Source organism: Roseomonas alba (assembly GCF_019430885.1).
Classification (GTDB): Bacteria; Pseudomonadota; Alphaproteobacteria; order Acetobacterales; family Acetobacteraceae; genus Neoroseomonas; species Neoroseomonas alba.
On record NZ_JAHYBZ010000008.1, the window covers coordinates 1 to 222,210 of the forward strand.

The following is a 222,210-nucleotide window of genomic DNA, read 5'->3' on the forward strand; positions in this document are numbered from 1 at the left end:
CCGCACCCCCGCCCGGCCGCCCAACGACACCATGCTGCATGGGTGGCCGGGCGGGGGTGCGGGCCGGTGCCGGCATTCTCAAACAGCCTCCCGGACCTGCTGGTCCCGCATCGCATCCCGGCGTAACACGCAGGGCATGAGCGACGCCGCCGATGCCGCCCTGGCTGCCCAGTACGAAGCCTACCCCTACCCGCAGCGCGACCCGCGCGAGGAGTCGAAGCGCCTCATCGTCGGGAGCCCCAGCCATTTGCGGGAGATCGACCATTGGGTCTTCGGCGCCCGGCGCCAGGCCGCGAAGCCACTGAAGGCGCTGATGGCCGGCGGCGGGTCCGGTGACGCGACGGTGATGCTGGCCCAGCAGATGGCGACCGCCCTGCGTCCGGGGACCGTCACCTGGCTCGACCGTTCGGCGGCCGCGCGCAAGGTGGCCGGGGCGCGGGTGGCGGCACGCAAGCTCGCGAATGTGGTGTTCGAGGAAGGCTCGCTCCTCGACCTGCCGGCCAGCGGCCTTGGCCCCTTCGACTACATTGATTGCTGCGGCGTGCTGCACCACCTGCCGGATCCGCTCGCGGGGTTGAAGGCGTTGGTCTCCGTGCTCGCGCCAGGCGGCGGGGTGGGGCTGATGGTCTATGCCCCGCACGGCCGCACCGGGGTCTACATGGTGCAGGACGCGCTGCGGCTGATCGCGCCCGCCGGCGAGCCGCCGCGCGAGCGCGTCGAGATCGCCAAGCGCCTGTGGCGCCAGATGCCCGAGACCAACTGGCTGCGCCGCAACCCCTGGATCACCGACCATGTTAAGGGCGGCGATGCGGGGCTCTATGACCTGCTGCTGAACCCGCGCGACGTCGCCTTCACGGTCCCGCGGCTCGCCGCCCTGATCGCGGCGGCGGGGCTCGAGATCCGCTGCCTGGTCGAACCGTTCCGCTACGACCCGGACAGCTTCCTGACCGACCCCCGGCTGCGGGAGCGCACCGCGAACCTCGACCCGGTGCAGCGCGCCGCGCTGGCCGAGGCGGCTGCAGGCAACATGGGCATCCACATCGCCTATTGCGTCCGGGCCGGGGAGGCGCCGCCGGCACCGGCCTGGGACGACCCGGCTGCGGTGCCGATCCTGCGCGAACTGGACGGCGCGAAGCTGGCCGCGACCATTCCCCCTGATGGCGTGCTGCGCATCGCCTTCGATGGGTTGTCCGTGCCGCTCGCCCTGCCACGCCTGGCCCAGGCGATCCTGACGCGGGTGGACGGCGTGCGCAGCATCGGCGCGATCGGCGACGAACTGGCCGCCAACGGCACCTCGCGCGAGGCTTTCACCAAGGATTTCGCCGCCCTTGCCCGGGGGCTGGAGCGGGTGAACCGGCTGCTGCTCGCCGCCCGCTAGGCTGCGAATCCGCTCCCCCTCGGGCGCATCGCTGCCCTAGGCTTCCTCCCAAAGCCCATGAGGCTTGGGAGGAGACACAGCATGATCACCCGTCGCGCCGTTTTCGGCGCTGCCGGCGCAGTTTTGGTTGCGCCTTCCGTCCGGGCCCAGGGTGCCTGGCCGGACAAGCCCATCCGCTTCATCATCGGCGGCGCATCCGGCGGGGTCTCCGACATCTTCCTGCGCATGATGGAGAACCGGCTGCGCGAGACGCTCGGCCAGCCCCTGATCATCGAGCCGCGCCCGGGCGCCGGCGGCATGGTCGGTGCCGAGGTCACCGCGCGCTCCACCCCCGATGGCTACACCTTCTACGTCAACCACGTCGCCTCGCATGGCATCGGGCCGACGCTGTATCGGCGGCTGTCCTTCGACCCGCTCAAGGACCTTCCGGGGGTGGCGCGCATCGCGGCCATGCCCAATGTGCTGATCGTGAAGGGCGACGGGCCGATCCGGTCGGTCCAGGACCTGGTCGCCTTCTGCAAGGCGAATCCGTCGCGGGCGAATTTCTCCTCGGCCGGGTCGGGGACGTCGTCGCATCTGTCCGGCCTGTTGTTCGGCATGCGCATGGGCATTGACGTCACCCATGTCCCCTATCGCGGCACCGCCCCGTCCATGGCCGCGGTGCTGAACGGGGAGGTGCTGTTCAACATCGACAACGCGCCGGTGTCGCGGCAGCAGGTGCTGGCGGGCATGCTGCGGGCACTCGGCGTGTCTACCGCCCGGCGCGCGTCGATGATGCCGGAACTGGCGCCGCTGCAGGATCAGGGCGTGCCGGATTTCGACGTGGCGTCCTGGTACGGCGTGGCCATGCCGGCCGCAGTGCCGGTGGCGATCCGCGACCGGCTGGGGGCGGAGATTGTCTCGGCACTGAACGATCCCGGCATCGCGCAGCGGCTGCGCGACTACGGGGCGGAGCCCTGGCCACTGGGGCCGGCCGACTACGACGCGTTCATGCGGGCGGAGGTGGAGAAATGGGCGCCGGTGGTGCGAGCCTCGGGCGCCCAGGTGGATTGAGACGGCAAGGGCCCTGGGCCAGGCGCGTCAAGGCCGCCGTCGACACGGCTCTCGCGGAAATGGGGATGGCGGCGTCCCCCGCGTCCGGATCATGGGCGGGGGGAGGTGGTGCTCCCCCCCAAGCCTGCCTCCAGAGCATTTCCGGTGAGCTTCCGTTCACCTGCAATGCTCCAGGTGTGTGTTTTTGCGAGCATCTTTACCTGTCCGGATGAGTTCATCCGGACAGGATCTGCTCTAGGCCAGCGCCTCTGCCTTCCGCGGTGTCACCGGCACCTTGAGGTAATGGACCCCGTTGCTCTCTGCCGGTGGAAACCGCCCGGCCCGGATGTTGACCTGAATCGAGGGCAGCAGCAGCAGCGGTGCCGACAGGGTCGCATCGCGCTTGGTGCGGAAGGCGACGAATTCGTCCTCGGTCACGCCGTCCTTCACATGAGGGTTGTGGGCGCGCTGTTCGGCGACCGTGGATTCCCAGGCAAAGACGTCGCGCCCTGGTGCCTTGTAGTCGTGGCACATCCACAGATGCGTCTCGGGCGGCAGGGCGAGCAGCTTCTTCATCGACCGGTACAGAATTCGGGCATCGCCACCCGGGAAATCGGCCCGCGCCGTGCCGTAATCGTGCATGAAGAGCGTGTCGCCGACGAAGACATCGCCGCCGATGCGATAGGAAACGCAGGCCGGCGTGTGGCCCGGGGTGTGGATCACCTCGGCCTCGAGCGATCCGATCGGGAAATGCTCGCCATCCTTGAACAGATGGTCGAAATCGCCCCCGCCGGGTTTCACGTCATCCGCCGCGAAGACGGGGCGGAAGATCGCCTGGACGTCCCTGATGTGCTCGCCGATGCCGATCGGCGCGCCGGTTTTCGCCTTGATATAGGGGGCGGCGGTCAGGTGGTCGGCATGGGCGTGGGTTTCCAGCACCCAATCGATCGTCACGCCTTCCTCGGCCGCGGCGCCCAGGATTCGATCGGCGAAGGCGACATCGGCGGTGCCCGAGCGGTTGTCCCAGTCCAGCACCGGATCGATGACCGCTCCGCGTTTCGTCGCCGGGTCCCACACCAAGTAGCTGACCGTGTTGGTCGGTTCGTCGAAGAAGGCGCGGATCGTGGCTTTGCCGCTCATCGTGCGTCACTCCGGAACGATATATGCGCTGATGCTTACTATATGCACACCAAGCGCGCTTGCACCACGAAGATGGGGCAGGTGGGGGCGGCTTGCCATCCGAAAGCATCGCAGCTTCCATGCCGACGCTCGGGAAACAGGACCCAACGATGCGCCGAAGCGCCGCCCTCCTCACGCTGCTGTTCTGCCTGATCGCTGGCAGCGTCTCCGCGCAACCGGCCATGCTCGTCCTCGATGCCTCCGGCTCCATGTGGGGGCGGATCGAGGGCCGCACGAAGATCGAGGTCGCGCGGGAGGTCGTGGGCGGGTTGATGTCCCGCTGGCCGGCGGGGCGACCGATCGGCCTGATGGCCTATGGCCACCGCCGCAGCGGGGATTGCGCGGATATCGAGGTGCTGGCCCAGCCCGCGCCCGACCCGACCGCCATCACCGCCCTGGTGCGCCGGATCACTCCGCGCGGCCGGACCCCAATGGCGGACGCCGTGCGCCTGGCCGCCGAGGCGCTCGGGCCCAGCGGCGGCAGCGTCATCCTGGTCTCGGACGGCATCGAGACCTGCCACCCCGATCCCTGTGCCGTCGCCCAGGCCATCGCACGGTCAGGCGTTCGGCTGGTGATCCACACGGTCGGCTTCGGCATCAGCGACCCGGCGGCCGCGGCCCAGCTCCGTTGCATGGCCGAGGCCACCGGCGGCCGCGCCGTCACCGCCCAGGACGCGAACGAATTGGCCGAGGCCCTGGACCGGGCGGCGGCAGCCCCGACACCCGGGCCCCGTGCCGCCGCCCCGCGCCCCGAACCCGTCCCGCAGCCGCGACTGATCGTCACATTGCGCCTCTGCGCGACCTGCGAGCCCATGACCGGCGACGCCGGCATCCTGCTGCGCCGCGGGGAGGACGTGGTCGCCACCAATGGCGATCCCTTCGGCCGGTTCTTCGACCTCGACCAGGGCGACTACCAGGTCAGCGTCGAGACCCCCTATTTCACCCGCGGCCCCGTCACAGCAACGGTGCCGGGGTCCGGCGTGGGCCGCGCCGAGGTGGTGCTGGATGCCGGGTGGCTGGTCGGCGATGTCCGCAGCGAGCCTTCGGGTGCCGACGTCACCGACCGGGCGGGTCTGGAGTGGGAGGCGCTGGGCGACCTTCCGGACGGCGACCGCCGCAGCGCCGAGGCGCAAGGCGGTCCCTCCTTCCTGGTTCCGGTCGGCACCCACAGGCTGACCGCGCGCATCGGCACGGCGACAGGCTCCGCCGAAGGCGCCGTCACCGCCGGCGAGGTGGTGGTGCTGCGCATCCCCATCCGCTTCGGCACGATCGCGCTGCGGCGGGAGGGGTTCGGCAATGATGCGCCGCGCATCACCATCACGGATCTCGGCAAGGACGAGGTCGTCTTTGACGACTGGCCGGGAGGCGACGTCGCGGAGATCCGCCTGGCGCCCGGGCGGTACCGCATCGCGGGCGATGCTGACGGGCGCACGGGCACGGCCGAGCTCGAACTCGCCGCCGATGCGTCGGAGGCGGTGACGCTCAGAGCCACGGAATAGCCCCCGGTCGGCGGAACCGGGACGTGCTTTGCCCCTGCGCGGATCTCATTCCGCCGAAAACCTTCCGGACGGTCCTGCAAACCCGCTCGTCGGAGCTGGAGGGGCAGACCGCCGCAGCACGAGCAGGATCGCCGGGTCGGTGACCGCGTGGCCCGCATCCCTCTCTTGCCAAGATCCGCTCCGGCAGAGGGTGGAACGTCCACGCAATCCACCGCAGCCCATATCAGGCGCGCGGGGTGCCCGATCGGCGGGGGGCTCCTCCCTGCTGGCTGCGCTCTGCCCGGCGCAACCGCGGCCCCTCGAAGCCTTCTCCGCCCGCACCGCATAGCCAGGGAGATCCTCGAACCCCTCTGCCATCCGCGGGGTGCCCGCTGAGTCCTCCAGGCCACCGAAGCAAAGCGTTGGAAGCCGCACAGTCCCGGAGCCCCCCGACGGATCACGCCGGCAGTCGCACCCTCGCCCTCAGGCCGCCCAGGGGGCTGTCCTCCAGCTCGATGTCCCCCCCATGCGCCCGAGCGATATCGCGGGCGATCGCGAGTCCCAGCCCAGTCCCACCGGCGGAGAAGGTCGCAAAGGGCCGGAAGGCTTCCTCGCGTTGTTCCTCGGGTATGCCAGGCCCGTCGTCGTCCACGGTCACCACTGCCCAGCTTCCGGTCTCGCCGCGCGGCACGCTGGACAGGCCGACCGCGATGCGGCGGGCATGCTTGCGCGCATTGTCGAGGAGATTGCCCAGGCAGCGGCGCAGGGCATCGGCGCGTACCGGCAGGACCATGGTGCGCTCGCCGAATGAAAGGTCCACCTGCGCCCCGTCGCGACGGGCCTTGGCGGCGGCTTCGCCAACCAGTTCGACGAGATCGGCGGGGGCGGCCTGCTCCATCCCCTCCCCGCGGGCGAAGGCAAGGTAGGCGGCGATGAGGCGATCCATCTCCTCGACGTCCTGGGTCATCGCCGCCGCGTCCTCCTGCGCATCGGAGGGCAGCATGGCGAGGCCGAGGCGCAGGCGCGTGAGGGGCGTGCGGAGGTCGTGGCTGATGCCGGCCAGCATCTCGGTGCGGCTTTCGACGAAGCGACGGATGCGGGACTGCATCGAGTTGAAGGCGATGGCGGCCTGGCGCGCCTCAGCGGCCCCTTCGGGCTTGATGGGACCGAGGTCGCGGCCGCGGCCGAAGGCTTCCGCGGCGTCGGCCAGGCGGCGCACGGCGCGCACCTGGTTCTTCATGAACAGGGCCGCGACGCCGAAGAGGAGGAGGGAGGAACCGACCACCCAGATGACGAAGAGGTAGAGCGTCCCGCTGAACAGGCGCTTGCGCGGCGCCTCGGCGTGCAGGACGCCGTCGGGGAGCTGGACGCGGATGATCACGCTGCGCGGGTCGGTCTGCCAGTCCGTGTCGAAGGGCAGGCGGACGCGCTCGCGCATGGCGGCGTCGAGGTCCTCCTCGAGCGGCAGCAGCGGCAGGGAGGCGCCGCGGTTACCGGAGGGACCGAGTGTCGCGCCGGCCTCGAACGCCAGGGAGAGGTCGAGGCGCCAGGCGGCCTCGCGGAAGATCCAGCCGCGGTCCTCGGGCTTGGGATTGCGGGCGAGAAGCTCGACCACCATCGCGACATCGCCGGCCACGCCGCCGGCCAGGCGCCGGGAGATGACGTCGAGATGGTTCCCGTAGAACAGGTAGAGCGAGATGACCTGGAGCACGACTAGCGGTACCAGGATGATCAGCAGCGCACGGCCGAGCAGGCCGCGCGGGACGGTCCGGCGCAGCAGGCCGGCGATCGTCACGGCCCGGGCCGCAGCACGTAGCCGCGGTGGCGCACGGTCTGGATGAAGCGGGGTTCGCGCGGGTCGGCCTCGACCTTGCGGCGCAGGCGGGTGACCTGCACGTCGATGGCGCGCTCGCCGGCCTCGGGGGTACCGAGGGCGGCGCCGATCTCCTCGCGGGACAGCACCTCGCCGACGCGGCGGGCGAGGGCCTGGAGCAGGGCGGCTTCGCCGCCGGTCAGGCGGACGATGCCCTCGGGGCCGCGGAGTTCGCCGCGCTCGATGTCGAACCAGCTATGGCCGAGCTGGACCGGGGCGGTGGACAGCGCCTGGGTCGTCACCGGCGGCGCGGCGCGGCGGAGGATGGTGCGCACGCGCAGCGCCAGCTCTCGCGGGTCGAAGGGCTTGGCCAGGTAGTCGTCCACCCCGTGCTCCAGGCCGGCGATACGGTCCTCGGGCGCGCCGCGGGCGGTGAGCATGAGGATGGGGACCTCGTTGCGCTCGCGGCGCAGGGATTCGGTCAGCGACAGGCCGGATTCGCCGGGCATCATCACGTCCAGCACCAGCAGGTCGAACATCATGGCCGAGATGGCCTGGCGCGCGGCGGCGGCGCTGTCCACGGCGGTGACGCGGAAGCCCTCCTCGCTGAGGAAGCGCTGGAGCAGGCCGCGCAGGCGCGCATCGTCATCGACAACCAGCAGATGCGCGCTGTCGCCCGGACTGCTCATCGCGCCCCCCCGGCCGAAGCGACATGGCCCTCGAGCGTGTCGCAAGCGGCGCGCGCCTGGTCGCCCATCAGGCCGCGCATGACGCGGCGGAAGCCTTCCACGGCGACAGGTCCGGCCTCGCGATAGGCCTGCATCACCGTCTCCCGCTGGCGTTCGAACAGGCGGCGTTCAAGCGCGGCGCCCTTTTCGGTCAGGGTCAGCAGGCGCTGACGACGGTCGTTGCGGCCGGGGGTCTGGGTGACGTAGCCGTCCTCGACCATGGGCTGAAGAACGCGGCCGAGGCTCTGCTTGGTGATGGACAGGATGCCGAGCAGGTCGCCCACCGTGATGCCGGGGCGGCGGCCGACGAAATGCAGGACGCGGTGATGGGCGCGGCCCATGCCGAGCTCGGCGAGGATCGCGTCCGCGCCGGCGGTGAAGTCGCGGTAGCCGAAGAAGAGCAGGTCCTGCGCGATGCGCAGCTCCTCCTCCCGCAGGAAGAGAAGGTTGCGGCCGGCGGGCAGGGTGCTGCGCTCCGGGGCTTCTGCGATCTGCGCTGGGCGTGGGGCTGGCATGTTCGGGCGTGGACCTCCTCTTGGGTCAGTATCATTGACCGATCAGTTCTGTCATTCTAACTTCACAGGCGTTGAAGCAACATTCTTTCGTCTGGCACGGCCTCCACATAGCAACTCAATGACCCGACTGGAGCACCGTGCCAGCGCGAATGCATAAGTGTCGCTGGAAGGAACCGCAGCATGGGCCAGTTTCCGTTCACCCGCACCACCACGCCGAAGGCCAAGCCGGCTGACGACTCGCTGTCCTTCGGCAAGGTCACCACGGATCACATGTTCCTCATGAACTATGAGGAGGGGAAGGGCTGGTTCGATCCGCGCATCGTCCCCTATGGGCCGCTCAGCCTGGATCCGGCGACCTCCGTGCTGCATTACGGCCAGGCGATCTTCGACGGGCTGAAGGCGTTCCGCGGCGATGACGGGCAGATCCGGTTGTTCCGCGCCGATCGCCACGCGCAGCGGTTCAATCGCTCGGCGAAGCTGATGAGCATGCCGGAACTGCCGGTGGACGTGATCCGCGACAGCTTCGAGGCACTGGTGGGCGTGGATGCCGACTGGGTGCCCCGCAAGGCGGGGACCTCGCTGTATCTCCGGCCGACCATCATCGCGACGGATGTGATGCTGGGCGTGCATCCCTCGCACAGCTACCTGTACTTCCTCATCCTCTCGCCGGTGGGGTCCTACTACAAGGAAGGAGTGAAGCCGGTGCGCATCCTGGCCTCCGACGCCCATGTGCGCGCGGTCAAGGGCGGCACGGGCGAGGCCAAGACCGCGGCGAACTACGCGCAGTCGCTGTCCGGCCAGGTCGATGCGGAAAAGGCCGGCTACACCCAGGTGCTGTATCTGGATGGCGTGCACCGGAAGTACCTCGACGAGGTCGGCACCATGAACATCATGGTGAAGATCGGCGACGAGGTGATCACGCCGCCGCTCGCCGGCACCATCCTGGACGGCGTGACCCGTGCCTCGACCCTGCAGCTGATGCGCGACTGGGGGCTGAAGGTCAGCGAGCGCCCCATCACCATCGACGAGGTGATGGAAGCCGGGCGCAACGGCACGCTGAAGGAAATGTGGGGCACGGGCACGGCGGCCGTGGTCTCCCCGGTGGGCACGCTCGGCTACAAGGGCGAGGACGTGACCATCAATGGCGGCCAGACCGGCGAACTGACGCAGAAGCTGTACGACGCGATCGTCGGCATCCAGTACGGGCGGACGAATGACCCGCATGGCTGGACCAGCGTGGTGAAGGTGCCGGCGGAAGTCGCGTAGAACAGGCACTGAAGGGACGGCGCCCCATGCGCCCCGGCGGGATAAGGCCCTGACGGAGATGGAGAGGGGCATTGCCCCTCCCTGTCGCGCCGCGTGCCTTATCGTCGCGCGCATGGGGCACGGCCCCTCCAGCCGTCATCGCCGCCGGCGCACCAGGCACCAGCGTTCCTCGTCCGGCGCCGCGCCGCAGCCGGGCCACCACGATGCCCGGCAGTACCGGTTGGCCGTGGTGAACCATTCGGCACTCGCGGTGCAGCCTCGCCAATGCACCTCCGTGGTCGCGTCGCGCGACAGGTGCAGCATCTCGAGCCACAGGTCGCCGACATCCTCGAGCGTCGGCATCAGGTCGGAGAACCACTCCCAGCGCGCCGGCCGGGCCGGCCGTGCCACGGCGATCGCACCGCGCCCCACCGCGCGGCGGTACCCCTTCAGGAAATGCGATTCGAGCCGCACGCCGAAGGCGCCGGGCTGCATGCCGATGATCAGCTCGGCGACCGTCATGTCGCATTCCTGGGGCAACACCAACGCGGTGGGAAACGCGAAGGCAGTGCCAAGGAAGCTGCCGCCGCGCGCGAACAGGTCGATCTCGAAGAAGAAGCCCACGACGCGCATGCGTGATGCGATGGCGGTGAGCCAGGCATCCTCCTGGCCCGGCGCCACGGCGGCCCATTGCGACGCGATGGCGTCCCACACGGCCATGGTCTCGGCCTGGTCGGGGATGGTCTCGGCCTGGTCGGGGATGGTCTCGGCCCAATGGCGTTCCATCTGGCCGGGGAAGCCGCGGCCACCGCCGGCGCGCTGTTGGGCGATGGCACGGGCCAGCGTCTCGCGCACGCCGCTCGCCCCCCAGGAGACGACATGGATCAGGGCATGCGGGGCGCCACGCGCTTCGAGATAGGCCTGCAGCATCACCCCGAAGCCCTGGGCGACAAGGCCGCCCTGGCTCTGGCCGGTGATGAAGACCTCGCCGCCCCGGCCGGCGTAGTCCGCGGCGTCCCGCACCAAGCGCAGCGCGGCGTTGGAGACGTATTGCGCCCGCCCCATCGTCAACCCCGAGGCCCAGCTCCGCAGATCGGTCCGCTCGAAGACGTGGGTGCCGGCGATGGCATAGATGCGATGCGGCGGCCCGGCGCCGGGCCGGGATTCCAGCACCATGGCGGCGAAGCCACTGTAGCGGTCGGTGACAAGCCGGACCAGCCGGTAGTCCTCGAGGCCCTCCTCATCCTCGCTCGCCTCCAGCCGCGGCGATGTGCCGGGCCCGGCGTCATGGACGTCGTAGGCGCGGTTGGCAGCGGAGACAGTCGCCGTATCGACGCGCCACAGCGCCGGATGGCGTGAGCGGCGGTCCTGCAGGATGGCCGCTCCGTCCACGCCGGGCAGATAGGTGGTGGAGGGATGGCCCTCGGGCAGTTCCAGCTCGCGCAGGGCGCGCAGGTGGATCTGCACCCGCGCCTCGCGCCCCCTGCCCTCGATCGAGGCGTGGACGCGATGATGCGCCAGCACGTCGCGGGCAAAGGGCGCGAGGCGGGCGAAAGTAAGTTGCAGATCCTGCGTCGGCTCCGGCACCTCGCAGCCGCCGGAAGGGGTGTCCGGGGCCGCGGCGAAGGCGACCGCAGGCAGCAGCAGCAGCAGCACGGCCAACCCCGCCTGCCGCCGGCCGCGCGGCATCCGCGCCGCAGCATCGACCTGGCAGCGGCGCTGCATCAGGTTCTCCCCTCTCTCCGGCCCGCGCCCACAACGCCTCACACCAGGCGCCGTTGTCATCTCGCCGGGCACTGTGTCGAGAATGCGGAGGTCATGCCGCGCCTGCGAAGCCGGGGGGTCGCCGCGCGGCTTCCGCGGCTGCACAATGGTGCGAACACGCGACGGGAATCCCTCCGATGGACGACATGAAGCACCCACCCACCGAGGACACGCGGACGGCCCGCGTGACGGGGGAAGAAGCGCTGGCGATGCATGCCGAGGGCCGTCCAGGCAAGCTCGAGATCCGGCTGACCAAGCCGCTGATCACCGCGCGCGACCTGTCGCTCGCCTATTCCCCGGGCGTCGCGGAACCCTGCCTGCACATCCATCGGGATCCGAAGCTCGCCTATGACTATACGGCGAAGGGCAATTTCGTCGCCGTCATCTCGAACGGCACGGCGGTGCTGGGGCTCGGCAATCTCGGCGCGCTGGCGTCGAAACCGGTGATGGAAGGCAAGGCCGCGCTGTTCAAGCGGTTCGCCGATGTCGATTCCATCGACCTCTGCGTCGATACCGAGGATGTGGACGCCTTCGTCAATTCCATCCGCTACCTCGGCCCATCCTTCGGCGGCATCAATCTCGAGGACATCAAGGCGCCGGAATGCTTCGTCATCGAGCAGCGCCTGCGCGAGCTGATGGACATCCCGGTCTTCCATGACGACCAGCATGGCACGGCGATCGTCGCCGCGGCGGGGCTGATCAACGCCATCCATCTGACCGGGCGCGACATCAAGACGACGCGCCTCGTCATCAACGGCGCCGGCGCAGCGTCCATCGCCTGCGCCGAGCTGGTGAAGGCGATGGGCATGCGCCCGGAGAACGTCATCCTCTGCGACACCAAGGGCGTCATCTGGCGTGGCCGCACGGAAGGCATGAACCAGTGGAAGTCGGCGCATGCGACGGCAACCGAGGCGCGGACCCTCGCCCAGGCTCTGGACGGCGCGGATGTCTTCTTCGGCCTGTCGGTTAAGGGCGCGCTGACGCCCGACATGGTGCGCGCCATGGCGCCGAAGCCGATCATCTTCGCCATGGCCAACCCGGACCCCGAGATCACGCCGGACGAGGCGCGTGCCGCACGGCCCGACTGCATCATCGCCACCGGGCGCTCGGACTATCCCAACCAGGTGAACAACGTCCTCGGCTTCCCCTTCATCTTCCGCGGTGCGCTCGATGTGCGGGCGTCCACCATCAATGAGACGATGAAGATCGCCGCGGCCGAGGCGCTTGCCATGCTGGCGCGCGAGGACGTGCCGGAGGAAGTGGCCGGCGCCGGTGCGGGCAAGGCACTGCGCTTCGGGCCGGAATACATCATCCCCAACGCCTTCGACCCGCGGCTGATCTCCCGCGTCTCGCCCGCCGTCGCCAAGGCGGCGATGGAATCCGGCGTCGCCCGCGCGCCGATCATCGATCTCCAGCGCTATGCGCGCGATCTCGCCAACCGGCTCGACGCGACCGTCGGCGCGCTGGAGGCGATCGCCGAATCCGTGCGCGACAATCCCAAGCGCGTCGTCTTCGCCGAGGGCGAGGAGGAGAAGGTCATCCGCGCAGCCATCGCCTTTCGCAATGCCGGCTACGGCACGCCGATCCTGGTGGGGCGGGAGGACCGGATCAACGCCGTGGCCGCCGCGCTCGGCATCCCGATGCCCGACGGCATCGAGATCCACAATGCGCGGCTGTCGGACTCCAACCGGCGCTATGCGGAATACCTCTACGCCAAGCGCCAGCGCGAGGGCTTCCTGCTGCGTGACTGCCAACGCCTGGTGAACCAGGACCGGAATGTCTTCGGCGCCTGCATGGTGGCAACCGGCGATGCGGATGCCATCGTGACCGGCACCACGCGGTCCTATTCGGTCGCGATGGAAGGCATCGGCATGGCGATCGATCCCGTGCCGGGGCGTGTCGTCTTCGGGCTGTCCATCATCGTCTCCCGCCGCGCCGGCACGGTGCTGGTGGCCGATACGGCGGTGCATGAGCGCCCGGATGCCGAGACGCTGGCCGGCATCGCGCGCGGGTCCGCCGCGGCGGCACGGCGGCTGGGGCTGGAGCCGCGGGTTGCCTTCCTGTCCTTCTCGACCTTCGGCGATCCGCGCGGGACCATCCCGGGGTCGATTCGCGATGCGGTGAAGCTGCTGACCGAACGCGGCGCCGATTTCGAGTTCGACGGCGAGATGTCGGCCGATGTGGCGCTGGATCCGGGGCTGCGCGCCTCGCTCTATCCCTTCTGCCGGCTGAGCGGGCCTGCGAACGTCCTCATCATGCCCGGTCTGCACGCCGCGCACATCCTGACGCGGTCGGTCCCCAGGCTGACCAGCGCGACGGTGATCGGCCCGCTGCTGACCGGACTGAGCCATTCGGCGCAGGTCGTGCCGATGCAGGCGGGGGTGAACCAGCTTCTCGACGTCGCCTGCCTCGCCGCACATGCCGCGGCGCAGAAGTGACGGAGGAAGTCCTTACTGTCGGCTATGAGAACACGACGCCTGCGGGGCTGATCTCGGCCCTGCAGGACTCGGGCGTGCGGGTGCTGGTGGATGTCCGCGCCCTGGCCAACAGCCGCAAGCCGGGCTTCGCGAAGACAGCCCTGTCGGCGGCGCTGGAACAGGCGGGGATCGGGTATCTGCATCTGCGCGCGCTCGGGACGCCGGCCGAGGGGCGCGCATCAGTGCGGTCCGGCAAGCCGGCCGAGATGCGGCGCATCTTCGCCCGGCACCTCGCCGGGACGGAGGCACAGGCGGCGCTGGCGAACCTGTCCGACCTGGCGCGGCAGCAGCGGGTCTGCCTGCTGTGCCTGGAAGCCGATCCGCAGCATTGCCACAGGACTTTGGTGGCGGAAGCGGTGGGGCTGCCGGTGGTGCATCTGCGGCCGTGATGGCGGAAGGGGCTGTGCCCCTCCCCGGCCTCTCCCAGCCAAGGGATCCCACGGCATTCGTGATGACCCAGACGCCTCCGCCGCCGCCCCGGGAGGGGCTCCGGCCCTCCAAGCGCGCTTCGTGCGCAAGTGCGGGTCTCGACATTGATCCTGCCGTTAGCGCCCGGCGCCAAGTTGAGGTTTCCAAGGGCCTTTCGGCCCTTGGCGCGTGGGGGGGCGGGGGAGGGCAGAGCCCTTCCCCGTTCCACCGCGCCATGATCCCCGCACCTATGGGGGCCGGCTGCGCCGGAGCAGATCGTCGCGTCTGCCGCCCTGTCAGTCGATCCCCGCATCCGGGATGTTCAGCAACGCCCCGCAGGCCTTGCAGTGCACGGCGTCCGGTTCATGCCGCTGCAGCCCGCAGGCCGTGCAGGTGAAGCGCACCTTGGCCGGGCGGAACAGCGCCTGGGCCAGGCGCAGGAAGAGCGTCACCCCCGCCAGCATGATGATGACGGAGATCAGCCGCCCGGTCGTCCCTGGCAGGGTGATGTCGCCGAAACCCGTCGTCGTCAGTGCCGTGACCGTGAAGTAGAGCGCATCGGCGTAGTTGCCGATCTCGGCATTGGTGGCGTGCTGCGTCTCATAGACCACGGCGGTCATGATGAAGACAAAGACGACGAGGTGCGTTGCGGCGAGGGTGGCTTCCTCGTTGCGGCGGAAGAAGGCGAAGTCCTCCCGCAGCATGCCGAGCATCCGGTAGGAATGCAGCAGGCGCAGGGTGCGCACCACGCGCAGGAAGCCGAGACCTTCCCCGGCGAGCGGCGCAAGGAAAGACGCGATGGCAAGAAGGTCGGCGAGGGAGGTGAGGCGCAGCGCCTCCCGCCACGGGCGCCGGCTGGCGGCGAGGCGCGTGGCGAACTCGGCGGCCAGCACCAGGCCGATCACCAGGTCGACCACGCCGATAACGGGGTGACGCGGCAGGAAGGACGTGACGATGACGAAGGCAACCGTCGCCAGGTCGAGCGTCAGCACCCCGTAGCGGAAGCGGCGGCAGGCGGGCCCGTGGCCGTAGTAGTAGTGATGCAGCCGCGCCCGCAGCCGTGTTGCCCCGGACGGCATTCAGTCCTTCAGGCCGGAAAGCTCGGCGACCAGCGCGCCGAGCGAGGCGCAGTCGTCGCCGCCACGGCCGGAATTGACCAGGGCTTCCATCATCTGCGCGGCAAGGGCGGTCGAAGGCGCGAAGACAGCGTTGTCGCGCACCGCGCCGAGGGCCAGGCGGATGTCCTTGCGCATGAGTTCCGCACGGAAGCCTGGCTTGAAGGCGCGGTCGAGCATGCGCTTGGCGTGGTTCTCAAGCACGAAGGACCGGGCGGAACCACCGAGCAGCGCCTGGCGCATCCGTGCGGGGTCGAGGCCGGCCTTGCGGCCCATGGTCAGGGCCTCGGCGGCGGCCTGCATGGCAGCGACGATGATGAGCTGATTGGCCGATTTGCAGATCTGCCCCGACCCGGCCGGCCCGAGCAAGGTGATGGTCTTGCCCACCGCGTCGAGGACCTGCCGCGCGGCGGAAAAGCCGGCATCGGCCCCGCCCACCATGCAGGTGAGCGTGCCGTCGATCGCGCCCTGAGGCCCGCCGGACACTGGGCTGTCGAGCAGGATGACGCCGCGTTCGGCCATGCGCCGCGCGAAATCCGCCGAAGCCGAGGCGGCGATGGTGGAGAAGTCGATGACCACCGTGCCGGGTGCGGCGCCGTGGACGACGCCTTCATCGCCGAAGAGCACGGCCTCGACATCCGGCGTGTCGGGAACGCAGAGGCAGACGCAGGCGGCGCCGTCCGCGGCATCCTGGGCCGAGGGCGCCCATTCGGCGCCGGCGGCGAGCAGCGGCTCGGCCTTGGCCTTACTGCGGCTGCTGACGGTCAGCGCGAAGCCGGCCTTGCGGATGTTCGCCGCCATGGCGGCGCCCATGACGCCCATGCCGATGAAGGAAACCGGGGCGGGGGGCGTGATGGGTGTCATGGCGGGCTCTCCGGACGGTTCTTGCGGGCGGAGGGTGCCGGCTGGGGCGAAAAACGCAAGGCAGGGAGGCGCCTTCGCCTCCCTGTCCGGGGCGGCGCGCTACGCCGCCGCCTTCATGCCCACTTCGAACTCGGCCTCGGTCTTGGCGCGCAGCTCATCCAGCGTGACGCCCGGGGCGAGCTCGGTCAGCACCAGCTTCTCCGGCCCCTTGCGGGCGATCTCGAAGACGCCGAGCTCAGAGACCACCATGTCCACCACCCGCGCGCCGGTCAGCGGCAGGGTGCAGGCCTTCAGCAGCTTGGGCTTGCCGCCGGCGGTGTGCTCCATCAGCACGATCACCTTCTTCACCCCGGCGACGAGGTCCATCGCCCCGCCCATCCCCTTCACCATCTTGCCGGGGATCATCCAGTTGGCGAGGTCGCCATTCGCCGCGACCTGCAGCGCACCCAGGATCGACAGGTCGATATGCCCGCCGCGGATCATCCCGAAGGACTGCGCGGAATCGAAGTAGCTGCTGGTCGGCAGCGCGGTGATGGTCTGCTTGCCGGCATTGATCAGGTCCGGGTCCTCCTCGCCCTCATAGGGAAAGGGGCCGAGGCCGAGCATGCCGTTCTCGGACTGGAGCTGCACGTTGAAGCCGGCGGGGACGTGGTTCGCCACCAGCGTCGGGATGCCGATGCCGAGGTTCACATAGAACCCATCCTGCAGTTCGCGGGCCGCGCGGGCGGCCATCTCGTCGCGGGTCCAGGGCATGGTCCGTCCTCCTCAGGCCAGGGATTCGACGCCGGCGGCCGCGGCGGCCGGGTGCTTGCGCACGGTGCGCTGCTCGATGCGCTTCTCATAGCCGACCGGGCAGACGATCATGCGCTTGATGAAGATGCCGGGGGTGTGGATGTGGTCGGGGTCGATCTCGCCCGGCTGCACCAGGTGCTCGACCTGGGCGACGGTGATCTTCGCCGCGGTCGCCATCATCGGATTGAAGTTCCGCGCGGTCTTCCGATAGACGAGGTTGCCCTCGGTATCGCCCTTGTAGGCATGCACGATGGCGAGGTCGGCGAAGATACCGCGCTCCATCACATACATCTCGCCGTCGAATTCGCGGGTTTCCTTACCCTTCGCGACCTCGGTCCCGAAGCCGGTCTTGGTGAAGAAGGCGGGGATGCCCGCGCCGCCGGCGCGGATGCGCTCGGCCAGCGTGCCCTGCGGGTTGAATTCGATCTCGAGCTCGCCGGCGAGGAACTGGCGGGCGAATTCCGCATTCTCCCCAACATAGGAGCTGATCATCTTGCGGATCTGCCGCGTCTTCAGCAGCAGGCCGAGGCCGGCGTCGTCGATGCCCGCATTGTTGGACACGACGGTGAGGTCCTTCGCCCCGGATTCGCGAATCGCCTCGATCAGCAGGGCGGGAATGCCGCACAGGCCGAAGCCGCCGGAATGGATCACCATGCCGTCGCGCAGCACGCCGGCCAATGCGGCCTTGGCGTCAGGATAGACCTTGCCCATGGACACTCCCCAATTCCCGTAGCCCTTCGAGGGCTTCTCCCTACCGTTCTCGGCGTCTTGCCGAAAGAGGCAAACCCCCCCTTGCGGGGTCCGAGGAGCGAGGTTATACCCCGCGCCTCTTCCCGGGGGGCCATAGCTCAGTTGGGAGAGCGCTTGAATGGCATTCAAGAGGTCAGGGGTTCGACTCCCCTTGGCTCCACCACCCCCAACTTTCTTCAAAGAAATCAGTAGGTTATAGCCTGTTTCCATACAGGCTTTCCCTACATCTTTGAGGCTCGATTAGGCGGTCCGTCAGGGCCGCCAATCGAATGCCCGAAGCCCCCGCGACCAATACGCCTCAAACAGTCTCCCTGCCCGGACGTAGACCGCCGGGGAGAACAGAGGACAAGATCGACGGCATCATCGCCACTGTGAACGCGCTGACCTGGGTGATCGCCGCCACACTGCGCGAAAGCGATTATGCGAAGCGGCCGCTGCGAGTGCTTACGTGACGCTCGGACGCGCTCCTAGTTGCGCAGCACCTTCGATTGACGGCGGAAGACACCGTGACCAATTCTGGGTCCGCTGAACTCGATTTCGTGGGTCCTCACCGTCGTGAAGTGCTTGTTGAGCAGCGGACAGTCCTCCTCCAGCGCAGTGCGGATGAGATGCTTCTCAACGATGGCAAGGCAATTGTTGGTGACTTGTCCGGGCCCTGAAACAAAGTACCCCTGATGGAAATACCGCGCTCCGTGGCCAATGTACGGCACGTCACGCCGCTTCACTTGGCACAGCACATTTTGGATGTTAGCAACGGCCAAGTGCTGCTTCAGGCGTGCACGCATATTCCTTGTGCGACCTACATAGAACGGGATGTATGCCGTGCCGTGCTTGCGGGAGAAGAAATACACGCCCGGCGCGTTCTCGATCTCGTCGTAGTCGATCTCCGCAAGGTTCCTATTTCTTGCGACCAGCAACGGTCGCGCCCATTTGATGTTGATCGCCACAGCGACTTTTGTCCGATTGTTGCGCTGACTAAGCATGCGCTGGGGTGGCGATCTGTCAATCAACAAACCCGCGCTTCTTCCTCTGCACTCCCGCCGAGGGGTATCCCGAGCGGGTAGCCTGCTTCGATTGTGGGAGGCTGGCGTGAGGAGCCGCGCATCCTCTTATTCGATCCTGCCCGCTCGAATGGCTGCCCAAAAAACGCCCCAGGGAGTATTTGGGACGGAACGCCAAGCAAATGCGGAACCTCGCAACGAACGGAGTACCAACAACATGACACAGCAGACGCGTTTGCGAGTCAAATATATCAAGGCCATAACAAGCGAAGAAATGGATTTCTTGTGAATATAGACGGCCTATGTTTGAAGTAATTATGACAAATTCTCCTTTCTCAACATGCCTGTGTTGATGAAAGAAGTCCGCCGAGGTCGTCATGATCAGGGCATTTTAGAACATGTCTTTCGAGCACATGGGGAAAACACTCGATGGCCACGGCAACTACAGCGCCCAGACATACCAACCCGACATCGCGCAGGGCGATATCTTCACCTTGGCTATGGAGAAGACTGCACTCACCGTGGGAGACAAACGCAACCTTGAAACGCTGGTCGCGGAGGGGTGGCTTCGGGAGTATGGCCGTCTGGTAGCGACGACGTAGCCCCCCACCGGGGGCTTGCGCAGCCGCCTGCTCGATCCTACCCCCTTGGATGGTTGCCGCAAATCTTCCGGGGTCAGGCGCCTAACGTCAGACCTCCGCATGTCCTTGGTCTTCTCGGAGATGGCACAGGTCGAGAGCCATTCTTCGAGATGCTCAGTGGTCGGGGTTAGCTTCCCTGTCGCACGTTCGAGGAACCTCTCGGCCTCGATCACCCCAGGAACGTCATCGAACCTCGGCCCCATGGGTTCCATCACACCCACTCGCGCAACGGCCTTCTCGGCTCACTCTTGGGCAATCTCGCCAACGTGTTCGGTGAGGGCTGCTCGCTCCTCCTCCGTCTCCGCGTTCTTGGCCAGCCGGGCGTTCTCACGCTCAAGCTCCTTCAGTCGTCGCGCTTGATCGACCTTCAGTCCGCCGTACTCGGACCGCCAGCGATAGAAGCTTGCTTCCGAAACCCCAATGCCGCGGCAGACCTCCCCCACCGTCCGACCTTGGGCCAATTCCACCTCAGCCTGCCGCAGCAGCCCGAGGGGGAACTGGCGCGGGGGCACAGGATTGGAGAGGTCTGCCGCAGCCTGGGTGTGTCGGAGGCGAGCTTTTATCGCTATCGAACACCGTCCATTGCGCGCGGGACTACTCTTCCTTGCCTCGAATTCACTATCGAATGGCGGCGCCGGATCGGCGGCGGCGGCCTGCCCGGATCGGCCGGCAACGTGCCCCACGCAGCAGACACCCTCTGATATGCCGCATGGGAGTCTGGCACCCCGCCTACACAACTCCCGCACAGTAGCTTCCAGCAAAGCCGGCGCGGTTCGGAACCGGGCAAGACGCCGTGCCTCGCCGCAGCGCGATCAACGCACCGCGCGCAGCTTGTCCTGCGTGCTGGTCTCGAAATCAGTCGCATCATGGCGTTCCCAAAGCTGGCTCGACAATTCGCCCCTGGTCCGATTGACCATGCGCCCGCGTTTCACAGCCGGACGTTCGCCGACCAGATCGGCCCAGCGAAGAACATGCCTGTATGACGACACGTCGAGGAACTCCGCCGCACCGTAGGTCCAGCCTTTCACCAAGCCCCCGTACCAGGGCCAGATCGCCATGTCCGCGATCGTAAAGCTGTCCCCGGCGACGTATTCGCTCTCGGCGAAACGTCGGTCGAGCACATCGAGCTGGCGCTTCACCTCCATCGCGAAGCGATCGATCGGATACTGCATCTTGGTCGGCGCGTAGGCATAGAAATGCCCGAAGCCGCCGCCGAGATACGGTGCGCTGCCCATCTGCCAGAACAGCCAGGACAGACACTCGGCCCGGGCTGGGGGGCTGGTCGGCAGGAAGGCGCCGAACTTCTCGGCGAGATAGACGAGTATGGCGCCAGACTCGAAGATGCGGATTGGCGCCGCGCCGCTTCGATCCATGAGTGCCGGTATCTTCGAGTTCGGGTTCACGGCGACGAAGCCACTGCCGAACTGGTCGCCGTCGCGGATGCGGATCAGCCATGCATCGTACTCGGCGCCGGCGTGCCCGAGAGCGAGCAACTCCTCCAGCATGACCGTGACTTTCACGCCATTCGCCGTTCCCATGGAATAGAGCTGAAGGGGGTGCCGGCCGACTGGCAGTTCCTTCTCGTGGGTGGGTCCGGCAACCGGCCGATTGAGCTCCGTGTACGGGCCATTGTCGGTCTTGGTCCAGGTCCAGACCTTGGGGGGCGTGTACTCGGCAGACATGTTCATCGGAACCACTCCGGACGATCGTGAAGCGGCGCCATCGGGCGGTCGATGGCACGCCGCGGATCCGCAACCTGAACGGGCGTCACGCCCGCCGGCGAGCAGGAAGGATCGACTATCCCCGATCCGAGCCCGCACCGCGAGACCGTGCGGGCGGGTGACGGCCCTCGCCGATGTCCCACCAGACGCCGGTCATCAACGCCAGGCCGGCGCCCAGTAACGCCGACAAGGCATGCTCGTCTGGTGCGTGTTGATTGCTGCCCGCATGACCGCTGGGGATCCAGGTGACGGGAACGCCGAGTTCCTCCGCGAAGATCGCGGAAGGATTCCCACCCGAGGAGTTGGGCACCAGGTTCGCCGGCACACCCGCGCTCCGCGACAGGCTCTCCGCCAGGGCGACGATCCACGGATCGTCGGGATCGGTCCGGGAGGCGGGGAACATGTCGCGCTCCTTCACCGGATGGATCTCGACCCGCGTATGGCCGTGCGCATCGAGGTGGCGACGCAGCGCGGGAACGATCGTCGCGCCATCGACATCGACCGTATGCCGCACCTGCATCCGCAGTCTGGCTTCCGCCTGGACGGCATTGACCGGTGCCTCGGGATTCCCGGTGATGCCGGCGAGCACCACGGCGGAGGTCCATGCGAAGATGCGCTCCGCCTTCGTCAGTCCCGGCTCGCCCCACCACGCGTCAGGCTGCGGCAGGCCCGGCAGTTCTTCGAAGACCAGACTGGCGCAGGCGCGTCGAACGGCATCGGGTATCGCGGCCGGAGTCCAGCCTTCCACCAGGATGCGGCCGTCCTCGCCGAGGATCGAGGCCAGTGCGTGCGCGAGAAGGACGGCCGGATCGGCCAGCACGCCACCCCAATGCCCGGAATGATGGGCACGGTCGCGCAGCGCCACACGCAGATCGAAGGCCACGCCGCCGCGACAGCCCAGCCTGAGTTCCGGCACCATCGTGGCCTGCCGTGGCCCATCAAGGCCGATGAAGACATCGGCGCCGACGCCGGCGCATTCGCGACGGACGATCTCCCGCAGGCCAGGCGACCCGACCTCCTCGCCGGTCTCGATGAACAGAACGGCGTTGAAGCCGAGCCGGCCGCGTTCCTCCAGCACGGCGCGCAGCGCCTCGATGGCGATCAGGTGCTGACCCTTGTTGTCCGCCGTGCCGCGCCCATACCACTTGTCATCGCGAATGGTGACGGCCCAGGGATCGAGCCCGTCCGACCAGCGCCCCGCCATGCCGCGTACCACGTCGCCATGACCGTAGATGAGTACCGTCGGAAGCCCCGCGCCTTCGCGGCGCTCGGCGATCAGGGCCGGACCGCGATCGGGCAGCGGGTTGGGCGCGACGCGCCCGGCGAATCCCAGACCCTGAAGGAGCGAGGGAATGGTTTCCGCGCAGTAGCGGCGCAACTCCCCGGCGCTCCCGGGATTCTGGCTTTCCGTCGGCACCGCGACAAGGCGGCGCAGATGGTCGAGATACTGGCCGCCTGAGAAGGCGGCCCTTGCGCGCCCGATGGCGCCGTCGCGTGTGCCCGACATGGGATCGTCCGCTATTGCTGGGTAAGCCGAGCCGCCGTCGCGACTTCGGCCCAGAGCTGCATCTCGACCGTCTTGTCCGCCTGATAGGTCGCGGTGCCTGCGCCGTCCGGCCGGAAGCCAAGCTCGGCCAGCCGGCCGGCGATGGCCGGATCGAACAGGGCCTCGCGAAATGCCGCATAGACGCGGTCGATGATCGGCTGTGGAACGCCCAGCGGCGCGAAGAGGCCCCATTCCGATGCAGCAGGGAAGCCGGGAAGGCCCTGCTCCTCGAAGGTCTGCACCTCGGGCATCGAGGGGTTGCGCGCGGTGCCCGTCGAGCCGAGCCCGATCAGTTCACCGGATCGAATGAAGGGCCGGCCGTTGCTGGCGCCGTTGAAGGTCAGCTGCACATGGCCGCTGATGGCATCGTTCATGGCCGGCCCGCCGCCGCGATAGGGCACATGCACGATGTCCACGCCGGTGCGGATCTTCAGCAATTCAGTCAGCAGGGCCGCGCCCGTGCTGCCCGTGCTGCAGCTGATCGCGCCGGGGCTCTGCCGCGCCTTGGCCAGCAGGTCCTGCATGCCACGCACGTCCAGGCGCGGATTGGCGAAAAGCACCAGCGACCCGATGGCTGTCCGCATGACGGGAATGAGGTCGGTCATCGGATCGTAGGGCATCTGCGCGCGGACGATCTTGTTGATATAGACGCTGGAATCGCTGAACAGGAACGTATAGCCGTCGGGTGGGGAGCGGACGACGTGCTCGGTCCCGATCACGCCGTCCGCACCGCTGCGGTTGTCGATCACGATCGAGCCGCCCAGCACCGAGGAAGCCTTGGGCGCGAGGAGGCGAACCAGAATGTCCGTGCCGCCACCGGGTGCAATCGGCACGACGATGCGCACCGGCCTGGACGGATAATCGCCCTGCGCCAGAGCCGGCGCCGCCAGCAGGCCACCCGCACCGAGCTGCAGCCCGGCCGCCAGGACATTCCTACGCCTCATCACGAAACCTCCTTCGCTTGCGATGATTCCCGATCGCCGCGCCGACTCAGCTGCCGGCGTCGGCCGTCACGATGGTGCCGGACACGTAGCCGGCACGCGGGCTGGCCAGGAACGCGACGACCCAGCCGATCTCCTCAGGCTTGGCCATGCGCCCGAAGGGCATGGACTTCGACAGTTCCTGCCAGCGATTCTCGTCGCCGAGCTGCGCCTTGGCGCGGCTCTTGGCGAGCATGGTCTGACGCTCGGTGGCCGTGGCGCCGGGATTGAGGCCGATGACGCGAATGCCGTCCGCGGTACTCGACTTGCCAAGCGCGCGGCTGAAGCCCATCAGCGACGCATTGCCGGCGGTGCCGGCGATGTAACCCGGATTGAACTTCTCGCCGGCGCCGCCGATGACGTTGATGATCACGCCGCTCTTGCGCGCCGCCATGCCCGGGTAGATCGCGCGGCTGAGGTTGATGTAGCCGAACACCTTGAGGTCCCAGGATGTCCGCCAGGCTTCCTCGCTCACCGCCAGCAGGCCGCCGGGCGGGATAGCGCCGGCGTTGTTGACCAGGATGTCCACCTCGCCGGCACCGTCGACGACCGTCTTGATCCCTTCGGCCGTGCCGAGATCGGCGGCGATCGCCGTCACCTCGACGCCGTAGCGCGAGCGGATGTCGGCGGCAGTCGCCTCAAGCTCGGCGGCGGTGCGCGCCGCGATGACGAGGTTCGCGCCTTCCGCGGCCAGGCATTCCGCAATCGCCTTGCCGATGCCTTTCGAGCCCCCGGTGACGAGCGCACGCTTGCCCTTGATCTCGAGATCCATCCTACAATCCTTCCTGACAGTAGCTGCTTGAATGCAGCGGTGACGCCCGCGCCGGCCGACTGGCGTTCAGCGCTGGTCGCGGGCTTGGCTGGCATGCGCGAAGGCTGCGTCGGCGAGTTGCAGCGCATGCAGCAGGTGATTGCGCGCCCGCATGGCAGATACGGCGCGGAACGGGATGTCGGCCTCGTTGGCCTCGCGCGCCAGGCGGCGCAGCGGTTCCAGTGCGGGCCAGGCGGGGACCGGCAGCGCCGGTTCATGCGCGAAGCGGTCGCCCGAGGTGTAGTCCACCGGCACCAGGGCCCGGCAGGCGGACCGGATCGCCTCGTTCAGCATGGCCTGCCCGGCGATGCCGCCAGCTTTCAGCGCTGCCGTCGTGTCGGTGATGGTCGCCGCGAGCCTGGCGGCAGCAACGGCGATCGGCTCGCACAGATCGCGCGCCGCCGCTGCCGCGCTCAGCGGTTCAAGTTGCGCCTGCAGGTCGCGAAGCTGGGCCTGAAGGTCGATCGGCAGGATCTCGTCGGTCACCAGCCGCCAGACCGCGTGGCCCACCACGCGCGTGTCGCGCACCAGATGGGCCTCGTCGACCTTGTCGGCGAGATCCTCCGGCGTGTGCCACCACCAGCCGAGATTGCGGCGCCCGTTGCTATCGCCCTTGGGCTGCTCGCTGACCGGGCCGAACATTGACGGCACGCCGATGCCACCGAAGCTGTCGTCGCCGGACCGGCCGCGCCGCTTGCCGACATAGCTCTGGCCGGCATGCTCTTCGACGGCCTCCTTCGCCAGCGCATGCAGCAGCGACATGGAGGCGGTCTCTGACAGATCGACCGCGTTCATGCCGCCCGTGGAATCCACGTTCACATGGGCCACGCAGCGGCGTTCCAGTTCGGCCCAATGCGCGTCGGCATACCAGGCCGACCCGGAATAGCGTCCCTGCGAATGGCCGGACCAGAAGCACAGGCGAAGGCCGCGCTTCCAGCGCGCCCGCTGCGGCGCCAGGACGCGGGCGATCTCGAGCATCGTCGCATTCGCCGCGCCATTGTCCATGACGCCGAAATACCAAGTGTCGTTGTGGCCCGAGAGCAGGACGAAGGGTTCGTCCGGGGTGCCCGCCTCGCTTGCCATGTCGGCAACCAGCAGCGGCGTCTTGCGCCAGCCGGTATCGACTTCGGCGAACAGCGTGGCCTCGACGGGCGATACCGCCAGTGCTTCGCGCAGGCGCCTGCCGTCGGGACCAGAGATCGTGGCGACGACGGTGCTGGGCAGACGATCGCGCAACTCCATGGTCGGGCTGCCCCAGACCGGGGAGATGCACATCGCGTAGCGCTGCTCATGCGGGCTGACGTGGATCTGGCCCATCGCGCCCGCCGCGGAGGCGAGTTTGCTGGTCTCCGGCGTCGCAATCCCGTCGATCAGCACGATCCGGCCGCGCAGGTCACGGCCGGCATAGTCCGAGGCATGGCCCCGACCGATGTCGACGATCCCGGCGGTCAGTCCCTCCGCCGGCGAGGGGCGCGAGAAGGAATGCGTGATCGCCGCGACGACCTGCCCGGCGACGACGATCCGCGCGGGGCCCGGCAGGCTGATGTAGGCGTCGTGGTGAAGCAGCGTGGCGCTGAAGCCGATGGTCTGCAACTCAGCGGCGAAATATCGGAGGCTCTCGACCTCGGTGGGCGTGCCCGCCAGCTTGGTCCAGCGCGCCACTTCCGCAATGTCGCGCATCAGACGCGACCCTTCCACGGCCTGCAGGACAGACGACATTGCCGGCAACCTTTCGTCGAGACGGGCCGCACCGAAGCGCCGCATTGGCCCGAATGCCTCTGAGGCTGGCTCGCGCATGGCCGGGGGTCAATGACGGCGGGATCTCATATCTGATATCCACATGTTGATGTCTTCTGCCCCTGGGCGAAGCAGGTAGGCTCGGTCGAGCCAACCAGCGGATCGCGGCGATGGACTTTCAATTCGACGGCAAATGCGTGGCCATAACCGGCGTAGGGTCAGGCTTCGGCCGCGCCATCGCCCGATCCTTCGCCACGATGGGCGCGACGGTGCATGGCTGTGACATCTCCGCCGAAGCCCTGGCGCTCGCCAGGGCCGAGGCGCCGGTCGCGACCGCGCAGATCGACCTCGCCGACCGCACGGCCGCGACTGAATGGGTCCATGACGTCGAGGCGAAGGTCGGCCGCAACATCGACATCCTCGTGCACAATGCCGGCGGTCCGCTCGGCATACCGCTGCGGCCGATCGACGAGTTCTCCTTCGAGGATTGGGACCGGCTGTTCGCCGCCAACATACACGCGGCCTTCGCCGTGGCGCGCGCCGCCCTGCCAGGCATGCGCAAGGCCCGGTGGGGCCGCATCATCACCATCAGCTCGGGCGCCGGCCTCAAGGCGTCGCTGTCCGGCCTGCACGGCTACGCCGCGGCGAAGCACGCGCTGGTCGGGTTCACGCGGCAGCTCGCTCTCGATGCCGGCGAGTTCGGCATCACCGTGAACAGCGTCGCGCCGGGACTACAGATGACGAGCCCGATCAAGCAGGAACGGTGGGACAGCTACACCGCGGAGAAGCAGCGCGGCTTCATGTCGCGCATCGCGCTGCGGCGTCTCGGCACGCCCGAGGATATCGCGAACGCAGCCGTCTTCTTCGCCTCGCCGATGGCCTCCTTCATCACCGGCGAGGTGCTGTCGGTGAATGGCGGCACCTTCTGATGCCCGACCCGATCGTGATCTGGGGTGCCGGCGCGATCGGCGGCACGATCGGCGCCTACCTCGCACAGGCGGGCCACGACGTGCTGATGGTCGACCGGGTGGCCGCGCATGTGGCCGAGATCCGCGCCGGCCGACTGTCGATCGAAGGACCGGTCGACAACTTCACCGTCGGTGCCGACGCCTGCACACCGGATGAACTGCGCGGCCGGTTCGGCCGCATCCTGCTCGCCGTGAAGGCGCAGGACACGGCAGCGGCCACGCAGGCTCTGCTGACGCATCTGCACGAGGACGGCTTCGTGCTGTCGTGCCAGAACGGGCTGAACCCGCCGGTCATCGCCGATATCGTCGGCGCGCCGCGGACGCTCGCCGCGCAGGTCGCCTTCGCACCGGATTGGCTGGCGCCCGGACGCATCTTGCTCGGCAATCGCGGCCCCTTCGCGATCGGCGAGCTGGATGGGCAGGTGACACCCCGGCTCGAGGCGCTACTCGCCGTGTTGCGGGATTTCGAGCCCGGGGCGGAGATCACCACGGACATCTACGCGGATCTCTGGAGCAAGATGGCCCTGGCTGTGCTGCTGAAGGCCTCCGCCCTGACCAACGACACCATTGCGGACTTCATCACTCGGCCGGACATGCTCGACGCGCAGATCGCGCTGGTGCGCGAGGTGGTGGCCGTGGCGCATGCGCTCGGCCTGCATCTGCATGCGTTCCAGCATTTCGACCCGGAAGCGTTCCCGCAAGCCGACACGGCGTCCCTGGCACGGATGTTCGAGGCGCATGCCACGATCCGGCGGGCCTCGGCGAAGCAGCGCAGCGGGATCTGGCGCGACCTCGCCGTGCGCAGGCGGAAGACGGAGGTTCCGGCACAGCTGGCGCCGATCCGCACGCTGGCGCGCCGCCATGGCATCGCGACGCCGATGATCGATGCGCTGGAAGAGCTGATCCTTCGCATCGAAGCCGGACAGGCGATGCCAGGCGATGGGCTGGAGACGACACTGTCGCGCGTCGCCGCCTCCGGCTGACCCGCGGCCGCTACTCCGCGCCGCGCTGCATCGGCTGCGCGCGATCCGCCCAGCCGATGCCGGTGTCGCGCGGGCGACGCCCTTCGACGGCGTAGATGCGCTGGATCTCCGACTTGATCGCGCGAACCAGGGCCGCGGCCCCGGGCATCGGCACGCGGTTGACCGGCAACACCAACACCAGCGTGCGATCCATCCGCGGCTCGATGAGTTCTGCGGCCTGGAGACGATAGTGGGCGATCTCCTCCTGCAATGCCTTGGCGGGCAGGATGGACCAGCCTTCCCCGGCCTCCAGCAGCTTCAACAGGCTGTCGAGGCTGTCGACCTCCATGACCACGTCGAGCTCGATGCCCAGCCGCTGGGCGATGCCCTCCAGCTCCCCGCGATTGCCGAGCGGCCGGCTCGACAGGATGAGCGGCCGGTCCGCCAATTCCCGGAACGGAATGGTGGAGCCAAGCTTGCCGAGGCTCTTCGCACCGACGAGGTGCAGGAACTGGGTGGCGACCGGCTCCGGGTTCAGGCGCCTCAGCGGCGGCTTGTCGAAGACGATGGCGATATCCAGCCGCCCATCCGCCAACCACTCGACGAGATGTCCGCAGGATCCCTCGACGATGCGGAGCAGCGCGTCCGGATAGAGATCGCGCAGCGCGCGCGTGAGCGGCACGGCAAGCTGGCGGCTCAGAGCCGGCAGCAGGCCGATCGTCGCGCCGCGCAGCCGTCCACCGGCCTCGCCATCCAGGTCTCGCCGCATCTGGTCAATCTGATCGACGAACTCCGCGGCCCAGCGCGCGAAGCGCTCGCCCTGATCGGTCAGCCTCACGCCCCGGCCATCCCGATACAGCAGCTCGGTGCCGATATCGGCCTCGAGCTGACGCAGCGCGCGGCTCAATGCCGGCTGGCTCTGGCCGAGCACGGTAGCGGCGCGGGAGACGCTCCGCAGTTCCACGACCTTGAGGAACTGCTCAATGGCTCGCGTGTTCATGACGATCGACTATGCATGACAGTCGCATGCCGCGCCAGACCGCCGCGCGGCATGGTGCAGGCGGTCACCCAGGTCCGATGCGTGGCGTGTCCATACGAAGATGGCGACACACCGCATTCCTGATCAGGCCGAAGAGCATCTCGTGCCTGGCGGCGACTATGTCGGACAGTGTCGACACCGCCACCGCCATCGGGCCCATGCGGCCGAGCGGCGGCAGCAGGACGTTCACGCCCCCGATCCCCGTCTCCATCTTGTCGATCGCGACCGCATAGCCGCGCTGGCGGATGATTGCGATTTCATCCATCAACGCCGGCAGGTCGATCCGATAGGCCGGGTTGCGTTCCTCCGCATTGAGTCGGCGAACGAGCCGGCCGATCTGCCGGTCAGGTAGCGTCGCCATGAACAGGTTGCCCATCCCGGACCGACCGAGCGGCCGCACCGTGCCACGCCGCGTCCTCGGCCGGTCTGCTTCACGGGCCGCGAGCGCGTGGATATGCCGGACGGTGAGCCCGTTCAGCGCGCCGAGCAGCACCAGTTCGCCGGTCGCCTCATGCACCTCGTTGAGCAGGCGGATGAGCGCGCCGTCCTCGAACAGCTGCGCCTCGATCCATGATCCAAGCAGCGTGACCCGCGAGGTCGGCGCGTAACGCCGCGTCGCCGCATCCATGTCGCAATAGCCCCGCGCCACCATGCTGCGCAGCAGGGCCGAGCTGCTCGACTGCGGCATGCCGAGGGCCCGCGCGACCTCCATCACGCTGACCGGCCGCCGCACCTCGTCGAAATACTCCAACAGGTCGAGCGTCCTACCGACCGACTTGATGACACGATCTTCCACCACGCCCAGCAGTATATTCCGTTAGCGGATATAGGCAGCACAAATGTGATGCCTGCATTCACGCCTGCGTTCCAGCTTGATCGCCTTTGGCCCCGGGACATACTCGCGCTCCAGGGAGTTCGCTGATCCACGCGCTGACCGGGCCTTTGACTGCTCGAGAGGGCACGGCGCGTCGCACGGATGCTGCTGCGGAAAGGGCGCGATCGCGCACCCCCTCGATTGCCTGCACCGCCGCGCCATGCCGCGCGACCGCAGCGGCTTGCCGCTGCGCTGCGTCGGCCTGCGTCTTCGTAAACCGCGCCTGATCGCTCAAGGAACAGAAATGCCGCCACGCCTCGACAACAAGGTCGCCTTCATCACCGGCGCCGGCATCGGCGGCATCGGCGCGGCGTCGGCCGCCGCCTTCGCGCGCGAAGGCGCGCGCGTCGCCGTTTGCGACATCCTGCCCGAACGTGGCGAGGCGACCGTCGACGAGATCCGGGCCATCGGCGGCGAGGCGATCTTCGTCCAGGCCGATGTCTCGAAGGACGACGAGGTGCGCGCCGCGATCGGCCGCACGGTCGCACAGTTCGGCGCACTGCACGTGCTGATGTGCTCGGCCGGCGGTTCGATCGCCGAGGACGACTTCATCGCCGATGTCGATCTCTCCGTATTCGAGCACACGATGCGGCTTGACCTGCTCGGCACCATGCTCGCCTGCCGCCACGCGATCCCGGAGATCGCAAAGGCCGGCGGCGGCTCGATCGTGAACATGTCCTCCGGTGCCGCGCTGCGCGGTGCGAGCCCGGCCCATGTCTACACCGCGGCGAAGGGCGCGATCATCTCGCTCACGCGCGCTCTCGCCGGCACCTATGCCAAGGAGGGCGTGCGGGTGAATGCGATCGCCGCCGGGCGGATCCTCAGCAAGCGCATCCTCGACAGCATCGGCGCCCCGGGGCAGGCCGGTCCCGTGCCCGACCGCCAGGACGCGGCCGGTCGCCTGAAGGACTACCCCTTCTGGGTCGGCGGGCCAGAGGACATCGCCAGCATCGCGCTCTTTCTCGCATCAGAGGAGTCGAAGATGATCACGGGTGCCACCATTCCCGCCGATGGCGGGCGTTCGGCCTATTGAGATGACGCCCGTCACGCGGCGCATCGCGCTCGCTCTCGGCACCGCCGGCCTGGCCGCACCGGCCCTGGCGCAGGACTGGCCTTCCCGGCCCGTGCGCATCGTCGCGCCGGCCCCGGCCGGCGGCGCCAGCGACATCTATGCCCGCATCTGCGCCCAGCGGATGAGCGACATGACCGGCAGGCCCTTCATCGTCGAGAACCGCGCCGGCGCGGCGGGACGCATCGGCCTCGAGAACGTCGTGCGCTCGGCGCCCGACGGCTACTCGCTGCTGCTCGGCTCCTCGGCGATCGCGCTGGCCAGGGCGCTCTACCCCAATCTCGGCTATGACCCCGTGGGCGACCTGACGCCGATCGCGCTGATGGCCCGCACGCAGCAGATGATGGTGGTGCCCGCCGCGCTGCCGGTCACCGATGTGCGCAGCTTCATCGCCTATGCGAAGGCACGGCCGGGCGAGCTCGCCTATGCCTCCTCCGGCGTCGGCAACCCGCCCCACTTGGCCGCCGAGCTGTTCAACGCCATGGCCGGGCTGACCATGACGCATGTCCCCTATGGCGGCGACACGCCGGCGCTGATCGATATCATCGCGGGGCGCGTGCAGATGTATTTCGGCTCGGTCGCGCCGGCGCTGCCGCATCGCGAGGCCGGCCGGGTGCGTGCGCTCGCCGTCACCGGCCCGACACGCGCCCGCTCGGCACCGGACGTCCCGACCATGCAGGAAGCCGGGCTGCCCGGATACAACGTGTCCGGCTGGTTCGGGCTGCTCGCGCCGCGCGGCACGCCGCGCGAGATCATCCTCCGCCTCAACGAGATGATGACGCGCATCATGGCGATCGAGGAGGTGCGCGCGACGCTGGAACGCGGCGGCGCCGACCCGGCCGATCCCGCTCTCCCGGTCATGGAACAGGCGATCGTCGATTCCACGCGCCTGATCGGCGAGGCAGTCCGCATCGCCAACATTCGAGCAGAGGGCTGACGCCATGCGCCTTCCGGACGCGGATCCCACCCAGTCGCCGGAGCTGGAAGCGGCTTACGCCGAATTCCGCCGCACCCGCGGCATCGTCTCCAACATCATGAAGTCCTTCGCGCATGCGCCGGAGGGGTTGAACGCCATCGTCGGGCTCGGCGGCTATTGCCGCTACGGCACGGCGCTCAGCGAACTGCAGAAGGAGATCGTCATCCTCCTCACCGGCCGCGGCATTGCCTATGCCTGGCACCACCACGCGCCGCTGGGACGCAAGGCGGGGCTGAACGAGGCGCAGATGGACGCGATCCAGGCCGGCCTCGTCCCACCGGGCCTGTCGGAAGCCGATACGGCACTCGCCGAGTATGTGCTCGCCTACACCGCGTTGAAGGGCGTGCCGCAGGAGGTCTTCGACCGCCTGCTGCGGCACTTCAACCCGCGCCAGCTGACTGACGTCAACATCATCGCCGGCTACTACCTGATGATCGCAGCCAGCATGATCGGCATGGAGGTGCAACCGGATCCGACTGACACGATCCGCGATGCCGTCTCCTTTCACGATGCGGCCCACACACCGTCCTGAACAGCCTGCAGCAGGGAAACGAGACCGATGCGCATCGCCCGCCGCCATGTCCTCGCAGGAACCGCCGCTGTCCTGGCATCGCCAAGTCTAGCATCCGCGCAGGCGGTCTATCCGTCGCGCCCGATCCGCGTGATCGTTCCCTTCGGCGCCGGCGGAGGCACGGATATCCTGGTCCGCATCCTCGAGCCGCATGTGTCGCGCAGCCTCGGCCAGCCAATGGTGATCGAGAACCGGCCGGGCGCCGGCGGCATCGTCGGGACCGAGGCAGTCGCGCGATCCGATGCGGATGGCTACACGCTGCTGGCGCTCGATTCCACCTTCTGCATCAACCCCGGGCTCTTCCCGACGCTGCCCTATGATCCGGCGCACGACTTCGCGCCGGTCGCGATCCTCGCCAATGCGCCGATCGTGCTGCTTGCCCATCCGACGGTGCCTGCGCAGACCCTGCAGGAGCTGATCGCGCTGGCGAAGGCACGGCCCGGCGCGCTCGCCTACGCCTCGGGCGGCAACGGCGCGCCGACGCATCTCGGCGGCGAGATGTTCAAGACGGCCGCGGGCGTGGACATCACCCACCTGCCCTATCGCGGTACCGGGCCGGCCATGAACGACGTCATCGCCGGGCATGTGCCGCTCGCGGTCAACGGGCTGAGCGCCTCCCGCCCGCATATCGTCGCCGGTCGCGTGCGCGCGCTGGCGGTGACGGGCGATGCACGGGCCACTGCCTTCCCCGATGTGCCCACCTTTGCCGAGGCCGGGGTGCCGGGCGTCGACATGTACACCCATTGGGGCGTGCTGATGCGGGCCGGCACCCCCGATGCGATCGTCCAGAGGGTCTCGGCCGCGCTCACCGAGGCGGTGATGCGCGATGATCTTCGGCAGCGCCTGAACGACCTCGGCTTCGTGCCCGCCGGCGGCGGTCCGGCCGCCTATGGCGAGACGATCCGCCGCGAGACGGCGCGCTTCACCGAGGTGATCCGCGCCGGCAACATCCGGCCGGACTGACGGCATGGTTCGACCGGGCTGGATCGCCGCGCTGAGGGTGACGCTGCCGGTGCAGACGGTCGCATCGTTCGTGACGCAGAGCCTTCCCGCCATCGCGTCGATGATGGCGGCCGAGACGAGCCTTCGGCCGAAGATGATCGGTAAGCCGGCGTCGGTCATCGCGCCGGGCACGGTGTTGTTCCCGCTTGCGGACGCCGGCGTGCCGGCGCGCTCAGGGCCGGTGCGGACATTGCCGCTCGGCAACATCTTCGCACTGCTGATCGCCGCGACCAGTCGTTGGAGTGCGTCCTTCGCCGCCGTCACGGTGGCGTCGATCCCGCCGCTGCGACCGGCGGTCATCCTGCCCGCGCCGATCCGCGACTGACCTTCGCTCACCGACGGAGCCCATTGTCATGTTGACCCCTTCCATGTCCTTCCTGCGCACCAGCGACGGTATCCGGCTCGCCTATCGCGTGGACGACTTCAGCGACCCCTGGCGGGACAACCCGGTGCCGGTGCTGATGCTGCACGCGGCCATGGGCGCCTATCGGCGCTGGTACGCCTGGCTGCCGATCATCGCGCGGCGCTTCCCGGTGATCAGCCTTGAGCTGCGGGGGCATGGCGCGTCGGACGTGCCGCCTCCCTCGCTGCCCTTCAGCCTGGAGCGCCTGGTGCAGGATGCACGCGAGCTGCTCGACGACCTCGATGTCCCGCGCGCCCACGTCGTCGGCCTGTCGGCCGGCGGCTATGTCGGCCAGCGCCTGGCCATCGAGGATCCGCAGCGCGTCGCGACGCTCAGCCTGTTCGCCTCCACGCCCGGGCTGCGCGGCACCCAGGCAGCGGGATGGCCGGAACGCATCGGCGCGATGGGGCTCGAGGCGTTCATGCGCGCGACCGCCGCGGACCGCTTCGGATCGGATGCGGATCCGGCGCTGGTGGACTGGTTCTGCCGGCAGACCGGCAGCAACGATCCCGCCTATCTCGGACGCTTCGTGACCCACATGGCCAGCCGCGACTGGTCCGCGGACCTGCCGCGCATCACCTGCCCGACATTGATCGTGGCCCCCGGCCATGAACCGATCGGCAGTAGCAACCACTACGAGGCGATGGCCGCCGCCATCCCTGATGCGGAACTCGTTGTCTTCGAGGGCATGCCGCACAACATCGGCGACGCCGCGCCGGAGCGCTCGGCGCGCGAGGCGTTGCGCTTCATCGAGGAGCGCGGCGCATGACCGCCGCACCCACGCGAACCGCGATCGTCACAGGCGCCGCCCGCGGAATCGGTCGTGCCATCGCCCTGTCCCTCGCCCAGCAGGGCCACGCCATCGCGCTCGTGGATCTGCGCGAGAAGGACCTCGCGCAGACCGCGCAGGAGGTCGCGGCACTCGGCGTCGATGCCATGCCGATCATGGCCGATACCAGCGACTACGAAGCCGCCCGCCGGCATGTCGCGGACGTCGCCGCGCGCTGGGGGCGCATCGACGTGCTGGTGAACAATGCCGCCGTGCCGCAGCCCAGGCGTATCCTCGAGATCACCGAAGCCGAATGGGATTCCGGCATGGCGGTAAACCTGAAGGGCTACTTCAACTGGAGCCAGGCGGTTGCGCCGGTGATGCTCGCCGCGGGCGGCGGACGCATGATCAACATCTCCTCCGTCTCCGCCAATACCGGCCCGCGCATCTTCTCCGTCAGCCGCTTCGCCTACAGCACCGCGAAGGCCGGCATTCTCGGCATGACGCGTGCCTTGGCGCGCGAGCTGGCGCCGACCATCGTTGTGAACGCCGTCTGCCCCGGCGCGATCGAGACAGAGCGGACGCGCGCCAATCTCGGCACACATCTCGATCACGTCATCAGGGAAACACCACTGGCACGCCTTGGCACGGCGGAGGACATCGCCGTCGTCGTTACCTTCCTGGCCACCGCAACGCCCATGTACATGACCGGAGAAGTCATCGACGTGGATGGCGGCGCGAACATCAACTGAAGAGGCTTCGATGACCGATATCAGCATCTCGCGCCGCGCGGCGATCGGCTCCGCGCTGGCCGGCACGTTCGCCCGACCGGCTCTCGCCCAGGCCTTCCCGGATCGGCCCATCCGCATCGTCGTGCCCTTCTCGGCCGGTGGCGGGACGGACATCGCGGCGCGCGAGGTCGGTCGCCGCATGGCAGAGACGCTCGGCCAGCCCGTGGTGATCGAGAACCGCAGCGGCGCCAACACCGCGATCGGCGCGGAGTATGTCGCGCGATCCCGGCCCGACGGCTACACGCTGCTGTTCACCAGCGGATCGACCATGCTCGTGGCGCCGCTGCTGATGCGCAACCTGTCCTACAAGCTGTCCGACTTCACGCCGGTAGGCATGGCGCTCGAACAGTATTTCGGCCTCGGCGTGGCGCCGCGCGCCGCTGGCAGTATCCCGGAACTGGTCGAGAAGGCGCGCGCCAGGCCCGACAGCATGTCCTTCGGCCATACCGGCACCGGGGGCGTCGGCCATCTGCTCGGCGAGAAACTGATGGCGGCGACCGGCACGCGAATGGTCTCGGTCCCCTATCGCGGCTTTCAGCAGACAGTGACGGACATCCTCGGCGGCCAGCTCGACATGACCTTCGAGGGCATCCACAACATCGTGCCGTATCACCGCGACGGGACGATCAAGCTGCTGGCGCTGGCAAGCCCCGAGCGCGCGCCGCCACTGCCCGAGGTGCCGACCTTCAAGGATGTCGGATATCCCGATCTCGCGGTGAATGCTTGGCTGGCTTTGTTCGCGCCGGCCGCGACACCCGCGCCGATCATGGCGACGCTGAACCAGGCACTGGTTGCGGCGGTGGAAAGCCCATCCTTCCGCGAGCATGCCGCGAGCCAGGTGCAGAACGCGCGCAGCAGCTCGGTGCAGGAGATGTCGGACTCTCTCGCGCAGCAGGTCGAGGTCTGGCGCGGCATCATCGCGCCGCTGAATCTTCAGCTCGACTGACACGTAGCCCGGTCCCCACAGGAAGGAGAGCAGCGATGATGACGTCCCGACGTGCCTGGCTGGCCGGTATCGGCACGGTGCTCGCGGCGCCTGCGCTTGCCCAGGATGGCTGGCCGACGCGCAGCATCCGGCTGCTGGTGGGCTATCCCGCCGGCGGCGCCAACGATCTGGTCATGCGGGGCATCGCCGCGCCGCTCGGCGATGCGCTCGGCCAGCCGGTACTGATCGAGAACCGTGCAGGGGCGGCCGGCGGGATTGCCGCCGAAGCTGCGGCGCGGGCAGCGCCGGACGGCTACACGCTGTTCTCGATTTCGAGTGCTCATGTCCTGGCGCCGAGCGTGCGGCGGAACCTGAACTGGGATCCGGTGCGCGACTTCACGCCGATCGCGCTGGGCGCTCGTTCGCCCTACTTCCTGATGGTGTACAAGGACTTTCCCGCGCGAAGCGTCGCGGAGTTCGTCTCCTATGTGAAGTCGCGGCCGCCGGGATCGATCAGCTATGCGTCATCGGGCGTCGGCGCAGGGCCGCATCTGACAAGCAGCCTGTTCATGCATCGCGCCGGCATCACCCTGGATCACGTTCCCTACCGGGGTGACGCGGATGCGCTGGTCGATGTCACGACCGGGCGCGTGCCCTGCGCCTTTCTGTCCGTCGCGCCTGCCTTGCCGCACATCGCGGCGGGCAGCATCCGCGTCCTGGCCGTATCGGGCGCGGATCGCCTGTCAATCTTGCCAGATGTGCCGACGGTGGCGGAGTCCGGCTTTCCAGGCTTCGCGATGGATGTCTGGTGGGGCGTCAGCGGACCGGCCGGCCTGCCGGCGCCGATCGTACAGCGCATTGCCGCCGCGATGCGGCCGATCCTGGATGCACCGGCCTTCGCCGAACGCTATGCCGCCATCGGCGTCGTGCCGGGCAAACTCGGCACCGAGGCCTTTGCTCAACTCATCCGGGATGACCGGGTCCGTCTCGACCGGATCGTGCAGGACGCCGGCATCACGCCCCAGGATTAGGCGCGACGGTCAGGCGGGACGGAGAGCCTCGAGCTTCTCGACCACGGCCGCATTGGCGGGCGCCGCGATGCCACGGCGTCGCGCCTGCTTCACCACCTCGCCATTGATCAGCGAGACCTCGGTACGACGGCCGCGGCCCAGATCCTGCGCCATGCCGCTGATTGCCGTCGGGTTCAGGTGCTCGCCATACCGGATCAGCCCGGCTTCCACCTCGGCACGCTTCGCGACGTCGCCCTCTGCCACTCCAAGCCAGGCGTCCCCTGCGACGCCGCAGATCCGATCGAGCGCAATGCCGCCGGCCGTGGCCACCGTGACAACTTCCAGCGCGATGGACAGCAACTCGGCCCGCAGCGACGGCTCGAGAAAAAGGTCGCGGATCGGCCGCCCATGCAACGCGGAGAGCGGTGAGGTCATGCAGTTGAAGGTCAGCTTCGTCCAGCGCGCCGCCGCCATGTCGCTGACCGCCTCTGCGCCATCGATACCGCTGAAGAGATCGACGAGCGCCGCGATGCGCGGTGTTGCCGGACCCGCCGTCTCGCCAATCCGGAACAGCGGTGCGCCGCCATCGCGACGCGCGCGGTGCCGCCGCATGGCGCCGGGTTGCGTGAGATTGGCGAAGAAGCCTGTGACGATGCAGCCGATCACGCGGTCATGGCCGAGTTCATCCGCCATGGCGAGATCGGCGAGCGCATTGAGCGTGACCAGCCAGGTGCCACGCCAATGGCGCTCGATCGCCGCGACCATGGCGGGCGCATCGGCGAGCTTGGTGCAGAGAATGGTCAGCCGCGGCGCTATGGCGGGCACTTCCTCGGGTGTCGCGATCACGCGTGGATGCGCCACGAATTCGCCGCTCGGCTCGCTCACGGCGAAGCCACTGGCGGCGATCGCTGCTCGGTTCGGCGTCCATGGTTCGAGCAACGCGACCGCCTCGCCCCGCGCCGCGAGATGAGCAGCGATGTAGCCGCCGACCGCGCCAGCACCAACCACAAGGAGAGGCGCGCAATCCGACGGCGTGATGTTGGTCATCGAGGAGCTTCCATGATCGTCGTGTCGTTCACCTCGCATCATGCCAGCCTTCGGAGCATGCCGTGAAGTACGTGCCCGACGAGGAACACGATTGAGTCCCGTGCGCGATCGCATGCCTGCATCATGGAGATTGGCGCGCCACAGGCGCGCGACGGAGATGGGGCGCGGCACAGTGTTCACGCGATGCACCTTCCTGAGTTTCTTGCTGTCATTGCCGATATCGTTGGAGGAACTCTGAAGGTGAGGTTGACCCGCTTTCGTGGAGACCCCGAGGCTTGAGACGGCGGTATTGGAGATGCCCAGGCCGATGCCGCCCCGCTGCGTCGGATCCGGACGATCCAGGCTGGTTCGCATGAGACCTACGGCGCGCCGCGAGTGCATGCAGAGCCGAGCGCGCCAGGTGCGCGATGGTAGCGCTGCGGGGCAAAGAGACAGTCGTCCAGCGACAGCAAGGTGTGACGGCGGAAGGCGACATCAGCTCGCGCTCGCCGCTGGGTGATGGTGTTCGGATTCACGCCCGGGCGACGAGCCAAGGCCCTCCGACTCTCTTGACTATCCTGGATCGCGCGACCGGCCGCGTCAGTCGCGCGGCGCAGCCGTGGCGACCCTGACCCATAGCGTGTCCCTCCAAGCCGAGGAGAAGATGGCACGACCAAAATCCGAGCAAAACATCCAGCCTCACCAACGCATATCGCGAAAATCTCTCCCAAGAAAAATTATACGAATATTGATGATTCTAAAATGAATTGGCAACTATCCAGAGGAATAGAGATGAAATCCGACCACGCTTATTATCACTCTATACGCGGCGATGCGGATTGCGCCGATTTCCCAGACGGCGCCTTTCATCAACGGAGGGATCCGATCATGACGCTCAGGTCCAGCCGATCTCTATCGCACGTGGTCGACCTTGGCCGGGCTCTGCGAGGGCCCGACGCGCCGGAGGAATGGCTGCTGGCCCTGCTGTCGCATGACGAGGCCGACCTCGTTCGGGGCCCGGTCAGCCAAGCTGGGATGGATCTTGTTTTCCTGGCGCATCGGGGTCCGCCGGAGGCCTCCGCTGACAGCGTGATCGAAGCCGCCGGCAACGTCGCGCAGGCGCTGTCCGACACGCGATCCGGGGTGGCCCTGGCGCCTGCCGCCACCACGAACAACGATGCGACCATCGGCATCGCGGCACTCGACGCCAGCAATACCGAGGGCTCCGACGGCACTACGCCATTCACCTTCTTGGTCACTCGCACCGGTGGCATCTCGGCCGCGCATGCCGCGACCTGGAGAGTGACCGGCTCAGGAGCCGCTCCCGCGGTCGCCGCCGACTTCGCGGGTGGCGTCCTGCCGACCGGCAGGGTCCGCTTTGACGCCGGCGAGACCACCAAGGTCGTCACCATCAACGTTGCGGCCGACGTCGCGGGAGAACTGAATGAACGCTTCCAGGTTACCCTGTCGAATCCCTCGGCCGGCGCCACGATCGGCAGCGCGTCGGCCGGCGCCCTCATCCTGGACGATGACGGCCTGCTTTCCGTCGCCCCGGCCGGCATGGCCCGAGCCGAGGGAAACGGCGGCGGCGCGACGGAGGTCGCCTTCCTTGTCACACGTACCGCCGATCTCGGGCAGGCAACGACACTCACCTGGTCCGTCGCGGGATCCGGCGCGTCCCCCGTCAACGGGGCCGACTTCGCGGGTGGCGCCCTACCCAGCGGAACGCTGAGCTTCGCCGCGGGCGAAGGCAGCCGGATCGTAACCCTGCGGATCGCCGCCGATGCCGTGCATGAGGCGGTGGAGGCGCTGCGCTTCACCGTCTCCGGCACCGTGACCGGGCAGGCATTCGCCCCCAGTACCACGCAGACCATCCTGAACGATGACGCACCGGCCTCGCCCCTCGATCCGCGCGTGATCTATGTCGATCCTACCGCCGCGGCCGGTGGCGACGGCTCGATGGATCGGCCGCTGCAGTCACTCGATGGCGTCACGCTCCTGCCCGGCGACATGGCGCTGCTACGCGGCGGCACCGTGTCGAAGTCCTTCGTCATCACCGACCAGGGCATGCCCGACCGGCCGATTGTCATAGGCTCCTATGGTGTCGGAAACGCCAGAGTGGACGGCACTGTCGTGCTCAGCGGGGCACGATACGTCGCGCTGACCAACCTCGATATCGAGCCAGGCGATGGCTACGGCGTAGTCCTGACCAATGCGACCGGTTTCAGCACGGTGGACAACTGCAGCATTCACGGGGGTGAGATCGGCGTCGTGGTCCGGGGCAACGTCGCCGATGGCAACGTCATCTCCGGCAACCGCATCTATGAGAATGACGGCATGGGGGTCTGGCTCGACAGCACCGATCTCTGCATCGGCGCGGCCACCCTGGTCAGCGGCAATACCATCTACAGAAACGGCCAGCAGGGTATCGCGCTGCATGCCGGGCACGCCATCGTCGAGGGCAACACCGTCGTCAACAACGGTCTTGCCGGGCTCGCCGGCATGTCTGCAATCCACGTGGTCGGGACTGCCAGCCACGAGGCGCACGGCAATGTCATCCGCAACAACATCATCGCCCACCAACGCGACGGCGCGTCCTACGACGGCAACGGCATCCAGCTCGATCACTGGTCGGACGACACCCTCGTCATCGACAACCTGGTGTTCGGCAATGATGGCTGCGGGATCAACGTATTCGCCGCGAGCGGCAGCGTCGTCGCCGGCAATATCGTGCATGGCAACATGGTCGACAGCGGCGGCACTCACGTCATCGCGATGGCCGAGATCTTCTTCGGGGAAGCCTTGTTCGCTCCCGGATACAGCCAGCACAACGTCATCACCGGCAACACGGTATTCGCCACGCATCCCGACGCCGCGGCCATACAGGTGCAGGAGGTCGTCACGGCGCAGACGTCCAACATCATCACCGGCAACGCGCTCGGCCGCTCCGGTCCCGGCGCCCTGTGGATCTGGGGATTGCAGCAGGGCACGTCTCTCGACGACTGGAACGCCCTGGCACTGGTCGGCAACGATGCCGCAGCCGTCGCGCCCGCTACCCCCGCGATCGATGCGGCGATGCTGGATCGCAGTTTCACGCCGCACTCAGGTCTCTATGGCGCTCACGATCCGGAGGATATGACCCAGGAGGTGGCGGGCCCAGGCCACACCGACATCCTTGGCAGCCCGCATGGCAGTTGGATGTCCGCCGGCGGCATGGATGCCACGCTGTCGGCCTTTGCCGGAGATAACCAGCTCGCGGCGGGCAGCGGCGAGACCACCTTGCGGGGTGGGCCGGGCAATGACGGTCTGTTCGGCGGTGCCGGCAATCATCGCATCTTCGCCGGCACCGGCGGTGCGGTGATTACCGGAGGATCGGGCAGCAGCCTGCTCGTCGGCGGCCCGGGCGACGACATCATCTACGCCGGCAACGGTACGCTTCCCGACACGATCGATGGCGGCGGCGGCACCAACACGCTCGTTGCAGGTGGCGGCATCGACACCTTCGTGATCGGCGCGGGAGTCAGTTACATCTATGAGTTTGCCACCGGCCAGGATCGTCTCGATGTCAGCAGCCTTGGCGCCCGCACGCTGGCCGACCTGGACCTCCTCGCGGGAGGGGAACATTCCGTCGTGCTCGACAAGGGAGGTGTTGTCCGCGCGTTCCTGGTGGGTGTCGATGCCACGAACATGCCGCCGGACAGCTTTATCCTCGCCCACAGTGACCACGCCGCCATCCTGTCCATCACCGCCGCGCCAGCGCCGAAGCTGGAGGGCAACTCCGGCACCACGCGATACGCTTTCGCCGTAACCCGGTCGGGCGACCTCTCCGTCGCCCACTCGGTGCGTTGGTCTACCGAGGGCATTACCGGCAAGGAGGGCGGTCCGGCAGATGCATCGGACTTCGCGGCCGGCGTGCTGCCCTCCGGCACGCTGCAATTCGCGCCCGGCCAGGCCACCCGGTCCATCGTGGTGGAGGTCGCCGCCGACAGCACCCTCGAACGGACCGAGACATTCGCCGTGCGGATGACGGAGCCCTCGTCCGGCGCGACAATCGGCACGGCTCTGGCGTTCGGCACGATCCGCAACGACGACGCCCAGATCGACCTGGTGTCTGCCGGTGCCGCCAATGCCGAGGGGCAGGCGGGCAGCGACGGCGCCGTCGTCTTTACGGCGCTTCGATCGGGCAGGGCCGATGGCGCCGCGTCAGCCAACTGGTCCGTGGAGATCAGCCGTTCCGGCGGCGCCAACGAGGCGGACTTCGTCGGCGGGGTCTTGCCCAACGGCACGGTCACCTTCGCGCCTGGCGCCAGGTCGGCATCGATCGTCGTGCCTGTCGCCGGCGATAGTCTGATCGAGGGTGATCAGCGCTTCACACTCCACCTCACCGACCCGAGCACAGGTGTGTCGATCGGTAGGAGCAGCGTGACCGGGATCATTCGCGACGACGACATGCCAGGCAGCGGAACGCTCTCGGTCGTCACGCCGCTCGTCGCGAGGCTCGAGCGCACCGGCGCTACGACGACCTTTGCCTTCGATGTGGTCCGTAGCGCGGACCTTTCACTTGGTGCCAGCGTCGACTGGGCGGTGCATGGCGGCGGCGTCGCCGGCATCGGGGCGGCCTCAGCCAGCGATTTCGGCCGTTCCGACATGCCTGCGGGGAAGATCGATTTCGCGCCGGGCCAGGATGTGCAAACCGTTCTCGTCAAGGTGTCCGGCGACCGCACCGGCGAGCAGGATGAGGCCTTCACCTTCGTGCTCTCCGGCCCAGCTGCCGGCGTCGCATTGGCGAAGGCGAGGGCGGTGGCCGTCATCACCAATGACGACCCGATCACCGGCACCGCGGCCAACGAGACCATCCGAGGCTTTGAGACGGCCGACATCTTCGTCATCGGCGGCAGCCGCGATACCGTGATCGGCAAGGACGGCACCGACACCTTTCGCTTCCAGCAATCGGCAATCGGCGCCGCCAGCACCAACGGCACGACCATCGAGGATTTCCGCCCGCAGAGCGGGGAGAAGCTCGACCTTGCCGCCATCGACGCCATTGCCTGTACCGAGGCCAATGACGCCTTCCATTTCATCGGCACGGCTGCGTTCAGCGGCCGGGCGGGCGAACTGCGCTGGACGGACATCGGCGCGTTGCGATTGATCGAGGGCGACATTGACGCCGATCGTTCGGCCGACCTGTCCATCGTCGTTATCGCGACCGGCGTTGTTGACGTGTCGTGGTTCGTTCTTTGAGTGATACCACCCGATCCGGAGACGACGTCGCGTTGTGCGCCGGCGCCACGCCATCCTGATGCGGCGTGGCCACCCATGCTTAACAACGCGGTGATCCGAGCCGGCGCGCGCTACAGGGCGAGAAGGGTTCGGACTGAGCGCCGATAGGTCACGGTGCTGACCGACTTCATCCTGCGAAGCTTCAGGCGGTGTGGACTCCGGGGATTCCCTTGAGGTGCTGACCCTGCGCCCTTGGATGCCCTGGGACTGTGCGAGAGTGCGTTGAAGGGAGACGGAGCCCGTGCGCATCGCTGATCCTGTTCCGCAGCGCGCCGAGCCGGTTCACGATCTGCTGGCAGCTTCCGGGAATGACCTTGAAGCTCTCCTCATGGTGTTGGCTCGGCGCGAGCTTGAGGCATTCCGCCGCAAACCCCCACAGCTTCGGCAAGTCCGCATCGTCCGTGTAGCCGGCGCATCCTTGGGGATAGAAATGGGGGTTGGAAAACTCGCCGCCTGATTATTCGCTGATCAATCAACACTCTGGCGGGGAAAACTGGCGGAGAGGGTGGGATTCGAACCCACGGTACAGTTGCCCGTACTTCGGTTTTCGAGACCGACCCGTTCGACCGCTCCGGCACCTCTCCGCATCGGGCCGGCTCAGGCCGCCCCACAAGGTTCCCCGGTCGAGGGGTCCCGCCGTATAATCATCTCCCTCGCGTGGCGCAACGCCCCCTCCTCTGCGGTTGACGCCCGCCCTCCCCCGGCGCTATACGCCCGCTCCCACGGCAGCACCTCGGGTGCCGCCGATGATCGGTTTTGGGCCGACACCCACAAACCACAACAGTTCGAGAGAGTCCCGGGGCGACCCATGACCTATGCAGTGATCCGCACCGGCGGCAAGCAGTACCGCGTCACCCCCGACGCCGTGCTCACCGTCGAGAAGCTCGAGGCCGAGCCCGGCTCGACCGTGACCTTCCACGACGTCCTCCTCCTGGCTGGTGAAGCCGGGCTGACCGTCGGCGCCCCCACCGTGCCGGGTGCCACCGTCACCGCCACCGTGGTCGAACAGACCCGCGGCGACACGGTCATCATCTTCAAGAAGCGCCGCCGCCAGAACAGCCGGCGCAAGAACGGCCATCGCCAGCACCAGACGGTGCTGAAGATCGCCGCCATCACCGCGGCGTAAGGAACACTCCCAATGGCTCACAAAAAGGCAGGCGGCTCGTCCCGCAACGGTCGCGACTCCGAAGGCAAGCGCCTTGGCGTGAAGCTGTTCGGCGGCCAGACCGTGAATGCCGGCTCCATCATCGTGACCCAGCGCGGCACGAAGATGATCCCGGGCACCAATGTCTATGCCGGCCGCCAGCACTCCCTGCACGCCGCCGTCACCGGCCGCGTGAAGTTCGTGCGCAAGGCCGAGGGCCGCGTCCATGTCACGGTCGAGCCCGAGACCCTGGCCGCCGAATAAGGCTGCGCCCAGCGCCGTCCGTCATCGGGGGCCGCAGGGCCCCCGTTTGCGTTTCAGGTCCCCCGCACGATGAAATTCCTCGACGAAGCCAAGGTCTGGACCAAGGCGGGTGACGGCGGCGACGGCGTCGTCGCCTTCCGGCGCGAGAAATACATCGAGTTCGGCGGCCCCGACGGCGGCAATGGCGGCCGGGGCGGCAGCGTGATCGTCGAGGCGGTGGACGGCCTCAACACCCTCATCGACTACCGCTACACGCAGCATTTCAAGGCGCGGAAGGGCGGCAATGGCGCGGGCAGCGACCGCACGGGCGCTGCCGCCGACGACGTGATCATGAAGGTCCCCGTCGGCACCCAGATCTTCGCCGAGGACAAGGAAACCCTGCTTGCCGACCTCGATGCGGTCGGCAAACGCATCGTCATCTGCAAGGGCGGCGATGGCGGCTTCGGCAATGCCACCTACAAGACCAGCACCAACCGCGCCCCGCGCCGCGCCGACAAGGGCTGGCCCGGAGAGGAACGCTGGATCTGGCTGCGCCTCAAGCTCATCGCCGATGCCGGGCTGGTCGGCCTGCCCAATGCCGGGAAATCGACCTTCCTCGCCGCCGTCTCGGCCGCCAAGCCCAAGATCGCCGACTACCCCTTCACCACCCTGCATCCGCAACTCGGCGTCGTGCGCCTCAATGCGACCGAGGAATTCGTCATCGCCGACATCCCCGGCCTGATCGAAGGTGCCCATGAAGGGGCCGGACTCGGCGACCGGTTCCTCGGCCATGTCGAACGCTGCGCGGTGCTGCTGCACCTGATCGACGGCACCCAGGCCGACCCCGCCGGCGCCTACCGCACCATCCGCGACGAATTGGAAGGCTATGGCCATGGCCTCGCCGACAAGCCCGAGATCGTGGCGCTGAACAAGCTCGATGCCATGACGCCACAGGCCCGGGCCTCCCGCGTGAAGGCGCTGGAACGCGCCTGCGGCCGACCCGTCCTCGTCATCAGCGGCGCGACCGGCGAGGGTGTGCCCGCCGCCCTGCGCGCCCTAGCCGACACCATCCACGCACGGCGCCAGACTGAAGCTGAGGTTGTTCCCGGCTGACGCAACCGTCATCCCGCACCGGCGCTGGATGCGATAGAATGTTTTCATGTCCAGGGCCCCGCTCGGCGAGGACGCCGCTCGACGCCTGCTGAACCGCATCGCCTACGGCCCGCGGCCGCAGGATGTGCCGGCTGTCGCGCAGATGACGGCGGCCGACTGGATCGAGGCCCAACTCGCCCTGCCCACCGGAGGGTCGGAGGTCGACGCCCATCTCGCTACCCTGACGATCCCCATCCGCTACGCCTCCGGGCCGGGCGAACAGATCGTCGACGAGGACCGCCCCCTCGTCACTCTCGGCTGGACCCAGGAAAAGCGCTGGGCGCTGGCACAGAACCGCCTGGCGGTCGCGTATCAGGAACGCGAAAGACCCTACCGAGAACTCGCTGCCGCAACGATGGCGCGCAAGGTGGTCGCACCGGATCAGTTGCGGGAGCGCCTGGTCGAATTCTGGCACGACCATTTCTCTGTCGCCTGGCAGGCTGGACCCGGCGTGCTGGTCTCCCTGCCCGACCACGATGCGCGTATCCGGCAGCACGCCTTCGGCAATTTCGGCGCCTTGCTCGAAGCCATGGCCTCGAGTCCGGCCATGCTGGCCTATCTCAACAACAGCAGCTCACGGGCTGGGGCGCCCAACGAGAACTACGCCCGCGAATTGTTCGAGCTGCACACGCTCGGCGCCGCCGCCTATCACCCCGACGCCCGCACCTGGCACGACGTGCCCGGGGCCGAGGCAGGTGAGCCGGTCGGCTATTTCGATGGTGATGTGTGGGAAGCTGCGCGCGCCCTCACAGGCTGGACGATTGCCATGGGCCAGCGCGTGGACGCGGCGCGGACCCTGCCGGAGACCGGCGCATTCACCTATGTCGAGCGTTGGCATGACGGCTACCAGAAGCGCGTGCTGGGGAAGGAGCTGACGCCCTTCGCGCCGGCCCTGGCTGACGGCCGCGCTGTGCTCGGCTTCGCCGCCACCCATCCCGCCACGGCGAGACATGTGTGCGGCAAGCTCGCCCGCTTCCTGCTCGGCGACCCCGCGCCGCCGGCTGCGGTGGCCCGGGCCGAGGCCGCCTTCCTGCGGCATCGCGCCTCCCCGGACCAGATCGCGCAACTGCTTCGCGCCCTGCTCGACGGGCCGGAAGTGACCGACCCGGCCGTCTTTCGCGTGCGCCGGCCGCTCGACATCGTGGCCGCTTCGGCGCGCGCGCTTGCCATCCCGCTCGTCCCGCGCCCGCCCCTGACGGATGGGATGACCCGTGCCGGTCAGAACCTCTTCGCGTGGTTCCCTCCCGATGGGCAGCCCATCGACGCCGCCTATTATCTGGGTGGCGGCGCGCTGATGGCGCGGTGGTCTCTCCTGCTCGGCCTGGCCCGGAATGACTGGGGCACCGGCACCTCACCCTTCTATGCCGAGATGGCCGGGCGGCCGGTGGCGGAGGCGGCAGGCCGGGTGGCGACCCTCGCCCTCGGCAGTAGCGCCGGCCCTGCCGTGGCGGACCGCCTGATGCGGGCCTGGGCCGTGGACCGCCGCCCCGACCGGCTGCGCAATCCGCAGGAGGCGGCGCTGCTGGCCGGCATGACGCTGCTCGCGCCGGGGTTCCAGCAAACATGATCACGCGCATCGGCCGCCGTGGCCTGCTCCGGGCAGGTCTTGCCATCGCAGCCATGCCGGGGCTTCGCGGCCTCGCCTTTGCCGATGCGGCCGCCGCGCCGCCGCTGCTGGTGGTGGTCTTCCTGCGCGGCGGGATGGATTCGCTGCATGTCCTCTCGCCGGCCGACGATGCCAGCTTCGTCGCCATGCGCACCGCCGATCTGCGCAGCACCGCCGAAGGCGGCATGGCAGGCCATCGCCTCGATGCCCATCCGGGGATCGATTTCCGTCTCCACCGGGAAGCCGAGGGTCTCGCCGACATCTGGCGCGACCGCCGCATGGCCTTGTGGCCGGCCGCGGGCGTGCCGGAAGCGACCCGCAGCCATTTCGAGGCCCAGGCCATGATTGCCGGCGGTCGTGGTCGACAGAACGACCCGCGCGCCGCACGGGGCTGGCTTGCGGCCTGGGCGCAGGCCGTCGGGCACGGCAACAGCGGCCCCGCGGCACTTGCCGCGCAGAGCGGGCTGACGCCCGAGCTGCTCGGCGGTGACCGCGCCCTGGCGCTGCCCTCCATCGCCGGCGGCCTGCGGCTGCCGGGCGGGCGCCTGGGGGCGGCGGCACTTGAGGCTCTGCATGCGGGCGGCCAGGACATGGTCTCCGTCGCCGTGCGCAGCGCGATCGACGACATGCTCGCGCTGGATGCGCTGCTGCCGCGGAACGGCGAGGACCGGCCGATCCCCTATCGTCCCGCCAATGGCGCGGATTACCGGCCGGCCGGCAGTTTCGGCGCGGCGCTCTCGACAGTGGCCCAGGCGGCCAAGCTGCATGGCGGGCTGGTCGCAGCCCAGGTCGATCTGGGCGGGTGGGACACGCATGAGGCGCAGGCCGCTCGATTGCAGAACCAGGTGCGCACGCTCTCGCGCGGCCTCGCGGCCTTCGATGCGGACATGGCCCAGTTGCCGCGGCGCTGGACCGTGCTGGTGGTGAGCGAGTTCGGCCGCCGCCTGCGCGCCAATGCGAGCGGCGGAACGGATCACGGCCGCGCCGGCACGGTCATGGCCTTCGGGCGCGGCGGCGCCCTGGGCGGGCATTTCGGGGCCTGGCCGGGGTTGGCGCCCGATGCGCTGGAGGACGGCGTCGACCTGCGCGTCGCCGAGGACTACCGCGCCGTCTTCCGCACCGTCATGCAGGACCTGGCCGGGCAGGCCGTGCTGTAAGCGGCTGCCTGGAAACGCGCCGCTCGGCGCGTCGCCATACCCGGTATCGGCCCGCGCGCCCGCCCGGCCACCCAATGACAGGACCCTGGATGGGTGGCCGGGTGGGGGTGCGGGCCGGTGCCGGACGTTCCGTAGGGGCTTCGCGGGATCAGCCCGCCTTCAGCGCGTCGCGCAGCTTGCCTTCCTGTTCGGTCGTCAGGTTGGTGCGCAGCACGGTCCCGCCGAAATGCGCCATGGCCGGCAGCACCTTGTCCGCCGTCACCTTGCGCACCAGGACGCAAAGCGCCGCCTGGCCAGGCGTCAAGGCAGCGGCGGCGTCCTTCAGGAACTTGTCGTCAATGCCGACATCGGTGAGGTAGCCGCTGATCGCCCCGCCGGCCGCGCCCGCCGCCGCACCCAGCAGCGGATTCAGGAAGAGCAGCCCGATCAGCGTGCCCCACAGGGCCCCGCCGGCCGCCCCGGCCGCGGTGGTGTTGATGAGCTGGTGCAGCTTCACCGCGCCGTCCGGTTGGCGTTCCGCCACCACGGCGTCGCCGATCTCGATCAGGTATTCCTTCTGCAGTTCGATGAGCTTCGCGCGGGCCGCCTCGGCCGTTGCGAGGTCGGGATAGGCGATGATGATCAGGTCGGCCATGCGTGGTGCTCCCTCATGCCATGCGGCGGGCGGACCATGCGGCGGGCCGCGGGGCATGGCAAGCAAAGGGTCTGTGTCGCGCGTCCCGGCCTTCAGACCCGCCGTCCCGCGTGCTACAGCCGCGCGCCATGTCAGATCCGACTGCTCCCTCCCTCGCCGGCGCCAAGCGCATCGTCGTCAAGATCGGCTCCGCCCTGGTGGTGGATGAGAAGACCGCGGCACCGCGCGCTGACTGGCTCGCCTCGGTCGCCGCGGATGTCGCGGCCCTCCGGGCGCGGGGCGCGGAGGTGGTGCTGGTCTCCTCCGGCGCCATTTCGCTCGCCCGCCGTGCCCTCGGGCTGACACGCCGTGCCCTGCGTCTGGAAGAGAAGCAGGCCGCCGCCGCGGTCGGCCAGATCCGCCTGGCCGGCGCCTGGCAGGAGGCGCTGTCGGCCCATGGCATGAACGCTGCGCAGCTCCTGCTGACGCTCGAGGATTCCGAGGATCGCCGCCGCTACCTCAATGCGCGCGCGACCATTGCGACGCTGCTGCATCTGGGATGCGTGCCCGTCATCAATGAGAACGACACCGTCGCGACGGCGGAGATCCGCTTCGGCGACAATGATCGCCTCGCCGCGCGCGTCGCCGAGATGATCGGCGCCGATGCGCTGGTGCTGCTGTCGGATATCGATGGCCTCTACACCGCCGATCCGCGCAAGGACCCCGACGCCGCGCATATCCCCGCGGTCGATCGCATCACCGACGACATCATGGCCATGGGGGGCGAACCGCCACCGGGCTATTCGTCAGGCGGCATGCGCACCAAGCTGATCGCGGCACGCATCGCGACTGGCGCGGGCTGCGCGATGGCGATCGCACTCGGCAAGCGCGACAATCCGCTGCAGGCGCTGGTTGATGGTGCGCGCTGCACCTGGTTCCTGCCCGCGCCGGAAGGGCGCACGGCGCGCAAGCGCTGGATCGCGGGAAGCCTCGCACCGCTCGGGGTGCTCACGGTGGATGCGGGGGCGGCGCGCGCACTGAAGCGCGGCTCCTCCCTGCTGCCGGCGGGGGTACGCATGGTGGATGGGGATTTCTCGCGCGGCGATCCGCTCAGCGTGCGCGACGAGACGGGCCGCGAAGTCGCGCGTGGCCTGTCGGCCTATGATGCCGAAGCCGCGCGGCTGATCGCCGGCCACCGCAGCGAGGAGCTCGAGACGCTTCTCGGCTGGCGCGGCCGCGACGAGATCATCCATCGCGACGACCTCGTCCTGCTGTAGGGCAGACACGACAACGGCCCGCACCTCGTTGGGGGATGCGGGCCGTTGTCGCCTGCGGGCTGCGCCCTGGGGGCGCAGCCCGACAGCCGGGACGGGTCAGCGCGGCGCGACAGGCACGTAGCGCACGGACTGGTTTTCACCCGAGCCGTCAATCACGGCATGGTACTGCACGACGCTCGGCAGGACGGAGCGCGGCACGTCGACCGATACATTGCCGCCGCTACCGACGATGGTTGCGGGTTCCAGCGCAACGCCCTGCGGCGTCGCACCGGCATAGGCGACGGACTCGTTCTCGCCCGTGCCGCCCACATAGGCGTAGCCGAGGCCGGCATCGGCGGCGAGCGCACCCTGCGCCGCGGCAAGACCCAGAGCGGCGGCAGCGGCGAAGCGAACGATGATGCGGTTCATGATCTTTTTCCTTGCTGAGGGAGATGCGCCGTCGGGCGCAACCCCGAATTCAAAGTCGTGCGCCGGATGGCGCAGATGTTGGGAGAGAGGCCAGGATCAGCCGCGCGGCGCGACCGGCACGTAGCGCACGGACTGGTTCTCGCCCGAGCCGTCGACCACGGCGTTGTACTGCGCGACGCCGGGCAGCACCGTGTGCGGCACGTCGACCGAGACGTTCTCGCCGCTGCCGGTGATGGTCGCGGGTGCCGCGAGCACGCCCTGCGGCGTCGCGCCGGCATAGGCGACGGACTCATTCTCGCCGGTGCCGCCCACATAGGCGTAGCCAAGGCCGGCATCGGCAGCGAGCGCACCCTGCGTCGCGGCGAGGCCCAGAAGGGCAGCGGCGGCGAAGCGAATAGCGATGCGGTTCATGTTCGTTCTTCCTTTGATCGGTCACGGGGGAAGGAAACTTCCTGTCCACCGCTTCGCCGCCAGAGATGGTCCGGTAACGCTGAACTTCCCAACGCGTGGTGATGATCGCCGCCATGCGATCCGCGAATGATGACTTGTCGCGGATCGACACCATGCGACACTGCGAAGAACGACAATCATCGAACCGGGTGAACATCCATGATCGATCACTTCTCTCGTCGCGCCATTCTGGCCGCTGCGGCAGTACCGCTTGCGACCCCGTCTTTGGCGCAGGATGCTTTTCCAAATCGCCCGATCCGTATGCTTGTCGGCTACACGCCAGGCGGCGCTGTGGATATTTCGGCGCGCGCCTTCGCCCCGCGCATGGGTGAGATCCTTGGCCAGCCCGTGGTGATCGAAAACCGGCCCGGCGCGGGATCCAACATCGCGAGCGAGGCCGCCGTGCGCAGCCCGGCGGACGGCTACACCATCCTGCTCGCCACCATCGGTGCGCTGGTGGTCAGCCCGATGGCGATGCGGCTGTCCTTCGATCCGCAGCGTGACCTGGTGCCGGTCTCGATGGCGGTGGATTTGTTCAACATCCTCGTCGTTCCCGCCGACCGGCCCTGGCGCAACGCGGCGGAACTGATCGCCGCGGCGAAGGCCGCGCCGGGCCGGCTATCCTACGGCACCAGCGGCATCGCCGGCGGGCCGCATCTGGCCGGCGTGCTGTTCGACCGCATGGCCGGCATCGAGACGACGCCCGTCCACTACCGCGGCGGCGCGCTGATCGTGACCGACCTGCTGTCCGGCCGCATCGATTTCTCCTTCGCCACCGCGCCCTCGGTGCTGCCGCAGATCGAGGCCGGCAAGCTGCGCGCGTTGGCCGTGCCGACCCTCACGCGATCCCGCCTGCTGCCGAACGTGCCGACGGTCGCGGAAAGCGGCGTGCCCGGCTTCGACGTGCCGGGCTGGTATGCGGTGGTCGCACCGCGTGGCACGCCTGAGCCGGCCATCGCCCGGCTCGCCTCTGCCATGCGCACGGCGCTGGACGAACCCGAGGTGACCGCAACCCTCAACCGCAACGGGCTGGAGCCCAAGCCGAGCACGCCCGCGGAACTCGCCGCCGCCTGGGCGGAAGAACGTGCGAAGTGGGAACCGATCATCCGCGAAAGCGGCATCCGCATCGAATAGAGCCCCGGCGACCGGAGAGTTCCGCTGTGGAATTGGAGGGGCGCCGCCCCTCCAAACCACCCCGGCAAAGGCCGAAAGGCCTTTGCAAACCTCAACTTGGCGCCCTGCACCACTGATAGAATGCGAGCCGAAACCCGCCCTTGCGCACGAAGCGCGCTGGGTGGGCCAAACATGTCCGTTGCGCCGAGTAGCAATAGATTGCGGTCCAGGATGCCCGGCATCCTGGCGGGGTGGTCCGGAGGGGCGGCGCCCCTCCGGTTCCCGCCTGCGAAAGCAAACGGGCAATCAGGCTCATTGTCGTTTGCAATGACCCGCCCGGCCTCGTGCGCGGACATTCCACGGAAGGGTGCGGACACGACACCGTCGCGCGGATCGGGTAATCTGCGCCGGCGCCACCATCTGATGGGCGCGCGGTGGGCAAGTCGCCCGCCGCCAAGGAGAATTGGACCGTGAACGTCATCGCTGAGGACGCTACCCGCCTGCTCGACACCGCTGCCCGCGCCGCGCGCGAGGCTGCCGCGATCGTCGCGCGTGCGCCGCGACCGGCGAAGGACGCGGCATTGCGGGCGGCGGCTGCGGCGCTGCGCGCGCGCCAGGATGCGATCCTCGCGGCGAATGGGGCGGATGTGGATGGTGCCCCTGGCCTCAGCGTGGCCTTCCGCGACCGGCTGACGCTGACGCCCGCGCGCATCGAGGCCATGGCGCAGGGGCTTGAGGAAGTCGCGGAATTGCCCGATCCCGTGGGGCGGACGCTCGCCGAATGGACGCGGCCGAATGGCCTCGTCATCCGCCGCATCGCGCAGCCGCTGGGCGTCATCGGCATGATCTTCGAGAGCCGGCCGAACGTCACCGCCGATGCCGCGGCGCTCTGCCTGAAGTCGGGCAATGCGGTGATCCTGCGCGGCGGGTCGGAGAGCACGCGCTCCGCCGCCGCCATCCATGAATGCCTGGCCGAGGGTCTGCGCGCCGCCGGCCTGCCCGAGGCCGCGATCCAGGTCGCGCCGACCGCCGACCGGGCCTTCGTCGGCGCCATGCTGCGCGCCTCCGGCCTGATCGACCTGATCGTGCCGCGCGGCGGCAAGGGGCTGGTCACGCGCGTGCTGGAAGAAGCGCGCGTGCCGGTCCTCGCCCATGCCGAAGGCCTCTGCCACACCTATGTGCACGCCGCCGCCGATCCGGCGATGGCGCGCAGCATCGTGGCGAATGCGAAGATGCGCCGCACCGGCATCTGCGGCGCGACGGAGACGCTGCTGATCGACGCGCAGATCGCGCCGACGCTGCTGCCGTTGCTGATCGAGGATCTGCGTGCGCTCGGCTGCGACTTCCGTGCCGATGACCGCGCGCGTGCGATCGTCGCGGGCCTGAAGCCGGCGACGGAGCAGGATTTCGCGACCGAATGGCTCGATGCCATTCTCTCGGTCGCGGTGGTCGACGGCGTCGCCGATGCGCTCGCGCATATCCGTCGCTACGGGTCCGAGCACACCGAGGCGATCATCACGCAGGACGAGGCCGCGGCGCGCGCCTTCCTCGACGGGCTCGATTCCGCGGTGGGGCTGTGGAATGCCTCGACGCAGTTCTGCGACGGCTTCGAATTCGGCTTCGGCGCCGAGATCGGCATCGCCACCGGGCGCATGCATGCCCGCGGCCCGGTGGGGCTCGAACAGCTCTGCACCTATCGCTACCTGGTGCTCGGCACCGGACAGGTCAGGCCGTGATGCGGGGCGCGCTGGCGCTGGTGGCGTTGCTCGCCGCCACGCCGGCGCGCGCCGACTGCCCTGACCTGCCGGCCGCCGCGCGCTTCGCGATGGCGCTGCTGGAGCGCCGGGTCCCCGCGCCCTTCGACATCGCGACGGAGACCGAGGCGCATTGCGCGCAGCGCAAGCTTGTCGCCTTCCTGGCGCAGCCCTGGGGGGATGTCTCGGGCATCGCGCTCGATGCCGCGCGGCTGCCGCCGCTGCAAGGGTCGCTGCTCTTCGCCAATCTGCGCGCACGGTCGGGGGCGACGATCGACATCGGCTATGCGGCCCGTCCGGCGGTCGCGCCCGGCGTGCTGCTGCGCATCGGCGCGAATGGCGAACCCGTGGCGGCGAGCCCCTTCCTGGCGCTGCTGGACCTCGCCGCCTTCGCGGGCAGGACGGATGCCGTGGCGCGGATTGCCGGGAATCTTGGCCTGCGGCTCGGCGTGGTGGGGACGGAAGCCCCGCTGCCGGCCACCGCGCCGGACGCGCTTCTGCAGGCGGATGGCAGCACCATCGCGGCGCTGCCGCGGCTCGGCCTGGCCGCCCCGCCGGCGGATCTCATCGCCGACCTCGCCCGCGACATGGCGAATGAGGGCCGCCCACTGCGGCGGGACGAGCTGGTCGCGCTGTTCGCCGACCCCTCCCCCCTCACGCCCCGGGCCGGCGAGACCTGGCGCCTGTCGATCCCCGGCCTCGGCTCGGCGGAGGTGAACTTTCGCTGAGGCGCGCTTCCCCGCTAGCATCGCGCCGACGCGGAGGAACAACACCATGCGCCGGATGCTGCTGCTGGCCAGCCTGATCGCCCTGCCCCTCGCCGCGCAGGCCGAATGCCCCGACGAGGCGGCGATCGAGCGCCTGGCCGAGGCGCTGCAAGACAACCAGCCCTCGCCCGCCTTCACGGGCATGACATCGCTCGCCGACGGCTTCTGCGCCCAGGCACGGCTGGTCGAGGAGCTGCAACGCGCCTGGGGCCGGCCGGTGGGTTACAAGGTCGGGCTGACCAGCGCGCCGGTGCAGCAGCGCTTCGGGGTGAACCACCCGGTGCGCGGCGTGCTGCTGGAAAGCAGCGTCAGCCTGCGCTCCGGCGCCGAAATCCCGGCCCGCTTCGGCGCCGTGCCGGTGATCGAGAGCGACTTCCTGGTACGCGTGCGCGACGACGGCATCAACCAGGCCGGCCATGACCGACTGGAGATCCTGCGGCATCTCGACGTGGTCATTCCCTATATCGAGCTGCCCGACCTGGTGCTGTCAGGCGGCTTCGACGGGCCGAACCTGCTGGCGATCAATGTCGGCGCGCGGCTCGGCGTGCTCGGCACGCCTATCCCGGCGGAAGCGACGCAGGACTTCGTGGACCGGCTGGGGTCGATGACCGTGACCATGGTCGATGACCGCGGGCAGGTCCGCGCCACCGCGCCGGGGACGGCGGCCCTCGGCCATCCGCTGGATGTCGTGGCCTTCCTGATCGAGGACCTGGCCCGCGCCGGGCTGAAGCTCGAAGCCGGGCAGTATCTGTCGGTCGCCGGCTACTCGCCGACGCTGCCTCTGGAAGCCGGGCGCACCTATACGGTGCGCTATGACGGGCTGGTGGCGCAGCCGGTCAGCGTGAGCGTCCGAACACGGTGACACCGGGACGATTCGGCGATGCGCGGCGACGGCGCATCGGGCTGCTTGGCGGCTCCTTCAACCCGGCGCATGAGGGGCACCGCCATGTCGCGCGCCGGGCTATGCAGGCGCTGCGGCTGGACGAAATCTGGCTGATGGTCTCGCCGGGCAATCCGCTGAAGCCGGTGCAGGGCATGGCGCCGCTTCCCGAACGCCTGGCCTCGGCGCGGCGCATCGCGGATGGGCGGCGCATCATCGCGACGGATATCGAGGCGCGGCTCGGCACCCGCTACACGGCCGATACGCTGGCCGCGCTGCGCCGGCGCTTCCGCCGCGCGCGCTTCGCCTTCGTGATCGGGGCGGACAATATGGTGCAGTTGCCGCGCTGGAAGCAGTGGCGGGCCATTGCGCGCACCGTGGCGCTTGGCGTATTGCCGCGGCCCGGCTGGACACGCCGGGCACTGGCCGGCCGCGCGGCGCATGTGCTGGCACATCACCGGCGCGTGCCCGGGGGCGTGCTGACGGAATCCTTTGCGCCCCACGCCGCTTGGTGCTTGGTTCCGGCGCGGGAGCACGCCGCATCCGCCACCGCGATACGACGCGCGCAGGCGGAGCGATCCACGGGCGAGAGGAGGGGGCCATAGCCCGCACGCCGAAGACCACCGAGACGACGACCGCGCCGAAGGCGAAGGCCGTGTCGAAGGCGAAGACGAAAGCGGAGATCGAGCCGAAGACCAAGGCCGTCACCGCCAAGGCCAAGGCTCCGCCGAAATCGAAGGCAAAGGCTGCGCCGAAATCGAAGGCAAAGGCCGAGGCCGAGCCGAAGACCAAGGCCACTGCGGCCAAGGCCAAGGCTGCGCCGAAACCCAAGGCAAAAGCCGAGCCGAAGACCAAGGCCACTGCCGCCAAGGCCAAGGCTGCGCCGAAACCCAAGGCAAAAGCCGAGCCCAAGGCCAAGGCCGCTACCGCCAAGGCCAAGGCTGCGCCGAAACCCAAGGCAAAAGCCGAGCCCAAGGCCAAGGCCGCTACCGCCAAGGCCAAGGCTGCGCCGAAATCGAAGGCACCTGCGAAAGCGGCCACGACCAAGGCGAAGTCCGCGGCGCCGAAGGGCACGGCCACGCCCGCAGCCCCCCGCCCCGCCCGCACGAGCAAGCGGGAAAAGCTCTCGCCCGATCGCCTGTCGCTGCTCGTCGCCGCGGCGATGGCCTCGCTCGAGGACGACAAGGCCGAGAACATCGTGCTGCTCGATGTCACCGGCCGGGCCGACTACGCCGACCGCCTGATCATCGCCACCGGCCAGGTGGAGCGCCAGCTCCAGGCCATGGCGACCCATCTGGACGAGGCGCTGGGCAAGGCCGGGCTGAACCTGAAGCGCGATTCGATCCAGGCCTCGCCCGACTGGGTGCTGATCGACGCTGGCGACCTGGTGATCCACCTGTTCCGCCCGGATGCGCGGGAACTCTACCGCATCGAGCGTATGTGGGGCCCGGAAAGCCCGGGGGCCGGCGACGCCGCGGCCGGTTAGGATCCTCGCCGTCGGGCGGATGAAATCGGGGCCGGAGGCGGCACTCTACGCGCACTACGCCGCGCGCCTCCGCCCGCCGCCCGAGGTCACGGAAATCCCCGAAGCCCGTGGCTCTGCCGCCGAGATCCGCCGGCGGGAAGGCGCCGCCTTGCTCGCCGCCCTGCCGCCGGATGCCGCGGCCGTTGCGCTCGACCTCGGCGGCGACGCCCCCGACAGCGAAGGCTTCGCCGCGCTGATCACCCGCATCGAGGAGGCCGGCCGTACCGCCTGCTTCCTGATCGGCGGGGCGGAAGGGCTCGATCCCTCGGTGACCGCGCGGGCGGAACGGCGGATCGCGTTGGGGCCGATGACTTGGCCGCACTTCCTCGTGCGGGGGATGCTGGCGGAACAGCTCTACCGGGCACAGGCCATCCGGCAGAACCATCCCTACCATCGCGCCTGGCGACCCTGATGGCGGGATGAGGTCCGGATAGGGGCAGCGCCCCTCTCCGGTTCGGCCGGCAACGCCTATCCCTGCCCTCAAGGAGGCGAGGCCCCTCCGACTGCCGCCTCGCCGGACGACCCCATGAGGAAACACGTCCCTCGGCCTTCAAAGTGACGCTGGACGCCACACGGGCGCCGCGCGGATCATGGCGTCATGCTGCTGCTCATCCTCGTCGCGCTGCTGTGGATCGCCGTGCATGTCGGCGTGTCCGGCACGGCACTGCGCGGGCGCGTCGTAGCCCGGACCGGCGAGGCCATGTTCATGGCCGCTTTCTCGGCCGTTTCCCTGGCCCTGCTCGCCCTGATGGTGATCGCCTGGCGCGGGGCCGAGACTGCGCCGCTGTGGTTCGCGCAGGGTTGGCTGCGCTGGGTCATCGCCGTGCTGATGCTGCCGGTCTTCGTGCTCTTCGCCTGCTCGCTGATGGGCAACCCCACTGCGACGGGCGGTGGTGGGCTGCTGGCGAAGGGGGCACACGGTATCCAGCGCGTTACGCGCCATCCGATGCTCTGCGCCTTCGCGGGCTGGGCGGCGCTGCACATCCTGGGCAATGGCGACACGGCAGCCATTGTCTTCTTCGGCACCCTGCTGATCACCGCGCTGGCCGGCATGCCATCCATCGACGCGAAGATGGCGCGGCGCCATCCGCAGGCGTGGCCGGGCTTCGCGGCGGAGACTTCGATCCTCCCGTTCGGGGCGATCCTCGCCGGACGAAACCGGCTGGTGCTGCGAGAGATCGGCTGGATCGCGCCGCTGGCGGGCCTGCTGCTCTGGGCAGGCGTACTGCATGGGCATCGCATCCTGTTCGGCGTGCCGGTGCTGATTCCTGGCTGACCGGGACGCCAGTCAGCCCCGCGCCGCGTCGATATAGTTGACTTGGAAATCAAATGTCGTTAGTTTCCTAGTCAACAATAGGCTTCGATGCATGACCGCCATCCCCGATCTCAGCGATCATCTCGGCTACTGGCTGCGCCAGGTGTCGAACCATGTCTCGCACGCCTTCGCCCGCCGCCTGGCCGATCAGGACGTGACCGTCGCCGAATGGGCGCTGATGCGCGTGCTGCATGGCGAGGCCCCGATGGCGCCCAGCCGCATCGCCGACCGCATGGGCATGACGCGCGGCGCCGTCACCAAGCTGGCCGACCGCCTGATCGCCAAGGGCCTCCTGGTCCGGGAAGCCAGCCCCGAGGACGGCCGCGCCCAGACTCTCTCCCTGACGGAACCGGGCGCGGGATTCGTGCCGCGCCTCGCCGCGCTGGCCGATGCCAATGACGCGGCCTGCTTCGGCCATCTGCCGGATGCCGACCGAGCGGCGCTCGGCCGCATCCTCAGGGACATGGTTCGCCATCTCGGCGTCACGACCGTCGCCATCGATTGAACCCCAACACCCAGGAGCCTTCATGGACGACCACCTCGCCGCCATCGCCGCCGACTGCCTGGACGGCGCCGAGACCGGCAGCCGGACCTTCCCCGGAATCGTCGCCACGCTGATGCGGGCCGGCTTCGAGAGCTACGCCATCGACTTCCGCCGCGCGACGGCAACCTATTACCGGCCCGATGGCGACAGCGTCGCGTTGTCGGCACCGCGCCATGCGGTCTCGATCGCCGAGACCTTCGATGTGCCTGCCCTCCAGGCCGCGATCCGCGAGGCTCAGCAGCTCGTCCCCGGCTACACCTATGGCGGCTTCTGCACCAAGGCGATGGCCGCCGGCTGCGTCGGCTATGTCGTCTCCTTCCCTGGCCGCCGCGCAGTGTATTCCGGCCGGACCGGCGAAACCCATGTCGAGCACTTCCCGCAATAGCCGACCGGCCTTGCCGGGCGGGCGCGGCAGGGGTTAAGCCCGGGGCAACATAAGGACCCTGCCATGCCCGCCAGTCGCCCGCGCCCCGTCATGCTCGTCATCCTCGACGGCTGGGGATGGCGTGAGGACCGCGCCGACAACGCCGTGCTGCAGGCGAAGACGCCCGCCTTCGATCGGCTCTGGGCCGAATGCCCCCATGCGTTCCTGCGCACCTCGGGCCCCGATGTCGGCCTGCCGACTGGCCAGATGGGCAATTCCGAGGTCGGCCACCTGAACATCGGTGCCGGCCGCGTGGTCATGCAGGACCTGCCGCGCATCGGGAATGCCGTCGCCGATGGCTCGATCGCGAGTTTGCCCGCGCTGACGGGACTGATCGAGAAGCTGAAGGAAACCGGCGGCACCTGCCATCTGATGGGGCTGCTGTCCCCGGGCGGGGTGCATGCCCATCAGGACCATGCGGTCGCCCTCGCCCGGATTCTGTCCGCAGCCGGAATCAAGGTCGCCATCCATGCCCTGACCGATGGCCGCGACACCGCCCCCAAGGCGGCCCCCGAGTTCCTGGCAAAGTTCGAGGCCGATATCGACGGACTGCCCGGCGTCTCGATCGCCACGGTGATTGGCCGCTACTTCGCCATGGACCGCGACAATCGCTGGGAACGCGTCTCCCAGGCCTATGACGCCATGGTCGTCGCCGAGGGCACCCACGCCACGGACGCGCAGGCGGCCATCGCGGCCGGGCACGCCGCTGGCAAGACGGACGAGTTCATCCCCGCCACCGTCATCGGCGGCTATGCCGGCATGCAGGATGGTGACGGGCTGCTCTGCTTCAATTTCCGCGCCGACCGGGTGCGGCAGATCCTGGCGGCGCTGCTCGACCCGTCCTTCTCTGGCTTCGCCCGCAAGCGCGTCGTCCGCTTCGCCTCCGCCGCCGGCATGACGGAATACAGCGAGGCGCTGAACCCCTTCCTCGCCACACTCTTCGCCCCGCAATCCATGGCCGACATCCTCGGCAGCGTCGTCTCCGCCCAGGGGATGACGCAGCTCCGCATGGCGGAGACCGAGAAGTACCCGCACGTCACCTACTTCCTGAACGGCGGCGAGGAGACCCCCTTCCCCGGCGAGGACCGCATCCTGGTCCCCTCCCCCAAGGTCGCGACCTATGACCTGCAGCCAGAAATGTCCGCGCCCGAGCTGACGGACAAGGCCGTGGCGGCGATCGGGTCCGGCACCTACGATCTGATCGTGCTGAACTTCGCCAATGCCGACATGGTGGGCCATACCGGCAGCCTGGCCGCCGCCACCAAGGCGGTGGAGACGGTGGATACCGGCCTCGGCCGCATCGCCGATGCCATCCGCGCCGCCGGCGGCGCGCTGTTCGTCACGGCCGACCACGGCAATGCCGAAATGATGAAGGACCCCGTCACCGGCGGGCCGCACACGGCGCACACCACCAACCCCGTGCCGGCCATCCTGCTCGGCGCGCCCAAGGACGCGGCGCTGAAGGATGGCCGCCTGGCCGATATCGCGCCGACGCTGCTGGCACTGCTTCAGGTCGCGCAACCGGCGGCGATGACGGGGACGTCGCTGCTCCGTCCACGGCATGAAGCGGCCGCCGCGGACTGAACCAGAGAGGGGCTTTGCCCCTCTCCGGACCTTACCCCACCACGGGGACCCATTCGCGTTGCCATGTAACGCGAATGGGAACCCGCATAGGCCACAAGGCCTTTGGTGGGGTGGCTTGGAGGGGCAAAACCCCTCCGACTCTGCCTCTGCCTGTTGCTCTCCGCCTCCGCTCTCGCCCAGCAGCCCTCCCGCGAATCCGTCCAGGACGCCCGTCGCGCCGCCGATGCGAAACGCGTGCTGCGCATACGAGCCCGCTCATCTTCATGGCACCCTGCACCGGAGCCCGTGTGCCAAACCCGAAACCCCCGCCGCGCCCGGAACCAGGTTGAGGTTTCCAAAGGCCTTTCGGCCTTTGGTGGGGTGGCTTGGAGGGGCAAAGCCCCTCCGACTCTGCCTCTGCCTGTTGCTCTCCACCTCCGCTCTCGCTCAGCAGCCCTCCCGCGAATCCGTCCAGGACGCCCGCCGCGCCGCCGAGGCCGAGCGTGCCGCCGCGGAAGACGCCGCCCGCCTCGCCCGCGAGGCGTCCGAGGTCGAGCGTGGTCTGGCCCGCCAGCGCGTGGCCATGGCCGAGCGCGTCCAGCAGGCCGAATCCGTGCTCGATGCGGCTCAGGAACGGGAGCGGCGTGCCGTTCACGCCGCCATCGCAGCGCGAGACGAGGCGACGCGCCGGGCCGCCGCCCTCGCCCCGATGCTGCCGGCGATGCGGCGCCTGTCGCTCTGGCCGGCCGAGACGCTGCTCGCCGTGCCTTTGCCTCCGGAGGAAGCCCTGCGCGGCGTGCTGGTCCTGCAGGGCATCGCCCGCCAGATCCGCCAGGATGTCGAGGCGCTGCGCGAGGCGGACCGGGAGGCCTCCCGCCGCGCCCGCGTCGCCGCGGCGGAGGCTCTGCTGGTCACGGCGGCCCGGGAGGAGGCGCTGTCCTCCGCCGCCGCGCTGGATTCCGAGATCGCCGCCGCCCGCATGCGCGAGGCCGAGGCCCGCCAGGCCGAGCGGACGGCGGACCGCCGCGCGCAGGACGCGCTGGCCCGAGCCTCGAATCTGGCCGACATGCTGGCCCGGATCGAGCGCGACCAGGCGCGCGAAGCCGCTGCCCAGGCTGCCCGCGAGAGGGCCGCGGCGGCCCAGCGGGCGCGCGAGGAACGTGCCGCGGCCCGCGCAGGCCGCACCCCGCCGCCATCCGAGCCGCTGCCGACGCCCCCGGGACGGACCCAGGTCGCCTCGGTGGCGTCGGGCGCGCGGGTGATGCCGGTCGCCGGGCGGGTACTGCGGGGCTTCGGCGACCAGGGGGAAGGTGGGGCTGCACGCGGGGAGACCATCCAGACCCCGGCCGGGGCGCGGGTCGTCAGCCCCTGTGGCGGGCGGGCGGTCTTCAGCGGTCCCTTCCGAAGTTATGGCCTGTTGCTGATTGTCGACTGCGCCGATGGCCACCATGTCGTGCTGGCCGGCCTCGGGCGGCTCGACGCGTCGACGGGTGCGCGCCTGCTGCCCGGGGAACCTGTCGGCGTGATGGGCGAAGGGGAGGGCGGGCGCGACCGGCTCTATCTGGAGCTGCGTCGCGAAGGCCAGACGATGGATCCGCGGCCCTGGCTCGCCGGGGCACGTGGCAGTGGAGGATGACCCGGCCGGGCTTGTCCGATCGGTAAGCCTGAAGCTTGCCGAACGGTAAGGCTGGTAACAGCACTGTTTCGACGCGGTTTCCGGCTGCACCCGGGGGGCGCCATAGGCTACAGCTTGATGTCTCGCGCGGGGGTGCTTGCCTGACCCGCGTCACGGAAGGAAGGAATTGGAATGCGGCGCAGGAGCATGACCTTCGCGGCTGTGGGCGCGGCCTTCGCGGCCGGGGTGGTCGCCGGACCCATGGTCGCGGCCTGGGCCCAGGACACCGGCGGACGGGCAGAGACCTATCGCCTGCTGAACCTGTTTGGCGATGTCTTCGAGCGCGTGCGCGCCGAGTATGTCGAACCGGTCAATGATCGCGACGCCATCGAGAATGCCATCCAGGGCATGCTCACCGGCCTCGACCCGCATTCCTCCTACATGAACCCGCGCATGTATCGCGACATGCAGGTGCAGACGCGCGGCGAGTTCGGCGGCCTCGGCATCGAGGTCAGCCAGGAGAACGGCTACATCAAGGTCATCAGCCCGATCGACGACACGCCGGCGGCGCGCGCCGGGGTGAAGCCGGGCGACCTGATCACGCATCTGAACGGCAATTCCGTGCAGGGCCTGTCCCTGCAGGAGGCGGTCGAGCAGATGCGCGGCGAGCGCGGCACCGCGATTCGCATCACCATCCGCCGCGAGGGCACCGAACGGCCGATCGAGCTGTCCATCACCCGCGACGTGATCCGCCCGCAGGTGGTGCGCTTCCGGCTGGAAGCCGGCGATATCGGCTATATCCGCCTGACCTCCTTCAACGAGCAGACCGAGGCCGGGCTGCGCCGGGCCATGCAGCAGCTCCGCCAGCAGGCGGGCGGCAACCTCAAGGGCATCGTGCTCGACCTGCGCAACAATCCGGGCGGGCTGCTCGACCAGGCGGTGCAGGTGTCGGACGACTTCCTCGACCAGGGCGAGATCGTCTCCACCCGCGCCCGCCGGCCGGAGGATGCGCAGCGCTGGAACGCCCGCGGCGGCGACATCGCCCAGAACCTGCCGGTGGTCGTGCTGATCAATTCCGGGTCGGCCAGCGCGTCCGAGATCGTCGCCGGTGCGCTGCAGGACCATCGCCGTGCCATCGTCATGGGCGTGAAGTCCTTCGGCAAGGGGAGCGTGCAGACCGTCATGCCCATCCCGGGCAATGGCGCGATCCGCTTGACCACGGCGCGCTACTACACGCCCTCGGGCCGCTCGATCCAGGGCACCGGCATCGAGCCGGACATCGAGGTGCTGGCGACGCGCGAGGATGCGCAGCAGGTGGCCGCCGCGCGGCGTGACCGCGAGGCCGATCTGCGTCACGCGCTGCGCAACGACAATGGCCGCGAGACGCCGGCCGCGCCGCCGCTGCCGCCGCTGAACCTGCCCGCCGGGCTGACCGAGCGTATCCAGCGCATGCCGGCCGAGGGCGCCGCCGCCTTCGACCCGACCAAGCCCGAGACGGATCACCAGCTCCAGCAGGCCATCCAGCTGCTGCGCGGCATCGCCGCGGCGCCGAACGGCCAGCGCCGCGCCGCGCGCTGAACCCGACAGGGAAGGCGCGTCGCATGCGGGTGCCAGGCTGGCGGGCGCTCGCGGCCTTCTGGGTGGTGGTGATCGGGACCACCGCCGGCGGGGCGGTCTGGCTGGAACGGCTCGGCCCGCCGGAAGCGCCGGCGGCTGGGGCTGCCGCGCCCACGGCCGAAACCGCCCCGACGCCGCCAGCCACACCGGCTGGCGACTCCGAAACCCCGGCGGCGCCACCCCAGGCCGCCGAGGCATCGCCGGCCGCATCATCGCCGGCGGCAAGCGACTCCGCGGCCCAGCCGCCGGCCGTGCCGGCCATCGCCGCCACGCCCCCCCGCGCGCCGGAACCGCCACCGCTGGCCGCCGCGATGGCGCCGCGCGCCGCATCCCGCCCCATACCGGCGCCCGATCCGGCGCTGCTGGAAAACAGCCGCCACGGCATGCTGCCCCGCGCCGGAGCGGATGGGCGGACCTCGATCCGGGCCTATGGGCGCGACTTTGACCGGCGGGACACCCGGCCGCGCGTCGGCATCATCATCGCCGATATCGGCCTGAACGCGACCCAGACCGAGGAAGCCATCCGCCGCCTGCCGCCGGCCGTCGCCCTCGCGCTGTCGCCCTATGCCGCACGGCCGGGCCAGGCGGCGGAACGGGCACGGGAACGGGGGATGGAGACGCTGATCTCCCTGCCGCTCGAACCGGCCGGCTATCCGCTGAACAACCCGGGCGACCAGGCGCTGCTGACCGGCCGGTCCATGGCGGAGAACATGGACCGGCTCGACTGGGTACTGTCCCGGTCGCAGGGCTATGTCGGCGTGATCGGGGCCCTCGGCGCCATGCGCGGCGAGCGCTTCGCGACCCTGACGGAGGCCATGGGCACGGTGCAGGACACGCTGCGCCTGCGCGGGCTGCTCTATATCGACCCGCGGCCCGGCGCGGCATCGCCGGCGCGGGCCTGGGGGCGCAGCGTGGACGTGATCCTCGACGAACCGGCCGGCACGCGCGGGGAGATCGACCGGCGACTCGCGGAGCTCGAGACCCTGGCGCGGGATCGCGGCGCGGCGCTCGGCCTCGCCGGGTCGGTGACGCCGGTGCTGGTCGAACGCATCACCGCCTGGTCGCAGGGACTCGAGTCGCGGGGGCTGATGCTGGCGCCGGTCTCGGCCATGATCCGCCGCCCGGAGGGGCTTACCTCCGAGACCTCCGCCACCCCCATCCGCCCCGCGAGCGCCCCATGAACGCCCCCCTGCCCTATCGAGACAATGTCGGTGCCGTGCTGTTCAACGATGCCGGGCTGGTGTTGGTCGCGCGCCGCGCCGACCTGCCGAATGCCGAGGGCGCGCCGGGCGGCTGGCAGTTGCCCCAGGGCGGCATGGATGCCGGCGAGGACCCCGCCGTCGCCGTCTTCCGCGAGTTGGAGGAGGAGATCGGCACCGCCCGCGCCGAGATCCTGGCCGAACACCCCGACTGGATGACCTATGACCTGCCGCCCGAACTGGTCGGCAAGGCGCTGGGTGGCAAGTATCGCGGCCAGCGGCAGAAATGGTACGCGATGCGCTTCACCGGGGTGGATGGCGACATCCGGCTCGATCTCGATCCGTATCCGGAATTCGACGCCTGGCGCTGGGCGCGGCTGGCGGAGCTGCCCGACCTCGCCGTAGCCTTCAAGCGCGACATCTATGTGCGGCTGGCGCGGGATTTCGCGCGGTTCGCCGCCTAGAGCAGATCCTGTCCGGATGAACTCATCGGGGCAGATGAAGATGCTCGCGAAAACAAGTACCTAGAGCATTGGACGTAAACGCAAGTTCACCGGAATTGCTTTATGGCGCGGGGTCAGAAGCCCCGCAACGGAGGCCGCACGCCCCACCTTGCCCCGCCGCGCGGTCCCGCGCAGGCTGCGCCGTCCTGAATTGGGAGATACGCGGTGAACGGCGCTGAGAGTTTGGTCCACACGCTTCTGGGCTGTGGTGTGGAAGTCTGTTTCGCGAACCCCGGCACGAGCGAGATGCATTTTGTCGCCGCGCTGGATCGCATCCCCGGCATGAAATGCGTGCTGGGCCTGCAGGAGAACGTCGTGACCGGCATGGCCGACGGCTATTGGCGCATGGCCGAGAAGCCCGCCGCCACCCTCCTGCATTGCGGCCCGGGCCTCGCGAACGGCCTCGCCAACCTGCACAATGCGCGCCGCGCGCGGTCGGGCATCGTGAACTGCGTCGGCGACCAGGCGACCTATCACCGCATTTTCGACGCGCCGCTGACGGCCGATACCGAGGGCTTCGCGCGCGGCGTCTCGCAATGGGTGCGCACCTCCTCGCGCGCGGCCGATGTCGGCGCGGATGCCGCGGTCGCGGTGCAGGCGGCGATGACCTCGCCCGGCCAGATCGCGACCATGATCCTGCCCTCCGACACCTGCTGGGACGAAGGCGGCGTGGTCGCCGCGCCGCTGCCCAAGGTCGCGGTGCCCGAGGCCGACCCGCACGCCATCCGCACCGCCGCGCGCATCCTGCGCGAGAAGAAGAATGTGCTGATCCTGCTTGGCGGCAAGGCGCTGCGCGAGGGCGCGCAGGCGCTCGCCTGGCGTGCCTCCCAGGCGACCGGCGCGAAGCTGCTGGCCGAGGGATCGAACGGCCGCACCGAGCGCGGCCAGGGCCGCCTGCCGCTCGAGCGCGTGCCCTATCCGGCGGACATTGCCATCAACGCGCTGTCCTGGGTGGAGCACCTGATCCTGGTGAACGCCAAGGCGCCGGTGGGCTTCTTCGCCTATCCGGGCAAGCCGTCGAAGCATTACCCGGAGAACGCGCAGGTCCACGTCCTGACGCGCTACGAGCAGGATGCCGAAGCCGCGCTGCGCGCCTTGTGCGAGGAGCTCAACGCCCCCGCCGTGCCGATGCCGGATGTCGGCAAGCGCCCGGATGTCGCGCGCGGTGCGCCCTCGCCGGAAGGCCTGGCGCAGACCGTCGCGGCGCTGATGCCCGAAGACGCGATCATCGCGGATGAGAGCGTGTCCTTCGGCCGCGGCTTCTTCCCCAAGACCTTCGCCGCGCCGAAGCATGACTGGCTGCAGATCACCGGCGGCGCGATCGGCTGCGGGCTGCCCCTGGCCACGGGAGCGGCGGTCGGCGGCGGCGGGCGGCGGGTGATCAACCTGCAGGCCGACGGGTCGGCGATGTACACGGTGCAGGCGCTGTGGACCCAGGCACGCGAGAAGCTCCCGGTGACCACCGTGATCCTCGCCAACCGCAAGTACCAGATCCTGCTGGGTGAGTATCAGAATGTCGGCGCCAATCCGGGGCGCACGGCGATGGACATGCTCGATCTCGGCAATCCCGACCTGGGATGGGTGAAGCTCGCCGAAGGCATGGGCGTCGAGGCGGCTCAGGCGACGACGCTGGATCAGGTCGGCGACCTGATGGCGCAGTCCTTCGCGCGTCCGGGGCCATTCCTGATCGAACTGGTGATCTGAGGGGCACGGCTCCGACGCTCACGGCGTCCAGCGGCGGCGGAGTCTCGGTCGAAGGATTGGAGGGGCCTTGCCCCTCCAAGCCACCCCGGCAAAGGCCGAAGGGCCTTTGCAGACCTCCATTTGGTACCCGTGCGCCGCCGGCAGAATGCACGCCGAAAGCCGCTCTTGCGCCCACCAGGTGCTTCGAGGGGATCAGCCTGGTCTTTCGACCCAGCGCCAACGGCCTACGGCCCAGGTGCTCGAAGCACCAGGGGCACCGATTGCCGCTGCAAGGCGCCGTCAGCCGGGTCCCGATGGCAAGGTGGTTCAGAGGGGCAGAACACCACGATCCTCCCTCCGGGTCATCAGGGCCGACCGTGCCGCGGCGCGCTCCGGAGAGGAGCGAAGCCGCTTTCCGGCGCGCCCTCGCCAGCCTCGTCCCTCACAGCAGCGGCCGCTTCGGCGCCGGCTGTTCCCAGTACCGCCCGACGCGGCGCATCGCGCGCAGGTCGCCGATCTGCAAGCGCTGTCCTTCCAGCCGGATGAAGCCCCCCTTGCGCAGCCGTTGCAGCACGCGGTTGGTGTGCACCGGCGACAGTCCCAGCGCGTCCGCGATGTGCGACTGGGTGATCGGGAAGGGGATGCCGTCCTCTGCCGCCATCCCGGACGACGCCGCGCGCTTGTAGAGATGCACCAGCAGCGCGGCGACGCTTTCCATCGCGGTGCGGCGGCCGACCGACAGGACCGCGTCGTCCACCAGCCGCTCCTCATGCGCAGCAAGCCAGGTGATGTCGAGCGCGATGCCCGGCAGGTCGCGGAAGAAGGTGGGCACGGCGTCGGTCGCGAAGGCGCAGAGATTGACCTCCGTCAGCGCCTCCACCCCATGCGGCAGGGTCGCGAGCAGTTCCCCCTGCAGCCCGAGCAGGTCGCCAGGCAGCAGGAAGTTCAGGATCTGCCGACGTCCGTCCTCGAGCGTCTTGTAGCGGAAGGCCCAGCCCGCGAGCAGCACGTAGAGCCGCGTCGTCGCCTGACCTCCCGCGAGGATGGTCGCCCCGGCGGTCATCATGCGCTGGCCGATCTTGGCGCCCTGGATCGCGGCCAGTTCCGCGGCGGTGACCGCCTTGAAGGTCGGCAGCGCCCGCAGCGGGCAGGCTCGGCAATCGAAGGGCGGCTCCATCGGCGCCGCTTATCGCATGTTAGTGCGCGTCGCCCCAGCACGATGCAGCATCGCTTTCCACAAGGTAAGGTACCGGCCCGGCCATGCTGGTTGCCACAATGCGAGCCTATGGGGCGGGGTGGGTCGTCGGGGCGGTCAGCTTTGCGGCCGCCTGGGCGGCGTCGCACGGTCTTGCCGACCCTGCCGGCGGGCTGACCTTCGTCGCTTTCCTCCTCGCCGTCCTGGCCACGTCGCTCGCCGGAGGCTGGGCGCCGGCCACTGCCGTCGCGGTCGCGTCCGTTCTGGTGGTGCTGGCCTGGTTCCTGGCCCCCGGCCAGGTGGAACGGCTGCCCTGGCCGCTGCCCATCGTGCCCATCGGCCTGCTCGCCGCCGTGGCGGGCGCCCAGATCTCCCTGGTGCACGGGCTGACCCGCGCCGTCGCCCGGCTGGAATGGAAGCGCGCGCAGATCGAGGCGTTGCGCGAATCGGAACACCTCATGTTCCGCGAATTGCAGCACCGCATCGCCAACGGCATCCAGCTCGTCTCCAGCCTGCTGTCGCTGGAGGCGGATCGCGTGGACAGCGCCGAGGACGCCGCCGCGGTGCTCGAGGATGCGGTGACCCGCCTGTCCATGATCGCGACCATCCATCGCCGGCTGAACGATCCCGCGCTGGGGAAAGCGGGGCTCGAAGCCGCGCTGCGCGTCCTGGCGCGCGAGATCCTCGATGCCGGCGGCCGGGAAGGCGTGGATCTGCATGTGGTGGCCCCTCGGCTTGCGACGACGCCGGCGGATGCGACCTCGCTCGCCATGTTCATCGCCGAGGCGGTGACCAATGCCCTGAAGCATGCCTTCGCCGATCGCGAGGAAGGTCTGGTCGAGATCACCTTCACCGAGACGCCCGACGGCGAACGCCGCCTGACGGTGCGCGACGACGGGCCGGGTTTCGGTGCGGCGCCGCCGGAAGGCGGCGACAGCCTCGGCCTGCTGGTGATGCGCAGCATGGCGCACCGCCTTGATGGCCGGCTGGAGATGGCGGACGATCCGCGTGGCGGTGCGGCGGTGACGATTGTGCTGCCGCCGGCGGGCTGACCGGCGCCGCAGTTTACCACTCGCCAAGGCGTACGCGGGCAGCATGGGACGCATGCCGCCCGACCTCCTCGCTACCGCCGCCGCGATCGACCTCCTGCCACGGGAGACGGTGCACGGTTCCGTGGCGGGGCTCGGCGGGCTGGGCGTGACGCTGGAAGGGTTCGGCCCGCTCGCGGCGATCGGCGACCGGGTGCGGCTGGAATCGCCCTATGCGGCGCCCGTCCTCGCCGAGATCGCCGCCTTCCGCGACGGCCGCGCCGAGGCCATCGCCATGGGCCCGCTGGCCGGCCTGTCGGACGGCGTGCGGGCGGTGCTGGCGCCACGGCCGGCCCTGGCGGTTTCGGAGGCCTGGCTGGGCCGCGTGCTCGACCCAATGGGCCGGCCGATGGATGGCGGTCCGCCACCGGCACCGGGGGCCACGCCGCGCGCCACCCATGCACCGGCCCCGCCGGCCGGGCAGCGCGCAAGGCTCGGGCCGCGCCTCGCGCTCGGGGTGCGGGCGCTCGACCTGTTTGCCCCGGTGCGGCAGGGGCAGCGGCTCGGGCTCTTCGCGGCCTCGGGCGTCGGCAAGTCGACGCTGATGGCGATGCTCGCCGGCGGGGTGGATGCGGAGGTCATCGTCTTCGCCCTGGTCGGCGAACGCGGGCGCGAATTGCGCGAGTTCATCGAGGACGACCTCGGCCCCGCGCGACTGGCGAAGTCGGTGGTCATCTGCGCCACCTCCGACACCGCGGCGCCGATGCGGCGGGAGGCAGCCTATGCAGCCATGACCGTCGCCGAGCATTTCCGCGACCAGGGAAGGCAGGTGCTGCTGCTGATGGACAGCGTGACCCGCTTCGCCCTGGCGTTGCGCGAAATCGGCCTCGCCGTCCGGGAACCGCCCGCGACGCGGGGCTTTCCGCCGTCGGTCTTCACCGAATTGCCGCGGCTGCTGGAACGCGCCGGCCCGGGGCCCGAGGGCTGTGGCGGAGCCATCACCGCCCTGTTCACCGTGCTGGTCGAAGGCGACGACCATGACGAGCCCGTCGCCGATGCCGTGCGCGGCATCCTGGACGGGCATGTCGTGCTGGACCGCAGCATCGCCGAGGGCGGACGCTATCCCCCGGTCGACGTGCTGCGGTCGCTGTCGCGCACCGCGCCCGGGGTGCTCGATGCGCATGAACGGCCGCTGGTCGCGGAGGCGCGGCGGCTGCTCGCGACCTATGCCGAGGTGAAGGACCTGGTCCGCCTCGGCGCCTTTCGCAGCGGGCATGACCCGCTGGCGGATGAGGCCGTGCGCTTCGCCCCCGCCATCGAGCAGGTGCTGTCCCAGGCCAAGGGCGAGGCGAGCGACCCCGACCAGGCCTTCGGCGCCCTGGCGGCGGCGCTTGCGGGATAATCCTGGCCAGGACCGGCCGCATCACCGCATGCTGGGGGTCAAAATGGTGCGCGGCTCTTGGGGGAGGACGGCACGATGGACGGAGTCCAGATCCTGATTCTGGCCCTGGCGGCGTACAGCGCCATCGCGCTGTGGCGTCTGGCCACCGCGCTCCAACGCAACTGGGACGGCCAGTTCGAGGATCTGCTCGAGGAGGAGGCGATCGTCCGCCGTCTCGCGATGGCCGGCCTGTCAGTGGCCTGCCTCCTGGCCGCGATCCTGCTGCGTGGCTCGGTCCGTGACCTGCTGGCCTACCTCTCAGGCTGAAAGCAGGCGTCAGTCGACGCGGATGTTCCCGGCGCGGATCAGCGCCGTATAGCCTTCGGCGCCGAGCGTGCCAGGTCGCACACCGATGCGGGGCAGGTCAGCGCCGTGCCGATCTCAATCTCGGCGGGCGGCATGTGGACCACAACGTGCCGCCCACCGTGGTGGATGCGAACCGGCTGGCGGAACAGGGCGCGCCGTGCTCGGTGGCGTCCAACACCGTCATCAACCCCTTCACGTCCTTCGGGGACGGCCAGGTGCTGCGCCAGGCGAACATGCTGGCGATCGTCATCCATCGCGCATCGGACCCTGGGGTTCGCGCGGTCCGGAACATGACGACGCAGGATGCGGCGAAGCCGATGCGCCAGGACGATTGCGGCATCGCAGTCGGCAATCCGGGCAACCTGGTGGTGCTGGATGCGGAGAAGCCGGCGATGGCGCGCCGCGCCGTCGCCCCCGTGCTGATGGCCTTCAAGCGCGGGCAGCGCGCGGTGACGCGGGAGAAGGCGCGGCTGCACCGGCCGCAGGGCCGGCGCGATCCGCTACTCCGCCGCCGCGCGATCGGCGCGCACCGACGCCATCGTCTCGAAGACGCCGTCGCGCCGGACCAGGGCGTGATACAGCGCGGCCGCCACGTGCATTACGACCAGGGCAAAGAAGGCGAAGGCCAGATAGACATGCGCCTTCCACAGCAGCGTATGCAGCGCATCGCTCTGCGGCAGAATTGGCGGCAGGCGGATATGGCCCAGCAGCACGATGGGATAGGCGGCGGCCGACATCATCGCCCAACCGATCAGCGGCATGCCGAGCATCAGCGCATAGAACGCATAGGGTGAGAGATGCGCCGCGAGGCGCATCGGTATCGGCATGCTGACCGGCAACGGCGGCGCGCCATAACGCCAGCGCAAGCCCAGCCGCACCACCGCCAACACCAGGATGACGATACCGAGCGTCCGGTGCGTCGCGATCAGCGGCAGATAGGACGGCGCTATCGTCGAGACCATGCCCACGCCGATGAACAGCATGCCAAGGATTGCAATCGCCATCGCCCAGTGCAGCAGGCGCTGCCAGGCGGTGAAGGACCTGGTCATCGGGAAGCCTCCGTCGCGGCGGCGCGTTGATAGGGATAGTCGCGGACCTCCGCAGCGCGCAGGTTGTAGGATCGCGCATAGGCCGCGGATCGTGCGGCCGGGAACGGATCGTCCGACACGCTCATCCCGTCCGGCAGCACTGTCGGGTCGAAGTTGATGTCGCGGCAGGGTCCGTCGCGTTCGGCCTCGATGCGCTGGACGATCAGCGTGCCGACCTCCATGCGGCGCCGGTCCTCGGGCCAGGCCTTGCTGGGATCGGCCGTCTGGTCGATGGGATCGGCCAGGGTCACCACCATGCGCCAGCTCTGCGGCGCGGCGGCCACGCGCGCACGAATCTCCTGCTCCAGGTGATCAGGGCCCATGGCCGCGAGTTGCGCCTGGGTCAGCGCCGTGACGGTCGCGTCCGGCAGCAGCGACCAGCGCACGGGGTGGTCATAGCCCTGCGTATCGGTGAACACGAAGCTGTCGAGGCTGTTGAAGCCGGTTTCCGCATAGCTCCCGGTCCAGGGCGCGCTGCCGGCCCACTCGGCGAAGGCGCGGAATTCCGGATGCTGCGCGATGAAGGCCGGCATCGCGCCCCGTTCAGTGCTGTGGGAGGCGACCTGGAGGTCGTAGAAGGCCCGCGGCGTAGCGACAGGAAAGAAGGGCGGGTCGATCATTGCCATGCGCCAGACCGCGCCATCCGGTGCCGTGATCTGCAAGCCCATGCCGCGCACCCGGACCGTGGCGTCCGGAGAGTCCGGTTCGGTGGTGCCAAGATTGAAGCGCCCGACCACCGGATACTGACCGCTGGCGAGCACGCTCGCGCGCGTGATCTCCCGCCCCTCGCCGCTCGCGGCGAAGATGCCGGTGAAGCAGATGCCCTTGGCATGATTGCGGCGATGGCCAAGCGCCGGCCCTTTCGGCCCGTCCAGCGCCGCCAGCATCCGCGCCGGGGTCAGGCGATCCGGCGTCAGCCATCCGGCCGCATAGGCGAATGCGCCGACGCCAGCGCCGGCCACGACCAGAATCGCGGCGAAGGATCCGAGCGTCCTTGCCCGTGCTGGCGGAGTTCCTGAAGACATGCACCGTTCCTCTGCCCATGACCTTGGGGCCGGCGCAGAGTGTCAGCAGTGGCGCCGGCGTGCTTCCCGGCTAGGCCGCGCTTTGCGAATTGGCATGGCAGGCTGCTGCAGGATCGGCGAGGACTTGGCACCGGGCGAGCCTGGCGGGGGCAGAATGCCTGCGGCGCCCGGTACCAATAGACTGCGGTCCAGAGGCGCCAACCACCAAGGGCATCCGATGGCGGGGTGGTTCAGAGGGGCAAAGCCCCTACGATCGCCGCAGCCGCAGAAAAGAAGGTCCGGAGGGGCACAAAGCCCCTCCCCGCCTTACTCCGCCGCCTGCGCCTGCCGCGCCGCCGTGTAGCGGTTCTCTGGCACCTTCAGCCCGAGGTTCTCGCGCAGCGTCTTGCCTTCATAGGCCGTGCGGAAGATGCCGCGGCGCTGCAGTTCGGGGATGACGAGCGTCGAGAAATCCTCGAAGGGCTTCGGGTAGTAGTTGCAGATCACGTTGAAGCCGTCGCAGGCGTCCTTCTCCAGCCATTCCTGCATTTCGTCGGCGATGTATTCCGGCGTGCCGACCAGCACGCGATGGCCCTGCGCGGCGGAGACGGAGCGCGCCACCTCCCGCAGGGTCATGTTGTGCTTCTTCGCCATGGTCATGATGAGTTGCTGGCGCGACTTGGCCGAATTCGCCTCGGGCAGGTCGGGCATCGGCCCGTCAAGCGGGTAGGAGAAGATGTCGACCCCGCGCGTGAAGCGCGCCAGCGCGGCGAGCGCCACGTCGTCCGGCAGCAGGGACTGGAGCTGGTCGTACTTCTCCTTCGCCTCCTCCATCGTGCGGCCGATGACCGGCGTGATGCCGGGCATGATCTTCACGTCGTCCGGCGTGCGGCCGTACTTTGCCGTGCGCCCCTTCACATCGGCGAAGAACTCCTGCGCGGCGGCGAGCTCGGTCTGCGCCGTGAACACCACATCGGCGGTGCGGGCGGCGAGTTCCTTGCCCGGCTCCGACGACCCGGCCTGTGCCACCACCGGCCGGCCCTGCGGCGTGCGGGAGACGTTGAGCGGTCCACGCACATGGAAGTGCTTCCCGTGGTGATCCAGGAAATGCATCTTGTCGTAGTCGAACCAGACGCCGCTTTCCTTGTCCTTCAGGAAGGCGTCGATCTCCCAGGAATCCCACAGGCCGGCCACGACCTCGTAGAACTCGATGGCGCGCTCGTAGCGCGCGGCGTGGTCGACATGGGTGTCGAGGTTGAAGTTGCCGGCCTCGTCCTCGATCTGCGAGGTGACGAGGTTCCAGCCGCAACGCCCGCCCGAGATATGGTCGATCGTCGCGAAGCGCCGGGCGATGTTGTAGGGCTCGTTGAAGGTCGTCGTCGCCGTGGCCACCAGGCCGATATGGCTGGTGCCCATCGCCATGGCGGCGAGGCAGGCGGTGGGTTCGAGCTTGACGGTGCGGCACAGCCGCGTGCGCGTCATGTCGCCCGCCTTCAGCGCGTCCGACCCGCCGACCGCCACCGTGTCCTGGAAGAAGATGGTGTCGTAGAGGTGCTTCTCGGCCATCTGCGCCAGGCGCATGTACCAGGCGAAGTCCATGTCTGTGTCCACGGCGGCGTCGGGGTGACGCCAGCCGGAGAGGTGATTGCCCGGCGTGCTGAGGAAGGCGCCGAGCTTGAGCTGCTTCTTAGTCATGGACCCCTCTTACGGCGTGCGGCGGATGCCGGTCGCCATGGTGTACTGATCGCCGCGGGGCACAAGGGTGATGTTGCGCGACATGCCCCAGGCGGATTGCACGAAGAAGATCGGGATGATGGCCATCTGGTCCATGGCCCGGCGCACCGCGGCGAAGGTCGTCGCCTGGCGCTGCGCGTCATCGAGCTGTGTCTCCGCCTGGGTCAGCAGCCCATCGAGCACGCTGTCCGAATACCGGCCGCGGTTCGAGGCGCCGTGGGCGCGCTGCGGATCGTAGGTGCGGATGATCGAGGTCATGCCCTCAGTCGCCATGCCCGTGGTGGTCGCGAACATGGACAGGGAGACGGAGAATTCCGGCGTCCGGTTCGGTCCACCGAAGGCACCGCGGCGGAAGAAGATGGCGGTCGGGATGGCCTCGACCTCCGTGCGGATGCCGATCGCGGTCAGCATCTGACCCACCGCCTGGCACACCCGCGCATCGCCGGCGAAGCGGTTGGAGGTGCAGTGGATTGTCAGCCCGAAGCCCTGCGGATAGCCGGCCTCGGCCAGCAGTGCGCGGGCGCGGGCCGGATCGTAGGCGAGCGGCGGCAGGGACGGGTCATGCCCGTTGAAGCCCGGCGGGGCGATCTGGTTGGACGGCACGGCGCCGCCTTCCATCGCGCGTTCGGAGAGTGCGGCGCGATTCAGCGCCATGGACAGCGCCTGGCGCACCCGCACGTCGCGCAGCGGGTTCGGGTTCAGCGGCTGCCCATCCGGGCCGGTGACGAAGGTCGAGACCTCCCGCCCGCTATCGATATAGGCGTAGTTGTTGAAGGCCGCGGTGTCGGTGACCAGGCGCGAGCGCGCATCCGACCGCACCCGCGCATAGAGCCCGGGCGGCACCGCATCCACGACATCCACATCGGCGGCCAGCAGGGCGGCGATGCGGGCGCTGTCCACCGGGATGAAGCGATAGACCACGCGCTCCCACGGCTCCGGCGTGCCCCAGTAGTTGGGCGCGCGTTCCAGCGTGACGTCGGCGCCCTGGTTGAAGCGCACCCAGCGATAGGGGCCGGTGCCGACCGCGGCGCGGCCGCCGTTGAAGTCTTCCTCCGTCGCGCCCTCGGCGAGGGCCGCGCGCACGATCATGATCGAGGTGAGGTAGGCGGGCAGCAGCGGCGTCGGGCCGCTGGTGCGGATCAGCAGCGTCGTATCGTTCACCTTTTCGACGCCGGTCACCGCGCGCACCGCGGGGCCATAGGTGCGCAGGCCCGTCGCGTTGCGCGCGCGCTCGATCGAGAAGGCGATGTCCTCGACGGTCAGGGGCGATCCGTCGTGGAAGCGCACATTCGGCCGCAGCTTGAATTCCCAGGTGTTGTCGTCGACCACGCGCCAGGATTCCGCGAGACCCGGCTCCGGCTGCAGGAAGGAATTCTGGAAGGTCAGCGACTCATAGACCTGCATCTGCACGTTGCGGTTGGGGCTGTAGGACTGGTGCGGGTCCGACCCGTCCACCGCGGCCTTCATGCCGATGCGCAGCGTCTGCGCGCCCGCCGGCGCGGCCGCCAGCGCGCCCAGCAGCAGCGCCATGGCGCGGATGGATCGAATCATGGGGGTTCTCCGGTCTTTCATTCCGCGGCGTGGCCGACCGCATCGGCGATCGCGGCGCGTTTCGCCGCCGTGGCCGGATGCTCGGGCCAGGCAAGGCCGAGATTCTCGCGCAGGGTCTTCCCCTCATAGGCGGTGCGGTACAGGCCGCGGCGCTGCATCTCGGGGATCACCGTCTCGACCACGTCCTCGAGCCCGCCGGGCAGCCAGGTGGGGAGCAGGTTGAAGCCATCGGCGCCGCCGCCCTCGAACCAATCCTGCATCGCGTCGACGATGTCGGACGGCGTGCCGATCACCAGGCGATGCCCGTTGCCGCCCGCGATGGAGAGGTAGAGCTGGCGGATCGAGAGATTCCCCCGCCGCGCGATGTCGAGGAAGATCTGCCCGCGGCTGTGGTCGCGCCGGTCCGCCGGATCGGGTTCCGGCAGCGGGCCGTCCAGGTCGTAGGCCGACAGGTCGCCGAGGTAATTCGCCAGCGCGGCCAGGCCGACGATGGGTTCGACGCGTTGCTGCAGCACCTCGTACTTGTCCTGCGCTTCCTGCCGGGTCGCGCCGGGCACGGCCATGATGCCGGGCATGATCTTGAGCTGGTCCGGCTCGCGGCCATAGGCCGCCATGCGACGCTTCACGTCGTCGTAATAGGCGCGCGCGTCTTCCAGGGTCTGCGACGCCGCGTATATCACGTCCGCCGTCGCGGCGGCGAGCTCCCGCCCCTGATCCGAGGCGCCGGCCTGCACGATGATCGGCCGCCCCTGCGGCGTGCGCGCCACGTTGAGCGGGCCCATGACGCGGAAATGCGCGCCCTCATGGTCCAGGATGTGCAGCTTGTCGGGGTCGTAGTTGATGCCCTGGGCCTTGTCCCGGACGAAGGCGTCGTCCTCCCAGGAATTCCACAGCCCCTTCACCACCTCGACGAATTCGGCGGCGCGGTCGTAGCGGCCGGTCTTGGGGGGCGCGCCGACCAGGCCGAAATTCTGCGCCTCCATGTCGGTGGCGCTGGTCACCACGTTCCAGCCCGCGCGTCCGCCGCTGATATGGTCCAGCGAGGCGAATTTCCGCGCGATGTGGTAGGGCTCGTTGTAGGTGGTCGACGCAGTGGCGACGAGGCCGACATGGTTCGTCACCATCGCCAGCGCCGAGAGCAGCGTCAGCGGCTCGAACTGCACATTCTTGCAGGTGTGCGACAGCGCGCCCTTCGGCACGTCGTTGAAGCGGATGCCGACGCCATCCGCCAGGAACGCCATGTCGAGCAGGCCGCGTTCGGCCGCCTGCGTCACGCGCACCGCGTGCTGCAGTTCCATGTTGCCGCCGGCCGAGGACTCCGGATGGCGCCAGGCCGCCAGGTGATACCCCATGCCGATCATGGAGACGCCGAGGCGGATCCTGCGTGGAGCGGGCATGGGAGCTCTCCGTTATCGCGGCAGAGGCGCGCGATGCGGAGCAGAGCAAAATCCCGAAGCCAGCACAGCACAATCCGGCGTGTCGGGACAGAATGCGGCGCAGCAACACAAGCGACCGCCCGATGAGCAGGGCTGCGTGCAGGATGCTCAGGGTGCAGGCAAGAGTAGGCCGCCTGAATGCGGCTGAATCGCCGCGCCCATCATTCGGCATCCACTTCGCGGAGGCGCGCCCGCCTCCGCAGACCCGATCGGTGGAGCAGGGTCCGGAGAGGTGCGAACGCCGCCCCTCCCTGGCAGAGCGTCAGGCGACCTTCGTCTGACCTTCCATCCAACGCCAGTACATGTCGCGCGCCTGCGTCGCGAAACGGCCGATCTGCATGTCGCGCCCATTGTAGCGCGTGCAGGGCTGCACCTTGGCATAGTTGCCGGTGGAGAAAATCTCATCCGCCGTATCGAGTTCCGGCGCCTTCACGGTGCGTTCCTCGACCGCCACGCCGGCGTCCTTGAACAGCGCGATGACGCGCTGGCGGGTGATGCCATTGAGGAAGGTGTGGTTCACCGCGGGCGTGATGACCTTGCCGTCCTTGGCGAACCAGATGTTGGCGGAGGCGAATTCAGCCACATGCCCCATCGCGTCGCACATCACGGCGTTGTCCGCGCCCTGCGTCGCCGCAAAGGAAGAGGCGCGCGCCCCATTCGGATAGAGGCACGCCGCCTTGGCGTCGGTCGGCGCCATCTCCGGCGTCGGACGACGGAAGGGCGCCATCACGGCGGAGAAGCCGGCCCATTTCGGCAGCGGGCTGTCATAGATCGACAGGATGAAGTCGGTGCTGTCCGGGTCCGGCCGCGCCGCGCCCAGGCCCTTGCGGATGAAGAACATCGGCCGGACGTAAAGCTCGGCCTCCGGCCCCATGCGGCGGATGCCTTCGCGGCACAGCGCCTCGATCTCGGCCGCGGTCTTGGTCGGCTTCATCAGCATCGCATGGGCGGAGGCGACGACCCGCGCGCAATGGCGGTCGAGGTCGGGCGCCCAGCCCTTGATCGCCCGCGCGCCGTCGAAAATGACCGAACCGAGCCAGAACGCGTGATCCATCGGGCCGAGGATCTTCGGTTCCTCGGTCATCCATGTGCCATCATACCAGAAGACGCCGGCCATCACTTCCTCCAGGCCAAGTGGGGGCAAAGGATGTGCCACGAAGGCGGCACCCGGAGAAGGGCCTGCCAGGAGGAAACATGATCGGAGAACATTTTGACCCGCGGGAGACGCGCAGCGCCGATGCGCGCGCGGCCGAGCTGGCCGCCCGGCTGCCGGCCGTGATCGCCGCCGCGGCCCGCGCCCCGGCGGGGGCGACGCGCCTGGCGGGGATCGATCCGGCGCTGGTCACGGACCGAGCAGCCCTGGCCCGTATCCCCGTACTGCGCAAGTCTGACCTGCCCGCGGCGCAGAAGGCCGATCCGCCCTTCGGCGGGCATGTCGCGACGGCGCCAGGGTCCTTCGCGCGGCTCTTCACCTCGCCGGGGCCGATCTTCGAGGGCGAGGCCCGGGCGGTCGACCCCTGGCACATGGCGCGCGCCTTCTTCGCCGCCGGCTTCCGGGCCGGGGACATCGCGCTGAACACCTTCTCCTATCACCTCACCCCGGGCGGCTGGATGATGGATCTCGGCCTCCAGGCGCTCGGCTGCGCCGTGGTCCCGGCCGGGCCGGGCAATTCCGAGACACAGATCGAGCTGATCGGCGCCTTCCGCCCGGTCGGCTATGTCGGCACGCCGGATTTCCTGAAGATCCTGCTCGACGGCGCCGCAGCGGCGGGGCGGGATGCCTCCTCGATCCGCCGGGCGCTGGTCTCGGGCGCGGCCTTCCCGCCCTCGCTCCAGGCGGAATTCGCCGCGCGCGGCATCGATGCCTTCCAGATGTACGGCACTGCCGATCTCGGCTGCGTCGCCTATGAGACGCCGGCACGCGAGGGGCTGACCGTCGCCGAGGAGGTGATCGTCGAGATCGTCCGCCCCGGCACCGGCGACCCGGTGCCCGAAGGCGAGATCGGCGAGGTGGTTGTCACCGTGCTCGATGAGGATCACCCGCTGCTGCGGCTCGCCCTGGGTGATCTGTCTGCCGTCATGCCGGGGGCCTCGCCCTGCGGCCGAACCAATACGCGCATCGTCGGCTGGCGCGGCCGCGCCGACCAGACCGCGAAGGTGAAGGGCATGTTCGTGCGGCCGGAACAGGTAGCCGAGATCGCGAAGCGCCACCCGGAACTCGGCCGGCTGCGCCTGGTGGTGACCCGCGTCGGCGAGCAGGACGCGATGACGCTGCGCGCGGAGGCAGCGTCGCAGGACATCGCCGATGCGCTCGCCGCTTCGCTGCTCGCCGTCACGCGGCTGCGCGGCGCGGTGGAAGTCGTCCCGCCGGGCAGCCTGCCGAAGGACGGAAAGGTCATCGCGGATGAACGTCCGATCGGTTGATCACCTGATGCGTTGACCGACCACCCGCCCCGCCCTAGCGTCATCGCAACGACAAGCGGGAGGGAGCACGATGACCGTGCATTTCTGCGTCCATGACGAAGGCGATTCCGTCGGCGTCGTGGTCGTCGAGGGGATCAAGTCCGGCCAGACTCTCAATGGCTGGATCATGGACCAGGATCGGATGATCGAATTCCCGGCCAGGTCCGACATACCGATCGGCCACAAGGTCGCCATCAAGGACATCGCCAAGGGCGACACCATCATCAAGTACGGCGTCGATATCGGGCGCGCCGTCGCCGCCATCGGCGCGGGCGAGCACCTGCACGTCCACAACGTCAAGACGAAGCGGTGGTGATCCCATGGGCATGAACCTCAAGACCGCCACCTTCGACGGCTGGCGCCGCGAGAATGGCCGCATGGGCGTGCGCAACCACGTCCTGATCCTCCCCGTCGATGACATCTCCAACGCCGCGGCCGAGGGCGTCGCGCGCAACATCCAGGGCTGCATCGCCATCCCGCACGCCTATGGGCGCCTGCAATTCGGCGCGGATCTCGACCTGCATTTCCGCACCATCATCGGCACGGGCTGCAATCCGAACGTCGCTGCGGTCGTCGTCATCGGCATCGAGCTCGGCTGGGCCGGCAAGGTCGCCGAGGGCATCGCCAAGACCGGCAAGCCGGTAGAGTTCTTCGCCATCGAGCAGAATGGCGACATCGCGACCATCGCGAACGCTTCGCGCGCCGCCTATCGCATGGTGAAGCATGCGACATCGCTGAAGAAGACCAAGGCGCCGCTCCAGGACCTCTGGGTCTCGACCAAATGCGGCGAGAGCGACACCACCTCCGGCCTCGGTTCCTGCCCCACCGTCGGCGATTCATTCGACAAGCTGTGGGAGAACGGCAACACGCTGGTCTTCGGCGAGACGACGGAGCTCACCGGCGGCGAGCACTTGGTCAAGGCGCGCTGCCGCACGCCGGAGATCGCCGACCAGTTCCAGGCGATGTTCGACCGCTACCAGCGGGTGGTCGATGCGAACAAGACCAACGACCTGACGGAAAGCCAGCCGACCAAGGGCAACATCGAGGGCGGCCTGACCACCATCGAAGAGAAGGCGCTCGGCAACATCACCAAGATCGGCAAGAAGTGCACGGTCGACGGTGTGCTGGACAAGGCCGAGGAACCCACCCATCCGGGATTGTGGTTCATGGACTCATCCTCCGCGGCGGCGGAGATGGTCACGCTCTGCGCCGCCTCCGGCTTTGCGGTGCATACATTTCCAACCGGCCAGGGCAACGTCATCGGCAACCCGATCCTGCCGGTCATCAAGCTGACCGCGAATCCGCGCACCCAACGCACCATGTCCGAGCACATCGACGTCGACGTCACCGGCCTGCTGCAGCGGCGCATGACGATGGACGAAGCCGGCGAGGCGTTGCTCGATTGCATGATCCGCACCGCGGATGGGCAGCACACCGCGGCCGAGATTCTCGGTCACCGGGAATTCAGCCTGACCAGGCTCTACGAAAGCGCCTGATATCGTTCGGTCCGGGTGGAGCGCGCGCTCCACCCGATCGCCTGCCCCCTTGCCATCGCATCCAAGGCACGGCATCCGCTACATCAGCATATGCGGACAAGGCGGCGCAGAACGTGACACGTCTGTCGTTGGAAGAAGCGGAGCATCTGGTCCGCGCAGCGCTGCGCCAGGCCGGCGCCGGCGCGGCCATGGCCGAGACCACGGCACGGGCCCTGCTCGCCGCGGAGGCCGCGGGCCAGGTCGGCCACGGCCTGTCGCGCGTTGCGCAATACGCGGCCTTCCTGCGCAATGGCCGCGCCGACGGCACCGCCATCCCACACATCGTCAACGAACGCGGCGGCGCAGTGCTGATCGATGCGCGGCATGGCCTCGCCTATCCCGCGCTCGCGCTGGCAGAATCCGAAGCCGCCTGGCGCGCCCGCGCGCATGGCATCGCCATCGCCGGCATCACCAATTCGCACCATTCCGGCGCCATGGGGCTGCCCGTCGCGCGGCTCGCCGCGCAGGGGCTCGTTGCCCTCGCCTTCACCAATTCGCCCGCGGCCATGCCGGTGCCCGGCGGACGCCGGCCGCTGATGGGCACCAACCCCGTCGCCGCCGCCTTCCCGCGCCGCGACGCCGCGCCGCTCGTCATCGACATGGCACTGTCCGAGGTCGCGCGCGGCAAGATCATGGTCGCCGCCAAGGAAGGCCGCCCCATCCCGGAAGGCTGGGCGCTGGATGCCGAAGGCCGCCCCACCACCGATGCGCAGGCCGCGCTGTCCGGGGCGATGCTGGCGATGGGCGGCGCCAAGGGCGCGCTGCTCGCCATGGTCGTCGAGTTGCTCTGCTGCGCCCTGACCGGTGCCGCCTTCGGCTTCGAGGCCGACAGCTTCTTCACCGACGAGGGCAACCGCCCGCGCCTCGGCCATGCGCTGCTCGTCGTCGATCCCGGCGCGCTCGCCGGCGCCAACGCCTTCGCCGCCCGCATCGAGACCTTCGTCGCCGCCATGGCCGCCGAGGACGGGGTGCGCCTGCCCGGCAGCCGCCGCGATGCCCTCGCCGCCCGTGCCGCCGCCGAAGGCATCGACATCCCCGACGCGCTCCACCAGCGCCTGCGCGCCCTCGCCGCGGCGTGACGACCGCCCGCCCCGATCTCGACCGGCATTGCGGGCCGGCGGCCGTCGCTGCGCTCTTCGCACGCCGGCCGCAGGACGTGATGCGCCTGTTCCACACTGCCGAGCGCCGGCGCGAGGCCGGGCCGCATTGCGCCGTGCTCGCCCGGCTGCGCCGCCCCTATCGCGAGGTCCCGGCCGCCGAGCTCGCCCGCATCGCCGGCACGCAGCACCATCATGGGCTCGTTGCCTTCGCCCTGCCGCGGCCGATCCCGGCCCTCGACCTGCTGCACCTGCCCGAGGCGATCGCCGGTTCGCGGGTGACGCCGGTGCTGGACGGGATTGGCAATCCCCACAATCTCGGTGCCATCGCGCGCTCGGCCGCCTTTTTTGGCTGCCGTGCCCTGGTGCTGTCGGGCGACCCGCGCCAGGCCGGCCTGTCGGACGCCGCCTTCCGCACGTCGGAAGGCGGGCTCGAAGCCCTCGATGTCTTCCGCGCCGACGACCTCCCGGGCCGACTGCGTGCCCTGGCACCGCGCGTCCTCACCCTCGCCGCCGTGCCGCGCGGCGGCATACCGCCCATCTCGATCCCCCGGGGCAAGCCGATCGCCCTGGTCCTGGGCAATGAGGAAGCGGGCCTCGCCCAGCCCAGTATTGCCGCCTGCGCCGCGCGGGTGACCCTGCCGGCGGCCGGGCCGGTGGAGAGCCTGAACGTCTCCGTCGCCGCCGCGGTGCTGATCCACGCGCTCAGCGCACCCTGACGCCGGGGTCAATCCTGTGACAATGTGACAGGAGGCTCTTGCGGTCCGTCATGGTATCTGTCCAATCGGTACGATGGACCCGAGCCCCGACGAAGCAGCGGCGCAGATCGAGGCGCAGGAGGAAGGCGGCCGCCGCGTGCTGCGCGCTTCCGGCCGCATCGACACCGAGGCGGCCGCCCGGCTGTGGCCGGAGGCGATGAAGGCCGCCGCCGGCGCGCCTTTCGCGGCATTGGAGCTGTCCGGCCTCAAGGGCATCGATTCCGCCGGGGCGGTGCTGCTGCTGACCGCGGCACCGGATGCCGAGTTCCGGGGCGCGACCGAACAGGCCGCCGCCGTGCTGGAACGGACGCGCCGCGCGCTCGGCACCGCACCGCCCGTCAGCGCCCCGACGCGCTGGCGGCCCATCACCGCCATCGGCCACGCCACGGTGGAACGCGCACGCACGGCCGTCGCCGGCATCGCCTTCATGGGCGAGGCGGTGGTGACGACGCTGCGCGTCCTCACCAGGCCCCGTCTGTTGCGCTGGTCCGAGGTGCTGCGTCATCTCGACGAGGTCGGCACGCGAGCCTTCCCGCTGACGCTGCTGCTGGGCTTCCTGATCGGCGTCATCCTCGCCTACCAGTCCTCCATCCCGCTGCGCCGCTTCGGGGCCGAGGTCTTCGTGCCCAACCTGGTCGGCATCTCCTTGCTGCGCGAATTGGGGCCGCTGCTCGCCGGGGTGGTGCTCGCCGGGCGCACGGGGTCGGCCTTCGCGGCCGAACTCGGCACCATGACGGTGAACGAGGAAGTGGACGCGCTGAAGATCATGGGGGTGGATGCCACCGCCATGCTGGTGCTGCCGCGCCTCGTCGCCGCGACCCTTGCCATGCCGGTGCTCGCCCTGCTGATGAACGTCGCGGGCCTTGCGGGCATGACGCTGATCATGGGCACGCTCGGCTACCCCTGGGCCTCGGTCCAGAACCAGCTGCAGCAATGGCTGTCGCTGCAGGACCTGTTCGGCGGCCTGTTCAAGGCGGCCTGCTTCGGGCTGGTGATCGCGGGCATCGGCTGCCGCGCGGGCCTGTCGGCCGGGCGCGGGCCGCGCGCGGTGGGCGATGCGGCGACCGCGGCGGTGGTGGGCGGCATCGTCGCCATCGTCGCCATGGATGGCGTCTTCGCCGTGCTGTTCTTCCGGCTGGGCATCTGACCATGGCCGAGGAACCCGTCATCCGCGCCGAGGGCCTGGCCGTGCGCTTCGGCAGCCGCACCATCTTCAAGGACGTCACCTTCGACGTCCGCCGCGGGGAGATCTTCGTCATCCTCGGCGGGTCCGGCTGCGGCAAGTCCACCCTGCTCAAGGCCCTGATCGGCCTCGTCCCGCTCGCCGCCGGCCATGCCTGGCTGCTGGGCGAGGAACTGGCCGCCGAGGACGACGCCGCCCGCCGCGCGCTGTTGCGCCGCATCGGCGTGATGTGGCAGTCCGGCGCCCTGTTCGGGAGCATGACCCTGGCGGAGAACATCGAACTGCCGCTCGAGGAGCATACCGACCTGCCCCGCGCCGCGCGGGAGGCCGTCGCGCGGTCGAAGCTCGGCCTGGTCGGCCTCGGCGATGCCGCGGGGCGGCTGCCGGCGGAGATCTCCGGCGGCATGGCCAAGCGCGCGGGCATCGCGCGGGCCATGGCGCTGGACCCGCCATTGCTGTTCCTGGACGAGCCCTCGGCCGGGCTCGATCCCATCACCTCGGCGGGGCTCGACAAGCTGATCAAGGACATCGCGCGCGACACCGGCACCACCTTCGTGGTGGTGACGCATGAACTGCAATCGATCCTCGCCATCGGGGACCGCTGCATCATGCTGGACAAGGACGCTCAGGGCATGATCGCCGAGGGCGACCCGCGCCGCCTGAAGGCGGAAAGCACGCAACCCACCGTCCGCGCCTTCTTCCGGCGGGAGGCCGCCTGACCATGCCCCGCTCCGGTCGCTCGCTCTACCTGCGCGTCGGCATGCTGGTGGTCGCCGGCATCGTGCTCGCCATCGGCTTCATCCTCTTCCTCACTTCCGGCGGCTTCGGCCGGCGGCAGATGGTGTTCGAAACCTATGTGCGGGAATCCGTCGCCGGCCTTGATGTCGGCGCGGCCATGCGCTTTCGCGGCGTGCCGGTCGGACGGGTGACGGAACTCGGCCTCGCCACGGTGATTTATGGGGCCTCCGATGGCGGGCTCGATGACAGCGCCAACCGGCTCGTGGTGATCCGCTTCGCCGTCGATCCCGAACGCTATGGCCATACGCCGGTGGAGGACGCGGTGCGGGCCGGCCTGCGCGTGCGCATCGCAAGCACCGGCGTCACCGGCGTCTCCTATCTGGAGGCCGATTTCGTCGATCCGGCGCGCTTTCCGCCGATCCGGGTGCCCTGGACGCCGGCCTTCCCCTACGTCCCCTCCGTGCCCTCCACGATTACCCAGGTGACGACAGCGGCGGAACGGCTGATGACGCGCCTGTCCGAAGTGAACATCGATGCCCTGTTCACCTCCGCGACCGAGCTCTTCGAGGAATTGCGCACCCAAGTGGGCAGCCAGGGGGACCTCGGCACGACGCTGCGCGAGGCGGCGGCGACCATAACGGCCCTGCGCCAGGCCATCGAGGGCGCGGAACTCGCCGCAACGGTGCGCGAGATCCGCGGGGCCGCCACGCGCGTCGGCGGCGCGGGACAGGCGGCCGAGACCCTGCTGCAGAGCCCCGAAGTCGCCAATGCCGCGCAGAATATCGGCCAGGCTGCCGCCGATCTGCGCGTCGCGCTGGCCCGCCTGCCCGCCGTGATCCAGGCGATGGAAGCCACGCTGCGCACCATCCGCGGCACAACGGGGGATGCGCAGGCCGATCTCGGCCCGCTGCTGCGCGACCTGCGTGCCACCGTCTCCTCCTTGCGCGACACCGCCGAGCAGCTCCGCCGCAGCCCGTCGCAATCGCTGTTCGGCCAGCCGCCGCCACCGCCCCGGGACCGCCGCTGAATGACACGACGCCGCCTGATCCTGATCGCCCCGGCCGCGCTCGCCGCCTGTTCGGTGCTGCCCGATCGCCCCTACATCCCGACCGAGCGCTTCCCGCTGGAGCCCCGGCGGACCGGGGCACCCGTGGCGCGCCTCGGCCGGCGCACCCTGCTGCTGCGCACGTTGGGCGCCGGGGCGGGGCTCGATTCGCGCAACCTGCGCGTCCTGCGCCCGGACGGCACCGTGCAGGTCGATTTCTACGCCGAATGGGCCGCCCTGCCGGCCGAAGGCGCCGAGCAGGCGCTGCGCCGCTGGCTGATCGATTCGCGGCTCTTCTCGGCCATCCTCGCGCCCGGAAGCCGGCTGAACCCGGACTTCATCATGGAAGGCGAGCTGACCACGCTGATCGCCGATCAGGGCCAGGGAATCGCCCGTGCCGAGCTGACCCTGCTGCTGATCGACGAGCGCAACGGCAGCCGGCTGGTCGGGCAGCTCGTCTCGGAAGGCACGGCGCCGCTGCCCGGCGGCACCGCGCCGCCCACCGCCGAACAGGCGGCATCCGCGATGACCGCCGCCCTCGGCAACGCCTTTGCCTCGCTGGAACGCGCGCTGACCCGCTACGGCTGAAGCGCTTCGCACGGTGTGATCCGGCGCGGTTGGCGGTGCCGGCCTGCTCGGCTAGCCTTCCGACGAAATGAACGGGCGCCGTGCCCGGCCCCCGTCGGGAAGGAGAGCCTGCATGCTGTTTCGACGCCTGGCCATAGCCGCCGCAGCCCTCGCCGCTGCCACCGGCCTGGCCCCCGCCGCCATGGCCCAGACGGGTGACCCGTCCTTCAACCTGGTCAACCGTAGCAGCCGGGTGATCTACGAGGCCTATGCCTCCCCCTCCTCGGACAGCAACTGGGGGGCCGACCGGCTCGGCCAGAATGTGATCCCGGCGGGGCGCAGCTTCGTCATCCGCCTGCCGCAGGGCGAATGCATCTACGACGTCCGCGTCGTCTATGACCGCCAGGGCGGCCCGGCCGAGGAACGCCGCAACATCAACCTGTGCAACCTGACCGAGCTCGCCTTCGACGGCCGCGGCCAGCAGCAGGGTGGGCCGCCGCAGCAGCAGGCGCCGCAGCAGCCGCAGGCCCGCCCGGGCCAGGGCCAGCAGGGCAACCCGTCCTTCAACCTGGTGAACCAGGGGCAGCAGCCGGTGATGGAGGTCTATGCCTCGCTGGCCACCGACCAGAACTGGGGGCCCGACCGGCTGGGCAACGACACCGTCGCCCCGGGCGCGGTCTATGCGATCCGCCTGCCGGAAGGGGACTGCATGTACGACATGCGCTTCGTCTACCAGAACGGCCAGTCGCAGGAACGCCGCGGCGTGAACCTGTGCGAAGTGACCAACGTGGTCCTGCCGCTGCAGCAATAGGCCGGACAAGGGCTTCGGAAGGGGCGGTTCCGGGAACGGGCCGCCCCTTTCTGTTGCCTGGAGGGGTAAAGGCAGCCGCCTCGCCCTCAGCCCGCTGGCGGATCCCGGTATTGCACGGCCTGCTTGGCGAGCTTCTCGATCAGCCGCGCCGATCCGCTCTGCCGTTCCTCGGCGATGTGCGCGACCAGCCCGCCGCTGCGCGACACCACCGCGAGCCCCCGCATCACCTCTGGCCCGAAGCCGATATCGGAGAACAGCGCCCCGATCGCCCCGGTCGCGTTGATCGTCAGGTGCCGCCCGGCGGCGCGGTCCACCTCCTCGGCCAGGATGCGGAGCATGGCGATGTGGGGCCCGGCCGCGCCCGCTTCCTCGGCGATCGCGAAGAGCCGGGGGGAGCGCGGATCGTCCGGCTTGTGGAAGCGGTGGCCGAAGCCCGGCACGGCCTTCTTCTCGCCACGGAACTTCGCGACAACCCCGGCGCAATAAGCGCGCGCATCACCGCCTTCGCGCACACCCGTCTGAAGAATCCGCGCGCAGCCTTCCATGGTGCCCATGAAGGTGTCGCCGATGGTCATCAGGCTGGCGCCCATCGCCACCTGCATCTGGTCCGGCACGGCGCTGGCAACGAAACGGGCGGTCAGGGTGTTCAGGGTGAGGCCATGCTCCATCAGCACCACCAGGCAGGCGTCCAGCACCCGGGTCTCGGCCGGTGTCGGCACGCGTCCGCGCAGCAGGAAGAACACCATTTCGGTATAAGTCAGGTGGCCGACCAGTTCGCTCACCAGATCCTTGCCGCGGATGGTGATGGAGGTCTCGTCGGCGGTGCACAGATAGGTCGTGTCGTTGTCCATGACGTTTCCATTGGCCCGTGGGGGCCGGAAGTCCGGGGCGAAGGCGGCCCGGTCCCGGCGATCCCCTGTTGCCATTCGATACTGGCGCAGCCCAGGCGGGCAGGCCAAATAGAGTTGAGAAGGGTTCGCACCCATGGTGGCAATTCAGGTTGATGTCCGGCTCCGTATCGTCCTTCCCATCACCGACCCGCCGGGGCGGCGCTGCTGGCGCCGCCATGCTGATGCTTGCCCTGTCCGCCTGCGCCCTGCCGATCGAGCCGGCTGAGTCCGGCCTCACGGCGCCGGTCCGCTTCGTCGCCGGGGGCGGCGCGGCGGCGCCCGCCCTGGGGCCCGACCCGGCCTGGTGGCAGGCCTTCGGCGCGCCCGACCTCGACCGGCTGATGGCCGGCGCCATGGCGGGCAATCTCGACATGGCGGCCTCGATCGCGCGGCTGCGCCAGGCCGATGCGGCCCTGCGCATCGCCGGGGCCCAGTTGCTGCCCTTCGTCGATGCCAGTGCCTCGGTCGCGCGGACCCGCGGCACCTCCTCCACCCCCGGCACGCCGGCCAATGCGGGGCGGCAATATGGCGGGTCGCTCAGCGCCAGCTACCAGATCGACTTCTGGGGCAAGCTGGCGGCGCAGCAGCAATCGGCGCAGGACAGCGTCTCGGCCGCGGAATTCGACATCGGCACCGTCACCCTGGCGACGCAATCCTCGGTCGCCGTGACGCTGTTCGACCTGCTCGGCGCCCAGGAACAGCTCGCCGTGCAGCAGGAAAACCTGCGCACCGCCGAGCGCACCCTGCTGATCCTGCGGGAACGCCTGACGGTCGGCACGGCCACCGGCCTCGACGTCGCGCAGCAGGAGACGGTGGTGGCGCAGCAGCGCGGCCAGGTCCCGCCGCTGCGCCGGACCATCGAGGCCGACACCTTCGCCCTCGCCACCCTATCCGGCCTGATGCCGGCCGAGGTGACGGTGGCGGCCCAGCGCCTCGCCACCATCCGGGTGCCCGAGATCGCGGCCGGCCTGCCCGCCGAGGTGCTGACCCGCCGCCCCGATGTCCGCCAGGCGGAGGCGAACCTCGCCGCCGCCAGCGCCGATGTCACCGTGGCGCGCGCCGCCCTGTTCCCCACCATCACCCTGACCGCGGAGGGCGGATTGCAGAGCATCGCCCTGCAGACCCTGCTGCGCCCGGGGGCGACGATCTACGGCATCGGCGCGAACATCGCGCAGACCATCTTCGATGGCGGCCAGCTCCGCGCGCAGCTCGAACAGACCCGCGCGCGGCGGGAGGAACTGCTGGCGAACTACCGTCGCGCCATCCTCGCCGCCCTGCAGGACACCGAGACGAGCCTGTCCGCCCTGGCGAACGACCGCGAATCGGTCACGCTGCAGGCCGCCCGCGTGGACGCGGCCCAGCGCGCCTTCGCCGTCGCGGATGCGCAGTTCCGCGCCGGCACCATCGACCTTCTCACCCTGCTCATCACCCAGTCGAACCTGTTCACCGCACGCGCGGCGCTCGCCCAGGCGCAGACCTCGCGCCTGCAATCGGCCGCGGCGCTGTTCATCGCGCTCGGCGGTGGCTGGACGGTGGATATCGCGCGCCAGACCCGGACGAGGACCGCATCATGAATGAGCTGCCCCGTCCGCCGAAGCCTGCGGAAGCGCCGCGCACGCTGGAAAGCACGCCGGAGGAGGGTGCGCCGCGGCGCCGGCGCCGCTGGCCGTGGCTGCTGCTGGTCCTGCTGCTGGCCGGCGGGGGCTGGTATGCCTGGACGCGCGGCCTGCTGCCCTTCCTGCCTCCACCCGCGGCCACCACCGCGACCGCGCCGGCGGGCGGGCCGCCGCGCGGCCGGCCCGCGATCCCGGTGACCTCGGCCGATGCCGCCGTGACCGACGTGCCGATCGTGCTCGATGCGCTGGGCACGGTGCAGGCCTTCAACACCATCACCATCATCCCCCAGGTGACCGGCCGCATCACCGAGATCGCCTTCACCGAGGGCCAGGAGGTCAAGGCCGGCGACGTGCTGGTGCGGCTCGACCCGCGCGCCTTCCAGGCCACGCTCGACCAGGCGGTCGCGACCAAGGCGCAGCGGGAGGCACAGCTCGCCAATGCGCGCCTCGACCTCCAGCGCTACCAGCAGCTCATGCGCATCAACGGGGCGTCCCAGCAGACGCTGGACACGCAGCGCGCCTCGGTCGCGCAGCTCGAGGCCCAGGTGCAGTACGACCAGGCGACGATCGACAATGCACAGGTGCAGCTCGACTACACGGTGATCCGTGCGCCGATCGACGGGCGCATCGGCCTGCGCCAGGTCGATGTCGGCAATCTGGTGCAGTCAAGCTCCTCGGGCATCGTGACCATCACCCAGATCCGCCCGGTCAGCGTGACCTTCACCCTGCCGCAGCAGGCCCTGCCCGAGGTGCAGGAGGCGATCGCCGCCGGCCCCGTGCCGGTCGTCGCGCGGCTGCCCGAGCCGACCACCCCGCGGGCCGACGGAGCCACGCCGCCGCCCAACCCGGTCGGCACGCTGGTCACCCTCGACAACCAAGTGGATGCCGCGACCGGCACCATCCGGCTGAAGGCGACCTTCCCGAACGAGGACCAGCGCCTCTGGCCCGGCGCCTTCGTGAACGTGCAATTGCAGGTCGCCGTGCTGCATGGCGTGACGGCCGTGCCACTGGTCGCCGTGCAGCGCGGCCCGGATGGCCCCTATGTCTTCGTCGTCGCGGAGAACAGCACCGTGGAGCAGCGGCCGGTCACCCTCGGCGTCCTCACCGGAACGCAGGCGGTGGTGCAGCGGGGGCTGCGGCCGGGCGAGCGCGTCGTGACCTCCGGCGCGCTGCGCCTGACCCCGGGCGCGCTGGTGCAGGTGGCCGAGCCGGTGCGCCCGCCGGCGAATACCAACCAGCCGCGGCGCCGCCGTCCGGGCGGCGAGGGCGGCCCGCCAGGGGCCGGCCAGCCCCGCAATGGCCAAGGCAGCCCCGGCCAGCCGGGGGGCGACCAGCCCGCCGGCACCCCGCCAGCCGCGGGCCCGCCCGGCGCGCCGCGCTAGGCCGCCGCGATGAGCATCTCGGCCCCCTTCATCGCGCGGCCGATCGCCACCTCGCTGCTCGCCGTGGCGATGCTGCTGGCGGGAATCTATGGCTATCTGCGCCTGCCGGTCTCCTCCCTGCCCGAGGTCGATTTCCCCACCATCCAAGTGACGACGCAGCTTCCCGGCGCCTCGCCCGACACGGTGGCGGTGCTGGTCACCGCCTCGCTGGAACGGCAGCTCGCGCAGATCTCCGGGCTGAACGAGGTCGTCTCGGTCAGCGGGCCAGGCGTCAGCCGCATCACGCTGCAATTCAACCTCGGCCGTGACATCGACGACGCGGCGCAGGATGTGCAGGCCGCGATCAACGCGGCGCGCGGGACGCTGCCCTCCTCCCTGCCCTATCCGCCGACCTACCAGAAGGTGAACCCGGCCGATCCGCCGATCCTGACCCTGGCGCTCACCTCCGACACCCAGCCGGTCGCGCGGCTGTCGGATGTGGTGGACACGCTGCTGGCGCAGCGCCTCGCGCAGGTGGGCGGCGTCGGACGCGTCGCGGTGCAGGGCAACATGCGGCCGGCGGTGCGGCTGCAGGTCGATCCGCAGCGCCTCGCCGCCTATGGGCTGGGGCTGGAGGATGTCCGCAGCGCCGTCGTCGCGGCCAATGTCGCGGGCCCGAAGGGATCAGTGGACGGGCCGCAGCAGGCCTCCGCGGTCATGGCGAACGACCAGCTCAGCACGCCAGCTTCCTTCGAGAACATCGTCATCGCATGGCGCGGCACCGCGCCGGTGCGCCTGCGCGACGTGGGCGCGGCGGTCGAGGATCTGGAGAACACGCTCACCGCCGCCTGGTTCAACGGCAGGCCGGCCATCCTGCTCGACATCCAGCGCCAGCCGGGGGCGAACATCGTCGCCACCGTCGCCGCGCTGCGCGCCCAGTTGCAGACGCTGGAACGCGCATTGCCGGCCGGCACGCATCTGTCGGTCGTGTCGGACCGCACCGAGATGATCCGCGCCTCGGTGACCGAGGTGCAGCTCACCCTCATCATCGCCGTGGTGCTGGTGGTGCTGGTGATCTTCCTGTTCCTGCGCACCCTGCGGGCGACCATCGTGCCGGGCATCGCCCTGCCGCTGTCCATCATGGGCACCTTCGGCATCATGGCGCTGGCGGGCTTCACCATCGACAACCTGTCGCTGATGGCGCTGGTCATCGCGACCGGCTTCATCGTCGACGACGCCATCGTCATGATCGAGAACGTCGTCCGCCTGGTCGAGAAGGGCATGCCCCCGCTCCAGGCGGCCTTCGAGGGCGCGAAGCAGATCGGCTTCACCATCGTCTCGCTGACCGTCTCCCTGATCGCCGTCTTCATCCCGCTGCTGTTCATGGAAGGCGTGGTCGGGCGGCTGTTCCGCGAATTCGCCATCGTGCTGTCGGTCTCGGTGCTGGTGTCGATGGTGGTGTCGCTGACGCTGACGCCGATGATGTGCGCCTACCTGCTGCGGCCGGCGGAGGAAGAGAAGCCCGGCCTGATCAACCGTGCCTTCGAGGCCGGCTTCGAAGCAATGCGCCGCGGCTACGCCGTGACTCTCGCCTGGGCGCTGCGGCGGGAGGGGCTGATGCTGCTGCTCGCCCTGCTGACGCTGGGCGGCACGGTCTGGCTCTACATCGCCATGCCGAAAGGGTTCCTGCCGCTCCAGGACACCGGCATCATCGCCATCACCACCGAGGCGCCGCAGGACGTGTCCTTCCGGCGCATGTCCGACCTCCAGCGCCGTGTCGCCGAGGTGGTCGCGGAAGACCCTGAAGTCGCGGCCGTCGCCTCCGTCGCCGGGGCCGGCACCATCAACCCGGCGCAGAACACCGGCCGCCTGACCGTTGTGCTTCGCCCGCGCGACCAACGCGCAGACGACACCCAGGCGGTGATCGACCGGCTGGCCCCGAGACTCGCCGCCATTCCCGGCATCGTCGCCTACCCGCAGGCAGTGCAGGACATCCAGATCGGCACGCGCACCTCCAGCACCCAGTACCAGTACACGGTGATGGATTCCTCCGCGACCGAGCTCGCCACCTGGGCGCCGCGGCTGCTCGACGCCCTGCGCGCCCTGCCCGAGCTGCGCGACGTCGCCACCGACCAGCGCGAGGACGGACTGCGCCTGTCCGTCACCGTGGATCGCGCGCGTGCCGCGCGGCTCGGCGTGACGATGCAGGCGATCGACGACACGCTCTACGACGCCTTCGGCCAGCGCCAGATCAGCACCATCTACGGCCAGGCCAACCAGTATCGCGTGGTGCTGGAAGTGGACCCGGCCATGGCCGGCGACCCGGCGATGATCGGCCGGCTGCGCGTGCCCGGCAGCAGCGCCACGGTGAACAACGTGACCGCCGCGGCCCAGGTGCCGCTCGCCGAGCTCGCCACCATCGAGCGTGTCTCGGGGCCCCTGACGGTCACCCGGCAGGACCAGTTCCCGGCGGTGACACTCAGCTTCAACCTCGCCCCCGGCGTGTCGCTGGGCTCGGCCGTGAACGCCATCGCGCAGGCCGAACGCAGCCTCGGCATGCCCGACACCATGGTCGGCACCTATGGCGGCGACGCGGCGGAATTCCAGCGGTCCCTCGCCGGCCAGGGCTGGCTGATCCTCGCCGCCATCATCGTCATCTACATCGTGCTCGGCGTGCTCTACGAGAGCGTGATCCACCCGATCACCATCCTCTCGACGCTGCCCTCGGCCGGCATCGGCGCGCTGCTGGCGCTGCGGCTGTTCGGGCTCGACCTCAACGTCGTCGGGCTGATCGGCATCGTGCTGCTGATGGGCATCGTGAAGAAGAACGCGATCATGATGATCGACTTCGCGATCGAGGCGCAGCGCGACCATGGCCTGTCCCCGCGCGAGGCGATCACTGAAGCCTGCCTGCTGCGCTTCCGCCCGATCATGATGACGACGCTCGCCGCCATCCTCGGCGCGGTGCCGCTGGTGCTCGGTCATGGCGCTGGCAATGAGCTGCGCCTGCCGCTCGGCATCTCGGTCATCGGCGGGCTGATGCTGAGCCAGATCATCACGCTTTACACCACGCCGGTCATCTACCTGGCGATGGAGGACCTGCGCGCGCGCTTCGCCCGCCCCACCGCGCGCACGCAGCCGGCGGAATAGCGCCATGTCGATCTCCGCCCCCTTCATCGCGCGGCCGATCGGCACGACGCTGCTGGCCATCGGCCTCGCGCTCGCGGGCATCACCGCCTATTTCAACCTGCCGGTCGCGCCCTTGCCGCGGGTCGATTTCCCGACCATCGCGGTGACGGCGAGCCAGCCCGGCGCCGATCCGATCATCATGGCGTCCTCCGTCGCCGCGCCGCTGGAACGCCGCCTGGGCGAGATCCCGGGCGTGACGGAGATGACCTCGACCTCCAGCCTCGGCAGCACCAACGTCATCGTGCAGTTCGACCTGTCGCGTTCCATCGCCTCGGCCGCGCGGGACGTGCAAGCGGCGATCAACGCGGCGGGGCCGGACCTGCCCTCAGGCCTGACTGCCCCGCCCTCCTTCCGCAAGCTGAACCCGGCGGATGCGCCGGTGCTGATCCTGGCGCTGACCTCGGAGACCGTCACCCCGGGCGCGATCTATGACGCCGCGGACAGCATCCTAGCCCCCCGCATCGCCCAGGTGCCGGGCACGGCGCAGGTCAGCCTGTCCGGGGCCGAGCAGCCGGCCATCCGCGTTTCGGTCGACCCCGCCGCCGCGGCCGCGGCGAATGTCTCGCTCGACCAGATCCGTACCGCGATCACCCGCGCCAACGTCACCCAGGCGACGGGGATCGTCGATGGACCGGAGCAGGCCGCGACCATCGCGGTCAACGACCGCCTGACCACGCCCGAACAATTCGGCGCCATCATCGTCCGGCAGTCCGGCGGCGCGGTCGTGCGCCTGGACGGCGTCGCCAGCGTCGAGGTCGGCGCGCGCGACCGCCGGCAGGCCGGACTCTACAACGGGCGTCCCGCCGTCATCGTCACCGTCTACAAGCAGGCCGACGCCAATGTGCTCGAGGTGGTGGACGACATCCGGGCCCTGATGCCCGACCTGCAACGCTGGATGCCGGCAGGCATCAACGTCACCGTCATGCGCGACCGGTCCGAGACGATCCGCGCCAGCGTCGAGGAAGTCGAGATCACGCTACTGATTAGCATCGCGCTGGTTGTCCTCGTCGTCGCCGCTTTCCTGCGGCGCAAATCGGCGATCTTCGCCGCCGGCGTCGCGGTGCCGCTGTCCCTGCTCGGCACCATCGGCTGCATGTGGCTGGCGGGGTTCTCGCTCAACAACTTCACCCTCATGGCGCTGACCATTTCGGTCGGCTTCGTCATCGACGACGCCATCGTGATGATCGAGAACATGGCCCGCTACACCGAGCGCGGGCTGAAGCCGATGGAAGCCGCGCTGGAAGGCGCGAAGCAGATCGGCTTCACCGTCGTCTCGATCAGCCTTTCGCTCATCGCCGTCTTCATCCCGCTGCTGTTCATGGGCGGCATCGTCGGACGCATGCTGCGGGAATTCGCCGCGACCCTGTCCATTGCGGTCGGCATCTCCGCACTGATCTCCCTGACCGTCACGCCGATGCTGGCGGCGCATCTCGCCAGCCACGATCCGCGCCCGCCCGGCCGCTTCGGCCGTGCCTTCGAAGCCGGGATGGACTGGCTGATCGACCACTACATCAGCACCCTGACCGTCGCGCTGCGCTGGCGGCGGACCATGCTGACGCTGACCATCGGGCTGATCGGGCTGACCGTCTGGCTCTACACGGTGGTGCCCAAGGGCTTCTTCCCCGACCAGGACAGCGGGCTGATCTTCGGCGCCGCCCAGGCGCAGCCCGACACCTCCTTCCAGCAGATGACCGTCTACCAGCAGAAGGTCATGGAGGTGATCCGCGCCGATCCGGCGGTGGAGAACGTCTCGGCCTCGGTCGGCGGCGGCGGCTTTTTCGGCGGCTCCGCCTCGGTGCGGCTGCAGATCTCGCTGAAGCCGCAGGACCAGCGCCCCGGCACCACGGCGATGGACGTCATCAACCGGCTGCGCGGGCCGCTCTCCGCCGTGTCCGGCGTGCAGACCTTCATGCGCCCCGTCTCGGACATCGTCATCGGCGGGCGGCAGGGCAATGCGTCCTACCAGTACGTGCTGCTCTCCCCCAGCGTCGAGGACCTGTTCACCTGGAGCGAGGCACTCGTCCGCCAGCTCCGCACCGTGCCGCAGGTCGAGGACGTCTCCTCCGACCAGCAGCGCACCGGCCTCGTCTCCCGCCTCATCATCGACCGCGATGCGGCCGCGCGGCTCGGCATCTCGGTGCAGGCGCTGGATGCGACGCTGAACAACGCCTTCGCGCAGCGCCAGGTCTCGACCATCTACCGCCCGCGCAACCAGTACCGCGTGGTGATGGAGATCGACCCGGAGCTGACGCAGTCACCCGAGAATCTCGACCGCGTCTTCCTCCCCGGCCGCGACGGGCCGGTGCCGCTCGGCGCCGTGGCGCGGCTCGAACGCGGCATCTCGCCGCGCCAGATCACGCATCAGGGCCTGTTCCCCGCCGCGACCATCACCTTCAACCTCGCCCCCGGCGTCTCCCTGGGCGAGGCCGCCGCCGCGATCGACAAGGCCGCGCTCGACATCCAGATGCCCGCGACCATCCGCGGCGAGTTCGCCGGCAATGCCCGCAGCTTCCGTGACTTCCAGTCCGGCCTGCCGCTGCTGATCCTCGCCGCGATCGTCGCGATCTACATCGTGCTCGGCGTGCTCTACGAGAGCCTGATCCATCCGCTGACCATCATCTCCACCCTGCCCACGGCGGGAATTGGCGCACTCCTGGCGCTGCTCGCGACGACGCTGTCCTTCACCCTGATCGCGCTGATCGGCGTCATCCTGCTGATGGGTATCGTGAAGAAGAACGCCATCATGATGGTGGACTTCGCCCTGGAACATGAACGCGAGGGCGGCGAAGGCGGCATGCAGGCCATCCTCGAAGCCTGCCGCGAACGCTTCCGGCCGATCCTGATGACGACCCTCGCCGCCCTGTTCGGCGCCGTGCCGCTGGCGCTGGCGACCGGCGCGGGGGCCGAGCTGCGGACGCCGCTCGGCGTGACCATCATCGGGGGCATGCTCGTGTCGCAGGTGCTGACGCTCTACACGACGCCGGTGGTGTACCTGGCGCTGGAAGGCCTCGCGACGCGGCGGGGCGGGCCGCGGCGGAAGATCATGATGGAAGGCGGGGGGATCGCGGTGCCGCCGAAGGCTTGAGTCATTGGAGAGGGGCGCCGCCCCTCTCCGCACCGCGAAGCAGCGCTTCGCGCCCGCCAAAGGCCGAAAGGCCTCTGGACACCTCAACTTGGTGCCGGGCACGAAGGGTCGGCTAACACGGCGGAAGGCCCAGTTGGCGCGACGCCAGGAGAAGTCCTGGCGCCAGGCACGTTGCGCGCGCGGACGCCCTGAAATCCTGCTCCGTCCAGCACCAGGTGACGGTTTCCAAAGGCCTCGGGCCTTTGGTGGGGGAGGTTTGGAGGGGGCATAGCCCCCTCCGATCCATCACCCGCAGCGCACGGACATCCCCCCATCCACCACCAGCTCCGTCCCGGTGATGAACCGCGCCTCATCCGACGCCAGGAACAGCACGGCGTTCGCCGTGTCCCGCCCATCCCCCGCGAAACCCATCGGAATGCGCGCGACGCGCTGCTTGATCAGCGCCTCCACATCGCCCCCGGCGCGCTGCCCGGCGAGCCGCACCTCGACCATCGGCGTGTGCATCTGCCCCGGCACCACCGTGTTCACGCGGATGCCCTTCGCCGCATATTGCACCGCGACCACCTTGCCGAACTGGATCACCCCCGCCTTGCAGGCCGCATAGGCGACCTGCGCCGCCCCGGTCCACCGGATGCCGGAGGTCGAGGCCATGTTCACGATCGCACCCTTCCCCTGCGCTTCCATGATCGGCAGCACGTGCTTGCAGGACAGGAAGACGCTCTTCAGGTTGAAATCGACCTGGGCGTCCCAGACCTCCTCGCTCATCTCGACCGGCCCGCCGGCGGCGGACCCGCCGACATTGTTCACCAGCACGTCGATGCGGCCGAAGCGCGCGTGGCAGGCCTCGACCATGCCGCGCACCGAGGCACGGTCGGTCGCATCGGCCTCGAAGGGCGTGAAGCGACCGCCGGCCTCGGCGATGCGCGCGGCGGTCTCCTCCATCGCGGCCAGGTTGCGGTCCACGCCGAAGACCTCGGCCCCTTCCTGCGCGAACATCACCGCCGCGGCGCGCCCATTGCCCCAGCCGGGCCCGACCGAGCCGGCCCCGCTCACGATCACGACTTTCCCCTCGAAACGCCTGGACATAAGCGGATTTCCTCCTGCTGGCAGCGGCCGGGGACCGTATCGGCGACTTCCACCCTGCGCAACGCACTTCCGAAACGCATCCGGATACCGCGCGCGGCGGAATGCCCTTATCCTGGGCAAGTGACCGACAGCCCCGACGCCCAGGCACCGCGCAACGCTTCCCCCGATGGCGGCGTGCGCGCGGTGGACCGAGCCCTCGCCTTGCTCTGCGCCTTCCGGGATGAGGACGGGCCTCTCGGCCTCGCCGAGATCTCCCGCCGGGTCGGGCTGAACATGACGACGGCGCTGCGCCTGCTGCAGACGCTGGAAGGCCAGGGCTTCATCCAGCGCCTTCCCGCGGGCGGCTACCTGCTTGGACCCGCCCTGTTGCTGCTGGGCGAACGCTTCCGTCGCAGTCTGCGGCTGGAGAACCACGTCCTGCCCGCCCTGGAACGCCTGCGGTCCGAAAGTGCCGAGAGCGCTGTCTTCTTCGTGCGCGACGGCGACCGGCGGCGATGCCTGTACCGGCTCGATGCGCCGCAGCTCGTGCGCGCCTATGCCCCGATCGGGGAAGTCCTGCCCCTCGGCCATGGCGCCCATGGGCGGGCGCTGATCGCGCTCGACACGCCCGGCACGCCGCTGCCCATCGTCACCCGTGCGGAACGCCATCCCGACCTCGCCGCCATCGCCGCGCCGGTGCTGGACGCCGGCGGCCGGGTCGCCGGGTCGATCGGCATTTCCGTGCCCCTCTACCGCTTCACCCCCGAGATGGAAGCTCTGTGTCGCGCCCTGACGATGCGCGAAGCGGTTCAGGTGACACGCGAACTCGGCGGCGATCCTGTCCGCCTGCAAGCGAGAGCATGACGCACCGCATGCTCAACAATCTGTTGACTCGCACCAGACCCGAGACTATCGGCCCCTGTCCCCCCATATAGGGAGGGCATAGCTCCGCCTTGCGCGGGGCCGGAACCGGGCGGACCGTCACGCGCCCATCCATCGGGATCCGTGTCCGCAGCCGCGAAAGGCGCGCCGGATCAAGTCGTACCCGCTTCAGGTGGGCGCGCAGACCGCATCTCCCGCCTCCCCGGCGGGTCGATACCGGGAAAGCAAATCACTGCATGGCAACCATTACCGCCGACCGCGTGGGTAGCGAAGATTTCGCCGCCCTTCTCGACGAAACCCTGGGTGCCGACACCGGCTTCGCCGGCTCGGTCGTCACCGGCAAGGTCATCCGGGTGGATGATGATGTCGCGGTCGTCGATGTCGGCCTGAAGAGCGAGGGCCGCGTCCCGCTCAAGGAATTCGCCGCCCCCGGCCAGAAGGCCGAGGTGAAGCCCGGCGACCTGATCGAGCTCTTCGTCGAGCGCTATGAGGACCGCGACGGCTCGATCGTCCTGTCCCGCGAGAAGGCCCGCCGCGAGGAGGCCTGGACCAATCTCGAAAAGTCCTTCCAGGCCAATCAGCGCGTCAATGGCGTGATCTTCGGCCGCGTGAAGGGCGGCTTCACCGTCGACCTCGGCGGTGCGGTGGCCTTCCTTCCGGGCTCCCAGGTCGATATCCGCCCGGTGCGCGATGTCGGCCCGCTCATGGGCTCGCCCCAGCCCTTCCAGATCCTCAAGATGGATCGCGCCCGCGGCAACATCGTCGTGTCGCGCCGCGCCGTGCTTGAAGAGACCCGTGCGGAACAGCGCAGCGAGCTGATCCAGGGCCTCAAGGAAGGCATGATCCTCGACGGCGTGGTGAAGAACATCACCGATTACGGCGCCTTCGTGGACCTGGGCGGCGTCGACGGCCTGCTGCACGTCACCGACATCGCCTGGCGCCGCATCAATCACCCCAGCGAGGCCCTGACCATCGGCCAGCCGGTGAAGGTGCAGGTCATCCGCTTCAACTCCGAGACGCAGCGCATCAGCCTCGGCATGAAGCAGCTGATGTCCGACCCGTGGGATGGCGTGGCGCTCAAGTACCCGGTGGGCGCGAAGTTCGCCGGCCGCGTCACCAACATCACCGACTACGGCGCCTTCGTGGAGCTGGAGCCGGGCGTCGAGGGCCTCGTCCATGTGAGCGAGATGTCCTGGACGAAGAAGAACGTCCATCCGGGCAAGATCGTCGCGACCTCCGAGCAGGTGGACGTGATGATCCTCGACGTGGACGAGCCGAAGCGCCGCATCTCGCTCGGCCTGAAGCAGGCCCAGGGCAACCCCTGGGAGCTGTTCCTCGAGGCGCACCCGCCGGGCAGCGTGATCGAGGGCGAGATCCGCAACATCACCGAGTTCGGCCTGTTCATCGGCGTCGGCCCGGACATCGACGGCATGGTCCACATGTCCGACCTGTCCTGGGAAGAGGCCGGCGAGGCCGCGATGAACGCCTACAACAAGGGCCAGGTCATCAAGGCGAAGGTGCTCGACGTCGATGTGGAGAAGGAGCGTATCTCCCTCGGCATCAAGCAGCTTGAGGCCGACCCGGCCGCCGAGGTCCTGGACCGCGTCCGCAAGGGCGACATCGTCACCTGCGTGGTGACGAAGGTCGAGGCGAACGGCATCGAGGTGAAGGTCGAGGAAGTGCTGACCGGCTTCATCCGCCGCGCCGAGCTCGCCCGCGACCGCGCCGACCAGCGTCCGGACAAGTTCGCGATCGGCGAGAAGGTGGACGCCCGCGTCACCGCCGTGGACCGCGCCGCCCGTCGCCTGGCCCTGACCATCAAGGGCAAGGAGATCGAGGAGGAGCGCGAGGCGATGCGCGAATACGGCTCTGCCGACAGCGGCGCGTCGCTGGGCGACATCCTTGGCGCGGCGATCCGCCGCCGCCGCGAGATGGCCGGCGAGGAGTGATCCCGCCACGCCTCCGGGCGTGACGGAACGGACCCCCGGGAGCCGCGAGGTTCCCGGGGGTTTTTTCTTGCCTGCCGAACGCCGCGCATCCAGGCCGGCGTGACAAGCGTCACCGATATCGAAACGATTTACGTTGCCCCTCGGCCGGGCGAGTGGGATTCTCCGACCTCAAGGAGGGGGATGTCGGCACGCCGGCCGCGCAACCCCCGGCTGTTCCGGCGTCCGGTCGCACAGCCCGGCGGGCTCCCTCACCCGCCGGTCCAGCGGGAGACGCATCATGCGCAAGCAACTCGCCCGGCAGGATTTCGTCATCAAGGATCTGGCGGTCAGCATCGGCGGCGGCAGCCGCGGCGGCACGTGGCTGCCGGGACCGGATGACGAGACGCCACCGTCGCCCATCTCGCCCATCGCCAGCGTGCTGGTGAACATCGGCATCATCGAGACGGTGCGGGCGACAATCCTCGATGCCTTGCAGTCGCGGAAGGATTTCGACGCCATCGGCCGGGCCTTCATCCGCGGTGAGCCCGGCGGCGACCCCGGCATCCGCGCCGCGATCCACGAGATCGGCGCCGCGGTGGTCGCCAGTGCCGCCTACGCTGCGATGGGCGGCGGCGCGGTCGGCATGCCCAATCCGGATTGCGGCGGCACCTCGCTGGAGACCATCCCGACGCCGATCACCCCTGTGGTCCATGTCGGGCGGGAGGTGCATCGCGTCTCCGAACTGCCCCGGCTGCGCAAGCAGCTCGCGCTGGTGGTCCAGTACGTCGATGGCGCGGCCAAGGCCCAGGCGCCGATGGGTGCCGAGGTCGCCATGGTGCGCGCCGAGCTGGAAGGCGCCCTGAAGAGCCTCGGCACCTGACCATGCCGGGCCGCATCGCCGCCCTGTCATCCCGGGCGCTGCGGATCGCGGCCGAACTGCCGGGGGAGGAGCCGGCGCGCCTGGCGCGCTGGCTCTACCGCTTCGGCACCGCGCCGCGCACGCCCGAGGCCGAACGCGACTTCGGCCCGGGCGACGACGCCATGGCCGTGCTCGGCCTGACCCCCGGTGGGCCGGCGCGCATCCGGCTCGAAGCGGCCTTTGAGGCGACCACCTACCCGGGCTGGATCGGCTTCGCCCGTGGCAACGGCCTGCCGGCGGCCTGCAAGCTCTATGTCAGCCCGGCGCCGGCGGCGCTGGCCGAGGCCTTTCCGACGATCGCGACCGTGCTCGATCGGATGGAAGTGCGTGCCTTCAAGGTCGGGCGCGGCCTGGGCGGCCTGCTGCGGCCGGACAAGATCGTCGCCTATTTCGCCGATCGCGGTCAGCTCGCCGCGACCGCCGCCGCCCTCGCGCGGGCGCTGCCCCACTGTCCGGCCCAGGGCGTGCCCTTCACCGCCGCGCTGTCCGAGGACGGCCTGCTGTCCTGGGGCATCGACCCGCCACCGGGGTCGGAAGCCGCGAGCTGGCGCGCCTGGGTGACGCGGCGCATCGCCGCCGCCATCCTCGCCGCACGCCCGGCCCGGGGCGAGGCGGCCGTCACCGCCGCACGGCGCGGTCTCGCCGCCACCGGGATCGACCCTGACGCCTGGCTCTGCGCGTCATGAGCGAGACCCAGCCAGACCTCGAACACACGCCGTTGATCCTGCCGCCGGAGGCGCGGCTGATGGCCGTCCGCGACCTCGCCCCGCGCCTGCGCGCGACGCTGGGGCCCGAGGCGGAGGACGAAGCCGTCGTGCTGACCCGCCCGGGCTTCCGCGTCACCGCGCGGCTGCTGCCGGCGGCGCTCGCGGCGCTGCTCGGCGAGTTCCGCACCGCCAGCCTGGTGACCGAGGCCGTGGCGCGCTTCAGCCGGGCCGAGGGACAGGATCCGCTGGCGATCCTCGACCTCAGCTATCCGGCCCTGGCCGATCTGGTGGATGGCCGGCTGCTGGTGCCCGCCGAGGCACCCGAAGCCGGGGCGGCCGCACCCAGTCTCGGCGCCGGCCAGGCCTTTGCCGGGCTGGAGATCGAGGCCCTGCTGCGCGCCTTGGATGACACCGAGGTCTATCGCGCCCGCCTGCCGGATGGGACGCCTGTGGCGCTCAAGCTCGCCCGCGACGGCCGTGCGGCGGCCGCGTTGGCGGAGGAGGCCCGCGTTCTCGACACGCTGAGCGGTGGCGACACGCCCGGGCTGGTCGCCCAGGGGATCGAGGCCGGCCGCGCCTGGTTCGCGATGGAATGGTGTGCCGGCGTGCCGGTCTCGGTGGCCGCGCAGCGGCTGCGCGCGGCGGGGGACCGGGCGGGGCTCGCGCGCCTCGTCGCGCGCCTGCTGGATGCCTATGCGCGGCTGCATGCGCAGGGCATCCTGCATGGGGACATCCACACCGGCAATGCGCTGGCGACCGAGGATGGCCGCGTCAGCCTGATCGATTTCGGCCAGGCCCGGCCGGCGGATCAGGGCGGCATCGACCTGCGCCGTGCCGGGCTGCCGCAGTTCCACGACCCGCAGATGGCCGCCGCCCTCTTTGCCGGGCGGGCATCGCCGGCCGCGACGCCGGCGGCGGAACAGCACGCGGTCGCGGTGCTGGCCTACCTGCTGCTGGCCGGGCTGCACCCGATCCGCCCGGCGGCGGATCGGATGGCGCTGCTGGGTCGCATCGCGACCCGCCCGCCACTGCCCTTCCCCGCCCGTGGCGTGCCCGCCTGGCCGCGCGTAGAGGCCGTGCTGCGCCGGGCCATGGCGTCCAGGCCGGAGCAGCGCTTCCGCGATATGGCGGCCTTCGCGCGCGCCTTCCGCGCCGCTGGCCGCTCGCCCCGATCCACCCTGCCGCCGCCCGCGGCCGCTGTCATCGCGGCGCTGTGGCGCGGTGTCCTGCCCGCCGATGCGACACCCGAGGCCACCGCCTGGCTGACCCTGCGCGCCGCGCTGCTGACGGAGGATGCGGAGATGCTGGCCTTCGCCGACCTCCACGCCGCGCAGGCTGGTGCGGGGCTGGTCGCCTCCGCCGTGGCGGCAGAGGTGGCCCGCGCGCGCTCCGACCCGGCGGAGGAAGCCGCGGCGATGCGGGCTTTTCTGGCCGCCGCGGAACCGACGCCGGGTGCGATGCTTCTCGCCGCCCGTATCCTGGACGGCGCAGCGCTGCGCGGGCTGGACGCCGCGCCGCTGCGGGATTGGGCGGCGGCGACACTGGCCGCATTACCCGCCGAGGCCGCGACCTTGCATGCTGCCCTCGCCCTCGCCGAAGCCGGCGCCTTGCCCGCGCCGCCGGACCTCGAAACCCGCCTGGCGGAGGTGGCCGGCGGGTCCGTCTGGCTCTGGGCCCTCGCGCATGACGCCTCCGCGCTGCCGGGCCATCTCGCCCGGGCGATCGCAGCCCAGCGGCCCCATGATCCGCTCGGTCGGGGCCTGGCGCTGCTGCGGCTGCATCAGGCGACCGGCCATGGACGCTGGACGGCGGCCGCGCGCCGCATCGCGGCGCAAGCAGGGACGGAGACCCTGGACGGCGCCCTGCTGACCCTGGAATGCGCCGCGCCCTGGCGCGCCATGCCGCCGCCCTGGAGGCTGGCCGCCATCACCTGACAGCCCTTGCAACCCCGCCGGGGCGGCGCCATTGCTGCGCCATGTCGCTCGAGCCTGACCTCCTCGCCGATCGCCGCCGCCTGCGGGGTCGTCTCACCCTGTGGCGCGGCCTTGCCATCCTCGCGCTGTTCGGCGCGCTGGCGCTGGTCTTCGGCTCCGGCGCGCGGGATGCCCTGCCGGGTGCGCAGCACGTCCTGCGCCTGCCGGTGTCCGGCACCATCACCGAGGATCGCCGCGTCCTCGAAGCCCTCGACGCCGCCGCGACCGACAACAGCGTCCGCGCCGTCCTCGTCGCCATCGACAGCCCCGGCGGCACCATGGCCGGCGGCGAGTCGCTGCACACCGCCCTGGCGCGCATCGCCCGGCACAAGCCGGTGGTCGCCGTAATGGGCGCGACCGCCGCCTCGGCCGGCTACATGATCGCCATGCCGGCGCAGCGCGTCTTCGCACGGGAATCGACTGTCACCGGGTCGATCGGCGTGCTGCTGCAATCGGTCGAGATCTCCCAGCTCCTCGACCGCTTGGGCATCCAGCCCCAGGTCATCGCCTCCGGCCCGCTCAAGGACCAGCCGAGCCTGTTCCGCCCGCTCACCGAGGAAGGCCGCGCCGCGCTCAACCGCGTCATCGGCGATCTCTACGCACAATTCGTCGCGATCGTTGCCGCCGGGCGCCACATGGACCCCGAGCGCGTGCGGACGCTCGCCGATGGCCGCGTCTTCACCGGCCGGCAAGCCCTCGAAGCCGGCCTGATCGACGCGATCGGCGGGGAACGCGAGGCGCGCGCCTGGCTCGCCGCCGAACGCCAGGTGCCCGAGTCCCTGCCCATCCGTGACATCGAAACGCGCAGCCGGGCCGAGAGACTGCTCAGTTCCGCGACCGAGAGCATCATGAAAACCCTTTTGTCGGAATGGCTTGGCGTTGACGCCCCCCTCGCCGTTTGGCAGCCTGCCCGGTGATGGAGGCAGGGGCCACCACGGCCCTGCGAACCGACGAAGGCGTCCACGGCCATGACGGCGTGCGACGGAAAGGCCAGGGATGACGAAATCCGAGCTGATTGCGCATCTCTCCGGTGCGAACCCGCACCTGCGGCTGCAGGATGTCGAGCTGATCGTCGCCACCATCTTCACCGAGATCACCGCCGCCCTGGCACGAGGGGACCGGGTCGAACTGCGCGGTTTCGGCGCCTTCTCGACCAAGACGCGCGACCCGCGCACCGGCCGCAACCCGCGGACGGGCGAGGCGGTGGACGTCACCGCGAAGTCCGTCCCCTATTTCAAGCCGGGCAAGGAACTGCGGGAACGCATCAACAAGCCGGCAGCCCCCCGCCCCGCTTTGCGCGCGACCAACGCCGCCTGATATACGGGCGCCCATGCGCTGGATCCTCTTCGTCCCGTTCGCCGGGCTCGTGGTGTTGTTCGCCCTGTCGAACCGCCAGCCGGTCGAACTTCGCCTCTGGCCCTTCGACCTGGTCTGGCAGACCCCGCTTTCCGTCGCGGTGCTGATCGCCGCGGCGGTGTCCTTCCTGATCGGGGCGGGCATCGTCTGGGTCTCCGGCATACCGGCGCGCAGCCGTGCACGTAGTGCCGTCCGTCGCGCCGATGTCCTGCAACGCGACATGGACGCGATCCGCGCCCGCGAACGCGCCGAGGCCGCCAACCGCTTGGCCGGAACCGCCCCGTGATTACCAGACCCTCGGGCGGCGCGGCGCGGGTCATCCCCGCGCTCGATACCGGCGACCTGGCCCGCGCCGAGACGCTGGCGGCCGCGCTGGCCCCCCATTGCGGCCTGCTGAAGGTGGGGCTGGAGCTGTTCTGCGCCGCCGGCGGCCCGGCGGTGATCGCGGCCGCCCGCCACCGCCCGGTCTTCCTGGATGTGAAGCTGCACGACATCCCGAACACCGTGGCGGGTGCCCTGCGGTCCCTGCTGCCCCTGAAACCGGCCATGATCACGCTGCACGCCGCCGGCGGGCCGGCCATGATCGCCGCCGCCCGCGCGGAGGCTGAGAAGGCCGAGGCCGATCGCCCGCTGCTCCTCGCCGTCACGGTATTGACCAGCATCGACGCTGCGACCCTCGCGGCGACCGGCGTAGTGGATGCCCCCGCGGCGCAGGTCCTGCGCCTTGCCCGCATGGCGGTCGCCGCCGGCGCCGATGGGCTGGTTTGCAGCCCACAAGAAGCCGCGATGCTACGTGCCGAACTCGGCCCCGACCCGGTGCTGGTGGTGCCCGGCGTGCGCCCGGCCGGCAGCGCCGTGGGCGACCAGGCCCGCACCGCGACGCCGGCGGAGACCGTCGCCGCCGGGGCCGACTGGATCGTGATCGGGCGGCCGATCACGGCAGCACCGGACCCGGCCGCCGCCGCAGCGGCCATCGCGGCGAGCCTGCCGGGCTGACATGGGCGACATGCGGAACCGAGAGGGGCTCTGCCCCTCTCGGACTCACCCCGCCAAAGGCCGAAAGGCCTTTGGAAACCTCAACTTGGCACCGAGCACGACAGGCGTCCTGAGCAGGGCGGCAGACTCTTGCGCCCGACGTGCCAAGAATCTGCCCATCGCCGAGCACAGCCGGCCCTTCGCATACGTACCGCGACAGTCTCGCCCAATGCCAAGGGCCGGTTTCCAAAGGCCCTGTGGCCTTTGGTGGGCGCGAAGCACTGCTTCGCGGTGCAGGAGAGGGGCAAAGCCCCTCTCCAAGGCGCTGACTGACCCCGCATCATGACCGTCTCCGTGAAGATCTGCGGCCTCCGCGATGAGGCCAGCCTTGACGCTGTCGTGGCCGCCGGCGCGGATTTCGTCGGCTTCGTCTTCTTCCCGCCGTCGCCCCGGGCCGTGACGCCGGACCAGGCCGGCGCCCTGATCGCCCGGCTGCCGGCGGCGGGGCCGGTCCCGGTCGGCCTGTTCGTCGATGCCTCGGACGAGACCATCGCCGCCGTGCTGGCCGCCGCGCCGCTGCGCCTGCTGCAATTGCACGGCAAGGAGACCCCCGAGCGTGTCGCCGCCATCCGCGCGCGCTTCGGCATTCCGGTGATGAAGGCCCTGGGCATCGCGACGGAGGAGGATCTGCGCGCCGCCGCTGCCTTCGCCCCCGTCGTGGATCGCTTCCTGTTCGACGCCAAGCCGCCACCCGGCGGGCCGCTGCCCGGTGGCAACGCCCAGCCCTTCGAGTGGCGCCTGATGGCGAGGCAGGCGATTCCGCGCCCCTGGCTGCTCGCGGGTGGGCTGACGCCGGGCAATGTCGCCGAGGCCATCCGGACCGCCGGCGCGCCGGGCGTCGATGTCTCCTCGGGCGTCGAGCGGAGCCGCGGCGTCAAGGACCCGGCCCTCATCCGGGCCTTCGTCGCGGCGGCGAAGGGGCGTTGACGCGGCGGGGCGCTCCGCCCCAGCGTTGCGCAACCCGAAGGAGAAACGCCCGATGCGTCGCGCCCTGCCCCTGGTTCTCGCCTTGCTCCTCGCGGCCTGTGGCGGTGGCGGGCCACGGCCCGATCCCTTCACCTATACCGGCGCCGGCGGCCAGCCCATGGTGGCCGAACTGCACATGCCGCCCGGCACCGAGCGCGTGCCGGTCGTCATCCTGTCCCACAGCGTGCAGGGGAAGCGCGACGCGCAGCTCCAGGCCTATGTCGATGCGCTGAAGGGTGCCGGGGCGGCGGTGATCGTGCTGGACCATTACGGGCCACGCAGCATCGACCCGTCGCAGCCGCCGGGAAGCCGCGCCTGGTTCACCACGCTCGACTTCGCCCTGGATGCCTATGGCGCGCTCGACAAGGCGGCGGAGAACTCCCGCATCGACACCCGCCGCGCCGGGCTGGTCGGCTTCGGGGAGGGTGGGGGCGGCGGCGCCATCCTGGCCGCCCATGTCTGGGCGCAGACCGGCCGGCCGGCCAATGCGGCGCGCTTCCTGGCCGTCGCGGCGGTGCAGCCGGATTGCGCCTATCGCGTCGGCAACCGCGACACCGGGCGGCGGCCGATCCGCATCATCGTCGGCGACCGCGACAACGTCACCGGCAAGCCGTCCTGCGACGATCTCGGCTCCTACCTCCGCGCCGCGGGCGGCAATGTGACGGTCAGCACCTACCAGAACGCCCGCCACGGCTTCGACGACCCGCCCGGCGCGGTGCGCGCCAATCCGCAGGGGGAGAACATCACCCGCTGCGTCTGGCAACAGGGGCCGGACGGGCTGTGGCGAGAGCGCACCTCCGGCATCTCCGGTGTCTCGCTGTTCCGCATCGGGGCGAATGAGCAGACGCTGGCGAACTATGTGCGCTCGCGTGAAGCCTGCCGGACTCTCGGCACCGAAACCCAGGGCGATGCGGCACTGCACACCCGCGCGGTGGGCGAGGTCACCGGGCATATGCAGCAGAATGTCATCAGCGTCCGGCCGCGGTGAGGCGACAGGGCAGGATTCCCTTACGCGACCTCCGCCCCTAACATCGCGTCCATGATCCTTCCCCTCGCGCTGGCTGCTGCCGTCGCCCTCGTTGCCCTGCCCCTCGCCGCCGCCCGCGGCCAGGGACAGGGTGAGCCGGTCTTCCGGGCGGCACCCGCCGGCAATCCCGTCACCGTGGCCCAGCGCATCATCCGTGCGAATTTCGACCGATCCGTCTGCCCGCGCGTGACACGGGCCGAACGGCTGCAAGGCGGGTCAATCCGCGCCACCTGCTCGAATGGCGAGACCTTCCGCGCCTTCGAGATCGACGGGCAACCGGTCGCGCTGCGCTGCTCGGTGGCGGCGCGCCGTGGGATCGAGGGCTGCTAAATCATCCCGGCTTACGGGAATGCCTCCGGGCGCCCCTTCTCGCAGGCGCCTTTACCCGATCCGGCTCCACACCCGCTCCTCGCGGCATACGAGCAGCCATCCAAAGCCGATGGCTGGCGGCGTGGGACCGACGTTCGGGGATTTCGGGGTCAGGCCATCAGCCCGTCTCCGGCGCGTGGCAGACGGCCTCGATGTTGTAGCCGTCCGGATCCAGGATGAAGGCTGCATAGTAGTCCGGATGGTACCGCTCGCGCAGGCCGGGCGCGCCGTTGTCCCGTCCGCCGGCCGCCAGGGCCGCCACGTGAAAGGCATCGACCGCGGCCCGGGATGCCGCGCTGAACGCCACATGGACCAGCGGCGGATGGGGATCGCCCTTGGCCACCCAGAATTCGCCGCCCGGATCGGAGGACTTCTTTTCGCCGTCCGGCACGCCGAAGCCGGCGGCCTGGCCGAAATCCTTGGTCATGATGTAGCCGAGCGGCGCCAACGCGGCCGCGTAGAAGCGCCGGCTGCGATCGATGTCGCTCACGTCGATCCCGATGTGGTCCAGCATGTCGTCCTCCCTGTCCGGGTCGATGAACCTCCACGCGCCGCCGCGGTTGCGAAAGCCGCGAGAGTCCTGGCGAACCCCTGGCCCGGCCGGCACCCTTCCGCTAAACCCTCCGCTTCCTGGGAACGCCGAGTGACCGTCTTGAACAAGCCTCTGCCCAATTCGCTGCGCCAGGGCCCCGATGCCCGTGGCCGTTTCGGCATCTTCGGTGGCCGTTTCGTCGCCGAGACCCTCATGCCGCTGATCCTCGAGGTCGAGAAGGCCTATGAGGAGGCGAAGAACGATGCCGCCTTCATGGCCGAATGGCGCAGGCTTCTCACGCACTACGTCGGCCGTCCCTCGCCCCTGTGGTTCGCGGAGCGGATGACGCAGCACCTCGGCGGCGCGAAGGTCTACTTCAAGCGCGAGGAGCTGAACCACACCGGCGCGCACAAGATCAACGCGGTGCTGGGGCAGATCCTGCTGGCCAAGAAGATGGGCAAGACGCGCATCATCGCCGAGACCGGCGCGGGCCAGCACGGCGTCGCGACCGCCACGGCCTGCGCGCTGTTCAACCTGCCCTGCACGGTCTTCATGGGCGCGACCGACGTCGCCCGCCAGCAGCCCAACGTCTTCCGCATGAAGCTGCTGGGCGCGGAGGTGGAAGCCGTCACCTCCGGCGCCGCCACGCTGAAGGACGCGATGAACGAGGCGCTGCGCCACTGGGTCGCGAACGTCCACGACACCTACTACTGCATCGGCACCGTCGCCGGCCCGCACCCCTACCCGGCCATGGTGCGCGACTTCCAATGCGTGATCGGCGACGAGACGCGCGAGCAGATCCTCGCCGCCGAAGGCCGGCTGCCCGATGCGCTCGTCTGCGCCGTGGGCGGCGGGTCTTCCGCCATGGGCCTGTTCCATCCCTTCCTGGATGACGAGGGTGTCGCGATGTACGGCGTCGAGGCCGCCGGCCGCGGCGTGGACACCGAGGAACATGCCGCCTCCATCACCCGCGGCCGCCCCGGCGTGCTGCACGGCAACCGCACCTACCTGCTGCAGGACAGCCACGGCCAGATCATCGAGGCGCATTCGATCTCCGCGGGGCTCGACTACCCCGGCATCGGCCCCGAGCATTCCTGGCTGCACGAGAAGGGCCGGGTGAACTACGTCACCGCGACCGACGACGAGGCCCTGGAGGCCTTCCAGCTCTGCTCGAAGCTCGAAGGCATCATCCCCGCGCTGGAATCGGCGCATGGCATCGCGCAGATCATCAAGATGGCGCCGACCATGCCGAAGGATGCGATCATCGTCCTCAACCTCTCGGGCCGGGGGGACAAGGACATTTTCACCGTCGCCCATCATCTGGGGGTCAAGCTGTGAGCCGCATCGCCACCCGCTTCGCGGCGCTGAAGGCCGAAGGGCGCGGCGCGCTCGTCACCTTCGTCGAAGGCTACGATCCCGATCCGAAGACCTCGCTGGCCATCCTGCGCGGCCTGCCCGGCGCGGGCGCGGACGTGATCGAGATCGGCGTGCCCTTCACCGACCCGATGGCCGACGGCCCGTCCATCCAGCGTGGCGGCCTGCGCGCGCTCAAGGCCGGCGCGACGCTGGACGGCGTACTCGCCCTGGTGCGCGACATGCGCAAGGACGACAACGCCACCCCGATCGTGCTGATGGGCTACTACAACCCCATCCTCGCCTATGGCGTGGACAGCTTCTGCAACGACGCCGCCTCCTCCGGCGTCGACGGGCTGATCATCGTCGACGTCCCGCCCGAGGAAGCCGATGAGATCGAGCCCCAGGCCAAGGCCAACGGACTGGACCTGATCCGCCTGATCGCGCCGACCACGGACGACGCCCGCCTGCCACGCGTCCTCGCGGCGACATCGGGCTTCGTCTACTACGTCGCGATCGCCGGCATCACCGGGACGAAGAGCGCGTCCGGCGCCGACCTCGCCGCCGCCATCCCCCGCCTGCGCAAGGTGACCGACCTGCCGATCTGCATCGGCTTCGGCATCCGCACGCCGGAAGCCGCGGCGGAAGCGGCCCGCATCGGGGACGGCGCGGTGGTCGGGACCGCGCTGGTGGACACGCTGGCGGCAAGCCTCGACGAACAGGGCCGCGCGAAGCCGGACACGGTGCGCAAGGTGCTGGACCAGGTACGCGGGCTCGCGGAAGCGATCCGGGCGAAGAAGGCAGCGTAGCGGGGTTACGCGTCTCCGGAGGTCGAAAGGGGCTATTCTTCCACTGTGGAATCGAGAGGGGCTTTGCCCCTCTCGGGCTCTCCCCACCAGAGGCCGAAAGGCCTTTGGAAACCTCGACTTGGTGCCGTGCGCCACTGACAGGATGGTGCCGAGGCCCGCTCTTGCGCACGAAGCGCGCCGGGCGGGCTGGGCATGCCTGCTGTGCCCAGCACCAGAAGATTGCGTTCCAAGTGCTCCAAGCACTTGGCGGGGTGGTTTGGAGGGGCAGAGCCCCTCCAACGGCGGCAGCGGAAGTATCAGGACAATCCGTTCAGCCTTTGGCGGAAAAGCGTTCGGAAGAACAAGGTGCCCCCGTTACGGGACGAGCCAGAACTTCGCCCCCATGAGACCGCGCACCTCCAATCTCACCACTGCGGGAACGGATCCGGCAGCTTCGCCCAACCCTTCTCCCCGGTCTTCATCTCCGCATCCGTCAGCAGGCAGGCGTCGAGGTCGCGCCGCAGCGCCGCCTCATCCATCCCGACGCCGATGAAGACGATTTCCTGCCGCCGGTCGCCCCAGGGTTCGACCCAATGCTGCTGCACGCCGGCACGCCAGGCGGGATCCTCGGGCCAGCGGCTGCGCGGCTGCGCGGCCCACCACAGGCCGGCCGGTTCGTGCCGTCCCACCCGGCCAGCGAGGTGCCATTCGCCGGCCCAGTCCAGGCGACTGGCCAGCCAGAAGAAGCCCTTGGCGCGGATCACGCCGGACAGGTCGCTTTCGATCAGCCGCTTGAACCGCGCCGGATGCAGCGGGCGGCGGGCACGCCAGACGAAATTCGTGATGCCGAATTCCTCGCTTTCCGGCAGGTGGTTGCCGGACAGCGCCTGCACCCAGCCGGCGGCCTGGCGCGCGGCGTCGTAGTCGAAGCGGCCGGTGTCGATGATGCGGTCCATCGGCACCTGGCCCTGCACGCAGCCGACGATCTCGGCATTCGGATTGAAGGTCGCGATGATGCCGGCGAGGCGCCGCAGATCGGCCTGATCCACCAGATCCGCCTTGTTCAGCACGATCAGGTCGGCGAATTCCACCTGCTCGACCAGCAGGTCCACCAGCAGGCGGGTGTCGCCCTCGCCGGCCGTCTCGCCGCGCTTTTCCAGCGTGTCGGCCGAGCCGTAGTCTTCCAGCCACGCCTTGGCATCGACCACCGTCACCATGGAATCGAGCCGCGCGACATCGGCGAGCGAGAACCCGTCCTCTGTCCGAAAGTCGAAGGTGGCGGCAACGGGCATGGGTTCCGCAATGCCGGTGCTCTCGATCAGCAGTGCGTCGAAGCGGCCATCCTGGGCGAGCTTCGCGACCTCCTGCATCAGGTCCTCGCGCAGGGTGCAGCAGATGCAGCCGTTGGACATCTCGACCAGCTTCTCCTCGGTGCGGGAGAGCGTGCCGGTGTTGTCCACCAGCGCGGCGTCGATGTTCACCTCGGACATGTCGTTGACGATGACGGCGACGCGCCGACCCTCGCGATTGGTGAGGACATGGTTCAGCAGCGTGGTCTTTCCGGCCCCCAGGAAGCCCGAGAGCACGGTGACGGGCAGGCGCGTATCGGCAGCGATGGTCATGCGAAGAACCCTGGTTCGTCGATGCAGAGGAGCAGCCGCGCGCGCCGGTTCTCCGGCAAGCGGCTGACGGGTGGGGATCGGTGCAGGCAGCCGGCGGGTGGCGGCGGGTCGTGGCGGCTGCCCTTCAGCAGCGCGACGGCGCAGGCCGGCGCCTGGTGCGGTGCGGCGCAATCAGGCCCGCACATCGTCCATTGCGTGCCGGCACCGCGATAGGTGCAGAGCAGCCGCAGCCCGACCGAATCGAGGTGGAAGCGCCGGCAGGAATCATGCGTCACGCCCTCCAGCCGGATGCGCACATGCTCCTGGCGCGCGATCGCCGCGAAGACCCGCGCGAGCCACAGCACGTCCGCGGCGAGTTCCGTCGGCGCGGGATGCGGCAGGGCAGCCATGACGCTGTCCAGGGCTTGCTCGGGCGTTCCCTCGGCCACGGCGGTGAAGGGCGCGGCTGCGAGCAGCGACGCGGTCAGGCGCCGCCAGCCTGAGGGTTCCGGCCTCAACCACAGGGCGAGCGCGACCTCGGGGCGTGCGATTTCGAGAAGGACGGCTTCATCGGCGCTGGAGGCCGCGCAGGCCATCGCGACGGCTTCCGAGCTCAGGCCGCTGGCGGGGGGAAAGACCTCGCAGAGAAAGGACATGGCGGCCTCAGGGCTTCAATTTGCAATGTTATAATATTACATTGTAAGCCGCGACAAGGGGCCCCGAGACCCACCCCATGACAACCGCGCCACGACGGACATAGAAGTCGGGCATGGAATTGGTCTTCCTCTACGGCCAAGCCGCGGCAGGAAAGCTTACCGTTGCCCGGGCCCTCGCCGATCGCACCGGTCTGCCGGTGTTCCACAATCACCTCGTCGTCGACGCCGTCCTGGCCGTCTTCCCCTTCGGCTCGGACGAATTCCGCACCCTGCGCGAGAGGTTGTGGCTCGACGTGATCGGGACAGCGGCGCGGGCCGGTCGGTCACTGATCTTCACCTTCGCGCCGGAGCCGACCGTGCCGACGGAATTCCCGGGGCGCGTCCAGGCCAACGTCGAAGCCGTCGGCGGGCGCGTCACCTATGTGGCCCTGACCGTCAGCCCCGAGGAGCAGGAAAGGCGCATCGACGCGCCATCGCGCGCCGCCTTCGGCAAGCTCCGCTCGGTCGCGATGCTGCGGGATCTCCGGGATTCCTTCGACGCCAGCATGGCTCGGATGCCACCGGCGACCCTGACGATCGACACCGACGCCGTGACACCGGAGGCCGCGGCGGCGCTGATCGCGGCGGCCATGGCGCGCTGATCCTGCCAGGCAACGCGCAACGCCCGTCAGATCGCCGCCCGACCCAGCCGCGCCTTCACCAGGTCGATCGCCGCAACGAAGGCCGCCTCGGCGTCCAGCACCGTCGTATCCAGCACCACCGCGTCATCCGCCGGCCGCAGCGGCGCCACGGGCCGGTTCGCGTCCTGCGCATCGCGGTCGCGGATCTCGGCTTCCACCTGCGCCGGGTCGGCAGCCACCCCGCGTCCCTGCAATTCCAGGAAGCGGCGGCGGGCGCGTTCCTCGACGCTCGCCGTCACGAACAGCTTCACCGCGGCGTCCGGGAACACCACGGTCCCGATGTCGCGCCCGTCCAGCACCGCCCCGCGCTCCCGCCCGAAGCCTCGCTGGAAATCGAGCAATGCCGCGCGCACCGCGGGAATGGCGGCGACAGCGCTGGCCGCCATGTCCGCCATGGGGCCGCGCAGGTCGTCGCGTTCGAGGTCGGCGGGCGACAGGCTGCGCGCGGCCTCCTCGGCCTGCCTTGCGTCGCGCGGGTCGGCGCCGGCATCCAGCACCCGCCGCCCCACCGCCCGGTACAGCAACCCGGTGTCGAGATAGGGCAGCCCCAGCGCCGCCGCGAGCCGCCGCGCGAGCGTCCCCTTGCCCGCCGCCGCCGGGCCGTCCACGGCGATGACGGTGCCGGGCGTCATGGCGCGGCCAGGGCCTCGGTACCGGCCAGCCCGTTCATCAGCATGGCGAAGCCGGGGAAGGAGGTGTCGATGAAGGCCGCATCGTCCGCCGTGACCGGCGTGCGGGCCGCCAGGCCCATCACCAGCGCCGACATGGCGATGCGGTGGTCCATGTGGGTTTCCACGGTGCCGCCGCCGGGGATGGCGCCGCCGGTACCCTGGACGATCAGGTCGTCGCCCTCGATCTCGGCGGTGATGCCGTTCACCGCAAGCAACGCGGCAGTGGCGGCCAGCCGGTCGCTCTCCTTCACCCGCAATTCGGCGAGGCCCTTCATGCGCGTCGTTCCGCGCGCGGCCGCGGCGGCCACGGCCAGCACCGGATATTCGTCGATCATCGACGGCGCGCGCCCGGGCGGCACGGTCACGCTGGTGAGCTCCGTGTATTCGGCGACCACATCGCCCACGGGTTCGCCGCCGGCGATGCGCTCATTCTCGATACGCAGGGCGGCGCCCATCTCGCGCAGGGTGGTGAACAGGCCGGTCCGCAGCAGGTTCAGCCCGACATTCTCCACCACCACGCGCGATCCCGGCACCAGCAGCGCCGCGACGATCGGGAAGGCCGCCGAGGACGGATCGCCCGGCACCAGCACCGGGGCCGCGATCAGCTCCGGCTGGCCTTCCAGCAGGATCACCCGGCCATCCGGCGTATCCTCCACCGACACGGTCGCGCCGAAATGGCGCAGCATGTTCTCGGTGTGGTCGCGGGTCGCTTCCTTCTCGACCACGCGGGTTGTCCCCGGCGCGCAAAGCCCGGCCAGCAAGCATGCGCTCTTCACCTGGGCCGAGGGCACCGGCACCACATAGTCCAGCGGCAGCGGATCGACCGCGCCCCGCACCGCAAGCGGCAACCGCCCGCCCTCCCGCGTCCAGAAGGTCGCGCCTGTCGCCGAGAGCGGATCGGTCACGCGCTTCATCGGCCGCTTCCGCAGGGACGCATCGCCCGTCATCACCGCGAAGACCGGATGCCCTGCCAGCAGCCCCAGCAGCAGCCGCGCCGCCGTGCCGGAATTGCCCATGTCGAGCACATCCGCCGGCTCCACCAGCCCCCCCACGCCGCGCCCCGACACGCGCCAGGCGCCGGGGCCGGTATTCTCCACCTCGGCACCCAGGGCGCGCATCGCGGCGGCGGTGCGCAGCACGTCCTCGCCTTCCAAAAGGCCGGTGATCTCGGTGGTGCCGACGGCCAGCGCCCCGAACATCAGGGCGCGATGGCTGATCGACTTGTCGCCTGGCACGGCCAAGCGTCCGGCGAGCGGAGCACCCGGCGCGCGGGCCTTGAGGGGACGAGGATCTGGATGCGACATGGCGCGGCGTTTGACACGGCCGGGCAGGGCGTGGCAATGCGCCCGACCCTTTGCGATTGGCGCATCCCCGGTGCGCGCAAGACGGATTGACCCATGGCAAAGCCTGAACTCGGCCTGAAGCGGACCTGTGTCGCGTGCGGCACCCGATTCTACGACCTGACCCGCACCCCGGCCGTCTGCCCGAAATGCGGGACGGAACAGCCGGCCGAACAGCCGCGCCTGCGTCGCGCGGCCGCCGTGCCCCTGCCCGACGAGAAGCTGAAGAAGCGTGCCGCCACCCCCGAGGCAGAAGCCGACGACATCGAGGTGGAGGACGTGGAAGGCGACGAGGCGATCGAGGACGCGGAAGAACTCGAGGACGACACCGAGGATCTCGGCGAGGACATCGAGGTCGAAGCGGACCGCGACGAGGAAAGCTGAGGGCGCCGTTCCGCACGCGCGGAGCCTTGGCACCGTCGATCGGAGAGGGGCCTCACCCTCTCCGCCCCTTGGCGGCGGCGCCGCCAAGCCCGCCAAAGGCCGCGACGCCTTCGGAAATCTTGCATGTTACGCCGGGCATCACAGGCTGGAACGGCGAGCGGGCGCGTGGCGCGTGCCACGGCCGAACGCGAGACGCAGCGCGGGCACCGCGCGCGTCGGCGCCCCGGAAGGGACGCTTCGGCGAACTCTGATCAAGACCCCTCGGTTCGCGATTGAAGGCCAGGCTCCGCCCGCCTCCAAGGTCCGCCACAACAGGAACCGGCTCTCGCCACCCAATCGTTCCGTTGACGCGGCGAGGCCAAGTGCCATCTACCCCAGGCGTTGAACCACCGAAGGAAACGCCTCCGCCATGACGTCTCGCCGCAACCTGTTCCTGGGGGGCGCCGCTATGGCGGCTGCCGCCATGGTCCGCCGCCCGGCCTATGCCCAGGCGCCCTCCGGCCCCTTCACCCTGCCGCCCCTGCCCTATGCGCCGAACGCCAACGAGGCCGCGATCGACGCCATGACCATGGAAATCCACCATGACCGGCACCACGCGGCCTATGTCGCCAATCTGAACGCCGCGGTGAAGGATCACTCCGCCCTGGCGCAGATGTCGGTGGACGAGATCCTGATGCGCCTGTCCCAGGTGCCCGACACGGTGCGCACGGCTATCCGCAACAATGGCGGCGGCCACGCCAATCATTCCATGTTCTGGGACCTCATGGGCGGGACGGGCGGCGAGCCCTCCAGCGACCTCAAGGCCGCGATCGACCGCGACCTGGGCGGGATGGACAAGTTCAAGACGGACTTCAACACGGCCGGGACCCGCGTCTTCGGCTCGGGCTGGGTGTTCGTTGCGGTCACCCCGGACGGCAAGCTCTCCCTGGCGTCGAAACCCAACCAGGACACGCCGCTGATGGATGGCGGACGGGTGCTGATGGGCAACGATGTGTGGGAGCACGCCTATTACCTGCGCTACCAGAACCGCCGCGCGGATTACCTGGCCGCGTGGTGGAACGTGCTGAACTGGGACAAGATCGGCGAGCGGTACGCGGCGGCGAAGGCCGGAACGCTTCGGGTCTGACGGCGCCGACCCCCGGGCTATCCCGGCGGGCCGATCACCGCCCCGATGAAGGCCGCGCGGTCGGCCACGGTTGAACGCGGGAGCTCGATGAGTTCGTAACCGAGCTCCCCATAGACCTGGATCATCGCCTCGCAGGTGCGGCGCGCCGTCTCGCCATCCTGCCGCCTTTCCGCATCCTGCCGGTAGATAGCCGGCCAGGGCGGAGCGATGAAAACCTGCCGGGCGTAGCGGACCTGCCCGGCGGCGCGCATCACGTGGTCCGGTACCGGCAGCCCCTCCAGCCGCAGATAGCCCACGACATCGGGCACGCCGCGGTCGAACAGCACGGGCCCGGCCAGGCGATGCGCCATCGCGTGGGACCGCAGCTCCCAACCCAGCATCATCTCCGCGAAGAGCGCCCGGTCGCGCCAGGGCAGCGCCGGGCCGTCGATCGCAGTCTGCGCCTGGATGATGCCCCGCCCGGCCTCCGGCACATGGGCGTAGCCGCGGCCCGCCAGATGTTCGATCAGCGTCGTCTTGCCGGAGCCCGGCCCGCCGGTGATGACAAGGAAGCTTGGTTCATGCGTTGCCATGATGGCTCCTGCGAAAGGGGGTTTTCGGCCCGGCCGGCCTTGCCTCCCGCCCCGCCCAGCGCCATACCGCCCCGGATTTGCAAGACTGGGAGCGCCCGATGCGCGTGAAGGACGTGAAGAAGGTCGTGCTCGCCTATTCCGGCGGGCTCGACACCAGCGTGATCCTGAAGTGGCTGCAGACCACCTACCGATGCGAGGTGGTGACCTTCACCGCCGATCTCGGCCAGGGTGAGGAACTCGGCCCGGCGCGCGAGAAGGCCCTGCTGCTCGGCATCAAGCCCGAGAACATCTACATGGACGACCTGCGCGAGACCTTCGTGAAGGACTTCGTCTTCCCGATGTTCCGCGCGAACGCCCTGTATGAGGGCATGTACCTGCTCGGCACGTCCATCGCCCGTCCGCTGATCGCCCAGCGCCAGATCGAGATCGCCGAGGCCGTCGGCGCCGATGCCGTCGCCCATGGCGCGACCGGCAAGGGCAACGACCAGGTCCGCTTCGAGCTGTCCTATTACGCGCTGAAGCCGGACATCAAGATCATCGCCCCGTGGCGCGAATGGGAGCTGACCAGCCGCACCAAGCTGATCGAGTTCGCCGAGCAGCACCAGATCCCCATCGCCAAGGACAAGCGCGGCGAGGCGCCCTTCAGCGTCGACGCGAACCTCCTGCACTCATCCTCCGAGGGCAAGATCCTCGAGGAACCGTGGGACGCGCCCGATGAGATGGTCTGGCAGCGCACCATCAGCCCGATGGACGCGAAGGACGAGGTCACCGAGATCACCATCGAGTTCGAGCATGGCGACGCGGTCGGCATCAATGGCGAGCGCCTGTCGCCGGCGACGCTGCTGACGAAGCTGAACGCGCTCGGCAAGGAGAACGGCATCGGCCGGCTCGACCTGGTGGAGAACCGCTTCGTCGGCATGAAGTCCCGCGGCTGCTACGAGACGCCGGGCGGCACGATCCTCTACGTCGCGCATCGCGCCATGGAGTCCATCACGCTCGACCGCGAGGCCGCGCATCTGAAGGACAGCCTGATGCCGCGCTATGCCGAGGTCATCTACAATGGCTTCTGGTTCAGCCCGGAGCGCCGTATGCTCCAGGCCCTGATCGACGAAAGCCAGAAGAGCGTGACCGGCACCGTCCGGCTGAAGCTCTACAAGGGCAACACCATCGTGACGGGCCGGCAGTCGCCGAACAGCCTGTATTCGATGAAGCATGTCACCTTTGAGGACGATCAGGGCGCCTACGACCAGTTCGACGCCCAGGGTTTCATCAAGCTGAACGCGCTGCGCCTGCGCCTCGGTGCCATGGCCGGCCGTCGCGGCGGCGCGCTGTAAGAAGCGGGGGCTCTGCCCCCGCACCCCCGCCGTGACTTCGGCACCCGGCCGGATGGGCTCTGCCTGTCCCACCGCTGCGCCTTGGTGAAAGACAAAAGAAGGAGGGGGTGCGGGGGAGTTCTCTCCCCCGCCCTTGGTTCCACCTCTGCCAGCCGTGCTCTACTCTCGGGCGACCGATTCACCCGAGGAAACCCCATGCGCGGCCCCGCCCTTCGTTCCGCTGTCTTCGCCGCCCTGCTGTTCGGCGCCGTGCCCGCCTTCGCGCAATCCGCCTGTCCGGGTCAGATCTCGGCCAATGTCTTTGCGCCGGTGCCGCGGGACGCCGCCATCGCCGTCGCGGACCGTCCCGGCGGCAGCCCCAATGACCGCCTGTTGCGGGAGGCGGTGCTCGGTGCCCTAGCCAATCATGGGCGACGGGTCGATGCGAATGCGCCCTATGTCCTGTCCTGGCGCGGCGGCACCTCGATCGAGGGCGACAATTTCGGCGCCTTCCAGGACGACCGTCCGGGCCGCACCTTCCGCGAGAGCGACGACGTGACCTGGGCGCAGAACGCGCCCCGCATGGGCGGGCGCAGCACGCCGACGATCCGCGTCTCGGGGACTGTTGATCTGCGCGACCGCACGACCCAGCGCATCGTCTGGACGGCCTTCGTGAGCTGCAGCCGGCAGGGGCGGGGCGATGACGCGGCGCTGTTCGCCTTCCTGGCCAATGCGGTGGCGCCGTATATCGGCCAGCCGGCGGCGGGGCGCCCCTTCTGAACGCGGCGCCGACCCCGCGCGAGCGCGCCGAGCAGGCGCAGTCGCGGGCCTCCGACCCTGCGGCCTCAGCCTGGGTGGAGGCCTCGGCGGGGTCGGGCAAGACCAAGCTGCTGACGGACCGGGTGCTGCGCCTGCTGCTGGCCGGCGTGCAGCCCGGGCGCATCCTGTGCCTGACCTTCACCAAGGCGGCGGCGGCGGAGATGGCGACGCGCCTGGCGCGCGCGCTGGGCGGCTGGGCGACGACGGATGACGCGACGCTGGCCCCGCTGATCGGCAGGCTGACGGGGCGCACCCCGGGGCCAGAGGAGCTGCGCGAGGCGCGGGCGCTGTTCGTCCGCGTGCTGGAACAGCCGGGCGGGATGCGGATTTCCACCATCCACGCCTTCGCGCAGTCGCTGCTGCGCGCCTTCCCGCTGGAGGCCGGCCTCGCCCCGCAATTCGCGGTGGTCGAGGAACAGGAAGCGCGGACCATGCTGGCGCGGGAGCGCGAGGCGGTGCTCGCGGCCGCGCCGGATCGCGAGGCGCTGACCAACCTCGCGCGGCTGGTGCCGCCGACGCGCTTCGCCGAGGTGGTCGGCACGCTGGCGCAGGATCGCGGCAAGCTGCTGCGCGCGGTCGAGGCGCGGCAGGGGCTGCGCGGGCTGGAACCGGCGCTGGCGCGCCGGCTGGGCCTGGCGCCGGGCGAGACGCGCGAGGACGCGCTGATCGCCGCCGCCTGCGACCCCGATGCCACGCCGCTGTCGCGCGCCGGGGCGCTGCTGCGCGCCAGCGGCAATGCCAATGACCAGGAGCGCGGCGCGGCCATCGCCGCCTGGCTGGCGCGCGACCTCGCCGGCCGGGCCGCGCAGTGGGAGAGCTGGCGCGGCATTCTGCTGACGAATGACGACGCGCCGCGCAAGCGCTTCGCCACCAAGCAGGCCGGCGCGGACGCCCCCTGGATCCAGGACACGCTGACCGCCGAGGCCGAGCGCGTCGCCGCCGTGCAGGAAGCGCGCGCCGCCGCGCGGCTGCTCGCCGCGACGATCGCGCTGCTCGCCATCGGCACGCCCGTCCTGCAGCGCTACGACGCCGCCAAGCGCCGCGCCGGCATGCTCGACTATGACGACCTGATCCGCGGTGCGGAGCGCCTGCTGGAAGACCCCGGCAGCGCCTGGGTGCTGTTCAAGCTGGATGGCGGCCTGGACCACGTCCTGCTGGACGAGGCGCAGGATTCCAACCCTGACCAATGGGGCATCGTGCGTGCCCTGACCTCAGAATTCTTCGCCGGAGAGGGCGCGCGGGAGGACGGCCGCAGCATTTTCGCCGTGGGCGACGAGAAGCAGTCCATCTACCGCTTCCAGGGCGCGGATGCCGAGGGCTTCGCGCGGGAACGCGGCCATTACGCGCAGGTCGTCCCGGAGGCGCAGCGCGAGTTCCGCCCGGTCACGCTCGACGTCTCTTTCCGCTCCACCGCGCCGGTGCTGGCCCTGGTCGATGCCGTCTTCGCCGAGGGCGAGGCGCGCGCCGGCGTGGTGGCGGAGGGCGAAACCCTGCGCCATTTCGCCGACCGCGCCGGCCATGCGGGCGAGGTCGAGCTGTGGCCGCTGCTGACCGCCGACGCGGCCGCCGAACCCCCGCCCTGGGCACCACCGGACAGCCCCGTGGATGCGGAAGGCGCGCCGCAGCGCCTCGCGACGCTGCTCGCGCAGCGTATCCACGCGATGGTCGCCACCGAGACGCTGCCCGCGCGCGTCGATACCGGCCGCGGCGACCAACAGCCTGCGGGCCGGCGCATCCGTCCCGGCGACATCCTCGTGCTGGTGCGCGCCCGCGCCCGTGGGGGCTTCGTGCCCGCCCTGGTGCGGGCGCTGAAGGACCTCCGCATCCCGGTCGGCGGCGTGGACCGCATGGTGCTCGCCGAGCAGATCGCCGTGCAGGACATGCTCGCCCTGGCCGATGTGCTGCTGCTGCCGGAGGACGATCTCTCCCTCGCCGCCCTGCTGAAATCGCCGCTGGTTGGGCTGGAGGAGGAGGAACTCTTCGCCCTCGCCCAGCCGCGCGGTGGTGCGCTGTGGTCGGCGCTGGCGGCGCATCGCGGGGGTGATTCCCGCCTCGGCCGCGTCGCGGATTGGCTGGATGCGTTGATGAAGCGGGCGGATTTCGCCACGCCGCACGCGCTCTTCGCCGGCGTGCTCGGCGCGCCGGGGCCGATCGACCCGCGCGGCGGGCGGGCGCGGATGCTCGCGCGCCTCGGCCCCGATGCGGCCGATCCGCTGGATGAGTTCCTCAACGCCGCGCTCCAGCACGAACGCGCGCATCCGCCGTCCTTGCAGGCCTTCGTGCAGCAGCTCCGCCAGGGCGGCGCCGAGGTGAAGCGCGAGGCCGAGGGCGCCGGCGATGCCGTGCGCATCATGACCGTGCATGGCGCGAAGGGCCTCCAGGCGCCCATCGTCATCCTGCCCGACACCACCGCCGAACCGCGCGACCGCACCACCCTGCGCTGGCTGGAACCCGACCTGCCCGCCTGGGCCCCGCGCCAGAAGGGGTTCGACGCCGAGGCGCTGGCCGCGCGCCGCCAGGACGACCAGGACGCCGATGCGCGCGAACGCCACCGCCTGCTCTACGTGGCCCTGACCCGCGCCGAGGACCGCATCATCGTCTGCGGCTGGCAAGGCAGCGACAAGGTTCCGGACGGGTCCTGGTACCGTCTGGTCGAACGCGGCTTCGACCGCTTGGCCGCGACCGCCGCGCCCTTCGACCCCACCACCTTCGGTGCCGCGCCCGGCCTGTTCCCGCCCGACGCCACGCTGCGCCGTTTCGATTGCGGCCAGGCCGCCGCTCCGCGCGAGGAGGACCCGCCCCGCGCCCGCGTCGCCGCCACCGCCCTGCCCGCCTGGGCCCACCGCCCGGCCCCGATCGAGGCGCCCGAAGGCGCCATCGCCCCTTCCTCCCTGCCCGGGGAGGAGGAAACCCCCGCCGCCCCGCCACGCCCCTCCGACGATCCGCGCGGATTGCGCTTCCGCCGCGGCCGGCTGGTCCACGCACTGTTGCAGCACCTGCCCGACCAGCCGCCGGCCCAGCGCGCGGAGATGGCCCGCCGCTTCCTCGCCCGCCCCGGCCATGGGCTGGACGAGGACGAACGCGAAGCCGTGCTCGCCGAGGTCCTGGCGCTGCTCGCCGACCCGATGCTTGCCGCCGCGCTCGGCCCCGACAGCTTGGCGGAAGCCCCCCTCGCCGGCCGCGTGGGCGAGACGCTGATCGCCGGCCAGGTCGATCGGCTGCTCGTCACGCCTGATCGCGTGCTGGTGCTGGACTACAAGACCAACCGCCCCCCGCCCGCTGCCGCGGAAGCGGTCGCCCCGCTCTACCTGCGCCAGATGGCGGCCTATCGCACCTTGCTGCGCGCCGCCTTCCCCGGCCGGCACGTGGACTGCGCCCTGGTCTGGACCTATGGCGCGCGGGTCATGCCACTGCCCGACGCACTGCTGGACCGGCACGCACCGAAGTAATCCAACCGCTCTCACTCATCCCCGGCGTGGCTGGAAGAGTGGAGGGGCTCTACCCCTCCAAACCACCCCGCCATCGGGGTCCCAATGACGTTGCCGTGCAACGCCCCTGGTGCTTGGAGCACCTGGACCGCAGGCATTTGGTGCTCGGCGGAAAGCCCGCATCGCCCCCTCGCAACGCGCTTCGTGCGCATGCGCCGGTTTCGGCGTTGCTTCTGCCAGCGGCGCCCGGCGCCAGGTTGAGGTTTGCAAAGGCCCTTCGGCCTTTGCTGGGGTGAGCCCGAGAGGGGCAAAGCCCCCTCTCGGTTCCACAGATCAGGACAAGGCGCCCGCCGACCGCCCCCCTTCTCAAACACCCCGCCTCGTCGCAGCATCCTCCCCGGAGGAAACACCATGGTCGGACGCCGGGCCCTGCTCGCCGCATCCGCGTCGCTGCCTGCCGCCCGGGCGCTCGCGCAGCAGCGCCCTCTGCGCATCATCACGCCCTTCGCGCCAGGCGGCGCGACCGATGCCCTCGCCCGCCTCGTCGGCCTGCGCATCACCGCGCTCACCGACCAGACCGTGGTGGTGGAACCGAAGCCGGGTGCCGGCGGCGACCTCGCCATGCAGGCCGCCGCCGCAGCGGAGCCCGATGGCCATACCCTCGTGCTCGGCAGCGACTCCTCCTTGGTGCGCAACCCGCTGCTGCGCCGTGCGATTCCCTACGACCCGGACAAGGATTTCGCCCCCATCGGCCGGCTCGTCATCTCCTGGTACGCGATCGCCGTGCATGCCTCGGTGCCGGCACGGACTGTCGTGGAGTTCGTCACCTGGGCGAAGGCGCATCCCGGCCGCGTGAACTACGGCTCGGCCGGCCCCGGCACCCTCGCCCATGTGATCGGGGAGATGATGAGCCAGGGCCTCGGCCTGGACATGCAGCACATCCCCTATCGGGGCGCGAACCCGGCGCTGCAGGATCTCGTGGCGGGCCGGCTGCAATTTTACGCGGTCTCGGCAGGCGGCCTGCTGCCGCTGCTGCGCGAAGGCAGTGTGCGCGTCCTCGCCGTCACCGGCCCGGCGCGCCAGGCCGCCCTGCCCGATGTCCCGACCATGGTCGAGGCCGGCTTCGCCGAATACGACCACTCCGCCTTCTACGCGCTCTCGGCCCCGGCGCGCGTCCCGCAGGCTTTCGTCGATCGCACCGGCGCGCTGCTCGGCCGCATCATGGCGGAACCGGATACCGCGGAGCGGCTGCGCAGCCTCGCCTTCGACCCGGCCTTCCTCGGCCCCGAGGCCTTCCGCGCCTTCCTCGCCGCCGAGCGCATCCGCTGGCGCGACATCGTCGCCCGCACCGGCCTCACCCTGGAGTAACCACCGCATGCCCCTGCTGCGCTTCGAGGAATTCACAGCGCAACCGCGCCGCGCGGCCGCGCTGCACGCGAAGCTCGGCACCGTGCCGGGCGGGCGCATGTTCGGCCTCTGGCGCGCCCAGATCGGCCCGAGCATGAACCGGGTCACCCGCGCCTCGCTCTGGCCCGGCGAAGCGCCGCCGACGCCCGAAGCCGAGGACCCCGACGTCGTTCACGTGAACACCCGCATGCTGGACATCCTCACCCGCGGCGAGACCCCGCCCGACCCGGCGCGCGGCGGCATCGTCACCCATCGCTGGTTCATCCTGCCGCCGCAGCATGTCGCCGAGATGGTCGCCATCACCACCGAGGCCTGGACCGGCTTCGAGGGCGACACCGGCAGCGAGCCGCTCGGCCTTTGGCAGGACCGCGCCGAAAGCGAACCCGCGCATGTGCTGCTGATGACCTGGTACCCGTCGCTCGCCCATTGGGAGCAGAGCCGCTTCTGGAACAGCGCCGCCGCCGGGCCGGACCAGGCGCGGCGGGCGAAGTGGGGCGCGCTGTTCGCCCGGCGCCGCGCGATGCTGCTCGACACCTGGGTCACCGTGCACGGAACCGAAGCATGAGCGACACCGACATCGCCGCCGCCCGCGCCGCCATGGACGGCTTCATGGAGGCCTTCAGCGCCGAGGACGCGGAGGCCATCCGCACGCGCTGGTATCACTTCCCCCATGTCCGCTTCCACAGCGGCAAGGTCACGGTCTTTGAGCGCCCGGAGGATTTCCACTCGATCGTCTTCGACCGGAAAGGTCAGGCCCGCGAATGGGCGAAAAGCGCCTGGGACTACGTGGAACTGGTCGATGCCGGGCCGGGCAAGGTGCATTTCCGCGTGCAGTTCAGCCGCTTCCGCGCGGACGGGTCGCGGATCGGGTCGTACAAGTCGTTCTACATCGTGACGCTGAAGGACGGGCGCTGGGCGATCCAGGGGCGGTCATCCTGGGCGGAGTAGGAAAAAGAAAGAACGGGGGAGGACACCTCCCCCGAATCCCCCTCCGTTTTCTGGATACTGGCGCCCGCGGAAACGTCAGTCTTCCACGGGGATGAGGCAGGTCAGGCGCGACGGGTTCTGTTCCGAGAGGAACAGGCGGCCATCCGGGGCGCGCCACATGCCGTGCGCGCCGTTCAGCACGGGACGGCAGCGGCCGAGGATCGTCCCGTCCGGGCCAAGCAACGACAGTTGCGGCACCTGGTCCGTCACATAGAGGCCACCACCCGGCGCACCATGCACCGTCATCGGCTTGTGGTTGCCGCGCCAGTCATCCAGCCACGACCCGTCCGCGCTGAAGACCTGCACGCGGTTGTTCTCGCGGTCCGCCACCGTCACGCGGCCATCGGGCAGCACCCAGACCGAATGCGGCGTGGTGAACTCGCCGGGGCCCGAACCCTCGCGCCCCCAGCGTCCCATCGGCGTGCCCTCGGCGGTGAAGCGGTGCACCACGGACGCCGCGTATCCATCCGCGACATAGATCGACCCGTCCGGCCCGAAGGCCACGTCGCAGGGCGCGTTGAAGGGCTCGCCCGGATAGTGCCGCCGGCCAATCCCGCCCAGACGCTTGCCCTCGCGCGAGAAGACGATGACCTCCTGCGCATCGCGGTCGACCACGAAGACGCGACCATCGGGATGCACCGAGAACATGTGGCCATCCGCCACCTCGGCCCCGCCCCAGGCATCGACGCGGCGCCCATCCGGGGCCAGCACCACCACCGCCGGATTCTCCGCATCGACCATCGGATCCTGGCGCAGCAGGACATAAACGCGGCCCTCGGCATCGCAGGCCACGTCGCTCGGCCCGCCACAGCCTTTCGGCACCTCGCCCCAGGGGCGCTCGACCCGATACCGCGTCTCGCCGAGACGAACGAAGAGTTGATGGCGTGCCATAGGACCAGGCCCCTGTGTCGAAGGCGCGCAGCGTGGCGCGAGGGTGGCACGGGGGCAACACGCCGCGCCGTGACGCCGGTGCGGTTCCCGGACCGCCGTGGCTGCTCTACCCTGGAATGAGACGAGGAGACACGCCATGCCGGTCCGCCGCTTGCCCTACCGTCCCGCCATGCTGCTGCTCGGCCTCGGCCTGCTGGCGGGTTGCGAGCAGGCGACGAGCACGGTCGGCGCCGCTGCCGGCAGCGCGGCGGGCAGCGCCGCCGCCGGAGCCGTGGCGGGCGCGGTGGGCGGCCCGGCCGGGCAGATCGCCGGCGGTGTCGCCGGTCAGGCCGCCAGTGCCGGCACCACCCAGCTCGTCCGCATGTCCACCGCCGCCGCCCAAGGCGCCTGGGGCGCCGTGGCGCAGGAACCCGTCGCCGCCTGCACCGGCCCCGCCGACAAGCCTTGCGCCGAGGCGCAGGAACTGCGTGCCCGCGCTTGCCGCCGGCAGGCTGCCACCGTGCCGACCGACCAGCGCGCCGGCTATCGCGATTGTGCGGTGACCGCGGGCCAGGCCGCGCTCGCTGCCAGCGGAGCCAATACCCAGGACGAACGCAACGCGTGGCGCGAGGAACTCCTCGCCGCCATCTACGACCGCCGCGCCGTCCAGCCGCGCGCCAGCATCTGCCCCGACAACGACCTGATGCGCAGCGAGGCCGACACGCTGCTGCGCGATTCCCCCGGGAACGCCTCCGCCCGCTTCCACGGGGCGAGCGCGCGCATGATGGGTGTCTCCGTCTCCTGCGGCGCCGACGATCAGCGCTGCAGCGACCTTGCCGAGGCGTCCCGCCTGCTGAACCCGCCGCAATCCGACCCGCGCTGGAGCCAGACAGCCGAAGGCGTGCGGACGCTCCAACGCGTGGTGGTGGGCTGCCCGGGAGCGTGAGGCGCGGGGACGGTCGCCCAGTACGTCCGCTGTCGCAGTTGGAGGGGCTCTGCCCCTCCAAACCACCCCGCCACCGGGGTCCCATTGACGTTGCTTCGCAACGCCAATGGGTGCCCCTAGTGCTTGGAGCACTTGGAACGCAGGCACTTGGTATGGGGCACTAAGGTCGTGCCCTTCCCCTTGAAGTGGGCTACGGGCGCAAGGGCGGGCGTCGGCGTCTTTCCTGGCAGCAGCGCACCGCACCAGGTATCGGTTTCCAAAGGCCCTGTGGCCTTTGGTGGGGTGAGCCCTAGAGGGGCAAAGCCCCTCTCGGTTCCACAGCGCACAACCAAGTACCTCCGACATCTGAGCCTCGCTCGCCCGCGCGGCCCGGCCGCCTCCCGTTGAAACACGGCGCCCCTTGCGTCGACGCGGGCTGCGCGCCCATCTTCCTGCCATGTCCCGTTTCGTCCGGCGCGTCCCGGAAGGCGATGATCGCGAGCGTCTGACCTGCCCGGATTGCGGCCATATTGCCTATGAGAACCCGAAGGTCGTGGTCGGCTCGGTCGTCGCCGAGGGCGATGAGATCCTGCTCTGCCGCCGCGCCATCGAGCCCCGGTCCGGCTTCTGGACCATCCCTGCGGGCTACATGGAGATGGGCGAGACGGTCGAGGAAGGCGCCCGCCGCGAGGCCTGGGAGGAAGCGCGGGTGCGCATCGCCCTCGATGGCGTGCTTGCCGTCTATTCCATCGCGCGCATCGGCCAGGTGCAGGTCATCTTCCGCGCCCGCTTCGAGAAACCCGGCTTCGAAGCCGGCCCGGAGAGCCTCGAAGTGCGTCGTTTCGCCTGGGACGACATCCCATGGGAGGAGATTGCCTTCCCCTCGACGCGCTGGGCGCTGAAGGCTTGGCGCCAGGGCCGCACCAGCGATGTCGCGCTGAATCCGCCCGAGGATCCGCGCGGCGTCCGGCCGCTGCCGGGCAGCGCGGCATGATCGCGCGCCGGACCTTCGCCGCCGCCGGCCTCGCGCTGATCGCCATGCCGGCCCTGGCCCAGCAGGCGTCGCGTGCCGGCCGGCAGTCGCAACTGCCTCTGCCCTTGCCGCCGCCACCGCCGCCGGACCCCGACGACCTCAGCGAACCCGCCCCGGTGCCGAACAACAACCTCGAAGCGCCGCGCGATCGGGCGGATACGTCGCGGCCCCAGATCAACCCGACGCTGATCGATCCGGACGATCCTCAGGCCGCAACGAGCCACGATTCCAACAGCCTGCGGGCACGGGAGGACCGGCTGCTGCGCAACCCCGCGCCGGGCGCCCGGCTGCGCCTGCCGTTTTGACGCCCGGGAAGCTGCTTGGAGTGACCGGCACCGGCCCGCGCCCCCACCCGGCCAGCCACGTCCGTATCCTGGAATGGGCGGCCGGGTGGGGGTGCGGGCCGGTGCCGGTCATGGAAACGCGCCGGATGGCGCATTTCCCAAGCGACTCTCAGCCCTTCGCCGCTTCCTCCGGCGTCAGCAATCTCAGCGCCAGCGCATGCATGCCGCCGGAGAATTCCGCGTCCAGCGCCGCATGCGCCGCGCGCGATCGTGCCACGCGCGACTGCCCCGCGAAGGCCGACGAGACCACCAGAACGGAGAAATGCGTCTCGCCTTCCGGCCGTGCCCCGGCATGGCCGGCATGGCGATGGCTGTCATCGGCCACGGTCACGCGGGCGGGAGCGAAGGCGGTTTCAAGGGCGGTACGGATGCGATCGGCGCGGGTCGTCATGATGCGTGCTTCTCCTGCCTCTGCACTGCGCTGCCAAGGGGCCATCGCCGCTTGCGGGACGCGCCGTGGCCTCCCATAACGGGCGAATGTCCCGATCCGGCAGACAGGCGGCGGCGCCACTCGAGGAGGACAGCGCGCCCGTGCGTCGCTGCGACCATCCGGGCTGCGCCGAAGCCGGCCTGTTCCGCGCCCCACGCGACCGCACGCTCAAGGAATTCCACTGGTTCTGCCTGCCCCATGTGCGCGCCTACAACGCCTCCTGGGATTACTACAAAGGCATGGGCCCGAACGAGATCGAGCAGGCGCTGCGCGCCGACAGCGCCTGGCAGCGCCCATCCTGGCCGCTCGGGCGGCTCGGCGGGGCCAGCCGCTTCGACCCGGACCTGCTGCGCGATCCCTTCTCGGTGCTGGGGCAGGAGGCACCGACGGCCCGCCGCCGGGGGAAGGAAGCCACCGACACCACGCCGCCGGAGCTGCGCGCCGCACTCGACCTGCTCGGCCTCACCTGGCCGCTCGACCAGACGGAGCTCCGCGCCCGCTACAAGGACCTCGCCAAGCGGCATCACCCGGATGCGACCGGCGGTGATCGCCAGGCGGAAGAGAAGCTCAAGGACATCAACCGCGCCTATAGCCTGCTCAAGCGCCGGGTACCGAACCACCGGCCGGCCCCTGCCCAGGCGGAAACCGCCGCGGCCGGGTAGCCGGGCCGCCACGACACGCCTAGTATGTCCCTTGACCGTCACGGAACCGGACTTGCGATGAACAAGGTTGCCCAGATCTCCGAAATCCGCCCGACCTCAGCGATCGAGGCGCCCGATCTCACGGTGAAGGCCCGCGAGGTCTTCGGCGTGGACATCGACATGGAGGTCCCGGCCTTCTCGGTGCGCACGGAGCATGTGCCGGAGATCGACGAGACCTACCGCTTCGACAAGGAGACGACGCTCGCCATCCTCGCGGGCTTTGCCTTCAACCGCCGCGTGATGATCCAGGGCTACCACGGCACCGGCAAGTCGACCCACATCGAGCAGGTCGCCGCCCGGCTCAACTGGCCCTGCATCCGCGTCAATCTCGACAGCCACATCTCGCGCATCGACCTGATCGGCAAGGATGCGATCGTCCTGAAGGACGGCAAGCAGGTCACCGAGTTCCGCGAAGGCATCCTGCCCTGGGCGCTGCAGCACCCCTGCGCGCTGGTGTTCGACGAGTATGACGCGGGCCGCCCGGACGTGATGTTCGTGATCCAGCGCGTCCTGGAAGTCGAGGGCAAGCTGACGCTGCTCGACCAGAACAAGGTGATCCGGCCGAACCCGTATTTCCGGCTCTTCGCCACGGCCAACACGGTCGGCCTCGGCGACACCACGGGCCTCTATCACGGCACGCAGCAGATCAATCAGGGCCAGATGGACCGCTGGTCGATCGTGGCCACGCTGAACTACCTGCCGCACAAGCAGGAAACCGACATCGTGCTGGCGAAGCTCGGCGCCGAGAGCGACCCGAAGGTCCGCAAGCAGGTCGAGGCGATGGTGGCCCTGGCCGACCTGACCCGTGCGGGCTTCATTGCGGGCGATATCTCGACCGTCATGTCGCCGCGCACGGTCATCACCTGGGCCGATAACGCCCGCATCTTCGGCGATATCGGCTTCGCCTTCCGCCTGACCTTCCTCAACAAGTGCGACGAGGCGGAGCGCAGCACGGTGGCCGAATACTACCAGCGCTGCTTCAACGAGGAGATCCCGACGGGTCTGCTGCGCAAGGCGGGGTGACGCATGGCGGCGCCTCGCTTCCTGCTGCACCACGCGCCGCGAACGCGATCCGTCAGCGCCCTGTGGATGCTGGAGGAAGCCGGCGCAGCCCATGCGCTGCACTGGCATGACCTCCAGGCCGGCACGCAGAAGGACCCGACCTTTCTGGCGGTGAATCCGGCGGGCAAGCTGCCTGCCCTGGTGGATCGCGGGCCGGACGGGTCGTGGCAGGTGGTGGTGACCGAGGTGGCGGCGATCGCTGCCTACCTCGCCGATCTTGTCCCCGAGGCCGGCCTCGCGCCGGCCATCGGGACGCCCGACCGCGCTGCCTATTGCTTCTGGATGACCTATGGGCCGGGCGTGGCCGAGCCCGCCTTCGCGGATGCGGTCTTTCCGCGCGCGGCGGCCGCCCCGGCGGTCGCTATCGGCTGGCCGCCCATGGAGCAGGTCGTCGCCCGCATCGAGGCCGCGCTGAAGGGCAAGGCCTGGCTGCTTGGCGAGCGCTTCAGCGCCGCCGATCTCGTGGTGGGCGGTCTGCTCGCCTTCATCAACCAGATGGGCCGGCTGCAATCCGGCCCCGATGTCGCGCGCTACGTCGCCGCGATCGAGGCCCGGCCCGCCCGCCAGCGCGCCATGGCCACCGAAGGACCCAAGCCATGAGCGGCAAGCAGGACCTCACCCGCCAGGAAGAATTCAAGCGGGCCACCGCCGGCGCGCTGCGCGCCATCGCCCATGCCGACCCCGAGGTGCAGGTGGCCTTCCAGCCCGGCCCCTCCGGCGTCGCGGGCAAGCGCGTCCGCCTGCCGCTGCCCACGCGCGCCCTGCCGGCCGCCGAGATGGCGAAGCTGCGCGGCGCCGCCGATGCCGCCGCCCTGCGCCTGCGCCACCACAACGAGGCCCTGCACGCATCCCGCGTGCCCGGCCGGCGCGAGGCGCGCGAGGTCTTCGACGCGCTGGAGCAGGTGCGCGTCGAGACTGTCGGCTCCAAGCACATGTCGGGCGTCGCCGCGAACCTCCGCGCCAAGCTGGCGGAGGAATGCGAGTCCGAGGGCTATGACCGCATGACGCGGAAGGACCAGCTTCCGCTGCCCGCGGCGCTGGCCATGCTGACGCGGGAGAAGCTGACCGGCGAGCCCGCCCCGGAGGTCGCCCATCGCGTGCTCGACCTGTGGCGCGACACGCTGGGCGAGAAGGCCGATGACGCGCTGGCCGAGATGGCCACGACCGCCGACGACCAGGAAGCCTTCGCCAAGGCTGCCCGCAAGCTGCTGACCGCGCTTGATCTCGCCGAGGCCGAAGTCGAGGCGGAGTCCGAGCAGCAGGACGAGGAAGGCGAGGAAGGCGGCGAGAGCAGCCCCCAGCAGGACCAGTCCGGCGAAGGCCAGTCCCAGTCCGAGCAGGAGGAACAGATGCTCGGCGCCCAGCCCGAGCAGATGCAGGGCGAGGCCTCGGAGGAGGAGGGCGAGGAGACCGAGGAGGATGGCGCCGCCGCCGATGGCGACGACAAGCCCGGCGGCCCGCAGCAGCGCCGCGAGGTGCCGCAGGTCGACGACACCACCCGCTACCACGCCTTCACCACCCAGTTCGATGAGGTGGTCGATGCCGAGGATCTCTGCGACCCGGACGAACTGACCCGGCTGCGCCAGCAGCTCGACCAGCAGCTGTCCCACCTGCAGGGCGTCGTCTCCAAGCTCGCCAACCGGCTGCAGCGCCGCCTGCTGGCGCAGCAGCAGCGCGCCTGGGAGTTCGACCTCGAGGAAGGCATCCTTGACGCGGCACGGCTGACCCGCGTCGTGACCAACCCGATGCATGCGCTGTCCTACAAGCATGAGCGCGACACGGATTTCCGCGACACGGTCGTGTCCCTGCTGATCGACAATTCAGGGTCGATGCGCGGGCGGCCGATCACCGTCGCCGCCATGTGCTGCGACATCCTGGCGCGCACGCTGGAACGCTGCTCGGTGAAGACTGAGATCCTCGGCTTCACCACCCGCGCCTGGAAGGGCGGCCAGTCGCGCGAGCGCTGGGTGCAGGAAGGCAAGCCGCGCAATCCGGGCCGCCTCAACGACCTGCGCCACGTCGTCTACAAGGCCGCCGATGCGCCCTGGCGCCGCGCGCGCAAGAATCTCGGCCTGATGCTGCGCGAGGGTCTGCTCAAGGAGAACATCGACGGCGAGGCCCTGGAATGGGCCTACAAGCGGATGCTGCCGCGGCCCGAACACCGCCGCATCCTGATGGTCATCAGCGACGGCGCGCCGGTGGATGACAGCACCCTGTCGGTGAACCCGGGCAACTACCTGGAACGCCACCTGCGCAAGGTGATCCATGAGATCGAAAGCCGGAACCAGGTTGAACTGATCGCCATCGGCATCGGGCATGACGTGACCCGCTACTATCGCCGCGCGGTGACGATCGTGGATGCCGAGGAACTCGGCGGGACGATGATGAAGAAGCTCGCCGAGCTGTTCGACGAGGATGCCGCGGAAGCCTGGCAGCGGGCGGCCGCCGAGCGCGGGCCGGTGCTGGTGTGACAGGCGACCAGAGAGGGGCCCTGCCCCTCTCCGGACCCCAGGGCACCCATTGGCGTTGCGAGGCGACCTCGGTGGGTGCCCGCAAAGGCCACAGGGCTTCTGGAAACCCATACCTGGCGCTTTGCTCGTCACCTCGGCGCAAAGGCTGAGGTCGTTCCGTGCGCAGGAGCGACACAGCGCCGAAGGCGCAGGCTGACGCGGCCGGCGCCGCGTCTCGGTTTCCAAAGCCCCGGTGGCCCTTGGTATGTGGGGGTCCGGGGGCGGGCAAGGCCCTGCCCCGCCGTGCCGTCCTCGCCGCGGCGCTCGCGACGACCGGCTGCATTTACGCCGCCCCCACCCCACCCCCGGGCGGTGCCGCCGCGATCCTTCCGCCGATCCCGACGACCGGCCCGCTCCGCAGCCTGGGCGGCCTCGACATCGACAATGCCATCCTGGGGGCCGGCGGATTGTCAGGCCTGCATCTGGATCGGGATCTCGTCGTTACCGTCCTCGACGACCGCACTCGCTGGGCGCAGGCGCAGCTGGTGCTGCGGGATGGCGTGGCCGCGGGACTGGTGCCCATCACCTCTGGCGCGCTGCATGACGGGGCGGGTGTGCCGCTGCCGGTCGGCTTCGCGGGCGATGCGGAGGGGCTGGCGCGGCTGCCGGATGGCACCTGGCTCGTCGCCTATGAACGCTGGCACCGCATCCGCGCCTACCCGCATCTCGACGGTGCGGGGGAGTATTTCGAAGCTCCGCCGGGCCTCGATGCGGCGCCGCGCAATGGGGGGCTGGAATCCCTGACGCTGCTGGCGGATGGCCGGCTCTTCGCCGTCGCCGAGGAACTCGCCCCGGCCGACAGCCCCGGCCTCAGGCGAGGCTGGATCGGCGGACCGGGGCGCTGGGCGCCGCTGACCTATCGCCCGACCCCCGGCTTCGTGCCGGTCGATGCGGCTGGTCTGCCTGATGGCGGGGCGCTGGTGCTGGAACGTCGCTTCCGCTGGTACAACGGCTTCGCCGGCCGACTGAAACGCCTGCCCGCCGAGGCGCTGCGCCCCGGTGCCGCGCTCGAAGGCCGGGAGATCCTGCGCATGGATGGCAAGCCGGTCCCCGCGGAGAATTTCGAGGGCGTCGCGGCCTTGAGCCATGAGGGCCGCACCCTGGTTGCCATCGTCTCCGACGACAATCACATGCCGAATCAACGGAGCCTGATGCTGTTGTTCGAACTGACGGCCTGATCGCCGGCGCGCAGCGGCGGTCGCTGCTCCATCCGCACGGAAGACCTGAAGAGGCAGCGCCTCTCCAACTCCCTCTCACCCCCGGCAGAGGATCTGGAACACCGCCGGCGCCACCGCCGCCGAGACCGCCCGCGCCCCCAACCCGGTCATCGCCGGCACGCGTTCCGGCTGCACGCCGTTCTCCGATAGGAAGCGGGCCACCTGGTCCGCCCGGATCGCGAAGTTCACGCCCTGCGGCAGCGATCCCGTCGCGCGAAGCACCGCGATGTCGTTCAGCCGCCCCACGGCGACGCCGAGCAACAGCCCCGCATCGTCCACCGCCGGTCCGCCGGAATTGCCCGGCTGCACCGCGGCATTCATCTGGAAGCGGGAGACGTCGCCCCCGGGCCCCGCCAGCCCGGTGACGATGCCATTGGTCACATTCAGCCCGGTGCCGAGCGCCTGGCCATAGGGGAAGCCGAAGACGAGAACGGTCTCGCCCAGATCCACCGCGTTGCGATCGCGGAAGCGGACGACAGAGGGGAAGTGGCGCCCGACATCGATGATGGCGAGGTCGCGCCGGCGATCGGCCGCCACGACGCGCACCGCGCGCCCCTGATCGTCCACCACCGAACGGCAGCCTTGCACAACATGGGCGTTGGTGATCGCGAGGCCATTCCCCGTCACCGCAAAGGCCGAGCCGGTCGCGATCGGCCGCCCAGCGCGCTGTGCGGATGGCGGTTCGGGCACTTCCGCGACCGCGTCACCATCGGCCGGCCGGGCCGGCTGCGGGCCGGCCGCGCCCGGGGCGCCGGCCCCGCCACGATCGGCCGGCACTGCCGTGCCGTCAGGCAGCCGGACATAGCGCGCAACCGGCGCATTCCCGCCGCCATAGTCGGTCACGAACGTGCCGCCGGCATCCGGCCCGCCCGGAGCAGGGGCGGCAGCCTCGGGCGAGGGGGCCTCGACCGGGGCGCAGGCGGCGGCGAGCAGCAGCAGGATCAGGGCAGAGGTATGGCGCATCACGGAAACCAGATTGGGTGCCGGCCGCGCCGCTGAAAGAGCGCGGCCGGCCTCCATCATGCCGCCTTGCGCGCCGCCGGCACAGCGCGCATGCGCCCCCCCGGCACGGCGCCGGGAATGGCCGCCGCCATGTCGGCCGCGATCAGCAGCCGGTTCCACGAGATGCCGGTCGGCACGCCCATGCGGTGGAACATCCAGGCCACGTCCTCGGTCGCGACATTGCCCGTCGCACCGGGCGCGAAGGGGCAGCCGCCGATGCCGCCGGCGGCGGAATCGAAGACGCGGCAGCCGGCCTCCCAGGCCGCGGAGACGTTCGCCACGCCCATGCCATAGGTGTCATGCCCATGGAAGGCGAAGCGGTTGCCCCAGTTCTGGATGGCGTGACGGAAGATGCGCCCGACCTGGTCGGGGCTCGCATTGCCGGTGGTATCGGCGAGCGCGATTTCCATCTCCGGATCCAGCGCCACGATGCGCTCGATCCACGGCATCACCTCTGCCTCCGGCACCACGCCGTCGAAGGGGCAATGGAAGACGCAGGACAGGTTGAAGCGGACCTTCGTGCCCTTCGGCGTGTCCTGCACCAGGGTCGCCAACTCGGCGAAGGATTCCTCCCGCGTGCGGTTCAGGTTCGCCTTGTTATGCCCGGCCGTCGCCGACATGAAGAAGCCGAGCCGGTCCGCGCCATTCGCGATCGCCGCATCGAAGCCGCGCCGGTTCGGCACCAGCACGGTCGATTCAAGCCCCGGCAGCTTCTTGCAGGCAGCAAGCACGATGTCCGTGCCCGCCATCTGCGGAATCGCCTTGGGCGATACGAAGGACCCCACCTCCATCCGCCGCAGCCCGGCATCGTAGCAGGCCTGGATCAGCGCGATCTTGGCCTCGGTGGACACGAGCGCCCCGGTGATGGACTGGATGCCGTCGCGCGGAGCGACCTCGCTGATGATGGCGGTGTCGGGCATGGGTTCCTCCTGATATCTGTGCCTGTTGTCCCACGCCTCAGCGCGCTGCGCGAGGCCGCAGCACGCGCATCAGCGCCACGGCCAGCGCGGTCTTCACCAGCGTGCCGGGGATGAACAGGACGAAGCCGGCCAGCAGCGCACGCTCCCACCCCACGAAGGCGGCGAGCCACGCGACGCCGGGAACGAACAGCAGCAGATGCGCCGCGGTGAGCACAGCCGCCTGCCGCGCCAGGCCCCGCCCGGCGAAGCCCGCAAACCACGCCGCCGCCCCGAAGCCCGCCAGATACCCCGCCGTCGGCCCGGCCAGCACCGCGAGCCCGCCCGTGCCATGCGCGAAGACCGGCAGGCCGATCGCACCCTGCGCCACATACAGCGCAACCGACGCGACGCCGAAGCGCGACCCGCCCAGCGCACCGAGCAGCAGCACGACCAGCGTCTGCATCGTCGCCGGCACCGGCCACATGGGCAGCGCGACCTGCGCGGAAGCCGCAAGGGCGGCGGAACCGAGAAGCGCGAGGCCCCAGAAGCGGAAGGCGGAACGCGGGGCAGTCACTGCGAGGGTCATGGAATCTCCGTTACGTCAAACGCGACCGGAGAAGGGCTTTGCCCCTCTCCGGACCTCTCCCCACCAAAGGCCACAGGGCCGTTGGAAACCATCACCTGGTGCCTCGCACCACAGGCGTCCGATCCGATCGGCGCGCATGTGGCACCACGACCCCGACAGCATGACGTGACGGCGTGCCGAAAGCGCGCGCCCCACGGGGGATGCCCTCCGCGCCCAACGCCAGGTCGAGGTTTCCAAAGGCCTTTCGGCCTTTGGTGGGGTGGCTTGGAGGGGCAAAGCCCCTCCTATTGCGCCGAGGCCAATCCGGAACGCCCTCACGCCTTCGCTGAAGCAGCCCGGAGAGACACAGCCCCTCCAGCCGCCGACAGCGGCGTCGCATCCCCCCGCGCCACGGCATCGAACACCAGATCATTGTGCGCCCCTGCCGCGACGCCCGGCCAGCGCACCATCTCCTGCGGGCTCACGCCGTCGAAGCGGAACGGCGCCGCCGGGTGCAGCACGGTCCCGAGCAGCGGGTCCGGCACTTCCATCACCCAACCGCGGTCGCGGAAATGCGGGTCCTTCGCGCAATCCTCCATGTCGAACAGGCGCGAGCACGGCACCTCTGCCGCTTCCAGCACCGCCTCGGCTTCCGCCGCCGGCCTGGTGCGCGTCCAGTCGGCGATGGCGCCATCCAGCTCCGCGACATGCGCACAGCGCCCGGCATTGTTCGCGAAGCGCGCATCGGCGGCCATCTCGGGGCGACCGATCGCGGCCATCAGCCGCTTGAAGATCAGGTCGGAATTGCCGGCGATGCACAGCCACTTGCCGTCCGCGCAGGGATAAGTGTTGGTCGGCGCCGCGGTCTTGATCGCCGCGCCCTGCGGCTGCCGCACCCAACCGAACAGCCCGTATTCCGGCAGCATGCCCTCCATCAGCGAGAAGACGGAGGACACCAGGTCCACATCCACCACGCGCCCCTTCGCCATCGGGTCGCCCTTCACCTGCCAGCACGCGGCGACCACGGCCATTGCGCAATACATCCCGGCGAGGTCGTCGCTGATGGACACGCCGCAGCGCGGCGGCGGGTATTCCGTCTGGCCCGGGTTCGCCGTCAGATGGCGCAGCCCGCCCATCGCCTCCCCGATCGCGCCGAAGGCCGGCTTGTCGCGATACGGCCCGCCCTGCCCGTAACCGGAGATCCGCCCGATCACCAGCCGCGGGTTCTCCGCATGCAGCACCTCCGGCCCGAGGCCGATGCGTTCGAGGTATCCGGCACGGAAATTCTCCACCAGCGCATCGGCGCGCTTCAGCAGCGCGACCAGCTTCGCCCGGTCCTCGTCCTTCTTCAGGTCGAGCGTCACCGACAGCTTGTTGCGCCCATGCACGCTGAACCAGACAGGATTGCCGTCCACGCTGCTGCCCCAGCCGCGCACGGGATCGCCCCCGGGCGGTTCCACCTTCACCACCTCGGCGCCCAGATCGGCGAGCAGGCGCGTGGCGAAGGGCGCGGCGATATAGTGGCCGAGTTCGACGATCTTCAGCCCGGCGAGGGGCAGCGTGGCGGGTGCGCTCATCCCGCGACCCATAGGCCAGAACGGGCCTTCCGCGAAGATTGCGTGGCACGCGGCAAGACTCCGGCAAGGCCCATGGGGGGAGACTGTCTCCGCCGGCGCATTCAGCCTCCGGCAACCCTGGACGAGGCGCGGGGCTTCCTCCCTCCCCGGCGCCTGCGGCCCTTTCCCCCTGGGCCGCCGTCACTGGGGGCGGCGCATCCCCTGCGCCGCCCCCAATCTTTGGCGCCGATCGCCATGATCGTTGCTGCATCGCACCGGGATGATGGCGCAGACTGCCCCTGCCGCACGATCAGGAGAGGACCGTCATGACGCCCGCCCAGACCGAGATCGTCCAATCCACCTGGAAGCATGTGGTGCCCATCGCCGACACAGCAGCCGATCTCTTCTACGATCGGCTGTTCGCAATCGACCCGACGACCCGGCCGCTTTTCAAGGCGGAAACCCTGCCGGAACAGAAGCGCAAGCTGATGACCATGCTGAGCACCGTGGTGACCGGCCTGGCACGGCCCGACCAGATCATTCCCGCCGCCGAGGCGCTGGCACGCCGCCATGTCGGCTATGGGGTGACGAGCGCACAGTATGACAGCGTCGGCGCCGCGCTGCTCTGGACACTGGAACGCGGGCTGGGGCCAGCCTGGACCACCGAGGCGCAGGATGCCTGGACGGCCGCCTACACCCTCCTCGCCGGGGTAATGCGCAAGGCCGTGGCCTGAAGTCCTTCGCACCGCGCCCTCGCGCGTGGCGCTAGAATAAGGCCGTCAACACCACCACGGCGTGTGAAATCGAGGACGACATGGCGCGCTTCTGCGAGGGGAGCATGGCTCCCTACAATGTCCTGTCGCTCACCCACGAGTGCACCTGGGTGATGGGCAGCACGGCAGGGACCCTCGGATCGACGAGCTTCGGCAGTTGCGTCGGCCTCGTCCTCTGGTGCCCTGCGACGAAAGAGGGCGTCGTTGCGCATTATGCCGGCTCCCTCGGCCATCCGACACACCAGGCGCAGGCACGCGACGACACGCAGGAGATCCTGCTCAAGGCCGGCACGGCCGGGAAGGCCTGGAATGCCTGGGTCTTCGGGGGCATGAGCCTGTCGTCGGGCACGCTCCTGTCGGCGTCCTCGGTGGGCCAGACGAAGCAGCTGATCGACCTGGTCCGTGCCGAGCTGAGCGGCCCGAATGGCTTTACCCATCAGCTCGACGGCTATCCCGGCTATGGCAAGGTCAGCCTCGACCTCGCGACCGGGGAGGTGACCCTCTCGGTCGAAGCGAGCGGGTCGGGGTCGAGGATCCTCGATCTCCTGTAGGAAGCCGTTTGGAAATGCGCCGATCGGCGCATTTCCACGTCCGGCACCGGCCCGCACCCGCCCCGCCACCCATACCAGGATACGGACGTCGATGGCCGGGTTGGGGGTGCGGGCCGGTGCCGGACTTTTCAAACGGCCTCCAAGACTGCCACGGGATCGCCATCGGACGGGGGCAGGTTCCCTCCTCTCCTGGTCTTGCGGCAGAGTGTCGCGACCGGGAATGGAGTTCTGTACCGATGACGGAAGACGAGGCACTCGCCCGCGCGGCCGGGCTGGGCGAACCATGGCGCAACCGCCAGGCCGAGATCGCCGAGGCTGCCGCCCAGGCTCGCCGCTTGGCCCAGGCCTTCCCGCGCCCCGCCGACGAGACCGCCGAGCCGATCCCGGCCTATGCCGTCCCCGCGCCCAAGGCGGCGCGGCGATGAGCAGCCCGGTCGACTACACCCTCGCCGAGGCCTCGGCGGCCATCGCGAAGCGCCGCCTTTCCCCGGTCGAATATCTCGATGCGCTGCGCGAACGCTTCGATGCACTCGAGCCTTCGCTGAACACCACCATCCTGCCGCTGTGGGACAGCGCGCGGGAGGATGCGAAGAAGGCCCAGCGCCGCATCGCGCGGTCCGGCCCGCGCTCCCCGATCGACGGATTGCCGGTGGGGCTGAAGGACATCATCGACCTCGCGGGGCACCCGACCACCTGCCATTCGCGCCACCTGCTGGACAATGTGAAGTCGGCGGATGCTGCCGTGGTGACGACGCTGCGCGCCGCCGGCGCGGTTTTCCCGGCCAAGCTCGCAACGCATGAATTCGCCATCGGCGGGCCAGCCTTCGACCTGCCCTTCCCGCCCGCACGCAATCCCTGGAACCGGGCGCATCATCCGGGCGGGTCCTCCTCCGGCTCCGGCTCCTCGGTCGGGGCGGGCCTCCTGCCGGCCGCGCTCGGCACCGACACGGGCGGGTCGGTCCGCCACCCGGCGAGCCATTGCGGCATCGTCGGCATGAAGGCGACCTATGGCCTCGTCTCACGCCGCGGTGTCTTTCCCCTCGCCTTCACCCTCGACCATGTCGGGCCGATGACGAAGGATGTCGCCTCCAACGCCATGCTGCTCGGCATCATGGCCGGGCACGACCCGGAGGATCCCGGCTCGGCGGTCCGTCGCCCTGAGAACTACGCCCGCCACCTGAAGAAGGGGCTGAAGGGCCTGACCATCGGCTTCGTGCGCCACTTCCACGAGACCGACCAGCCCGCCACGGAAGAGGTCACCGCCGCTCTCGAAACCGCGGCCAAGCTGCTGGCGAAGGAGGGTGCGAAGGTGAAGACCGTGACCCTGCCACCGCTGAACGAGTTCGCCGGCGTGAACCGCGCCATCATGATGGGCGAGTCGGCCGCCATCCACGGCCATTGGCTGCGCACCGCGCCCGAGGGCTATTCCAACCTGACGCGCAAGCGCCTCGCCCCGGGCCTCTTCGTCCGCGCGGAGGACTACGTCCAGGCCCAGCGCCGCCGCCGCGAGCTGATCGCCGCCGTGGAACAGACACTGTCCGGCGTGGACCTGCTGCTGACCGCGTCCTCCATGGACCCCGCCTGCCGCATTGACGATCCCGATGCGGTGGAACTTACCTATCCCCGCCAGGCCCGCACGCCCTTCAATGTCACCGGCCATCCGGCCATGACGCTGATGTGCGGCCTGTCCAAGGCCGAGGGCCTGCCGCTCGCCCTGCAACTCGTCGGACGCTATTTCGACGAGGCGACCGTCTACCGCGCCGCCGCGGCCTATGAGCGCGCGGCCCCCTGGAAGGCGATGCGTCCCGCGCCCTGAGCGCGGCACGCGGCGACACGGCCATGAGCCCCGAAGGCCCCATCACCCTGGTCGCCCCGGCCGCGCCGCCGAAGGGCCTCAGCCTGCCCTCGCCGCGGGTGCGGCGGCTGTTGCGCAGCGCGGCGGTACCGCTTTTCCTGCTGGCCGCGGCCTTCGTCCTGCGCGCCTTCGCCTTCGCCGCGGCGGTGATCGACACCGACGAAGGTCTCTACATGCTCCAGGCCCGCGAATGGCTCCGCGGGAACTGGCCGCTCGTCGGCGTGTGGGACATGCACCCGGTCGGCGCGCCCGCCATCTTCTCGGTGATGATGGCGATCTTCGGCGACGCCGTCTGGGTGCCGCGGCTGCTCGGCGTGCTGACCACCTGGGCCGGGGCCTGGGCGCTGTTTGCCATCGTGCGCTTCGCCACGGCACCGCCGGCGCTGGGGCTCGCGGCGGGGTTGCTCTACCTGGCGCACACCACGCTGCTCGGCGGCCTCGCGACCAATACCGAGATCCTGTTCATCCCGCTCACCGCCTGGTCCATCGCACTCGGCCTGCGGGCTACGCGCCGTGCGTTGGAACATGACGAGGCCCCGCCCTTCGCCAAGATCCTCGGCATGGGGCTGATGATCGGCGGCGCGCTCGCCGTGAAGCCCGTCGCGGTGTTCGAGGGCTGCCTCGCCTGGGCATTGCTGGTGGGGCCAGCCTGGTGGCGGGGCCTGCTCTCCTGGCGGCGGGTGGTGGTCTATGCGCTGACCTATGCCGTGCTCTGCGCGCTGCCGACCATGGCTCTCGGCTTCGCCTACCTCCTGCGCGGCGAGTTCGACGCGTTCGTCAACGGCACCTTTATCGGGCCGCTGCGCTATGCCGGGTCGCCCGTCGCGCTGCAGGACGCGGCGCGCTTCATCCTGATCGCCGTGATGATCCTGTTCTGGGCTTTCGCCCTGGTGCCGCCGGCGCTGATCCGACCGCGCGTGAAGCAGGGACCGGTCGCCCTGCTCCGCTGGGTGGCTGTGGCCTGGTTCATCGCCGCCACGGGCGCCGTCATCATGCCAGGCATGTATTACCAGCACTATTTCCTGCTGTGGCTGCCGCCGCTGTCGCTGCTCGCGGCGCTCGGCGCGCGGCGGCTGGCGCGCGTGGCGCGGCCGGGGCTGGTGGTGGTGGCCTTCGCCGTGCTGGTGGGCGGCGTGTCCGTCGATGCCTGGCGGTCCTCGACCGTGCCGCGGCTGTACGGGGCAATCGGCCTTGGCGGCCCCGATCCGGTACGGGAAGTCGCGGCGGCGATCCGGCGCGAGATCGAACCCGGCGACCCGATCTGGGTGGTGAACTACCACCCCGCGCTCTACGTGCTGTCCGAGGCCGGGCTCGCCACGCGCTACGCCTTCCCGGGGCAACTCGTCGGCCCCTACTGGCGCGTCACTGGCATCGACCCGAACGAGGAAGTCGCCCGCATCCTGTCGACCAACCCGCAGGTGATCGTCGTGGACCGCGGCTGGTGGCCGCATGTGCGGCCCCGGATCGCGGCGATGATCGAGGAAGCATTGGCCGAGCACTACGACCTGGCGGCGGTGGTTTATGAGGAACGCGGGCCTGTGGAGGTGTGGCGGCTGAAGTAGTAGCGGGCGGGACGAGAAGCCCTTATGGCAGCCCCAATGCCTCCACTGTGAAATTGGAGGGGCGCCGCCCCTCCAAACCTCCCCGCCAGGCCCCACAGTGTGGCCTGGACCGCCGGCACCCGGTGCTGGGCAGGATGATGCGGCCCCCTCCCAACGCTCTTTATGCGCAAGAGTATGTTTCGGCCCTCATCCTGGCCGTGGCGCACGGCGCCAAGTGACGGTTTCCAAAGGCCCTGTGGCCTTTGGCGGGGTGGCTTGGAGGGGCAGGGCCCCTCCAATTCGACAGCCGAAGCATCGGAGCGCCTCTGCTGGCCGGCGCCGCTGCCACCAAGGCGAGGCAAGAGATTCTCTGCCCCGCCCTTCGCTACCCCCGATCCGCCACCCCCACCCCGAACGACACCACCGACAGCGCCAGCCCCAGCCCGAAGATCGCCGCATGGCTCTCCCCGGTCACGCCGAACAGGGCGGCCATGGCGAAGCCCGTCACGGCCTGCGCCACGGCGAAGGCCGCCGTGGTGCGCACCCAGATGCGCCCGGCCAGCGGCCCGGCGCGCTCCCGCGCCGCCGCCAGGGTCACGGCCGTCACGCTGACGGCCGCGATACCCGACAGCAGCCCCGAGACCACCAGCCACGCCACGCCTGGCAGCAGCGCCGTGCCCAGCGCCGCCACCTGCACCGCGAGCGTCATCGGCAGCGCGCGTCGCCCGCCGATGCGGTCCGCCAGCGCCCCGCCGGCCAGGCTGCCCGACACCGCTCCGACGCCGAAGACCACCCACATCAGCCCACCCGCCTGCACGCCGAGCCCATGCCCGCGCGCCGCCAGATCCGCGAGATAGACCATCGGCGGCACTAGCCCGGCGCCTGAGACGCCGTAGGCGATCACCAGCTTCCAGGCGGAAGGCACTTCCCCGGCCGCCTGCGGCTTCGGCAGGGGCGGTGGCGCCGGCCAGAAGCGCCGCGCCGCCGCCCACAGCGCCGCCGTCACGCCCGCAAGACCGAGCCAGGCCGCATTGACCGAATGTCCCACCAGCGCCGGCACCATCAGCGCGCCGAGCGTGATCCCCGTCCCGACGCCGAGCAGCACCACCCCGCCGGCGACCCCGCGCCGCTGCGGCGGCACCACGGCCTGCACGGATGGCCCGGCAAGCCCCATCAGCGTGCCGCCCGCCACCCCCGCCACCGCGCGCCACAGCCCGAGCCAGGCGAGCCCGCCCTGCCACGCGCAGCACAAGGCCGCGAGCACCGCCAGTGCCATCCCGGCATCGAGCGCCCGCGGAATGCCGAGCCGCCGCCCGACCCCAGGCGCGCCCAGCACGCCGATCAGATAGCCGGTCAGGTTGATCGCCCCGAGCAGCCCGGCCCCTGCGCCATCCACCCAGCCGGCGGCGACCATGGCCGGGAACAGCGGCACATAGGCGAAGCGCGCCAGCCCGATGCCCGAGCAGGTCGCGGCCGCCCCGGCCAAGGCCGGCGCGAACAGCGCGCGGGTCACGCCGCCACCCCCTGCGTCCAGGCCCGGCTACCAGAGCATTTTTCGCTCACGCTGGGTCGGCACCAGCCCACACCCCCACCCAGCCACCCCGCGACAACATCCCGGATGGATGGCCGGGTGGGGGTGTGGGCTGGTGCGGTTCGACCGAAAAAAGATCTAGCGCGGCTCGGGAGCCTGCGCCGCGCGGATCGCCCGACGCAGCTTTGCGACCCCGGTGCGCGGATGGCCATTGTCGCACAGCCGCATGCCGTCCTCGACCAGGCGGCGTACCGATTCCTGCCGTGCCCCAGGCATCGCGCCCAGGCGATCGGCCAGTTCGACACAGTATTCGCGGCTGTCGGATGTGACCTGCGGCATCGGCTCCCCTCCGGCGACAAGATCCGGGGCGAACAGAATGGCAAGTGGCAAGAAGGCACGCATCGTCCGTACCATGCCGCCACCGGCCTCGCATCGCGGTGGCCTTCGGATGAACGCCCGTTCATCGGATGGAGGCCCCCGGTCCACCCAGCCGGAGTGTTGCGCGCAGGCCCGGTTGATCGGCGCCAGGCTCGGCGTCGTCCAGCACCAGTTCCCCGCTATGCAGATGCGCCACCGCGATCACCAGCGACAGGCCCAGCCCCGATCCGGGCGTCGCGCGGGCGGCATCGGCGCGGAAGAAGCGCTCCCCCGCGCGGGCCCGGCCCTCGGCAGACAGGCCGGGACCGCTGTCTGCGATGGTCACCTCCACCCCGTCGCGCGGCACAGCCTGCGCGGACAGACGCACCGTGCCGCCGGCCGGGGTGAATTTCAGCGCATTGTCCAGCAGGTTGCCGACTGCCTGCGCCAGCAGATCGCGATCGCCCACCAGTTCAAGCTGCTCCGGCAGGTCGAGCGCGATGGTCTGGTCGCGGCTCTCCGCCACCACGCCATAGAATTCCGCGACGTCGCGCAGGACCGGCACCAGGTCGAGCGGCGCGAAGGCCGCCCGTCGCGCGCCGGCCTCGGCCTCGGCAATGCGCAGCAGGGCCTCGAACACGCGGGAGATGTTGTCGAGGTCGGTGATCCCCTGCTCCATCGCCGCGCGCAGCGCCTCGGCATCGCCGGTGCCGGCCTGCGCTTCCTCGAGCTTCGCCCGCGCGCGGGCGATGGGCGTGCGCAAATCATGCGCGATGGAATCCGACACGCCGCGGATGCCCTCCATCAGCCGGTCGATGCGGTCGAGCATGGCATTCATGCTTTCCCCCAGACGGTCGAATTCGTCGTCGCGCCCCGAATTGGGCACGCGCCGCGACAGATCGCCCGCCGCGATGGCCCGCGCCGTCTGCGATGCCGGGCGCAGGCGATGTTCCAGCGCGCGGCGCAGCACCGCCGCGCCCAGCAGGGCGATCACCGCGGCGGCCATGGCGGACCAGGCGATGCCCTCTGCCAGCAGGTCGCGCAGGCGCTGCTTCTCATCGACATCACGCCCGATCAGCACGCGATAGCCATCGAGGCCGATGGTGTAGAGCCGCGCCTCGACCTGCACGCCCTCCCGCGCCACGGCGGTCGCGGCCCACTCACCATCGCCGGCCGTATCGGGCGGCCAGCGGTCGAGATTGCCCGCAACGCGCCGCCCGTCGGCATCCGTCATCAGATAGATGGCGTGGTTCTCGACATCCGCGGCGAGACGCTCGGAAATGGCCTCTGCCACCGCGCTCGGCCCCGCCTCCCGCCACCGTTCCGTGAGGCCAAAGGCATCGGTGCGCAGCGCGGCATCGGTCTGGCGATCGAGCGAACCCGCCGTTGCGAACCACAGGATCAACGCGAAGAGAATGGTCGCCGCGCTGTACACGCCGGCAAACAGCAGCGCGAAGCGGAAGGAGGCGCCGCGCAGGAAGCGCAGCAAGGGGTCCCAGGCGTTTGTCGATTGCGGCACGGTCAGCATCGGTGAGGGGGTTCGCCCCTTCCCGCCAAGACGGCCTTCCTGATGACCGGAATGCTTGCACCGTTGCGGTTGGAAGGGCGCTGCCCCTCCAAACGCCCCCCCCAACGGTGTCGCATTGACGTTGCTTCGCGACACCAATGGGCGCCCCTGGTGCTTGGAGCACCTGGACCGCAGTCTCCTGGCACCGGGCATTGCAAACTGCCTCGGCGCGATGTGCCACACCACAACGGAGCAGCCAGGAGGAGCAACGCCCCTCCAGCCCTCATCTCACGCCTCCGCGCGGATCATGTAGCCGGCGTTGCGCACCGTATGGATCAGCGGCTTGTCAAAGCCCTTGTCCACCTTCTGGCGCAGCCGACTGACATGCACGTCGATCACGTTGGTCTGCGGGTCGAAGTGATAGTCCCACACCTTCTCGAGCAGCATGGTGCGCGTCACCACCTGCCCGGCATGGCGCAGCAGGTGCTCCAGCAGGCGGAACTCGCGCGGCTGGATCTCGATGCGCCGGCCGCCGCGCGTGACGGTGCGCGACAACAGGTCCATCTCCAGATCCGCGATCTTCAGCCGCGTCGCCGGCGCATCGACGGTCGGGCGGCGGCCCAGCGCCTCGACACGCGCCAGCAACTCGGCGAAGGCGAAGGGCTTGACCAGGTAGTCGTCGCCGCCCGCCTTCAGGCCCTTCACCCGCTCATCGACCGCGGAGAGCGCGGAGAGGAACAGCACAGGCGTGCGGTTGCTCTGCCCGCGCAGGGTCTCGACCAGGCGCACGCCGTCCACGCCGCCGGGCAGCATGCGGTCCAGCACCAGGATGTCGAATTGCTCGGACGCCGCGAGGAACAGCCCATCGCGCCCGTTGCTCGCATGCTCGACCACATGCCCGGCTTCCTGAAGGCCCTTGCGCACGAAACGCGCGACCTCGGCATCGTCCTCGACCAACAGGATGCGCATGAGGCTTCGTCCCTACCCTTCGTTCGGCCGCCGGCCGATCTGCACGGCGATTTCCTGTTGCCGCCCGCCACGCAGCAGCGTCAGGCGGACCGTCTCTCCGGGCGGCAGCACCGCGACGCCGCGCACCAGGGCGCGGGAGGTCGCGACCGCCTCTCCGTTCAGCGCCGTCACCAGGTCGCCCTGGCGCAGCCCCGCGCGGGCGGCGGGGCTATTGCGCTCCACGCCCATGATGACGGCGCCGCGGCGGCCGCGGCCCTGCTCCTCGGCGTCCGCGACCGATACGCCGAGCCAGCCGCGCTCGACCCGCCCGCCGCGAATCAGGGCCTCGATCACCGGCTTGGCGAGGTCCGACGGCACGGCGAAGCCGATGCCCGCCGAGGCACCCGAAGGCGAGTAGATCGCCGTGTTGATGCCGATGACCTCGCCGGCCATGTTGAACAGCGGCCCACCGGAATTGCCCGGGTTGATGGGGGCGTCGGTCTGGATGAAATCGTCGAAGGGCCCGGCGCCGATGTCGCGGCCGCGGGCCGAGACGATCCCCGCCGTGACCGACCCGCCCAACCCGAAGGGGTTCCCGGCCGCCAGCACCCATTGGCCGACGCGCATGCTGGACGACGCGCCAAGCGAGACGGCGTTGAGCGTCCCGCGCGGCGTGATCTTCACCAGCGCGAGGTCGGTCAGGTCGTCCACCCCCATGACGCGGGCGGGATATTCCGTACCGTCCTGGGTGGTGACCACGACACGCGTCGCATTGCCCACGACATGCCCGTTGGTGACGATGATGCCGGAGGGCTCGATGACGAAGCCCGACCCGGCCCCCTGCACCAGATGGCTGCCGCCGCCGCGCCGGCGATCGACCGGGCTGCGTCGCGGCTCGTTCTCCTCCCGGCTGGTGACCTGGATGCTGACCACGGCCGGCAGCACGCTTTCGGCGAGGTCGGCGAAATCAGGCAGGCCGCGCTGGGCGCGCGCCGGACCGGCGCAGCCAGGCAGGGCGGCAAGGGGCAACAGCAGCGCAAGGCGGCGCGGCAGCGCGGGCGACTCGGGGGGGGAGATCGGGGGCATTCTCACGGGCCCAATCTGCGCTGCCCTCTCGGGGGGTTCAACCGGCGGCAATCGGGTCCTCCGGCCAAGGGTGCTTCGGATAGCGGCCGCGCATTTCCTTACGGACCTCGGCCCAGCTTCCTTTCCAGAAACCGGCCAGGTCCCCGGTGACGGCAATCGGCCGTCCGGCCGGCGACAGCAACGCCACCTGCACCGGCACCCGCCCGCCGGCAAGGGGGGGCAGGCCGGCGAGGCCGAAGAGGTGCTGCGCGCGGGCCTCCAGGGTCGGGATCTCCCGCGCATAGTCGATGGCTGCGGTTCGCCCGCCGGGCAGGGCGAGACGTGGCGGCAGCGCCGTATCCAGGGCGCGTTGCCGGTCCCAGGGCAGGGCGTCGCGCAGCAGGGCGGTGACGTCCAGCGCACCGAGCTCCGACAGCTTCGTGCGCCCCAGGATCTGCGGCGCGAGCCAACCCTGCACCGAGGCCGCCAATGCGGCGTCGGAGACGTCCGGCCAGGCCTCGCCTTCGGCCTTGCGCATCCAGGCGATGCGAGCCTGGGTCTGGCGTGCCGCATCGGTCCAGTTGAGATCGCGCAGGCCGCGCTCCGCCGCCGCGGCGGCCAGGGCGGCGGCCACGGCGGCCGGGTCGGCCTGGGCCAGTGGCGCTTCCTCCAGCACCAGCGGCCCGAACATCAGACGCCGCCGCGCCAGCACCGCACCGGCCCGGGCGTCGAAGGCCGCACCTTCCTCCCGTCGCAGCCGTTCGGGGAAGCGCGCTTCCAGCACGGCGCGGTCCAGGGGCGCGGCCATGCGGATGCGGGCCTCCGTCCCCTGAAGGGCCAGGTCCGCCACGGCCAGCAGCGCCGACTTGGCCAGTGGATCGGTCGCCGGCAGCCGTGCCCCCTGCCCCGAGGCCAGCCGGAACGCCCCGTCCATTGCGCCGCGCTTCGCGGCGATGCGATCCGGAAAGCCTGCCGCCAGCAGCGCGCCCGCATCGCCATCCGGATGCGTCTGCCCATGCACGCCCAGTCGCCGGCGGTGCAGCGCCGAGGCGCGGCGGATGCGATGGATCGTCGCCCGGTCCGCATCTGCCCGATCCGCGCCATGCAGCAGGTCGAGCCGCAGATGCACGTCCGAGGGCGCCTCGCGGTCACGGATCGGGTCGCGTTCCTCCAGCAGCGCCGCTAGGTCCGCGGCGAGCGCCCGCTCACCCTCATCCGCCGCTGCGACCAGCATGCGCGCGAGCCGCGGATGCGTCCCCAACCGCGCCATGCGCCGCCCCGTGGCAGTGATGCGGCCATCCCCGTCCAGCGCATCGAGGTCCCGCAGCAGCGCCTGCGCCGCCTTCACTGCCCCTGCCGGCGGCGGGTCGAGGAAAGCCAGGTCGCCCAGCGACGCTCCCCATCCCGCCACGTCCAGCACCAGAGCGGACAACTCCGCCTCCAGCATCTCCGGCCGGTCCGCGAGCGGCAGGCCGCGATGCAGCGCCTCGGTCCACAGCCGGATCGCCACACCGGGCGCCGTGCGCCCCGCGCGTCCCGCGCGCTGTTCTGCCGCCGCCCGGCTGATTCGCACCGTCACCAGCCGCGACAGGCCCGATGCCGGATCGAGCCGCGGCGCGCGGCGGAACCCGCCATCAACAACGATCCGCACGCCCGGCACGGTCAGCGAGGTCTCGGCGATGGATGTCGCCAGCACCACCTTCCGTCGCCCATCCGCGGCCGGGTTCAGCGCGATGTCCTGTTCCGCCGGCGGCAATTCCCCATGCAGCGGCACCACCAGCGCATCGAGGCCCGTTAGCCTGTCCTGCGTCCGCCTGATTTCCCCCCAGCCCGGCAGGAAGGCCAGCACGTCGCCCGGATGCTCCCGCAGCGCCTCGCGGATCGTGCCGGCCATCGCCTCCGGCAGGTCACGCGCATCCTTCAGGTCCCGCGCGCGGGACTGCACAGTGACGGGATAGGCGCGCCCCAGGCTCTCGATAACCGGCGCATCGCCGAGCAGCCCGGCAAAGGCCCCGCCATCCAGCGTCGCCGACATCGCCAGCAGCCGCAGTTCCGGCCGCAACGCCCGTTGCAGGTCGAGGCACAGCGCCATCGCCAGGTCAGTGTCGATGTTGCGCTCATGCGCCTCGTCGAACAGCACCGCTGCGACGCCTTCGAGGCCGGGATCCGATTGCAGCCGCCGCACGAGAAGGCCCTCGGTGACGACCTCCACCCGCGTGCGGTCGGAAAAGGCGCGATCCAGCCGCGTCGCCAGGCCGATCGTCCCGCCCGGCGCACTCTCGCCGACCATCTCCGCCATCCGCCGCGCCGCCGCGCGTGCCGCGACGCGCCGCGGTTCCAGCACGAGGATGCGGGCGTTCTCCGCCCAGGGCTCGTCCTTGAGCACCAGCGGGACAAGCGTCGTCTTGCCCGCGCCCGGCGGGGCGATGAGCACCGCATTCGATCCGGCGCGGAGCGCCTCGCGCAACGCGGGGAGCGCCTCGGCGACGGGGAGGTCCGGGGGCGTCATGGGTGACCGGAGAGGGGCTTTGCCCCCCTCCGGGCCTCCCCCCACCAAAGGCCGCAGGGCCTTTGGAAACCGATACCTGGTGTTGGGGGCGACGGACGCTTTGATGACCCGACACGCACGCGTGCCGGAAGAAATCCGCGGCCCCGGGCGGAAAAGGCCAGCCCCCGCCGCATGCTGTACGCCGAGCCCAGCGCCAAGTGACAGTTTCCAAAGGCCCTGTGGCCTTTGGTGGGGGAGCTTTGGAGGGGGCAAAGCCCCCTCCATCGCGCGAGCCTCACGCGAACCACCGGCGAAGGTCGTCGGATACCCCGACCATTGGCGCCTGCGCGACCCGTTCCCGCGCCGCCCCACCGCCTAGTGCCGCGGCCAGCGCACAATCCAGGCTGTCCAGCACCGGCACCGACACAAGCGGCGCCACGCGCGGGGCAATCCCTGCCAGCCCGGCGCCGCCCAGCACTACCGCCCCGGCGCCTTCCGCCGCGGCGGCCTGGGCGGCTTCGGCGAGGAGCGCCGCCGCGCCATCCGGGTCGCGGGCGATCATGTCGCCGGTCGGGGCGATGCCGCGCACCATGACCTGGTCGGGGCCGAAGCCGCGGATCAGGACGAATTCCTCCAGCATCGGCACCCAGAGCGCGCCACCGGTCAGCAGGGCCACCCGCGGTGCAATCGCCAGGGCTGCGGCGATGGAGGCCTCGGCCATGCCGACCACGGGAATGGGCAGCAGCTCGCGTGCGGCCTCGATCCCCGGTTCGCCGAAGCAGGCGATGATGGCGGCGTCGCAGCCGGCCGGGTTGTCGCGGCCGATATGATCGGCGAGCGCGGCCAGCACCGCGTGACCGGCGATCGCGACGGCGGCGCGGGTGGAGATGTAGCGGGCGCCGAAGGGTGCGGTGACAGGCACCAGCTCCGCCGGGGGCAGGCCGAGGCGCGGCAGGGCCTCTGCCGCGCGGGTCGCGATCAGTGCGGTGATGGCCGGATCGGTGTTGCCGTTGAGCAGAAGGAGACGCATGGGCCGGGATCAGCATGGCCGCGCGACGGGCGCAAGGCACAGCCGGCACACGGAAAGCCTTCCCATCACCTTCGGCACTCAGGGAGTCTCACCGCTTGTTGCTGCTTGCTGCCGCACCGCAGGCCTGAGCGCACCGGACGAGTCGGCGACCCGCCCCGGAAGCGGGCAATCTGCACCGCTCCTGAGCAAAAACTGTGTGCATCGTCCCACACGGGCAGCCCTTGCGCATGGCACACCCCTTGCTGCGCTGCCGAAGATGCGCCGGAACCCATCGGCCGGCGCCTCAGGGAGAGTGCATGTTCTTCTACCTGCTCCGCCGCATCCTGTACGCCATCCCGATCGCCCTCGCGGTCGGGCTGTTCTGCTTCATGCTGGTGCAGATCGCCCCGGGCGATCCCATCAACGCCATCGTGCCGGCCGATGCGCCTGGCGACGTGGTCGAGCAGGTGCGGCGCGACTACGGCCTCGACAAGCCGCTGCCGGTGCAGTTCGGCATCTGGCTGTGGAAGGTGCTGCACGGGGATCTCGGGCGGTCGCTGGCGACCGGGCGCAGCGTCTGGTCGGACCTGTCCGGGGCGATCGTGAACACGCTGCGCCTGGCGATCGTCGCCTCCGGCCTGGGATTCATCATGGGCTGCGTGCTGGGTGGCCTGGCCGGCACCTTCCGGGGCTCCGTCGTCGACCGTGCAGCAGTGGGCATCGCCGTCGCCGGCGTGTCGGTGCCGCACTACTGGCTCGGCATGGTGCTGGTGGTGGTGTTCTCGGTGCAGCTCAACATGCTGCCGGCGATGGGCGCGGGACCCAGCGGGTCCGGCGACTGGGCCTGGAACTGGGAGCATATGCAGCACCTGATCCTGCCCGCGGTGACGCTCGCCGTGATCCCGATGGGCATCGTGACGCGCACCGTGCGCGGCATCATCGCCGAGATCATGAGCCAGGAATTCGTGACCGCCCTGCGCGGCAAAGGCCTGACGCGCGGGCGCATCTTCGTCCATGTCGTGAAGAACGCCGCGCCGAACGCGCTCGCCGTGATGGGCCTGCAGCTCGGCTACCTGATGGGCGGGTCGATCCTGGTGGAGACGGTGTTCTCCTGGCCCGGCACCGGGCTGCTGCTGAACAATGCGATCTTCCAGCGCGACCTGCCGGTGCTCCAGGGGACCATATTGGTGCTGGCGATGTTCTTCGTCGCGCTGAACCTGGTCGTCGACCTGGTGCAGACCGCGCTCGACCCACGAATCAAGCGCGCCTGAACGGGAGAGAGCCGATGAGCATGTCCACGACTCCCTCCGCCGCCGAGGCGGAACTCGCCGTCCAGGCCCGGCAGGCCGCGGTAAAGAGCCAGGGCTACTGGGCAGGCGTGTGGAAGCGCCTGCGCCGCGATCCGGTGACCATCGGCTGCGCGCTGGTGCTGCTGGCGATGTTCCTCGCCATCGTCCTGGCGCCGATGATCGCGCCGCACGATCCCTATCAGGGGTCGATGATCCGCCGGCTGCGCGCGATCGGAACGCCCAACTATCCGCTCGGCACCGACGAGCTCGGCCGCGACATGCTGACGCGGCTTCTCTATGGCGGCCGGCTGTCGTGGTTCATGGGCATCGTGCCGGTCGTCTTCGCCTTCGTCATCGGCACCTCGCTCGGCGTGCTGGCGGGCTTCGCGGGCGGCAAGGTGAACATGGCGATCATGCGCACCACCGACATCTTCTACGCCTTCCCCTCGGTTCTGCTGGCGGTGGCGATCTCCGGCGCGCTGGGGGCGGGCATCCTGAACGCCATCCTTGCGCTGACGCTGGTCTTCATCCCGCAGATCATCCGTGTGGCGGAGAGCGTGACGACCGGCGTGCGCAACCTCGACTTCGTGGATGCGGCACGGGCGTCGGGTGCTTCCGCCTTCACCATCGTGCGCGTGCATGTGCTGGGCAATGTGCTGGGGCCGATCTTCGTCTATGCGACGTCGCTGATCAGCGTCTGCATGATCCTGGCTTCGGGCCTGTCCTTCCTCGGCCTCGGCACCAAGCCGCCGGAGCCGGAATGGGGCCTGATGCTGAACACGCTGCGCACCGCGATCTATGTGCAGCCCTGGGTGGCGGTGCTGCCCGGCGTGTGCATCTTCATCACGTCGATCTGCTTCAACCTGCTGTCCGATGGGTTGCGCCAGGCGATGGATGTGAAGGCCTGATCGCCTTCACATCCATCGCGTCCTGTCGTCTGGCACGCCTTGCGGCGTGACGGACGTGAAGGCCTGATCGTCTTCACATCCATCGCTTCCTGCCGTCCGGCACGCCTTGCGGCGTGACGGACGTGAAGGCCTGATCGCCTTCACATCCATCGCTTCCTGCCGTCCGGCACGCCTTGCGGCGTGACGGATGTGAAGGCCTGATCGCCTTCACATCCATCGCTTCCTGTCGTCTGGCACGCCTTGCGGCGTGACGGACGTTAAGGCCCTACCGCATCCCGATCGCGCTGCGCGCGATCGGCCCGAAAGTCCAGGAATCTGCGTTTCCTGGCGAGGGGTTCGAGGGGGGCCGCCCCCCCCTGCCTCACCAGAGCGGCACGAACCGCCGCAGAATCGCCCGCGTCAGCCGCTGGTTCGACCGGCTCCAGGGATCCTCGGTGTAGAAGACCGGCTCCCCCGGCTCCCAGCCTGAGCAGCTCCAATCCGACTGCCGCGCGAAGAAGGCGACGAAGTCCGCCTCCTCCCGCCACTGCGCCAGGGTGCGGCTCGGGTAGTGGCCGTCCTGGATCTCGCACAGTGCCACGCCGCCGCCGCTACGGATCAGCGCATGCCCGCAATAGTCGCGGTGATGTTCGTGGATCAGCCCCTCGCCGTCCTGGCAGCGGAGCAGCGTCCGCCAGAGCTTGCGGGCGAGCCCTTCGCCGAAGGGTCGGCGGTCCAGCCGCGCGGCGAGGCGTTCGCGTTCCGCGCGGTTGCCCTCGTAATAGGCCCGCAGATAGGCATCGTGGTCCGCGGGCGGGTCGGTCATGTCATCGGCACCGCGACCCAGCGCCTGAAACCAGGCCGCGCGCCGATCGCCGCGTACCAGGCGGCGAGCGCGGGGAAATGCGGCATACCCGGCACATGCACTTCCGGCCCGAACCACCGGCGTGCGTAGCAGCCGAGCACGATGTCGGCGACGGTCATGTGCTCGCCATCGATAAAGGGCCAGCCATGGGCCGCGATATGGGCGTCGAGCATCGCCCAGCACTCGCCGGCCGCTTTGGCCGCGGCCATGACGGCGGCCATGTCGCGCTGGTCCGCCGGCGTGCGCACCATGCCCCAGAACAGGTTGCGCTCCGCCGGGCCCAGGGTCGAAAGCTGCCAGTCCATCCAGCGGTCCGCGCTGGCCCGGGCGGCAGGGCTCGCCGGATAGAGCGGGCTGCCATGCTTCGCGGCCAGGTAGCGCAGGATCGAGTTTGATTCCCAGAGGACGAAACCGTCATCCTCGATGGTCGGCACCCGGCCATTGGGGTTCATCGCACGGTAGGCGGGCTCGTTGACCAAGCCGAATTCCATGCCGGCATCGACGCGGTCGTAGGGCAGATCCAGCTCCTCGAGCAGCCAGAGCACCTTCTTCACATTGACCGAATTCACCCGGCCCCAGACCTTCAGCATGCAGTCCCCCGATGCGGTGCGGGGTGCATGGTAGGGCGGAATCGTGTTTCGGGTCACGGCAGCGTGCCCGGCTGGTGCCGCAACCTCTTCATGATTCGGGCGCTTTTGATCGCGATTGTCGTATCGTGCCGCGGGCGCGGCACTGGAGGATTGCATGTCGGAAGCCGAGATGGAGCGGCGGATGGATGAGCTCGACCGCCTGTTGAACGACCCGGAGACGCGGATGGACGCGGAACGGGTGTGGGCGATCCTGGCGGAGATCAGCCGGACAGCCGTGCCCGCCCCACGCGGCTGACGTCGCAGGCGGCACCCCTCCGAGCCATCTGTGCCAAAGGCCGGGGCCGGTGGAACGGGCCATCCAGCACGGGGCGCGGCCACTGGTGTTCCGCGCAGGGCAAGCCGCACGCGTCGCCCTGCATCATCACTGATCAAGACGTCCGAAGACCCTCGGGCGAAAGGGTCCGGGACGGCAGAGCCACCTACGCCTTGCGCCGCGCCGCGATCAGGAACTCGCGATTGCCTTCCGGCCCGGTGATCGGGCTGGGTTCGATGCCGATCACGTCCCAGCCCGGCAGCCCGGCCCACCAGTCATGGATGGTGGCGCAGACTTCCGCATGCACCGCCGGGTCGCGCACGACCCCGCCTTTGCCGACCCGTTCCGGCCCGGCCTCGAATTGCGGCTTGATCAGGGCCACCGCCCAGGCCTCCGGTGCGGCGAGCGCCAGTGCCGCGGGCAGCACCGTCCGCAGCCCGATAAAGGAGGCATCGCAGACCACCGCCCCGACCGGCTCCGGCACCTGCTCGGCGGTCAGGTAGCGGGCGTTGACGCGTTCCAGCACCACCACCCGCGGATCGTTGCGCAGCTTCCAGTCGAGCTGCCCATGTCCGACATCGACGGCATAGACCTTCGCCGCGCCCTTCTGCAGCAGCACGTCGGTGAAGCCGCCGGTGGACGCGCCCACATCCAGCCCCACGCGCCCCTCCGGCGACAGGCCGAAATGGTCCAGCGCATGGGCCAGCTTGATGCCGCCGCGGCTGACCCAGGGATGATCCTGGCCGCGCAGGATGATCGGCAACCCCTCGGGCAGCAGATCGCCGGCCTTCTCGATCCGGCGCTCGCCGCAATAGACCTTGCCGGCCAGGATCAGCGCCTGCGCCTTGGTCCGGCTGTCCGCCAGGCCGCGCTCGACCAGCGCCACATCGGCGCGCTGGCGGGCCATCAGGCCCGCGCGGGGAGCGCCCGGGCCGGCTGACCCAGCGCCGCCAGCACCGTTCCGACGATCTGCGACGCGTTCAGCCCGGCCTCGTCATACTGCTTCTTCGGCGAATCATGGTCGATGAAGCGGTCGGGCAGGCACATCGGCCGGATCTTCAGCCCGCCATCCAGCAACCCGCGCGTCGCGAGATGCTGCATCACCAGCGCGCCGAAGCCGAGGATCGACCCTTCCTCGATCGTCACCAGCACCTCGTGCTCGCGCGCCAGGCGTTCGACCAGGTCGGTGTCGAGCGGCTTGGCGAAGCGCGCATCGGCGACCGTGCAGGACAGGCCATGCGTCGCCAGCTCATCCGCGGCCTTGAGCGCTTCACGCAGCCGCGCGCCATAGGACAGGATGGCGATGGAGGTCCCTTCCCGCACCACGCGCCCGCGCCCGATCTCGAGCACCGAGCCGCGCTTCGGCACCTCGACGCCAAAGCCCTCGCCACGCGGATAGCGGAAGCCGACCGGATGGTCGTCGATCGCCGCGGCGGTCGCGACCATATGGGCGAGTTCGGCCTCGTCCGACGCCGCCATCAGCACGAAGCCCGGCAGGCAGCCGAGATAGGCGATGTCGAAGATGCCCGCATGCGTCGCGCCATCGGCGCCGACCAGCCCCGCGCGGTCCATGGCGAAGCGCACCGGCAGCGACTGCAGCGCGACATCGTGCATCACCTGGTCATAGGCGCGCTGGAGGAAGGTGGAATAGATCGCGCAGAAGGGCTTCATCCCCTCCGTCGCCATGCCGGCAGCGAAGGTGACGGCGTGCTGTTCCGCGATGCCGACATCGAAGGTCCGCTTCGGGAAGGCCTTGCCGAACAGGTCGAGCCCCGTGCCGGAGGGCATCGCCGCATTGATCGCGACGATGCGGTCATCGGCTTCGGCCTCCGCGATCAGCGCATTGGCGAAGACCTTGGTGTAGCTCGGCGGGCCGGGCGGGGCCTTGGCCTGCTCGCCGGTGACGACGTTGAACTTCTGAACGCCGTGATACTTGTCGGCAGCGGCCTCGGCGGGCGCGTAGCCCTTGCCCTTCTGCGTCACGACATGCAGCAGGATCGGCCCGGCATGCTCCGTATCACGCAGGTTGCGCAGGATCGGCAGCAGGTGGTCCAGATTGTGACCATCCACCGGGCCCACGTAGTAGAAGCCCAGCTCCTCGAACAGCGTGCCGCCGGTGAACCAGCCGCGGGCATATTCGTCGGCGCGCCGTGCGGCGCGTTCCAGCGGCGCGGGGAAGCGCTTCGCCACCCGCGCCATCAGGTCGCGGATCGACAGGAAAGGGCGCGAGGAAATCAAGCGCGACAGATAGGCCGACATCGCGCCCACCGGCGGGGCGATCGACATGTCGTTGTCGTTCAGGATGACGATGAGGTTCGCCTTCGACGCGCCGGCATTGTTCATGGCCTCATAGGCCATGCCCGCGCTCATCGCGCCGTCGCCGATCACCGCGATCACCTGGCGGTCGTCACCCTTCAGGTCGCGCGCCACCGCCATGCCGAGCCCGGCGGAGATCGAGGTGGACGAATGCGCCGCGCCAAAGGGGTCGTATTCGGATTCCGACCGCCGCGTGAAGCCCGACAGTCCGCCGCCCTGGCGCAGGGTGCGGATGCGGTCGCGCCGCCCGGTCAGGATCTTGTGCGGGTAAGCCTGGTGGCCGACGTCCCAGATCAGCCGGTCCTTTGGCGTCTCGAACACCGCATGGACCGCGACGGTCAGCTCCACCACGCCCAGCGACGCCCCGAGATGCCCGCCCGTGGTGCTGACCACGTCGATCGTCTCGGCGCGCAGTTCCTCGGCAAGCTGCTTGAGCTGCTCGGCGGAGAAATTGCGCAGATCGGCGGGCACGTGCACGCGGTCGAGAAGGGGGGTCGCCGGACGGGTCATCAGGTCCTCCGTGCGATCGCGTAGCCCGCGAGCGCCCGTAACAGATCGGCACGCTCACCGAGCGCGTCCAGATGCGCCGCGGCCTGAGCGGCGAGTCTTTCCGCCTGGGCCTGGGCGCGGGGAATGCCGAGCAGCCCCACCAGCGTCGCCTTGCCGGCTTCGGCATCCTTGCCGGTGCGCTTGCCCGTCTCCTCGGCCGAGGCGGTGGCGTCCAGCAGGTCGTCGGCGATCTGGAAGGCCGCGCCAAGATCCCGCCCATAGGCGGCGAAAGCATGGCGCATCTGCGACGGCGCCTTGCCGAGGATGGCCCCGGCCTCGGCGGCGTATTCGATCAGCTTGCCGGTCTTGAGGAGCTGGAGCCGGCCGATCTCGGCTTCTTCCAGTGGTTCCTCGGCGGCCTCGGCCAGCATGTCGAGCATCTGCCCGCCGCACATGCCGCGCGGCCCCGCGGCGCGGGCCAGGCCGCGGCACAGCTCGGCGCGCACCCCCGGATCGGCGTGCGTCCCGGGCTCGGCCAGCACGTAGAAGGCATTCGCCTGCAGCGCATCGCCGGCGAGCACCGCGGTCGCCTCGTCGAAGGCCTTGTGGACCGTCGGTTTGCCGCGGCGCAGGTCGTCATCGTCCATGCAGGGCAGGTCGTCATGGACCAGGGAATAGGCGTGCAGCATCTCGATCGCCGCCGCGGTGCGCAGGGCCGCGTCGCGCGCCACGCCGAACTGCCGTGCCCCTTCCAGCACCAGGAAGCCGCGCAACCGCTTGCCGCCGCCGATGGTGGCGTAGCGCATGGCCTCGAACAGTTTCGCTTCCGGCCCTTCGGGCGGCGGGATCAGGATATCGAGCGCCTGGTCGATCTCGGCCGCCGCCCCGGCCATGGCGGCGCGCAGGGCCTCGTCCGACGCGAGGGTGCTATTCGACATCGCGCAGCGTCAGTCCCGTGGGGCCTTCCACGATCGCCTGCACCTTCTGCTCCGCCTCGGCAAGCTTGCGTTCGCAATGGGCGCGGAGCGCGGCGCCACGCTGATAGGCAGCGACCGAGGCCTCCAGGGCCCCCTGTCCGCTCTCCAGCGCCTTCACGATACCTTCGAGCTCGGCCAGCGCCTGCTCGAAGGTGAGGGTCTCGATATCGGGCGGCGCGTCGCCGCCCGCCGTGCTTGTCCTGGCCATGCCGCCGCAGTTTAGCAGCCCAGCCCGCCGGCGGCTATTCGGGCTCGATGCCGGCCTGGCGGATGGCGTTGGTCCACTTGACCGTTTCGGCGCGGACGAAAGCGACCGCCTCCGCCGGGGTGGAGGGGCGGATGTTCATGCCGAAGGTGCCCAGGCGCTGCCGCACCTCGGGCAGGGCCAGCGAGGCCACGACGGCGGCGTTCAGCTTCGCCACCCGATCCGCCGGCGTCCCGGCGGGGACGAACAGGGCGAACCAGGCGATGACCTCGTATTCCGACAGGCCGCCGGCCTCCCGCACGGTCGGGACATCGGGCACGGCGGCCGAACGCTCGCCGGAGGTGACGGCGAGGATGCGCAGCGCGCCTGCCTGGGCCTGCGGCAGGATCACCGCCTGGTCGGCGATGAACAGGTCCACGCGGCCCGACAACAGGTCCTGCACCGCCAATGGCGAAGAACGATAGGGCACGTAGAGCATCTTGATCCCTGCCGCCGCGGCGAGGGATTCGGTCGCCACGCGCTGGGAGGAGGAGGCGGAGGCGAAGGTCACCCCCTCCGGCCGCGCCTTGGCCGCGGCGATCAGGTCGGCGAGCGTGCGGTAGGGGCTGTCCGCCTTAACCGCGACCAGCAGCGGCACCGTCGCGATGGTGGAGACGGGGATGAAGCCGTTCTCCATGTCGAAGGGCACCCGCTTGAACAGGGCGTTCGCCGCGGCATTGGTGGAATTGGTGCCGATCAGCACGGTGTTGCCGTCAGGGGCGGCGCGGGCAACGGCCTCGGCGCCGATCAGGCCATTGGCGCCGGCACGGTTCTCGACCACCACGGGCTGGCCGAGGGTCGGACGCATCCCGTCGGCCACCACGCGGGCGACGGTGTCGGTGGCGGAACCGGGGGCAAAGGGGACGATGCCGCGGATGGGCTGGTCGGGCCAGGCGGCCTGCGCGCTGGCAGCGGCCGGAAGGAGGGAGGCCGCCGGCAGGGCGGCAAGCAGGGCACGGCGGTGCATGGACGGTTTCCTTCCCGTAGGTCGGCGGGGGAATAGGGCCTCGCGCGCCGGGACGCAATTGGAGGGGCGCAGTCCCATGCGTGCGAAGATGAGGCGCCGCGGGCGATTGGAGAGGGGCGCTGCCCCTCTCCAAACCTCACCCAGCCACCGGGGTCCCGCTGACGTTGCTTTGCAACGCCAAGGGGCGCCCCCAGTGCTTGGAGCACCAGGAACGCGATCTTCTGGCGCTGAGCGCAACAGCCATGCTGCCTCCCTCCCAGCGCGCTTCGGGCGCCAGAGGAGGTCTCGGCGCCATTCTGACCGGCGCGCCCGGTGCCAAGTTGAGGTCTCCAAAGGCCCTTCGGCCTTTGGCGGGGTGAGCCCGAGAGGGGCAGCGCCCCTCCCGGTTCCACAGCGGAAGCATCGCGGTAATCGGGAGGGCTTTACGCCTCTCCAAATCTCGTCCGCCCGCCTCAGGCCACGCTGCGCGCGTCGCGGATGAACAGCGCCTTCCCATCCCCGCGCGACCGTTCCTCCACCTGGAAATGCTCCGGCAGGGATTTCACCAGGCCGCTCAGCTTGGCGTGCCCCCAGCTTCGGGAGTCGAAGGCGGGGGATTGCTTCGCGATGGCGCTGCCGACCGCCGACAATGCCGCCCATCCGCTGTCGTCGGAGGCCGTGTCGATCGCCGTGCGGATCAGGGTGAGCAATTCCCGGTTCGGTTCCGGCGCCGCCTTGCCTGCAGCCTTCGCCTTCTGGGGTAGCAGCAGCTCCGTATAGACGAAGCGGTCGCAGGCCACGACGAAGGGCTTGGGTGTCTTGCGTTCCCCGAAGCCGACCACCAGCAGACCGTTCTCCCGGATGCGCCGGGCGAGGCCGGTAAAGTCGCTGTCGGAGGAGACGATGCAGAAGCCATCCAGACCGCGCGTATGCAGCAGATCCATGGCGTCGATGATCATCGCGCTGTCGGTGGCGTTCTTGCCCTTGGTGTTGGCGAATTGCTGCATCGGCTGGATGGAGTGATCGAGCAGCACCGTCTTCCATCCACCAAGCTGCGGCGTCGTCCAGTCGCCATAGGCGCGCTTGACGCTCGCCACCCCATAGCGCGCGACTTCGGCCAAAAGGGGCTCGACCACCTTGGGATTCGCGTTGTCGGCGTCGATCAGGACCGCGAGGCGGCCGGAACCCGTGGTATCGGAAGCCATGGCGCCTCCCTGGCGATCACGCCCGCATCAACGCCCGCACATGTGCCGCTGCCGACCGCCCCAGCGCGTCGAGGTCATAGCCGCCTTCCAGGAGGGAAACCAACCGCCCCTCGCAACAGCGATCGGCGAGCGCGCACAGCGCCTCGGTCAGCCAGGCGAAGTCCGGCTCGCGCACCCGGAGCTGCGCCAGCGGATCGGCCGCATGCGCATCGAAGCCGGCCGAGACGATCAGCAGGTCGGGATCGAATGCCTCGACGGCAGGAATGATCTGGTCGGCCCAGACGGCGCGGAAGGCCGCCCCATCGGCCCCCGGCGGCAGCGTCACGTTCAGGATGTTCCCCACGCCATGTTCCGTCACATCCCCCGTACCGGGATAGAGCGGCCATTGATGCGAGGACGCATAGAACAGTGAGGCATCCGTCTCGAAGCAGGCCTGGGTGCCGTTGCCGTGGTGGACGTCGAAATCCACCACCGCGACGCGCTTCGCCCCGTATTCCGCCTGCGCATGCCGCGCCGCGACGGCGGCATTGGCGAACAGGCAGAAACCCATCGGCCGCGCCACCTCGCAATGATGCCCAGGCGGGCGCGTCGCGCAGAAGGCACGACGGAACTCACCCTTCATCACCGCATCCACCGCGGCGACCGCGGCGCCCGCCGATCGTAGCGCAGCCTCCGCACTGCCCCAGGACATGATGGTGTCGCCGTCGAGCGGCACCCGCTCATCCGGCTCTGGCCGGATCGCCAGGATGGCCGCGACATAATTCTCCGGATGCACCCGGGTGAGCTGATCCACCGTCGCCAGCGGCGCCTGGTCGCGGATCAGCTCGGCGAACTCGCCGGCGTCCAGCGCCGTCAGCACCGCGCGCAGCCGGTCGGGACATTCGGGGTGGTGCGGGCCGGGATCGTGATGCAGGCAGGCGCGATGGGTCAGCAGCAGCACGCTCATGCCGGCGTGTCCTCGCGCTTGCGGATGACGAAGCGGTAGGCGCCCGCCTCCTCGCCGAAGGCGACGAGGGCATGCCCCGTTTCCTTGCAGAAGGCCCGGAAATCGGCGACCGAGGCGGGGTCCGTGGTCAGCACCGTCAACCTTGCCCCGCCGGGCAGGCTGCGCAGGGCCTTGTTGGCCTTGAGGACCGGCAACGGGCAGGTCAGGCCCTTCACGTCGAGGAGCGTTTCACCCATCACCGGATTGCACCACCCGGCGCGGTCCGGGGCAAGCGCGGCGGATGGGGTTCCGCCGCGCGCCCGACGCAGTGCAGACTATGCCCCGGAGGTGCCTCGATGACGCTCGATTCGACGGGAACGCTCGCGCTTGCCGCGGCGATCCTGCTGGCCGGGAGGTTCCTCAATGCCGGCATCGCGCCCCTGGCGCGCTACAACATTCCCCAGCCGATCTCGGGCGGCCTCGCCTTCGCACTGGTCGCCGCCGCGCTGCACGCCTGGTCGGGGCTGGTGGTCGAGACCTCGGCCACGCTGCGCGGGCCGCTGCTGCTCGCCTTCTTCGCGAGCGTGGGGCTGTCGGCGGATCTGAAGCGGCTGCGCCAGGGCGGTCCGAAGCTGCTGCTGTTCCTCGCCTGCGTCGTGCCGTTCCTCGCGCTGCAGGATGTCGTCGGGACAGGGCTCGCCATCGCGCTCGACCAGCATCCGCTGATCGGGCTGATCGGCGGGTCGGTCACGCTGGTGGGTGGGCATGGCACCGGCGCGGCCTATGCCCGCATCTTCGAGGAGACGCACAGCCTGGCGGGGGTGATGGGCCTCGCCATGGCCTCGGCGACAATCGGGCTGGTGCTCGGCGGCGTCGTCGGCGGGCCGGTCGCGCAGTTCCTGCTGCGGGGGCACGCTCCTGTCGCGCCTGCCGCGGCGGCGACGCGGACCGTCGAGGCAGCCGAGCCCGCCACCACCGAAGGGGCGATCGTCACCACCTGCCTGGTCCTGTTCTGCCTGCTGCTCGGCGGCTGGCTGGCCGGGCTGACGGCCGGGGCACCCATCGCACTGCCGGATTTCCTCTGGTGCCTCTTCGCCGGGGTGCTGGTGCGCAACCTGATCGCGCCGGTCATCCGGCTGCCGGTGTCGGATGCCTCGGTGGACCTGGTGGGCAGCATGGCGCTGGCGCTGTTCCTCGCCATGACCATGGCGACGATCCGGCTGTGGGAGCTCGCCGCGCTGGCCGGGCCGCTGATGGCGATCGTCGGCGCCCAGGCGGTGTTCAGCGTAATCTATGCCGTGCTGGTGGTCTATCGCGTGATGGGCCGGAACTACGAGGCGGCGGTGGCGACCGCCGGCTTCCTCGGCTTCTCGATGGGTGCGACGGCCACCGCGATCGCCAATATGCAGGCGGTGGCCAACCGCTACGGCCCGGCGCCGGTCGCCTTCCTGGTGGTGCCGCTGACCGGCGCCTTCTTCATCGACCTGGCCAATGCCCTGGTGCTGACCGGGGCGCTGAGCCTGCCGATCTACGGGGAGTGATGCTAGTGCCGCGTGTGAATGACCGGCGCGGGCGGAATTGGAGGGGCTCTGCCCCTCCAGGCCACCCCGCCAAAGGCCACAGGGCCTTTGGAAACCGTCACTTGGCGCGGGGCAGCGCGGACATCCCGATCCCCTCCCAACGCGCTTGGTGCACAAAAGCAGGTTTCGGCCTTGAGCCTGACCGCGGCGCCCGGCGCCAGGTCGAGGCTTCCAAAGGCCTTTCAGCCTTTGGTGGGGAGGGTCCGGGAGGGGCAAGGCCCCTCCCGGTTCTGCAGCGCGGCCATTGGCATGGCACCATCGCCAGCCTCCTCCTTCTGATCCTGCTGCTGGTCGCGCCGCCTGCCTTCGCCCTGCCCGACACCGCGACGCTGCGCGGTATGGTCGAGGCCCGCATCACCGATGCCGCAGGCCCCGGCCTGCTCGAGATCACGGAATTCCGCCGCATGGGCCAGGCGCCGGACCCGGCGGGCGGGGCGCGCATCGCCTATTTCGCGATGCGCATGCGGCTGACGCGCGACCATCAGTTCGGCGCCTGGGACGGGCGCAACCTCCAGACCCTGGCCGCCGCCCTGGGCGCCGCGCCGCGCGCCATCAGCGGCGCGAACCGGGAGGGCAACCGCGCCGGCGACGTCCTGCGCGTCAACGGCGCGCTGCGGCTGCGCGAGGAGGCCGGGCGCTGGGTTCCGCTGCCCGCCGCCGCCTGGGACGAGGGTCCGCCCACCGCCTTCGATCCGCAGGGCAGCCAGGCCGAACGCCTGCTCACCGCCATCGGCACGGCATTGACCGCCGGATCGCGCGCCACGGGGGCCGAGATGACCCCGGTGATCGAGCAGGAACTCGCGCAGGCCTGGCGCAACATCGAGGCGCGACAGGCACGGTTGCGCCATGGCGTGCCGCTCGCCGGCGGCGCGGCGGGGTCGGAATATGCGCGCCTGGCCGAGGCCATCGCCCATCTGCCGCCGGGACCGGGGCTGGGGCCGACGGTGGCGCTGCCCTCGGCCGGCAGTGTCGAGAACATTCGGCTGATGGCGGACGGCACGGCGCTCGCCGGCATCGCCCAGGCCGATGTCGCGCTGCGCGCGCTGCGCGGCGGGGCGCCGGAGTGGGACCTGCCGGCCCTGCCGGGGCTGCGCGCGCTGGCCGCTCTGTATCCCGAGGCCGCGCATGTCGGTGTGCCGGCCGATTCGCCCATCCGGCGGATGGCCGACCTGGCCGGCAAGTCGGTGGGCGTCGGCGCCCTCGGATCCGGCGCGCGCGTCACGGCGGAGGAAGTGCTGCTGGCCCACGGCCTAGACCCCGCGACCACGCCGCGGGTCGCCCTGCCGCCCGCGGCCATCGCCGGCGCGCTGCGGGACGGCCGCATCGCGGCGGCGATCGGCGTCAGCCTTGTCCCGAACCAGGCGGTGCTGCGGCTGGGCGAGGCCGTACCGCTGCGCTTGCTGCCGCTCGACGAGGCCGCGATCGCTGCGCTGACGGGCGAGGACGACCCGCTGATCCGCTTCACCATTCCCGCCGGAACCTATCCCGGCCAGGCCGAAGCGGTCTCCACGGTTGCCACCCAGGCCGTTCTGCTGGCAGGTGAGGCTCTCACCAGGGCCGAGATCACCGCGCTGCTGCAGCGCCTGTTCGAAGGCCAGGGCGTCGCCGGCACCGGCGGCCCCGCCGCGCTGATGATCCGGCGCGAAACCGCCGGGGCCCCGCTGCCCCTGCCCTTCCACCCGGCGGCGCGCGCCTTCTTCGGCCCGCGCGGAGGATAAGCATGCGTTTCGGTATCGACCTCGGCGGCACCAAGATCGAGATCGTGGCCCTGGAGGATGACGGCACGGTCCGGCTGCGCCGGCGGGTACCATCGCCTGCGAGCTACGCCGATACGATCGACGCCATTGCCGCGCTGGTCGCCGGCGCCGAGCGCGAGACCGGCATCAAGGGATCGGTCGGCGTCGGCATTCCGGGCAGCCTCAGTCCCGTCACCGGCTTGGTGCGCAACGCCAACAACCAGTCCCTGAACGGCAAGCCGCTGGACCAGGACCTGATCGCCGCGATCGGCCGCCCCGTGCGCGTGACCAACGACGCCAACTGCCTGGCGATGAGCGAGGCGGCAGATGGCGCCGGGGCCGGGTTCCGCACGGTCTTCGCGGTCATCATGGGCACGGGCTGCGGCGGCGGGATCGTCAGCTCCGGCCGCATCCTGGACGGGCCGAACGGCACCGCCGGCGAATGGGGCCACACGCCGCTGCCCTGGATGCGGCCCGAGGAATTCCCCGGCCATCGCTGCTGGTGCGGCCGGCATGGGTGCCTCGAGACCTACCTGTCGGGGACGGGCCTCGCCCTGGACTGCGACGGGCCCGGATCGCGCGACGCCAGCAGCATCCCCGCCCGCGCCGCGGCGGGCGAGGCGAAGGCCGCGGCCGCGTTGGCCAGGCATGCGGATCGGCTGGCGCGGGCGCTCGGGATGATCGCGAATATCCTCGACCCCGACGTCATCGTGCTGGGGGGCGGGCTGTCGAACATGCAGCACCTCTACACGGAGGTGCCGGCGCTGATGGCAAGGCATGTGTTCGGGGACGTCGCCCGCACGCCGATCGTGCAGGCGAAGCATGGGGATTCGTCGGGCGTGTTCGGGGCAGCGCGGCTGTGGGACGGCGGGTAGGCCAGAGAGAGGCTTCGCCCCTCTCCGGACCTCACCCCACCAAGGGCTACAGAGCCTTTGGAAACCGCCACTTGGCACCTTGCGCCGCGGTCAGGATGAGGACCGAAACACGCTCCTGCGCACAGCAGGCGTTGGGAGAGAGCAGGATGCACGCTGCGCCCAGGACCAAGTGCCGGCGGTCCAGGCCGCACTGTGGCCTGGCGGGGTGGCCCGGAGGGGCGGCGCCCCTCCGGCTCCGTCCGGACGGGTCATCGGGGAGGCTCTTTCGGCCATTGGTGGCGAGGCCCGGGCAGGAGCAGAGCCCCTCTCCGATCACCTTCCCCCGCCAGGACTTCGCGCGTATGGAGCGGCGTTCTCCCGAGCGCCACCATGCCCTCGCTCTGCCGTGACTGCTTCGCCCATGCCGAGGCCGACTTCGCACGGTGCGCCACCTGTGGCTCGCGCCGCGTCGTCACGCATCCCGACCTGTTCCGCCTGACCGTCGCGCATGTCGATTGCGACGCCTTCTACGCCAGCGTCGAGAAGCGCGACCGGCCCGAGCTGCTGACCAGGCCCGTCATCGTCGGGGGCGGCAAGCGTGGCGTGGTCTCCGCCGCCTGCTACATCGCCCGGACGCGCGGCGTGCGCAGTGCGATGCCGATGTTCAAGGCGCTGGCCGCCTGCCCGGATGCCGTCGTCATCAAGCCGGACATGGCGAAGTATGTGCGCGAGGGCCGGCGCATCCGCGCCATGATGGAGGCGCTCACACCGCTGGTGCAGCCGATGTCGATCGACGAGGCGGTGCTGGACCTGGCAGGCACCGAGGCGCTGCACGGTGCGCCGCCCGCCGTGGTGCTGGCACGGTTTGCCCGGGCGGTGGAGACGGAGATCCGCGTGACGGTGTCCATTGGCCTGGCGGCAAACCGACTGATGGCGAAGCTGGCCGCGGAGCGCGACAAGCCGCGAGGCTTCGCCGTGATCAGTGCGGGCGAGGCTGCCGGCTGGCTCGCGCCGCAGCCCGTATCCTTGCTGCCGGGCGTCGGGCCGGCCATGGCGAAGCGGCTTCACGCGGCAGGATTCGCGACGCTCGGGCAAGTTGCCGCGCTCGACGCGCGCGAGGCGGTGCGGCGCTTCGGGGAGGATGGGCTCTCGCTGGTCACCCGCGCGCGGGGTGAGGATGCGCGCCGCGTCACCCCCGATCGTGAGACCAAGAGCATCAGCGCCGAAACGACCTTCGAGACCGACCTGTCGTCACGCGAGGCATTGGAAGCGCCGTTGTGGCGGCTGTGCGAGAAGCTCGCGCGCCGGCTGAGGGAAAAGGATTTCGCCGCGGCCGGCATCACGCTGAAGCTGAAGACGGCAGCCTTCGCGACACGCACCCGCGCGGTCCGCCTGCCACAGCCAACGCGGCTGCCGGATGTGCTGTTCGCTGCGGCGCGGCCGATGTTGGCGAAGGAAGCCGACGGCACGGCGTTCCGGTTGATCGGCATCGGGGCGCAGCCTCTTGCCCCGGCGGCGGAGGCGGATCGCGGCGACCTGGCCGACCCGGAGGCGCCGAAGCGCGCCGCGCGGTGGCAGGCGGTGGAAGCGCTGCGGGCAAAGTTCGGGGAAGACGCGGTGCTGCGTGGTCGCGGGTTGAAGAAGTGAAGGTTGGCCCCCCAGACCACCCCAGCAAAGGCCGAGAGGACTTTGCGAACCTTGATTTGGCGCCCTGCGCCGCTGCCAGGGCATACGTCCAGGCACGCCCCTGCGCCCGCAAGGCGCGTCGAGGGGATCGGCCGATCGTCCGGCCGAACACCAGCGCCCTATGGTCCAGGTGCTCCAACCAGCCGGCTCGGAGGGGCAGATCGCCTTCGGATCCTGCCGGCGGAACTGCCCCCGGCACTCGGGAATGCATGGCGCCGAGCGCATCGCGCCTGCAGATGTCAGGCAATCCCATCCTGCAGCGCGCCAAGTGACGGTTCCCAATGGCCCTGTGGCCCTTGGCGGGGCGGGGTCCGGGGAGGGGCAAAGCCCCTCATCCCTCACCCGGCCGGCTGAGCCGGTGCCGGCGTCGGCGCTGCGGGTTCCGGATTCGGCGTACCCTGCGGCCGCGGCCGGTTCATCATCGCGCCCGTCATCGGGATGAAGTACACGCCCACATCCTTGCGGCTGCGCACGCGCCCGTCCTCGTCCTTCGTGTAGATGTAGAGGAACTGCCCGCGGCGGAAGGGCTGCCCGATCGGGATCACCAGCCGCCCGCCGGGCTTGAGCTGCTGGATCAGCGCCGGCGGGACGTATTGCGCGGCGCAGGTCACGATGATCGTATCGAAACCGCCCTGCACTTCCGGCCAGCCGAAGAAGCCGTCGCCAACGCGAGTTTCCACATTGCTGTAGCCGAGTGGGGCGAAGATGTGCCGCACCGCAGAACCCAGCGGGTTGATGATCTCGATCGAATACTGCTTGGCGACGATGCGCGACAGCAGAGCGGACTGGTAACCGGACCCCGTGCCGATCTCGAGCACCACATGCTCCGGCTTCGGCGCACAGACCTGGGTCATGTAGGCCTGGCCGAGATAGTCCGACAGCGCCGAGCCATAGCCGAGGCCCCAGGGCTTCGGGTCTGTCTCGTAGGCGTTGACGGCGCCATTGGCGCGGCCTTCATAGTTCCAGTGGAAGTATTCGCGCGGCAGCGTCTCGAAGGCGCGCAGCACGGCGGGGTCGGCCTCCCCGTTGAAGCGGGACTTCAGGTAGCTCTCGATCCGACGCATCGCGGCGGGCTTGCGGGCCTGGATGGCGGCGAAGGTCTGCTCCGAGATGTTCGTCTCGCGGCCCGAGGCACGCATGGCGGCGAGGTAGGCGTCCCGCGTCCAGGCTGTGCTGCTCTGCGCCCGCGCGAGCGGCGGCGCGGCAAGTGCGCCGAGGGCGCCAAGCAGCAGGGGGCGGCGAGAAAGGGTCATGGGCGTTCCTTGGGCCAGGCCAGTGCTGCCCCAGCGTAACAAACTATGGCCGCGACCAATAGCCAGGAGAGGCCCGCCCCATGGCCCAGCAGGTTGGCCAGCGGGGTGGCGACGACCGAGAAGGCCCCGTTCAGCGCCCAGGCCCAGGGCAGCAACCCCACCCCTTCCTTCTGAAAGCGATCGAGGCCGAGGGGGAAGGGAAAGCCCAGCGCCAGGGAGATCGGCGCCAGCGCGACGACCAGCAGCACCGCTCGCAGCGCCCAGGGCCAGTCCAGCGCCGCCAGAACCCCGGCCCGCACGCCGAACAGCGCGGCGGCCGCGCAGCCCACCGCGACCAGGACCGCCAGCCGCAAGGCCCGCCCATGCGCGACGACCTGCCCGGCCCACATCGCGCCGATGCCGGAGAAGATCAGCATCGTCGTCAGCACCAGCGCGAAACCCGATGTGCGGTCGCCGAGCAGCAGCGCGGCGTGCTCGATGAAGGCGATTTCAATCAGCAGGAAGCCGAGGCCGAGCGCGGGGAAGTAGATCAGCGCGCGCCCCAGCACGCCGAAGGGCACGCGCAGCGACCCGCGCGCGGCGAGCGGCAGCAGGGAGACCACCAGCGCCAGCACGACCGCCTGCGCCAGCACCGCGACATTCACCAGCAGGCCGATTTCCTGCTGCGGCAGGATCTCGATGCGGGCCAGCGCCGCGCCCAGGGACGGCAGGCGCACCAGCGGCGACAGCCAGGGCCGGTCGGCGGTCACCGGGGACCGGTCGAAGGCATCCTGCGGCGGGGTCCCGGCGAGCACCTGCTCGGCTTCCCGGGCCACGGCGTCCTGCGCCTCGCCGCCCTGCTCGACGGTATTGGATTCGAGCGAGACGGGCGGCAGGTCGTTCCAGATCTCGCGCCCCTGCACCGGCAGACCGGGGGCGTAGGACAGGTCGAAGGACCGCTCCTCGGCAAAGGCGGCGAGGCGTTCCACACGCGCGTCGTCGAAGGCATCGCGCGAAATCAGCACGCGCAGGTTCCAGGCCGACCGGATCACCGCGACATGCCGCGCGGGTTCGGCCACACCGGCGAGGCGCAGCGCCTGCCGCGCCGTCGCCAGCACGCGCACCGCATAGACCGGCAATTCGCGAATGCCGACGGGGATCGAGATGATGCCGCCCGGCGAGAGGCGTTCGAGGAAACCGGCCAGCGCCTCGGCGGTATAGACGTTGCGGTTCTGGTCGTCGGCGCCGAGGAAGTCGCCGGCGAAATCCACCAGATCGTATTGACCTTCCGCCGTCAGCGGATGCGCGGCGGAGATCGTCACGCGGTCATCCGCCGCGAGTGCCGGCGAAGGTCCCAACCCATGCCGCAGCGCACCGCGCAGCACGGGTTCCGGTTCGATCACCGTGACGTGCGACGCGCCGAGTTCCAGTGCCTCCGTCGCCCGGAACCCACCACCGCCGCCCAACACCAGCACCCGCGGCGCGTCGAGCAGCGCATAGGCCGCCGCATCCAGTTCCGCCGGTGCATGCGCGGCGCTCGGCGGCTCCATCGGCAACGCGGCGATGCGTGACCCGTCGCGATACAGCCCGAAGCTGCGCGGCGGCGCCGGTACGCCCATCGTGCTGGCATTGTTCGACACATCGACATCCAGCCGCTCGGTGAAGTTGTCGAGCAGCTGATAGACGCCGCGCGGCGACAGCACCTCCGCCACCACGCGGCTGTCCGGCACGTTCAGCGGGGCGTAGATCGGCTTGAACTCGTTCACGCGCGGCGCGGCAAGGGCGAAGACCGCAGCCTCCGTCGCCACCAGCACCACGACCGCGCCGATCCGCCAGGGCGTCCCGCCCGAGATCATCGCCGCCACGGCCAGCAGCGGCAGCAGGGCCGGGATCAGCACGAAGGGATGCAGCACGAACATCAACGCCAGCGCCAGCACCGCCCCGGTGCCCGCGCCCAGCAGGTCATAGCCGTAGACACGCCCGACCTGGTCCGCATGCACCACGAAGTTCAGCGACACGGCGAGGCCCGCGAGGAAGAAGAACGGGAACAGCGCCGCGTAATACAACGCGATGTTCCACAACTGTGCTTCCGCCGTGATCGGGTTCTGCAGTTCCAGCGGATTGAACCCGTTCAGCGTCGCGCCGATCCAGCCCGCGCCACCCACCGCGAGCATCACGATCGGTAGCAGCGGCAGCAGCCAGCGCGCATGTCGCAGGAAAACCTGCCGCCCCAGCACCATCACCACGCCCGAGACGGCGAACCCAGTCATGGCAATGGAAATCACCCAGTAGCCATATTCCGACCAGCTCGCGACGGCGAAGAAGCGGGTGAGCGCGATCTCCACGCCGACGCCCGCGCCGGCGATGAGAAACAGCGGGATCAGCGACTGCATCAGCCCCAGGCCGCCTTCTGCGAGAGGAAGATCTCCATCGACGCGTTGAAGCGCGCCGCCTCATCCACGAAGAGCGCGTGGCCCGCACCGTCGAAGATCTCGACCATCGGCTGCGGATGGTTCTGCGCGACGAGTTCCGCCTGGCTGCGCAGCCGCGGCGTCACCGCGTAATAGACCGGCCGCCGCACCGCATAGAGCGACTGCTTCCAGAACTCCCGCGGCCGGGGATAGGACAGGAGCTGGATGGACGCCTCGACCGACATGCGCTGCGCCTGGCGCGTGATGCCATCGAGATACGCTTCATCCTGCGGCGTCTTGTACATGCTGCGCACGAAGCCGCGCACCGTGACGTCGCGCCGCTGCCGCAGGTTGATGAAGAAGCGCGACGGCGTGGATCGTGGTGGCGGCGCACGCCCCTCGCCCACCGAATTGTCGATCAGCACCAGCCCCGCCAGCCGCCCATCGCCCGCCATGTCGGTGTAGGACAGCGCATCGAGCACGCCGAGCGACCAGCCGGCGAGCACGACACGCCCACCGCCGAGATGCGCCAGCAGGTCGCGGATGTCCTGGCCCCGCCGGGCCGGGTCATACCCGCCGCGCGGGACCTCACTCTCCCCCTGGCCGCGCGGGTCCAGCGACACCACGCGCCAGCGGCGCGACAGAGCCTGGATCTGCGGTTCGAAAATCCAGGACGGCATGCACCAGCCGGGGACGAAGACAACCGTCCGGCCGGTGCCGGCGTCAAGGTAGCGCAGCCGCACCCCATCGCTCGTCGTGAACCAGCGGGCGGCCTCCGCGGCGCGGACGGCCGGCGCGGCGAGGGTCGCGAAGGCGGCGGTCAGGATGGCGCGACGGGAGAAATTGGAGGGGCCCTGCCCCTCCAAGCCACCCCGCCACGGGTTCCCGTGGACGTTGCCTGCAACGTCCACGGGGGCCCATCGGCCACAGGGCCTTTGGAAACCGATACGTGGCACCGGGCGTGACGGTTCAGCCATCATGGTCCGCGCGTGACGGGCGCAGCGCCCGGAAGCCTGCCCTACCGTCATGCCGAATGCGTCCCAATCATCGAGCACCGACCGCTTTGCCCATCGCCAAGACAAGGTTTCCAAAGGCCCTGTGGCCTTTGGTGGGGAGGGGTCAGGGGAGGGGCAAAGCCCCTCTCTGGTCCACCCGTCGCCATCACAACGTCCGCCGAGCCTTGAATGCCGCCGTCAGCGTCCCGTCGTCCAGCACATCGAGCGCGCCGCCGATGGGCACGCCCTGCGCAAGCCGCGTGATGGTGCAGCCGGTCGGTTTCAGCCGGTCGGTGAGGTAGTGTGTCGTGGTCGCGCCATCGACCGTCGCGGGCAGGGCGAGGATCACTTCCTCGATGCCATCAGCCTCGATGCGACGAAGCAGCGGAGTCACGGACAGATCCTCCGGCCCCGTGCCGCCGAGCGCCGAGAGCAGCCCACCCAGCACGTGATAGGTTCCGCGATGCGCGTGCGCGCGTTCCAGCGCCCAGAGATCGGCCACGCCTTCGACGACGCAGACATGCTTGTGGTCGCGATGGCGATCCGAGCAGATGTGACATGGGGAAGCGGCGTCGAGATTGCCGCAGACCTCGCAGGGCCGCACCGAATCGGCGGCAGCGCGCAGCGCGTCGGCGAGCGGCAGCATTTTGTCGTTCGGATCCATCAGCATCTTCAGCACGGCGCGCCGCGCGCTGCGCCGGCCGAGGCCGGGCAGGCGCGACAGCAGCGTGATCAGGTGCTCGATGGGATCGTTGGCGATCATCTGGATGGCGCGCCCGTCATGCCGGGCGCCAGGGATATGGTTTCCAAGGGACTCGGGCCGATGGGTCCCCAATGAGTTTGCTCTGCAACGTCATGGGGATCCCGTGGCGGGATGGCTTGGAGGGCAGAGCCCCTCCAACCTTCCCTTAGAACGGCAGCTTCATCCCCGGCGGCAGGTTGATGCCGGCGGTGGCCTTCTGCATCTCCTCCGCCATGGTCGCCTCGACCTTCTGCTTCGCGTCGGCGTGCGCGGCGACCAGCAGGTCCTCCAGCACCTCGCGTTCGTCGGCGTTCATCAGGGAGGGGTCGATGGTCACACGGCGCAGGTCGCCCTTGCCGGTCAGGCGCACCTTGACCATGCCTCCGCCGGAGCTGCCCTCGACCTCGGTCGCTTCCAGCTTCGCCTGCATTTCCTGCATGCGCGACTGCATCTGCTGGGCCTGCTTCAGCATGTTGCCGAGGTTCTTCATGGTGGGGCGTGCCTCTTCTCAATCGTCGTTGGTGTCGTCGTCGTCGTCGGACCAGGCGGTCTCAGCCTCGGGTGGCGCGAAGTCGCGGCCATCCATGGCGTCGTCGTCGGGTTCGGCGGTGATGGCGGCCGGGGTCGCGACCAGGCCGTAATCGTCGGCGGCGGCGTCGCGCACGGCCTCGATGGTCGCGCCGGGGAAGGCGAGCATGATGGCCTGAACCAGCGGATGGTTGCGCGCGGCCTCGCGACGGTCGGCCTCGGCGTTGCGGCCCTGATCGGCAAGGGTCGGTTCGCCTTCGGCGTTGCTGACGGTGACAGTCCAGCGCGCGCCGGTGCGCTCGGCGAGCAGCGCGGTGAGCTGCGCGGCGAGGTCGCGGGGGGCGGAGGGCTGCGGGCGGATCTCGATGCGGCCCGGCGCGACATGCACCGGATGCACGTAATGCAGCAGTTGCGCGTGCAGCATTGGCTTCACGCCGGAGGCCAGGGCAACCACTTCCCGCCATTCCCGCGGCTGCGGCGCAGCGGCGGGCGCCGGGGCGACGGCCGCGACGGCACCGCCACCGGCCATGGCACGCAGGCCGCCCGATCCGCCGCCTGAAGGTCCAGGTTGCGGCGCGGCATCGCCGCCCTGCCCGGTCAGCCGCTTCACCAGTTCACCTGGCGTCGGCAGGTCCGCGACATGGGCGAGGCGGATCAGCACCATCTCGGCGGCGGCGCGGCGATCGACGCCTTCCTGCTGCACCTCGGCCAGGCCCTTGAGCAGCATCTGCCAGGCGCGCGCCAGCATCGGCACGGACAGGCGCTGGGCCAGCGCCGACCCGCGGACGCGCTCGGCCTCCGGCAGGGTCCGGTCGTCCTTCAGCGCCGGCGCGGCGCGGAAGCGCGTCAGCAGATGCGTGAGGTCCGCGAGGTCCTGGAGCACGGCGAGCGGATCCGCGCCGACCTCATGCGACCGGTCGAGGATGGCGAGCGCGCCGGCGACATCGCCGCCCATCACCGCCTCCATCAGGTCGAAGACCATGAAGCGGTCGGCGAGGCCGAGCATCTCCCGCACGCTCTCGGCCGTGACGGCGCCGCCGCCGGCGAGGCCGATCGCCTGGTCGAGCAGCGACAGCCCGTCGCGCACCGACCCATCCGCCGCACGCGCGACCATGCCGAGCGCCTCGGGCTCCGCCTCGACCGCTTCCTTTTCCGCGATGCGGCCGAAATGGTCGCGCAGCATGTCCACCGGCACGCGGCGCAGGGAGAAGGTCTGGCAGCGGCTGCGGATGGTGATCGGCACCTTGCGCAGCTCGGTCGTGGCCAGGATGAAGGTAACGGAGGGCGGCGGTTCCTCGAGCGTCTTCAGCAGCGCATTGAAAGCCGCACCCGAGAGCATGTGGCATTCGTCGAGGATGAAGACCTTCTGCCGCGCCTGGGCGGGGCGGAAGCGCAGCGCCTCGCGCAGTTCGCGGACGTCGTCGACGCTGTTGTTGGACGCCGCGTCCATCTCCGTCACATCCGGGTGACGGTCGGCGAGGATGGCACGGCATTCCGGGCAGACGCCGCAGGGATCGGCGGTCGGTCCGCCCTTGCCGTCCGGACCGACGCAGTTCAGGGCGCGGGCGATGATGCGGGCGGTGGTGGTCTTGCCGACGCCGCGCACGCCGGTCAGCAGGAAGGCGTGATGCACGCGCCCCTGGGCGAAGGCGTTGCGCAGGGTGCGGACCAGGGCTTCCTGGCCGATCAGGTCGTCGAAGGTGGTCGGGCGGTATTTCCGCGCCAGCACGCGATAGGGTGCCGCCGGCGCGGCAGCGGCGACGGGCACGGGTGTCGGTGCGGGGGCCGCGGGGGGCGGCGCCGGATCGCCGAACAGGCCCGGCCCGTCAGGGGCGGGCGGCTCGGGCAGGCCTTCCTCGACCGTCGCGTCCGCGTCCTGCGCGGAAGGGGAGCCGAGAAGGTCCGAGGCCATGCGTTCCCTGGGGCTGCGTGGCCACGCGGGCCGGGGGCGAAGGGTGGAAGGCCGGCAAGCGACCCGAGCGAGAACCCGTTACGGCTGCTTCCTTCCGGACCTGACCGGGTTGGCGGGGAGCCCGTCCGCCGCCGACCTTCCGAGGACACCATATCATGTCGCGGGGGTCGGACGCCAATGGGGGGGTCCCGTAACCGGTCCCGGCGGGGTGGCGAAGAGGCGGATGAAGGAGACACCGCCATGTCGTTTTCCCGCCGTTCCATGCTGTGGATGGTCCCCGGCGCGACGATCGCCGTTCCCGTCGGCACCCTGCTTTTTCCTGACCTGGCGCAGGCCGCGCCGGTGAATGCCGAGGACGGCGTGGCGGTGCGCGGCACCGATGTCGTCGCCTATTTCACCGACGGGCGCGCGGTCGCCGGGCGGCCGGACATCACCTTCGCGTGGCGGGGGGCGACCTGGCGATTCGCCTCCGCGGCCAACCGCGACCGATTCGCCGCGGACCCCGAACGCTACGCCCCGGCCTATGGCGGCTTCTGCGCCTATGCGGTCAGCGAAGGCTACACCGCCCCGATCGACCCCGAGGCCTGGCGCATCGTCGATGGCCGGCTGTTCCTGAACTACGACCGCGCGATCCAGCGGCGTTGGGCGCGGGACATCCCGGGCCGCGTCGCTCGGGCGGATGCGAACTGGCCGGCGCTCGCCGGCGAGTGACGCAGCCGGGAGGAGCGCCGGCCCGCACAGGCGGGCCGCCTCCCGGCCGGAACCGTCGTGACCCTCACGAAGGCCCTTCGGCCTTTGGCGAGGGAGGTTCGGCGGGATCGGAGCCTTCCCCATCACGCAGCGCCTCAGCCGCCCCGGCCAGCGTCCGGCCAAGGTCGGGCGGGAGGTGTCCCACAAGCGCCGCCTGGGCTGCGCGCCAGGCCGGCAGCGCGGCTTCGAGGGACCGCACCCCTGCCTCGGTCAGCCACACGGCGCGGCGGCGCAGGTCCTTCTCGGCCGTGACCAGTTCGACCAGCCCCTCGCGTTCCAGCACCCGCAGGTTCCGCGACAGGGTGGACTGATCCATGCCGCACCGGCGGGCCAGCGCGCCCAGGGTATCGTCCTCGGCGCTCGCGATCTGCGCCATCAGCCCGATGCGGGCGGAGGTCATCCCCTGTCCCGCCAGCACCTGGTCCATCGCCTGGGTGACCCGGCGGGCGAGCAGGCGGCTGTTCCAGCCCGGGCACGATTCGAGCAAGGCGCGGGCATCGGTCCGCAAGGTGGATTTCGGTTGCATGGCTGCCGGCCATTCTATATGCAGATACAAAATTTGCATATGCAAAGAAATCGGCCATGAAGACGATCCTCGACACCATCGGCGGCACGCCCCTGCTGCCCCTGCGGCGCATCCTGCCGCGCAGCGGCGCCCGCATCCTGTTGAAGATCGAGAGCACCAACCCCACCGGCAGCATGAAGGACCGCATGGCGCTCGCCATGATCCAGGCGGCGGAGGCCGATGGCCGCCTCCCCCCCGGCGGGGCGGTCGTCGAATACACCGGCGGCAGCACCGGCGTGTCCCTTGCCCTGGTCTGCGCGGTCAAGGGCCATCCGCTGCATGTGGTGACCTCCGACGCCTTCGCGCGGGAGAAGCTGGATCACATGCGCCTGCTCGGCGCGCAGCTTCAGGTCATCCCGAGCGAGTCCGGCCGCATGACGGAAAAGCTGACCCGCGACATGATCGCCGCCGCCGGCGTCATCGCGGAACGGACCGGCGCCTTCTGGACCGACCAGATGAACAACCGCGACCAGCTCGCCGCTTATCACCGCATGGCCGCCGAGATCGACGGCCCAGTCACGGCCTTCGTGCAGTCGGTGGGCACGGCGGCCAGCCTGCGCGGTCTGGCCGAGGCGTTGCGCCGCCGCCATCCGGCCATCCGTATCGTCGCGGTGGAACCGGCGGAATCCGCCGTGCTGTCCGGCGGCCCCTCCGGCGCGCACGGCATCGACGGCATGGGCGCCGGCTATGTCGTCCCGCTCTGGGACCCCGGGATCGCCGAAGCGGTCGAGCCCGTCTCGACCGCGGAGGCCACCGCCATGACCCTACGCCTGGCGCAGGAGGAAGGCCTTTTCGCCGGACCCTCCACCGGGGCCAATGTCGTCGTGGCCCTGCGCCAGGCCGAGGCGCTCGGATCCGATGCCACGGTCGTGACCATCATGTGTGATACCGGAATGAAATCCCTGCGGCGGCTCGGGGCGGCCATCGCGGCCTGAGCCTCCGTCCGTAAAACCGCCGCCCGACGCATGTCCGGACCTTCCTGGCTGGCTCCGGGTCCCGGGCGCGGATGGACGCAGGGCGGACCGCATGGCAGGTTCCGGCCCCCATGCTCATGATCCCCGCCAGCCGTCCCAATGCCTATACCGGCAGCCCGCTCGATCGTGCCGGAGAGAAGCGCGACGACGCGGAATTCATCGCCGCCGCGCTGACCCACCCCGACAGCCTCTTCGCCCCCGTCTGGCGGGCGCGGAGCCTGATGAAGGGCGTCGCCGACGGCCACCCCGAGGCCGTGCTGCTGACCGGCGCCGCAGCGGAAGCCGTGCGTATGGCCGATGGCCCCTGGGCCTTCCTCGGCCTGTGGGAGGGTCGCCCCTGCTTCGCCGTGGACTGCTCCCACGCCGACGACCCGCTGCCGCTGCTGCCCGAGGGCATGGGCACCTTCACCGATCTGCGCCAGGTCGCCGGCCTGCTGCCGCCGGGCGAGGCGAGCGTGCTCGCGCATGCGCGCGGCATGATGCACTGGCGCACCAAGCACCGCTTCTGCGGTGTCTGCGGCAGCCGCTGCGAACCGCGCTCGGCCGGCAATGTCATGGTCTGCCAGGGCTGCGGCGCGCAGCATTTCCCGCGCACCGACCCGGCGGTGATCATGCTCGTGGTCCGCGGGGATGCCTGCCTGCTCGGCCATTCCCACCGCTTCCCGAACGTCACGATGTATTCGACCCTGGCGGGCTTCGTGGAACCGGGCGAGAGCCTGGAGGAGGCCGTCCGGCGCGAGGTGAAGGAAGAAGCCGGCATCGAGGTCGGCGAGGTCCTGTATCATTCCTCCCAGCCCTGGCCCTTTCCCTCCTCCATCATGCTTGGGTTCCACGCGGAAGGGCTGAGCGAGGACATCCACATCCAGCCCGAGGAACTGAAGGACGCGCGATGGTTCTCCCGGGATCAGATCCGCAATCATCAGGCGCTCGGCTTCTCCCTGCCACGCGCGGATTCGATCGCGCGGCGCCTGATCGAGGACTGGATGGCGTCATGAGGACCGGCGCAGGCATGGCGCTGCTGGTCGCGGCGGCGATCGGCCTGGGCGGCTGCCAGAATGGCGGCGTCTGGGCCAATGTGCCCATCGACGATTCCCCCGACGCCCAGGCTTGCCGCGTCGAGGCGGAGAACGACCCCGAGGCGAAGCGCCTGGCGGACAGCGTCAGCTCGGCCAATTGGGGTCAGGATCAGATCATCCGCCAGCAATTGCTGGCACTGCTGCCGCGGCTGTGGACCACCTGCATGCAGCGCCGCGGTGCGATCCGCGGCGGGGTGGAGCGGGTGCGACGGGTGACGTTCTAAGGGCGGGGCTTCCGCGGCTGTAGCGGCGGCGCAGCTCGTTGGTATCGTCCCACGGGGCAGATGCCCCGCTGGCGCGAAGACAAGGCGCTGACGACAATGGAGTAGGGGCTCTGCCCCTCTCCAAACCTCACCCCGCCAAAGGCCACAGGGCCTTTGGCGGGGAGGGGCAAAGCCCTTCCCCGGTCGCCATCCCCATCACTTTCCCACGCTCGGGGCGGCGCCTCACCGCAACTGCGGATTGTCGAAATCCGGGCGCCGTGCCCGGGCAAGGGCCTGCGCCAGCGCCGCCTGCAGCGATGCCTTCTCCCCGGCCACCAGGTGCCGCCCGATCTCCACCCGCCGGCCGCGGCTTTCGAGGAACAGCACGCCCGCATGCGCCGGGTCCGGCCGGTAGATCGCCCGCGCCCAATAGGGGTCGAGCACCGCCTGGTGCCGCCGGCCGCGCCCGTCGATGCGCGTGACCCTCAGCTCCTGTGGGGTCAGCACCAGGATCTCCGCCATGCGTGCCGCGCCGCGGATATGCAGCGCGAGCAGCGCGAGGGCAAAGCCGACCTCGACGCCCAGGAAGGGCAGGATCGGCCAGGCCCCAACCATCACGAACAATCCCGCCGAGATGCCGGTGAACAGCAGCAGCACGACGACGAACGCCCGAAAGCCGCGCGCATTCAAGGAACGCGGCGGGGTGCAGACGGCCTGGAAAAGAACCGGTTCGGCGGGGGCTGCCATCATCGGCCAAGATAGGCGAGGATCGGCATCACGCCAGCCATGCCTCTTCCCGCCCGCCCCAAACGCCCCGACCACGGCAGCGCCACCGTGCCCCGCCGTGCCCGAATGATGCCGCCCGCCCAGGCGGAATCCTTCATCCGCGCCCTCGCCACCGCGAACCCCGCGCCCGAGACCGAGCTGATCTATCATGACCCCTTCACCCTGCTCGTGGCGGTAGTGCTCTCGGCCCAGACCACGGATGCGGCGGTGAACCGCTGCACGCCCGCACTCTTCGCGGCCGCGCCGACGCCGGCGGCCATGGCGGCACTGGGGGCGGAGGGGATCGGGCCGCATATCCGCTCGATCGGCCTGTGGCAGGCCAAGGCAAAGAACGTCGCGGCCCTGGCGCGCGACCTGGTCGAAAAGCATGGCGGCACCGTGCCCGGCGATCGCGAGGCGCTGGAGGCGCTACCCGGCGTCGGCCGCAAGACCGCGAATGTCGTGCTGAACGTCGCCTTCGGCCAGGCGACGATGGCGGTGGACACGCATATCTTCCGCCTGGGCAACCGCACCGGCCTTGCCCCCGGCAAGACGGTGCGCGAGGTCGAGGACCGCCTGGTCAAGCGCATCCCGCCCGACCTGCTGCGCGACGCCCATCACTGGCTGATCCTGCACGGGCGCTACGTCTGCAAGGCGCGCGCGCCGGAATGCTGGCGCTGCGTGGCGCGCGCCTTCTGCAACTATCGCGACAAGGTGCTCACGCCGCCGGTATGAAGACGCCGCGATTCGAGGAGACGCGCATGAAGATTCGGTCTGCCCTGCCGCTGCTGGGGTTGATGGTGCCGATGATCGTCGGCTGCGACACGGGCGGCGTCTGGGCCAATGTGCCGGACGACCCCGGCCCGGTCGCCGCGCAATGCCGGCGGGAGGCCGCCAACAGCCCGCAATATCGGCTCTACGGTGAAATGGCCGGTGGCAACGCGGCCAATAACGAACAGCAGCGCCAGGAACTGCTGGTGCTGCTGCCGCGCCTCTATCACGACTGCATGGTCCGCAACGGGGCCGATCCGGCGGGTTCGCCGGCGCCACGGGATCGCGTGACGTTCTGAATGTCGCGGGCGGGGGGACGCGATTGGAGAGGGGCTTTGCCCTCCTCCAGATCTCCCCCCCCCACCAAGGGCCACAGGGCCTTTGGAAACCGCAGCCTGGCGCGGGGCGTGCGGGGCTTGAGCGAAATGCATGGGCATGTCGGGTCCAGCCATGGCGCAACGGCCCAGTCGGGCGCCTGATGGAGGTTTGCAAAGGCCTTTCGGCCTTTGCCGGAGTGGTTTGGAGGGGCGGCGCCCCTCCAGACCACAGGCGACACCAACCGCTGATGAGAAAGGCCGTTGGGCCTTCCCGGGGGATCAGACCCGGGGAGTGGTGCACCCGATTTGCGGCCAGAAGGACTTCCGTGAAGATCTGCGAACTGACGAATGTCGACTTCTCGCTGCGCCATTTCCTGCTGCCGCTGATGCGCGGCCTGCGCGGGCGGGGGCATGAGGTGGTGGGCGTCTGCGCCGAAGGCCCGCTGCTCGACCTGCCGCGCGCCGAAGGATTCCGCATCGAGGCGATGCCCCTCGCCCGCAGCCTCAATCCGATCCCGCAGGCGCGGGCTTTCCGGGCGCTGCTCGACCTCTTCCGCCGCGAGAAGTTCGACCTGGTCCACGCCCACATGCCGATCAGCGGGCTGCTCGCCCGCCTGGCCGCCAAGGCCGCGGGCGTGCCGCACATCGCCTATACCTGCCACGGCTTCCTGTTCAACCAGCCGGGGCCCTGGTGGCGGCGCGGCCTGTCGCTGCAGCTCGAAAGGCTCGGCGGGCGCATGACCGACGTGTTCCTGACCGTCAGCGCCGAGGAAGCGGAGGATGCCCGCCGCCTCGGCATCCATCCCCGCGCGACGGCGGTGCTGAACGGGCGCGATCCGGCGATCTTCCACCCGGATGCCGCCGCCCGTGCCGCCCTGCGCGCCGAACTCGGCGCCACGGAGACGGATTGCGTCATCGTCGTCGTCTCCCGCCTGGTGCGGCACAAGGGCCACCCGGAACTGTTGCGCGCCATGGAGGCGACACCGGACAACGCCGTGCTCTGGGTGGTCGGCGAGCGCCTCGCCTCGGACCATGGGGAGGATCTCGACTCGCACTTCGCGCGTGCCGAGGCGGTGCTGGGTCGGCGGGTGCAGCGCCTCGGCTATCGCCACGACATCGCGCGCATCCTGGCGGCAGCCGATGTCTTCTGCCTGCCCTCCCATTTCGAAGGCCTGCCCATGTCGATCATCGAGGCGATGCTGACCGGCCTGCCGGTGGTCGCGACCAACATCCGTGGCCCGCGGGAGCAGGTGGTGGACGGGCAGACCGGCTTGCTGGTCCCGCCGATGACGGACGCGCCGCTCGCCGAGGCGTTGTCGCGCCTCGCCTCGAACCCGGCGCTGCGGGCGCGCATGGGGGCGGCCGGGCAGGCCGTGGCGCTCGACAAGTTCGACGAGGCGAAGATCGTCGGCCGGACGATGGACTTGATGGGGGCCTGAATCGTCCTGCGGGGGCCGAAGGTCGAAGGAGGGCTCTGCCCTCCTCCGAACCTCCACCCGCCAGGATGCTGGGCATCCTGGACCACAATCCGTTGGCGCCGGGCAGGATTGTCGTTCCGGCGCCCCTCCCAGCGCACTCCCTGCGCAAGAGCAGGCTTCGGCATTCGCGCTGACCAACGCGCACGGCGCCAGGTTAAGATGTGCAAAGGCCTTTCGGCCTCCGCTGGGGAGGTATCGGAGGGGCAACACCCCTCTCACATCTGCCGCGGATGCATCAGAACCGCGCTGGGAATGGATGTCCTGGCGGGAAGCTATGGGTGGCATGGCCCGATCGCCCGCTTTCCGCAGGTCGGCATGGCGGCTCCCGCGCGTGGGAAGCCGGGCATCAAAGGTTCTGGCAGTCTCGGGCGACATTGCAGGCACGCCGCAGTGATGTAAGTCAGGTGACTTGCGACACGGCGTCGCCGCGGCCATTTTGGGTGCGCCGCAACCACGAGCACCGGGGGCCTTCCGCCCGTGACCTACGTCGTCACCGAGAACTGCATCAAGTGCAAGTACATGGACTGCGTGGAGGTCTGTCCCGTGGACTGCTTCTACGTGGGCGAGAACTTCCTGGTCATCCATCCGGATGAATGCATCGACTGCGGCGTCTGCGAACCGGAATGCCCGGCCGAGGCCATCGTCCCCGACAGCGATGACAAGGCGACGGAATGGCTGGAGGTGAACCGCACCTATGCCGGCCAGTGGCCGAACATCACCCGCAAGGGCGAACCGCCGGCCGATGCCGATGACTGGAAGGGCAAGCCCGGCAAGAAGGATCTGCTCAGCCCCAATCCGGGCTGAGAGGCTGTTCGGACATGCAGCGTTTGGCGCATGTCCGGGCCCGGCACCGGCCAGCACCCCTGGGGGTTGACAGCCCCACGCGCCCGTGGGGTGACGGGGTTGCTTTTTTCTGCTATGGTTTCAAATGGATGGCTGCGGTGCGCCAGCGCGCGCCGCGGCCATGGCATTTTCGGCCCGGCCCGTTCCGGCCGGTCCGACCGTGACGCTCCCTGGCGTCACGGTAGCAGGAGCGACTCCGCGATGAAGGCAACGGCCCGCCCCAAGGCGCCGACCAGGTCCAGCACCACTGCCACGGCGAAGCCCGCCACCAGACCCAAGACCCCGGCGACACCGCCGGCCAAGCCCAAAGCGGCCGCCAAGGCGGTGAAGGTGCAATCCAAGACCGCCCCCAGGCCCGCGGCGAAGCCGAAAGCCGAGGCGAAGCCGGCGACCACGCCGGCCGACAAGCCCGTCGCCGCACCGAAGGTCGCCGCCAAGCCGGCCGCGCCGGCGAAGCCTGTGGCAGCCAAGGCCGCGCCCGCCCCGGCCCCCGTGCCGAAGGCCGCTGCGCCCGTTGCCGCGCCAAAGCCGATGCCGGCCTCGCCGCCACCTGCCCCGCCGCCCGCCGCGCGCGCCGCCATGCCGCCGCCTCCGCATCGGCCGCCGCATCGCCTGGCCGCTGCCCCGGCCGTCGTCGCCACCGCAGCCAAGGTCGCGCCGCGCCCGAAGGAGGACTTCAAGGCCGGCGACCATGTCGTCTACCCGACCCATGGCGTCGGCACGGTCCAGGGCATCGAGACGGTGGAAGCCGCCGGCTACTCGCTGCAGGTCATCGTCGTGACCTTCGAGGAGAACCGGATGACGCTGCGCGTCCCGGTGAACAAGGCCGCGTCCTCGGGGCTGCGCAAGCTTGCCGCCGGGGCGGCGATGCAGGCCGCGCTCGACACGCTGAAGGGCCGGGCGCGCATCAAGCGCACCATGTGGTCCCGCCGCGCCCAGGAATATGAGGCAAAGATCAACTCCGGCGACCCGCTGCAGATCGCCGAGGTGGTGCGCGACCTGCATCGCAATGCCGGCCAGCCCGACCAGTCCTTCTCGGAACGGCAGATCTACGAACAGGCGCTCGACCGTCTGGCCGCCGAGGTCGCCGCGATCGACAAGACCGACAAGACCAAGGCCATCGAGAAGCTGCTGACCTATCTCGGCAAGGCCGAGAAGGGTGAGAAGGGCGACAAGGCCGCAAAGGCAGAGGCGGAGGCAGATGCCGATGCCGACTCGGAGGACTGAGGCGCGCCGCGATCGTTCGGGCGGGGCAGCAAGGTCTTCCTGGCTGGCCCGCTTCGATCGTTAACCCCACAAGGGCCGAAAGGCCCTGGAAACCTCGATCTCGCGCCGCGGGCCACAGTCAGAAGGGGGCCGCTTTGCGCCCAAGGGGTGCTCGGTGGGCGTGGCGTGCCTGCCGCGCTCGGCGCCAGAGGTGATTGCGCTCCACCCAGGGGCACCCATTGGCGTCGGGCAGCAGCGTCCGTGACACCCCCCCGATGGCCCGGTGGGGCGGGGAAAGGTCGTCCCCCCGGAATTGGGCGGCGGCACACAGCCGCATGCCAGAGAACAGCCTCCCGAAGCTCAACGTCAGAGGTATCCGGGAACAGCTTCCCCGGCTCGTCCGGCGCGCGGCGGAACGCAATGGCGGATCATCCCCGCCAGGCTAGCTCGGGCGCCGGCGCTGACGGAAACGGCGGCGGTCCGGGCGTATGCCCTTGGTTGCGGGAACAGCGACCGAAGCGGAGGCCTCCGTGGCCATGACGCGCTTCGCCGGCGCCATCGCGGACCTGCTGGGACCGCGGCCGGACGAAAGGCCGACGGTCGCGTCCGAGACGGGTCGGTTGTCGGGGACCGTGATCACCGAGGACGCGACGGACTGGCAGCACGGCACCGAACCCGGCCGCAATCCCGTCGATGCTGCCGTCGAATGGTTGGAAAGCGACGAGATGGTCGGGCCCGACAATCATATGGCCCCTCGTCCTCGCCAAGCTGGGGAGGAGCCCGGCCGCCCAGACCCAGGCCATGATCGCGGAGGCCATGGCCGAATGCCCGGAGGACTGGATCGGCCGGTTGTGCGCCCATTGCCCGCCATCCACGACCGGGTCCTGATCCGGGGTCGGGCGCCAAAGACAAAAGGCCCCGGGGATCGCTCCCCGGGGCCCTTTCGGTGCTGCCTGGATCAGGCGGCCCGGGACCTTACTCCTGGCGCTGGCCCATGAAGGACAGCAGGATCTGGAACAGGTTCACGAAGTTCAGGTAGAGCGCCAGCGCATCCATCACGCTCCGCTTGCCAGCCAGTTCCGTGCCTTCGGCATAGGCATAGGAAATGTAGTCGGTCTTGATCCGCTGGGTGTCCCAAGCGGTCAGGCCGACGAAGACCACCACGCCGATGATGCTGATGGCGAAGGCCAGCGCGCTCGAGGCCAGGAAGATGTTGATCAGCGACGCGAGGATGATGCCGATCAGGCCCATCATCATGAAGCTGCCCATCTTCGTCAGGTCGGCCTTCGTCGTGTAGCCGTAGAGGCTGATGCCGGCGAACATCGCCGAGCAGACGAAGAAGGTCGTCGCGATGGACTGACCCGTGTAGCGCAGGAAGATGTTCGACAGGCTCGCGCCCATCGCCGCGGCGAACAGCCAGAACAGCAGCTGCACCGTGCTCTTCGTCATCCGGTTGATGCCGAAGGACAGCGCCAACACGAAGGCCAGCGGCGACAACATCGCAGCCCAGCCAAGCAGGGTCGGAGAAACGACGCGCATGCCGTTCGCCGCATAGCCGACGGACCAGAACAGGTTCATCAGCGTGGGCGTCGCGGCGATCACATAGGCGACAATGCCGGTCAGCAGCAGCCCCGAAGCCATCCAGTTGTAGACCCGGAGCATGTAGGACCGCAGCCCGGCATCGACGGCGGCCGCGTCGGCGGTCGCGACGCGACCCCAGCCAGGCGCACCCGTCGTGTATCGAGTGTCGGGACCAAAGGCCATGGTGTGGAAAACTCCTCCGAAGGGGATGATTCCCCGCAGGTGAAGAATATGGACACTTCTTCATCTTGATCAACGGGCGATCGCCGCTGACCGTCAATGGCCGGTGCCCGCGTGTAAGATGGGGCGCGGCACGTTCCGCCGCATCCCCAGAACGTGTCACTGTTGCGATTTGGCACGTTGGTATGGCCGGGCGGTAAACGCCGGCCAGGCGGGGCCGCGCCGGAAGCGCGGCCCCTGACCGGGTCAGCCCGCGGCGGGCTCGACCGAGATCGCGGTCGCCTCGACGAAGGCGACGTTCACGCGCTGACCGGGGCGCAGGTTGCGGACGAAGGCCTGCATCTCCGGATTGCGCACCACGACCGTGCGGCGCACGCCGCGCGAGGAGGTGAAGGTCACCGCATTGGTCGTCTGGTCGACCGCGTTGATCGTCACGGTGTCGCGCAGGGTGGTCACCACCGCGCCGGCCGGACGCTCGCCGAGTTCGGCGCGGGCGGCGCCGACATCGATCTCGGCCGGCAGGTTGGTGCCGCGCGGCGTCATCTGCACGGCGACGGCTTCCTCGAAGCGGACGCGCACGCGGTTGCCGCGGCGCACCTGGCCGAGGTTCTGCACGCTTTCCGGCACGACCAGCGTGATGGTGCGGTTCGCCGGCGTCAGGATGGTGACGTGGCGGGTGCGCAGATCCACCGAGCGGACGACGCCGACCGCTTCCTGCGCAGTGGAGACCACGACCGGCGGCGGCGGGGTCACCGGCTGCTGCGGCTCGCTGGCGCAGGCGCCGAGGGCAAGCAGCGGAAGGGCGACGATCGCGGCGAGCTTGCGGCGCGGGAAAGAGGGATGCGTCATGGCAGATCCTCGATGGGAAGGCGGCCTGGTTGAATTCGGCCGCGCGGACCTTACAGGAAGCCGTGCCGAGGCGGTAGCCGGATGCGCGCCGCTTTCGCGTTCATTTTCCAGCAGTTTACGGCGTGTTACCGCCTATTCGTTACGCAACAGCGGAGCCGGTCGCGCGCGCAGCGCCAGCGCCGTGCCGACATGGCCGAAGACCAGCGTCAGCGCCGTGCAGGCCAGCACCACGGCGGCGAGCGTGCCGGGCAGGAACACCCACTCGCCCCCCATGACAAAGCGCACCACACCCCAGGCCGCCAGCGTCCCCGCCACCGCCGCGATCAGCCCCGCCGTCGCGCCCAGCAGGCCGAATTCCACCAGGAAGGCGCTGCGGATCTGCGCGCGCGTCGCCCCCACGGTCTTCAGCACCACCGCATCGCGCACGCGCCGCCGCTGCCCGGCCGCCACCGCGCCCGCCAGCACCAGCGCCCCGGCCGACAGCGTCATCGACGCGGTCGCCGTCAGCGCCGTGCCGATGCGCGCCAGCAGGGCCGCGACCTGTTCGATTGCATCGCGCACCCGCACGCCGGAGACGTTGGGGAAAGCCTCGCTGATCGCGCGCAGCACTGCGCCTTCCTCGGCCGGGGCCGCACGCACCGTCGCGATGTGGGTGTGCGGCGCCGCCTCCAGCAGGCCGGGCGAGGCCACCAGCACGAAGTTCAGCCCCAGCCCGCGCCAGGCAATGTCGCGCAGATTGGCGATGCGCAGCGGGATGTCGCGCCCAAGCACGCTCACCGTGATGGTATCGCCCAGCCCGATGCCCCAGCCGCGCGCGAGGTTGGCGTCGAAGGAGACCAGCGGCTCACCGCGATAATCCGCCGGCCACCATTGCCCGGCGACGATGCGCGTGCCCTCGGGCGGCGTGGCGGCGTAGGTCAAGCCGCGATCGCCGCGCAGCGCCCAGGCCGTCTCGGGGGTGGTGCGCACCTCCTCGGCCGGCACGCCGTTCACCGCGACGATGCGCGCACGGAGCGACGGGACGCGCTTCACCTCGCTGACCGTCGGCTGCTCCGCCGCAACGCGGTCGAAGTCGCGCGCCTGGTTGGATTGGATGTCGATGAAATAGAAGCTCGGCGCCGCGTCCGGGATCTGTTCGGTGATCTGGCGGCGCATGTTGCCTTCGATCAGCGCGATGGCCGCGAGCGTCGTCAGCCCGATGCCGAGCGAGACCAGGATCAGCGGCGTCGGCGCGCCGGGCCGGTGCAGATTCGCCAGGCCCAGCCGCACCGCCGGCCGCCTTACGAAGCGCAGCCTTCTCGCGGCCGCCATCAACGCGAAGGCGCCCAGCCGGAACACCACCAGCGTCCCCGCCGCGCCCATCACGAACCAGACGGCGAACATGCGATTTTCCGCCGTGCCGACGATCAGCGCCGCCAGCGCCAGCCCCGCCGCCATGGTGCCGAGCACCAGCGTCAGCCGCGGCCGCACGCCCGCCGGCTGCAACGTATCGCGGAACAGCGCCGCGCCGGGGATCTCCATCGCGCGCCCGAGCGGCCACAAGGCGAAGGCAAGCGCGGTCAGCATCCCATACAGCGCGGCGAGCGCCAGCACCGCCGGATACAGGCCGAGCCGCGGTGGCACCGGCAGCGCATCCGCCAGCGCCGAAGCCGCCGCGAAGGTCAGTCCGAAGCCCGCCACCAGCCCGATCGCGATGCCCGCCGCGGCCAGCGCAATCACTTGCACGAGATAGGTCGCAAAGATCACCCCCGGCGACGCCCCGAGGCAGCGCAGCGTCGCGATGGTCCGCGCGCGCTGGTCGAGCCACGACCGCACGCCGGTCGCCACGCCGATGCCGCCCACGAGCAGAGCCGTCAGGCTCGCCAGCGTCAGAAAGAAGGCTGCGCGATCGACGAAGCGGTTGACCGACGGCGCCGCCGCATCGGCCGTGCGGATGCGCCAGCCATTCCGCGGGAAGGCCTCGCGGAAGGCGTCCACGAAGGCTGAGCGACTCGCGCCGGGCGGCAACGCGACGCGATACTCGAAGGTCACGAGGCTCCCGGGCTGCACGAGTTGCGTCGCATCCAGATCCGCCATGCGGATCATCGCGCGCGGGCCGAGAATGGAGACATTCGTCACCTTGTCCGGCTCTGCCGCGACGAACCCGCGCAGGGCGAAGCGCGCCTCACCGATGCGCAACTCGGTTCCCGCCGCCACACCGAGCCGGTCGGCGATCAGGCGATCGACCGCGATCTCGCCCGACCCGATCTGGCCTGGCGGATCGAGCACCAGTTCCCCGAACAGCGGATAGAAGTCATCAACCGCCTTGAGTTCCACCAGCGTCCGATCGCCATCCGGAGCGACGGCCATGGCGCGCATCGACGTCACGCGCGACAGCCGCGCGCTGTGTTGCGTCAGCCAATCCAGCGCCGCCTGCGGCAACGGCCCTTGCTGCGATGCGACCTCAACCTCGCCGCCCAGCAGCTTCGCGCCATCGGTGGCGATGCCAGCCTCGATGCCGGCGCGCAGCGTGCCGACGGCCGTGATGGCGGCGACACCCAGAGCCAGACAGGCGAGCACGATGCGCAGGCCCTTCACGCCGCCACGCAGGTCGCGGCGGGCGAAGCGGAAGGCGAGGGCGAGCGTCTTCATCGGGCGAGGGGCCGCGAGGGGCGCCGCCCTATACGCGCGACGATTGAGGCGATGGCGCGCCGGGGAAGGGCTCTGCCCTCCCCCGAGCCCCCACCCGCCAAAGGCCACAGAGCCTTTGGAAACCGATACCTGGCGCTGGGCATCCCTGCGAGAACGGCGCCGAGACCCGCTCCTGCGCACGAAAGGCGCCTGGAGGGCGGAGCATGCCTGTTGCGCGAAGCGCCAAACGATTGCGTTCCACGTGCTCCAAGCACTTGGCGGGGTGAGGTTTCAAGAGGGGCGGCGCCCCTCTCCAATCGCCCGCTGCGCCTCATCTTCGCGCGCAAGGGGCAGAGCGCCTCCTGGTCCGGCAGCGCCGGGTTCATCGCGCGCTATCCGCCACGATCCGCCCGTCCTCCATGCGCAACTGCCGTTCGCAGCGTTCCGCCAGCATCGGGTCGTGCGTGATCAGCAGCAGGGTCGTGCCGAAGCGCTCGCGCAGTCCGAACAGCAGGTCCATCACCTGCCCGCCCGTGCCGCGATCGAGATTGCCCGTCGGCTCATCCGCCAGCAGCAGCCGCGGCTGCGCGACGAAGGCGCGGGCGAGCGCGACGCGCTGCTGCTCGCCGCCGGAAAGCTGGCCGGGGTAGTGCGTCAGGCGATGACCGAGGCCGACGCTCTTCAGCGCCTCCTCCGCGCGGTCGAAGGCGTCGCTGCGGCCGGCGAATTCCAGCGGTACGGCGACGTTCTCGATCGCGGTCATGGTGGGGACCAGGTGGAAGGCCTGGAAGACGATGCCCACGGTCTCGCGGCGGAAGACGGCGAGTGCGTCCTCATCCATGCGCGTCAGGTCGTGGCCGGCAACGGTCAGTGTGCCGCCGGTCGGGCGGTCGAGGCCCGCAAGCAGCATTAGCAGCGAGGTCTTGCCGGATCCGGACGGTCCGACGATGCCGACGGCCTCGCCCGCAGCCACGGCGATATCCACGCCGCGCAGGATATTGATCTCGCCCGACTGGGCCCTCACCTTGAAGTGCAGGTCGGTCGCGAGGATCAGCGTCGCGTCGCGCCCCGCATGCGTCGGGGTGGTCTGTGGAAGGGCATCCATGTCGTTCAGGGTTCCGCGGCTTTCGAACCGATATGGGCGCCGCGCCGCGCTTGGCAAACTTTCCGCCTGTTTCGGAGTGTTGCCGTTGCTGGCCGCGATGCCTGCACGGGCGGCGGAGCTGCGGCTGCTGATGCTGGGCGATTCGATCACCGCCGCCTATGGGCTCGCGCGCGGGCAGGGATTGCCGGCGCGGCTCGAGGCCGCGCTGCGCGCCAAGGGCCAGCAGGTGCGGGTGATCGACGCCGGGGTGTCGGGCGACACCAGCGCGGGCGGGCGGGCCAGGCTCGACTGGGCCATGGCCGACCAGCCGGATGCGGTGATCGTGGCCCTTGGCGGCAATGACGGGCTGCGCGGCATCGAACCGGGCGCGACCCGCGCGAATCTCGCGGCGATTCTGGACGCGCTGAAGGCGCGCGGCCTGCCGGTCATGCTGGCGGGGATGCTGGCGCCGCCGAACCTGGGCGCCGAATATGGACGGGAGTTTGCCGCGACCTTCACGCGATTGTCGGAAGAGCATCCCGAGATCGTGTTCTATCCCTTCCTGCTGGATGGCGTGGCCGGCGACCCGCAACTCAATCAGCCGGATCGCATTCATCCGAATGAGGCTGGCGTCGCGGAACTGGTCCGTCGCATGCTTCCGGCCGTGGAGTCGCTGCTGGGGCGGGTGCCCGCGGGCTGACCCGTCTCCGGCCTCAGTTGGGGGGCTTGAGATGCTGCGCCTGTTCGTCGCCCTGGACCTGCCCCCGGAATGCCGCGCCGATCTTTCGGCCCTGGCGGGGAGCATACCGGGCGCGAAATGGGTACCACCCGACAACTACCACCTGACGCTGCGCTTCATCGGGGAGATCGAGAACTGGCGCGCGCAGGAGGTGGACCACGCGCTCGCCGCCATCCGCGGCAATGCCTTCGACCTGACGCTGCGGGGCCTCGGCACCTTCGAGAAGGCGGGGCGGATCCATTCGCTCTGGGTGGGAGCGGAGCGCAACGACGCGCTCGCGCATCTGCAGCGCAAGGTAGAGACGGCGCTCCAGCGCGTCGGCCTGCCGCCGGAACGCAAGTCCTTCTCCCCCCATGTCACCATCGCGCGCACGGACCGGGCGCCGCCGGAGAAGGTCATTTCCTACGTCCAGGCGCATAACCTGTTCCGCGCCGAGCCGGTGCGGGTGGAGTGCTTCACCCTGTTCTCCTCGCGCCTGGGCAAGGAGGCGTCGGTGTACACGTCCGAGGTCGAGTACGACCTGGTCGCCCGCGCCGCCTAGCGGCGCCGCTTTTGCTGGCCCCAGAGACTGCTTGGAAAATCCGGCGCCGCCATTCGGGTCTCGGTTTTCGCGCCATGCACGGGCGTATCGGCGGCCACGGCCGGCCCAAGCGCGGGCCGCTTTGCGCCGCCGGCCCGATGCCGGGCATCGGGCAGCTCGCGTCGGTGAGCCGCAGGGGGCCGTGCTTGCCGATGTTCCCGGCTCGCGTTACGCCTTGCGCGTGTCCGTGGCCTACCGCCCCGTCGCGCGCCTGATCGCCGCGATCCTGCTGCTGCAGGTCGTGCTGGCGCCGCTGCATTGCCTGGCGATGGCGGCCGCGCCGGCCGGCTTCGAGACCGTGCTCTGCTCCCCTGCCGGCATGGAACGCACCATCCTGGTCGGGCCGGACGGGCAGGAACTGCCTCAGCAGCTTGCCGGTGACGGCCTCTGCGTCGTCTGCGTCGGGCTGGCCCATGCGGCGCTGCCCGAACCGCCCGCCGCCCCGGCGCCGGCCTGGGTGAAGGTCGGGCCGGCCTGGTTCATCGCCGGTGCCGACAGCCGGCAGCCCCCCGCCCGCGGCCCGCCCTACCGGCCAACCGGACCACCCGCTCTCTCCTGAGGCCGTTCCCTTCGGAACGGCCGCGCCTGCGCCTGCCGTTCCGATCCTCAGGAAGAGAAACGTCTCGTGACTCCCAGTTCCGTCTCGCGGCCCGTCCTGGCCGCGGTGGCGGCGGGTGCCCTGGTCCAGCCCGCGCTGGCCGAGGAACCCGCCCCCGAGGGCGCCACCCTGCCGCCCATGATCGTCACCGCCCGGCGCGTGACAAGCACGCCCACCCATCCGTCCAGCGCCGAAGCCGAAGCCGCGGCGCGGCAGGTCCCCGGCAACGGACGGTCCGTCTGCGCCGGTCAGCAATACCGATTCTGAGGAGACGCCATGATGCGTAAGATGCTGCTCGCCCTCGCCGCCGCGGCCCTGCCCGCGCTGCCCGCGGGCGCCCATGTCACCGTCGATCCCGCCCAGGCGGCACCGCATGCCTATGTCCGCGCCGCGCTGCGCGTCGGCCATGGCTGCGGCACCGCCGCGACCGTGCGCCTGACCGTGCGGATGCCCGATGGCGTCACCGGCGCGCGGCCCATGCCGAAGCCCGGCTGGACGCTCGTCATCACGCCGCGCGAGGAAGCGGCAGCCCCCGGCGACCATGGCTCCGCCCCGGAAGTGGCGGCCATCACCTGGGAAGGCGGCCGCCTGCCCAACGAGCACTACGACGAATTTGTCCTGCGCTTCCGCGCGCCGAACGAGCCCGGCGCCACGCTTTGGTTCGCCGTGCGCCAGGAATGCGAGGGCGGCGCGGTCACCGACTGGTCGGAGATCCCGGCCGAGGGCCGTCGCATCTCCGACTACCCCCACCCCGCCGCCGCGATGCGGCTGATCGCCCGCTGAGGACTCCACCCATGCGCGCCATCCTGCTGGCGGGTCTCGTGCTCGCCGCCCCACCCCTCGCCCGGGCCTGCGACACCGAGGCGATGAACGCCGAGCTCACCGCGGTCTGCACCGCGGCGCTGAACCCGGCCACGAGCTGGGCCGAGGCCGTCCGCGGCCAGGCGAATGCGACGGAGGCGGCGGCGCTCGACCGTGCGCTGACGGCCGCCCGCGCTGCCTGCGACACCGGCGATCCCGCCGCCGGCGCGCTGGAAGCCGCGCGCATCGCCCGCCTCGCCGGCCGCATCGAGGCCCGCGCCGGCAACGCCGATTCCATCTGGCCGGATCGCCTGGCCCGCCGCTGATCCCATCAAGGAGAACACGCCATGACCACCACCCGTCGTACCCTCGCCATTGCCGCAGCGGCGATCCTCGCCGCCCTGCCGGCCGCCGCACATGACTACACGGCCGGCGACATCGCGATCGCGCACCCCTGGACCCGCGCGGCCGGTGCCAACGGCAACGGCGCCGGCTTCCTGCGGCTGACCAATAATGGGTCCCAGCCCGACCGGCTGATTTCCGCCAGCTCCCCCATCGCGCGTACGGTCGAACTCCACACCATGACGCGCGACGGCGACGTCATGCGCATGCGCCCGGTGGAGGGCATCCCGATCGCTTCGGGCGCGACCGTCGAACTGCGGCCGGGTGGCTTCCACATCATGATGATCGGCCTCACCGCACCCTTGCAGCAGGGCGGCCGCGTGCCGCTGACGCTGCGCTTCGAGCATGCCGGTACGGTGCAGGTGGAACTCGCCGTGGAGGCTGCCGGCGCGCGGGCGGCGGGCGGCCACCACTGACGAAGCCGGGGGTCGGGCATCGTCCCGACCCCTTGCGACGCGCGAAACGGCTATGCACAATCCGTAATGTTGTATGGCGGGCCAACCGCCAATTTCGTCTTCCCGGAAGGAAACGTTTCCATGTTGCAGGCCAGACGCCTGGCGCTTGCCCTTGCCGTTGCGCTTCTCAGCCTGCCCGGCCTCGCCGCGGCGCAACAGGCGCCATGGCCGAACCGGCCAATCCGCATGGTCATTCCCTGGCCACCGGGCCAGGCGACCGACCTCGCAGGACGCGTCATCGCCCAGCGCCTGCAGGAACGACTCGGAGTGCCAGTGGTGCCCGAGAATCGCGCCGGCGCTGGCGGCACCATCGGCTCGGACGTCGTCGCCAAGGCGGCGCCGGACGGCTACACGCTGCTCGCCGGGTCGTCCGGGCCGCTCACCATCTCCCCGCTGCTCCAGCGCCTGCCCTATGATGCGCAGCACGACTTCACGGCAATCGCTATGTTCGGCGTCTCGCCCTACCTCCTCGTCGTGAAGCCGGACTTCCCGGCACAGACGATCCAGGACTTTATCGCCCTCGTGCGGTCGCGGCCGGGCCATTACACCTTCGGCTCGTCGGGCACCGGCGCGACCGCCCATCTGATCACCGAGGCCTTCAACGCGGCCGCGGGGCTGGACGCGCTGCACGTTCCCTTCGCCGGCAGCGCGCCGGAGATGACCGCGTTGATCGGCGGCCAGATCACCTACGGCATCGAGACCATGGCCGCGACCTGGCCGTTGGTCCGCCAGGGCGCGCTGCGCGCGCTCGGCATCTCGCTCGCCGGCGGCAGCACCCTTGCGCCCGGCGTCGTTCCGTTCGCAACCCAGCCCGGCGCGCTGCAGGGCTTCGACGCGGGTGCCTGGGTCGGATTGATGGGTCCGGCGAACCTGCCCGCAGCCATCACCGAGCGTCTCGCCGTCGTGGTGGTGGAAGGCATGGCCGCTCCTGAGGTGCGCAGCCGCTTCGAAGGCATCTCGGTCGAACCCATCCCCCGCGGGACCGGGCCCTTCACCACCTACCTCGCGGAGCAGCGGGCGCTGTTCCAGGCGATCATCCAGCGCAACAACATTCGGCTGGAATAGGCGCGCAGGGACCTGGAGAGGGGCCTTGCCCCTCTCCGGACCTCCCCCCACCAAAGGGCGAAAGGCCTTTGGAAACCTCGACTTGGTGCAAGGCACCGTTGGCATGTCGGAACCTTCAGGCACCCGACAGGCGCGGAAGCAGGGCTTGGCGACCATTCTGAGTGGGCGCGCCACATGCCGAAGCATGGCGATCCCAAGGGCTTCGCACGTCAAAGACCGCTCCGCATGATCGCATGGTTGAAGGGTCTTCTTCGGCGCCGTGCGGGGCGGGCGTCCCGCCTCCAGGCGCGCTCCATGGACAAGCGCCCGTTTCGATACTCGCCCGGCCCGCCGCGCACGGCGCCAGGACAAGGCCTCCAAAAGCCACCGACATCACGCCACGCGGCGGGCCCGCGGCAGCAACAGTTCGTCCTCAGCCGCCAGCGCGGGAAGAAGGTCGGTCAACCGCTGCCGTGTCTCGCGCAGGGCCGGGATCAGTGGCAGCCGCGGCGTCGGGTCGCACAGGCCGAGCAGCCCGAGTGCCGCCTTGACGGGGACCGGGTTTGTCTCGGTGAAGAGCAGCGCGTGCAGCGGCGCAAGGCGGTCCGCGACATGCCGGGCGCGCAGCGTGTCGCCAGCGTCCCAGGCGGCGTGCATCGCGGCGCACAGTGCGGGCACGAGGTTGGCCGTAACCGAGATGCAGCCCACCCCGCCCATGGCGCGATGCGCCAGGGCGGTGGCGTCGTCGCCCGAAAGCTGCGCGAAGTCATCGCCACAGAGCTGACGCAGCCGGGCCGGCCGGGCCAGGTCGCCCGACGCGTCCTTGATGGCGCGGATCACGCCTTCCGAGCGCAGCCGGCCGATGGTCTCGTCGGAGAAGGCGACGGCGGCGCGCGCGGGCACGTCGTAGAGCACGATCGGCAGGCCCGAGGCGGCGGCGACGGCGCGCAGATGGGCGCGCAGCCCCTCCTGGCTCGGCCGCACATAGGGTGGGGCGGAGACGAGCAGTGCCGCCGCGCCGCAGCGCTCGGCGCCGACGGCGAGGCTGACCGCCGTCTCGGTCGAGGGTGCGCCGACACCCGCGATCACCGGCACGCGGCCGGACAGGGTGCGGACGGCGATGGCGACCGCCTCGGCGTGTTCCTCGGCGGACAGCGCGGGGCCCTCGCCGGTGCTGCCGCAGACCACGACGGCCGAAGATCCCCGCTCGGCGGCCCGTAGCGCCAGCCGCGCGAGCGCCGGCCGGTCGAGCGACGCGGGATCACCCCGCAGGAAGGGCGTGACGAGGGCCGGGATGGAGCCCTCGGGGCTGAAGACGGACAGGGTGGGCATGGTGTCAGGCCTTCCCATCGCGGCGGACGGCAGGGGCGGGGGCGTCGAAATCGCAGAGCAGCAGGATGCCGCCCTCGGCCCGCGCACGCAGGCGCGCCCGGGCAAAGCCGTAGTCGCGCAGCCGCCGCGCCGCTGCCCGGCCGAGCGCCAGCGCGCCGGCGCCGATCAGGCCGATGGCCAGGCGGCCGTGCCGCGCCCCGGCCAGGATGGCGCGGCGGGCCTGGGCCCCGATCGCCGCGGCCTGGTCGGCCGTGGCGACACGCGGGGCAAGCACGAGGTCGGCGGGTTCGGGGAGAGGTGCCGGGCCGACCACGGCGATGGCGGAGCGGCAGCCGCGGCGCAGGCTGGCGCAGAGCAACTCGGCATTCTGTCCGCCGATGACGAGGACGCGGTCCTGCGGGACGGCGTCGGCGGCGTCGAGCATGTCGATCCCGCCGGCCTGCGGAGTGTCGCGGCGGGACGACGGTGGCCTGGCGTTCTGTACGACCTGCCGCAGCCGCGTCTGGCGCGGCCGTGCGACGGTCTTCTGGGCGGGGACGGCGTGTGCTGGCATGCGGGCCTCCATGGCGCATCGGAGTAGGCCCGGCGCGCGTAAAGGCACCGCAGGAGAGTGGGCGGGGCGACGCAAATTCCGCGCAAACGACCCGGTGTCGAATCGGTTCGCCTCATTGCGCGGCATCAAGGCGACCATCGCGCCGTCCTGCGATAGGATGGCGCTCTGCATCGGGAGGCGCGCGGGTGACCATTCCAGCCAAGTCGGTGATGACGAAGGATGTTGTGACCGTCTCACCGGAGGCGACGGTGGCGCAGATCGCGAAGCTGATGCTGGCGCGCGGCGTCAGCGCCGTGCCGGTGGTCGATGCGCAGAAGCGACCGCTCGGCGTGGTCAGCGAAGGTGATGTGCTGCGCCATTTCGGTGCGGAGTTCCAGGGCAAGCGGGCGCAGTGGCTGCGTCAGCTCGCCGAGGGCGAGGAGCTTTCCGAGCAGTTCCTGGCCGCCATCGGGATCGACCAGCGCCATGCGCGCGACCTGATGCACGCGCCGGTCCTCAGCGCCGGCGAGGATGCTTCGCTGGCGGAAATCGGCGACATGATGCTGAAGCAGAAGGTGAAGCGCGTCCTGATCCTGCGCGACGGCGTGCTGGTCGGCATCGTCAGCCGCGCTGATGTGGTGCGCGCCGTGGTCGAGAACCTGCCGGACCTGCTGGAACCGACGAGCTAGAGCATTTCGGGCGAACTTCCGTTCACCTGCAACTCTCTAGGTATTTGTTTTTGCGAGCCTCTTCACCTGTCCAGATGAGTTCATCCCGACAGGATCTGCTCTAAGGCGATGCGGCCCGGCCGCAACCCGGCAGGACGGGCCGGGAGTCCGGCTGACCAGCCGTGACGGCTGCCTGATACCGTGAATGACGTCCGCCCAGCTCGCCAGCGCCACGAGGACCGCGATCGGGGAGGGAAGGGGGCGATCCGTGCCGCCCCACGCCCGGCATTCGACTTCTGGCTTACGGGATCGCCCGTCACTTTGTTGCAATAACCGAAATAGATCCGTGCATCCCCGCCAGCATTGCGGCTGAGGTGAGATCGCGGGACATTTAAATTTCGGTACCAGAATATTCCAGGCTTTGATTTCAATCGCGCTACGAAAGCACGCGTAACGCCTCGCGAATGCCCAACACGATGCCCGCCCAGAGCGCGAGGGAAAGCAGAACCACAACAAGGAGCCGCGCCCAGGGTGGTCCCCAACGCAAAGGCTGGCGACAGGATGTTGGCGCGACCTTGCTGTCTGCGGCCAGCCACAGCCGCGGCGACTGCGAACGCCTGCCGACGTCGGCTCGAATTCTCCCGCGCTTTGATTCCGGCACCTGCTTTTCCGGGACCACCTGTCAGAGCACCAACGTATCAAGACATGGTGGCGTGATCGGCATCAACATTGAGCGCGGTTGGCGATAACGACGAATTACCGTTTCGGTCCCTCGTTATTCTGATGATGCGTCGCCTGCGTCGTGGAATCCGGATCCTGCAGCGCCAAACCCATGGCCCGCGCGGCGAAGAAGCGCTTCAGCCGCGGCATCCGGTCCACCGCCGCGATACCCAGGCGCCGGGCCAGCCGCACCGGCGGCAGGCGTGCGGTGAACAGCCGCTCGAGCAGATGCGTCGCGCCTAGCATCACCAGATTGTCCGGCCGCCGCGCCGCCTGGTAGCGCGCCAGCAGCTCCGGGCCGCCCGGGTCCTGCCCGGCGGCGACCGCCGCGACCACCAGTTCGGCCAGCGCGGCCACGTCGCGGAAGCCGAGATTGAGCCCCTGCCCCGCGATCGGATGGATGCCATGCGCGGCATCGCCCACCAGCGCGAGCCGCTCGGCCGTGTAGCGCGCGACATGCATGGCCGAGAGCGGATAGGACCAGCGCCGCCCGATCGGCGTCACGGCCCCCAGATGCCCCCCCATCCGCGCGGCGATCTGCCGGCCATAGGCGGCATCGTCCAGCGCCAGGCAGCGGCGCGCGAAATCGGTGCGCTCGGTCCAGACGATGGCGCTGACATGGGGATGGCCGGGAATGCCCTGCATCGGAAGCTGGGCGAAGGGGCCGGAAGGCAGGAACTGCTCCAGCGCCATGTTGTGGTGCGGCTTCTCATGCGCCACCGCGCCCACCAGCCCCAGGCAATGGTAGTCGATGCGCGTCACCCCGATCCCCGCCGCCCGGCGCAACGGGGAGTTGCGCCCCTCGGCACCCACCACCAACCGGGCATGGATTTCCTGCCCAGTGGAAAGGCGAATGACCACACCTTGGGCATCGCGGGCGACCGCCGCCGTGGCCGGCGCGAAGACCGTCAGTTCCGGCAGCAGCGGCAGCCGGGCGTTCAGGGCGACACGCAGGGCGCGGGCCTCGACCATCCAGCCAAAGGGATCAGGGCCGATGTCGGCATGGTCGAATTCCAGGGCGAGGGCCGAGGCACGCTCCCCCGGCCGCCCATCGGCGACGCGGATGCCGAGGATCGGGCAAGGGTCATACGGCAGATGCGCCCAGACCCCGGCCGCATCGAGGAGCCGCCGCGACGTCAGCGCGATCGCGTAGGCGCGGCCGTCGAAGGCCGGCAGCTCCATGGGCGGCAGCGGCGCGGCATCGACCACCGCGGCGCGCACGCCGCCCGCCGCCAACGCCGCGGCGAGGGTGGCACCAACCGGCCCCGCACCCAGGATGCAGACATCGACGGACAGGGGTGTGGTCATGCGGGACAGGCTGCCTTTGCTTGCGGATCTCGATCCGGATGTGCGCCACGCGGCGCGGCAACGCCAGGGGTGAACCGCCTGTTACGTTTCATGCCCACATATAACGCAACTGCATAAATTCGCGCCAATTCCCGTCCGCCCATGCACGGCAGACGGGGCCGGCGCGGGCGCCCGCCTCTGGCACAAGACTTGGAAGTCACCTTTCCGTCCGCCGCAGAGAGGGAACAGGACGGCGCCATGAAACTGGTGATGGCTGTGATCAAGCCTTTCAAGCTGGACGAGGTGCGCGAGGCGCTCACCCCGCTCGGCGTGCAGGGCCTTACGGTGACCGAGGTCAAGGGTTTCGGCCGGCAGAAGGGCCAGACCGAGATCTACCGCGGGGCCGAATACCATGTGAGCTTCCTGCCCAAGGTGAAGATCGAAGTCACCGTCCCGGCCGAGCTCGCCGATGCCGTGGTCGAGGCAATCGCCACGACCGCGCGCACCGGCAAGATCGGCGACGGCAAGATCTTCGTCCTCGATGTGGAGCGCGCCCTGCGTATCCGCACGGGCGAAACCGACAATTCGGCCCTGTGAGGCCGAAGCCATGATGCACGGAAAGGAACCCAAGACAGTGAAGCGCATGCTCGCGCGCGGCGGCAGCGCCGCTGCTGCCCTGCTGCTCGCGGCAGGCCCCGCGATGGCGCAGGACGCCAAGGTGGACACCGGCGACGCCGCCTGGATGATGACCTCCACCGCCCTGGTGCTGATGATGACGGTGCCGGGCGTCGCACTCTTCTATTCGGGCATGGTCCGCAAGAAGAACGTGCTCGCCACGATGATGCAGTCCTTCTTCATCACGGCGCTCGTGACCGTGCTGTGGCTGGTTGCGGGCTACTCCATCGCCTTCGGCGAGGGTGGGGCCTATTTCGGCGACTTCTCGCGCATCATGCTCGCCGGCCTCGCCGAGAACTGGGACAAGCCCTTCACCCTCGGCACGGGCGATTCCGCGGTGGCCTTCACCATCCCGGAAAGCATCTTCGTGATGTTCCAGATGACCTTCGCGATCATCACCGCCGCCCTGATCACGGGCGCGGTGGCCGACCGCATGAAGTTCTCGGCGCTGATCCTCTTCGTGATCCTGTGGTCGCTGCTGGTCTATTCGCCGATCGCCCACTGGGTCTGGCATCCGAATGGCTGGCTCTTCGCCCTCGGCGCGCTCGACTTCGCCGGCGGCACGGTGGTGCACATCAATGCCGGCGTCGCCGGCCTGGTGGCCGCCCTCGTCCTCGGCAAGCGCATTGGCTACGGCACCGAGAACATGTCGCCCTTCAATCTGGGCTTCGCGGTGATCGGCGCCTCCCTGCTCTGGGTGGGCTGGTTCGGCTTCAACGCCGGTTCGGCCGGGTCCTCGGGCGGCGGCCGCGCCGCCATGGCGATGCTGGTGACGCAGATCGCCACCGGCGCCGCCGCGATGTCCTGGTGCTTCGCCGAATGGATGACCAAGGGCAAGCCCAGCGTGCTCGGCGCCATCTCCGGCGCGGTGGCGGGCCTCGTCGCCATCACCCCGGCGGCCGGTTTCGTGATGCCGGGTTCGGCGCTGCTCCTCGGCGTCGTGGCCGGCCTCGCCGGGCTGTGGGGCGCCACGGGCCTCAAGCACGCCCTCGGCTACGATGACAGCCTCGACGCCTTCGGCGTGCACGGCATCTGCGGCATCGTCGGCGCGCTGCTGGTCGGCTTCCTCGCCTATGGCCCGCTCTCGGCCACCACGGCGGCGCCGGAAGGTTCGGGCGGGTCGATGGAGCAGTTCATCAAGCAGTGCACGGCGGTGGGTGCCACCATCGTCTTCACCGCGGTCGCGACCTTCATCATCCTCAAGGTGGTGGACGTGATCGTCGGCCTGCGCGTGACCGAGGAAGAGGAGCGCGAAGGCCTCGACGTCACGCTGCACGGCGAACGGCTGAACTGATCGCCGGCCATCCGGCCGGGTCTGGCGCAGGGGCGCGGCGGGAAACCGTCGCGCCCTTCGCATTCCGACGCCTGATTGCCACGCCCCCTGGCACCGCGTAGGCAGCCGCCATGACATTCGGTCGCTGGGGCGAGGTCGGGGTGCTGGCCCTCGCCCGCATTTCGATGGGCGCGCAGCTGCAGGTCGTGGGCGCGCTCGGCACGCTGCTGATCGGTGGCCTGGTGGCGGATTGGGCGGCACTCGGCACGCTGATCGGCGCCTATTCCCTTGCGGGTGTCTTCGTCGCCCTTCCCGCCGGATGGCTGCTCGCGCGCTTCGGGGACCGTGTGGTGCTGCTCGCCGGCGTCGGCCTCATGGGGCTGGGCGGGGTGCTGCTCGCCCTGGCGCCGGACTTCGCCGTGGCGCTCACCGGACGACTGGTATCGGGCGTCGGCGGGGCATTGCTGACCATCGCCGGCGCGAAGATGGTGCTGGATCGCTTTGCCGGACCGGCCGTCGCGCTGGCGATGGGCATGATGCTGATGGCCTGGCCCTTCGGGATCGGCCTTGCCCTGCTGGTCCTGCCGCTGCTGGGGACGGCGTGGCGGACCGGGTTGTGGCTGTCCGCCGGCTTCTGCGGCCTCGCCTTTCTGCTGGTGAGCCTGACAGTGCGGGGCGCCGGGCCGCAGGCTGCCTCGCACAGGCGGATGTGGCTGCTGCGGCAGGAATGGCGACCGCTGATCGCCCTGGGCGTCGTTTGGGCCGGCTACAATGCCGCCTTTGCCGTCGCGGTCGGCTTTGCCCCGGCCTTCCTGGTGGCGCAGGGGATGACGCGGGCGGAGGCCGGGGCGTTGGCCTCGCTGATCGGCTTCTCCATCCTGCCGTTGCAGCCCTGGGGTGGCGCCATCGCCGAGCGGCTTGGCCGGCCGATGCTGGTCTGCGTCCTATGCCTGCTCGGCATGGTCGGCGCATTGGTCCTGACCGCGGCGGGGGCGCCGGCCTGGCTGACATTGCCAGCCTTCGGGCTGCTCGCGGCCGCACCGTCCAGCCTCATCATGGCTTTCGCCGGCCGGGCGCTGAGCGCGGAGAGCCGCGCCTTCGGCATGGGAGTGCACTACACGCTGTTCTATCTGGGCCTCGCGCTCCTGCCGCCTTTCGCGGGCTTCGTGCGCGATCTGACGGGCGTCGCGGCGGCCCCGCTGCTGACGGCGGCCGGATTCCTGGCGGTCTGTGTCACGGCCCTTGGCATCTACGCAGACGCGATGCGGCGGCGGGCGGCGTCATAGGACGCCGGGCTGCGGTCACTCGAAGCCGGGATCCACCGGCACGCGCAGCGCCTCGGCGAGCCGATTGGTCTCCGCCGCCATGCCCAGCACGGCGAGCAGTTCCCCGTGCATCTCCGGCGTCATGCCCCTGGCCTTCGCCGCCGCGGTGTGGGAGGCGACGCAATAGGTGCATCCCGCCGCCGCCGAGGCCGCGAGATACAGCATCTCCTTCACCAGGGGGTCGAGCGCACCCGGCGCCATCACCTGCTTCAGGCTGTCCCAGGTGCGGGCGAGCGTGGGCGGATGCACCGCCAACGCCTTCCAGAAATTGTTGACGTCGGCGACGCCGCGCAGCGCCTTGATGTCGTCGAACACCGCCCGAACCTCGGGCGGTGCTTCGTCATAGGACACCAGCCGCGTCACGCCGGGTCAGCCCGCCTCGGCCGGGCTGCCCAGTTCCAGGCGATAGCCGCCCGACTCCGTCACCAGGATGCGCGTCTCCGCCGGGTTCGGCTCGATCTTCTGCCGCAGCCGGTAGATGTGCGTCTCCAGCGTATGCGTGGTGACGTTGCTGTTGTAGCCCCACACCTCGTTCAGCAGCACCTGGCGCGGCACCGGCTTGCCGCCGGCCCGGTAGAGGTACTTCAGGATCGCCGCTTCCTTCTCGGTCAGGCGCAGCCGCTTGCCGCTTGCCTGCTCGTGAAGCTGCTTGGCCGCCGGACGGAACAGATATGGCCCGATCTGGAAGATCGCATCCTCGCTGCTGTCATAGACGCGCAGTTGCGCACGGATACGCGCCAACAATTCCGCCAACCGGAAAGGTTTGGCGATGTAATCATTCGCGCCGGCATCCAGTCCGCTGACAATATCCGCCTCGCCATCCGAACCGGTCAGCATGATGATCGGCATGCGGAAACCGGCACGGCGCAGCCGCGTGCAAAACTCCCTTCCGTCGCCATCCGGTAGCGTCAGGTCCAGCAGCAGCAGGTCGAATCTTGCACCCGCCGCGTTGAGCAGCGTCTCGGCCTCGGCCAAGCTGCCAGCCGCCACGGGTTCAAATTCGCCCTCAAGCGCCAGCTGGTCAGTCAGGGTTCCAGCCAACGCCACGTCATCTTCGATGATCAGTACAGGACGCGGCCCCGCCATCCCTTGCCTATCCCCTCGGTTGCTGGGGTTCCGGCCGCCCCTCCGGCCAAACCACGCAGTATTCACTTGAGGTATGACCTGCCGGCTACGGTTGTGCCAGGGTCCGCGCTGGCTCCGAAGCAAAATCTCGCATCTGTGATTGCCACTTCACTCATCTGGACGCGTTGTGCCGTCGTACCACATCCAGGGCTCGAAGTGCCGCCTTTGGCGCGCCACATTCGGGGTGCGCCATCCTTCGTCAGTACGGAACTGCCAGCCAATGACGCCACACGGCAATCTTGCCACCGAGCCCACGTCCAAGGCGAGCCGCGATCCGCATGTCGCCGCGCTGCGCCAGGTTCATCGGGCGATGGCAGAACTGCGGCGGGGCACACCGGTCCTGTTGCGCGGGCCGGACGCCTGCCTGGCTGTCGCGGCGGCCGAGACGGTGGGCGCGCAGGGGATGGCTGAACTGGCCGGCTCGGCGCTCGGCGCCCCCGTGCTGCTGCTTGCCCCGGTCCGTGCGGCGGCCGTGCTCCAGCGTCCCGTGCCGCATGCCCCCGACGATGAGGGTGCTGTCGCCCTGCGCCTGCCGCCAAGCCTGATGGCCCCCGAGGCCCTGCGCAGCCTGGCCGATCCCACCGTGGAACGGATCCTGCCCGAGGCGCCGGAGCGTGTCTCGGTGCCGCCCCTGGCCCAGGCCGCGATCGCCCTGGCGAAGCTCGGCCGGCTGCTGCCCGCGCTCATCGCCGCCCCGGCCACCGAAGCGGCGGCCGAACGGCTCGACCTGCTCACCGTCGCGGCCGAGGATGTGCTCGCCTATCCTGCCACCGCCGCAACCACCCTCGCGCGCGTCGCCGAGGCGCACGTCCCGCTCGAGGATGCGCAGGATTCGCGCATCGTCGCCTTCCGCGCGGCCGATGGCGGCATCGAGCACCTGGCCATCCTGGTCGGCCGCCCGGAAAAGTCCGCTGCCGCCGGCGGTGCGCCGCTGGTCCGCGCGCATTCCGAGTGCTTCACGGGCGATCTTCTCGGCAGCCTGCGCTGCGATTGCGGGCCGCAACTGCGCGGCGCCATCACCCGCATGGCGCAGGACCCGGGGGGCGGCGTGCTGCTGTATCTGGCGCAGGAAGGGCGGGGCATCGGCCTGGTGAACAAGCTGCGCGCCTATTCGCTGCAGGATACCGGGCTCGACACGCTGGATGCGAACCGCGCGCTCGGCTATGGCGCGGATGAACGTACCTTCCTGGTCGCTGCCACCATGCTGCGGGCGCTCGGCATGGAGCGCGTGCGGCTGCTGACCAACAACCCGGACAAGATCGCCGGCCTCGCCGCCTGCGGCATCGAGGTCATCGGGCGCGAGGCCCATGCCTTCGATCCCAACGGGGTGAATGACGGCTATCTCAAGACCAAGGCCCTGCGATTCGGCCACCTCCTGCCCGAATGAGCGTCATTGCCCGCGTCACCGCGGACGGGCTGCTGCGCTTCCGCGGCGAGACCCTGCGTTGCGCCATCGGCGCGGGCGGTGTCCGCGCCGAAAAATCCGAAGGCGATGGCGCCACCCCGGCCGGGCTGCTGCCGCTCCGCCGGCTTCTGTGGCGCGCCGATCGCGGCCCGCGGCCGGCCTGCGCCCTGCCTGCCGAACCCATCGCGCCCGCGGATGGCTGGTGCGACGATCCCACGCATCCTGACTACAACCGCCAGATCCGGCTGCCGCACGCGGCACGCCATGAGACGTTGTGGCGTGACGATGCCGTTTATGACGTGATCGGCGTGCTGGGCTGGAACGACGCGCCGGTGCGGCGCGGGCGCGGCAGCGCGATCTTCCTGCATCTCGCCCGGCCGGGCCTGCCGCCGACGGAAGGCTGCATCGCCCTGCCGGAAGCCGAGTTGCGGCGGTTGCTCGCGTCGGGGATGACGGCCATCGAGGTGCTCGGCTGATCGGGCGCCGGGGCCATGCCCCGGCCCCTGTGGCGTCGGCCGCCGGTCGGACCCGGCGTGCCGCCCCCCTCGCCCTCACAAGCCGAAGCGCAGCATCTCCGCCCCGAAGGTCGCGAAGCCCAGGCGTATATCGTCCTCCCCGAGCAGGTCGGGATAGCGCAGCGCCTCCGGGTCCTTCCCCACGAAGAACGCCCCGATGCCCGCGCGCACCTTCTCGGGCGCCATCTGCTTGACGGCCTTGCGAACGTGTTCCTCCTGCCAGGGCAAACCCAGCGTATCCGCCGCGGCCAGCAGCCGCGCCACCGGTTCCCGCACCAGCCGATCGTAGGACAGCACCGCGCCGGGCAAGCCGGACGCCGCCATGGCCTCGCGCCAGGACGCCACGTGGTCGGACCAGGACCCCCAGGCCTCCAGGAAGTTCGGCGCGCCGCGATGGGCGCAGAAGCGGCGGAAGAAGGCGGCTACCTCGCCGCGTTCGGCCGCGGCCTCGAAGGACGTCTCCGGCGCACCCGCGCCCGGGATGAGGCCCTGGGTCGCGATGACGTAGCGGCAGACCGAGAGTGCGACCTCGATGGGATGGCGCTGGACGTAGAGGATGCGGCCGACCCGGTCCCAGACCTCGGGGAATTGGGCGCGCACGGCGGCGGGCGGGCTGTGGGTGCGCACCGAGAAGCGCCGCAGCGTCGCGACCGACCGGTCAAACTGCGCCCGGTCGAGCCCGGCATCGAGCTGGAAGCCCGTGCGCGGCCGCGTCTTGTCACGCAGTTCGAGGATCCCCTCCCCCTGGTGCCACCAGGCTTCGGAGGCAGCGCAGGAACCGGCGGTGAAGGTGGTGCCCGATCGCGGATAGCCCGCGACCAGGGTGATGCTCGCGCCTTTCATCCGAGGTCAGGCGGTCAGGTAGCGGGCCGTCAGATGTGCGGTGAAATCCGCCGGATCGAGCGGCTTGCCGGTCGCCGCCCGCAACAGGTCCTGGAAGCCGAGCAGCGAGCCCTTGCCATGGACATTGGCCCGCAGCCAGCCAAGCAGCGGACCCATGTCCCCGCGCGCCAATGCCTCGTCGAGGTCCGGCGTGGCGGCGCGCGCGGCCTTCATGAGCTGCGCCGCAGCCATCGCGCCCAGGGTGTAGGATGGGAAATAGCCGAAGGCACCGTCATGCCAGTGGATGTCCTGCAGGCAGCCCTTGGCATCGTTCGGCGGCGTGATGCCGAGCATGCGGTGCAGGCCCTCATTCCACGCTCCGGGCAGGTCCGCGACCTCGAGATCGCCGCCGATCAGGGCGCGTTCCAGCCGGAAGCGCAGGATGACATGGGCAGGATAGGTGATCTCATCGGCATCGACGCGGATGAAGCCGCGTTCGACATGGCGCCAGTGGCGGGCGAGGTTGGCGGCCGACCAGGCCTCGGCCGGCCCGCCGAAGGCGTGGCGCAGCTCCCCGCCGAGGAAGGTGAGGAAGGCGTCGGACCGGCAGGCCTGCATCTCGACGATCAGGGACTGGGATTCGTGGGCGGCCATGCCGGCGGCGTCGCCGACAGGCTGGCGCGCCCAGGTCTCGGGCAGGCCGCGTTCATAGAGGCCATGGCCGGTCTCGTGCAGCACGCCGAGCAGCGCCTTCGAGACATCCTGCGGGTCGTAGAAGGTGGTCAGTCGCACATCGGCCGGCGTGCCACCGCAGAAGGGGTGCAGGGACTCGTCCAGCCGCGCATGGTCGTAGTCGAGGCCAACCCGCTCCGACAGCTTGCGGCACAGGCTCCGCTGGATCTCGACAGGGAAAGGGCCGGGCAGCGGGATCGGGGCAGGCCTGGCGGCCTGGATCGCTTCGGCACGCGGCAGGGCATAGGCGAGGAAGGCCTCGTAGGCCGCGAAGACCGGCTCGACATCGGCCGCGGTGACGCCGCGCTGATAGCCATCCATCAGCGCGTCATAGGGGTCCATGCCGAGCGCCGCGGCGAGCGCCTGGGCGGTCTCGCGCTGGAGGCGGACGACCTCGGTCAGGGCCGGCCGGACCATGGCGAAGTCGGCGCGCGCCTTGGCCTCGCGCCAGATCTTCTCGCAGGCCGAATTGGCGCGGGCGGTGGCCTCGACCAGGTCCGTCGGCAGGGCGGTGGCGCGCGCATGGGCGCGGGCCATCAAAGCGAGGTTCGCCTCCTCCCACGGGCCCTCGGCGCGGGCGATCTCGAGGTCCTCCTCGACCACCGGCGCGGTCATCAGCTCATGCGACAGGCCGGCCAAAGCGGCGAGCTGTTCCCCCCGCGATGCGCCGCCGCCATCCGGCATCATGGTCGCGGCGTCCCAATGCAGCATCCCTGCCGCCTCCCCCAGCACGCCGATGCGCGCGAAGCGGGACTTCAGGCGAGCCAGGGCGGCATTGGGCATCAGGCATTCTCCTTCAGGCGATGGCGCAGCCAGACGAGATAGACTCCGACCAGGCCGGCGGCGAGGCCGAACCAGGTGATGGCATAGCCGAGATGGTTGTTGTTCGGCCGCGGCAGGCCGCGCGCGGGCTGCGGCAGGGTGGTTCGGTCGGTACCATCGGCCAGCGCCACCAGCGTCCAGGGCACCACCGCGGTCAACCCGAGCGCCGCACCGATCGTCTTCGGATCGTAGGTATAGAGGCGCCGACCTGGGATGTCGTCGGCGGGCGAGAACCAGCCGGCGGTTTCGGGCGGCCGCACCCAGCCGGTGACGGTCACCGCGCCTTCGGGATGGGCGACGGTGCTGGTGCGTTCGAAGGGCACCCAGCCGCGATCGACCAGGATGGGCGGCGCGCCATCGCGCATCAGCGGCGTGACCAGATGGGCACCGAGGGTGTCGCCGCGGACTTCCAGGCCCAGCAAGGCCTCGCGCGTATGGTCAAACCGGCCGGTCGCGGCGACCTTGGCATAGGCGGGCGGTTCGGCCGCCGTCACGGGAACGGGCGGGCCGGCCTCCACGGCATCGAACTGCGCCAGCAGGGCGGTCTTCCAGGCCAGGCGCTCGACCTGCCAGGCACCAAGACCAAGCAGCACCAGAAGCGCGCCAAAGGACACCAGGGAGGGCAGCAACAGGCGCCGGCCGCGGCGCGCGGACTCGGCCATCGCGTCAGGCCGAGTCGCGCCGGTGCCGCCATTGCAGCGCCACCAGCGCGGCCTTGGCCCAGCGCATGGTCAGGACCGACAGCGGCAGGACGAAGAGCGGCCAGACGACGGCATGGACCCAGAGCGGCGGTTCGAACCGCACATCGACCCACAGGGCGAGGCCGACGGCGAGCGCGCCGATGACGAAGATGCCCGCCACCGCCGGCCCATCCCCCGCATCATGGGCCCGCAGGTCGAGCCCACAGACATCGCAACTGTCGCGGATGTCGAGCAGGCCGCGGAACAGCTTGCCCTTCCCGCAACGCGGACAGCGCCCGAGCAGGGCGGCGGCGACGAGCGAAGACCCCTGGGTCACGGACACACGCAGACCCTCCAATGACATCCGGCCGGACCTTGGGGGGTCCGGCCGGGCGAAGACGACGCAAGGCGCAGCGGACAGGCCGCCGCGCGGACCCTCAGTGCTGGGCGATCTCGCCGGCACCCCACCAGTAGATGCAGACGAAGAGGAACAGCCACACCACGTCCACGAAGTGCCAGTACCAAGCCGCGGCCTCGAAACCGAAATGGCGTTCCGGGGTGAAGTGGCCCTTGTAGGCGCGGATCCAGCAGACCAGCAGGAAGGTGGTGCCGACGATCACGTGGAAGCCGTGGAAGCCGGTCGCGAGGAAGAAGACCGAGGGATAGACGCCGCCATCCGCGAAGGGGAAGGGCGCCATCGAGTATTCCCAGGCCTGCAGCGAGGTGAACAGGATGCCGAGCAGCACCGTGATCCCGAGCCCCTGGATCAGCCCCTTGCGGTCGCCATTCAGCAGGGCGGCATGCGCCCAGGTCACCGTGCAGCCCGACAGCAGCAGGATCATGGTGTTGAGGAAGGGCAGGCTCCACGGATCGAAGGTGTGGATGCCGCGCGGCGGCCACACCGGCGGGGCCGCGGCGCCCGAGACATGCTCGGGGAACAGCGCGTAGTGGAAATAGGCCCAGAAGAAGGCGACGAAGAACATCACCTCGGAGGCGATGAACAGCGTCATGCCATAGCGCAGGCCGAGCTGGACGATCGGGGTGTGCAGGCCCGGCGTCCGCGCTTCCTTCACCACGTCGCGCCACCAGAAGAACATGGTGGCGAGCACGCCGAGCAGGCCGAGCCCGAACATCCAGTGCACGCCGTTATGCGCCCACAGGACGATGCCGAAGACCAGCGCGCCGCCGCTGAACGACCCGATCAGCGGCCAGGGGGACGGATCCACCAGGTGGTAAGGGTGCTTGTGGTGCGGCGCGGTGTCGCCGCTTGCCGCATCGGCGTGCGCGAGGCTGGTGCTGGCCATCGGAATCCCTGGAACCTGATCAGTCGCGCGCGGACGGCCTGCGCCACCCACCCGCATGGTGCTGCATCAATCCCGAAAACCCCCGCCGGATCAAGCCCACGCGGGTGTCCGGACGCAGATGGTGGCACGGCAACCACAGCGGTGGCGCGGCCACCGCCGGATCAGTTGGTGCGGGGCGCCCCGAGGCGGCCGACATGCGGCCCGGCATTCGCCAGCGCGCCGGCGCGCTGCGCGTCCTCGATCGTGCGATAGAAGGTGTAGGACAGGGTGATGGTGGTGACGTCGCTGGTGTTCGGATCCTCGGCGATGCGCGGATCGACCCAGAAGGAAACAGGCATGTCCACGCGCTGCCCGGGTTCGAGCGTCTGCTGGTCGAAGCAGAAGCAGGCGACCTTGTGGAAGTACCGGCCGACCTTCTCCGGCGTGACATTGTAGACGGCGATGCCGGTGACCGGCGTGCCGGCCTCATTGGCGGCGGTGTAGAAGGCGAGGCCCTCCTCGCCGACCGGCAGCGTCATGGATCGCTGCTCGGGCTGGAAGCGCCAGGGCAGGCTGCGATCGGTCTGGGCATCGAAGCGCACCGTCACGCTGCGCCCGCCGGAAGACCCTGGAGCGGCCTGGCCGGTCTGCACCGTGCCGTTGTAGCCCGTGACCTGGCAGAAGAGGGTGTAGAGCGGAACCGAGGCGAAGGAGAGGCCGACCATGCCCGCCGCGACCCCGGCGATGCCGAAGCCGACCCGCTTGTTGCGGCGCTTGATCGCCGCGGCCCGTGTCTCGTCCATGGGCGTGATGTGCGCTCGCCCGCGGCGGATGGCAAGACGGAGACGCGCTGGTGATTGGAGAGGGGGCTCTGCCCCTCTCCGCAACGTGGCGTGGTGCTTCGCGCCCGCTAAAGGTCGAAAAGCCTCTGGACATCTTGAGTTGGTGACGGGCGCGGCAGCCGGTCCTGCGAATTGAAGGATGCAATCGGCACAATGCGGCTCAGAATCCCGGTGCTGAGCACATCGGGCACGTCACCCGTAGGAAAACCCGTCCTGCCCAATACCAGGTATCGGTTTCCAAAGGCCCTGGGGCCTTTGGTGGGGTGAGCCCGAGAGGGGCAAAGCCCCTCTCGGTCCCGCACTCACCAAGCCGGGCCTCAGCCGCGCAGCAGCCGCGCCATCCCGACGAAGTAGAACAGCACCGCCAGCCCGATCAGCACGGTCATGATGGCGATGTTGCGCCCGCGCCGGCGCTTTTCGAAGACCGCGCGTTCCTCGGGGGTCATGACCCGAGGACCAGCCGGTCCACTGCCAGCGCCGCGAACAGGATGAACAGGTAGTAGAGCGAAAAGCGGAAGCAGGCCCGCGCCGGCGCATCCCGGGTCAGGCTCCGGCCATCCTCGTCCTGCTGGTCGCGCAGCACGAAGATGGCGCGCAGCAGGAAGCCGCCGCCGAGGACCGCCGCGACGGCCGCATAGGCCGGGCCGGCAAAGCCCACGGCCCAGGGTAGCAACCCGATCGGCAGCAGCAGCGCGGCATAGATCACGATCTGCCGCCGCGTCTCCTTCGCACCGTTGGTCACCGGCAGCATGGGCACGCCGGCGCGCGCGTAGTCGTCATGCGCCCAAAGGGCGAGCGACCAGAAATGCGGCGGCGTCCAGAAGAAGATGATGGCGAAGAGGATCAGCGGCACCATCGTTACGTCGCCGGTCACGGCGGCCCAACCGATCACCGGCGGAAAGGCGCCAGCCGCGCCGCCGATGACAATGTTCTGCGGCGTCCGGCGCTTCAGCCACATTGTGTAGACGAAGACGTAGAAGGCGATGGACAGCGCCAGCACCACCGCGGCCGCGACATTCGTCGCCATCCACATCACGGTGACCGAGGCAACCGCGAGGGTGATGCCGAAGCCGAGCGCCGCACCCGGGGCGATGCGCCCGTCGGGGATCGGCCGCTTGGCGGTACGGCGCATGACCGCGTCGATGTCGCGGTCGTACCACATGTTGATCGCACCGGCCGCGCCCGAGGCGACGGCGATGCACAGGATGGCCGTCGCCGCGAGCACAGGATGCATCGCCCCCGCGCCGGGCGCGACCAGCATGCCCACCAGGCCGGAGAAGACCACCAGCGACATCACGCGCGGCTTCAGCAGCGCGATCCAGTCGCCGACCTCGGACATGTCGTAGGATGCAGGAAGGGGGGCGGCGCCCCCCTGTCCCGGTTCCATGGCGGTGTCGCTCATGGGTGCTCCGTCAGGCCGCGCGCCTCAGCGGATGCGCGGCAGTTCCTCGAAGGTGTGGAAGGGCGGCGGGGAGGAGACCTGCCATTCGAGCGTGGTCGCGCCGGCGCCCCAGTAGTTGTCGGCCAGCTTCTCCTTCGAACGGAAGGTCAGGTAGACGACGTAGAGGAACAGCAGCAGCGAGGCGGCCGAGATGTAGGACCCGATCGAGGCCAGCATGTTCCAGCCCCACAGCGCCTCCGGATAGTCCGGATAGCGGCGCGGCATGCCCTGGGTGCCCGAGAAGTGCATCGGGAAGAAGGTCAGGTTCACGCCGATGAAGGTCAGCCAGAAATGCACCTTGCCCCAGAATTCCGGGTACTGGTGGCCGCTCATCTTGCCGATCCAGTAGTAGAAGCCGGCATAGATGCTGAACACCGCGCCGAGCGACAGCACGTAGTGGAAGTGCGCCACGACGTAGTAGGTGTTGTGCAGGACCTGGGTAATGCCGGCATTGGCCAGCACGACGCCCGTCACGCCACCCACGGTGAACAGGAAGATGAAGCCGATGGCGAAGAGCATCGGGGTCTTCAGCTCGATCGACCCGCCCCACATGGTGGCGATCCAGGAGAAGATCTTGATGCCCGTCGGCACCGCGATCACCAGCGTCGCAGCCATGAAGTAGGCGCGGGTGTCCACGTCGATGCCCGACTGGAACATGTGGTGCGCCCACACGATGAAGCCGACGAAGCCGATCGCGACCATGGCATAGGCCATGCCCAGGTAGCCGAAGACCGGCTTGCGGGCGAAGGTCGAGATCACGTGGCTGATGATGCCGAAGCCCGGCAGGATCATGATGTAGACTTCGGGGTGACCGAAGAACCAGAACAGGTGCTGGAAGAGCACGGGGTCGCCGCCGCCTTCCGGCTTGAAGAAGGCCGTGCCGAAGTTGCGGTCGGTGATCAGCATGGTGATGGCACCCGCCAGCACCGGCACCGAGAGCAGCAGCAGGAAGGCGGTGACCAGCATCGACCAGACGAACAGCGGCATCTTGTGCAGGGTCATGCCCGGCGCGCGCATGTTCAGGATGGTGGTGATGAAGTTCGCCGCGCCCATGATGGAGGACGCGCCCGCCAGGTGCAGCGAGAACAGCGCCATGTCCATCGCCATGGACGGGTGGTACTGGTTCGACGACAGCGGCGGATAGATCGTCCAGCCCGCTCCCGGCCCCTCGCCCACGAAGGCCGAGGCCAGCAGCAACATGAAGGCCGGCACCAGCAGCCAGAAGCTGATGTTGTTCATGCGCGGGAAGGCCATGTCCGGCGCGCCGATCATGATCGGCACGAACCAGTTGCCGAACCCGCCGATCAACGCCGGCATGACCACGAAGAACACCATGATCAGGCCGTGCGCCGAGACCAGCGCATTCCACATCTGCCCGTCGGCGAAGAACTGCATGCCGGGCTGCTGCAGCTCAAGCCGCATCAGCACCGAGATGGCCACGCCGATCACCGCCGCGAAGACGGCGAAGATGATGTAGAGCGTCCCGATGTCCTTGTGGTTCGTCGAGAACAGCCAGCGCGAGACAAAACCGGGCTTGTGGTCGTCGTGATGGGCGTCGATAGCGGTCGCCATGGGTATGTCCTCCGCGCGCCTTAGCGGCGCACCTCAGCAATCTGAACGGTGTCGGTCTCGGCGGGTGCTGCAGCAGCCGGCGCGGCCGGGGCGTCGGCGCTGGCGAAGCGCGTGCGCGCCTCGGCCACCCACTTGTCGAAATCCTCGCGGCTCACGGCGCGGACTGCGATCGGCATGAACCAGTGGTTCGTCCCGCAGATCTGGTTGCACTGGCCGTAGAAGATGCCTTCGCGATCCGCGCGCATCCAGGTCTCGAGCGCGCGGCCCGGGATGGAGTAGCGCTGCACGCCGAGCGCGGGGACGAAGAAGGAATGGATCACGTCATAGCCCTGCGTGATCACGCGAACATTGGCGTTCACCGGGATCACCAGTTCGTTGTCGACCGCGAGGCGATAGAGATCGCGCCGCTCCGGCGGAAGCTGATCCTCGGGGATCGGGTAGCTGTCGAACGCGAAGTTGCCGTGATCCGGATAGGTGTAGTGCCAGTACCACTGGCGCCCCTGCACCGTGATGGTGATGTCGGCGTCGCGGGTACGGTCCTCGTAGTAGATCAGGCGGAAGGACGGGATCGCGATGACCAGCAGGATGATCACCGGCACCGCGGTCCAAGCCACTTCCAGCAGCGTGTTATGGCTGGTGGTGGACGGCGTCGGGTTCACCGAGGCGCGGAAGCGCCAGATGCAATACGCCAGCAGCACCGCGACGAAGATCGTGATGACCACGATGATCGCCAAGACGAGCGCGTTGAAGTCGTGAATGGCTTCCTTGATCGGCCCGCCCGCCGCCTGCAGGCCTATGCCCCATGCATGGGGTGCGCCCACCATCTGTTCCTCGGCCAGGGCCGGCGTCACCATCGCCGCCATCGCCAGGCAGAACGCTGCCGCCCAGAAGCGCTTCCATCCGCTCAACCGCATCACCGTTTCCCTGTCCGCGTTGCCGCGCAACCCCAAGACTTCACGTGTCGCGCGATCGCCCGGCCAGACGATGCGCTCGCCGCCGATCGCAACTCCGGCAACGTGGGCGGACCATAGTCGGGGCGCCCCGCACTGCACAAGTGACCACGCATTGATCCAGCGCAAACGGCGCCGATGAAACGAATTTCGCGCCCGTCAGTCGGCCGCGAGCGCGACCGCCGCAGCGGCCGGATTGCGCATCTGGACCAGCGTGAAGATGCCCGCGGGGGGGCAGGGTTCGATGAACTCGACGGCTGTCGTCTCGGGGGCGAACAGGTCGCGCAGCGCGAAGTCGGGGTGCCAGCCGAGTCGGCGCGACAGCGGCGCCATGGTGCGCTCGATCCACCAGCGCGGCCCGCCCTCGGCCGCGAAATGGTTGACGAAGAGCAGATGCCCGCCCGGCCGCACCACGCGCGACATCTCGGCGAACAGCTTCTTCGCATCCGGCACGACCGAGGCGGTGAACATCGCCACCGCGATATCGAAGGACCCGTCGGCGAACGCCATGTCCTCGGCGTTCATCTCGACCAGGCCGCCGACATTGGCAAGTTTCTCGGTTGCGACGCGCTCGCGCGCCTTCTCGAGCATGTCGCGCGACAGGTCGATGCCGACCACCTGCAGGTCACGCCGGTAGAGCGGCAAGGCGAGGCCGGTGCCCACGCCCACCTCCAGCACGCGCGGCCCGGCCAGGCGGTTCACCGCGGTCACGGCCCGGCGCCGGCCGAAGCCCGACACGCCCCCGAACACCACGTCATAGATGCCCGCCCAGCGGCGATAGGCCTCACGAACGCTGGCGGCATCGAGCGCAGCGCGGGCATGCCCACGCTCCTCGGCCCCTTTGGCCATTCCGATGTCCGCCATCGATTCCCTCACGCGCGCGCCCCGTCTGCCAGGGCTGCAGCACCCCGGCGGACCCCTCGGCCGCCGAAACCATGCAGGCGTTGCGGCGCTTCGCTAGACCACCGGCGCCGCCCGCGCAAGCACAGCCTGCGGTTGCGACTGCGGAACAGATCTGTGGTCCCAGCATCGGGACGCAGGGTCAAGCTGCCCGCCTGCGATCCGGCAGGGCCACCAGTACGCCGCCCAGGGCCACGATGACCATGCCGACCACGGTCAGAGCATCCGGCACGTCCCCGAAGACGAGCACGCCCGCCAGCACTGCCCAGATGATCTGGGTGTAGGACATGGGGGCCAGAAGACTTGCCGGCGCCCGCGCGAAAGCCATGACCAGCAGCCCATGCCCGATCCCGCCCAGCACGCCGAGCAGCATCAGCGCCCCCCAGCCGCTCGGGCCAGGCCAGGTCCAGATGAAGGGTGTCGTCGCGGTCAGGACCAACGAGGCCGACAGGCTGGTGTGGAAGATGGTCGTCCGCGGATCGTCCAACCCGGCGAGTCGCCGGGTCAGGATCTGGTAGACCGCGAACAGCGCCGCTGTGCCGAGCGGCAGCACCATCGCCCAATGCATCGGCGCCCCGCCAAACAGGAAGGGCGGGCGCAGCAGCACCAACACCCCGAACATCCCGATCGCCACTCCGGCCCAACGGCGCCATCCGACAGCCTCCTTCAAGACGATGGCCGCGAGCGTGATGGTGAAGAGCGGCGAGGCGAATCCCACCGCCGTCGCATCGGCCAAGGGGATATGAACAAGCGCGTTGGTGAAGATGAAGTTGCAGCCCG

216 protein-coding genes, 2 tRNA genes, 1 other RNA gene and 2 pseudogenes (1 of these 221 only partly in view) are annotated in these 222,210 nt (G+C 70.1%); 126 read left to right on the forward strand and 95 right to left on the reverse strand.

Translation table 11 applies throughout. The features are described 5' to 3' along the window. Positions 1–136: 136 nt before the first annotated feature. Positions 137–1,378, forward strand: a complete 1,242-nt coding sequence (locus tag KPL78_RS21340) for a class I SAM-dependent methyltransferase (protein WP_219765003.1) — start codon at positions 137–139, stop codon at positions 1,376–1,378. 81 nt (positions 1,379–1,459) lie between these two features. Next, on the forward strand, positions 1,460–2,431 hold the full coding sequence (locus tag KPL78_RS21345) for a Bug family tripartite tricarboxylate transporter substrate binding protein (RefSeq protein ID WP_219765004.1): 972 nt from the start codon (positions 1,460–1,462) through the stop codon (positions 2,429–2,431). Between the two features lie 234 nt (positions 2,432–2,665). Here the strand turns inward: KPL78_RS21345 and KPL78_RS21350 are convergent, their stop codons facing one another. After that, positions 2,666–3,550, reverse strand: coding sequence for an MBL fold metallo-hydrolase (locus tag KPL78_RS21350; RefSeq protein WP_219765005.1), 885 nt, complete (start codon positions 3,548–3,550; stop codon positions 2,666–2,668). A gap of 149 nt (positions 3,551–3,699) precedes the next feature. Between KPL78_RS21350 and KPL78_RS21355 the strand changes: the two genes are divergently transcribed. Then, positions 3,700–5,088 (forward strand): vWA domain-containing protein, encoded by a 1,389-nt coding sequence (locus tag KPL78_RS21355; protein WP_219765006.1) that lies wholly within the window; start codon positions 3,700–3,702, stop codon positions 5,086–5,088. Between the two features lie 436 nt (positions 5,089–5,524). Here KPL78_RS21355 and KPL78_RS21360 read toward each other — a convergent pair whose 3' ends face one another. From KPL78_RS21360 to KPL78_RS21370, 3 genes are read right to left on the reverse strand one after another with little or no spacing between them, the layout of a single operon-like run. Beyond that, positions 5,525–6,862 carry an ATP-binding protein gene (locus KPL78_RS21360; RefSeq protein ID WP_219765007.1) on the reverse strand — a complete coding sequence of 446 codons (1,338 nt, stop codon included), beginning with the start codon at positions 6,860–6,862 and terminating at the stop codon, positions 5,525–5,527. After that, on the reverse strand, positions 6,859–7,569 hold the full coding sequence (locus KPL78_RS21365; protein ID WP_219765008.1) for a response regulator: 711 nt from the start codon (positions 7,567–7,569) through the stop codon (positions 6,859–6,861). The genes KPL78_RS21360 and KPL78_RS21365 overlap by 4 nt, the downstream gene beginning before the upstream one ends. Continuing rightward, complete coding sequence (locus KPL78_RS21370; protein ID WP_219765009.1) at positions 7,566–8,123, reverse strand: MarR family winged helix-turn-helix transcriptional regulator; 558 nt, start codon at positions 8,121–8,123, stop codon at positions 7,566–7,568. The genes KPL78_RS21365 and KPL78_RS21370 overlap by 4 nt, the downstream gene beginning before the upstream one ends. A gap of 180 nt (positions 8,124–8,303) precedes the next feature. Between KPL78_RS21370 and KPL78_RS21375 the strand changes: the two genes are divergently transcribed. After that, on the forward strand, positions 8,304–9,389 hold the full coding sequence (locus KPL78_RS21375; protein WP_219765010.1) for a branched-chain amino acid aminotransferase: 1,086 nt from the start codon (positions 8,304–8,306) through the stop codon (positions 9,387–9,389). A gap of 135 nt (positions 9,390–9,524) precedes the next feature. On the opposite strand, the gene KPL78_RS21380 is transcribed toward KPL78_RS21375, so the two are convergent. After that, the gene (locus tag KPL78_RS21380) at positions 9,525–11,093 is read right to left on the reverse strand and encodes a hypothetical protein (protein WP_219765011.1); all 1,569 of its coding nucleotides are present in this window, start codon (positions 11,091–11,093) and stop codon (positions 9,525–9,527) included. A gap of 176 nt (positions 11,094–11,269) precedes the next feature. On the opposite strand from KPL78_RS21380, the gene KPL78_RS21385 reads away from it, so the two are divergent. After that, on the forward strand, positions 11,270–13,570 hold the full coding sequence (locus tag KPL78_RS21385; RefSeq protein ID WP_219765012.1) for an NADP-dependent malic enzyme: 2,301 nt from the start codon (positions 11,270–11,272) through the stop codon (positions 13,568–13,570). Beyond that, complete coding sequence (locus tag KPL78_RS21390) at positions 13,567–13,998, forward strand: DUF488 domain-containing protein (protein ID WP_219765013.1); 432 nt, start codon at positions 13,567–13,569, stop codon at positions 13,996–13,998. Before KPL78_RS21385 ends, KPL78_RS21390 begins: the two co-directional genes overlap by 4 nt. 315 nt (positions 13,999–14,313) lie before the next feature. On the opposite strand, the gene KPL78_RS21395 is transcribed toward KPL78_RS21390, so the two are convergent. From KPL78_RS21395 to KPL78_RS21410, 4 genes are all read right to left on the reverse strand, one after another. After that, on the reverse strand, positions 14,314–15,096 hold the full coding sequence (locus tag KPL78_RS21395; RefSeq protein WP_219765014.1) for a potassium channel family protein: 783 nt from the start codon (positions 15,094–15,096) through the stop codon (positions 14,314–14,316). Then, on the reverse strand, positions 15,097–15,996 hold the full coding sequence (locus tag KPL78_RS21400) for an NAD(P)-dependent oxidoreductase (RefSeq protein ID WP_219765015.1): 900 nt from the start codon (positions 15,994–15,996) through the stop codon (positions 15,097–15,099). It abuts the gene before it with no gap. A gap of 99 nt (positions 15,997–16,095) precedes the next feature. Further along, on the reverse strand, positions 16,096–16,749 hold the full coding sequence (locus KPL78_RS21405) for a CoA transferase subunit B (RefSeq protein WP_219765016.1): 654 nt from the start codon (positions 16,747–16,749) through the stop codon (positions 16,096–16,098). Between the two features lie 12 nt (positions 16,750–16,761). Next, positions 16,762–17,499 (reverse strand): CoA transferase subunit A, encoded by a 738-nt coding sequence (locus tag KPL78_RS21410; RefSeq protein ID WP_219765017.1) that lies wholly within the window; start codon positions 17,497–17,499, stop codon positions 16,762–16,764. A 126-nt stretch (positions 17,500–17,625) separates the two neighbouring features. On the opposite strand from KPL78_RS21410, the gene KPL78_RS21415 reads away from it, so the two are divergent. Both KPL78_RS21415 and KPL78_RS21420 read left to right on the forward strand, forming a co-directional pair. Next, positions 17,626–17,701, forward strand: a tRNA-Ala gene (locus tag KPL78_RS21415). 106 nt (positions 17,702–17,807) lie between these two features. Continuing rightward, the gene (locus KPL78_RS21420) at positions 17,808–17,990 is read left to right on the forward strand and encodes a hypothetical protein (protein ID WP_219765018.1); all 183 of its coding nucleotides are present in this window, start codon (positions 17,808–17,810) and stop codon (positions 17,988–17,990) included. A gap of 15 nt (positions 17,991–18,005) precedes the next feature. Here the strand turns inward: KPL78_RS21420 and KPL78_RS21425 are convergent, their stop codons facing one another. Further along, a complete protein-coding gene (locus KPL78_RS21425; protein WP_219765019.1) occupies positions 18,006–18,485 on the reverse strand; it encodes a GIY-YIG nuclease family protein in 480 nt (159 codons plus the stop codon). Between the two features lie 452 nt (positions 18,486–18,937). Between KPL78_RS21425 and KPL78_RS21430 the strand changes: the two genes are divergently transcribed. Continuing rightward, positions 18,938–19,141, forward strand: a complete 204-nt coding sequence (locus KPL78_RS21430; RefSeq protein WP_219765020.1) for a hypothetical protein — start codon at positions 18,938–18,940, stop codon at positions 19,139–19,141. 347 nt (positions 19,142–19,488) lie between these two features. Here KPL78_RS21430 and KPL78_RS21435 read toward each other — a convergent pair. The 6 genes and pseudogenes from KPL78_RS21435 to KPL78_RS21460 form a co-directional block, all read right to left on the reverse strand. Beyond that, positions 19,489–19,692: pseudogene (locus KPL78_RS21435) on the reverse strand (transposase); the annotation flags it as partial. A gap of 300 nt (positions 19,693–19,992) precedes the next feature. Beyond that, the gene (yghU, locus tag KPL78_RS21440) at positions 19,993–20,868 is read right to left on the reverse strand and encodes a glutathione-dependent disulfide-bond oxidoreductase (RefSeq protein WP_219765022.1); all 876 of its coding nucleotides are present in this window, start codon (positions 20,866–20,868) and stop codon (positions 19,993–19,995) included. Between the two features lie 109 nt (positions 20,869–20,977). Further along, positions 20,978–22,408, reverse strand: a complete 1,431-nt coding sequence (locus tag KPL78_RS21445) for a M20/M25/M40 family metallo-hydrolase (protein WP_219765023.1) — start codon at positions 22,406–22,408, stop codon at positions 20,978–20,980. A gap of 11 nt (positions 22,409–22,419) precedes the next feature. After that, a complete protein-coding gene (locus KPL78_RS21450; protein ID WP_219765024.1) occupies positions 22,420–23,292 on the reverse strand; it encodes a tripartite tricarboxylate transporter substrate-binding protein in 873 nt (290 codons plus the stop codon). A 145-nt stretch (positions 23,293–23,437) separates the two neighbouring features. Then, complete coding sequence (locus tag KPL78_RS21455) at positions 23,438–24,199, reverse strand: short-chain dehydrogenase/reductase (protein ID WP_219765025.1); 762 nt, start codon at positions 24,197–24,199, stop codon at positions 23,438–23,440. Positions 24,200–24,265: 66 nt separating this feature from the next. Beyond that, positions 24,266–25,957 carry a M28 family peptidase gene (locus KPL78_RS21460; protein ID WP_219765026.1) on the reverse strand — a complete coding sequence of 564 codons (1,692 nt, stop codon included), beginning with the start codon at positions 25,955–25,957 and terminating at the stop codon, positions 24,266–24,268. A 188-nt stretch (positions 25,958–26,145) separates the two neighbouring features. Between KPL78_RS21460 and KPL78_RS21465 the strand changes: the two genes are divergently transcribed. Next, positions 26,146–26,904, forward strand: coding sequence for an SDR family NAD(P)-dependent oxidoreductase (locus tag KPL78_RS21465; RefSeq protein ID WP_219765027.1), 759 nt, complete (start codon positions 26,146–26,148; stop codon positions 26,902–26,904). Continuing rightward, on the forward strand, positions 26,904–27,926 hold the full coding sequence (locus tag KPL78_RS21470; protein WP_219765028.1) for a ketopantoate reductase family protein: 1,023 nt from the start codon (positions 26,904–26,906) through the stop codon (positions 27,924–27,926). The genes KPL78_RS21465 and KPL78_RS21470 overlap by 1 nt, the downstream gene beginning before the upstream one ends. A gap of 10 nt (positions 27,927–27,936) precedes the next feature. Here KPL78_RS21470 and KPL78_RS21475 read toward each other — a convergent pair whose 3' ends face one another. Both KPL78_RS21475 and KPL78_RS21480 read right to left on the reverse strand, forming a co-directional pair. After that, the gene (locus KPL78_RS21475; protein ID WP_219765029.1) at positions 27,937–28,905 is read right to left on the reverse strand and encodes a LysR family transcriptional regulator; all 969 of its coding nucleotides are present in this window, start codon (positions 28,903–28,905) and stop codon (positions 27,937–27,939) included. A gap of 64 nt (positions 28,906–28,969) precedes the next feature. After that, positions 28,970–29,743, reverse strand: a complete 774-nt coding sequence (locus KPL78_RS21480) for an IclR family transcriptional regulator (RefSeq protein WP_219765030.1) — start codon at positions 29,741–29,743, stop codon at positions 28,970–28,972. Positions 29,744–30,062: 319 nt separating this feature from the next. Here KPL78_RS21480 and KPL78_RS21485 point away from each other — a divergent pair, with 319 nt between their 5' ends. From KPL78_RS21485 to KPL78_RS21525, 9 genes are read left to right on the forward strand one after another with little or no spacing between them, the layout of a single operon-like run. Beyond that, positions 30,063–30,851 (forward strand): SDR family NAD(P)-dependent oxidoreductase, encoded by a 789-nt coding sequence (locus tag KPL78_RS21485; RefSeq protein WP_219765031.1) that lies wholly within the window; start codon positions 30,063–30,065, stop codon positions 30,849–30,851. A 1-nt stretch (position 30,852) separates the two neighbouring features. Beyond that, positions 30,853–31,824: a Bug family tripartite tricarboxylate transporter substrate binding protein gene (locus tag KPL78_RS21490; RefSeq protein WP_219765032.1), complete on the forward strand. Its 972-nt coding sequence runs from the start codon at positions 30,853–30,855 to the stop codon at positions 31,822–31,824. Between the two features lie 4 nt (positions 31,825–31,828). Further along, entirely contained in the window at positions 31,829–32,395 is a 567-nt protein-coding gene (locus KPL78_RS21495; protein ID WP_219765033.1) for a carboxymuconolactone decarboxylase family protein, read from the forward strand. A gap of 27 nt (positions 32,396–32,422) precedes the next feature. After that, positions 32,423–33,397 carry a Bug family tripartite tricarboxylate transporter substrate binding protein gene (locus KPL78_RS21500; RefSeq protein ID WP_219765034.1) on the forward strand — a complete coding sequence of 325 codons (975 nt, stop codon included), beginning with the start codon at positions 32,423–32,425 and terminating at the stop codon, positions 33,395–33,397. Between the two features lie 4 nt (positions 33,398–33,401). Continuing rightward, a complete protein-coding gene (locus tag KPL78_RS21505; protein ID WP_219765035.1) occupies positions 33,402–33,761 on the forward strand; it encodes a hypothetical protein in 360 nt (119 codons plus the stop codon). 28 nt (positions 33,762–33,789) lie between these two features. Beyond that, positions 33,790–34,608 carry an alpha/beta fold hydrolase gene (locus KPL78_RS21510; RefSeq protein WP_219765036.1) on the forward strand — a complete coding sequence of 273 codons (819 nt, stop codon included), beginning with the start codon at positions 33,790–33,792 and terminating at the stop codon, positions 34,606–34,608. Next, positions 34,605–35,360, forward strand: a complete 756-nt coding sequence (locus KPL78_RS21515) for an SDR family NAD(P)-dependent oxidoreductase (RefSeq protein WP_219765037.1) — start codon at positions 34,605–34,607, stop codon at positions 35,358–35,360. Before KPL78_RS21510 ends, KPL78_RS21515 begins: the two co-directional genes overlap by 4 nt. A 10-nt stretch (positions 35,361–35,370) precedes the next feature. Further along, the gene (locus tag KPL78_RS21520) at positions 35,371–36,345 is read left to right on the forward strand and encodes a Bug family tripartite tricarboxylate transporter substrate binding protein (protein ID WP_219765038.1); all 975 of its coding nucleotides are present in this window, start codon (positions 35,371–35,373) and stop codon (positions 36,343–36,345) included. 35 nt (positions 36,346–36,380) lie between these two features. Next, complete coding sequence (locus KPL78_RS21525; RefSeq protein WP_219765039.1) at positions 36,381–37,355, forward strand: Bug family tripartite tricarboxylate transporter substrate binding protein; 975 nt, start codon at positions 36,381–36,383, stop codon at positions 37,353–37,355. Between the two features lie 9 nt (positions 37,356–37,364). Here the strand turns inward: KPL78_RS21525 and KPL78_RS21530 are convergent, their stop codons facing one another. Then, positions 37,365–38,762 carry a ketopantoate reductase family protein gene (locus KPL78_RS21530; protein WP_219765040.1) on the reverse strand — a complete coding sequence of 466 codons (1,398 nt, stop codon included), beginning with the start codon at positions 38,760–38,762 and terminating at the stop codon, positions 37,365–37,367. A 118-nt stretch (positions 38,763–38,880) separates the two neighbouring features. Next, positions 38,881–38,997: pseudogene (locus KPL78_RS30985) on the reverse strand (IS481 family transposase); the annotation flags it as partial. 155 nt (positions 38,998–39,152) lie between these two features. Here KPL78_RS30985 and KPL78_RS21535 point away from each other — a divergent pair. Next, positions 39,153–43,601: a Calx-beta domain-containing protein gene (locus KPL78_RS21535; RefSeq protein ID WP_219765041.1), complete on the forward strand. Its 4,449-nt coding sequence runs from the start codon at positions 39,153–39,155 to the stop codon at positions 43,599–43,601. Between the two features lie 181 nt (positions 43,602–43,782). Here KPL78_RS21535 and KPL78_RS30880 read toward each other — a convergent pair whose 3' ends face one another. Together KPL78_RS30880 and KPL78_RS21545 are read right to left on the reverse strand one after the other, a co-directional pair. Next, positions 43,783–44,028, reverse strand: a complete 246-nt coding sequence (locus tag KPL78_RS30880) for an abortive infection family protein (protein ID WP_219765042.1) — start codon at positions 44,026–44,028, stop codon at positions 43,783–43,785. A 106-nt stretch (positions 44,029–44,134) separates the two neighbouring features. Continuing rightward, a tRNA-Ser gene (locus tag KPL78_RS21545) sits at positions 44,135–44,224 on the reverse strand. Between the two features lie 224 nt (positions 44,225–44,448). Here KPL78_RS21545 and rplU point away from each other — a divergent pair. The 5 genes from rplU (at position 44,449) to KPL78_RS21570 (ending at position 48,942) form a co-directional block, all read left to right on the forward strand. Further along, positions 44,449–44,766 carry a 50S ribosomal protein L21 gene (rplU, locus tag KPL78_RS21550; protein ID WP_219765043.1) on the forward strand — a complete coding sequence of 106 codons (318 nt, stop codon included), beginning with the start codon at positions 44,449–44,451 and terminating at the stop codon, positions 44,764–44,766. 12 nt (positions 44,767–44,778) lie between these two features. Further along, complete coding sequence (gene rpmA, locus KPL78_RS21555) at positions 44,779–45,048, forward strand: 50S ribosomal protein L27 (protein ID WP_219765044.1); 270 nt, start codon at positions 44,779–44,781, stop codon at positions 45,046–45,048. Positions 45,049–45,117: 69 nt separating this feature from the next. Then, entirely contained in the window at positions 45,118–46,140 is a 1,023-nt protein-coding gene (gene obgE, locus KPL78_RS21560) for a GTPase ObgE (RefSeq protein WP_219765045.1), read from the forward strand. A 46-nt stretch (positions 46,141–46,186) separates the two neighbouring features. Next, positions 46,187–47,746 carry a DUF1800 domain-containing protein gene (locus KPL78_RS21565; protein ID WP_219765046.1) on the forward strand — a complete coding sequence of 520 codons (1,560 nt, stop codon included), beginning with the start codon at positions 46,187–46,189 and terminating at the stop codon, positions 47,744–47,746. Continuing rightward, complete coding sequence (locus KPL78_RS21570; RefSeq protein WP_219765047.1) at positions 47,743–48,942, forward strand: DUF1501 domain-containing protein; 1,200 nt, start codon at positions 47,743–47,745, stop codon at positions 48,940–48,942. Before KPL78_RS21565 ends, KPL78_RS21570 begins: the two co-directional genes overlap by 4 nt. Before the next feature lie 148 nt (positions 48,943–49,090). On the opposite strand, the gene KPL78_RS21575 is transcribed toward KPL78_RS21570, so the two are convergent. Next, complete coding sequence (locus KPL78_RS21575; protein WP_219765048.1) at positions 49,091–49,576, reverse strand: DUF1269 domain-containing protein; 486 nt, start codon at positions 49,574–49,576, stop codon at positions 49,091–49,093. A gap of 128 nt (positions 49,577–49,704) precedes the next feature. On the opposite strand from KPL78_RS21575, the gene proB reads away from it, so the two are divergent. Continuing rightward, complete coding sequence (gene proB, locus KPL78_RS21580) at positions 49,705–50,832, forward strand: glutamate 5-kinase (RefSeq protein ID WP_219765049.1); 1,128 nt, start codon at positions 49,705–49,707, stop codon at positions 50,830–50,832. A gap of 96 nt (positions 50,833–50,928) precedes the next feature. Here the strand turns inward: proB and KPL78_RS21585 are convergent, their stop codons facing one another. Both KPL78_RS21585 and KPL78_RS21590 read right to left on the reverse strand, forming a co-directional pair. Continuing rightward, positions 50,929–51,240 (reverse strand): hypothetical protein, encoded by a 312-nt coding sequence (locus tag KPL78_RS21585; protein WP_219765050.1) that lies wholly within the window; start codon positions 51,238–51,240, stop codon positions 50,929–50,931. Between the two features lie 96 nt (positions 51,241–51,336). After that, positions 51,337–51,651 (reverse strand): hypothetical protein, encoded by a 315-nt coding sequence (locus tag KPL78_RS21590; RefSeq protein WP_219765051.1) that lies wholly within the window; start codon positions 51,649–51,651, stop codon positions 51,337–51,339. Between the two features lie 330 nt (positions 51,652–51,981). Between KPL78_RS21590 and KPL78_RS21595 the strand changes: the two genes are divergently transcribed. From KPL78_RS21595 to KPL78_RS21670, 16 genes are all read left to right on the forward strand, one after another. Further along, positions 51,982–52,824: a Bug family tripartite tricarboxylate transporter substrate binding protein gene (locus KPL78_RS21595; RefSeq protein ID WP_219765052.1), complete on the forward strand. Its 843-nt coding sequence runs from the start codon at positions 51,982–51,984 to the stop codon at positions 52,822–52,824. 449 nt (positions 52,825–53,273) lie between these two features. Next, positions 53,274–54,539 (forward strand): glutamate-5-semialdehyde dehydrogenase, encoded by a 1,266-nt coding sequence (locus tag KPL78_RS21600; RefSeq protein WP_219765053.1) that lies wholly within the window; start codon positions 53,274–53,276, stop codon positions 54,537–54,539. Next, complete coding sequence (locus KPL78_RS21605; protein WP_219765054.1) at positions 54,539–55,285, forward strand: hypothetical protein; 747 nt, start codon at positions 54,539–54,541, stop codon at positions 55,283–55,285. Before KPL78_RS21600 ends, KPL78_RS21605 begins: the two co-directional genes overlap by 1 nt. Before the next feature lie 46 nt (positions 55,286–55,331). Continuing rightward, positions 55,332–56,186 (forward strand): 2-keto-4-pentenoate hydratase, encoded by an 855-nt coding sequence (locus KPL78_RS21610; RefSeq protein ID WP_219765055.1) that lies wholly within the window; start codon positions 55,332–55,334, stop codon positions 56,184–56,186. Beyond that, positions 56,183–56,809 carry a nicotinate-nucleotide adenylyltransferase gene (locus KPL78_RS21615; RefSeq protein ID WP_219765056.1) on the forward strand — a complete coding sequence of 209 codons (627 nt, stop codon included), beginning with the start codon at positions 56,183–56,185 and terminating at the stop codon, positions 56,807–56,809. The genes KPL78_RS21610 and KPL78_RS21615 overlap by 4 nt, the downstream gene beginning before the upstream one ends. 50 nt (positions 56,810–56,859) lie before the next feature. Further along, positions 56,860–57,690, forward strand: coding sequence for a ribosome silencing factor (gene rsfS, locus KPL78_RS30885; protein ID WP_369412815.1), 831 nt, complete (start codon positions 56,860–56,862; stop codon positions 57,688–57,690). 19 nt (positions 57,691–57,709) lie between these two features. Beyond that, on the forward strand, positions 57,710–58,141 hold the full coding sequence (locus KPL78_RS21625; RefSeq protein ID WP_255569308.1) for a 23S rRNA (pseudouridine(1915)-N(3))-methyltransferase RlmH: 432 nt from the start codon (positions 57,710–57,712) through the stop codon (positions 58,139–58,141). A 186-nt stretch (positions 58,142–58,327) separates the two neighbouring features. Further along, positions 58,328–59,005, forward strand: coding sequence for an NnrU family protein (locus KPL78_RS21630; RefSeq protein WP_219765058.1), 678 nt, complete (start codon positions 58,328–58,330; stop codon positions 59,003–59,005). A 91-nt stretch (positions 59,006–59,096) separates the two neighbouring features. Continuing rightward, complete coding sequence (locus KPL78_RS21635; protein WP_219765059.1) at positions 59,097–59,549, forward strand: MarR family winged helix-turn-helix transcriptional regulator; 453 nt, start codon at positions 59,097–59,099, stop codon at positions 59,547–59,549. 22 nt (positions 59,550–59,571) lie between these two features. Next, complete coding sequence (locus KPL78_RS21640) at positions 59,572–59,973, forward strand: DUF1398 domain-containing protein (protein WP_219765060.1); 402 nt, start codon at positions 59,572–59,574, stop codon at positions 59,971–59,973. 63 nt (positions 59,974–60,036) lie between these two features. Continuing rightward, positions 60,037–61,596, forward strand: coding sequence for a 2,3-bisphosphoglycerate-independent phosphoglycerate mutase (gpmI, locus tag KPL78_RS21645; protein WP_255569309.1), 1,560 nt, complete (start codon positions 60,037–60,039; stop codon positions 61,594–61,596). A 403-nt stretch (positions 61,597–61,999) separates the two neighbouring features. Beyond that, the gene (locus tag KPL78_RS21650) at positions 62,000–63,211 is read left to right on the forward strand and encodes a murein hydrolase activator EnvC family protein (RefSeq protein ID WP_219765061.1); all 1,212 of its coding nucleotides are present in this window, start codon (positions 62,000–62,002) and stop codon (positions 63,209–63,211) included. Positions 63,212–63,382: 171 nt separating this feature from the next. Then, positions 63,383–64,768 carry a S41 family peptidase gene (locus KPL78_RS21655; RefSeq protein WP_219765062.1) on the forward strand — a complete coding sequence of 462 codons (1,386 nt, stop codon included), beginning with the start codon at positions 63,383–63,385 and terminating at the stop codon, positions 64,766–64,768. A 23-nt stretch (positions 64,769–64,791) separates the two neighbouring features. Continuing rightward, positions 64,792–65,988 carry a divergent polysaccharide deacetylase family protein gene (locus tag KPL78_RS21660; protein WP_219765063.1) on the forward strand — a complete coding sequence of 399 codons (1,197 nt, stop codon included), beginning with the start codon at positions 64,792–64,794 and terminating at the stop codon, positions 65,986–65,988. After that, positions 65,985–66,470, forward strand: a complete 486-nt coding sequence (locus KPL78_RS21665) for an RNA pyrophosphohydrolase (RefSeq protein ID WP_219765064.1) — start codon at positions 65,985–65,987, stop codon at positions 66,468–66,470. The genes KPL78_RS21660 and KPL78_RS21665 overlap by 4 nt, the downstream gene beginning before the upstream one ends. 204 nt (positions 66,471–66,674) lie before the next feature. Then, positions 66,675–68,213 carry an acetolactate synthase large subunit gene (locus KPL78_RS21670; RefSeq protein ID WP_219765065.1) on the forward strand — a complete coding sequence of 513 codons (1,539 nt, stop codon included), beginning with the start codon at positions 66,675–66,677 and terminating at the stop codon, positions 68,211–68,213. A gap of 421 nt (positions 68,214–68,634) precedes the next feature. Here the strand turns inward: KPL78_RS21670 and KPL78_RS21675 are convergent, their stop codons facing one another. Further along, complete coding sequence (locus tag KPL78_RS21675) at positions 68,635–69,369, reverse strand: Crp/Fnr family transcriptional regulator (protein ID WP_219765066.1); 735 nt, start codon at positions 69,367–69,369, stop codon at positions 68,635–68,637. An 83-nt stretch (positions 69,370–69,452) separates the two neighbouring features. Here KPL78_RS21675 and KPL78_RS21680 point away from each other — a divergent pair, with 83 nt between their 5' ends. The 3 genes from KPL78_RS21680 (at position 69,453) to KPL78_RS21690 (ending at position 72,123) form a co-directional block, all read left to right on the forward strand. After that, on the forward strand, positions 69,453–70,439 hold the full coding sequence (locus tag KPL78_RS21680) for a sensor histidine kinase (RefSeq protein WP_219765067.1): 987 nt from the start codon (positions 69,453–69,455) through the stop codon (positions 70,437–70,439). A gap of 52 nt (positions 70,440–70,491) precedes the next feature. Continuing rightward, positions 70,492–71,817: a FliI/YscN family ATPase gene (locus tag KPL78_RS21685; protein WP_219765068.1), complete on the forward strand. Its 1,326-nt coding sequence runs from the start codon at positions 70,492–70,494 to the stop codon at positions 71,815–71,817. A gap of 75 nt (positions 71,818–71,892) precedes the next feature. Next, a complete protein-coding gene (locus KPL78_RS21690) occupies positions 71,893–72,123 on the forward strand; it encodes a hypothetical protein (protein WP_219765069.1) in 231 nt (76 codons plus the stop codon). Between the two features lie 38 nt (positions 72,124–72,161). Here KPL78_RS21690 and KPL78_RS21695 read toward each other — a convergent pair whose 3' ends face one another. From KPL78_RS21695 to KPL78_RS21725, 7 genes are all read right to left on the reverse strand, one after another. Next, the gene (locus tag KPL78_RS21695; RefSeq protein ID WP_219765070.1) at positions 72,162–72,638 is read right to left on the reverse strand and encodes a hypothetical protein; all 477 of its coding nucleotides are present in this window, start codon (positions 72,636–72,638) and stop codon (positions 72,162–72,164) included. Between the two features lie 24 nt (positions 72,639–72,662). Beyond that, entirely contained in the window at positions 72,663–73,211 is a 549-nt protein-coding gene (locus KPL78_RS21700; RefSeq protein ID WP_219765071.1) for a cytochrome b, read from the reverse strand. Next, the gene (locus KPL78_RS21705; protein WP_219765072.1) at positions 73,208–74,275 is read right to left on the reverse strand and encodes a catalase family peroxidase; all 1,068 of its coding nucleotides are present in this window, start codon (positions 74,273–74,275) and stop codon (positions 73,208–73,210) included. The genes KPL78_RS21700 and KPL78_RS21705 overlap by 4 nt, the downstream gene beginning before the upstream one ends. Positions 74,276–74,581: 306 nt before the next feature. Beyond that, positions 74,582–75,949: an LLM class flavin-dependent oxidoreductase gene (locus tag KPL78_RS21710; protein ID WP_219765073.1), complete on the reverse strand. Its 1,368-nt coding sequence runs from the start codon at positions 75,947–75,949 to the stop codon at positions 74,582–74,584. 9 nt (positions 75,950–75,958) lie between these two features. Next, positions 75,959–77,539 carry an ABC transporter substrate-binding protein gene (locus KPL78_RS21715; RefSeq protein WP_219765074.1) on the reverse strand — a complete coding sequence of 527 codons (1,581 nt, stop codon included), beginning with the start codon at positions 77,537–77,539 and terminating at the stop codon, positions 75,959–75,961. Positions 77,540–77,556: 17 nt separating this feature from the next. Beyond that, positions 77,557–78,936 carry an LLM class flavin-dependent oxidoreductase gene (locus KPL78_RS21720; RefSeq protein WP_219765075.1) on the reverse strand — a complete coding sequence of 460 codons (1,380 nt, stop codon included), beginning with the start codon at positions 78,934–78,936 and terminating at the stop codon, positions 77,557–77,559. A gap of 301 nt (positions 78,937–79,237) precedes the next feature. Then, positions 79,238–80,092: a branched-chain amino acid aminotransferase gene (locus tag KPL78_RS21725; RefSeq protein ID WP_219765076.1), complete on the reverse strand. Its 855-nt coding sequence runs from the start codon at positions 80,090–80,092 to the stop codon at positions 79,238–79,240. 77 nt (positions 80,093–80,169) lie between these two features. Here KPL78_RS21725 and KPL78_RS21730 point away from each other — a divergent pair, with 77 nt between their 5' ends. The 10 genes from KPL78_RS21730 (at position 80,170) to KPL78_RS21775 (ending at position 89,172) form a co-directional block, all read left to right on the forward strand. Further along, on the forward strand, positions 80,170–81,399 hold the full coding sequence (locus tag KPL78_RS21730) for a phenylacetate--CoA ligase family protein (RefSeq protein WP_219765077.1): 1,230 nt from the start codon (positions 80,170–80,172) through the stop codon (positions 81,397–81,399). Positions 81,400–81,469: 70 nt separating this feature from the next. Next, positions 81,470–81,754: a UxaA family hydrolase gene (locus KPL78_RS21735; protein ID WP_219765078.1), complete on the forward strand. Its 285-nt coding sequence runs from the start codon at positions 81,470–81,472 to the stop codon at positions 81,752–81,754. A 10-nt stretch (positions 81,755–81,764) separates the two neighbouring features. Next, entirely contained in the window at positions 81,765–82,934 is a 1,170-nt protein-coding gene (locus tag KPL78_RS21740; RefSeq protein WP_219765079.1) for a UxaA family hydrolase, read from the forward strand. A 113-nt stretch (positions 82,935–83,047) separates the two neighbouring features. Beyond that, on the forward strand, positions 83,048–84,052 hold the full coding sequence (locus tag KPL78_RS21745) for an Ldh family oxidoreductase (protein ID WP_219765080.1): 1,005 nt from the start codon (positions 83,048–83,050) through the stop codon (positions 84,050–84,052). Beyond that, positions 84,049–84,789: a TrmH family RNA methyltransferase gene (locus KPL78_RS30890; protein ID WP_369412817.1), complete on the forward strand. Its 741-nt coding sequence runs from the start codon at positions 84,049–84,051 to the stop codon at positions 84,787–84,789. Before KPL78_RS21745 ends, KPL78_RS30890 begins: the two co-directional genes overlap by 4 nt. 73 nt (positions 84,790–84,862) lie before the next feature. Then, positions 84,863–85,975: an ABC transporter permease gene (locus KPL78_RS21755; protein ID WP_219765081.1), complete on the forward strand. Its 1,113-nt coding sequence runs from the start codon at positions 84,863–84,865 to the stop codon at positions 85,973–85,975. A gap of 2 nt (positions 85,976–85,977) precedes the next feature. Continuing rightward, positions 85,978–86,730 carry an ABC transporter ATP-binding protein gene (locus KPL78_RS21760; protein WP_219765082.1) on the forward strand — a complete coding sequence of 251 codons (753 nt, stop codon included), beginning with the start codon at positions 85,978–85,980 and terminating at the stop codon, positions 86,728–86,730. Between the two features lie 2 nt (positions 86,731–86,732). Then, positions 86,733–87,776, forward strand: coding sequence for an MlaD family protein (locus tag KPL78_RS21765; RefSeq protein ID WP_219765083.1), 1,044 nt, complete (start codon positions 86,733–86,735; stop codon positions 87,774–87,776). Continuing rightward, on the forward strand, positions 87,777–88,382 hold the full coding sequence (locus tag KPL78_RS21770) for an ABC-type transport auxiliary lipoprotein family protein (RefSeq protein WP_219765084.1): 606 nt from the start codon (positions 87,777–87,779) through the stop codon (positions 88,380–88,382). A 112-nt stretch (positions 88,383–88,494) separates the two neighbouring features. Beyond that, the gene (locus tag KPL78_RS21775) at positions 88,495–89,172 is read left to right on the forward strand and encodes a hypothetical protein (protein WP_219765085.1); all 678 of its coding nucleotides are present in this window, start codon (positions 88,495–88,497) and stop codon (positions 89,170–89,172) included. 86 nt (positions 89,173–89,258) lie between these two features. On the opposite strand, the gene KPL78_RS21780 is transcribed toward KPL78_RS21775, so the two are convergent. After that, positions 89,259–90,023: a citryl-CoA lyase gene (locus KPL78_RS21780; protein ID WP_219765086.1), complete on the reverse strand. Its 765-nt coding sequence runs from the start codon at positions 90,021–90,023 to the stop codon at positions 89,259–89,261. A gap of 215 nt (positions 90,024–90,238) precedes the next feature. Here KPL78_RS21780 and KPL78_RS21785 point away from each other — a divergent pair, with 215 nt between their 5' ends. Genes KPL78_RS21785 through KPL78_RS21800 form a run of 4 tightly spaced genes read left to right on the forward strand, consistent with a single transcriptional unit; the run spans position 90,239 to position 99,313 of the window. Then, entirely contained in the window at positions 90,239–91,636 is a 1,398-nt protein-coding gene (locus KPL78_RS21785; protein WP_255569310.1) for an efflux transporter outer membrane subunit, read from the forward strand. Beyond that, positions 91,633–93,060 carry an efflux RND transporter periplasmic adaptor subunit gene (locus tag KPL78_RS21790; protein ID WP_219765087.1) on the forward strand — a complete coding sequence of 476 codons (1,428 nt, stop codon included), beginning with the start codon at positions 91,633–91,635 and terminating at the stop codon, positions 93,058–93,060. Before KPL78_RS21785 ends, KPL78_RS21790 begins: the two co-directional genes overlap by 4 nt. 9 nt (positions 93,061–93,069) lie before the next feature. Then, positions 93,070–96,189 carry an efflux RND transporter permease subunit gene (locus KPL78_RS21795; RefSeq protein ID WP_219765088.1) on the forward strand — a complete coding sequence of 1,040 codons (3,120 nt, stop codon included), beginning with the start codon at positions 93,070–93,072 and terminating at the stop codon, positions 96,187–96,189. Positions 96,190–96,193: 4 nt separating this feature from the next. Next, positions 96,194–99,313 carry an efflux RND transporter permease subunit gene (locus KPL78_RS21800; protein WP_219765089.1) on the forward strand — a complete coding sequence of 1,040 codons (3,120 nt, stop codon included), beginning with the start codon at positions 96,194–96,196 and terminating at the stop codon, positions 99,311–99,313. A gap of 285 nt (positions 99,314–99,598) precedes the next feature. Here KPL78_RS21800 and KPL78_RS21805 read toward each other — a convergent pair whose 3' ends face one another. Next, entirely contained in the window at positions 99,599–100,399 is an 801-nt protein-coding gene (locus KPL78_RS21805) for an SDR family NAD(P)-dependent oxidoreductase (RefSeq protein WP_219765090.1), read from the reverse strand. Between the two features lie 120 nt (positions 100,400–100,519). On the opposite strand from KPL78_RS21805, the gene KPL78_RS21810 reads away from it, so the two are divergent. The 12 genes from KPL78_RS21810 to KPL78_RS21865 all read left to right on the forward strand — a co-directional run bounded on the left by KPL78_RS21810 (position 100,520) and on the right by KPL78_RS21865 (position 111,501). Then, positions 100,520–101,242: an IclR family transcriptional regulator gene (locus KPL78_RS21810; protein ID WP_219765091.1), complete on the forward strand. Its 723-nt coding sequence runs from the start codon at positions 100,520–100,522 to the stop codon at positions 101,240–101,242. A gap of 254 nt (positions 101,243–101,496) precedes the next feature. After that, positions 101,497–103,209 carry a 30S ribosomal protein S1 gene (gene rpsA, locus KPL78_RS21815; protein WP_219765092.1) on the forward strand — a complete coding sequence of 571 codons (1,713 nt, stop codon included), beginning with the start codon at positions 101,497–101,499 and terminating at the stop codon, positions 103,207–103,209. A gap of 277 nt (positions 103,210–103,486) precedes the next feature. Further along, positions 103,487–104,068: a hypothetical protein gene (locus tag KPL78_RS21820; protein WP_219765093.1), complete on the forward strand. Its 582-nt coding sequence runs from the start codon at positions 103,487–103,489 to the stop codon at positions 104,066–104,068. A 2-nt stretch (positions 104,069–104,070) separates the two neighbouring features. Continuing rightward, positions 104,071–104,793 (forward strand): hypothetical protein, encoded by a 723-nt coding sequence (locus KPL78_RS21825; RefSeq protein WP_219765094.1) that lies wholly within the window; start codon positions 104,071–104,073, stop codon positions 104,791–104,793. Then, positions 104,790–106,748: an AarF/UbiB family protein gene (locus tag KPL78_RS21830; protein ID WP_219765095.1), complete on the forward strand. Its 1,959-nt coding sequence runs from the start codon at positions 104,790–104,792 to the stop codon at positions 106,746–106,748. The genes KPL78_RS21825 and KPL78_RS21830 overlap by 4 nt, the downstream gene beginning before the upstream one ends. A 41-nt stretch (positions 106,749–106,789) precedes the next feature. Next, entirely contained in the window at positions 106,790–107,704 is a 915-nt protein-coding gene (sppA, locus tag KPL78_RS21835; protein WP_219765096.1) for a signal peptide peptidase SppA, read from the forward strand. A 79-nt stretch (positions 107,705–107,783) separates the two neighbouring features. Then, complete coding sequence (gene ihfB, locus KPL78_RS21840) at positions 107,784–108,104, forward strand: integration host factor subunit beta (protein ID WP_219765097.1); 321 nt, start codon at positions 107,784–107,786, stop codon at positions 108,102–108,104. A 13-nt stretch (positions 108,105–108,117) separates the two neighbouring features. Then, positions 108,118–108,429 (forward strand): lipopolysaccharide assembly protein LapA domain-containing protein, encoded by a 312-nt coding sequence (locus tag KPL78_RS21845; RefSeq protein ID WP_219765098.1) that lies wholly within the window; start codon positions 108,118–108,120, stop codon positions 108,427–108,429. Continuing rightward, the gene (gene pyrF, locus KPL78_RS21850; RefSeq protein WP_369412818.1) at positions 108,426–109,139 is read left to right on the forward strand and encodes an orotidine-5'-phosphate decarboxylase; all 714 of its coding nucleotides are present in this window, start codon (positions 108,426–108,428) and stop codon (positions 109,137–109,139) included. The genes KPL78_RS21845 and pyrF overlap by 4 nt, the downstream gene beginning before the upstream one ends. A 321-nt stretch (positions 109,140–109,460) precedes the next feature. Further along, positions 109,461–110,105 (forward strand): phosphoribosylanthranilate isomerase, encoded by a 645-nt coding sequence (locus KPL78_RS21855; protein WP_219765099.1) that lies wholly within the window; start codon positions 109,461–109,463, stop codon positions 110,103–110,105. A gap of 52 nt (positions 110,106–110,157) precedes the next feature. Next, positions 110,158–111,132 carry a dienelactone hydrolase family protein gene (locus KPL78_RS21860; protein ID WP_219765100.1) on the forward strand — a complete coding sequence of 325 codons (975 nt, stop codon included), beginning with the start codon at positions 110,158–110,160 and terminating at the stop codon, positions 111,130–111,132. A gap of 51 nt (positions 111,133–111,183) precedes the next feature. Continuing rightward, positions 111,184–111,501 (forward strand): hypothetical protein, encoded by a 318-nt coding sequence (locus KPL78_RS21865; protein WP_219765101.1) that lies wholly within the window; start codon positions 111,184–111,186, stop codon positions 111,499–111,501. Positions 111,502–111,658: 157 nt separating this feature from the next. Here the strand turns inward: KPL78_RS21865 and KPL78_RS21870 are convergent, their stop codons facing one another. Further along, positions 111,659–112,054, reverse strand: coding sequence for a VOC family protein (locus KPL78_RS21870; protein ID WP_219765102.1), 396 nt, complete (start codon positions 112,052–112,054; stop codon positions 111,659–111,661). A gap of 138 nt (positions 112,055–112,192) precedes the next feature. Between KPL78_RS21870 and trpB the strand changes: the two genes are divergently transcribed. Both trpB and trpA read left to right on the forward strand, forming a co-directional pair. Next, a complete protein-coding gene (trpB, locus tag KPL78_RS21875; RefSeq protein ID WP_219765309.1) occupies positions 112,193–113,410 on the forward strand; it encodes a tryptophan synthase subunit beta in 1,218 nt (405 codons plus the stop codon). Further along, on the forward strand, positions 113,407–114,234 hold the full coding sequence (gene trpA, locus KPL78_RS21880) for a tryptophan synthase subunit alpha (protein WP_219765103.1): 828 nt from the start codon (positions 113,407–113,409) through the stop codon (positions 114,232–114,234). Before trpB ends, trpA begins: the two co-directional genes overlap by 4 nt. A gap of 404 nt (positions 114,235–114,638) precedes the next feature. On the opposite strand, the gene zigA is transcribed toward trpA, so the two are convergent. Together zigA and KPL78_RS21890 are read right to left on the reverse strand one after the other, a co-directional pair. After that, positions 114,639–115,835 (reverse strand): zinc metallochaperone GTPase ZigA, encoded by a 1,197-nt coding sequence (zigA, locus tag KPL78_RS21885; RefSeq protein WP_219765104.1) that lies wholly within the window; start codon positions 115,833–115,835, stop codon positions 114,639–114,641. Then, positions 115,832–116,470: a DUF1826 domain-containing protein gene (locus KPL78_RS21890; protein ID WP_219765105.1), complete on the reverse strand. Its 639-nt coding sequence runs from the start codon at positions 116,468–116,470 to the stop codon at positions 115,832–115,834. The genes zigA and KPL78_RS21890 overlap by 4 nt, the downstream gene beginning before the upstream one ends. A gap of 113 nt (positions 116,471–116,583) precedes the next feature. On the opposite strand from KPL78_RS21890, the gene KPL78_RS21895 reads away from it, so the two are divergent. After that, positions 116,584–117,111: an AAA family ATPase gene (locus KPL78_RS21895; RefSeq protein ID WP_219765106.1), complete on the forward strand. Its 528-nt coding sequence runs from the start codon at positions 116,584–116,586 to the stop codon at positions 117,109–117,111. A 26-nt stretch (positions 117,112–117,137) separates the two neighbouring features. On the opposite strand, the gene KPL78_RS21900 is transcribed toward KPL78_RS21895, so the two are convergent. Together KPL78_RS21900 and aroA are read right to left on the reverse strand one after the other, a co-directional pair. Then, a complete protein-coding gene (locus tag KPL78_RS21900) occupies positions 117,138–117,782 on the reverse strand; it encodes a (d)CMP kinase (RefSeq protein WP_219765107.1) in 645 nt (214 codons plus the stop codon). Then, positions 117,779–119,125 carry a 3-phosphoshikimate 1-carboxyvinyltransferase gene (aroA, locus tag KPL78_RS21905; protein ID WP_219765108.1) on the reverse strand — a complete coding sequence of 449 codons (1,347 nt, stop codon included), beginning with the start codon at positions 119,123–119,125 and terminating at the stop codon, positions 117,779–117,781. The genes KPL78_RS21900 and aroA overlap by 4 nt, the downstream gene beginning before the upstream one ends. Positions 119,126–119,218: 93 nt before the next feature. Between aroA and KPL78_RS21910 the strand changes: the two genes are divergently transcribed. Further along, positions 119,219–119,545 (forward strand): TIGR02300 family protein, encoded by a 327-nt coding sequence (locus KPL78_RS21910; protein ID WP_219765109.1) that lies wholly within the window; start codon positions 119,219–119,221, stop codon positions 119,543–119,545. Positions 119,546–119,954: 409 nt separating this feature from the next. Then, positions 119,955–120,671: a superoxide dismutase gene (locus KPL78_RS21915; protein ID WP_432761289.1), complete on the forward strand. Its 717-nt coding sequence runs from the start codon at positions 119,955–119,957 to the stop codon at positions 120,669–120,671. A 17-nt stretch (positions 120,672–120,688) separates the two neighbouring features. On the opposite strand, the gene KPL78_RS21920 is transcribed toward KPL78_RS21915, so the two are convergent. Then, positions 120,689–121,243, reverse strand: coding sequence for an AAA family ATPase (locus tag KPL78_RS21920; protein ID WP_219765110.1), 555 nt, complete (start codon positions 121,241–121,243; stop codon positions 120,689–120,691). Positions 121,244–121,341: 98 nt separating this feature from the next. Here KPL78_RS21920 and KPL78_RS21925 point away from each other — a divergent pair, with 98 nt between their 5' ends. The 6 genes from KPL78_RS21925 (at position 121,342) to KPL78_RS21950 (ending at position 129,158) form a co-directional block, all read left to right on the forward strand. Beyond that, complete coding sequence (locus KPL78_RS21925; protein ID WP_219765111.1) at positions 121,342–122,577, forward strand: argininosuccinate synthase; 1,236 nt, start codon at positions 121,342–121,344, stop codon at positions 122,575–122,577. A 195-nt stretch (positions 122,578–122,772) separates the two neighbouring features. Beyond that, positions 122,773–123,336 (forward strand): hypothetical protein, encoded by a 564-nt coding sequence (locus KPL78_RS21930; protein ID WP_219765112.1) that lies wholly within the window; start codon positions 122,773–122,775, stop codon positions 123,334–123,336. Beyond that, on the forward strand, positions 123,333–126,824 hold the full coding sequence (addA, locus tag KPL78_RS21935) for a double-strand break repair helicase AddA (protein ID WP_219765311.1): 3,492 nt from the start codon (positions 123,333–123,335) through the stop codon (positions 126,822–126,824). Before KPL78_RS21930 ends, addA begins: the two co-directional genes overlap by 4 nt. 390 nt (positions 126,825–127,214) lie before the next feature. Next, on the forward strand, positions 127,215–128,171 hold the full coding sequence (locus tag KPL78_RS21940) for a Bug family tripartite tricarboxylate transporter substrate binding protein (RefSeq protein WP_219765113.1): 957 nt from the start codon (positions 127,215–127,217) through the stop codon (positions 128,169–128,171). Positions 128,172–128,178: 7 nt separating this feature from the next. Next, positions 128,179–128,775 (forward strand): hypothetical protein, encoded by a 597-nt coding sequence (locus tag KPL78_RS21945; RefSeq protein ID WP_219765114.1) that lies wholly within the window; start codon positions 128,179–128,181, stop codon positions 128,773–128,775. After that, positions 128,772–129,158: a DUF6841 family protein gene (locus KPL78_RS21950; protein WP_219765115.1), complete on the forward strand. Its 387-nt coding sequence runs from the start codon at positions 128,772–128,774 to the stop codon at positions 129,156–129,158. Before KPL78_RS21945 ends, KPL78_RS21950 begins: the two co-directional genes overlap by 4 nt. A gap of 75 nt (positions 129,159–129,233) precedes the next feature. Here KPL78_RS21950 and KPL78_RS21955 read toward each other — a convergent pair whose 3' ends face one another. Beyond that, positions 129,234–130,088, reverse strand: a complete 855-nt coding sequence (locus KPL78_RS21955; protein WP_219765116.1) for an NHL repeat-containing protein — start codon at positions 130,086–130,088, stop codon at positions 129,234–129,236. Positions 130,089–130,224: 136 nt separating this feature from the next. Between KPL78_RS21955 and KPL78_RS21960 the strand changes: the two genes are divergently transcribed. From KPL78_RS21960 to KPL78_RS21970, 3 genes are all read left to right on the forward strand, one after another. Further along, a complete protein-coding gene (locus KPL78_RS21960; RefSeq protein WP_219765117.1) occupies positions 130,225–131,013 on the forward strand; it encodes a hypothetical protein in 789 nt (262 codons plus the stop codon). A gap of 436 nt (positions 131,014–131,449) precedes the next feature. Then, positions 131,450–131,986 (forward strand): NUDIX hydrolase, encoded by a 537-nt coding sequence (locus tag KPL78_RS21965; protein ID WP_219765118.1) that lies wholly within the window; start codon positions 131,450–131,452, stop codon positions 131,984–131,986. After that, positions 131,983–132,330, forward strand: a complete 348-nt coding sequence (locus KPL78_RS21970; protein WP_219765119.1) for a hypothetical protein — start codon at positions 131,983–131,985, stop codon at positions 132,328–132,330. Before KPL78_RS21965 ends, KPL78_RS21970 begins: the two co-directional genes overlap by 4 nt. 148 nt (positions 132,331–132,478) lie before the next feature. Here the strand turns inward: KPL78_RS21970 and KPL78_RS21975 are convergent, their stop codons facing one another. Next, positions 132,479–132,760 carry a BolA family protein gene (locus KPL78_RS21975; protein WP_219765120.1) on the reverse strand — a complete coding sequence of 94 codons (282 nt, stop codon included), beginning with the start codon at positions 132,758–132,760 and terminating at the stop codon, positions 132,479–132,481. Positions 132,761–132,900: 140 nt separating this feature from the next. Here KPL78_RS21975 and KPL78_RS21980 point away from each other — a divergent pair, with 140 nt between their 5' ends. From KPL78_RS21980 to KPL78_RS22000, 5 genes are all read left to right on the forward strand, one after another. Then, positions 132,901–133,461 carry a J domain-containing protein gene (locus KPL78_RS21980; RefSeq protein WP_369412819.1) on the forward strand — a complete coding sequence of 187 codons (561 nt, stop codon included), beginning with the start codon at positions 132,901–132,903 and terminating at the stop codon, positions 133,459–133,461. Between the two features lie 57 nt (positions 133,462–133,518). Beyond that, positions 133,519–134,523 (forward strand): cobaltochelatase subunit CobS, encoded by a 1,005-nt coding sequence (gene cobS, locus KPL78_RS21985; protein WP_219765122.1) that lies wholly within the window; start codon positions 133,519–133,521, stop codon positions 134,521–134,523. Between the two features lie 3 nt (positions 134,524–134,526). Then, positions 134,527–135,162 carry a glutathione S-transferase family protein gene (locus KPL78_RS21990; protein ID WP_219765123.1) on the forward strand — a complete coding sequence of 212 codons (636 nt, stop codon included), beginning with the start codon at positions 134,527–134,529 and terminating at the stop codon, positions 135,160–135,162. Then, positions 135,159–137,033 carry a cobaltochelatase subunit CobT gene (gene cobT / locus KPL78_RS21995; protein WP_219765124.1) on the forward strand — a complete coding sequence of 625 codons (1,875 nt, stop codon included), beginning with the start codon at positions 135,159–135,161 and terminating at the stop codon, positions 137,031–137,033. Before KPL78_RS21990 ends, cobT begins: the two co-directional genes overlap by 4 nt. Positions 137,034–137,272: 239 nt before the next feature. Beyond that, positions 137,273–138,250, forward strand: a complete 978-nt coding sequence (locus tag KPL78_RS22000) for an esterase-like activity of phytase family protein (RefSeq protein WP_219765125.1) — start codon at positions 137,273–137,275, stop codon at positions 138,248–138,250. A gap of 75 nt (positions 138,251–138,325) precedes the next feature. On the opposite strand, the gene KPL78_RS22005 is transcribed toward KPL78_RS22000, so the two are convergent. The 4 genes from KPL78_RS22005 to KPL78_RS22020 all read right to left on the reverse strand — a co-directional run bounded on the left by KPL78_RS22005 (position 138,326) and on the right by KPL78_RS22020 (position 142,332). After that, positions 138,326–139,252: a S1C family serine protease gene (locus KPL78_RS22005; RefSeq protein ID WP_219765126.1), complete on the reverse strand. Its 927-nt coding sequence runs from the start codon at positions 139,250–139,252 to the stop codon at positions 138,326–138,328. Between the two features lie 56 nt (positions 139,253–139,308). After that, positions 139,309–140,211, reverse strand: a complete 903-nt coding sequence (locus tag KPL78_RS22010) for a hydroxymethylglutaryl-CoA lyase (RefSeq protein WP_219765127.1) — start codon at positions 140,209–140,211, stop codon at positions 139,309–139,311. A 37-nt stretch (positions 140,212–140,248) separates the two neighbouring features. Continuing rightward, the gene (locus KPL78_RS22015) at positions 140,249–140,776 is read right to left on the reverse strand and encodes a biotin transporter BioY (protein ID WP_219765128.1); all 528 of its coding nucleotides are present in this window, start codon (positions 140,774–140,776) and stop codon (positions 140,249–140,251) included. Positions 140,777–141,090: 314 nt separating this feature from the next. Continuing rightward, positions 141,091–142,332: a CaiB/BaiF CoA transferase family protein gene (locus KPL78_RS22020; RefSeq protein WP_255569311.1), complete on the reverse strand. Its 1,242-nt coding sequence runs from the start codon at positions 142,330–142,332 to the stop codon at positions 141,091–141,093. Positions 142,333–142,637: 305 nt separating this feature from the next. On the opposite strand from KPL78_RS22020, the gene KPL78_RS22025 reads away from it, so the two are divergent. The 5 genes from KPL78_RS22025 to KPL78_RS22045 all read left to right on the forward strand — a co-directional run bounded on the left by KPL78_RS22025 (position 142,638) and on the right by KPL78_RS22045 (position 147,052). Continuing rightward, positions 142,638–143,045: a globin family protein gene (locus tag KPL78_RS22025; protein WP_219765130.1), complete on the forward strand. Its 408-nt coding sequence runs from the start codon at positions 142,638–142,640 to the stop codon at positions 143,043–143,045. Positions 143,046–143,125: 80 nt separating this feature from the next. Continuing rightward, positions 143,126–143,635: a hypothetical protein gene (locus tag KPL78_RS22030; RefSeq protein ID WP_219765131.1), complete on the forward strand. Its 510-nt coding sequence runs from the start codon at positions 143,126–143,128 to the stop codon at positions 143,633–143,635. 236 nt (positions 143,636–143,871) lie between these two features. Further along, the gene (locus KPL78_RS22035; RefSeq protein ID WP_219765132.1) at positions 143,872–144,060 is read left to right on the forward strand and encodes a hypothetical protein; all 189 of its coding nucleotides are present in this window, start codon (positions 143,872–143,874) and stop codon (positions 144,058–144,060) included. After that, entirely contained in the window at positions 144,057–145,451 is a 1,395-nt protein-coding gene (locus KPL78_RS22040; protein WP_219765133.1) for an amidase, read from the forward strand. The genes KPL78_RS22035 and KPL78_RS22040 overlap by 4 nt, the downstream gene beginning before the upstream one ends. A 23-nt stretch (positions 145,452–145,474) precedes the next feature. Next, positions 145,475–147,052 carry an ArnT family glycosyltransferase gene (locus KPL78_RS22045; RefSeq protein ID WP_219765134.1) on the forward strand — a complete coding sequence of 526 codons (1,578 nt, stop codon included), beginning with the start codon at positions 145,475–145,477 and terminating at the stop codon, positions 147,050–147,052. 364 nt (positions 147,053–147,416) lie between these two features. Here the strand turns inward: KPL78_RS22045 and KPL78_RS22050 are convergent, their stop codons facing one another. The 7 genes from KPL78_RS22050 to KPL78_RS22080 all read right to left on the reverse strand — a co-directional run bounded on the left by KPL78_RS22050 (position 147,417) and on the right by KPL78_RS22080 (position 155,957). After that, positions 147,417–148,544, reverse strand: coding sequence for a YbfB/YjiJ family MFS transporter (locus KPL78_RS22050; protein ID WP_219765135.1), 1,128 nt, complete (start codon positions 148,542–148,544; stop codon positions 147,417–147,419). Positions 148,545–148,700: 156 nt separating this feature from the next. After that, positions 148,701–148,901, reverse strand: coding sequence for a hypothetical protein (locus KPL78_RS22055; RefSeq protein WP_219765136.1), 201 nt, complete (start codon positions 148,899–148,901; stop codon positions 148,701–148,703). Positions 148,902–149,022: 121 nt separating this feature from the next. Further along, positions 149,023–150,438 carry a sensor histidine kinase gene (locus KPL78_RS22060; RefSeq protein ID WP_369412820.1) on the reverse strand — a complete coding sequence of 472 codons (1,416 nt, stop codon included), beginning with the start codon at positions 150,436–150,438 and terminating at the stop codon, positions 149,023–149,025. Between the two features lie 276 nt (positions 150,439–150,714). Beyond that, positions 150,715–151,395: a winged helix-turn-helix domain-containing protein gene (locus KPL78_RS22065; RefSeq protein ID WP_219765138.1), complete on the reverse strand. Its 681-nt coding sequence runs from the start codon at positions 151,393–151,395 to the stop codon at positions 150,715–150,717. Between the two features lie 12 nt (positions 151,396–151,407). Continuing rightward, positions 151,408–152,460 carry a S1C family serine protease gene (locus KPL78_RS22070; RefSeq protein ID WP_219765139.1) on the reverse strand — a complete coding sequence of 351 codons (1,053 nt, stop codon included), beginning with the start codon at positions 152,458–152,460 and terminating at the stop codon, positions 151,408–151,410. Positions 152,461–152,497: 37 nt separating this feature from the next. Then, positions 152,498–154,948, reverse strand: a complete 2,451-nt coding sequence (hrpB, locus tag KPL78_RS22075) for an ATP-dependent helicase HrpB (RefSeq protein ID WP_219765140.1) — start codon at positions 154,946–154,948, stop codon at positions 152,498–152,500. 274 nt (positions 154,949–155,222) lie between these two features. Beyond that, entirely contained in the window at positions 155,223–155,957 is a 735-nt protein-coding gene (locus KPL78_RS22080) for an aspartate/glutamate racemase family protein (RefSeq protein ID WP_219765141.1), read from the reverse strand. A 296-nt stretch (positions 155,958–156,253) separates the two neighbouring features. Between KPL78_RS22080 and KPL78_RS22085 the strand changes: the two genes are divergently transcribed. Next, positions 156,254–157,207: an ABC transporter permease gene (locus KPL78_RS22085; RefSeq protein WP_219765142.1), complete on the forward strand. Its 954-nt coding sequence runs from the start codon at positions 156,254–156,256 to the stop codon at positions 157,205–157,207. A 20-nt stretch (positions 157,208–157,227) separates the two neighbouring features. Further along, positions 157,228–158,133 carry an ABC transporter permease gene (locus KPL78_RS22090; protein WP_219765143.1) on the forward strand — a complete coding sequence of 302 codons (906 nt, stop codon included), beginning with the start codon at positions 157,228–157,230 and terminating at the stop codon, positions 158,131–158,133. A 361-nt stretch (positions 158,134–158,494) separates the two neighbouring features. On the opposite strand, the gene KPL78_RS22095 is transcribed toward KPL78_RS22090, so the two are convergent. Both KPL78_RS22095 and KPL78_RS22100 read right to left on the reverse strand, forming a co-directional pair. Further along, a complete protein-coding gene (locus KPL78_RS22095; protein ID WP_219765144.1) occupies positions 158,495–158,938 on the reverse strand; it encodes a hypothetical protein in 444 nt (147 codons plus the stop codon). Beyond that, positions 158,935–159,567, reverse strand: coding sequence for a glutathione S-transferase family protein (locus KPL78_RS22100; RefSeq protein WP_219765145.1), 633 nt, complete (start codon positions 159,565–159,567; stop codon positions 158,935–158,937). Before KPL78_RS22100 ends, KPL78_RS22095 begins: the two co-directional genes overlap by 4 nt. Before the next feature lie 154 nt (positions 159,568–159,721). On the opposite strand from KPL78_RS22100, the gene KPL78_RS22105 reads away from it, so the two are divergent. Beyond that, complete coding sequence (locus tag KPL78_RS22105; RefSeq protein WP_219765146.1) at positions 159,722–159,862, forward strand: peptide chain release factor 1; 141 nt, start codon at positions 159,722–159,724, stop codon at positions 159,860–159,862. A 184-nt stretch (positions 159,863–160,046) separates the two neighbouring features. Here KPL78_RS22105 and KPL78_RS22110 read toward each other — a convergent pair whose 3' ends face one another. The 8 genes from KPL78_RS22110 to KPL78_RS22145 all read right to left on the reverse strand — a co-directional run bounded on the left by KPL78_RS22110 (position 160,047) and on the right by KPL78_RS22145 (position 167,239). After that, a complete protein-coding gene (locus KPL78_RS22110) occupies positions 160,047–160,787 on the reverse strand; it encodes a TlyA family RNA methyltransferase (protein ID WP_219765147.1) in 741 nt (246 codons plus the stop codon). Continuing rightward, positions 160,787–162,706 (reverse strand): 1-deoxy-D-xylulose-5-phosphate synthase, encoded by a 1,920-nt coding sequence (gene dxs / locus KPL78_RS22115; RefSeq protein ID WP_219765148.1) that lies wholly within the window; start codon positions 162,704–162,706, stop codon positions 160,787–160,789. The genes KPL78_RS22110 and dxs overlap by 1 nt, the downstream gene beginning before the upstream one ends. After that, a complete protein-coding gene (locus KPL78_RS22120; RefSeq protein ID WP_255569312.1) occupies positions 162,706–163,623 on the reverse strand; it encodes a polyprenyl synthetase family protein in 918 nt (305 codons plus the stop codon). Before KPL78_RS22120 ends, dxs begins: the two co-directional genes overlap by 1 nt. Further along, entirely contained in the window at positions 163,613–163,870 is a 258-nt protein-coding gene (locus tag KPL78_RS22125) for an exodeoxyribonuclease VII small subunit (protein WP_219765149.1), read from the reverse strand. The genes KPL78_RS22120 and KPL78_RS22125 overlap by 11 nt, the downstream gene beginning before the upstream one ends. A 34-nt stretch (positions 163,871–163,904) precedes the next feature. Next, the gene (locus KPL78_RS22130) at positions 163,905–164,873 is read right to left on the reverse strand and encodes a Bug family tripartite tricarboxylate transporter substrate binding protein (protein WP_219765150.1); all 969 of its coding nucleotides are present in this window, start codon (positions 164,871–164,873) and stop codon (positions 163,905–163,907) included. Positions 164,874–165,325: 452 nt separating this feature from the next. Then, positions 165,326–166,057 (reverse strand): NYN domain-containing protein, encoded by a 732-nt coding sequence (locus KPL78_RS22135; RefSeq protein ID WP_219765151.1) that lies wholly within the window; start codon positions 166,055–166,057, stop codon positions 165,326–165,328. Between the two features lie 16 nt (positions 166,058–166,073). Continuing rightward, a complete protein-coding gene (locus KPL78_RS22140) occupies positions 166,074–167,003 on the reverse strand; it encodes a histone deacetylase family protein (RefSeq protein ID WP_219765152.1) in 930 nt (309 codons plus the stop codon). Further along, positions 167,000–167,239: a sulfurtransferase TusA family protein gene (locus tag KPL78_RS22145; protein ID WP_219765153.1), complete on the reverse strand. Its 240-nt coding sequence runs from the start codon at positions 167,237–167,239 to the stop codon at positions 167,000–167,002. The genes KPL78_RS22140 and KPL78_RS22145 overlap by 4 nt, the downstream gene beginning before the upstream one ends. A 99-nt stretch (positions 167,240–167,338) precedes the next feature. Here KPL78_RS22145 and gltS point away from each other — a divergent pair, with 99 nt between their 5' ends. The 4 genes from gltS to KPL78_RS22165 all read left to right on the forward strand — a co-directional run bounded on the left by gltS (position 167,339) and on the right by KPL78_RS22165 (position 172,799). Continuing rightward, complete coding sequence (gene gltS / locus KPL78_RS22150) at positions 167,339–168,523, forward strand: sodium/glutamate symporter (protein WP_219765154.1); 1,185 nt, start codon at positions 167,339–167,341, stop codon at positions 168,521–168,523. Positions 168,524–168,900: 377 nt separating this feature from the next. Next, complete coding sequence (locus tag KPL78_RS22155) at positions 168,901–170,280, forward strand: TAXI family TRAP transporter solute-binding subunit (RefSeq protein ID WP_219765155.1); 1,380 nt, start codon at positions 168,901–168,903, stop codon at positions 170,278–170,280. Between the two features lie 2 nt (positions 170,281–170,282). After that, positions 170,283–171,173: an ROK family protein gene (locus KPL78_RS22160; RefSeq protein ID WP_255569313.1), complete on the forward strand. Its 891-nt coding sequence runs from the start codon at positions 170,283–170,285 to the stop codon at positions 171,171–171,173. Positions 171,174–171,542: 369 nt separating this feature from the next. Continuing rightward, on the forward strand, positions 171,543–172,799 hold the full coding sequence (locus tag KPL78_RS22165) for a DNA polymerase IV (RefSeq protein ID WP_219765156.1): 1,257 nt from the start codon (positions 171,543–171,545) through the stop codon (positions 172,797–172,799). A 377-nt stretch (positions 172,800–173,176) separates the two neighbouring features. On the opposite strand, the gene KPL78_RS22170 is transcribed toward KPL78_RS22165, so the two are convergent. From KPL78_RS22170 to ffs, 7 genes are all read right to left on the reverse strand, one after another. Continuing rightward, entirely contained in the window at positions 173,177–174,091 is a 915-nt protein-coding gene (locus KPL78_RS22170) for a protein-L-isoaspartate O-methyltransferase family protein (protein ID WP_219765157.1), read from the reverse strand. Beyond that, positions 174,088–176,463 (reverse strand): spermidine synthase family protein, encoded by a 2,376-nt coding sequence (locus KPL78_RS22175; protein ID WP_219765158.1) that lies wholly within the window; start codon positions 176,461–176,463, stop codon positions 174,088–174,090. Before KPL78_RS22175 ends, KPL78_RS22170 begins: the two co-directional genes overlap by 4 nt. Then, a complete protein-coding gene (locus KPL78_RS22180) occupies positions 176,463–177,347 on the reverse strand; it encodes an alpha/beta fold hydrolase (protein ID WP_219765159.1) in 885 nt (294 codons plus the stop codon). The genes KPL78_RS22175 and KPL78_RS22180 overlap by 1 nt, the downstream gene beginning before the upstream one ends. A 295-nt stretch (positions 177,348–177,642) precedes the next feature. Next, a complete protein-coding gene (gene recR, locus KPL78_RS22185; protein ID WP_219765160.1) occupies positions 177,643–178,239 on the reverse strand; it encodes a recombination mediator RecR in 597 nt (198 codons plus the stop codon). Positions 178,240–178,384: 145 nt separating this feature from the next. Further along, positions 178,385–178,708 (reverse strand): YbaB/EbfC family nucleoid-associated protein, encoded by a 324-nt coding sequence (locus tag KPL78_RS22190; protein ID WP_219765161.1) that lies wholly within the window; start codon positions 178,706–178,708, stop codon positions 178,385–178,387. An 18-nt stretch (positions 178,709–178,726) separates the two neighbouring features. Next, entirely contained in the window at positions 178,727–180,658 is a 1,932-nt protein-coding gene (locus KPL78_RS22195) for a DNA polymerase III subunit gamma/tau (protein WP_219765162.1), read from the reverse strand. 45 nt (positions 180,659–180,703) lie between these two features. Beyond that, an RNA gene (gene ffs / locus KPL78_RS22200) (signal recognition particle sRNA small type) lies at positions 180,704–180,796 on the reverse strand. Between the two features lie 102 nt (positions 180,797–180,898). On the opposite strand from ffs, the gene KPL78_RS22205 reads away from it, so the two are divergent. Next, entirely contained in the window at positions 180,899–181,369 is a 471-nt protein-coding gene (locus KPL78_RS22205; RefSeq protein ID WP_219765163.1) for a YHS domain-containing (seleno)protein, read from the forward strand. 64 nt (positions 181,370–181,433) lie between these two features. Here KPL78_RS22205 and KPL78_RS22210 read toward each other — a convergent pair whose 3' ends face one another. Beyond that, positions 181,434–181,934, reverse strand: coding sequence for a MarR family winged helix-turn-helix transcriptional regulator (locus tag KPL78_RS22210; RefSeq protein ID WP_219765164.1), 501 nt, complete (start codon positions 181,932–181,934; stop codon positions 181,434–181,436). Positions 181,935–181,990: 56 nt separating this feature from the next. On the opposite strand from KPL78_RS22210, the gene KPL78_RS22215 reads away from it, so the two are divergent. The 3 genes from KPL78_RS22215 (at position 181,991) to KPL78_RS22225 (ending at position 184,247) form a co-directional block, all read left to right on the forward strand. Further along, positions 181,991–182,908, forward strand: coding sequence for a PLP-dependent cysteine synthase family protein (locus KPL78_RS22215; RefSeq protein WP_219765165.1), 918 nt, complete (start codon positions 181,991–181,993; stop codon positions 182,906–182,908). 110 nt (positions 182,909–183,018) lie between these two features. Next, a complete protein-coding gene (nudC, locus tag KPL78_RS22220) occupies positions 183,019–183,942 on the forward strand; it encodes an NAD(+) diphosphatase (RefSeq protein ID WP_219765166.1) in 924 nt (307 codons plus the stop codon). After that, on the forward strand, positions 183,939–184,247 hold the full coding sequence (locus KPL78_RS22225; protein ID WP_219765167.1) for a hypothetical protein: 309 nt from the start codon (positions 183,939–183,941) through the stop codon (positions 184,245–184,247). Before nudC ends, KPL78_RS22225 begins: the two co-directional genes overlap by 4 nt. A 222-nt stretch (positions 184,248–184,469) precedes the next feature. Here KPL78_RS22225 and KPL78_RS22230 read toward each other — a convergent pair whose 3' ends face one another. Next, complete coding sequence (locus KPL78_RS22230; protein ID WP_369412822.1) at positions 184,470–185,162, reverse strand: DUF2244 domain-containing protein; 693 nt, start codon at positions 185,160–185,162, stop codon at positions 184,470–184,472. On the opposite strand from KPL78_RS22230, the gene nth reads away from it, so the two are divergent. The 4 genes from nth to fdxA all read left to right on the forward strand — a co-directional run bounded on the left by nth (position 185,082) and on the right by fdxA (position 188,361). Further along, entirely contained in the window at positions 185,082–185,726 is a 645-nt protein-coding gene (nth, locus tag KPL78_RS22235) for an endonuclease III (protein ID WP_219765314.1), read from the forward strand. The two genes, KPL78_RS22230 and nth, sit on opposite strands and share 81 nt — an antisense overlap. Positions 185,727–185,752: 26 nt before the next feature. Beyond that, positions 185,753–186,061 carry a hypothetical protein gene (locus KPL78_RS22240; protein WP_219765169.1) on the forward strand — a complete coding sequence of 103 codons (309 nt, stop codon included), beginning with the start codon at positions 185,753–185,755 and terminating at the stop codon, positions 186,059–186,061. A gap of 344 nt (positions 186,062–186,405) precedes the next feature. Next, entirely contained in the window at positions 186,406–187,518 is a 1,113-nt protein-coding gene (locus KPL78_RS22245) for a glycosyltransferase family 4 protein (protein ID WP_219765170.1), read from the forward strand. A gap of 516 nt (positions 187,519–188,034) precedes the next feature. After that, positions 188,035–188,361 (forward strand): ferredoxin FdxA, encoded by a 327-nt coding sequence (gene fdxA / locus KPL78_RS22250; RefSeq protein WP_219765171.1) that lies wholly within the window; start codon positions 188,035–188,037, stop codon positions 188,359–188,361. Positions 188,362–188,576: 215 nt separating this feature from the next. Here the strand turns inward: fdxA and KPL78_RS30660 are convergent, their stop codons facing one another. Next, a complete protein-coding gene (locus tag KPL78_RS30660) occupies positions 188,577–188,981 on the reverse strand; it encodes a hypothetical protein (protein WP_219765172.1) in 405 nt (134 codons plus the stop codon). Here KPL78_RS30660 and KPL78_RS22260 point away from each other — a divergent pair. Beyond that, positions 188,980–189,627 (forward strand): CarD family transcriptional regulator, encoded by a 648-nt coding sequence (locus KPL78_RS22260; RefSeq protein WP_255569343.1) that lies wholly within the window; start codon positions 188,980–188,982, stop codon positions 189,625–189,627. The two genes, KPL78_RS30660 and KPL78_RS22260, sit on opposite strands and share 2 nt — an antisense overlap. A gap of 954 nt (positions 189,628–190,581) precedes the next feature. Here KPL78_RS22260 and KPL78_RS22265 read toward each other — a convergent pair. The 4 genes from KPL78_RS22265 to KPL78_RS22280 form a co-directional block, all read right to left on the reverse strand. Continuing rightward, the gene (locus KPL78_RS22265; protein WP_219765174.1) at positions 190,582–191,370 is read right to left on the reverse strand and encodes a Bax inhibitor-1/YccA family protein; all 789 of its coding nucleotides are present in this window, start codon (positions 191,368–191,370) and stop codon (positions 190,582–190,584) included. A 243-nt stretch (positions 191,371–191,613) separates the two neighbouring features. Further along, positions 191,614–192,216, reverse strand: a complete 603-nt coding sequence (locus KPL78_RS22270) for a hypothetical protein (RefSeq protein WP_219765175.1) — start codon at positions 192,214–192,216, stop codon at positions 191,614–191,616. Positions 192,217–192,348: 132 nt separating this feature from the next. After that, positions 192,349–194,847 (reverse strand): ABC transporter permease, encoded by a 2,499-nt coding sequence (locus tag KPL78_RS22275; protein WP_219765176.1) that lies wholly within the window; start codon positions 194,845–194,847, stop codon positions 192,349–192,351. Between the two features lie 361 nt (positions 194,848–195,208). Beyond that, a complete protein-coding gene (locus tag KPL78_RS22280; RefSeq protein ID WP_219765177.1) occupies positions 195,209–195,931 on the reverse strand; it encodes an ABC transporter ATP-binding protein in 723 nt (240 codons plus the stop codon). 76 nt (positions 195,932–196,007) lie between these two features. On the opposite strand from KPL78_RS22280, the gene KPL78_RS22285 reads away from it, so the two are divergent. The 8 genes from KPL78_RS22285 to KPL78_RS22320 all read left to right on the forward strand — a co-directional run bounded on the left by KPL78_RS22285 (position 196,008) and on the right by KPL78_RS22320 (position 200,550). Continuing rightward, positions 196,008–196,610, forward strand: coding sequence for an arylesterase (locus KPL78_RS22285; protein ID WP_432761290.1), 603 nt, complete (start codon positions 196,008–196,010; stop codon positions 196,608–196,610). Positions 196,611–196,641: 31 nt separating this feature from the next. Beyond that, positions 196,642–197,190, forward strand: coding sequence for an RNA 2',3'-cyclic phosphodiesterase (gene thpR / locus KPL78_RS22290; RefSeq protein ID WP_219765179.1), 549 nt, complete (start codon positions 196,642–196,644; stop codon positions 197,188–197,190). Positions 197,191–197,416: 226 nt separating this feature from the next. Beyond that, entirely contained in the window at positions 197,417–197,788 is a 372-nt protein-coding gene (locus tag KPL78_RS22295; protein WP_219765180.1) for a DUF2946 family protein, read from the forward strand. A 66-nt stretch (positions 197,789–197,854) separates the two neighbouring features. Beyond that, positions 197,855–198,094 (forward strand): hypothetical protein, encoded by a 240-nt coding sequence (locus tag KPL78_RS22300; RefSeq protein ID WP_219765181.1) that lies wholly within the window; start codon positions 197,855–197,857, stop codon positions 198,092–198,094. A gap of 9 nt (positions 198,095–198,103) precedes the next feature. Beyond that, positions 198,104–198,610: a YcnI family protein gene (locus KPL78_RS22305; protein WP_219765182.1), complete on the forward strand. Its 507-nt coding sequence runs from the start codon at positions 198,104–198,106 to the stop codon at positions 198,608–198,610. Positions 198,611–198,621: 11 nt separating this feature from the next. Then, a complete protein-coding gene (locus KPL78_RS22310) occupies positions 198,622–198,954 on the forward strand; it encodes a hypothetical protein (RefSeq protein WP_219765183.1) in 333 nt (110 codons plus the stop codon). A 21-nt stretch (positions 198,955–198,975) separates the two neighbouring features. Next, positions 198,976–199,446: a copper chaperone PCu(A)C gene (locus tag KPL78_RS22315; protein ID WP_219765184.1), complete on the forward strand. Its 471-nt coding sequence runs from the start codon at positions 198,976–198,978 to the stop codon at positions 199,444–199,446. Between the two features lie 120 nt (positions 199,447–199,566). Beyond that, entirely contained in the window at positions 199,567–200,550 is a 984-nt protein-coding gene (locus KPL78_RS22320) for a Bug family tripartite tricarboxylate transporter substrate binding protein (RefSeq protein ID WP_219765185.1), read from the forward strand. A gap of 372 nt (positions 200,551–200,922) precedes the next feature. Here KPL78_RS22320 and dapA read toward each other — a convergent pair whose 3' ends face one another. Together dapA and KPL78_RS22330 are read right to left on the reverse strand one after the other, a co-directional pair. Then, positions 200,923–201,861, reverse strand: a complete 939-nt coding sequence (dapA, locus tag KPL78_RS22325) for a 4-hydroxy-tetrahydrodipicolinate synthase (RefSeq protein WP_219765186.1) — start codon at positions 201,859–201,861, stop codon at positions 200,923–200,925. 4 nt (positions 201,862–201,865) lie between these two features. After that, the gene (locus tag KPL78_RS22330; RefSeq protein WP_219765187.1) at positions 201,866–202,414 is read right to left on the reverse strand and encodes a hypothetical protein; all 549 of its coding nucleotides are present in this window, start codon (positions 202,412–202,414) and stop codon (positions 201,866–201,868) included. Positions 202,415–202,599: 185 nt separating this feature from the next. Here KPL78_RS22330 and KPL78_RS22335 point away from each other — a divergent pair, with 185 nt between their 5' ends. After that, positions 202,600–203,082, forward strand: a complete 483-nt coding sequence (locus KPL78_RS22335; protein WP_219765188.1) for a CBS domain-containing protein — start codon at positions 202,600–202,602, stop codon at positions 203,080–203,082. A 735-nt stretch (positions 203,083–203,817) separates the two neighbouring features. On the opposite strand, the gene KPL78_RS22340 is transcribed toward KPL78_RS22335, so the two are convergent. Next, the gene (locus KPL78_RS22340) at positions 203,818–205,089 is read right to left on the reverse strand and encodes an FAD-dependent monooxygenase (protein WP_219765189.1); all 1,272 of its coding nucleotides are present in this window, start codon (positions 205,087–205,089) and stop codon (positions 203,818–203,820) included. 237 nt (positions 205,090–205,326) lie between these two features. Here KPL78_RS22340 and KPL78_RS22345 point away from each other — a divergent pair, with 237 nt between their 5' ends. The 3 genes from KPL78_RS22345 to KPL78_RS22355 all read left to right on the forward strand — a co-directional run bounded on the left by KPL78_RS22345 (position 205,327) and on the right by KPL78_RS22355 (position 208,302). Then, entirely contained in the window at positions 205,327–205,665 is a 339-nt protein-coding gene (locus KPL78_RS22345) for a P-II family nitrogen regulator (protein ID WP_219765190.1), read from the forward strand. A gap of 46 nt (positions 205,666–205,711) precedes the next feature. Continuing rightward, positions 205,712–207,037, forward strand: coding sequence for an ammonium transporter (locus KPL78_RS22350; RefSeq protein WP_219765315.1), 1,326 nt, complete (start codon positions 205,712–205,714; stop codon positions 207,035–207,037). Positions 207,038–207,147: 110 nt separating this feature from the next. Beyond that, positions 207,148–208,302, forward strand: a complete 1,155-nt coding sequence (locus KPL78_RS22355) for an MFS transporter (RefSeq protein ID WP_219765191.1) — start codon at positions 207,148–207,150, stop codon at positions 208,300–208,302. A 15-nt stretch (positions 208,303–208,317) separates the two neighbouring features. Here the strand turns inward: KPL78_RS22355 and KPL78_RS22360 are convergent, their stop codons facing one another. Together KPL78_RS22360 and KPL78_RS22365 are read right to left on the reverse strand one after the other, a co-directional pair. Continuing rightward, positions 208,318–208,704, reverse strand: coding sequence for a carboxymuconolactone decarboxylase family protein (locus KPL78_RS22360; RefSeq protein WP_219765192.1), 387 nt, complete (start codon positions 208,702–208,704; stop codon positions 208,318–208,320). A 6-nt stretch (positions 208,705–208,710) separates the two neighbouring features. Then, a complete protein-coding gene (locus KPL78_RS22365; RefSeq protein ID WP_219765193.1) occupies positions 208,711–209,427 on the reverse strand; it encodes a response regulator transcription factor in 717 nt (238 codons plus the stop codon). A 259-nt stretch (positions 209,428–209,686) separates the two neighbouring features. Between KPL78_RS22365 and KPL78_RS22370 the strand changes: the two genes are divergently transcribed. After that, on the forward strand, positions 209,687–210,853 hold the full coding sequence (locus KPL78_RS22370) for a GTP cyclohydrolase II (RefSeq protein ID WP_219765194.1): 1,167 nt from the start codon (positions 209,687–209,689) through the stop codon (positions 210,851–210,853). Next, on the forward strand, positions 210,850–211,347 hold the full coding sequence (locus tag KPL78_RS22375; protein ID WP_219765195.1) for a L,D-transpeptidase family protein: 498 nt from the start codon (positions 210,850–210,852) through the stop codon (positions 211,345–211,347). The genes KPL78_RS22370 and KPL78_RS22375 overlap by 4 nt, the downstream gene beginning before the upstream one ends. Positions 211,348–211,422: 75 nt before the next feature. Here KPL78_RS22375 and KPL78_RS22380 read toward each other — a convergent pair whose 3' ends face one another. The 12 genes from KPL78_RS22380 to KPL78_RS22430 form a co-directional block, all read right to left on the reverse strand. Continuing rightward, positions 211,423–212,229, reverse strand: a complete 807-nt coding sequence (locus KPL78_RS22380; RefSeq protein ID WP_219765196.1) for a sulfotransferase domain-containing protein — start codon at positions 212,227–212,229, stop codon at positions 211,423–211,425. Between the two features lie 6 nt (positions 212,230–212,235). Next, positions 212,236–213,723 carry a carboxypeptidase M32 gene (locus KPL78_RS22385; RefSeq protein ID WP_219765197.1) on the reverse strand — a complete coding sequence of 496 codons (1,488 nt, stop codon included), beginning with the start codon at positions 213,721–213,723 and terminating at the stop codon, positions 212,236–212,238. After that, a complete protein-coding gene (locus KPL78_RS22390; protein ID WP_219765198.1) occupies positions 213,723–214,424 on the reverse strand; it encodes an SURF1 family protein in 702 nt (233 codons plus the stop codon). The genes KPL78_RS22385 and KPL78_RS22390 overlap by 1 nt, the downstream gene beginning before the upstream one ends. Before the next feature lie 4 nt (positions 214,425–214,428). After that, on the reverse strand, positions 214,429–214,785 hold the full coding sequence (locus tag KPL78_RS22395) for a DUF983 domain-containing protein (protein WP_369412823.1): 357 nt from the start codon (positions 214,783–214,785) through the stop codon (positions 214,429–214,431). A gap of 94 nt (positions 214,786–214,879) precedes the next feature. Further along, positions 214,880–215,746 carry a cytochrome c oxidase subunit 3 gene (locus KPL78_RS22400; protein ID WP_219765200.1) on the reverse strand — a complete coding sequence of 289 codons (867 nt, stop codon included), beginning with the start codon at positions 215,744–215,746 and terminating at the stop codon, positions 214,880–214,882. Between the two features lie 161 nt (positions 215,747–215,907). Beyond that, positions 215,908–216,528: a cytochrome c oxidase assembly protein gene (locus tag KPL78_RS22405; protein ID WP_219765201.1), complete on the reverse strand. Its 621-nt coding sequence runs from the start codon at positions 216,526–216,528 to the stop codon at positions 215,908–215,910. Positions 216,529–216,884: 356 nt separating this feature from the next. Further along, positions 216,885–217,013 carry a cytochrome c oxidase system small membrane protein gene (locus KPL78_RS30410; protein WP_255569315.1) on the reverse strand — a complete coding sequence of 43 codons (129 nt, stop codon included), beginning with the start codon at positions 217,011–217,013 and terminating at the stop codon, positions 216,885–216,887. Next, a complete protein-coding gene (locus KPL78_RS22410; protein ID WP_219765202.1) occupies positions 217,010–217,969 on the reverse strand; it encodes a heme o synthase in 960 nt (319 codons plus the stop codon). Before KPL78_RS22410 ends, KPL78_RS30410 begins: the two co-directional genes overlap by 4 nt. 24 nt (positions 217,970–217,993) lie before the next feature. After that, positions 217,994–219,580, reverse strand: a complete 1,587-nt coding sequence (gene ctaD / locus KPL78_RS22415) for a cytochrome c oxidase subunit I (protein ID WP_219765203.1) — start codon at positions 219,578–219,580, stop codon at positions 217,994–217,996. A gap of 20 nt (positions 219,581–219,600) precedes the next feature. After that, entirely contained in the window at positions 219,601–220,494 is an 894-nt protein-coding gene (gene coxB / locus KPL78_RS22420; RefSeq protein ID WP_219765204.1) for a cytochrome c oxidase subunit II, read from the reverse strand. A gap of 195 nt (positions 220,495–220,689) precedes the next feature. Then, complete coding sequence (locus KPL78_RS22425) at positions 220,690–221,394, reverse strand: class I SAM-dependent methyltransferase (RefSeq protein ID WP_219765205.1); 705 nt, start codon at positions 221,392–221,394, stop codon at positions 220,690–220,692. A gap of 178 nt (positions 221,395–221,572) precedes the next feature. Then, on the reverse strand, positions 221,573–222,210 hold the 3' portion of the coding sequence (locus KPL78_RS22430) for a DMT family transporter (RefSeq protein WP_219765206.1). Its footprint extends 232 nt past the window's final position; the window shows 638 of its 870 coding nt (coding positions 233–870); the start codon falls outside the window, past its right edge — the gene reads right to left on this strand; its stop codon occupies positions 221,573–221,575.

What these genes read in the sequence shown, in the direction of transcription:
- KPL78_RS21340 (WP_219765003.1), top strand. Translation starts at nt 137, where the DNA reads ATGAGCGACGCCGCCGATGCCGCCCTGGCTGCCCAGTACGAAGCCTAC.
- KPL78_RS21345 (WP_219765004.1), top strand. Translation starts at nt 1,460, where the DNA reads ATGATCACCCGTCGCGCCGTTTTCGGCGCTGCCGGCGCAGTTTTGGTT.
- KPL78_RS21350 (WP_219765005.1), bottom strand. Translation starts at nt 3,550, where the DNA reads ATGAGCGGCAAAGCCACGATCCGCGCCTTCTTCGACGAACCGACCAAC.
- KPL78_RS21355 (WP_219765006.1), top strand. Translation starts at nt 3,700, where the DNA reads ATGCGCCGAAGCGCCGCCCTCCTCACGCTGCTGTTCTGCCTGATCGCT.
- KPL78_RS21365 (WP_219765008.1), bottom strand. Translation starts at nt 7,569, where the DNA reads ATGAGCAGTCCGGGCGACAGCGCGCATCTGCTGGTTGTCGATGACGAT.
- KPL78_RS21370 (WP_219765009.1), bottom strand. Translation starts at nt 8,123, where the DNA reads ATGCCAGCCCCACGCCCAGCGCAGATCGCAGAAGCCCCGGAGCGCAGC.
- KPL78_RS21375 (WP_219765010.1), top strand. Translation starts at nt 8,304, where the DNA reads ATGGGCCAGTTTCCGTTCACCCGCACCACCACGCCGAAGGCCAAGCCG.
- KPL78_RS21380 (WP_219765011.1), bottom strand. Translation starts at nt 11,093, where the DNA reads ATGCAGCGCCGCTGCCAGGTCGATGCTGCGGCGCGGATGCCGCGCGGC.
- KPL78_RS21385 (WP_219765012.1), top strand. Translation starts at nt 11,270, where the DNA reads ATGGACGACATGAAGCACCCACCCACCGAGGACACGCGGACGGCCCGC.
- KPL78_RS21395 (WP_219765014.1), bottom strand. Translation starts at nt 15,096, where the DNA reads ATGCCGTCCGGGGCAACACGGCTGCGGGCGCGGCTGCATCACTACTAC.
- KPL78_RS21400 (WP_219765015.1), bottom strand. Translation starts at nt 15,996, where the DNA reads ATGACACCCATCACGCCCCCCGCCCCGGTTTCCTTCATCGGCATGGGC.
- KPL78_RS21405 (WP_219765016.1), bottom strand. Translation starts at nt 16,749, where the DNA reads ATGCCCTGGACCCGCGACGAGATGGCCGCCCGCGCGGCCCGCGAACTG.
- KPL78_RS21410 (WP_219765017.1), bottom strand. Translation starts at nt 17,499, where the DNA reads ATGGGCAAGGTCTATCCTGACGCCAAGGCCGCATTGGCCGGCGTGCTG.
- KPL78_RS21420 (WP_219765018.1), top strand. Translation starts at nt 17,808, where the DNA reads ATGCCCGAAGCCCCCGCGACCAATACGCCTCAAACAGTCTCCCTGCCC.
- KPL78_RS21430 (WP_219765020.1), top strand. Translation starts at nt 18,938, where the DNA reads ATGTCTTTCGAGCACATGGGGAAAACACTCGATGGCCACGGCAACTAC.
- yghU (WP_219765022.1), bottom strand. Translation starts at nt 20,868, where the DNA reads ATGAACATGTCTGCCGAGTACACGCCCCCCAAGGTCTGGACCTGGACC.
- KPL78_RS21445 (WP_219765023.1), bottom strand. Translation starts at nt 22,408, where the DNA reads ATGTCGGGCACACGCGACGGCGCCATCGGGCGCGCAAGGGCCGCCTTC.
- KPL78_RS21455 (WP_219765025.1), bottom strand. Translation starts at nt 24,199, where the DNA reads ATGGATCTCGAGATCAAGGGCAAGCGTGCGCTCGTCACCGGGGGCTCG.
- KPL78_RS21460 (WP_219765026.1), bottom strand. Translation starts at nt 25,957, where the DNA reads ATGTCGTCTGTCCTGCAGGCCGTGGAAGGGTCGCGTCTGATGCGCGAC.
- KPL78_RS21465 (WP_219765027.1), top strand. Translation starts at nt 26,146, where the DNA reads ATGGACTTTCAATTCGACGGCAAATGCGTGGCCATAACCGGCGTAGGG.
- KPL78_RS21470 (WP_219765028.1), top strand. Translation starts at nt 26,904, where the DNA reads ATGCCCGACCCGATCGTGATCTGGGGTGCCGGCGCGATCGGCGGCACG.
- KPL78_RS21475 (WP_219765029.1), bottom strand. Translation starts at nt 28,905, where the DNA reads ATGAACACGCGAGCCATTGAGCAGTTCCTCAAGGTCGTGGAACTGCGG.
- KPL78_RS21485 (WP_219765031.1), top strand. Translation starts at nt 30,063, where the DNA reads ATGCCGCCACGCCTCGACAACAAGGTCGCCTTCATCACCGGCGCCGGC.
- KPL78_RS21490 (WP_219765032.1), top strand. Translation starts at nt 30,853, where the DNA reads ATGACGCCCGTCACGCGGCGCATCGCGCTCGCTCTCGGCACCGCCGGC.
- KPL78_RS21495 (WP_219765033.1), top strand. Translation starts at nt 31,829, where the DNA reads ATGCGCCTTCCGGACGCGGATCCCACCCAGTCGCCGGAGCTGGAAGCG.
- KPL78_RS21500 (WP_219765034.1), top strand. Translation starts at nt 32,423, where the DNA reads ATGCGCATCGCCCGCCGCCATGTCCTCGCAGGAACCGCCGCTGTCCTG.
- KPL78_RS21505 (WP_219765035.1), top strand. Translation starts at nt 33,402, where the DNA reads ATGGTTCGACCGGGCTGGATCGCCGCGCTGAGGGTGACGCTGCCGGTG.
- KPL78_RS21510 (WP_219765036.1), top strand. Translation starts at nt 33,790, where the DNA reads ATGTTGACCCCTTCCATGTCCTTCCTGCGCACCAGCGACGGTATCCGG.
- KPL78_RS21515 (WP_219765037.1), top strand. Translation starts at nt 34,605, where the DNA reads ATGACCGCCGCACCCACGCGAACCGCGATCGTCACAGGCGCCGCCCGC.
- KPL78_RS21520 (WP_219765038.1), top strand. Translation starts at nt 35,371, where the DNA reads ATGACCGATATCAGCATCTCGCGCCGCGCGGCGATCGGCTCCGCGCTG.
- KPL78_RS21525 (WP_219765039.1), top strand. Translation starts at nt 36,381, where the DNA reads ATGATGACGTCCCGACGTGCCTGGCTGGCCGGTATCGGCACGGTGCTC.
- KPL78_RS21530 (WP_219765040.1), bottom strand. Translation starts at nt 38,762, where the DNA reads ATGCACTCGCGGCGCGCCGTAGGTCTCATGCGAACCAGCCTGGATCGT.
- KPL78_RS21535 (WP_219765041.1), top strand. Translation starts at nt 39,153, where the DNA reads ATGAAATCCGACCACGCTTATTATCACTCTATACGCGGCGATGCGGAT.
- rplU (WP_219765043.1), top strand. Translation starts at nt 44,449, where the DNA reads ATGACCTATGCAGTGATCCGCACCGGCGGCAAGCAGTACCGCGTCACC.
- rpmA (WP_219765044.1), top strand. Translation starts at nt 44,779, where the DNA reads ATGGCTCACAAAAAGGCAGGCGGCTCGTCCCGCAACGGTCGCGACTCC.
- obgE (WP_219765045.1), top strand. Translation starts at nt 45,118, where the DNA reads ATGAAATTCCTCGACGAAGCCAAGGTCTGGACCAAGGCGGGTGACGGC.
- KPL78_RS21565 (WP_219765046.1), top strand. Translation starts at nt 46,187, where the DNA reads ATGTCCAGGGCCCCGCTCGGCGAGGACGCCGCTCGACGCCTGCTGAAC.
- KPL78_RS21570 (WP_219765047.1), top strand. Translation starts at nt 47,743, where the DNA reads ATGATCACGCGCATCGGCCGCCGTGGCCTGCTCCGGGCAGGTCTTGCC.
- KPL78_RS21575 (WP_219765048.1), bottom strand. Translation starts at nt 49,576, where the DNA reads ATGGCCGACCTGATCATCATCGCCTATCCCGACCTCGCAACGGCCGAG.
- proB (WP_219765049.1), top strand. Translation starts at nt 49,705, where the DNA reads ATGTCAGATCCGACTGCTCCCTCCCTCGCCGGCGCCAAGCGCATCGTC.
- KPL78_RS21585 (WP_219765050.1), bottom strand. Translation starts at nt 51,240, where the DNA reads ATGAACCGCATCATCGTTCGCTTCGCCGCTGCCGCCGCTCTGGGTCTT.
- KPL78_RS21590 (WP_219765051.1), bottom strand. Translation starts at nt 51,651, where the DNA reads ATGAACCGCATCGCTATTCGCTTCGCCGCCGCTGCCCTTCTGGGCCTC.
- KPL78_RS21605 (WP_219765054.1), top strand. Translation starts at nt 54,539, where the DNA reads ATGCGGGGCGCGCTGGCGCTGGTGGCGTTGCTCGCCGCCACGCCGGCG.
- KPL78_RS21610 (WP_219765055.1), top strand. Translation starts at nt 55,332, where the DNA reads ATGCGCCGGATGCTGCTGCTGGCCAGCCTGATCGCCCTGCCCCTCGCC.
- KPL78_RS21625 (WP_255569308.1), top strand. Translation starts at nt 57,710, where the DNA reads ATGAAATCGGGGCCGGAGGCGGCACTCTACGCGCACTACGCCGCGCGC.
- KPL78_RS21630 (WP_219765058.1), top strand. Translation starts at nt 58,328, where the DNA reads ATGCTGCTGCTCATCCTCGTCGCGCTGCTGTGGATCGCCGTGCATGTC.
- KPL78_RS21635 (WP_219765059.1), top strand. Translation starts at nt 59,097, where the DNA reads ATGACCGCCATCCCCGATCTCAGCGATCATCTCGGCTACTGGCTGCGC.
- KPL78_RS21640 (WP_219765060.1), top strand. Translation starts at nt 59,572, where the DNA reads ATGGACGACCACCTCGCCGCCATCGCCGCCGACTGCCTGGACGGCGCC.
- gpmI (WP_255569309.1), top strand. Translation starts at nt 60,037, where the DNA reads ATGCCCGCCAGTCGCCCGCGCCCCGTCATGCTCGTCATCCTCGACGGC.
- KPL78_RS21655 (WP_219765062.1), top strand. Translation starts at nt 63,383, where the DNA reads ATGCGGCGCAGGAGCATGACCTTCGCGGCTGTGGGCGCGGCCTTCGCG.
- KPL78_RS21660 (WP_219765063.1), top strand. Translation starts at nt 64,792, where the DNA reads ATGCGGGTGCCAGGCTGGCGGGCGCTCGCGGCCTTCTGGGTGGTGGTG.
- KPL78_RS21665 (WP_219765064.1), top strand. Translation starts at nt 65,985, where the DNA reads ATGAACGCCCCCCTGCCCTATCGAGACAATGTCGGTGCCGTGCTGTTC.
- KPL78_RS21675 (WP_219765066.1), bottom strand. Translation starts at nt 69,369, where the DNA reads ATGGAGCCGCCCTTCGATTGCCGAGCCTGCCCGCTGCGGGCGCTGCCG.
- KPL78_RS21680 (WP_219765067.1), top strand. Translation starts at nt 69,453, where the DNA reads ATGCTGGTTGCCACAATGCGAGCCTATGGGGCGGGGTGGGTCGTCGGG.
- KPL78_RS21685 (WP_219765068.1), top strand. Translation starts at nt 70,492, where the DNA reads ATGCCGCCCGACCTCCTCGCTACCGCCGCCGCGATCGACCTCCTGCCA.
- KPL78_RS21690 (WP_219765069.1), top strand. Translation starts at nt 71,893, where the DNA reads ATGGACGGAGTCCAGATCCTGATTCTGGCCCTGGCGGCGTACAGCGCC.
- KPL78_RS21700 (WP_219765071.1), bottom strand. Translation starts at nt 73,211, where the DNA reads ATGACCAGGTCCTTCACCGCCTGGCAGCGCCTGCTGCACTGGGCGATG.
- KPL78_RS21705 (WP_219765072.1), bottom strand. Translation starts at nt 74,275, where the DNA reads ATGTCTTCAGGAACTCCGCCAGCACGGGCAAGGACGCTCGGATCCTTC.
- KPL78_RS21710 (WP_219765073.1), bottom strand. Translation starts at nt 75,949, where the DNA reads ATGACTAAGAAGCAGCTCAAGCTCGGCGCCTTCCTCAGCACGCCGGGC.
- KPL78_RS21715 (WP_219765074.1), bottom strand. Translation starts at nt 77,539, where the DNA reads ATGATTCGATCCATCCGCGCCATGGCGCTGCTGCTGGGCGCGCTGGCG.
- KPL78_RS21720 (WP_219765075.1), bottom strand. Translation starts at nt 78,936, where the DNA reads ATGCCCGCTCCACGCAGGATCCGCCTCGGCGTCTCCATGATCGGCATG.
- KPL78_RS21725 (WP_219765076.1), bottom strand. Translation starts at nt 80,092, where the DNA reads ATGGCCGGCGTCTTCTGGTATGATGGCACATGGATGACCGAGGAACCG.
- KPL78_RS21730 (WP_219765077.1), top strand. Translation starts at nt 80,170, where the DNA reads ATGATCGGAGAACATTTTGACCCGCGGGAGACGCGCAGCGCCGATGCG.
- KPL78_RS21735 (WP_219765078.1), top strand. Translation starts at nt 81,470, where the DNA reads ATGACCGTGCATTTCTGCGTCCATGACGAAGGCGATTCCGTCGGCGTC.
- KPL78_RS21740 (WP_219765079.1), top strand. Translation starts at nt 81,765, where the DNA reads ATGAACCTCAAGACCGCCACCTTCGACGGCTGGCGCCGCGAGAATGGC.
- KPL78_RS21755 (WP_219765081.1), top strand. Translation starts at nt 84,863, where the DNA reads ATGGACCCGAGCCCCGACGAAGCAGCGGCGCAGATCGAGGCGCAGGAG.
- KPL78_RS21760 (WP_219765082.1), top strand. Translation starts at nt 85,978, where the DNA reads ATGGCCGAGGAACCCGTCATCCGCGCCGAGGGCCTGGCCGTGCGCTTC.
- KPL78_RS21765 (WP_219765083.1), top strand. Translation starts at nt 86,733, where the DNA reads ATGCCCCGCTCCGGTCGCTCGCTCTACCTGCGCGTCGGCATGCTGGTG.
- KPL78_RS21770 (WP_219765084.1), top strand. Translation starts at nt 87,777, where the DNA reads ATGACACGACGCCGCCTGATCCTGATCGCCCCGGCCGCGCTCGCCGCC.
- KPL78_RS21775 (WP_219765085.1), top strand. Translation starts at nt 88,495, where the DNA reads ATGCTGTTTCGACGCCTGGCCATAGCCGCCGCAGCCCTCGCCGCTGCC.
- KPL78_RS21780 (WP_219765086.1), bottom strand. Translation starts at nt 90,023, where the DNA reads ATGGACAACGACACGACCTATCTGTGCACCGCCGACGAGACCTCCATC.
- KPL78_RS21785 (WP_255569310.1), top strand. Translation starts at nt 90,239, where the DNA reads ATGCTGATGCTTGCCCTGTCCGCCTGCGCCCTGCCGATCGAGCCGGCT.
- KPL78_RS21790 (WP_219765087.1), top strand. Translation starts at nt 91,633, where the DNA reads ATGAATGAGCTGCCCCGTCCGCCGAAGCCTGCGGAAGCGCCGCGCACG.
- KPL78_RS21795 (WP_219765088.1), top strand. Translation starts at nt 93,070, where the DNA reads ATGAGCATCTCGGCCCCCTTCATCGCGCGGCCGATCGCCACCTCGCTG.
- KPL78_RS21800 (WP_219765089.1), top strand. Translation starts at nt 96,194, where the DNA reads ATGTCGATCTCCGCCCCCTTCATCGCGCGGCCGATCGGCACGACGCTG.
- KPL78_RS21805 (WP_219765090.1), bottom strand. Translation starts at nt 100,399, where the DNA reads ATGTCCAGGCGTTTCGAGGGGAAAGTCGTGATCGTGAGCGGGGCCGGC.
- rpsA (WP_219765092.1), top strand. Translation starts at nt 101,497, where the DNA reads ATGGCAACCATTACCGCCGACCGCGTGGGTAGCGAAGATTTCGCCGCC.
- KPL78_RS21820 (WP_219765093.1), top strand. Translation starts at nt 103,487, where the DNA reads ATGCGCAAGCAACTCGCCCGGCAGGATTTCGTCATCAAGGATCTGGCG.
- KPL78_RS21825 (WP_219765094.1), top strand. Translation starts at nt 104,071, where the DNA reads ATGCCGGGCCGCATCGCCGCCCTGTCATCCCGGGCGCTGCGGATCGCG.
- KPL78_RS21830 (WP_219765095.1), top strand. Translation starts at nt 104,790, where the DNA reads ATGAGCGAGACCCAGCCAGACCTCGAACACACGCCGTTGATCCTGCCG.
- sppA (WP_219765096.1), top strand. Translation starts at nt 106,790, where the DNA reads ATGTCGCTCGAGCCTGACCTCCTCGCCGATCGCCGCCGCCTGCGGGGT.
- ihfB (WP_219765097.1), top strand. Translation starts at nt 107,784, where the DNA reads ATGACGAAATCCGAGCTGATTGCGCATCTCTCCGGTGCGAACCCGCAC.
- KPL78_RS21845 (WP_219765098.1), top strand. Translation starts at nt 108,118, where the DNA reads ATGCGCTGGATCCTCTTCGTCCCGTTCGCCGGGCTCGTGGTGTTGTTC.
- KPL78_RS21855 (WP_219765099.1), top strand. Translation starts at nt 109,461, where the DNA reads ATGACCGTCTCCGTGAAGATCTGCGGCCTCCGCGATGAGGCCAGCCTT.
- KPL78_RS21860 (WP_219765100.1), top strand. Translation starts at nt 110,158, where the DNA reads ATGCGTCGCGCCCTGCCCCTGGTTCTCGCCTTGCTCCTCGCGGCCTGT.
- KPL78_RS21865 (WP_219765101.1), top strand. Translation starts at nt 111,184, where the DNA reads ATGATCCTTCCCCTCGCGCTGGCTGCTGCCGTCGCCCTCGTTGCCCTG.
- KPL78_RS21870 (WP_219765102.1), bottom strand. Translation starts at nt 112,054, where the DNA reads ATGCTGGACCACATCGGGATCGACGTGAGCGACATCGATCGCAGCCGG.
- zigA (WP_219765104.1), bottom strand. Translation starts at nt 115,835, where the DNA reads ATGACCATCGCTGCCGATACGCGCCTGCCCGTCACCGTGCTCTCGGGC.
- KPL78_RS21890 (WP_219765105.1), bottom strand. Translation starts at nt 116,470, where the DNA reads ATGTCCTTTCTCTGCGAGGTCTTTCCCCCCGCCAGCGGCCTGAGCTCG.
- KPL78_RS21895 (WP_219765106.1), top strand. Translation starts at nt 116,584, where the DNA reads ATGGAATTGGTCTTCCTCTACGGCCAAGCCGCGGCAGGAAAGCTTACC.
- KPL78_RS21900 (WP_219765107.1), bottom strand. Translation starts at nt 117,782, where the DNA reads ATGACGCCCGGCACCGTCATCGCCGTGGACGGCCCGGCGGCGGCGGGC.
- aroA (WP_219765108.1), bottom strand. Translation starts at nt 119,125, where the DNA reads ATGTCGCATCCAGATCCTCGTCCCCTCAAGGCCCGCGCGCCGGGTGCT.
- KPL78_RS21910 (WP_219765109.1), top strand. Translation starts at nt 119,219, where the DNA reads ATGGCAAAGCCTGAACTCGGCCTGAAGCGGACCTGTGTCGCGTGCGGC.
- KPL78_RS21915 (WP_432761289.1), top strand. Translation starts at nt 119,955, where the DNA reads ATGACGTCTCGCCGCAACCTGTTCCTGGGGGGCGCCGCTATGGCGGCT.
- KPL78_RS21920 (WP_219765110.1), bottom strand. Translation starts at nt 121,243, where the DNA reads ATGGCAACGCATGAACCAAGCTTCCTTGTCATCACCGGCGGGCCGGGC.
- KPL78_RS21925 (WP_219765111.1), top strand. Translation starts at nt 121,342, where the DNA reads ATGCGCGTGAAGGACGTGAAGAAGGTCGTGCTCGCCTATTCCGGCGGG.
- KPL78_RS21930 (WP_219765112.1), top strand. Translation starts at nt 122,773, where the DNA reads ATGCGCGGCCCCGCCCTTCGTTCCGCTGTCTTCGCCGCCCTGCTGTTC.
- KPL78_RS21940 (WP_219765113.1), top strand. Translation starts at nt 127,215, where the DNA reads ATGGTCGGACGCCGGGCCCTGCTCGCCGCATCCGCGTCGCTGCCTGCC.
- KPL78_RS21945 (WP_219765114.1), top strand. Translation starts at nt 128,179, where the DNA reads ATGCCCCTGCTGCGCTTCGAGGAATTCACAGCGCAACCGCGCCGCGCG.
- KPL78_RS21950 (WP_219765115.1), top strand. Translation starts at nt 128,772, where the DNA reads ATGAGCGACACCGACATCGCCGCCGCCCGCGCCGCCATGGACGGCTTC.
- KPL78_RS21955 (WP_219765116.1), bottom strand. Translation starts at nt 130,088, where the DNA reads ATGGCACGCCATCAACTCTTCGTTCGTCTCGGCGAGACGCGGTATCGG.
- KPL78_RS21960 (WP_219765117.1), top strand. Translation starts at nt 130,225, where the DNA reads ATGCCGGTCCGCCGCTTGCCCTACCGTCCCGCCATGCTGCTGCTCGGC.
- KPL78_RS21965 (WP_219765118.1), top strand. Translation starts at nt 131,450, where the DNA reads ATGTCCCGTTTCGTCCGGCGCGTCCCGGAAGGCGATGATCGCGAGCGT.
- KPL78_RS21970 (WP_219765119.1), top strand. Translation starts at nt 131,983, where the DNA reads ATGATCGCGCGCCGGACCTTCGCCGCCGCCGGCCTCGCGCTGATCGCC.
- KPL78_RS21975 (WP_219765120.1), bottom strand. Translation starts at nt 132,760, where the DNA reads ATGACGACCCGCGCCGATCGCATCCGTACCGCCCTTGAAACCGCCTTC.
- cobS (WP_219765122.1), top strand. Translation starts at nt 133,519, where the DNA reads ATGAACAAGGTTGCCCAGATCTCCGAAATCCGCCCGACCTCAGCGATC.
- KPL78_RS21990 (WP_219765123.1), top strand. Translation starts at nt 134,527, where the DNA reads ATGGCGGCGCCTCGCTTCCTGCTGCACCACGCGCCGCGAACGCGATCC.
- cobT (WP_219765124.1), top strand. Translation starts at nt 135,159, where the DNA reads ATGAGCGGCAAGCAGGACCTCACCCGCCAGGAAGAATTCAAGCGGGCC.
- KPL78_RS22005 (WP_219765126.1), bottom strand. Translation starts at nt 139,252, where the DNA reads ATGCGCCATACCTCTGCCCTGATCCTGCTGCTGCTCGCCGCCGCCTGC.
- KPL78_RS22010 (WP_219765127.1), bottom strand. Translation starts at nt 140,211, where the DNA reads ATGCCCGACACCGCCATCATCAGCGAGGTCGCTCCGCGCGACGGCATC.
- KPL78_RS22015 (WP_219765128.1), bottom strand. Translation starts at nt 140,776, where the DNA reads ATGACCCTCGCAGTGACTGCCCCGCGTTCCGCCTTCCGCTTCTGGGGC.
- KPL78_RS22020 (WP_255569311.1), bottom strand. Translation starts at nt 142,332, where the DNA reads ATGAGCGCACCCGCCACGCTGCCCCTCGCCGGGCTGAAGATCGTCGAA.
- KPL78_RS22025 (WP_219765130.1), top strand. Translation starts at nt 142,638, where the DNA reads ATGACGCCCGCCCAGACCGAGATCGTCCAATCCACCTGGAAGCATGTG.
- KPL78_RS22030 (WP_219765131.1), top strand. Translation starts at nt 143,126, where the DNA reads ATGGCGCGCTTCTGCGAGGGGAGCATGGCTCCCTACAATGTCCTGTCG.
- KPL78_RS22035 (WP_219765132.1), top strand. Translation starts at nt 143,872, where the DNA reads ATGACGGAAGACGAGGCACTCGCCCGCGCGGCCGGGCTGGGCGAACCA.
- KPL78_RS22040 (WP_219765133.1), top strand. Translation starts at nt 144,057, where the DNA reads ATGAGCAGCCCGGTCGACTACACCCTCGCCGAGGCCTCGGCGGCCATC.
- KPL78_RS22045 (WP_219765134.1), top strand. Translation starts at nt 145,475, where the DNA reads ATGAGCCCCGAAGGCCCCATCACCCTGGTCGCCCCGGCCGCGCCGCCG.
- KPL78_RS22055 (WP_219765136.1), bottom strand. Translation starts at nt 148,901, where the DNA reads ATGCCGCAGGTCACATCCGACAGCCGCGAATACTGTGTCGAACTGGCC.
- KPL78_RS22065 (WP_219765138.1), bottom strand. Translation starts at nt 151,395, where the DNA reads ATGCGCATCCTGTTGGTCGAGGACGATGCCGAGGTCGCGCGTTTCGTG.
- KPL78_RS22070 (WP_219765139.1), bottom strand. Translation starts at nt 152,460, where the DNA reads ATGCCCCCGATCTCCCCCCCCGAGTCGCCCGCGCTGCCGCGCCGCCTT.
- hrpB (WP_219765140.1), bottom strand. Translation starts at nt 154,948, where the DNA reads ATGACGCCCCCGGACCTCCCCGTCGCCGAGGCGCTCCCCGCGTTGCGC.
- KPL78_RS22080 (WP_219765141.1), bottom strand. Translation starts at nt 155,957, where the DNA reads ATGCGTCTCCTTCTGCTCAACGGCAACACCGATCCGGCCATCACCGCA.
- KPL78_RS22085 (WP_219765142.1), top strand. Translation starts at nt 156,254, where the DNA reads ATGTTCTTCTACCTGCTCCGCCGCATCCTGTACGCCATCCCGATCGCC.
- KPL78_RS22090 (WP_219765143.1), top strand. Translation starts at nt 157,228, where the DNA reads ATGTCCACGACTCCCTCCGCCGCCGAGGCGGAACTCGCCGTCCAGGCC.
- KPL78_RS22095 (WP_219765144.1), bottom strand. Translation starts at nt 158,938, where the DNA reads ATGACCGACCCGCCCGCGGACCACGATGCCTATCTGCGGGCCTATTAC.
- KPL78_RS22100 (WP_219765145.1), bottom strand. Translation starts at nt 159,567, where the DNA reads ATGCTGAAGGTCTGGGGCCGGGTGAATTCGGTCAATGTGAAGAAGGTG.
- KPL78_RS22105 (WP_219765146.1), top strand. Translation starts at nt 159,722, where the DNA reads ATGTCGGAAGCCGAGATGGAGCGGCGGATGGATGAGCTCGACCGCCTG.
- KPL78_RS22110 (WP_219765147.1), bottom strand. Translation starts at nt 160,787, where the DNA reads ATGGCCCGCCAGCGCGCCGATGTGGCGCTGGTCGAGCGCGGCCTGGCG.
- dxs (WP_219765148.1), bottom strand. Translation starts at nt 162,706, where the DNA reads ATGACCCGTCCGGCGACCCCCCTTCTCGACCGCGTGCACGTGCCCGCC.
- KPL78_RS22120 (WP_255569312.1), bottom strand. Translation starts at nt 163,623, where the DNA reads ATGTCGAATAGCACCCTCGCGTCGGACGAGGCCCTGCGCGCCGCCATG.
- KPL78_RS22125 (WP_219765149.1), bottom strand. Translation starts at nt 163,870, where the DNA reads ATGGCCAGGACAAGCACGGCGGGCGGCGACGCGCCGCCCGATATCGAG.
- KPL78_RS22130 (WP_219765150.1), bottom strand. Translation starts at nt 164,873, where the DNA reads ATGCACCGCCGTGCCCTGCTTGCCGCCCTGCCGGCGGCCTCCCTCCTT.
- KPL78_RS22135 (WP_219765151.1), bottom strand. Translation starts at nt 166,057, where the DNA reads ATGGCTTCCGATACCACGGGTTCCGGCCGCCTCGCGGTCCTGATCGAC.
- KPL78_RS22140 (WP_219765152.1), bottom strand. Translation starts at nt 167,003, where the DNA reads ATGAGCGTGCTGCTGCTGACCCATCGCGCCTGCCTGCATCACGATCCC.
- KPL78_RS22145 (WP_219765153.1), bottom strand. Translation starts at nt 167,239, where the DNA reads ATGGGTGAAACGCTCCTCGACGTGAAGGGCCTGACCTGCCCGTTGCCG.
- gltS (WP_219765154.1), top strand. Translation starts at nt 167,339, where the DNA reads ATGACGCTCGATTCGACGGGAACGCTCGCGCTTGCCGCGGCGATCCTG.
- KPL78_RS22155 (WP_219765155.1), top strand. Translation starts at nt 168,901, where the DNA reads ATGGTCGAGGCCCGCATCACCGATGCCGCAGGCCCCGGCCTGCTCGAG.
- KPL78_RS22160 (WP_255569313.1), top strand. Translation starts at nt 170,283, where the DNA reads ATGCGTTTCGGTATCGACCTCGGCGGCACCAAGATCGAGATCGTGGCC.
- KPL78_RS22165 (WP_219765156.1), top strand. Translation starts at nt 171,543, where the DNA reads ATGCCCTCGCTCTGCCGTGACTGCTTCGCCCATGCCGAGGCCGACTTC.
- KPL78_RS22170 (WP_219765157.1), bottom strand. Translation starts at nt 174,091, where the DNA reads ATGACCCTTTCTCGCCGCCCCCTGCTGCTTGGCGCCCTCGGCGCACTT.
- KPL78_RS22175 (WP_219765158.1), bottom strand. Translation starts at nt 176,463, where the DNA reads ATGCAGTCGCTGATCCCGCTGTTTCTCATCGCCGGCGCGGGCGTCGGC.
- recR (WP_219765160.1), bottom strand. Translation starts at nt 178,239, where the DNA reads ATGATCGCCAACGATCCCATCGAGCACCTGATCACGCTGCTGTCGCGC.
- KPL78_RS22190 (WP_219765161.1), bottom strand. Translation starts at nt 178,708, where the DNA reads ATGAAGAACCTCGGCAACATGCTGAAGCAGGCCCAGCAGATGCAGTCG.
- KPL78_RS22195 (WP_219765162.1), bottom strand. Translation starts at nt 180,658, where the DNA reads ATGGCCTCGGACCTTCTCGGCTCCCCTTCCGCGCAGGACGCGGACGCG.
- KPL78_RS22205 (WP_219765163.1), top strand. Translation starts at nt 180,899, where the DNA reads ATGTCGTTTTCCCGCCGTTCCATGCTGTGGATGGTCCCCGGCGCGACG.
- KPL78_RS22210 (WP_219765164.1), bottom strand. Translation starts at nt 181,934, where the DNA reads ATGCAACCGAAATCCACCTTGCGGACCGATGCCCGCGCCTTGCTCGAA.
- KPL78_RS22215 (WP_219765165.1), top strand. Translation starts at nt 181,991, where the DNA reads ATGAAGACGATCCTCGACACCATCGGCGGCACGCCCCTGCTGCCCCTG.
- nudC (WP_219765166.1), top strand. Translation starts at nt 183,019, where the DNA reads ATGCTCATGATCCCCGCCAGCCGTCCCAATGCCTATACCGGCAGCCCG.
- KPL78_RS22225 (WP_219765167.1), top strand. Translation starts at nt 183,939, where the DNA reads ATGAGGACCGGCGCAGGCATGGCGCTGCTGGTCGCGGCGGCGATCGGC.
- nth (WP_219765314.1), top strand. Translation starts at nt 185,082, where the DNA reads ATGCCGCCCGCCCAGGCGGAATCCTTCATCCGCGCCCTCGCCACCGCG.
- KPL78_RS22230 (WP_369412822.1), bottom strand. Translation starts at nt 185,162, where the DNA reads ATGATAGATCAGCTCGGTCTCGGGCGCGGGGTTCGCGGTGGCGAGGGC.
- KPL78_RS22240 (WP_219765169.1), top strand. Translation starts at nt 185,753, where the DNA reads ATGAAGATTCGGTCTGCCCTGCCGCTGCTGGGGTTGATGGTGCCGATG.
- KPL78_RS22260 (WP_255569343.1), top strand. Translation starts at nt 188,980, where the DNA reads ATGCCGCCGCCTCCGCATCGGCCGCCGCATCGCCTGGCCGCTGCCCCG.
- KPL78_RS30660 (WP_219765172.1), bottom strand. Translation starts at nt 188,981, where the DNA reads ATGGCGGCGCGCGCGGCGGGCGGCGGGGCAGGTGGCGGCGAGGCCGGC.
- KPL78_RS22265 (WP_219765174.1), bottom strand. Translation starts at nt 191,370, where the DNA reads ATGGCCTTTGGTCCCGACACTCGATACACGACGGGTGCGCCTGGCTGG.
- KPL78_RS22270 (WP_219765175.1), bottom strand. Translation starts at nt 192,216, where the DNA reads ATGACGCATCCCTCTTTCCCGCGCCGCAAGCTCGCCGCGATCGTCGCC.
- KPL78_RS22275 (WP_219765176.1), bottom strand. Translation starts at nt 194,847, where the DNA reads ATGAAGACGCTCGCCCTCGCCTTCCGCTTCGCCCGCCGCGACCTGCGT.
- KPL78_RS22280 (WP_219765177.1), bottom strand. Translation starts at nt 195,931, where the DNA reads ATGGATGCCCTTCCACAGACCACCCCGACGCATGCGGGGCGCGACGCG.
- thpR (WP_219765179.1), top strand. Translation starts at nt 196,642, where the DNA reads ATGCTGCGCCTGTTCGTCGCCCTGGACCTGCCCCCGGAATGCCGCGCC.
- KPL78_RS22305 (WP_219765182.1), top strand. Translation starts at nt 198,104, where the DNA reads ATGATGCGTAAGATGCTGCTCGCCCTCGCCGCCGCGGCCCTGCCCGCG.
- KPL78_RS22310 (WP_219765183.1), top strand. Translation starts at nt 198,622, where the DNA reads ATGCGCGCCATCCTGCTGGCGGGTCTCGTGCTCGCCGCCCCACCCCTC.
- KPL78_RS22315 (WP_219765184.1), top strand. Translation starts at nt 198,976, where the DNA reads ATGACCACCACCCGTCGTACCCTCGCCATTGCCGCAGCGGCGATCCTC.
- KPL78_RS22320 (WP_219765185.1), top strand. Translation starts at nt 199,567, where the DNA reads ATGTTGCAGGCCAGACGCCTGGCGCTTGCCCTTGCCGTTGCGCTTCTC.
- dapA (WP_219765186.1), bottom strand. Translation starts at nt 201,861, where the DNA reads ATGCCCACCCTGTCCGTCTTCAGCCCCGAGGGCTCCATCCCGGCCCTC.
- KPL78_RS22330 (WP_219765187.1), bottom strand. Translation starts at nt 202,414, where the DNA reads ATGCCAGCACACGCCGTCCCCGCCCAGAAGACCGTCGCACGGCCGCGC.
- KPL78_RS22340 (WP_219765189.1), bottom strand. Translation starts at nt 205,089, where the DNA reads ATGACCACACCCCTGTCCGTCGATGTCTGCATCCTGGGTGCGGGGCCG.
- KPL78_RS22345 (WP_219765190.1), top strand. Translation starts at nt 205,327, where the DNA reads ATGAAACTGGTGATGGCTGTGATCAAGCCTTTCAAGCTGGACGAGGTG.
- KPL78_RS22350 (WP_219765315.1), top strand. Translation starts at nt 205,712, where the DNA reads ATGCTCGCGCGCGGCGGCAGCGCCGCTGCTGCCCTGCTGCTCGCGGCA.
- KPL78_RS22355 (WP_219765191.1), top strand. Translation starts at nt 207,148, where the DNA reads ATGACATTCGGTCGCTGGGGCGAGGTCGGGGTGCTGGCCCTCGCCCGC.
- KPL78_RS22365 (WP_219765193.1), bottom strand. Translation starts at nt 209,427, where the DNA reads ATGGCGGGGCCGCGTCCTGTACTGATCATCGAAGATGACGTGGCGTTG.
- KPL78_RS22370 (WP_219765194.1), top strand. Translation starts at nt 209,687, where the DNA reads ATGACGCCACACGGCAATCTTGCCACCGAGCCCACGTCCAAGGCGAGC.
- KPL78_RS22375 (WP_219765195.1), top strand. Translation starts at nt 210,850, where the DNA reads ATGAGCGTCATTGCCCGCGTCACCGCGGACGGGCTGCTGCGCTTCCGC.
- KPL78_RS22380 (WP_219765196.1), bottom strand. Translation starts at nt 212,229, where the DNA reads ATGAAAGGCGCGAGCATCACCCTGGTCGCGGGCTATCCGCGATCGGGC.
- KPL78_RS22385 (WP_219765197.1), bottom strand. Translation starts at nt 213,723, where the DNA reads ATGCCCAATGCCGCCCTGGCTCGCCTGAAGTCCCGCTTCGCGCGCATC.
- KPL78_RS22390 (WP_219765198.1), bottom strand. Translation starts at nt 214,424, where the DNA reads ATGGCCGAGTCCGCGCGCCGCGGCCGGCGCCTGTTGCTGCCCTCCCTG.
- KPL78_RS22400 (WP_219765200.1), bottom strand. Translation starts at nt 215,746, where the DNA reads ATGGCCAGCACCAGCCTCGCGCACGCCGATGCGGCAAGCGGCGACACC.
- KPL78_RS22405 (WP_219765201.1), bottom strand. Translation starts at nt 216,528, where the DNA reads ATGGACGAGACACGGGCCGCGGCGATCAAGCGCCGCAACAAGCGGGTC.
- KPL78_RS30410 (WP_255569315.1), bottom strand. Translation starts at nt 217,013, where the DNA reads ATGACCCCCGAGGAACGCGCGGTCTTCGAAAAGCGCCGGCGCGGGCGC.
- KPL78_RS22410 (WP_219765202.1), bottom strand. Translation starts at nt 217,969, where the DNA reads ATGAGCGACACCGCCATGGAACCGGGACAGGGGGGCGCCGCCCCCCTT.
- ctaD (WP_219765203.1), bottom strand. Translation starts at nt 219,580, where the DNA reads ATGGCGACCGCTATCGACGCCCATCACGACGACCACAAGCCCGGTTTT.
- coxB (WP_219765204.1), bottom strand. Translation starts at nt 220,494, where the DNA reads ATGCGGTTGAGCGGATGGAAGCGCTTCTGGGCGGCAGCGTTCTGCCTG.
- KPL78_RS22425 (WP_219765205.1), bottom strand. Translation starts at nt 221,394, where the DNA reads ATGGCGGACATCGGAATGGCCAAAGGGGCCGAGGAGCGTGGGCATGCC.